General features: G+C 35.3%; 207 protein-coding genes, 3 tRNA genes and 1 riboswitch (1 of these 211 running past the window's edge). Of the genes, 91 read left to right on the top strand and 119 right to left on the bottom strand.

Annotated elements, in window-relative coordinates; translation table 11 throughout:
• From PBT91_RS01250 to PBT91_RS01230, 5 genes are all read left to right on the top strand, one after another.
• Window positions 1-48: the end of a GNAT family N-acetyltransferase gene (locus PBT91_RS01250; protein WP_270060000.1), read on the top strand. Its footprint begins 435 nt before the window's first position; the window shows 48 of its 483 coding nt (coding positions 436-483); its start codon lies off the left edge, out of view; the stop codon is at window positions 46-48.
• A gap of 76 nt (window positions 49-124) precedes the next feature.
• Complete coding sequence (locus PBT91_RS01245; protein ID WP_270059999.1) at window positions 125-598, top strand: GNAT family N-acetyltransferase; 474 nt, start codon at window positions 125-127, stop codon at window positions 596-598.
• A gap of 3 nt (window positions 599-601) precedes the next feature.
• Window positions 602-1,858 (top strand): aspartate kinase, encoded by a 1,257-nt coding sequence (locus tag PBT91_RS01240; protein ID WP_270059998.1) that lies wholly within the window; start codon window positions 602-604, stop codon window positions 1,856-1,858.
• A 46-nt stretch (window positions 1,859-1,904) separates the two neighbouring features.
• Window positions 1,905-3,707: a lysophospholipid acyltransferase family protein gene (locus PBT91_RS01235; protein ID WP_270059997.1), complete on the top strand. Its 1,803-nt coding sequence runs from the start codon at window positions 1,905-1,907 to the stop codon at window positions 3,705-3,707.
• 94 nt (window positions 3,708-3,801) lie between these two features.
• Complete coding sequence (locus tag PBT91_RS01230; protein ID WP_270059996.1) at window positions 3,802-4,452, top strand: SDR family oxidoreductase; 651 nt, start codon at window positions 3,802-3,804, stop codon at window positions 4,450-4,452.
• Between the two features lie 55 nt (window positions 4,453-4,507).
• On the opposite strand, the gene PBT91_RS01225 is transcribed toward PBT91_RS01230, so the two are convergent.
• The 19 genes from PBT91_RS01225 to PBT91_RS01135 all read right to left on the bottom strand — a co-directional run bounded on the left by PBT91_RS01225 (window position 4,508) and on the right by PBT91_RS01135 (window position 22,330).
• Window positions 4,508-4,924 (bottom strand): arsenate reductase ArsC, encoded by a 417-nt coding sequence (locus PBT91_RS01225; protein ID WP_270059995.1) that lies wholly within the window; start codon window positions 4,922-4,924, stop codon window positions 4,508-4,510.
• A 227-nt stretch (window positions 4,925-5,151) separates the two neighbouring features.
• Entirely contained in the window at window positions 5,152-6,135 is a 984-nt protein-coding gene (locus PBT91_RS01220) for a 2-hydroxyacid dehydrogenase (RefSeq protein WP_270059994.1), read from the bottom strand.
• 271 nt (window positions 6,136-6,406) lie between these two features.
• A complete protein-coding gene (gene mgtE, locus PBT91_RS01215) occupies window positions 6,407-7,762 on the bottom strand; it encodes a magnesium transporter (protein WP_270059993.1) in 1,356 nt (451 codons plus the stop codon).
• Window positions 7,746-8,588 carry a 16S rRNA (adenine(1518)-N(6)/adenine(1519)-N(6))-dimethyltransferase RsmA gene (gene rsmA, locus PBT91_RS01210; protein WP_270059992.1) on the bottom strand — a complete coding sequence of 281 codons (843 nt, stop codon included), beginning with the start codon at window positions 8,586-8,588 and terminating at the stop codon, window positions 7,746-7,748. The genes mgtE and rsmA overlap by 17 nt, the downstream gene beginning before the upstream one ends.
• A 21-nt stretch (window positions 8,589-8,609) precedes the next feature.
• The gene (locus PBT91_RS01205; protein ID WP_270059991.1) at window positions 8,610-8,918 is read right to left on the bottom strand and encodes a DUF4286 family protein; all 309 of its coding nucleotides are present in this window, start codon (window positions 8,916-8,918) and stop codon (window positions 8,610-8,612) included.
• 113 nt (window positions 8,919-9,031) lie between these two features.
• Window positions 9,032-9,460 (bottom strand): hypothetical protein, encoded by a 429-nt coding sequence (locus PBT91_RS01200; RefSeq protein WP_270059990.1) that lies wholly within the window; start codon window positions 9,458-9,460, stop codon window positions 9,032-9,034.
• Window positions 9,457-11,241 (bottom strand): tetratricopeptide repeat protein, encoded by a 1,785-nt coding sequence (locus tag PBT91_RS01195; protein WP_270059989.1) that lies wholly within the window; start codon window positions 11,239-11,241, stop codon window positions 9,457-9,459. The genes PBT91_RS01200 and PBT91_RS01195 overlap by 4 nt, the downstream gene beginning before the upstream one ends.
• 46 nt (window positions 11,242-11,287) lie before the next feature.
• Window positions 11,288-12,559, bottom strand: a complete 1,272-nt coding sequence (serS, locus tag PBT91_RS01190; protein WP_270059988.1) for a serine--tRNA ligase — start codon at window positions 12,557-12,559, stop codon at window positions 11,288-11,290.
• 67 nt (window positions 12,560-12,626) lie between these two features.
• Window positions 12,627-13,949: an HTTM domain-containing protein gene (locus PBT91_RS01185; RefSeq protein ID WP_270059987.1), complete on the bottom strand. Its 1,323-nt coding sequence runs from the start codon at window positions 13,947-13,949 to the stop codon at window positions 12,627-12,629.
• Complete coding sequence (locus PBT91_RS01180; RefSeq protein ID WP_270059986.1) at window positions 13,939-14,877, bottom strand: bifunctional riboflavin kinase/FAD synthetase; 939 nt, start codon at window positions 14,875-14,877, stop codon at window positions 13,939-13,941. The genes PBT91_RS01185 and PBT91_RS01180 overlap by 11 nt, the downstream gene beginning before the upstream one ends.
• A gap of 6 nt (window positions 14,878-14,883) precedes the next feature.
• The gene (gene pth / locus PBT91_RS01175) at window positions 14,884-15,513 is read right to left on the bottom strand and encodes an aminoacyl-tRNA hydrolase (RefSeq protein WP_270059985.1); all 630 of its coding nucleotides are present in this window, start codon (window positions 15,511-15,513) and stop codon (window positions 14,884-14,886) included.
• A gap of 130 nt (window positions 15,514-15,643) precedes the next feature.
• Window positions 15,644-16,288, bottom strand: coding sequence for a 50S ribosomal protein L25/general stress protein Ctc (locus tag PBT91_RS01170; protein ID WP_270059984.1), 645 nt, complete (start codon window positions 16,286-16,288; stop codon window positions 15,644-15,646).
• Between the two features lie 86 nt (window positions 16,289-16,374).
• Window positions 16,375-17,316, bottom strand: a complete 942-nt coding sequence (locus tag PBT91_RS01165; protein ID WP_270059983.1) for a ribose-phosphate pyrophosphokinase — start codon at window positions 17,314-17,316, stop codon at window positions 16,375-16,377.
• A 114-nt stretch (window positions 17,317-17,430) separates the two neighbouring features.
• The gene (locus PBT91_RS01160; RefSeq protein WP_270059982.1) at window positions 17,431-18,108 is read right to left on the bottom strand and encodes an outer membrane beta-barrel protein; all 678 of its coding nucleotides are present in this window, start codon (window positions 18,106-18,108) and stop codon (window positions 17,431-17,433) included.
• Between the two features lie 154 nt (window positions 18,109-18,262).
• Window positions 18,263-18,715 carry a hypothetical protein gene (locus PBT91_RS01155; RefSeq protein WP_270059981.1) on the bottom strand — a complete coding sequence of 151 codons (453 nt, stop codon included), beginning with the start codon at window positions 18,713-18,715 and terminating at the stop codon, window positions 18,263-18,265.
• 183 nt (window positions 18,716-18,898) lie between these two features.
• Window positions 18,899-18,980: transfer RNA gene (locus tag PBT91_RS01150), tRNA-Leu, on the bottom strand.
• 601 nt (window positions 18,981-19,581) lie between these two features.
• The gene (locus PBT91_RS01145; RefSeq protein ID WP_270059980.1) at window positions 19,582-20,199 is read right to left on the bottom strand and encodes a response regulator; all 618 of its coding nucleotides are present in this window, start codon (window positions 20,197-20,199) and stop codon (window positions 19,582-19,584) included.
• The gene (locus tag PBT91_RS01140; protein WP_270059979.1) at window positions 20,196-21,953 is read right to left on the bottom strand and encodes an ATP-binding protein; all 1,758 of its coding nucleotides are present in this window, start codon (window positions 21,951-21,953) and stop codon (window positions 20,196-20,198) included. The genes PBT91_RS01145 and PBT91_RS01140 overlap by 4 nt, the downstream gene beginning before the upstream one ends.
• On the bottom strand, window positions 21,953-22,330 hold the full coding sequence (locus tag PBT91_RS01135) for a hypothetical protein (RefSeq protein ID WP_270059978.1): 378 nt from the start codon (window positions 22,328-22,330) through the stop codon (window positions 21,953-21,955). Before PBT91_RS01135 ends, PBT91_RS01140 begins: the two co-directional genes overlap by 1 nt.
• A gap of 516 nt (window positions 22,331-22,846) precedes the next feature.
• On the opposite strand from PBT91_RS01135, the gene PBT91_RS01130 reads away from it, so the two are divergent.
• The 4 genes from PBT91_RS01130 to PBT91_RS01115 all read left to right on the top strand — a co-directional run bounded on the left by PBT91_RS01130 (window position 22,847) and on the right by PBT91_RS01115 (window position 25,863).
• A complete protein-coding gene (locus PBT91_RS01130) occupies window positions 22,847-23,434 on the top strand; it encodes a HupE/UreJ family protein (RefSeq protein ID WP_270059977.1) in 588 nt (195 codons plus the stop codon).
• A 96-nt stretch (window positions 23,435-23,530) separates the two neighbouring features.
• A complete protein-coding gene (locus tag PBT91_RS01125) occupies window positions 23,531-23,962 on the top strand; it encodes a deoxycytidylate deaminase (RefSeq protein ID WP_270059976.1) in 432 nt (143 codons plus the stop codon).
• Window positions 23,959-25,560 (top strand): S41 family peptidase, encoded by a 1,602-nt coding sequence (locus tag PBT91_RS01120; protein WP_270059975.1) that lies wholly within the window; start codon window positions 23,959-23,961, stop codon window positions 25,558-25,560. The genes PBT91_RS01125 and PBT91_RS01120 overlap by 4 nt, the downstream gene beginning before the upstream one ends.
• Window positions 25,561-25,863, top strand: coding sequence for a hypothetical protein (locus PBT91_RS01115; RefSeq protein ID WP_270059974.1), 303 nt, complete (start codon window positions 25,561-25,563; stop codon window positions 25,861-25,863).
• On the opposite strand, the gene PBT91_RS01110 is transcribed toward PBT91_RS01115, so the two are convergent.
• Genes PBT91_RS01110 through PBT91_RS01100 form a run of 3 tightly spaced genes read right to left on the bottom strand, consistent with a single transcriptional unit; the run spans window position 25,855 to window position 27,250 of the window.
• Entirely contained in the window at window positions 25,855-26,466 is a 612-nt protein-coding gene (locus PBT91_RS01110; RefSeq protein ID WP_270059973.1) for an FAD-dependent oxidoreductase, read from the bottom strand. The two genes, PBT91_RS01115 and PBT91_RS01110, sit on opposite strands and share 9 nt — an antisense overlap.
• A 2-nt stretch (window positions 26,467-26,468) precedes the next feature.
• The gene (locus PBT91_RS01105; RefSeq protein ID WP_270059972.1) at window positions 26,469-26,672 is read right to left on the bottom strand and encodes a hypothetical protein; all 204 of its coding nucleotides are present in this window, start codon (window positions 26,670-26,672) and stop codon (window positions 26,469-26,471) included.
• The gene (locus tag PBT91_RS01100) at window positions 26,669-27,250 is read right to left on the bottom strand and encodes a MarC family protein (RefSeq protein ID WP_270061405.1); all 582 of its coding nucleotides are present in this window, start codon (window positions 27,248-27,250) and stop codon (window positions 26,669-26,671) included. The genes PBT91_RS01105 and PBT91_RS01100 overlap by 4 nt, the downstream gene beginning before the upstream one ends.
• A gap of 122 nt (window positions 27,251-27,372) precedes the next feature.
• On the opposite strand from PBT91_RS01100, the gene PBT91_RS01095 reads away from it, so the two are divergent.
• Window positions 27,373-27,936, top strand: a complete 564-nt coding sequence (locus PBT91_RS01095; RefSeq protein ID WP_270059971.1) for a DUF3109 family protein — start codon at window positions 27,373-27,375, stop codon at window positions 27,934-27,936.
• 105 nt (window positions 27,937-28,041) lie between these two features.
• The gene (gene dgt / locus PBT91_RS01090; RefSeq protein ID WP_270059970.1) at window positions 28,042-29,388 is read left to right on the top strand and encodes a dGTP triphosphohydrolase; all 1,347 of its coding nucleotides are present in this window, start codon (window positions 28,042-28,044) and stop codon (window positions 29,386-29,388) included.
• A 20-nt stretch (window positions 29,389-29,408) separates the two neighbouring features.
• Here the strand turns inward: dgt and PBT91_RS01085 are convergent, their stop codons facing one another.
• Both PBT91_RS01085 and dxs read right to left on the bottom strand, forming a co-directional pair.
• Entirely contained in the window at window positions 29,409-30,407 is a 999-nt protein-coding gene (locus PBT91_RS01085) for a DUF3078 domain-containing protein (protein WP_270059969.1), read from the bottom strand.
• A 38-nt stretch (window positions 30,408-30,445) separates the two neighbouring features.
• Window positions 30,446-32,212, bottom strand: a complete 1,767-nt coding sequence (dxs, locus tag PBT91_RS01080; protein ID WP_270059968.1) for a 1-deoxy-D-xylulose-5-phosphate synthase — start codon at window positions 32,210-32,212, stop codon at window positions 30,446-30,448.
• An 81-nt stretch (window positions 32,213-32,293) separates the two neighbouring features.
• On the opposite strand from dxs, the gene PBT91_RS01075 reads away from it, so the two are divergent.
• The 3 genes from PBT91_RS01075 (at window position 32,294) to PBT91_RS01065 (ending at window position 37,110) form a co-directional block, all read left to right on the top strand.
• Window positions 32,294-32,743: a nucleoside deaminase gene (locus PBT91_RS01075; protein ID WP_270059967.1), complete on the top strand. Its 450-nt coding sequence runs from the start codon at window positions 32,294-32,296 to the stop codon at window positions 32,741-32,743.
• A gap of 157 nt (window positions 32,744-32,900) precedes the next feature.
• Complete coding sequence (locus tag PBT91_RS01070) at window positions 32,901-36,509, top strand: metallophosphatase (protein ID WP_270059966.1); 3,609 nt, start codon at window positions 32,901-32,903, stop codon at window positions 36,507-36,509.
• A gap of 13 nt (window positions 36,510-36,522) precedes the next feature.
• On the top strand, window positions 36,523-37,110 hold the full coding sequence (locus tag PBT91_RS01065; protein WP_270059965.1) for a thioredoxin family protein: 588 nt from the start codon (window positions 36,523-36,525) through the stop codon (window positions 37,108-37,110).
• Between the two features lie 26 nt (window positions 37,111-37,136).
• Here PBT91_RS01065 and PBT91_RS01060 read toward each other — a convergent pair whose 3' ends face one another.
• The 5 genes from PBT91_RS01060 to PBT91_RS01040 all read right to left on the bottom strand — a co-directional run bounded on the left by PBT91_RS01060 (window position 37,137) and on the right by PBT91_RS01040 (window position 43,016).
• Entirely contained in the window at window positions 37,137-37,844 is a 708-nt protein-coding gene (locus tag PBT91_RS01060; RefSeq protein WP_270059964.1) for a haloacid dehalogenase type II, read from the bottom strand.
• Between the two features lie 364 nt (window positions 37,845-38,208).
• Window positions 38,209-38,604, bottom strand: coding sequence for a hypothetical protein (locus PBT91_RS01055; RefSeq protein ID WP_270059963.1), 396 nt, complete (start codon window positions 38,602-38,604; stop codon window positions 38,209-38,211).
• 88 nt (window positions 38,605-38,692) lie between these two features.
• Complete coding sequence (locus PBT91_RS01050; protein WP_270059962.1) at window positions 38,693-39,565, bottom strand: ChaN family lipoprotein; 873 nt, start codon at window positions 39,563-39,565, stop codon at window positions 38,693-38,695.
• Window positions 39,566-39,690: 125 nt separating this feature from the next.
• Window positions 39,691-40,884, bottom strand: a complete 1,194-nt coding sequence (locus PBT91_RS01045) for an HmuY family protein (protein WP_270059961.1) — start codon at window positions 40,882-40,884, stop codon at window positions 39,691-39,693.
• Window positions 40,885-40,901: 17 nt separating this feature from the next.
• On the bottom strand, window positions 40,902-43,016 hold the full coding sequence (locus PBT91_RS01040) for a TonB-dependent receptor plug domain-containing protein (protein WP_270059960.1): 2,115 nt from the start codon (window positions 43,014-43,016) through the stop codon (window positions 40,902-40,904).
• A 179-nt stretch (window positions 43,017-43,195) separates the two neighbouring features.
• Here PBT91_RS01040 and PBT91_RS01035 point away from each other — a divergent pair, with 179 nt between their 5' ends.
• The 5 genes from PBT91_RS01035 (at window position 43,196) to PBT91_RS01015 (ending at window position 49,226) form a co-directional block, all read left to right on the top strand.
• Window positions 43,196-44,071, top strand: a complete 876-nt coding sequence (locus PBT91_RS01035) for a heme/hemin ABC transporter substrate-binding protein (protein ID WP_270059959.1) — start codon at window positions 43,196-43,198, stop codon at window positions 44,069-44,071.
• Complete coding sequence (locus PBT91_RS01030) at window positions 44,061-45,095, top strand: FecCD family ABC transporter permease (protein WP_270059958.1); 1,035 nt, start codon at window positions 44,061-44,063, stop codon at window positions 45,093-45,095. Before PBT91_RS01035 ends, PBT91_RS01030 begins: the two co-directional genes overlap by 11 nt.
• Window positions 45,095-45,904 carry a heme ABC transporter ATP-binding protein gene (locus tag PBT91_RS01025; protein WP_270059957.1) on the top strand — a complete coding sequence of 270 codons (810 nt, stop codon included), beginning with the start codon at window positions 45,095-45,097 and terminating at the stop codon, window positions 45,902-45,904. Before PBT91_RS01030 ends, PBT91_RS01025 begins: the two co-directional genes overlap by 1 nt.
• Window positions 45,901-46,938, top strand: a complete 1,038-nt coding sequence (locus tag PBT91_RS01020; protein ID WP_270059956.1) for a hemin-degrading factor — start codon at window positions 45,901-45,903, stop codon at window positions 46,936-46,938. The genes PBT91_RS01025 and PBT91_RS01020 overlap by 4 nt, the downstream gene beginning before the upstream one ends.
• 527 nt (window positions 46,939-47,465) lie before the next feature.
• Window positions 47,466-49,226: a cellulase family glycosylhydrolase gene (locus PBT91_RS01015; RefSeq protein WP_270059955.1), complete on the top strand. Its 1,761-nt coding sequence runs from the start codon at window positions 47,466-47,468 to the stop codon at window positions 49,224-49,226.
• An 85-nt stretch (window positions 49,227-49,311) separates the two neighbouring features.
• Here PBT91_RS01015 and PBT91_RS01010 read toward each other — a convergent pair.
• Window positions 49,312-49,383, bottom strand: a tRNA-Arg gene (locus tag PBT91_RS01010).
• A 125-nt stretch (window positions 49,384-49,508) separates the two neighbouring features.
• On the opposite strand from PBT91_RS01010, the gene PBT91_RS01005 reads away from it, so the two are divergent.
• The 4 genes from PBT91_RS01005 to PBT91_RS00990 all read left to right on the top strand — a co-directional run bounded on the left by PBT91_RS01005 (window position 49,509) and on the right by PBT91_RS00990 (window position 54,884).
• Complete coding sequence (locus PBT91_RS01005) at window positions 49,509-49,808, top strand: hypothetical protein (RefSeq protein ID WP_270059954.1); 300 nt, start codon at window positions 49,509-49,511, stop codon at window positions 49,806-49,808.
• A 91-nt stretch (window positions 49,809-49,899) separates the two neighbouring features.
• Complete coding sequence (locus tag PBT91_RS01000; RefSeq protein WP_270059953.1) at window positions 49,900-51,048, top strand: DUF3095 family protein; 1,149 nt, start codon at window positions 49,900-49,902, stop codon at window positions 51,046-51,048.
• Window positions 51,049-51,273: 225 nt separating this feature from the next.
• A complete protein-coding gene (locus tag PBT91_RS00995; RefSeq protein ID WP_270059952.1) occupies window positions 51,274-53,655 on the top strand; it encodes a S9 family peptidase in 2,382 nt (793 codons plus the stop codon).
• 5 nt (window positions 53,656-53,660) lie between these two features.
• Window positions 53,661-54,884: a cysteine desulfurase-like protein gene (locus PBT91_RS00990; protein ID WP_270059951.1), complete on the top strand. Its 1,224-nt coding sequence runs from the start codon at window positions 53,661-53,663 to the stop codon at window positions 54,882-54,884.
• 277 nt (window positions 54,885-55,161) lie between these two features.
• Here the strand turns inward: PBT91_RS00990 and PBT91_RS00985 are convergent, their stop codons facing one another.
• Window positions 55,162-56,304 carry a cystathionine gamma-synthase gene (locus tag PBT91_RS00985; protein WP_270059950.1) on the bottom strand — a complete coding sequence of 381 codons (1,143 nt, stop codon included), beginning with the start codon at window positions 56,302-56,304 and terminating at the stop codon, window positions 55,162-55,164.
• 155 nt (window positions 56,305-56,459) lie between these two features.
• Here PBT91_RS00985 and PBT91_RS00980 point away from each other — a divergent pair, with 155 nt between their 5' ends.
• The 3 genes from PBT91_RS00980 to PBT91_RS00970 are packed head-to-tail and all read left to right on the top strand — an operon-like array spanning window position 56,460 to window position 58,525.
• A complete protein-coding gene (locus PBT91_RS00980) occupies window positions 56,460-57,230 on the top strand; it encodes a DUF3298 and DUF4163 domain-containing protein (protein ID WP_270059949.1) in 771 nt (256 codons plus the stop codon).
• A 52-nt stretch (window positions 57,231-57,282) separates the two neighbouring features.
• A complete protein-coding gene (locus tag PBT91_RS00975; RefSeq protein WP_270059948.1) occupies window positions 57,283-57,636 on the top strand; it encodes an arsenate reductase family protein in 354 nt (117 codons plus the stop codon).
• Window positions 57,629-58,525, top strand: a complete 897-nt coding sequence (locus PBT91_RS00970) for a DMT family transporter (RefSeq protein ID WP_270059947.1) — start codon at window positions 57,629-57,631, stop codon at window positions 58,523-58,525. Before PBT91_RS00975 ends, PBT91_RS00970 begins: the two co-directional genes overlap by 8 nt.
• 47 nt (window positions 58,526-58,572) lie before the next feature.
• Here the strand turns inward: PBT91_RS00970 and PBT91_RS00965 are convergent, their stop codons facing one another.
• Window positions 58,573-59,064, bottom strand: a complete 492-nt coding sequence (locus tag PBT91_RS00965; protein WP_270059946.1) for an acyl-CoA thioesterase — start codon at window positions 59,062-59,064, stop codon at window positions 58,573-58,575.
• Window positions 59,065-59,347: 283 nt separating this feature from the next.
• Between PBT91_RS00965 and PBT91_RS00960 the strand changes: the two genes are divergently transcribed.
• From PBT91_RS00960 to PBT91_RS00940, 5 genes are all read left to right on the top strand, one after another.
• A complete protein-coding gene (locus tag PBT91_RS00960) occupies window positions 59,348-60,310 on the top strand; it encodes a YheT family hydrolase (RefSeq protein WP_270059945.1) in 963 nt (320 codons plus the stop codon).
• Between the two features lie 93 nt (window positions 60,311-60,403).
• The gene (locus PBT91_RS00955) at window positions 60,404-61,276 is read left to right on the top strand and encodes a YicC/YloC family endoribonuclease (RefSeq protein WP_270059944.1); all 873 of its coding nucleotides are present in this window, start codon (window positions 60,404-60,406) and stop codon (window positions 61,274-61,276) included.
• Window positions 61,277-61,307: 31 nt separating this feature from the next.
• Window positions 61,308-61,880, top strand: a complete 573-nt coding sequence (gene gmk, locus PBT91_RS00950; RefSeq protein ID WP_270059943.1) for a guanylate kinase — start codon at window positions 61,308-61,310, stop codon at window positions 61,878-61,880.
• Window position 61,881: 1 nt separating this feature from the next.
• Window positions 61,882-62,466, top strand: a complete 585-nt coding sequence (gene nadD / locus PBT91_RS00945) for a nicotinate (nicotinamide) nucleotide adenylyltransferase (RefSeq protein WP_270059942.1) — start codon at window positions 61,882-61,884, stop codon at window positions 62,464-62,466.
• 307 nt (window positions 62,467-62,773) lie between these two features.
• Entirely contained in the window at window positions 62,774-63,769 is a 996-nt protein-coding gene (locus tag PBT91_RS00940; RefSeq protein WP_270059941.1) for an NAD(P)H-dependent glycerol-3-phosphate dehydrogenase, read from the top strand.
• 62 nt (window positions 63,770-63,831) lie between these two features.
• On the opposite strand, the gene PBT91_RS00935 is transcribed toward PBT91_RS00940, so the two are convergent.
• The 5 genes from PBT91_RS00935 to PBT91_RS00915 all read right to left on the bottom strand — a co-directional run bounded on the left by PBT91_RS00935 (window position 63,832) and on the right by PBT91_RS00915 (window position 66,652).
• Window positions 63,832-64,227: a hypothetical protein gene (locus tag PBT91_RS00935; RefSeq protein WP_270059940.1), complete on the bottom strand. Its 396-nt coding sequence runs from the start codon at window positions 64,225-64,227 to the stop codon at window positions 63,832-63,834.
• 14 nt (window positions 64,228-64,241) lie between these two features.
• Complete coding sequence (locus PBT91_RS00930; protein WP_270059939.1) at window positions 64,242-64,421, bottom strand: hypothetical protein; 180 nt, start codon at window positions 64,419-64,421, stop codon at window positions 64,242-64,244.
• An 81-nt stretch (window positions 64,422-64,502) separates the two neighbouring features.
• Window positions 64,503-65,522 carry a phenylalanine--tRNA ligase subunit alpha gene (gene pheS / locus PBT91_RS00925; RefSeq protein ID WP_270059938.1) on the bottom strand — a complete coding sequence of 340 codons (1,020 nt, stop codon included), beginning with the start codon at window positions 65,520-65,522 and terminating at the stop codon, window positions 64,503-64,505.
• A gap of 92 nt (window positions 65,523-65,614) precedes the next feature.
• Window positions 65,615-66,292: a ceramidase domain-containing protein gene (locus tag PBT91_RS00920; protein ID WP_270059937.1), complete on the bottom strand. Its 678-nt coding sequence runs from the start codon at window positions 66,290-66,292 to the stop codon at window positions 65,615-65,617.
• 3 nt (window positions 66,293-66,295) lie between these two features.
• A complete protein-coding gene (locus tag PBT91_RS00915) occupies window positions 66,296-66,652 on the bottom strand; it encodes a hypothetical protein (protein WP_270059936.1) in 357 nt (118 codons plus the stop codon).
• Window positions 66,653-66,796: 144 nt separating this feature from the next.
• On the opposite strand from PBT91_RS00915, the gene PBT91_RS00910 reads away from it, so the two are divergent.
• A complete protein-coding gene (locus PBT91_RS00910; protein WP_270059935.1) occupies window positions 66,797-67,315 on the top strand; it encodes a CvpA family protein in 519 nt (172 codons plus the stop codon).
• 53 nt (window positions 67,316-67,368) lie between these two features.
• Here the strand turns inward: PBT91_RS00910 and can are convergent, their stop codons facing one another.
• The 12 genes from can to PBT91_RS00850 form a co-directional block, all read right to left on the bottom strand.
• On the bottom strand, window positions 67,369-68,001 hold the full coding sequence (can, locus tag PBT91_RS00905; protein ID WP_270059934.1) for a carbonate dehydratase: 633 nt from the start codon (window positions 67,999-68,001) through the stop codon (window positions 67,369-67,371).
• 18 nt (window positions 68,002-68,019) lie between these two features.
• A complete protein-coding gene (locus PBT91_RS00900) occupies window positions 68,020-69,591 on the bottom strand; it encodes a SulP family inorganic anion transporter (protein WP_270059933.1) in 1,572 nt (523 codons plus the stop codon).
• A 93-nt stretch (window positions 69,592-69,684) separates the two neighbouring features.
• Window positions 69,685-69,972, bottom strand: coding sequence for a hypothetical protein (locus PBT91_RS00895; RefSeq protein ID WP_270059932.1), 288 nt, complete (start codon window positions 69,970-69,972; stop codon window positions 69,685-69,687).
• A gap of 63 nt (window positions 69,973-70,035) precedes the next feature.
• Complete coding sequence (locus PBT91_RS00890) at window positions 70,036-70,785, bottom strand: SH3 domain-containing protein (protein WP_270059931.1); 750 nt, start codon at window positions 70,783-70,785, stop codon at window positions 70,036-70,038.
• A 2-nt stretch (window positions 70,786-70,787) separates the two neighbouring features.
• Window positions 70,788-72,569 (bottom strand): BatD family protein, encoded by a 1,782-nt coding sequence (locus tag PBT91_RS00885; protein WP_270059930.1) that lies wholly within the window; start codon window positions 72,567-72,569, stop codon window positions 70,788-70,790.
• Window positions 72,570-72,617: 48 nt separating this feature from the next.
• On the bottom strand, window positions 72,618-73,538 hold the full coding sequence (locus PBT91_RS00880) for a tetratricopeptide repeat protein (RefSeq protein ID WP_270059929.1): 921 nt from the start codon (window positions 73,536-73,538) through the stop codon (window positions 72,618-72,620).
• A 1-nt stretch (window position 73,539) separates the two neighbouring features.
• Window positions 73,540-74,583 carry a VWA domain-containing protein gene (locus tag PBT91_RS00875; protein WP_270059928.1) on the bottom strand — a complete coding sequence of 348 codons (1,044 nt, stop codon included), beginning with the start codon at window positions 74,581-74,583 and terminating at the stop codon, window positions 73,540-73,542.
• Window positions 74,584-74,591: 8 nt separating this feature from the next.
• Complete coding sequence (locus tag PBT91_RS00870; protein ID WP_270059927.1) at window positions 74,592-75,596, bottom strand: vWA domain-containing protein; 1,005 nt, start codon at window positions 75,594-75,596, stop codon at window positions 74,592-74,594.
• Window positions 75,596-77,254, bottom strand: a complete 1,659-nt coding sequence (locus PBT91_RS00865) for a DUF4381 domain-containing protein (protein ID WP_270059926.1) — start codon at window positions 77,252-77,254, stop codon at window positions 75,596-75,598. Before PBT91_RS00865 ends, PBT91_RS00870 begins: the two co-directional genes overlap by 1 nt.
• A gap of 10 nt (window positions 77,255-77,264) precedes the next feature.
• Window positions 77,265-78,131 carry a DUF58 domain-containing protein gene (locus tag PBT91_RS00860; protein WP_270059925.1) on the bottom strand — a complete coding sequence of 289 codons (867 nt, stop codon included), beginning with the start codon at window positions 78,129-78,131 and terminating at the stop codon, window positions 77,265-77,267.
• Window positions 78,132-78,204: 73 nt separating this feature from the next.
• Complete coding sequence (locus PBT91_RS00855) at window positions 78,205-79,209, bottom strand: AAA family ATPase (protein WP_270059924.1); 1,005 nt, start codon at window positions 79,207-79,209, stop codon at window positions 78,205-78,207.
• Window positions 79,210-79,550: 341 nt separating this feature from the next.
• A complete protein-coding gene (locus PBT91_RS00850; RefSeq protein WP_270059923.1) occupies window positions 79,551-80,354 on the bottom strand; it encodes a DUF4382 domain-containing protein in 804 nt (267 codons plus the stop codon).
• Between the two features lie 165 nt (window positions 80,355-80,519).
• On the opposite strand from PBT91_RS00850, the gene PBT91_RS00845 reads away from it, so the two are divergent.
• From PBT91_RS00845 to PBT91_RS00830, 4 genes are all read left to right on the top strand, one after another.
• Window positions 80,520-81,269 (top strand): SDR family NAD(P)-dependent oxidoreductase, encoded by a 750-nt coding sequence (locus tag PBT91_RS00845; RefSeq protein ID WP_270059922.1) that lies wholly within the window; start codon window positions 80,520-80,522, stop codon window positions 81,267-81,269.
• Window position 81,270: 1 nt separating this feature from the next.
• Complete coding sequence (locus PBT91_RS00840; protein WP_270059921.1) at window positions 81,271-82,407, top strand: ATP-binding protein; 1,137 nt, start codon at window positions 81,271-81,273, stop codon at window positions 82,405-82,407.
• Between the two features lies 1 nt (window position 82,408).
• Window positions 82,409-83,140 (top strand): metallophosphoesterase, encoded by a 732-nt coding sequence (locus PBT91_RS00835; RefSeq protein ID WP_270059920.1) that lies wholly within the window; start codon window positions 82,409-82,411, stop codon window positions 83,138-83,140.
• 163 nt (window positions 83,141-83,303) lie between these two features.
• Complete coding sequence (locus PBT91_RS00830) at window positions 83,304-84,308, top strand: acyl-ACP desaturase (RefSeq protein ID WP_270059919.1); 1,005 nt, start codon at window positions 83,304-83,306, stop codon at window positions 84,306-84,308.
• A 55-nt stretch (window positions 84,309-84,363) separates the two neighbouring features.
• Here PBT91_RS00830 and PBT91_RS00825 read toward each other — a convergent pair whose 3' ends face one another.
• Window positions 84,364-84,759, bottom strand: a complete 396-nt coding sequence (locus PBT91_RS00825; RefSeq protein WP_270059918.1) for a YkvA family protein — start codon at window positions 84,757-84,759, stop codon at window positions 84,364-84,366.
• A 251-nt stretch (window positions 84,760-85,010) separates the two neighbouring features.
• Between PBT91_RS00825 and PBT91_RS00820 the strand changes: the two genes are divergently transcribed.
• From PBT91_RS00820 to PBT91_RS00795, 6 genes are all read left to right on the top strand, one after another.
• Window positions 85,011-85,559: a DUF3575 domain-containing protein gene (locus PBT91_RS00820; protein WP_270059917.1), complete on the top strand. Its 549-nt coding sequence runs from the start codon at window positions 85,011-85,013 to the stop codon at window positions 85,557-85,559.
• A gap of 110 nt (window positions 85,560-85,669) precedes the next feature.
• The gene (locus PBT91_RS00815; RefSeq protein ID WP_270059916.1) at window positions 85,670-86,536 is read left to right on the top strand and encodes a DUF5694 domain-containing protein; all 867 of its coding nucleotides are present in this window, start codon (window positions 85,670-85,672) and stop codon (window positions 86,534-86,536) included.
• A gap of 2 nt (window positions 86,537-86,538) precedes the next feature.
• Window positions 86,539-87,480: a DUF5694 domain-containing protein gene (locus tag PBT91_RS00810; protein ID WP_270059915.1), complete on the top strand. Its 942-nt coding sequence runs from the start codon at window positions 86,539-86,541 to the stop codon at window positions 87,478-87,480.
• Window positions 87,477-88,493 carry a sensor histidine kinase gene (locus tag PBT91_RS00805; protein ID WP_270059914.1) on the top strand — a complete coding sequence of 339 codons (1,017 nt, stop codon included), beginning with the start codon at window positions 87,477-87,479 and terminating at the stop codon, window positions 88,491-88,493. Before PBT91_RS00810 ends, PBT91_RS00805 begins: the two co-directional genes overlap by 4 nt.
• Entirely contained in the window at window positions 88,493-89,209 is a 717-nt protein-coding gene (locus PBT91_RS00800) for a LytR/AlgR family response regulator transcription factor (RefSeq protein ID WP_270059913.1), read from the top strand. The genes PBT91_RS00805 and PBT91_RS00800 overlap by 1 nt, the downstream gene beginning before the upstream one ends.
• 141 nt (window positions 89,210-89,350) lie before the next feature.
• The gene (locus PBT91_RS00795; RefSeq protein WP_270059912.1) at window positions 89,351-89,935 is read left to right on the top strand and encodes a PhnA domain-containing protein; all 585 of its coding nucleotides are present in this window, start codon (window positions 89,351-89,353) and stop codon (window positions 89,933-89,935) included.
• An 8-nt stretch (window positions 89,936-89,943) separates the two neighbouring features.
• On the opposite strand, the gene PBT91_RS00790 is transcribed toward PBT91_RS00795, so the two are convergent.
• The 7 genes from PBT91_RS00790 to PBT91_RS00760 all read right to left on the bottom strand — a co-directional run bounded on the left by PBT91_RS00790 (window position 89,944) and on the right by PBT91_RS00760 (window position 97,324).
• Window positions 89,944-90,807, bottom strand: coding sequence for a tetratricopeptide repeat protein (locus tag PBT91_RS00790; RefSeq protein ID WP_270059911.1), 864 nt, complete (start codon window positions 90,805-90,807; stop codon window positions 89,944-89,946).
• A 71-nt stretch (window positions 90,808-90,878) separates the two neighbouring features.
• On the bottom strand, window positions 90,879-92,543 hold the full coding sequence (locus tag PBT91_RS00785; protein WP_270059910.1) for a hypothetical protein: 1,665 nt from the start codon (window positions 92,541-92,543) through the stop codon (window positions 90,879-90,881).
• 36 nt (window positions 92,544-92,579) lie between these two features.
• Window positions 92,580-93,869 carry a tetratricopeptide repeat protein gene (locus tag PBT91_RS17580; protein ID WP_333474210.1) on the bottom strand — a complete coding sequence of 430 codons (1,290 nt, stop codon included), beginning with the start codon at window positions 93,867-93,869 and terminating at the stop codon, window positions 92,580-92,582.
• An 18-nt stretch (window positions 93,870-93,887) separates the two neighbouring features.
• Window positions 93,888-94,064 carry an alpha/beta hydrolase-fold protein gene (locus PBT91_RS17630; RefSeq protein ID WP_443089631.1) on the bottom strand — a complete coding sequence of 59 codons (177 nt, stop codon included), beginning with the start codon at window positions 94,062-94,064 and terminating at the stop codon, window positions 93,888-93,890.
• 146 nt (window positions 94,065-94,210) lie between these two features.
• Window positions 94,211-95,065, bottom strand: coding sequence for a helix-turn-helix domain-containing protein (locus tag PBT91_RS00770; RefSeq protein ID WP_270059909.1), 855 nt, complete (start codon window positions 95,063-95,065; stop codon window positions 94,211-94,213).
• A gap of 135 nt (window positions 95,066-95,200) precedes the next feature.
• A complete protein-coding gene (gene amaB / locus PBT91_RS00765) occupies window positions 95,201-96,754 on the bottom strand; it encodes an L-piperidine-6-carboxylate dehydrogenase (protein ID WP_270059908.1) in 1,554 nt (517 codons plus the stop codon).
• A gap of 27 nt (window positions 96,755-96,781) precedes the next feature.
• Window positions 96,782-97,324 carry a 3-hydroxyanthranilate 3,4-dioxygenase gene (locus tag PBT91_RS00760; RefSeq protein ID WP_270059907.1) on the bottom strand — a complete coding sequence of 181 codons (543 nt, stop codon included), beginning with the start codon at window positions 97,322-97,324 and terminating at the stop codon, window positions 96,782-96,784.
• A 283-nt stretch (window positions 97,325-97,607) separates the two neighbouring features.
• Between PBT91_RS00760 and PBT91_RS00755 the strand changes: the two genes are divergently transcribed.
• From PBT91_RS00755 to trxA, 8 genes are all read left to right on the top strand, one after another.
• Complete coding sequence (locus tag PBT91_RS00755; protein ID WP_270059906.1) at window positions 97,608-98,684, top strand: isoaspartyl peptidase/L-asparaginase family protein; 1,077 nt, start codon at window positions 97,608-97,610, stop codon at window positions 98,682-98,684.
• A 159-nt stretch (window positions 98,685-98,843) separates the two neighbouring features.
• The gene (locus tag PBT91_RS00750) at window positions 98,844-99,668 is read left to right on the top strand and encodes a phospholipase A (protein ID WP_270059905.1); all 825 of its coding nucleotides are present in this window, start codon (window positions 98,844-98,846) and stop codon (window positions 99,666-99,668) included.
• A gap of 74 nt (window positions 99,669-99,742) precedes the next feature.
• Window positions 99,743-100,222, top strand: coding sequence for a GbsR/MarR family transcriptional regulator (locus PBT91_RS00745; RefSeq protein WP_270059904.1), 480 nt, complete (start codon window positions 99,743-99,745; stop codon window positions 100,220-100,222).
• Window positions 100,223-100,249: 27 nt separating this feature from the next.
• Window positions 100,250-101,383, top strand: a complete 1,134-nt coding sequence (locus PBT91_RS00740; RefSeq protein ID WP_270059903.1) for an efflux RND transporter periplasmic adaptor subunit — start codon at window positions 100,250-100,252, stop codon at window positions 101,381-101,383.
• A gap of 19 nt (window positions 101,384-101,402) precedes the next feature.
• Window positions 101,403-104,546: an efflux RND transporter permease subunit gene (locus PBT91_RS00735; RefSeq protein ID WP_270059902.1), complete on the top strand. Its 3,144-nt coding sequence runs from the start codon at window positions 101,403-101,405 to the stop codon at window positions 104,544-104,546.
• A 14-nt stretch (window positions 104,547-104,560) separates the two neighbouring features.
• Complete coding sequence (locus PBT91_RS00730) at window positions 104,561-105,985, top strand: efflux transporter outer membrane subunit (RefSeq protein WP_270059901.1); 1,425 nt, start codon at window positions 104,561-104,563, stop codon at window positions 105,983-105,985.
• 174 nt (window positions 105,986-106,159) lie between these two features.
• Window positions 106,160-107,272, top strand: a complete 1,113-nt coding sequence (locus tag PBT91_RS00725) for an adenylate/guanylate cyclase domain-containing protein (RefSeq protein WP_270059900.1) — start codon at window positions 106,160-106,162, stop codon at window positions 107,270-107,272.
• A 70-nt stretch (window positions 107,273-107,342) separates the two neighbouring features.
• On the top strand, window positions 107,343-107,639 hold the full coding sequence (trxA, locus tag PBT91_RS00720; protein WP_270059899.1) for a thioredoxin: 297 nt from the start codon (window positions 107,343-107,345) through the stop codon (window positions 107,637-107,639).
• A 126-nt stretch (window positions 107,640-107,765) separates the two neighbouring features.
• Here the strand turns inward: trxA and PBT91_RS00715 are convergent, their stop codons facing one another.
• Both PBT91_RS00715 and PBT91_RS00710 read right to left on the bottom strand, forming a co-directional pair.
• Window positions 107,766-108,233 carry a CYTH domain-containing protein gene (locus PBT91_RS00715; protein ID WP_270059898.1) on the bottom strand — a complete coding sequence of 156 codons (468 nt, stop codon included), beginning with the start codon at window positions 108,231-108,233 and terminating at the stop codon, window positions 107,766-107,768.
• Entirely contained in the window at window positions 108,220-108,894 is a 675-nt protein-coding gene (locus PBT91_RS00710) for an NAD(P)H-binding protein (protein WP_270059897.1), read from the bottom strand. The genes PBT91_RS00715 and PBT91_RS00710 overlap by 14 nt, the downstream gene beginning before the upstream one ends.
• A 93-nt stretch (window positions 108,895-108,987) precedes the next feature.
• On the opposite strand from PBT91_RS00710, the gene dinB reads away from it, so the two are divergent.
• The gene (gene dinB / locus PBT91_RS00705) at window positions 108,988-110,073 is read left to right on the top strand and encodes a DNA polymerase IV (RefSeq protein ID WP_270059896.1); all 1,086 of its coding nucleotides are present in this window, start codon (window positions 108,988-108,990) and stop codon (window positions 110,071-110,073) included.
• A gap of 170 nt (window positions 110,074-110,243) precedes the next feature.
• On the opposite strand, the gene pyk is transcribed toward dinB, so the two are convergent.
• From pyk to PBT91_RS00680, 5 genes are all read right to left on the bottom strand, one after another.
• Window positions 110,244-111,674: a pyruvate kinase gene (gene pyk / locus PBT91_RS00700; RefSeq protein ID WP_270059895.1), complete on the bottom strand. Its 1,431-nt coding sequence runs from the start codon at window positions 111,672-111,674 to the stop codon at window positions 110,244-110,246.
• On the bottom strand, window positions 111,674-112,162 hold the full coding sequence (locus tag PBT91_RS00695) for an IPExxxVDY family protein (protein ID WP_270059894.1): 489 nt from the start codon (window positions 112,160-112,162) through the stop codon (window positions 111,674-111,676). Before PBT91_RS00695 ends, pyk begins: the two co-directional genes overlap by 1 nt.
• A gap of 116 nt (window positions 112,163-112,278) precedes the next feature.
• Window positions 112,279-113,013 carry a ribonuclease III gene (gene rnc, locus PBT91_RS00690; protein WP_270059893.1) on the bottom strand — a complete coding sequence of 245 codons (735 nt, stop codon included), beginning with the start codon at window positions 113,011-113,013 and terminating at the stop codon, window positions 112,279-112,281.
• Window positions 113,014-113,020: 7 nt separating this feature from the next.
• Complete coding sequence (gene fabF / locus PBT91_RS00685) at window positions 113,021-114,274, bottom strand: beta-ketoacyl-ACP synthase II (protein WP_270059892.1); 1,254 nt, start codon at window positions 114,272-114,274, stop codon at window positions 113,021-113,023.
• Window positions 114,275-114,290: 16 nt separating this feature from the next.
• On the bottom strand, window positions 114,291-114,527 hold the full coding sequence (locus PBT91_RS00680) for an acyl carrier protein (protein WP_013069791.1): 237 nt from the start codon (window positions 114,525-114,527) through the stop codon (window positions 114,291-114,293).
• Window positions 114,528-114,674: 147 nt separating this feature from the next.
• Between PBT91_RS00680 and purN the strand changes: the two genes are divergently transcribed.
• From purN to PBT91_RS00660, 4 genes are all read left to right on the top strand, one after another.
• Window positions 114,675-115,274: a phosphoribosylglycinamide formyltransferase gene (gene purN, locus PBT91_RS00675; RefSeq protein WP_270059891.1), complete on the top strand. Its 600-nt coding sequence runs from the start codon at window positions 114,675-114,677 to the stop codon at window positions 115,272-115,274.
• Between the two features lie 3 nt (window positions 115,275-115,277).
• On the top strand, window positions 115,278-115,739 hold the full coding sequence (gene rnhA, locus PBT91_RS00670) for a ribonuclease HI (protein ID WP_270059890.1): 462 nt from the start codon (window positions 115,278-115,280) through the stop codon (window positions 115,737-115,739).
• Window positions 115,740-115,822: 83 nt separating this feature from the next.
• On the top strand, window positions 115,823-116,740 hold the full coding sequence (locus tag PBT91_RS00665) for a PfkB family carbohydrate kinase (protein WP_270059889.1): 918 nt from the start codon (window positions 115,823-115,825) through the stop codon (window positions 116,738-116,740).
• Window positions 116,741-116,821: 81 nt separating this feature from the next.
• The gene (locus tag PBT91_RS00660) at window positions 116,822-118,720 is read left to right on the top strand and encodes an amidophosphoribosyltransferase (RefSeq protein ID WP_270059888.1); all 1,899 of its coding nucleotides are present in this window, start codon (window positions 116,822-116,824) and stop codon (window positions 118,718-118,720) included.
• Between the two features lie 276 nt (window positions 118,721-118,996).
• Here PBT91_RS00660 and PBT91_RS00655 read toward each other — a convergent pair whose 3' ends face one another.
• The gene (locus PBT91_RS00655) at window positions 118,997-119,605 is read right to left on the bottom strand and encodes a superoxide dismutase (protein WP_270059887.1); all 609 of its coding nucleotides are present in this window, start codon (window positions 119,603-119,605) and stop codon (window positions 118,997-118,999) included.
• Between the two features lie 164 nt (window positions 119,606-119,769).
• Here PBT91_RS00655 and PBT91_RS00650 point away from each other — a divergent pair, with 164 nt between their 5' ends.
• The 6 genes from PBT91_RS00650 to PBT91_RS00625 all read left to right on the top strand — a co-directional run bounded on the left by PBT91_RS00650 (window position 119,770) and on the right by PBT91_RS00625 (window position 130,098).
• Window positions 119,770-122,892, top strand: a complete 3,123-nt coding sequence (locus tag PBT91_RS00650) for a UvrD-helicase domain-containing protein (RefSeq protein WP_270059886.1) — start codon at window positions 119,770-119,772, stop codon at window positions 122,890-122,892.
• Between the two features lie 37 nt (window positions 122,893-122,929).
• The gene (gene kbl, locus PBT91_RS00645; RefSeq protein WP_270059885.1) at window positions 122,930-124,126 is read left to right on the top strand and encodes a glycine C-acetyltransferase; all 1,197 of its coding nucleotides are present in this window, start codon (window positions 122,930-122,932) and stop codon (window positions 124,124-124,126) included.
• 177 nt (window positions 124,127-124,303) lie between these two features.
• On the top strand, window positions 124,304-125,698 hold the full coding sequence (locus tag PBT91_RS00640; RefSeq protein ID WP_270059884.1) for an OmpA family protein: 1,395 nt from the start codon (window positions 124,304-124,306) through the stop codon (window positions 125,696-125,698).
• 74 nt (window positions 125,699-125,772) lie between these two features.
• A complete protein-coding gene (locus PBT91_RS00635) occupies window positions 125,773-128,514 on the top strand; it encodes a PD-(D/E)XK nuclease family protein (protein WP_270059883.1) in 2,742 nt (913 codons plus the stop codon).
• 5 nt (window positions 128,515-128,519) lie between these two features.
• Window positions 128,520-129,413, top strand: a complete 894-nt coding sequence (locus tag PBT91_RS00630; RefSeq protein WP_270059882.1) for an alpha/beta hydrolase family protein — start codon at window positions 128,520-128,522, stop codon at window positions 129,411-129,413.
• Between the two features lie 106 nt (window positions 129,414-129,519).
• Window positions 129,520-130,098, top strand: a complete 579-nt coding sequence (locus tag PBT91_RS00625) for a DUF4468 domain-containing protein (protein WP_270059881.1) — start codon at window positions 129,520-129,522, stop codon at window positions 130,096-130,098.
• Window positions 130,099-130,123: 25 nt separating this feature from the next.
• On the opposite strand, the gene PBT91_RS00620 is transcribed toward PBT91_RS00625, so the two are convergent.
• Window positions 130,124-130,197 (bottom strand) — tRNA-Ala (locus PBT91_RS00620).
• 57 nt (window positions 130,198-130,254) lie between these two features.
• Between PBT91_RS00620 and PBT91_RS00615 the strand changes: the two genes are divergently transcribed.
• Both PBT91_RS00615 and PBT91_RS00610 read left to right on the top strand, forming a co-directional pair.
• On the top strand, window positions 130,255-130,758 hold the full coding sequence (locus PBT91_RS00615; RefSeq protein ID WP_270059880.1) for a GNAT family N-acetyltransferase: 504 nt from the start codon (window positions 130,255-130,257) through the stop codon (window positions 130,756-130,758).
• Window positions 130,759-130,782: 24 nt separating this feature from the next.
• On the top strand, window positions 130,783-132,123 hold the full coding sequence (locus PBT91_RS00610) for an MATE family efflux transporter (RefSeq protein ID WP_270059879.1): 1,341 nt from the start codon (window positions 130,783-130,785) through the stop codon (window positions 132,121-132,123).
• A 1-nt stretch (window position 132,124) separates the two neighbouring features.
• On the opposite strand, the gene PBT91_RS00605 is transcribed toward PBT91_RS00610, so the two are convergent.
• Complete coding sequence (locus PBT91_RS00605) at window positions 132,125-133,339, bottom strand: GAF domain-containing sensor histidine kinase (RefSeq protein WP_270059878.1); 1,215 nt, start codon at window positions 133,337-133,339, stop codon at window positions 132,125-132,127.
• Between the two features lie 125 nt (window positions 133,340-133,464).
• Between PBT91_RS00605 and PBT91_RS00600 the strand changes: the two genes are divergently transcribed.
• From PBT91_RS00600 to PBT91_RS00585, 4 genes are all read left to right on the top strand, one after another.
• On the top strand, window positions 133,465-134,232 hold the full coding sequence (locus tag PBT91_RS00600) for an enoyl-CoA hydratase/isomerase family protein (protein ID WP_270059877.1): 768 nt from the start codon (window positions 133,465-133,467) through the stop codon (window positions 134,230-134,232).
• A gap of 3 nt (window positions 134,233-134,235) precedes the next feature.
• Window positions 134,236-134,394: a hypothetical protein gene (locus tag PBT91_RS00595; protein WP_270059876.1), complete on the top strand. Its 159-nt coding sequence runs from the start codon at window positions 134,236-134,238 to the stop codon at window positions 134,392-134,394.
• Window positions 134,395-134,611: 217 nt separating this feature from the next.
• Complete coding sequence (locus tag PBT91_RS00590; RefSeq protein ID WP_270059875.1) at window positions 134,612-134,779, top strand: hypothetical protein; 168 nt, start codon at window positions 134,612-134,614, stop codon at window positions 134,777-134,779.
• The gene (locus tag PBT91_RS00585) at window positions 134,779-134,907 is read left to right on the top strand and encodes a hypothetical protein (RefSeq protein ID WP_270059874.1); all 129 of its coding nucleotides are present in this window, start codon (window positions 134,779-134,781) and stop codon (window positions 134,905-134,907) included. Before PBT91_RS00590 ends, PBT91_RS00585 begins: the two co-directional genes overlap by 1 nt.
• 127 nt (window positions 134,908-135,034) lie before the next feature.
• Here PBT91_RS00585 and PBT91_RS00580 read toward each other — a convergent pair whose 3' ends face one another.
• From PBT91_RS00580 to thiS, 7 genes are all read right to left on the bottom strand, one after another.
• A complete protein-coding gene (locus PBT91_RS00580; RefSeq protein ID WP_270059873.1) occupies window positions 135,035-135,673 on the bottom strand; it encodes a 2OG-Fe(II) oxygenase in 639 nt (212 codons plus the stop codon).
• A 199-nt stretch (window positions 135,674-135,872) separates the two neighbouring features.
• On the bottom strand, window positions 135,873-136,979 hold the full coding sequence (thiH, locus tag PBT91_RS00575) for a 2-iminoacetate synthase ThiH (protein WP_270059872.1): 1,107 nt from the start codon (window positions 136,977-136,979) through the stop codon (window positions 135,873-135,875).
• Window positions 136,972-137,742: a thiazole synthase gene (locus PBT91_RS00570; RefSeq protein WP_270059871.1), complete on the bottom strand. Its 771-nt coding sequence runs from the start codon at window positions 137,740-137,742 to the stop codon at window positions 136,972-136,974. The genes thiH and PBT91_RS00570 overlap by 8 nt, the downstream gene beginning before the upstream one ends.
• Before the next feature lie 343 nt (window positions 137,743-138,085).
• Window positions 138,086-138,757, bottom strand: a complete 672-nt coding sequence (locus PBT91_RS00565; protein WP_270059870.1) for a thiamine phosphate synthase — start codon at window positions 138,755-138,757, stop codon at window positions 138,086-138,088.
• Window positions 138,738-139,334, bottom strand: a complete 597-nt coding sequence (locus PBT91_RS00560; protein WP_270059869.1) for a thiamine phosphate synthase — start codon at window positions 139,332-139,334, stop codon at window positions 138,738-138,740. The genes PBT91_RS00565 and PBT91_RS00560 overlap by 20 nt, the downstream gene beginning before the upstream one ends.
• Window positions 139,335-139,546: 212 nt before the next feature.
• Window positions 139,547-141,403, bottom strand: coding sequence for a phosphomethylpyrimidine synthase ThiC (gene thiC / locus PBT91_RS00555; protein ID WP_270059868.1), 1,857 nt, complete (start codon window positions 141,401-141,403; stop codon window positions 139,547-139,549).
• Window positions 141,404-141,455: 52 nt separating this feature from the next.
• Window positions 141,456-141,659: a sulfur carrier protein ThiS gene (gene thiS / locus PBT91_RS00550; protein WP_270059867.1), complete on the bottom strand. Its 204-nt coding sequence runs from the start codon at window positions 141,657-141,659 to the stop codon at window positions 141,456-141,458.
• A gap of 96 nt (window positions 141,660-141,755) precedes the next feature.
• Window positions 141,756-141,851, bottom strand: a riboswitch (TPP riboswitch).
• A 185-nt stretch (window positions 141,852-142,036) separates the two neighbouring features.
• Between thiS and PBT91_RS00545 the strand changes: the two genes are divergently transcribed.
• A complete protein-coding gene (locus PBT91_RS00545; protein ID WP_270059866.1) occupies window positions 142,037-142,486 on the top strand; it encodes a 6-pyruvoyl trahydropterin synthase family protein in 450 nt (149 codons plus the stop codon).
• A gap of 168 nt (window positions 142,487-142,654) precedes the next feature.
• A complete protein-coding gene (locus PBT91_RS00540) occupies window positions 142,655-143,416 on the top strand; it encodes a UDP-2,3-diacylglucosamine diphosphatase (RefSeq protein WP_270059865.1) in 762 nt (253 codons plus the stop codon).
• Window positions 143,417-143,730: 314 nt separating this feature from the next.
• Here the strand turns inward: PBT91_RS00540 and PBT91_RS00535 are convergent, their stop codons facing one another.
• The 3 genes from PBT91_RS00535 to PBT91_RS00525 all read right to left on the bottom strand — a co-directional run bounded on the left by PBT91_RS00535 (window position 143,731) and on the right by PBT91_RS00525 (window position 146,825).
• Entirely contained in the window at window positions 143,731-144,093 is a 363-nt protein-coding gene (locus PBT91_RS00535; protein WP_270059864.1) for a hypothetical protein, read from the bottom strand.
• Window positions 144,094-144,671: 578 nt separating this feature from the next.
• Window positions 144,672-146,375: a single-stranded-DNA-specific exonuclease RecJ gene (recJ, locus tag PBT91_RS00530; protein WP_270059863.1), complete on the bottom strand. Its 1,704-nt coding sequence runs from the start codon at window positions 146,373-146,375 to the stop codon at window positions 144,672-144,674.
• 102 nt (window positions 146,376-146,477) lie between these two features.
• Window positions 146,478-146,825, bottom strand: a complete 348-nt coding sequence (locus PBT91_RS00525; RefSeq protein WP_270059862.1) for a HopJ type III effector protein — start codon at window positions 146,823-146,825, stop codon at window positions 146,478-146,480.
• Between the two features lie 89 nt (window positions 146,826-146,914).
• Here PBT91_RS00525 and ade point away from each other — a divergent pair, with 89 nt between their 5' ends.
• The 3 genes from ade to PBT91_RS00510 all read left to right on the top strand — a co-directional run bounded on the left by ade (window position 146,915) and on the right by PBT91_RS00510 (window position 149,665).
• Entirely contained in the window at window positions 146,915-148,537 is a 1,623-nt protein-coding gene (gene ade / locus PBT91_RS00520; RefSeq protein WP_270059861.1) for an adenine deaminase, read from the top strand.
• 47 nt (window positions 148,538-148,584) lie between these two features.
• Entirely contained in the window at window positions 148,585-149,046 is a 462-nt protein-coding gene (locus tag PBT91_RS00515; RefSeq protein ID WP_270059860.1) for a hypothetical protein, read from the top strand.
• A 217-nt stretch (window positions 149,047-149,263) separates the two neighbouring features.
• On the top strand, window positions 149,264-149,665 hold the full coding sequence (locus PBT91_RS00510; protein WP_270059859.1) for an ankyrin repeat domain-containing protein: 402 nt from the start codon (window positions 149,264-149,266) through the stop codon (window positions 149,663-149,665).
• Between the two features lie 58 nt (window positions 149,666-149,723).
• On the opposite strand, the gene PBT91_RS00505 is transcribed toward PBT91_RS00510, so the two are convergent.
• The 3 genes from PBT91_RS00505 to PBT91_RS00495 are packed head-to-tail and all read right to left on the bottom strand — an operon-like array spanning window position 149,724 to window position 151,987.
• Entirely contained in the window at window positions 149,724-150,293 is a 570-nt protein-coding gene (locus PBT91_RS00505) for a uracil-DNA glycosylase family protein (protein WP_270059858.1), read from the bottom strand.
• Window positions 150,293-150,964: a 16S rRNA (cytidine(1402)-2'-O)-methyltransferase gene (rsmI, locus tag PBT91_RS00500; RefSeq protein ID WP_270059857.1), complete on the bottom strand. Its 672-nt coding sequence runs from the start codon at window positions 150,962-150,964 to the stop codon at window positions 150,293-150,295. The genes PBT91_RS00505 and rsmI overlap by 1 nt, the downstream gene beginning before the upstream one ends.
• 3 nt (window positions 150,965-150,967) lie before the next feature.
• Window positions 150,968-151,987 (bottom strand): hypothetical protein, encoded by a 1,020-nt coding sequence (locus tag PBT91_RS00495; protein WP_270059856.1) that lies wholly within the window; start codon window positions 151,985-151,987, stop codon window positions 150,968-150,970.
• A gap of 103 nt (window positions 151,988-152,090) precedes the next feature.
• Here PBT91_RS00495 and PBT91_RS00490 point away from each other — a divergent pair, with 103 nt between their 5' ends.
• The 6 genes from PBT91_RS00490 to PBT91_RS00465 all read left to right on the top strand — a co-directional run bounded on the left by PBT91_RS00490 (window position 152,091) and on the right by PBT91_RS00465 (window position 159,057).
• The gene (locus tag PBT91_RS00490; protein WP_270059855.1) at window positions 152,091-152,738 is read left to right on the top strand and encodes a thymidine kinase; all 648 of its coding nucleotides are present in this window, start codon (window positions 152,091-152,093) and stop codon (window positions 152,736-152,738) included.
• Window positions 152,731-153,837 carry an alanine racemase gene (gene alr, locus PBT91_RS00485; RefSeq protein WP_270059854.1) on the top strand — a complete coding sequence of 369 codons (1,107 nt, stop codon included), beginning with the start codon at window positions 152,731-152,733 and terminating at the stop codon, window positions 153,835-153,837. Before PBT91_RS00490 ends, alr begins: the two co-directional genes overlap by 8 nt.
• A gap of 55 nt (window positions 153,838-153,892) precedes the next feature.
• A complete protein-coding gene (gene mscL, locus PBT91_RS00480; RefSeq protein WP_270059853.1) occupies window positions 153,893-154,333 on the top strand; it encodes a large conductance mechanosensitive channel protein MscL in 441 nt (146 codons plus the stop codon).
• 240 nt (window positions 154,334-154,573) lie between these two features.
• On the top strand, window positions 154,574-155,563 hold the full coding sequence (locus PBT91_RS00475) for an aspartate-semialdehyde dehydrogenase (RefSeq protein ID WP_270059852.1): 990 nt from the start codon (window positions 154,574-154,576) through the stop codon (window positions 155,561-155,563).
• 98 nt (window positions 155,564-155,661) lie between these two features.
• Window positions 155,662-157,830 (top strand): prolyl oligopeptidase family serine peptidase, encoded by a 2,169-nt coding sequence (locus tag PBT91_RS00470; protein ID WP_270059851.1) that lies wholly within the window; start codon window positions 155,662-155,664, stop codon window positions 157,828-157,830.
• A gap of 252 nt (window positions 157,831-158,082) precedes the next feature.
• On the top strand, window positions 158,083-159,057 hold the full coding sequence (locus PBT91_RS00465; RefSeq protein ID WP_270059850.1) for an ABC transporter ATP-binding protein: 975 nt from the start codon (window positions 158,083-158,085) through the stop codon (window positions 159,055-159,057).
• On the opposite strand, the gene PBT91_RS00460 is transcribed toward PBT91_RS00465, so the two are convergent.
• The 10 genes from PBT91_RS00460 to pdxA form a co-directional block, all read right to left on the bottom strand.
• On the bottom strand, window positions 159,054-159,617 hold the full coding sequence (locus PBT91_RS00460) for a porin family protein (RefSeq protein ID WP_270059849.1): 564 nt from the start codon (window positions 159,615-159,617) through the stop codon (window positions 159,054-159,056). The two genes, PBT91_RS00465 and PBT91_RS00460, sit on opposite strands and share 4 nt — an antisense overlap.
• 41 nt (window positions 159,618-159,658) lie before the next feature.
• A complete protein-coding gene (locus PBT91_RS00455) occupies window positions 159,659-160,108 on the bottom strand; it encodes a transcription elongation factor (RefSeq protein ID WP_270059848.1) in 450 nt (149 codons plus the stop codon).
• 9 nt (window positions 160,109-160,117) lie between these two features.
• The gene (gene mtgA / locus PBT91_RS00450) at window positions 160,118-160,813 is read right to left on the bottom strand and encodes a monofunctional biosynthetic peptidoglycan transglycosylase (protein WP_270059847.1); all 696 of its coding nucleotides are present in this window, start codon (window positions 160,811-160,813) and stop codon (window positions 160,118-160,120) included.
• Window positions 160,810-161,925 carry an NAD(P)/FAD-dependent oxidoreductase gene (locus tag PBT91_RS00445; protein ID WP_270059846.1) on the bottom strand — a complete coding sequence of 372 codons (1,116 nt, stop codon included), beginning with the start codon at window positions 161,923-161,925 and terminating at the stop codon, window positions 160,810-160,812. Before PBT91_RS00445 ends, mtgA begins: the two co-directional genes overlap by 4 nt.
• 161 nt (window positions 161,926-162,086) lie before the next feature.
• Window positions 162,087-163,436: an acetyl-CoA carboxylase biotin carboxylase subunit gene (gene accC, locus PBT91_RS00440; RefSeq protein WP_270059845.1), complete on the bottom strand. Its 1,350-nt coding sequence runs from the start codon at window positions 163,434-163,436 to the stop codon at window positions 162,087-162,089.
• 52 nt (window positions 163,437-163,488) lie between these two features.
• Entirely contained in the window at window positions 163,489-163,992 is a 504-nt protein-coding gene (gene accB / locus PBT91_RS00435) for an acetyl-CoA carboxylase biotin carboxyl carrier protein (RefSeq protein ID WP_270059844.1), read from the bottom strand.
• An 18-nt stretch (window positions 163,993-164,010) separates the two neighbouring features.
• Complete coding sequence (locus PBT91_RS00430; protein ID WP_270059843.1) at window positions 164,011-165,006, bottom strand: beta-ketoacyl-ACP synthase III; 996 nt, start codon at window positions 165,004-165,006, stop codon at window positions 164,011-164,013.
• A gap of 179 nt (window positions 165,007-165,185) precedes the next feature.
• Complete coding sequence (gene rpmF, locus PBT91_RS00425) at window positions 165,186-165,383, bottom strand: 50S ribosomal protein L32 (RefSeq protein ID WP_270059842.1); 198 nt, start codon at window positions 165,381-165,383, stop codon at window positions 165,186-165,188.
• A gap of 13 nt (window positions 165,384-165,396) precedes the next feature.
• Window positions 165,397-165,930 carry a YceD family protein gene (locus PBT91_RS00420; RefSeq protein WP_270059841.1) on the bottom strand — a complete coding sequence of 178 codons (534 nt, stop codon included), beginning with the start codon at window positions 165,928-165,930 and terminating at the stop codon, window positions 165,397-165,399.
• A 95-nt stretch (window positions 165,931-166,025) separates the two neighbouring features.
• Window positions 166,026-167,072: a 4-hydroxythreonine-4-phosphate dehydrogenase PdxA gene (gene pdxA, locus PBT91_RS00415; RefSeq protein ID WP_270059840.1), complete on the bottom strand. Its 1,047-nt coding sequence runs from the start codon at window positions 167,070-167,072 to the stop codon at window positions 166,026-166,028.
• Window positions 167,073-167,132: 60 nt separating this feature from the next.
• On the opposite strand from pdxA, the gene PBT91_RS00410 reads away from it, so the two are divergent.
• A complete protein-coding gene (locus tag PBT91_RS00410) occupies window positions 167,133-167,720 on the top strand; it encodes a riboflavin synthase (protein WP_270059839.1) in 588 nt (195 codons plus the stop codon).
• Here PBT91_RS00410 and PBT91_RS00405 read toward each other — a convergent pair.
• The 3 genes from PBT91_RS00405 to PBT91_RS00395 form a co-directional block, all read right to left on the bottom strand.
• The gene (locus PBT91_RS00405; protein ID WP_270059838.1) at window positions 167,704-167,955 is read right to left on the bottom strand and encodes a hypothetical protein; all 252 of its coding nucleotides are present in this window, start codon (window positions 167,953-167,955) and stop codon (window positions 167,704-167,706) included. The genes PBT91_RS00410 and PBT91_RS00405 overlap by 17 nt on opposite strands.
• A 182-nt stretch (window positions 167,956-168,137) precedes the next feature.
• The gene (locus PBT91_RS00400) at window positions 168,138-169,490 is read right to left on the bottom strand and encodes a sensor histidine kinase (RefSeq protein ID WP_270059837.1); all 1,353 of its coding nucleotides are present in this window, start codon (window positions 169,488-169,490) and stop codon (window positions 168,138-168,140) included.
• Window positions 169,480-170,826 (bottom strand): sigma-54-dependent transcriptional regulator, encoded by a 1,347-nt coding sequence (locus PBT91_RS00395; RefSeq protein WP_270059836.1) that lies wholly within the window; start codon window positions 170,824-170,826, stop codon window positions 169,480-169,482. The genes PBT91_RS00400 and PBT91_RS00395 overlap by 11 nt, the downstream gene beginning before the upstream one ends.
• 261 nt (window positions 170,827-171,087) lie before the next feature.
• On the opposite strand from PBT91_RS00395, the gene PBT91_RS00390 reads away from it, so the two are divergent.
• The 9 genes from PBT91_RS00390 (at window position 171,088) to PBT91_RS00350 (ending at window position 188,398) form a co-directional block, all read left to right on the top strand.
• The gene (locus tag PBT91_RS00390; RefSeq protein WP_270059835.1) at window positions 171,088-172,341 is read left to right on the top strand and encodes an efflux RND transporter periplasmic adaptor subunit; all 1,254 of its coding nucleotides are present in this window, start codon (window positions 171,088-171,090) and stop codon (window positions 172,339-172,341) included.
• Window positions 172,342-172,397: 56 nt separating this feature from the next.
• A complete protein-coding gene (locus PBT91_RS00385; RefSeq protein WP_084842275.1) occupies window positions 172,398-173,087 on the top strand; it encodes an ABC transporter ATP-binding protein in 690 nt (229 codons plus the stop codon).
• Window positions 173,088-173,161: 74 nt separating this feature from the next.
• Window positions 173,162-175,519, top strand: a complete 2,358-nt coding sequence (locus PBT91_RS00380; RefSeq protein ID WP_270059834.1) for an ABC transporter permease — start codon at window positions 173,162-173,164, stop codon at window positions 175,517-175,519.
• Between the two features lie 11 nt (window positions 175,520-175,530).
• Window positions 175,531-177,876 (top strand): ABC transporter permease, encoded by a 2,346-nt coding sequence (locus PBT91_RS00375; RefSeq protein ID WP_270059833.1) that lies wholly within the window; start codon window positions 175,531-175,533, stop codon window positions 177,874-177,876.
• 32 nt (window positions 177,877-177,908) lie between these two features.
• Window positions 177,909-180,335, top strand: a complete 2,427-nt coding sequence (locus tag PBT91_RS00370; RefSeq protein WP_270059832.1) for an ABC transporter permease — start codon at window positions 177,909-177,911, stop codon at window positions 180,333-180,335.
• A 23-nt stretch (window positions 180,336-180,358) separates the two neighbouring features.
• Window positions 180,359-182,773, top strand: a complete 2,415-nt coding sequence (locus PBT91_RS00365) for an ABC transporter permease (protein ID WP_270059831.1) — start codon at window positions 180,359-180,361, stop codon at window positions 182,771-182,773.
• Between the two features lie 36 nt (window positions 182,774-182,809).
• Window positions 182,810-185,206: an ABC transporter permease gene (locus PBT91_RS00360; RefSeq protein WP_270059830.1), complete on the top strand. Its 2,397-nt coding sequence runs from the start codon at window positions 182,810-182,812 to the stop codon at window positions 185,204-185,206.
• Between the two features lie 36 nt (window positions 185,207-185,242).
• The gene (locus PBT91_RS00355; protein WP_270059829.1) at window positions 185,243-187,636 is read left to right on the top strand and encodes an ABC transporter permease; all 2,394 of its coding nucleotides are present in this window, start codon (window positions 185,243-185,245) and stop codon (window positions 187,634-187,636) included.
• Between the two features lie 87 nt (window positions 187,637-187,723).
• On the top strand, window positions 187,724-188,398 hold the full coding sequence (locus tag PBT91_RS00350; protein WP_270059828.1) for an ABC transporter ATP-binding protein: 675 nt from the start codon (window positions 187,724-187,726) through the stop codon (window positions 188,396-188,398).
• A gap of 346 nt (window positions 188,399-188,744) precedes the next feature.
• On the opposite strand, the gene PBT91_RS00345 is transcribed toward PBT91_RS00350, so the two are convergent.
• Window positions 188,745-189,773, bottom strand: a complete 1,029-nt coding sequence (locus tag PBT91_RS00345; protein WP_270059827.1) for a glycoside hydrolase family 43 protein — start codon at window positions 189,771-189,773, stop codon at window positions 188,745-188,747.
• Window positions 189,774-190,011: 238 nt separating this feature from the next.
• Between PBT91_RS00345 and PBT91_RS00340 the strand changes: the two genes are divergently transcribed.
• Window positions 190,012-190,524 (top strand): GNAT family N-acetyltransferase, encoded by a 513-nt coding sequence (locus PBT91_RS00340; protein WP_270059826.1) that lies wholly within the window; start codon window positions 190,012-190,014, stop codon window positions 190,522-190,524.
• Window positions 190,525-190,676: 152 nt separating this feature from the next.
• Here the strand turns inward: PBT91_RS00340 and PBT91_RS00335 are convergent, their stop codons facing one another.
• From PBT91_RS00335 to PBT91_RS00325, 3 genes are all read right to left on the bottom strand, one after another.
• Window positions 190,677-193,118 carry a glycoside hydrolase family 2 TIM barrel-domain containing protein gene (locus PBT91_RS00335; RefSeq protein ID WP_270059825.1) on the bottom strand — a complete coding sequence of 814 codons (2,442 nt, stop codon included), beginning with the start codon at window positions 193,116-193,118 and terminating at the stop codon, window positions 190,677-190,679.
• 179 nt (window positions 193,119-193,297) lie between these two features.
• Entirely contained in the window at window positions 193,298-195,241 is a 1,944-nt protein-coding gene (locus tag PBT91_RS00330) for a glycoside hydrolase family 97 protein (RefSeq protein WP_270059824.1), read from the bottom strand.
• A 757-nt stretch (window positions 195,242-195,998) separates the two neighbouring features.
• The gene (locus tag PBT91_RS00325; protein WP_270059823.1) at window positions 195,999-196,667 is read right to left on the bottom strand and encodes a RagB/SusD family nutrient uptake outer membrane protein; all 669 of its coding nucleotides are present in this window, start codon (window positions 196,665-196,667) and stop codon (window positions 195,999-196,001) included.
• Window positions 196,668-197,186: 519 nt separating this feature from the next.
• Between PBT91_RS00325 and PBT91_RS00320 the strand changes: the two genes are divergently transcribed.
• Window positions 197,187-197,579, top strand: a complete 393-nt coding sequence (locus tag PBT91_RS00320) for a lipocalin family protein (protein ID WP_270059822.1) — start codon at window positions 197,187-197,189, stop codon at window positions 197,577-197,579.
• Window positions 197,580-198,231: 652 nt separating this feature from the next.
• The gene (locus tag PBT91_RS00315; protein WP_270059821.1) at window positions 198,232-199,452 is read left to right on the top strand and encodes a site-specific integrase; all 1,221 of its coding nucleotides are present in this window, start codon (window positions 198,232-198,234) and stop codon (window positions 199,450-199,452) included.
• Window positions 199,453-199,479: 27 nt separating this feature from the next.
• On the opposite strand, the gene PBT91_RS00310 is transcribed toward PBT91_RS00315, so the two are convergent.
• From PBT91_RS00310 to PBT91_RS00205, 22 genes are all read right to left on the bottom strand, one after another.
• A complete protein-coding gene (locus PBT91_RS00310; RefSeq protein ID WP_270059820.1) occupies window positions 199,480-201,672 on the bottom strand; it encodes a peptidase domain-containing ABC transporter in 2,193 nt (730 codons plus the stop codon).
• A 59-nt stretch (window positions 201,673-201,731) separates the two neighbouring features.
• The gene (locus PBT91_RS00305) at window positions 201,732-203,987 is read right to left on the bottom strand and encodes a radical SAM/SPASM domain-containing protein (RefSeq protein WP_270059819.1); all 2,256 of its coding nucleotides are present in this window, start codon (window positions 203,985-203,987) and stop codon (window positions 201,732-201,734) included.
• Between the two features lie 69 nt (window positions 203,988-204,056).
• Window positions 204,057-204,236, bottom strand: coding sequence for a hypothetical protein (locus PBT91_RS00300; protein WP_270059818.1), 180 nt, complete (start codon window positions 204,234-204,236; stop codon window positions 204,057-204,059).
• A 20-nt stretch (window positions 204,237-204,256) separates the two neighbouring features.
• A complete protein-coding gene (locus PBT91_RS00295; protein WP_270059817.1) occupies window positions 204,257-204,433 on the bottom strand; it encodes a hypothetical protein in 177 nt (58 codons plus the stop codon).
• 111 nt (window positions 204,434-204,544) lie between these two features.
• Entirely contained in the window at window positions 204,545-206,920 is a 2,376-nt protein-coding gene (locus PBT91_RS00290; protein ID WP_270059816.1) for a TonB-dependent receptor domain-containing protein, read from the bottom strand.
• 387 nt (window positions 206,921-207,307) lie between these two features.
• Window positions 207,308-207,973, bottom strand: coding sequence for a response regulator (locus tag PBT91_RS00285; protein WP_270059815.1), 666 nt, complete (start codon window positions 207,971-207,973; stop codon window positions 207,308-207,310).
• A gap of 13 nt (window positions 207,974-207,986) precedes the next feature.
• Entirely contained in the window at window positions 207,987-209,963 is a 1,977-nt protein-coding gene (locus PBT91_RS00280; RefSeq protein WP_270059814.1) for a tetratricopeptide repeat-containing sensor histidine kinase, read from the bottom strand.
• Window positions 209,964-210,048: 85 nt separating this feature from the next.
• The gene (locus PBT91_RS00275) at window positions 210,049-210,264 is read right to left on the bottom strand and encodes a hypothetical protein (protein ID WP_270059813.1); all 216 of its coding nucleotides are present in this window, start codon (window positions 210,262-210,264) and stop codon (window positions 210,049-210,051) included.
• Window positions 210,265-210,494: 230 nt separating this feature from the next.
• On the bottom strand, window positions 210,495-211,220 hold the full coding sequence (locus PBT91_RS00270) for a LytR/AlgR family response regulator transcription factor (RefSeq protein WP_270059812.1): 726 nt from the start codon (window positions 211,218-211,220) through the stop codon (window positions 210,495-210,497).
• A 327-nt stretch (window positions 211,221-211,547) separates the two neighbouring features.
• A complete protein-coding gene (locus PBT91_RS00265; protein WP_270059811.1) occupies window positions 211,548-212,648 on the bottom strand; it encodes a Fic family protein in 1,101 nt (366 codons plus the stop codon).
• Between the two features lie 344 nt (window positions 212,649-212,992).
• Window positions 212,993-213,646 (bottom strand): hypothetical protein, encoded by a 654-nt coding sequence (locus PBT91_RS00260; protein ID WP_270059810.1) that lies wholly within the window; start codon window positions 213,644-213,646, stop codon window positions 212,993-212,995.
• A 71-nt stretch (window positions 213,647-213,717) separates the two neighbouring features.
• Entirely contained in the window at window positions 213,718-214,743 is a 1,026-nt protein-coding gene (locus PBT91_RS00255) for a hypothetical protein (protein ID WP_270059809.1), read from the bottom strand.
• A gap of 91 nt (window positions 214,744-214,834) precedes the next feature.
• Window positions 214,835-216,151 (bottom strand): RagB/SusD family nutrient uptake outer membrane protein, encoded by a 1,317-nt coding sequence (locus PBT91_RS00250; protein WP_270059808.1) that lies wholly within the window; start codon window positions 216,149-216,151, stop codon window positions 214,835-214,837.
• Window positions 216,152-216,171: 20 nt separating this feature from the next.
• Window positions 216,172-219,465 (bottom strand): SusC/RagA family TonB-linked outer membrane protein, encoded by a 3,294-nt coding sequence (locus PBT91_RS00245; RefSeq protein WP_270059807.1) that lies wholly within the window; start codon window positions 219,463-219,465, stop codon window positions 216,172-216,174.
• 3 nt (window positions 219,466-219,468) lie between these two features.
• Window positions 219,469-222,033, bottom strand: a complete 2,565-nt coding sequence (locus PBT91_RS00240) for a zinc-dependent metalloprotease (protein ID WP_270059806.1) — start codon at window positions 222,031-222,033, stop codon at window positions 219,469-219,471.
• 95 nt (window positions 222,034-222,128) lie between these two features.
• A complete protein-coding gene (locus PBT91_RS00235; RefSeq protein ID WP_270059805.1) occupies window positions 222,129-223,730 on the bottom strand; it encodes a sensor histidine kinase in 1,602 nt (533 codons plus the stop codon).
• Window position 223,731: 1 nt separating this feature from the next.
• Entirely contained in the window at window positions 223,732-224,508 is a 777-nt protein-coding gene (locus PBT91_RS00230) for a LytR/AlgR family response regulator transcription factor (protein WP_084842321.1), read from the bottom strand.
• A 963-nt stretch (window positions 224,509-225,471) separates the two neighbouring features.
• The gene (locus PBT91_RS00225; protein ID WP_270059804.1) at window positions 225,472-227,076 is read right to left on the bottom strand and encodes a type IV secretory system conjugative DNA transfer family protein; all 1,605 of its coding nucleotides are present in this window, start codon (window positions 227,074-227,076) and stop codon (window positions 225,472-225,474) included.
• A 12-nt stretch (window positions 227,077-227,088) separates the two neighbouring features.
• Entirely contained in the window at window positions 227,089-228,114 is a 1,026-nt protein-coding gene (mobB, locus tag PBT91_RS00220) for a MobB family relaxase (protein ID WP_270059803.1), read from the bottom strand.
• Between the two features lie 11 nt (window positions 228,115-228,125).
• The gene (locus PBT91_RS00215; RefSeq protein ID WP_270059802.1) at window positions 228,126-228,653 is read right to left on the bottom strand and encodes a BfmA/BtgA family mobilization protein; all 528 of its coding nucleotides are present in this window, start codon (window positions 228,651-228,653) and stop codon (window positions 228,126-228,128) included.
• A 903-nt stretch (window positions 228,654-229,556) separates the two neighbouring features.
• Window positions 229,557-230,006: a JAB domain-containing protein gene (locus tag PBT91_RS00210; protein WP_270059801.1), complete on the bottom strand. Its 450-nt coding sequence runs from the start codon at window positions 230,004-230,006 to the stop codon at window positions 229,557-229,559.
• A gap of 164 nt (window positions 230,007-230,170) precedes the next feature.
• On the bottom strand, window positions 230,171-230,509 hold the full coding sequence (locus PBT91_RS00205) for a single-stranded DNA-binding protein (RefSeq protein WP_270059800.1): 339 nt from the start codon (window positions 230,507-230,509) through the stop codon (window positions 230,171-230,173).
• Window positions 230,510-230,686: the final 177 nt, after the last annotated feature.

The raw sequence follows: 230,686 nt of genomic DNA, 5'->3' as shown, positions 1-230,686 counted from the left end.
CAAATGGACGAGGCTGCAATGCAATATTTTTGCAGCGAAAGGAGTTAATATAACGCAAAGTCCCACAAAACATAGGAGCTTCTAAAAGCTTATTGCTACTTTTGTTGCAACCAAACTAAAAATTATGGAATATCAGATACGGGAAGCCAAAAGGGAAGATATGCCCCAGGTGCTAGAATTGATTATGGAACTAGCCAAACACGAAAATGCGCCAGATCAGGTAGAAATATCGGTAGAAGATTTAGAAACCGAAGGTTTTGACAATGATAATTTTAAATGTTTTGTTGCCGATGTAGATGGCAAAATTGTAGGCATGGCATTAGTTTATTTTAGGTTTTCTACCTGGAAAGGCCGTACCGTGCATTTAGAAGATCTTATTGTTACTGAAAGTATGCGAGGTACCGGTTTAGGTGGAGCGCTATACAACCAAGTTGTAAAATACGGCTATGAACATGGCGTAAAACGTGTAGAATGGGTAGTTTCTGAAGGCAATAAAAATGCGATCGAATTCTATGAAAATACCGGAGCTGATATTAAAAAGAATTGGTTTACGGTTCACATGAATGAAAGTGTTATTAAAAAGAACATACAAAAATAGCGAATGAAAGTCTTCAAATTTGGAGGAGCTTCTGTAAAAGATGCAGAAGGCGTAAAAAATGTTTTAAAGGTTCTGGAGAAACACCATAATCCAGATAAATTGATTGTAATTTCAGCAATGGGTAAAACCACCAATGCGCTAGAAGCGATCATTTTAAAATATTTAGCCGGAAGTTCTCCAGAGGAAGAGATTGACCATCTGAAGCTTTTTCATTTCAATATTATCAATGCTTTATTTGAAAATAAGCAAGCCACAGTTTTCGAAAAAATAAATCATTTTTTTGAGAATCTTAGCAATTTTCTTCAGCATAATAAATCCGTACAATACGATTTTGTTTACGACCAGATTATAGGTTTTGGGGAATTAATTTCTACAACTATTGTTAGTGAATTCTTATCGCTAAACGGAATTAAGAATACCTGGATAGACGCCCGAGAATTTATTAAAACCGATAGCACCTATCGTGATGCGCAGGTGAATTGGGAAATTACCCAGAAAAAAATTATTGCTGAAATTAATCCTGAAACCATTACGATCACTCAGGGTTTTATAGGTTCAGATACTAATAATTTTACCACTAGTTTAGGTCGTGAAGGTAGCGACTATACCGCTGGGATATTTGCTTATTGTTTAAATGCTGAAAGCGTAACTATCTGGAAAGATGTTCCCGGAGTTTTAAATGCCGATCCTCGTGAATTTACTGAAACTACATTGCTGAACCAGATTTCTTATGAAGAAGCGATCGAACTTGCTTTTTATGGCGCTTCGGTAATTCATCCTAAAACATTGCAACCTTTACAGCGTAAGGAGATTCCACTTTTTGTGAAGTCTTTTTACCATCCAGAAAACGAGGGAACAAAAGTTTGCCGTGGCAATGGCTGCGCGGTAGTTCCGCAGATGCCTTGCTTTATTGTAAAGAAAAATCAGGCAATTATTTCTTTGTCTTCTTTAGATTTTTCGTTTATGGTTGAAGAAAATATTAGCGAAGTATTTCAGCTATTCCACCAATATCAAATGAAGGTTGATCTTATTCAGAATTCCGCCATCAGTTTTTCAGTTTGTGTAGATAACAAATTCAACCAGCTCGAAAAACTAATTCAACACTTAAAAGCAAAATTTCGCGTTAATTATCAAACTGGAGTTTCGTTGTATACTATTCGTCATTTTGATGAAAAAGCAATTACTTCCGTAGAAAAAGGAAAAAAGGTACTTTTAAAACAACTTACGCATAACACCGTACAAATGGTGACAGATTTTTAAAACCTTATTACCTATCTTTGTACATTTGATTAAAACCAACTAACCAATGGGATTTATAACCGCTAATGAAGTCGCCAGAGTAATGAATCTGGATAAACTAGGTTTTCTGGGAACCTCAGCAGGTTGGATGATCTTAAAAACAACAAAACTCTCCAGACTTAATAAAGAATATCAAAAACGAAAAGATCTTGAAGGAGTTGAGTTTATCGATTCTATCTTAGAAGCATTCGAGATCAAATTTGATATTCCTGAAAAGGATTTAAAGCGTATTCCCAAAAACGGTCCTTTTATCACCATTTCTAACCATCCGTTAGGAGGCATTGATGGTATGATATTGATGAAGCTTTTATTAGAGCAGCGGGACGATTACAAAATTATCGCCAATTTCTTGCTACATCGTCTGGATCCTTTGCGACCTTACATTATGCCGGTGAATCCCTTTGAAACTCACAAAGATGCAAAATCGAGCGTGGGTGGCATAAAAGAAGCGATTTCTCATTTAAAAGAAGGCCATGTACTAGGTATTTTTCCTGCGGGTGAAGTTTCTACTTACAAAGACGAAAAATTGATTGTAGACAAACCATGGGAGCCCGTTGCAATGCGTCTTATACAAAAGGCAAAAGTTCCCGTAGTACCTATTTATTTTCATGCGAAAAACAGTACTTTTTTCTACCGACTTGCGTCGATGAGCGATGTACTTAGAACGGCAAAGTTGCCCAGTGAAATGCTTTCACAAAAACGTAGAAAAATTAAGGTTCGTATTGGCAATCCAATTTCAGTAGAAGACCAGTTAGAGCACAAAGATCTGGAAACATTTACGGCCTACCTACGTCGTAAAACCTATATGCTCGCAAACGTGTTTGAAAAGAAGAAACTTTTCGAAAAAATTCCGCATTCATTAAAACTTCCTAAAACGCCTAAAAAGATTGCTTCGGAAACAAAATCTGAGCTCATGGAAGCGGAGGTTGAAAATTGCCGAAAAATGGACAAGCGATTGCTGATGTCTAAAAACTACGAGGTATTTTTAGCTAAGCGAAAAGTTATCCCAAATATCGTTCAGGAACTGGGTAGATTACGAGAAATAACCTTCCGTGAAATTGGAGAAGGCACTAATAATCCCGTTGATTTAGATCCTTTTGATGATTATTACTATCACTTGTTCCTTTGGGATAATGAAGCAAAGAAAGTAGCCGGAGCTTATAGAATGGGAATGGGATCTGAAATTTTTAAAGAATATGGAGTTAACGGTTTTTACCTTCAGGATCTTTTTAGATTTGAGCCAGAACTTTATAAAATGATGAGCGAATCTATAGAAATGGGTAGAGCTTTTATCATTAAAGATTATCAGCAAAAACCTATGCCTCTTTTTTTACTTTGGAAAGGTATTGTGCATTGCACCCTTAGATTCCCAGAACATAAATATCTTATTGGCGGAGTTAGCATTAGCAACAAATTCTCAAACTTCTCTAAGTCTTTGATGATTGAGTTTATGCGATCCAATTATTACGACCCTTATATTGCGCAATACATTCGACCCAAAAAAGAATTTAAGGTCATTTTGGAAGATGCAGATAAGGACATTGTATTCGATAAAAGTGAAGCCGATTTAAACAAATTCGATAAAATTATCGATGAAATTGAACCGGAAAATCTTCGTCTACCAGTGCTTATCAAGAAATACATCAAACAGAATGCAAAGGTGGTCGCTTTTAATGTAGATCCGCTATTCAATAACGCTGTGGATGGCCTTATGTATATTAGAATTGCCGATATCCCTGAAAGTACCGTTAAACCGGTTATGGAAGAACTGCAAAAAGAACTGGAAGAAAAACATAATCAGAATCAATAATTATTACCAGCTGTTAATTTCGTGTTATTCCCTATTGCAGCTTAGGTAAATTTTATTTCAATTATTATATTCCTCGAAAACAGAAAAGAAAAAAATGGAAAATATATTGATCGCCGGTGCAACCGGATCTACAGGAAAAAGAATTATCGAAATACTAAACAACTCTGAGAGTTTTAGCCCTATGGCTATGATCAGAAAAGAAGAGCAAAGACAGATCTTTGAAGATATGGGGGTAGAAAGTATTTTGGCCGATTTAGAAGAAGATGTATCTCATGCTTTTAAAGGTGTGGACAAAGTAATTTTTGCTGCTGGATCTGGCGGAAGTACAGGACCAGAAAAGACGACCGCAATAGACCAGGAAGGAGCAATTAAAATGATTGATGGCGCTAAAGCAAGCGGCGTGAAAAAATTTGTGATGCTAAGTTCTATGGGTACAGACAGCCCGGAAGATGGTGGAGATTTGGAACATTATTTAAGAGCTAAGAAAAAAGCAGACGATCATCTTCGTGCCAGCGGAATGCCTTTTACCATCGTACAACCCGGAAGTTTAAATGACGAAATGGGTCGCGCTCGTGTAAAAGTTGCCGAAAAACTTGAGGAGTACGGAGAAATTTCTAGAGATGATGTCGCGTTTTTATTGGTAATGTCTTTAGCAGATCCGCTTACTAAAAATATGAGTTATCAAGCCGTTGAAGGTGAAACTCCGGTAAAACAGGCCTTAATAGAACTTAGTGGAATTGGATAAACTTCTAATTTAAATTAGATAAAGAAAAAAGAATGGTACGCCATTCTTTTTTTGTTTAAAGATTTTCCTTTACGAAAGATCGGCAATAATCTTTTATTTGGTTTCTTGTCGCCTCAAAAGCATCATATATTTTTTGATTATCTCCTTTTACTTTTGAAGGATCTTTAAAGTTTTTATGCATTCTAACAGCCTTCTTAGAGAAAATATCGGGAGAGAACTCTTTCGCATGATCACATACGGTAATAATAAAGTCGAAATCTATATTTATATACTCATCAATAAGATTGCAAGAATGCTCACGAATATCTATCCCGTCTTCTTGCATTATAGCTATGGCTTTGGGATTTATACCATGTTTTTCTATCCCAGCACTATAGATATTTGCTTTTTTGAAAGAAAAATATTTTAAATATGCATGGGCAATCTGGCTGCGACAAGAATTACCAGTACATAACACAAGAATATTTTTCATGCCTTTTAATTCAGTGATACATTACAGATTTAAATTCCTCAGAATAGATTACTGAAAAAGTGGTGTGTCTCACGAAAATAGAAAGCATTTTTGGACTCTTTGTTTCTGAATTGTTAAGCATTGCTACCACAACATGAAGAAATATATTGTCGTACAAAATGTTATAAAATAAAACTGCCTGAAATATTTAATATCTCAGGCAGCTGAACATTTAAAAAGCTTATCACTTATTCTTGGGGCTCTCCTTTACCAAAAGCATCGATAATTTTATTAGCGGTTACTGTAGCTAATTTTTCATGAGATTCTTGCGTCCATCCTGCAACATGCGGACTCAAAATGGTATTTGGCATAAACATTAACTCTCGCATAGCTTCAGGCAAGGATTCTCCTGCGCTTATAGCCACATTCTTCTTATTGGCAAATAAACTTTCAAAAGATGCTTTTTCGTATTCTAGAACGTCTAATCCTGCTCCTAATACTCTTCCAGATTTTAGTGCCTCTACTAAATCTTCAGTTTCTACATTTTTTCCACGAGCGGTATTAACAAACCAAAATGGTTTCTGAAAAGATTCTATAAAATCTTTATTTATCATTTTGTTTGTTTGCTCGGTCCATGGAGTATGCAAGCTTACTACATCACATTTCTGAGTGAATTCTTCCCAATCTACCTGCGTAGCATTACTATCTTCTACATCTTCTTTAATATCGTAACAAAGTACTTCTACGTCAAAACCTCGTAATTTTCTTGAAAAAGCCTTCCCCATATTACCGTAACCTATGATACCTACAGTTTTCCCGTCCAACTCTATACCACGGTTATCTTCACGATTCCAAAGTCCTTCTCTTACTTCTCTATCAGCTTTATTTAGCTTATTAAAAAGAGAAAGTAACATGCCTAAAGTGTGTTCCCCTACAGCATTTCGATTCCCTTCAGGAGCAGAAAATAATTTAACTCCGCATTCTTCTGCATATTCCACATCTATATTTTCCAATCCAGCTCCTACTCTAGCAATAAACTTAAGATTAGGTGCCGCATCAAGAAAATCTTTATCGATAGAATATCTACTTCTTATTACAATCCCATCATATAAATGTTGATTTTGTAGGGTCTCTTCTCGACTTTGTGAAAATCCTTCAATATTGTGATGCCCTGCATCTGCTAATAACTTCATCAAACTTGGATGATTGGTATCAGCGTGTAAAATGATCATTTTAATCGTTTTTTATTAATATTTTGTTTTGGCTATTGTTTGAATCGCACCAGCATTTCAGCAAAAAATCAGAAACCAGATATTTTACATTTTTCAATAGTTTTCTGAAAAAAATAGAATCTAAAGTTGTGACAGATTTAGCTGTAATTATAAAGCTAAATCTGCTTTCTAAATGAAATTGTTGAAAATAGGGAAGTGTCATATTCAACCAATACAATAACCTGCAAATTTAAGCAATGCCGGCAATATGAGGAAGAAATATGGAAATTTCTTAAAAACCAAGAATGGCTTTCGCGATTAAAAAATAGGTAAGAATACCAAAAACATCATTACTGGTCGTAATAAATGGCCCGGTAGCTACAGCGGGATCAATTTTGTTTTTATCTAAAATTATTGGAATAATTGTGCCAATCATAGCAGCAAGAAGTATAACCGCAATTAATGCGATACCAACGCTTATAGATTCTTTAAAACTTGTACCAAATCCAAAATGACTTATACCAAAAACAATTAAAGCGATACAAAGACCATTTAACAAGGCCAATGAAATTTCTTTAACCAAGCGTTTAGCAATTATATTTCCTTTTAAACTACCATTGGCTAATCCCTGCACTACGATAGCACTAGATTGTACACCAACGTTCCCGGCAGTTGCCTGGATTAATGGCACAAACAATAACAATTTAGGAAAAACAGACATGGTATCCTGAAATCCGCTAATAATCCCGGCGGCTCCTAATCCTCCAAACATCCCGATTAATAACCATGGTAGACGTGCTCTTGTTTGCTTAAAAATATTATCATCTGCCTCTACACCTTCAGAAATACCGGCAGCCATTTGATAGTCACGCTCGGCTTCTTCTTTAATAAAATCTACAATATCATCGATAGTAATTCGCCCAACCAATCTTCGCATTTCATCTATAACAGGAATAGCTTCTAAATCGTATTTCTGCATTATTCTGGCGACTTCTTCACCTTCTGTATGCACATTTACATAATCTACATTAGGTATATAAATATCACGAATATTAGCGTTGCTAGGCGCGGTTAGCAGATCTTTAAGAGACAATCTACCCTTAAGATGATTCTTGTGATCTACTACATAAATTGAATGTACTCTGGTCACGTTTTCAGCTTGCGCTCTCATCTCGGTCATACAGCCAGTAACACTCCAGTTTTCTTTAACACGCACAAGTTCTTTGGCCATTAAACCACCCGCAGAATCTTCGGGATATCGTAAAAGCTCTACAATATCTTCGGCATGTTGCTCATCCTGAATTTCAGAAATCACCTGCTTTTGAAGCTCTGGTGAAAGCTCGTTCATGATATCGGCAGCATCATCGGTATCCATCTCCACCAACTCATCTGCAATTTCTCTGGCAGAAAGTTTGTCGAGAATACGTTCTCTTACCCCTTCTTCAAGCTCCATTAAAGCTTCAGAAGTTTTTTCGCTATCTAAAAGTTTAACTACATAGGTAGCCTCGTCCAGGCTAAGTTCAGTAATAATTTCAGCAATATCGGCATGGTGAACATCTTCTAAATGCAATAACAATTCTTCATCGTTTTTTGTTTCGATGAGGAATTGAATTTTTTGAATCAGCTGGTCGCTAATTTGAAAGTGCATATGGCTCGATATTTAAGGTAAGTGAAATAAAATCTTGTGTACTGAGCTGCTCAGGTCGCTTGCCAAAGATAGCATCTTCCCTTAAACTATCGGGCAAATTAAGACTTTTTAAACTATTTCTTAAGGTTTTACGTCGTTGCTGAAATGCCATCTTTACCACTCTAAAAAAAAGGGCTTCATTACAGGGCAAATCGTAATCTTCTTTACGCGTTAGTCGCAATACACCACTATCTACTTTTGGCGGTGGATTAAAAACCGTTGGAGGTACGGTAAATAAATATTCAGCTTCGTAAAATGCCTGAGTTAATACTGAAAGAATACCGTATGCTTTACTTCCTTCTTTCTCACAAATTCGTTTTGCTACCTCTTTTTGAAACATCCCAGAAAATTCAGGAATCTGATCTCGCATGGCTAGCATTTTAAATACAATTTGCGTAGAAATATTATAAGGGAAATTTCCGGTAATTGCGAAAGGCTCTTCTCCAAAAACCTGAGTGAAATCGTATTTTAAAAAATCCTGTTCGTGGATTCTGCCATGCAGTTGTAAATAATTTGCATTTAGATATTCTACACTTTCTGTATCAATCTCTACAACATGAACTTCGGTATCTTTCTTCAATAGAAATTTAGTTAATACTCCCATCCCAGGGCCAATTTCCAAAACATATTTATAACCGGAAAGCGCTAAAGTATCAGCAATTTTTTCAGCAATACTTTCGTCATTTAGAAAATGTTGTCCTAAATGTTTTTTTGCTCTTACCTGCCCACTTAGATCTTCTGGTCTGGCTGGTGATTTAAAGTTCTTTCTAAATTTCTTTTTACTCATATTGTGTGTTTTAGCAACAACTTATTGCTCGTCTTCAACTTGAAGTTCGGTTGAGAACTCTACAAATTTCCCTTTAAACGGCTTTGTTTTGGCAACCATATTTGCGTGATCTTCTACGTAAAATGTTTTAAGGTAAGCCATGTTCTCTGCTGTGTATTGTACTGAATAGGTAATTCCTCCCATAGGTTCTTTCGCAAGGACTTTCGTCATTAATGCTTTTTTAAATTTACCTGTTGCTAGCATGGCAGGAATGTACTCAGATTTCATCCATTGCAACCAATCTTGATGCACATCTTCCTGAACGTTTGTAGTCACATTATAAATAACCATATTCTAAAATTTTATCCTGAATTTGCAAAAATACGAATCAAAAGCCTTGCAGCAAGTATTGATTAGAGGAATCGACAAACTAAATATTCAGTAATTGAATCGCTGCTGAATAATTACTTCTTTCCCCGAAAGTAGGAAAGAATAAGATTTAGAGGAAAAAGCAACTGAGCAGCAATAGTGATGGCAGCCGAAATCATTGTAAGCATCATTAAGGTTTCCTTTAAAGCATAATCGAATTCCAGATCATTTATAATTCCATAAAATATCAGCAAAAATAAAAGCCCAAATATGCTTATAAATACATGATAGGCCGTCATCCAATTAATAAGCTCTTTTTTAAAGAAATCCATTAACCAGTAGCAAACCCCAAATAATGCGTAAAATATTACGATTAATCCCGCAAAATGTTGATCGCGTATCGCATAATAGGTAGAATGAATATTAACCATACTTAAATGATCTTTATTAAACATCCCGTACATAAAAACCAGAGGAATGAATATCCAAAATAATTTATAGGATTTTGCTAATAATCGTTTCATTCGATGGAATCTCCTCTTAGTGACCTATATTTTTTACGCGCTTCTATAAAGTAAATACTATCCTCAAAATTAAACAAAATTTGCTCATAATATTGTTGCGCCTTTTCTGGTAAATTTAGTTGATTATTATAAAGTTCAGCTAAATTCCAGGCTGCATTATCTGCTAATAAATCGTCTCCGTAATTCGACAATATCGACAAGTAATTTTCTTCAGCTAAAAGATATAAACCTTCCAATTCGTAAAGCTGAGCTTGTTTAAATAATGCTTCGTCTTCAATCTTCTCCCCTTTATGCGCTACCAAAAGCTCAGTTAATTTAGTTATTGCTTGCTCATTTTTCTCCTGATAAGAAAGTAAATCTGCATGCGCATATTTCTTTAAAGCTACCTGGGTAGAATCTTCTAAACTATTATCTTTTATAAGTAAACTTAGCTCCATCGCATCGTTAGCGATTAACTGAGAAGTCGATTTTTTTAAAACATCCAACTGTGTTTGCGCCCATTCAAAATCGCCTTTATAATAACTTGTTTTTGCTACTTTAAATTGAGCATCCTGGGCAAGCTGATCGTTTTTAAGCATTTTTTGAACCTGAGTATACGTAATTAGCGCTTCGTTGAATTTTTGCTGAAGAACCAACACATCTGCAATCGCCATTTTAATGCGTGACTTATCATAGTTGTTTATTGCTTTAGCAAGCAGGCTTTTTAGCAAACTTTCGGCCTCTGCAACTTTTTCAGCTTTAAAGGCTAAAAATCGACCAAAATCAATTTGTAGCGGGATGGTCTCGACAGAACCTTTATGTTCTTCAATAACACTACGGAAGTTTTCTTCTATTTCATCATAATTTGCAGAAGTTGCTGTTTCTACATCTAAACTTAATTTTAGTTGTTGCACTCGAAGTTTGAAAGACTGTGGAGCTTCTTCTATAAGATAATTTGTTATTGTTTTTGCCGATTCTAGATCATCGTCTCTTTTTGCCGTATACACCAAATCTACTATAGGATTTAAATTTGACACCGCTGCTCGCTTATAAATAGCTTTCTCCTGGATTAATGCTTTGATATATTCTTTTTGCTGAACATACAACCAGCTAAGTATTTGGTTGTAAAAAGGATTTGGATCGGCTTGCAGCCGCTTAAGCAATGAATTTCTTAGCAACACATTAGGTTCAGCTGTTGCGTCTTCGGTTATAAAATTACCCAATTCGCGATTGGCATAAGGAAAATATTTTTCATCCTTAATCACCAAATTTAGATAACTTTCGAACATTTCTTGCAGTTTTCCTTGCTCTCCGTAAATTCTTGTAAGTTTTAATTCTAAACCGGCATTTGGCATTAACTCATTTGCTTTTTGGTAGGCTTTTGCTGCAAAATCCAGTAAACTGTACTTTTCAAAACTCATCCCAATCCCGAAGGCCTGACGAGGATTTTCCGCTAAAGCTTCCAGCGCTTTTTGATAATATTCTTCAGCTTTTGCTTCGGCTTTTTGCAACGCAAAATTGTGACCGATATCAATCAAAATACCGCTATTTTGTGGCGAATTTTCCAAACGATTTCTCAGTAGGGTTTCAGCTTCATCAAAACGTTCCAGTTGTTGTAACGAGCTTATTACTCCAAAATAAGCTTGCGGGTTATCGCCGGCAACTTTTAATGTTTTTTTGTAATAGGAAAGTGCTTTCTCGTATTCGCCTTTATCAAAGAAATTTTGAGCCAGTTGTAACGACTGCCCATTGATTTCTGAAGAAAAAAGAAATATAGATAATATTAAAATGAAAAAGCGCATCTTGTAAATATAACAAAATGCGCTTCTTTATAGAATAATTAAATGCTTAATCGATCATGTCGAAACCTGTGTAAGGCACAAGTACTTCCGGAATTTTAATCCCGTTTTCTGTTTGGTAATTCTCTAAGATTCCGGCTAAAACTCTTGGCAAGGCCAAAGCACTTCCGTTAAGCGTATGCACCAGTTCTTTTTTACCTTCTTTATTTTTATATCGAAGTTTTAAACGATTGGCCTGAAAAGTCTCAAAATTTGAAACTGAACTAATTTCTAACCAACGATCCTGCGCGGTAGAAAATACTTCGAAATCGTAAGTTAAAGCTGAAGTAAATCCTAAATCACCACCGCAAAGTCTCAAAATACGGTATGGCAATTGTAGATCTTTAAGCAGGTTTTTAATGTGATCTACCATTCCGTCTAAAGCTTCATAAGAATTCTCTGGTTTTTCGATTCTAACCAATTCTACTTTATCAAATTGATGTAAACGATTTAAACCACGAACATGAGCGCCATAAGATCCTGCTTCTCTTCTAAAACAAGGCGTATAACCTGTACAGGCGATTGGAAAATCTTTGTCGGTTAATAAATTATCGCGGTACATGTTGGTAATTGGCACCTCGGCAGTTGGGATCATATAAAGATCATCTTCTGTTATATGATACATTTGCCCTTCTTTATCTGGCAATTGCCCGGTACCATAACCAGAAGCTTCATTCACCATTAAAGGCAATTGATATTCTGAATATCCGGCATCTACCGCTTTATCTAAAAAGTAAGAAACCAACGCGCGTTGCAATCTTGCCCCTTTTCCTTTGTAAATAGGAAATCCTGCACCCGTCACTTTATTCCCAAGCTCAAAATCGATAATATCATATTTCTTTGCAAGTTCCCAGTGTGGCAAAGAACCTTCAGCTAAAACAGGAATATCACCTTCTTTATAAATTTCTTCGTTATCCTCTTCTGAATTTCCTGCAGGAACAGATTCTGTTGGAATATTTGGTACTGTATAAAGCAACTTTTCGAGCTCGGCAATAGTATTTGCTAAAAGCTCTGAGTATTTTTTAGAATCTTCTTTAAGTTTTCCTGTTTTCTCTTTAAGGAGATTAGCTTTTTGATGTTCTCCATTTTTAAACATCAAACCTATTTGCTTAGAAAGCTTATTAGATTCGGCCAAAGTATCATCAAGTTTGGTTTGAGTGGATCGACGTGTTTCGTCTAAACTCAATACCTCATCAAAAATAGATTCAGCATCAAAATTTCTTTTTTTAAGCGCTTTGATATACGCATCTTTATGCTCTTTGATGTTGTTAACTTGTAACATAAGGCCAATTAATTTTATCGCCGTTAATAATATTTTGAAGTCGCAAATGTAATAAAAGCGAAGCTAATTATTTATCTAAATTGGAAGGCAAAATCCAATCGTGATGCCCAAAATGATTCCACTCTTCATTAGCGATATCCACTTTGGGATCGATCAATCTTTCGTAAGATCGCCCATTTACCGAAACTCGTGCATTCACAAACACCTGTACGTCTTTGCCCTGCGCCGCGTATTCATCTTTTAAGCGCTGAGAAAATTGCCAGATCATATCGGGCTTCGAGTTGATCGCACCGAGCTGTTTTCTAGAAAGATAGTCTTGTTTTTTAACGAATACCGTATCTGTAGTACCTTTCTCTACAACTTTAAAAGTGGTTCTTCCGCTTTTTGTTCTAAGCATCATACGCCAGCTAAGACGATGCCCCTCTTCTGTCCACAAAACATTATCCTTAATAAACCAGTGGCGCAGCGGTAAAGAAATTTGCACTACAAACCATACGATTATGGCCAATTTCAACAATGCGTTTTGCTGCGGAACGATTACCTCATCACCGTTATAATGCGCTTTTTTATTCCGAAGTAAATATTTGTTCACTTTCTCTGTTGGAAAAAAGAATACACAAAATGCTAAAGATAAATACGGAAATATCCCAATATGAAATATAAAGCTATTGAATAAATGAAAGAATATCGCTAGTATAAAAAACGGAAGTCTAGTCCGCTTCCATAATAACATCGGCACTATTAATAAGTCGAAAATTAAACCGAAATAAGCAATAACCCATTTTATCCAATCTCGCTGAAGAAATTCGCCTACTAACCAGAAGTTTCTTTTTCCGTGCATTAACATCGCTGGCACTGTGGCATCCAACCAATCTGGATATAATTTAGCAATTGATGCAAAGGTGTAGACAATAAATAATTGCAAAACGATAAAAAGCCAAACCCATCTTGGCATCGATAGTGATCGAATGGCCTTATTTTTCCAGGCGTCGTAAGATAATGCTCTATGCGCCGGTAAAAACACCATGATAAAGCATAGCAACATTAAAAGATAATAGTGATTGTTGTAAGACGACTTTTGCATTAAATAAACCGACGCCCACATAACTGTATAGCAGGCCATCGAAAATCGATATTTAAAACCAATCATCACCAAAAGGCCAAAAACACCCATTAGGCCATAATAGTAATACATAAGATCTCCCGGCAATGGCTGCAAAAATTCGAAACCTATAAAATTGAAGGTAAAATCTGGTTCTACTAATGTGCGTCGCACCCAACCAGTAAAAATTCCTCCAAAAGCCTCAAGCGCAATTAATAATCCAAATGCTATTCTAAAAAATATTAATCCAGAATTATCTATCTGCTTAAAAAGCCATTTATTCCACATAGTTATCTTTTATATATTGATTGGAAAATGCTTGATCCTGGCGCATAGCCAATTTTAATTCTTCAACCGAATCAAATTTTTTCTCATCTCTAATTCTAATCAGTAAATCTATCTTAATAATTTTTCCGTAGAGATCTTTGTCAAGATCAAAGAAATAAGTTTCGATGGTTTTTGAAACGCCTCCAACAGTAGGATTAGTACCTATACTCATCATCCCAAAGAAATTTTCACCGTCTATTTTAGATCGCACTACGTAAACGCCATTTTTAGGAATAAGTTTGTAATCCTCTTCAACCTTTATATTAGCTGTAGGAAAACCAAATTCTTTTCCTAAACCACGGCCTCTTACCACTTCTCCTTCTACAGAAAATGGATGTTTTAAATAAGTATTTGCTTTTTCTACTAAGCCTTCTTCCAAAGCATTTCTAATCTTGGTAGAACTTACAGCAACTTCTTCGATATCCTGTCTTGTGATTTCTTCAACCTCAAAATCAAACTCTTCTCCAAAAGCTTTAAGGTCGTTAATATCTGCGGTACGATTTCTACCAAATCGATGATCGTAGCCAATAATCACTTTTTTAGCTTTAAGTTTTTCCACCAAAATTTCTTTTACAAATTCTCTAGCGCTTAATCTGGAAAACTGCATGGTAAAAGGATGGATTACCAAATGATGGATACCACTTTGTTCTAAAATTTCGGTACGCTCAAAAATAGTATTAATTAACTTTATACCACTTTCTTTTTGCAAAACCATTCTGGGGTGCGGAAAAAATGTAAGAATTACAGATTCTAAGTTATTGACTTTTGCACTATCAACTAAACGTGCTATAATTTTTTGATGCCCTGCATGCACTCCGTCAAACGTACCAATGGTTACTACCGTTGGTTTCTCACTCTCAAACTCGTGTGCTCCTGTATGTATTTTCAAGGCTTCCTATTTTCCGTTAAATGAATTCATTGTATTAGAAACTCCCGCTGTACCAAAGGACGTTACTAATTCAGCCGATTTTTCTAATCGCTCTGGCATCTTTTTACGCTCCTCTTCGTCCCACTCGCCTAGCACGTAATCTATTTGCTGTCCTTGAGAAAATTCAGCACTTATACCAAATCTGAATCTATTATACTTAGTTGTATTCAGTTGATTTTGGATATCTTTTAAACCATTGTGCCCTCCATCGCTTCCTTTGGTTTTTAGACGCAAAGTTCCAAAAGGAAGATTAAGATCATCGGTCACTACAAGTAAATTCTCTACAGCGATTTTCTCTTTCTGAAGCCAATAATTTACGGCCTTCCCGCTAAGATTCATATATGTACTTGGCTTTAACAAAACAAAGGTTCTACCTTTAAATCGAAATTGAGCAACATCACCTAGTTTTTGTGTGATAAAAACAGCTTCGTGTTTTGCCGCTAATTCATCAAGAATTTTAAAACCAATATTGTGGCGTGTATTTTCATATTTTGGACCAATATTACCAAGGCCCGCGATTAAAAATTTCTTCATGGGATCTATATCTTCTTCTGTAGCTTTATTACTTTTTAAAATTCTTCCGAAGAACGACAGCATTTTATTTCTTTTGGTAAAGATAAAATTTTCACCTTGCTTTTAATAACGCCAATGCTAAAGTTCTTGCAAAAAAATATCCCGTATCAAAATTGATACGGGATATTTTAATAATATTCAGAAATAAAAGAGATTATTCTTTTACTGCTGCAACATCATCAGTTTCTGTAGATGGAACGTCTTGTGGATCTACATCGTCCTCATCCTCGTCATCGTCAATAGCAACGATGTTACGAGAAGTTCTAACCTGGCAGATTACTGTATTATCTGGGTGCTGAACTTTGTAATCTTCGCTTTCTACAGCAGTTACGTAAAGTTTTTGACCGATTTTTAATTTAGTAACATCTGCTTCGATGTAATCTGGAAGATCTCCTGGTAAACCACGTACTTTTAAGCGACGTAGGTTATATCTTAGTACACCACCATTTTTAACTCCACGAGCAACACCAACGGTATGGATTGGAATTTCCATAGTGATGTGCTTGTCGTCAAATATTTCGTAGAAATCAACGTGAAGAATATTATCAGTCACTGGGTGAAACTGAATATCCTGAAGAATTGCATTGTACTTTTCTCCACTTTTCAACTCGATTACTACAGTATGTACATCCGGTGTGTACACTAAGTGCTGGAATGAAATTTCCTCGGTTGTAAAGTGTAATGGCTCTGCATCACCACCATACAATACACAAGGAACCTGTCCAGCATTACGTAGCGCTTTAGTAGCTTTCTTACCTACGCTTTCTCTTTTAGATCCTTTGATCGTAATTGACTTCATTTTCTTATTTATTTTTAAGGAGTGCAAAATTGCAACATTTTGCTGAGATATTAAAGTCTGGTTCTAAATTTTTTAGCAGAAAAAATTTACATTAAAAATTTAGAACTAATTGAACGATTACCATGCACTCGCTGCATTACATCTGCAAAAAGATCGGCACAACTAACCACCTTTATTTTATCACATTTTTTTCTAAGCGGAATAGAATCTGTTACGATAAGCTCAGATAACTTAGAATTTTCTACACGCTCGTATGCTCCACCTGAAAGAACAGGGTGTGTACAAATTGCCCTCACACTTTTTGCGCCACGCTCGATCATAAGATCTGCGGCTTTAGTAAGCGTTCCTGCAGTATCTACCATATCATCTACCAGAACAACATTTTTACCTGTAACATCCCCAATTAATTCCATATGTGAGATTACATTGGCCTTTTCTCTTTGCTTATAACAAATAACCACATCACTCTCTAAAGCTCTTGAATACGCATACGCTCTTTTAGACCCGCCCATATCTGGAGAAGCGATGGTTAAATTATCTAAATTTAGCTTTCTTAAATAAGGAAGAAATACAGTTGAAGCAAATAAATGATCTACAGGTTTTTCAAAAAAGCCCTGAATTTGATCGGCATGAAGATCCATGGTAATAATTCTTGTTGCCCCGGCTGTTTCCAAAATGCTGGCGATCATTTTTGCAGCGATAGGAACTCTTGGCTTATCTTTTCTATCCTGCCTGGCCCATCCAAAATAAGGCATTACAGCAGTTATATGCCTTGCCGAAGCTCGTTTTGCAGCATCCAGCATTAACAGCATTTCCATCAAATTATCTGCCCCTGGATTTGTAGAACCTATAATGAATAATCGCGCGCCGCGCACAGATTCTTCGAAAGACGGCTGGTACTCACCATCACTGTAAGTAGAAGTAATTACGTTCCCTAATTCACTACCGTACGAAGCTGCTATTTTTTCTGCTAGACCCCTGCTTTGGGTACAGCTAAAAATTTTAGCTTCGGTTAAAGGAGTACTCATTGTTGTGTTGTTTAAATATTAATTAATAGTTGTGTTGCAAATTTAGAAATTAATTCTGTGTAAAGAACTTCTAATTTAAAATCTGCAAAAATCGTTTAAACAACAAGTGATCGTTTAAAAATAGCAGCCTCGACCGCCACTCTTGGCTCTTTTATTAGCTCTACTTTTATTTTGAATCGTAAAGATTGCATAACTAACATTTAAAGTTAGTATATTCACTCTAGCATCATCCAATAAGAAAACTTCGTTCGAACCATTGTAAGGCAAAACTGCAGTTTGATTCTCATCAGAATCGAAAGTCCAGTCATACATTAAACTTAATTCTAATCTTTTATTTAATTGAATCTTAAGTCCTGAAACTATATTTAAATTACTCATATTGTCTCTTAAATCCTCTCCTCTAACATTGAAATCATTTCTCACTATATTCTGATATCCTGGACCAACCACTAGATCGATATTCCTGAAGATTTCGTACCCAAGCAATAATTCAAAATTCAATTTATCTAATGTAAAAATAGGTGAGGAATTTGGAAAACTATACTCTCCCCTAGACCTATAAAAAAGAGCTTGAGGACGAATTAAAAATTTACCAAAAGTTCTTTCGTAAAAAATTCCTCCCTGCCCACCGAATGCTGCATCTGGAGCAAAATGTAAATCTGGACTACCTACTAAATCCCCATTATGAGATTGCAGAGAATAATTAAAACCTGCTGTTAATCCAAGTTTAGACTCCTGAGCGCCGACGCTCGTAAAAAACAGTAATAACAATAAGGCTAATATATTTTTCATAAAATGTAGAATTGGGGCGGGGAAATTATAAATTTTACAAGTAAATCCTAATTTAACTATAATAAAAGTTTGCTAATTAGGAACATATTAACGATTTACAATTTAAAAAGCGTTCATAAAAAATGTTAAATTTCATTTAAAAAAAACTTAAACCTCACTTATACGTAAGCCGAACAGCATAACTCAGGTTTTTACCAGAAATATAACTCTCTCCTTTTGTTAAAAACGTCAATGCACCATTATCGATATCATAGCCTTTCCATACATCTTGTATGCCACCGCCTAAGGTTATTTCTGTTTCGCTAACATTAAAATTGAAAGAGTATCTGTTCTGCCTAGTAATTAAACTACCCGTACCATCTTCATTAAAAATATATACGTTTTGATCCAGACTATTTTTTAACTGCTGTTCTAAATTCCCGATGATAGCAGGATCACTTTCATTAATATCTATAAGATTAAGCCCACTAAATTTCCATTCATCTTCATTAACAAGCCATTTTCTTCTTGTTTCTAGATCGGGTTCAGAATCATATAGGTCATCAGAATTACATGATGCTGTTAGAAAAAATAGCGAAATACTAAGGCAATAGAAGAATTTGTTCATTTATCTGAAATTTAAAACAGGCATCCAAATTAATAAAACTAGCTTAAAAAAGCACTAGCAATATTGCGTTTGTAATATATCAGCAAAAAAGAATCTTACTTATAGCTGAAAAATCTATATTATCGAAGAACCCTAATTTTTAGACATAAAAAAAGCTGAGACATTTATCTCAGCTTTTTCTTGTACCTTGGGTGGGAATCGAACCCACACTCCCGAAAGAACTGGATTTTGAATCCAGCGCGTCTACCAATTCCGCCACCAAGGCTATTGGACGGCAAAATTAAAAAATTATTCGATATTCAACCTATTTTTGGATAAAAATATAATTATAAAACAGGGAATCTTAGCGCTACCATATTTAAAAAAATCCATCTCCCGGGAGAGAGATGGATTTAACAAACTAAAGGATGAAACAAATCTTAGACCTGCTTCTTTATGTTCTTAAAGAGCGAACTCTTTAAGTTGATTGTAAATTGGGATAACTTACAAACAGAATCAATGTCAAAAAAACAGAAATTATATTAAAAACCTGTTAGCTGCAATTCATCTAAATGTAAAGTTTAGTTTCGGGAATTGTTAGCAATATTACCTAAAGATGAAGAACCTTTAGAAAGAAACCCTATTCTAATTCATATAAAATTAACTTCTAAAAACTAAGAATTTCAACACGAGATCATTATATTTTCAAATTCAACTAAAAACAAAATCTCCCGACTTAAGAGGCCGGGAGATTAATTTCATAAAAATGAAATAGAGAATTGAACGAAATACTTCATCAACACTATTAAGAACTGCTAGCATTATGAACTATTAATCCAAAAGTATTTATTCTCTGATTTCAGCAACACCCCCTTCTTAGGGTATTTTTAAAATTTGTATTTAGATTGTAAAGCGTAGCGCAATAATTCTCCCGGGCCATGAAGATCTAATTTCCTAATCATGTTTTTACGATGTGTTTCAACCGTAGTTTTGCCAATAAACAAAGTATCAGCTATTTCTTGATTGGTTTTCCCTTTACCTATCAATTTTAAAATTTCAATTTGACGCTTGGTAAGGATTCCTTTGCTCTCGCCTTTAGAAGCTTCTGTAGTTACACTTAAATTAGGATCGTAATATAATTTTCCTTCAGAAACATCTATAATCGCTTTTTCCATTTCTGCTAAAGATGAGTTCTTCAGCAAATATCCTGTTGCCCCGGCTTGTAGCATTTTATCGACCGCCTCGTCCTGATCGAACATACTAAAAGCGATAATTCCGATTCTGTCAAATTTCGCTTTAATCAATTTCGCAGCTTCAATCCCGTCCATCACTGGCATTTTAATATCGGTTAATACCACATCGGGAATATACTTTTCAACCAATTCCAATAATTCTTTTCCGTTTGTCGCCTGGCCTATAATCGAGATCTGGTCGTGATATTTAAAATACGCTAAAATTCCGTCGGCTACGGCTAAATGGTCTTCTGCTAATACTACTCGTATCATGATACTGGTATATCTAAAATTACTGTTGTGCCGCCATCAGGCTGACTATCGATTTCTACCTTTCCGCCAATATGTTCAATTCTTTTGATAATAGAGCCTAAGCCCATACCATTATTCTTCTCTTTTAGTTTTGAAGTATCAAAACCTTTACCATCGTCTTCTACCATAATATTTATATGATCGTCGAAAGCGGTAAGGTGAACAATTATTTCTGAAGCTTCTGCATGCTTTATTACATTGGTAATAAGCTCTTGCACAATCCTAAAAATCGTTATTTCGAGGCTGGTTTCTAAACGGCGCTCCATATCGTGATCCTCAATTTGAATCACCAAACTATTCCCTACCGAAACTTTCGCCGCATAATTTTTTAAAGAAGGCACCAAACCTTCACTGGTTTTTAAGCCGGCATTGCGCTGGTGCGCATAATTGCGCACTTGCTGATAGGTTTCATCTAACAGCGAATCGGTTGTTTTAAATAACTCATCCTGCTCGTCGCGTAAGCGACCTGTTTTAATTTTTAAATTCTGAAAATGAAGTTTTAAAGTAGCCAATAAACCGCCTAAATTATCGTGAAGATCGTTTGCTATTTGCTGGCGTTCTTTTTCCTGGCCTTCTAACATCGCATCTAAACCGGCAAGCTCCTGATTTTTTAATTGTTTTTCTAGTTGATTTTTCTCTAAAGCCGACTGTTTTATCTGAAGTTGCTTTTTTGCCATCCGGTTACGGTACACCAAATAACTAGCGACCAATAGCAGTACTAACAAAATTATACCTGAAAACAACCAAGTTCGATATTGTTTTAAACGAAGATTTTCATTTTCTTTTTTCTGAACCTCATACTTGGTTTGGATATCGTAAATCGCTTTTTCCTGATCTTCCAGGTTTAAACTATCCTGATAGGCTTGGGTTAATTTATAATACTCTAAAGCTTTAGCCGGTTTATCGGCAAGCTCGTAGGTTTTTGCCATTAAATTATATAAAAAGCGTTTGCGATCTTTACGATATTCTTTTCCTAAAAGTGAATCTGCCTTTTGATAACTTGCAATAGCCTTGTCGTACTCGCCTAATTTTTTATAGGCACTAGCCGTATTTAGATAGCTTGATTGTAAATCTTTTGGTTTCTTGTAAAACTTCCTAGAACGATCAAAGTAATACAAGGCTGAATCTTTATAAGCTGTAAATTCCATATATAGAACCCCAAAATTATTAAGCATTTGAGCTTCAGACAAGGTATCTTTATCTGTTTTTATTAACTTTAAAGCTTTTCTGAAGTATTTAAACGAACTATCTACCGTTTCTTTTTTGGCAAAATTAACAGCTATCCGTATATAGGCTTTACGAAGATTTTTGGGTTTGTTTTGTGAAAGATGATAGTCTAAATAATCATTGAGAAATTCCTCATAATGTAAATGGTCACTACCAATATTTTTTACTACCTGAAACAACTCAAGATTTATCGTTGCTACCTTCTCTAAACTATCTATTGCAGTGTATAGTTTTTTGGCTTTTAATAATAAAGGATAGGATTCTGAATCTTCCCTTCTGAATTTATAATTAGAAGCTTGTAAATAATAAAACCTGGCTTTTTGAGGAACCGATAATTTAATGGTGTCAACTTCTGCAAGAAGATCTAAAGATATTTGATAATTATCCGCTTGTTTAGAAGCTTCCGCTTTATCCAACAGCTCTTGCTGCGCAAAGCAAGAAACCAACCCAAAAAATAAAACTCCACAAAAAGCCAGTAGTTTTTTCATTATCCCACTCCTTGTAAGACACCTTCCCCTACGGTTTCTTCGTCTTCAGGATCACCAACACCGCCGCCTTCTTTCGTTCCGTTTAATTGCCAATTAATTATAAACTTGAAATAAGAACCATTCTCATCTTCTTTTAAAACAAATGGTACAGATACTGTTTTTGAAATTGGCGATGGGGTAACATTGTCGTTATCTATTTTTACCAAAAGTTGAATTTTTAAAACTTCCGGCAAAAGTGTACTAGTTCCAATAATATGATACTCGTCGACATAATTAAAATTTTCCGGTAAATGTAAATCTACTGTGTAGCTGCTTTCTCCTTCAGCTTTCTGTAAATTATCCACGTAAAATAGCGGATAGTTGTTAGTGTTACTCATAATTAAACTTCGATTTTTATTTAGCTTAAAATTAACAAATATTATAATCAAAAAAAGTTTACTTTAACTTTTATGAAAATATACGCAAACACCCGCTTTTATTACATTTTAGAGAAAAAGTCAAGGGGGAATTTCCCCTTATTGTAGATTTAAGTAATTGTGATTGATTTTTTTTTGGAAAATCCTCTATTAAGCTTTTGTAAGAATCATCTTTCAAACTCAATAATCACAGTCAATCGAAGTAGGGAAACTATAAAAATAAAAATGACGTAGTCTCACAACTACGCCATTTTCAGACTTTAGAACAAACTTTTACAATAGACAATTGCAATATCATTTATCGATTAAAACTGCCTTGATATTCAAATCTAAAAAACATTACTATAATTCACAATATTTATTTAGATTAATTTTAAATAAATAAGATGAAAATCTTTCAATGTTCCACTTTAGTAACTCTTAACTTTGTGATTTTCTTAAGAAGTTGTACTTTCGGCAGCATTAGCCCTTTTCCCTATGTCACAATTTTGGTTATATCTTAATTTAGGCCTAAAGCATGTTTTAGATTGGAATGCTTACGATCATATCCTGTTTTTCATTGCTCTGGTAGCTTCTTATACATTTACTTCATGGAAAAAGATGTTGTGGCTGGTCACCATCTTTACCTTAGGTCACACCTTGGCATTGTTCCTTTCCACCTACGAAATAGTAATGGTAGATACCGCCTGGGTAGAATTTCTAATACCAGTATCGATTATGATCACCGCGATATACAACATTCTAACTGCTAGTAATAAAGAAAAATCTAATAATCCTACCTTACTTTATTTTACCACCGCTTTTTTTGGAATAATACACGGCTTAGGATTTTCTACCTACTTTAAAATGCTTAGTAGCGGGTTTTCTTCAAAAATATTTCCTCTCTTAGAATTTGCCTTAGGTATAGAGTGCGCACAGGCAATAGTGGTTTTATGCGTTTTAATATTAGCTTTTATAACACAAAATTTCTTCCGAGTATCCAAAAGAGACTGGGTGCTTATCGTTTCAGCTATCGTTGTAGGTATTGTACTTCCTATTCTAAGAGAAAATTTCAATGCGATTTAATTAATTTTAACGCGTTAAAATTGGTTTAACCTGTAGCATACAATATTTTAGCGTTCCTTTACCTAAAATAAGATAAACGATCTCCCATTACAGCGCATGCAAAAAGACAAACAACTTAAATACGACAAAGCTTATTTAAGAATAGCAAGAGAGTGGAGCAAACTCTCACATTGTAAAAGAAAGCAGGTTGGTGCTGTAATTGTAAAAGATCGAATGATAATTTCTGATGGTTACAATGGGACGCCTAGTGGTTTCGAAAATTTTTGCGAAGATGAAGCTGGATATACTAAATGGTATGTATTACATGCTGAAGCTAATGCTATTTTAAAAGTTGCTGCTTCTACCCAATCTTGCCAGGGAGCTACCTTATACATCACCCTGTCACCTTGTAAAGAATGTAGTAAATTAATCCATCAGGCGGGGATCAAACGCCTGGTATATTGTGTAGATTACAAAGACAATAGCGGTCTTGATTTTCTAAAAAAAGCCGGGATCGAGATAATGCAAATAATCCAACTGGACGATTGAAAACGAATAGAAAAATATATACTCCGCTCTTATTAGGAATTGCCTGCGCTATTGGCGTTTACATGGGTGGTAAAATAAACTATTCGTCATCAGATCAGCTTTTTTCCTCCAATCCTAAAAAAGAAAAATTAAATCGTCTAATCGACTATATCGATTACGAATATGTAGACGATGTAAATACCGATAGCATAGTTGATATTACGGTAAACAATATCCTGAAAGGTTTAGACCCACATTCAGTTTATATTCCAGAGAGAGAATACGATAATGTTTCCCAAAATATGAAAGGCGATTTTGTAGGGATTGGGGTAAGTTTCTATGCTATAAACGACACCATAATGGTAATCCAACCATTAGAAGGAGGGCCAAGTGAAAAAATAGGAATTCGTGGTGGCGACCGTATTTTATATGCCAACGACAAACCACTTTTTGATCTTAGTGTTAGCAGTGATTCGTTAACCACATTCTTAAAAGGAAAGCGAGGCAGCAAGGTCGAATTAAAGATAAAACGGCCGGGACACGATAAACTTCTTACTTTTAATGTAGAACGCGATAAAGTACCTATTAAAAGTGTAGAAGCTGTTTATATGCTGAACAAAACTGTAGGCTATATAAAAATAAATCGATTTGCTGAATCTACTTACGAAGAGTTTAGGGCCGCAATCAAAGCCTTAGAAATTGCCGGTGCAAAAGAAATAGCACTAGATCTTCGGGACAATCCCGGGGGTTATCTGGCCGAAGCGATAAATATTATAGACGAGTTTTTAAAAGAAGATAAACTTATATTATTCACCAAAAACAAAAGCGGATCTATAGAAAAAACTTTTGCACAACGTGAAGGCGATTTTGAAAATGGTCACGTTTATGTTCTTATCAACGAAAATTCTGCCTCAGCCAGCGAGGTAGTTGCTGGTGCTTTACAGGATAACGATGTAGGCACCATAATAGGGCGACGTTCTTACGGGAAAGGATTGGTACAACGTGAAATGGATCTTGGCGACGGTAGCGCCGTAAGATTAACTATTGCTAGATACTACACGCCAACAGGACGCTCCATCCAAAAACCTTACGAAAACGGAAATGCCAACTACTTTAGAGACTACGAACGCCGTTATGAAAATGGCGAATTAAAAAGTGTCGACAGCATAAAAGTAGATGACTCTTTAAAATATGTAACCCCGGGCGGTAAAGTGGTTTATGGCGGTGGCGGTATAATTCCAGATGTCTTTATCCCAAAAGACATCGAAATTGAACGAGAACATATAAGTATTTTATTAAATCGTGGATTTTTAAGTCGGTTTATTTTTCAGGAATTAGAACGAAATAGATCCTACTACAATTCACTGCCTAAAAAAGAATTTGATGAAAATGTAGAGATTAACGACGAGACTATCGATCGTTTAATCGCCTACGGAAAGAACGAAGGTTTAAGTATTCGACTTACCAAATACAAGCCATTAATGATGCAGTATTTAAAAGCGGTAATGGCACAGCAGCTATTTGGTTCTAATTACTTTCAGCAACTAAAAAACGAAGGCGATCCAGTAATTGATAAAGTTTTGGAATTATCTGAAGAAAAAAACAATTTTAAAGATTAAATGGAAGAACCAGAAGTTTTATTAATATACAGCTTAAGCACCTCGCTATTCTTTTTTGTAATCGCAGTAAGTTTTCGATTGCTGGATAATAGCGCGTTCCTTATGCTGAAAAAAGAAATTTTTGTAGATTCTTCTTACGTATCAAATCATAGCATTAAAAGACATATTGTATCGCATCCTGAAGATAAGGTCTTTACCGGTAAACTAAAAAGAGCTTTATTTTACCGTTGCTTACATAAAGTTTTTTTAATACTTATGGCAACCTCCTTAGTAGTTACTATTGCAGCATTATTTTTAGAATAATTTATCGTGCACTTTAGTGTGTTCCCCATCATTCCAATCGGTAAGGATATCGGTGGCTACAGCAGCTCCACTTCCGCAGGCTATCGAATATTGGCTTCGCCATCCAGCTAAAGATCCCGCTACATAAAGATCTGGGATCACAAGATGATCTTCATTCATTAACTGAATTCGATTTTTAGAAGCTTTCGCTTTTTTGTGGGGCATTACATATTTATCCAAACCGCCTATTCTAAAATTATCAGAGTATCCTATAGCAATAACAACTTTTTTAGCCAGATATGTTTCTTTATTAGTTTTAAGCTCGTAAATCCCATCTTCATTTTTACTAATATGCTGAAGCTTCTCTTTCTTTAATTGATCTACTTTTGGATATAACTCCTCTAACTGCCGTGGTCCTTCCTCTAATAAAGCTCTACCCTCAGTACCCGGTTTTAATCCTAACACATTATTGAATAATGCGTTCTGAAGATCTGAAGATTTTTGATGAAGAACAATACCAATTTTTTTATCTTTTGCATATTCTTTCTCCAAAGCCGAACCAATCACTAAGGCACAAGACATTGCTGCAGCACCACCACCAACAATTAAAAGATCATATTCCATAATTAACTGTTGTGTTTTTTAGCAATAGCTCTAGAGACCAATAAAATTCCCATTAAAACAATCACACAAAGGCTTGCAATAATTGCGATTAAAGCCCCACCACTCTCATCTTCCATGATATGGCTACTAAAATCTAAAATGGTAATATTAAAACCAATTACAACAACTCCTAAAAAGATGATCGTGTAAATTAAATACTTTGTCATTTAAATAAACTCTGAATGTTTGCGGCAAAAAGTTTAACGGCGATTGCCAATAAAATAACGCCAAATATTTTACGGATAACACTTATACCCTGGGATCCTAAAACCCTTTCAATTTTTCCGGAGGATTTTAAAACTATATATACAAAGATAATATTGATTATGATAGCGACAATAATATTTATTGTTTCATATTCGGCCCTTAAAGATAAAAGTGACGTCATTGTCCCTGCTCCCGCCACTAAAGGAAAGGCTAAAGGCACGATTGATGCAGATTCTATAGAATCATCTTTATAAAGACTAATCCCCAAAATCATTTCTAAAGCAAGGAAAAACAGGATAAAAGCACCTGCCACCGCAAAAGAGTTTACATCGATCCCAATAAGATTAAGAATCTCTTTCCCTAAAAACAAAAAAGCAATCATTAGCAATCCTGCGACTATAGAAGCTTTCTCGCTTTGTATATGCCCTACCTTTTTACGCAAATCCAAAACTATTGGGATACTACCAATAATATCGATAACAGCGAATAAAACCATACCCGCCGTAAACACTTGTCTGAGATCGAACAATTTAAACATAATTCTAAATTTTTTGCAAAAGTAATTTTTCATAACAAATTGAGCCATTTTGAAATGGAAATATTTGCTAAATAATGAGGCGCTTTTCTTTATAAAATCAATCATAAAATTATCTTTGCCGTATGTTTCAGTTAGGTAAAACCATAGTATCAGAAGAAATTCTTAAAAAAGAATTTGTTTGTAATATAAGTGCATGTAAAGGCGCTTGTTGTGTAGACGGAGACGCAGGAGCTCCCGTAGAAGAGTATGAGAAAGAAATATTGGATAGAATTTATCCAAAAGTAAAACCCTTTCTTAGACAAAAAGGTATAGATGCCATCGAAGAACAAGGCACTTACATCACTACAGATTTTGATGAGATAGAAACTCCGCTTATCGATGGTGCAGACTGCGCCTATGTAACTTTTGATGATAAAGGAACAGCTTTATGCGGCATAGAACAGGCATACAATCAAGGAGAAATCGATTGGAAAAAACCAGTTTCCTGCCATCTTTACCCAGTTAGAGTTCAACAATATTCAGAATTTGCTGCGGTAAATTATCACCAATGGCATATTTGCGATGATGCCTGTAGCTTAGGAGAAGAACTTGGTGTGCCCATCTATAAATTTACCAAAGAAGCGCTTATTAGAAAATTTGGCGAAGACTGGTATATGGAATTAGAAAAAGTAGCCGAAAACCTATAATCTGGGCGTTGCCTTCGGCCGGGCTTTCGCTACTCGCTTTTCAAGATTTACCAATCTTGCAAGAGCTCAAACAAACCGCTCTATCCCTAACGCAAAACCAAAATCATGAACTGGGAACAACTATTATCACTAAAACGATCTGGAGATACCAACAAACGCTTACGTAAAGAGCAGGACGAAACCCGCTTAGGATTCGAAGTAGATTACGACCGTATCATTTTCTCTTCAGCTTTTAGAAGTTTGCAGGATAAAACACAGGTAATCCCACTTTCCAAAACAGATTTTGTACATACGCGCTTAACACATAGTTTAGAGGTTTCTGTAGTTGGCCGCTCTCTAGGACGCCTTACCGGCAAGAAAATCTTAGAAAAGCATCCGCATTTAAGCAATATTCATGGTTACCAGATGAATGATTTTGGTGCCATCGTAGCTGCGGCGGCTTTAGCCCACGATATCGGGAATCCGCCTTTTGGACATTCCGGAGAAAAAGCAATAGGAGAATATTTTTTAAACGGAAACGGAAAAAGATTTAAATCACAACTTAGCGAGAAAGAATATCAAGATCTTATTAAGTTTGAAGGAAATGCAAACGGATTTAAAATTCTAACTCAGGATCGACCCGGCACTCCCGGCGGATTAAGAATTAGCTATGCGACGCTTGGGGCTTTTATCAAGTATCCAAAAGAATCACTACCACACAAACCAACCGCTAACATTGCAGATAAAAAGTTTGGTTTCTTCCAGAGTGAAAAAGAAACAATGCTAGATGTGGCAGAAGAACTTGGCTTAACCAAAACCGGCAATGAAGGTAATATCAGTTTTTCACGCCATCCATTAGCGTTTTTGGTAGAAGCAGCAGACGATATTTGTTATACTATCATAGATTTTGAAGACGGCATAAACCTTGGTCTTATCGACGAAGATTATGCGTTGGAGTATCTTATTAAATTAGTTAAAGACACAATCTCGACACCAAAGTATAATTCTTTACAGAATACGGCAGATCGCCTTAGCTATTTAAGATCTTTGGCTATAAATACTTTGATAAGAGAAGCTGCAGAAATATTCCTGGAAAATGAAGATCAAATTCTTGCGGGTGAATTTCATCAGTCATTATTCGATAGAAGCAAGTACGAAGCACAGATTAAAGATATCATTAAAATAAGCGTCGAAAAGATATACCAAAGCGAAGAAGTAATCAACAAAGAAATCGCAGGCTATAAAATGCTAGAAACCTTATTGGATACCTATACTAAAGCTTTTTTGCCAGAAACAGAAGATCCAGATTCTAATTTTAATGATTTGGTGTTACGATCTTTACCAAAGCTAAAGCATTTACAGTCTGAGACTTCGGTATTTGAAAAGTTAATTCAGATTTGCTCGTACACCGCATCTTTAACCGATGGATTTACGGTTTCTTCTTTTAAAAGATACCAAGGTTCTGGTTTTTAATTTCAAATTAAAATCACACATTAAAAAACATAGGTAAACCCAATTCCCAAAAGCTGTTTCCACTGCACTCTTGGCCCTAAAGTTTCTAACTCACCATCACCATTGGTGTCTTCTTTATATTTTACATCGTCATCATAAAGGATATGAGACCCTATATTGGCTTTAATAAAATCGTTTACTTTCATATCAAAATTTAATTGCCAATCGACATCTATATTCCCGAAGTTATTTAAATAATCTGAATAAAAACTTATTTGAGTATTCATATTCACATTAGGAAAAACCTGTGTTTTGTAATCACTGGTTATCAAAAACCCAAATTCAGATCGCACTTTTTTGCCTTCTTTAATAAGATTATCGTCCTCATCATATTCTGCTCCTTCTACACCATAAGCCCCTTCATTAGCCAATCTTTGATCTAAAACAAATGTAGATTTTTCGGTTACCGGCGAGATATAGGCATTAAAATTTTCATCGGGATGAGAAAACTGAGTACCCACACCAATTAAAAGATAACCAGGCGCCATGAATTTGGATATTGCTGCATCTTTATTAGGATATTTATATCCATTTGCAAACTGTGTCCTAAAATCTATATTGCCAGAATAATACCAATTAGAAACAGAATCTGCGCGATATCCAAAAGTGGTTTTAAAGTGAATTTGATCATCGGTCTTTCTTAGTTCCTGCCCTTGTTGCGAGTTAAGACCATATCGTAAATAGAGATAATTCTTCCAGCTGGTGAGTTTCCTTTTAAAATTGCGTTCAAATTCACCATGAAACAAGGCTGATATAGAATTATTTCCACCTGCGTTCCAGTTCACAAAAGCAACTTCATTTAAATTCACTCCAACAGCATTCTTCTCAGACCAGTAAATCACAACCTTCTCCACATCTGCAGAATCTTGCGGCGTTTTTGTGGTGTCTTGCGCCGTTTGATTTTGTGCATATGCTGGTAGAGAAAATACGCCAAGAAAGAATGAAATACTAATTAAACTAAGGATTAATCGGGCTTTCATTAAGTGTTTTAGATTATTCGGATTCGCTAAATTAAAAATTAAAACAAAGATTTTATCACTTGTACTATAGTTTTAACGTCTATTCCAGAGATTTCTTGTAATTCATCAATTTTTCCATGCTCAATAAAAGTATCGGGAACTCCTAAACATTTTATTTTTCGGGAATAGTTATTCGTTGCTGCAAATTCTAAAACACTACTTCCAAAACCGCCTTTCACCACTCCGTCTTCAACCGTAATTATAGTTGTATACTTGCTGAAAATATGATGAAGCAATTCTTCATCTAAAGGTTTTATAAACCTCATATTATATAATCCTATTGGCTTTTCTGTTTCCTTTAAAGCAGCTTTTGCGTTTTTGATAATTGCTCCTATACAAAGGATGGCAATGTCTTCACCTTCGTTTTCACAAACTCCCTTTCCTATTTCCAAAGTTTGAAATGGCACCTGCCAGTTTTTCATCACGCCTCTACCTCTGGGGTAACGTATGGCGATTGGATTCGATAATCCTAGTTGAGCGGTATACAATAATTGCCTTAGCTCGATCTCGTTTGCCGGTGCTGCTACAATCATATTCGGGATAGCCCTTAAAAATGAAACATCAAACAAACCGTGATGTGTAGCCCCATCTTCGCCTACCAAGCCGGCACGATCCAAACAAAATATAACCGGTAACTTTTGTAACGCAACATCGTGAATTAATTGATCGTAAGCTCTTTGTAAAAAAGTTGAATAGATATTACAAAAAACGATAGCGCCTTGTGTTGCCATTCCTGCTGCGAGCGTCACGGCATGTTGCTCGGCAATACCAACATCGAAAGCTCTTTCAGGAAATGCATCCATCATATATTTTAAAGAGCTGCCAGTTGGCATAGCCGGAGTAATTCCTATAATTTTTCGATTTTGTTTGGCCAACTCTACCAGAGTTAACCCAAAAACATCCTGATATTTTAATGGCAATCCTTCTACATTAGAAGAGAGTAATTCTCCTGTATCTGGCTTAAATTTTCCCGGTGCGTGATATTTTACCTGGTCTTCTTCTGCTTTTTTTAAGCCTTTACCCTTCTTAGTGATAACATGAAGAAATTTGGGACCCGCCGTATTTTTAAGTTCTTCAAGAATAGCCACTAAAGCTGTAATATCGTGCCCATCAACCGGTCCAAAATAATTGAAATTAAGCGCTTCTATCATATTCCCTTTTTTGGGCTTATATCCAACTTTGGCTTTGGATAGATATTCTTTTAAAGCTCCAACGCTAGGATCGATTCCTATGGCATTATCGTTTAAAATTACCAGCAAATTAGCATCGGTTACCCCGGCATGATTTAAACCTTCAAAAGACATTCCGCTAGCGATCGACGCATCACCAATTACTGCTATATGATGCTTTTCTAAATTTCCATTTAATTTTGAAGCCAATGCCATTCCCAAAGCTGCAGAAATGGATGTAGAAGAATGCCCAACACCAAAAGTATCATAAACACTTTCTTCTCTTTTAGGAAAACCACTAAGACCATTTAATTGACGATTGGTGTGAAAATTATCTCGTCTTCCTGTTAAAATTTTATGCCCATAAGCCTGATGCCCAACATCCCAAACCAACATATCATTAGGCGTATCAAAAACAAAATGCAACGCGATGGTTAACTCTACCACACCAAGACTGGCACCAAGATGTCCCTCTTTAGCGGCCACAATTTCTATTATAAACTGCCGCAACTCGTTTGCAAGCAGTTTTAATTCCTCTTTAGATAAATGCCTAAGATCTGATGGATCTTGTATTGTATTTAAAATTGTATACGCCATAATCGTCACAAATTTAGCTTTATCCTGAAACTAAATTGAATAATTACAACTTCGTTTTTTATCTTGCTGAAAAATACTGCCGTGCTCACACCATACGATGATAATTATTTTATGAAAAAAGCCTTTGAAGAGGCTGAAATTGCTTTTGAAAAAGGTGAAATTCCTGTAGGGGTTGTTGTCGTTATTAAAAATAAGATAATAGCCAGAGGCCATAATCTTACTGAAACTTTAAATGATGTTACCGCCCATGCCGAAATGCAATCTATTACAGCAGCCGCTAGCTTTTTAGGTGGTAAATATCTAAGAAATTGCACCATGTATGTTACTCTAGAACCCTGCCAAATGTGCGCAGGTGCTTTATATTGGAGCCAGCTTTCTAAACTGGTTTTTGGCGCAAAAGACACCCATCGGGGTTATCAAAAATACGGAGTTCAATTACACCCAAAAACTAAGGTTATACAGGGAATAATGGAAGAAGAATGCGGACAATTATTGAAAAAATTCTTTGTTGAAAAACGCAATCTTAACTAGGCTCTACCTTACATAGCGTATTTTTTAAGAAAACTTTTTAGCTTACAGAACTTAAAATGTTATAGATAGTTAAAAATTAGTGTCGTCTGCGATTTTTTTTGAAATTTCACGTGCTAATTAGAGCGCAATCACGTCTTCAAAAACTACAGATTTATATATGGTAAAAAAATATATACTACAGCATTCCTATTTCAATTTGAACAAATTTTCACTTCTTTTTCTACTAATACTTGGCACGGGAATTAATCATTCTTATGCTCAAAATTCAGAAAGAAAAGTTTCCCAAACATTTTATTTAACAGGAAATACAGGTGTCGACGAAAGCGACTACACCGCACAGGTACTTTCAGCAATTAATAAAATGTCTCAACAAGATGAAAAAGCAACTTTTGTCGCTTTAGGAAATATTACTCCTAAAACCGGTTTTCCACCTAATAAAAAAGACAGAGCTAAAGTAAAAGAGCTTTTACGGAAAAACCTGATGGAACCAATGGAAAATTTTAACGGGCGAATAATTTATACCCCCGGTAAAAATGAATGGAATAAAAATGGTCATGAAAATATTGACGACATGGAGTCGTTTTTACAGGATAACAGTAAAGCTGAATTTTGGCCAAATGACGGTTGTGTTCGCGAAATTGAAGATCTGGACACCGAGAATATTGAACTTTTAATGGTAGATTCTCAATGGTTCTTAGAAGATTGGGATGAACACCTGTACATTAACAATAAATGTGAGTTAAAAACTCGAGACGAATTCTTTACCAAGTTTAAAGACGATCTTAAAGACGAACAGAACAAAACTGTAATTGTTGCTATTCACCATCCTATTTTAAGTAATACAAGACTCAGCTTTTTTGAAAAAACTGGAGGTTTTAAAAAAGAAGATTATTACAGCCAACAGCGCAAACAATTAAGAGGCACGATAGAAACACTGGCAAGTATGTTCCCAGATGTGATTTTTGTTTCAGGGAGTGATCAAAACCTTCAATTTTTATCTGATGATGGCATCCCACAAATCATAAGCGGAACCGGAGGACAGAAAACAAAAAAGGCTAAAGCCGATGAGGATGACGGGCAATTTGCATCTAGTGATCATGGTTTTGCCAGACTTACCGTTTATGACGATAGAAGTTCTGAAGTTGAATTTTATTCAGTTGAAGGTGGAGCTACTAAAAAATTATTCAGCAAAGTCATTAAGCGCCAACAAACTACTTTAGACGAGGTATCTTATCATGATTTAAGCGACTACCCTTCTACCATAGAGTCTTCTATTTACACCGAGGATGAAACTAAAAAAAGTGGTTTTTATAAATTCTTTTGGGGAGAACACTACCGTGATGTATATAGCAAAGATATTAATGCTAAAGTTTTAAGATTAGATACATTGCCCGGTAATCCTGTAGCGATTTCTGAAGGTGGTGGCCACCAATCTAGATCCATTAGAATTAAAGATGATAACGATCACGAATTTACGTTAAGAGAACTACGTAAAAGCGCTGTAAGATTTATCCAATCTGCGATTAAAAATCATTACGTAGAGGATTATATGCAAAATACTGTGGCCGAAGATTTGGTACAGGATTTTTATACTACCGCACATCCTTACGCACCATTCGCATTAAACTCGATGTTTGATACGTTAAACATTTATAATGCTGAACCAGAAATTTATTATCTGCCCAAACAAAAGAACCTAAATATTTTTAATAAAGAATATGGTGATAAGCTTTACATGCTAGAAGTTCATGCGGGTGATGAAAACAAGGACAACAAAAAATTTGGAAGCCCAGATGATATTGTGTCTACTACAGATTTGTTACTCGACATGAAAGATTCTAAAGAATACCAAATCGACCAAGATCAATTCCTAAAAGCACGTTTAGTAGATATGCTAATTGGTGACTGGGATCGTCATTTTGATCAATGGCGTTTTTCAGAATTCGAGCAGGAAGATGGTACTAAACTTTATGAGCCTATTCGCCGTGATCGCGACCAGGCATTTCCACGCTACGATGGCCCTCTAATTAAATTATTCAGTTTGGCTATTGTAGATTTCAGAAAAATGCAGGATTACGAAAAAGGGGTGAAAAATGTAAAATGGCTTAATTTTGATGGTTATCCTTTAGACCAGGCATTTATAAAAACACTTAGCTGGGAAGATTGGGAAAAACAGGTTAGATATATACAAAATCAACTTACCGACCAGGTAATCGAAGATTCTTTTAAAATCCTTCCTAAAGAAGTACAAGATGAATCTATAGACAAGATCATCGCGGCTACAAAAGAGCGAAGAGACAATCTTATGAGTCCGGCTAGACGATATTTTGAATTTCTTAATCGCTTCCAGGTAGTTACAGGAACCGAGGAGAAAGACAACTTTCTAATTACAAGAAAACCAGATGGTAAAACAACAATTTCTATTGAAAGTGAAGATGAAGTTGTTTTTGAGCATACTTACGATAAAAAAATCACAAAAGAGATTTGGTTGTATGGTTTAGATAGCAAAGATGATTTTAAGATCGTAGGTGATGGAGACCATTATATCAAATTAAAAATTATAGGTGGTGAAAATAATGACACTTACAATTTTGAAAATACCCGTAATGCTAAGCTTTACGATTACAAGAATAAAAAGAATACCGTAAAAGGCAACAGCAATAAATGGTTGGTAGACGATTATGATATCAATAATTACAGTCCTGAAAAGAGAAAATACAGCACAAATGTTATATTACCAAGCGTAGGATGGGATCCAGATGCAGGTTTTAAAGTTGGAGTTAGAGACACCTACACCACTTATGGCCTTGCCAATAATCCATTCGAATCTCAACATCAGTTTGAAGGGGCTTTTTATGCTGCAACTTCTGGATTCGAATTTAATTACACGGGGGAGTTTGCGCATATCTTCCATAACTGGAATTTTGGTATCGAAGCCGGAATTACCAGTCCAAATTACGCGATAAACTATTTTGGAACTGGCAATGAAACAAGTTATGACGACGATGCTGTTGACAGAGATTATAACCGAATAGGAATCGCACAATGGAATTTCGCCCCGTCTTTAATTTATAGAAATGGATCTGGGCTTAACTTTAAGATCAAGCCATTGATAGAGTCTCATGAAGTAGATTACAAAGAAAACGAGGCAACCGGTGAATTTTTCGATGTTGATGATGATGTTTTTGAAAACCAGATTTATGCTGGTGGAGAAGTTTCTTTTCAATATAAAAATAAAGGAAACGAGCTTTCTTTTATAAGAAGAGGTCTTCAGTTTGACGTTGCCACCGGTTACAAAACAAATATCGACGAGTTCAATAATGAATTTATTTACTTAAAGCCATCTTTATCTATAGATTATCCTTTACATTCTAGTGGATTGGCTGTACTAGCTACCAAAATTGGAAGTAATATGATTTTTGGTGACAATTACGAATTTTATCACGCTGCAACTTTAGGAGGTAATCATAGCTTAAGAGGTTTTAGAAACGAAAGATTTAACGGAAAAACTTCTTTATATCAAAGCACCGATTTAAGAGTGGGAATAACTAAATTTAGAACTAATTTTGTTCCGATAAGAATGGGATTCACTCTAGGCTTTGATTATGGTCGCGTTTGGGAAGATGACGATAATTCTGAAAAATGGCATAACGATTTTGGAGGTTCTATATTTATTAATGGATTTAATGCTTTATCTGGTAATTTAGGACTTTATCACAGTGAAGATGGAAATAGAGTGATGTTTACACTAGGATTCAATTTCTAAAATTACCAAATAAATGAATGTAAATAAACCGGTATTTAGTTATATCGAATTTTACGAATGGACCGTTCAACTGGTAAATAACAAGCAAACTTCAGGTGAAAAGCAAACCGAAAACTTGGTGAAATTTACCGAGCTTAATGCAAGCCGAATGAAACGGCTTAATAAAACGAAATTAATTCCTGAATTAGAGAATGTCGTTACCGGGCTTAAGAAAAAGCAAGTTTGGTATGTTATTACTGAAGCCTGGTGTGGCGATAGCGCGCAAAATTTACCGATAATTGGCGAAATAGCTTCCGCAGGAAATAAAATAGATCTTAGAGTAATTCTTAGGGATAAGAACCCAGAGTTTATGGATAAATATCTTACTAATGGAAGTAAGTCTATTCCTAAGCTTGTTGCTTTTTCTGAAGAGGGTGTAGAATTGTTTACTTGGGGACCAAGACCTGAACCCGCCCAGCAATTAGTACTGGATTGGAAAGAAAATCCTAATGGAAGAGATTTTGAAGACTTCGAAAGAGAGCTTCATACCTGGTATGCAAAAGATAAAACACATACACTACAAAACGAATTCTTGGAGATACTGAGTTCTCTAAAATATTAAAAAACAACGCCTGAAATTATTCAATTTCAGGCGTTGTTTTTTATCACCTCTGCAAGCTCATCTATATTCTTAAAGCTTAAATCAGCAGGCTTTGCCAAGGGATATTCGTTCTTACCATCTCTTTCAATAAAAGCCGTTTTTAAACCTGCTTTTGCAGCTCCTGCAATATCCCATCCATGTGCTGTGACCATCAAAGTCTCTTGTGGTAAAAGATGATGATCATTCAGTACTTTTTGATAAGTAATCGTATGGGGTTTAAACTTTCCTACAACATCTACCGAATAAACTGCATCAAAATAGTTATCAATTTCAGCGAAACTTAATTGTGCCTCCAGAGTTTCTCTGTTACCATTGGTAAGCGCAATTAATTTTAGATTCTGATCCTTCAATTTCTGAAGTCCAATTGAAACATCTTTATAAGCAGGTAATTTACTCACCAAACTTAATGTTGAATTTATTTGATATTCAGTACAATTTTTTCCGAAGAAATCTGCCGTCATTTTAAAAACAGCTTTTGCAATTTCAGAAAAATCATTGTGAGTATCGGTTTCGTTTCCTACAAGGGAATAATGCAAAAGTTTATCAAACCAAACCTGAAAGCCGAGAGAATTATCCAACACACGATTTATCTCCTCCCTAAGTTTCTGCATATTCAATAATGTCTCATTTACATCAAAGATTATCGCTTTTAATTTCATAACTGTAATGATATAGAAAAAGTCGATAACCAGCATTATCGACCTTTTATTATTTTTAGTCTGACGCGAAGTTAGAAAGCCATTGAGAGACATGATGTTAATAGGCCGTTATTTCACGGAACTTTAAAATGAGTCCAAACTTTGTAAAAAGAAAAGGCTGCCAACAAGCGTTGATCAGCCCTTTTCTCACTCTCTCTCACTTAAAATCAATTACAAATATCTGAGTTCTTCAGAATTTGTTTCTGGGCAATCAGAATTGGGAATGATTGCCCAGAAATACATTTTAATTTCTTTTCTTGTTAGCTTTAAGACAAACAGCTGATACAAAAGTATTGATTGCTTAAATTTTAAATTGTTAATAGCTTGTTATTTCACTTTATTTTAATCTTTAAGAGCTACTTCAATTTTCTTCAATATTTTGCTCTTTACCATCCCTCATCATCATCAAAAATAGGTAATCCCCACCTTCTTCTTTAAAATTGAATTCTTCTCCAATAAGCTCCCAACCTTCAGCATTATATTTTTTTATAAGTTTTATTAATCCATTAAAATCATAATGATTAAAAAGTTTAGATCGTTTTTGTTTAATTTTCTGATAATCTTCTCCGTTTAAAGAAACATAGGCCATATAATACTTCAAGCTGTACGGACCATAAACGATGGTAAGATAATCGTTTTGAATAGCTTTATGATTAGAAGCTTCAGATGAAATTGCCAGCGAATCTTTTTCCTGGGCACTGGCAATTAAAGAACACCCAAAAACAGCTAAAAACGAAAGTAGTTTGAAAAATTTCATAAGAATAACTTTTGAAGCTTTTTAAAGCAAGAACAACTCCAAAGCCTAAAAATCGATCATATTTTTTGCAAAAAGGGAATTTCCTCCTTTAGTAAGTTCTTGTAAAATCCTCAGGAATAAAAAGTATAAAATTACCGGTACTCACTTTTTCTGGTACAAATTCTAAAGCTTCATCGTCACTTTGTTCTGCACTAATTACTGCGATCTTTAAATCGGGTTTCATTTCTTTTAAATACCAGTAAATTCCGCCATAACTCTTGCTGTGATAATCGCCATTATAATGAATAAAAAGCCCGTCTTTAGGAAGATTGTTCAGGATCTTTTCTGCCATAGTTGCATCTTTAATCGCCTGGGCTTCTACAAATTTCATGGCATCGCCCTGCATACCGTGACCATTCATCATTTTTAGCATTTCAGCATAACCCGGTGTGATGGTATCCACTTTTATAGGAAGCTTTGCAAAGTAAGATTGTGCTTCTTTAGCATAGGTTTTTAAGGTATCCATTCCATATTTTGAAACTACCGATGCATAACGTCTTGGCACATTTGTAGCCACAAATTGCAGATTATTGGTTTTGGCAAATTCAATTAAAGGTTTATAATCTGTTTTATAATTATTCCATAAACGCATTTCTTCTTCAAAACGGTTCTGCGGAATTTTATCCTGAAGGTATTCATCCAGAATTAATTGATTATCGGCTTCAAACATCTCAGCTCCCAAGACCAGATTCGAGTTTTTAGCATATAATTTTTCAGTCAGTTTTTTCTGAAGCCAATGCACTACAGGATGATCATGGAATTCTCCAAAAAGTACCACATCGTAATTGGATAAACTATCGCTCATTTTTTGAAACGAAACCGAATTTCCTTCAGTATCATAAATCGCATACGCTTTTAATTGTTGTGCATTTACCGCAAAAGTCGCGGCTAAAACGAATAAGGTTGTAAAAATTCTTTTCACACTAAAAATTTGAATCTTAAGATAATCATTTATCGCAGTGCCAGCCTTATTTAATCCCGATTATCGGTTAAAAATCCCTGCCTTTTAAAAGAACAGGGATTAAAATCAAACTAAAATAACACTCCTTAAAGAAGATCGTACCTAATCTGTGGATAACCACGTTCTCCATCAGTATTAAATAACGCGGTAAATTGCAATTTATAGAAATTACCATCTGCATCTTTTACAATATAATACCTATCTGAAAGCGCTCCTTCACTATTAGAACGCCATTCACTTGCGATTAATGCACGATCGTCGTAAACAAACTCATTTTCCTGTACATCGTCTAAAGTAAACTCATCGTAAGATGGTTCATCTGTTGGAACAGGAGCGCCACCTTCTTCTTCAGCAGGCCCTTCTGTAAGCACCATATAAACCCCTACGCCATTCAACGTATTATGTACCACATAATCTGAATATGTGACACCAGCTACCAATCCTCTTGAACTTCCGTAGTAAGAATATACACTGGTATAATTAAGATCCCAATTACCTACTCCAGGCTCAACCTCAACTTCAGTGTCGTTTTCCAAGCTAAAAGCACTAAAATTATAAGCTTCGTCTTTAGTAATTACCACTTCTTTGTGTGTATCTGAACTTAGGGGAGCATATTGCAATACATAATCGTTGTTATTCATGAAAACCTTGATTTTATAAAAACCACGATCTTCACCGGTATGATTTAAAGAGCCATCTTCAGAGGCTGGTGGAATTTCTTTTCCAAGGGAAACAATGATTACCTCAGCTTCTGCTTCAGTATTAGCTATATCTCCTATGGCAGTTTTATCTAGATCTCCGGTGCTATCATCAGTAAACGTAATGTTATTTTCTAGATTGCCATACATATGATATCCTACAGGAATTCCTTCTTTTAATTCGCTTAACGTACTTACTGTAACTTCTGTTGGTTGGAATCCTTGATTTAGAAATTTTAAAGTCATAGGCGCGGATAATTCGGTATCGTCATTAACTGCATCGATATCATAAATGCCTTCTAGTTTTGCGGCTGAAACTAAAATCGAGGCGTTTAGGATCACCCGGTTTTCAGTACTTACAAAACCAAGTTCCCAGCTATCGCGACGAACTACGTTGGTTTCTTCGGTGCTTAAATCGATATATACCTGGTTGGGTTCGTTAGATCCGCCAGATTCTATATCTAAAACCGCGCTTTCTACCGCGGGTATTTCGATAATTCCTCCTCCGTTATCGTCATCGCTGCTACAACTAAACAGTACAAAACTTAGACAAAATAATGGTAGTAAAATGTTTCTTTTCATTGATTTATTGATTAGAATTAAATATTAAGGTTATATAAAAGTTTTAGAAAATACGAGCGGCCATACCCAAACAGTAACGAAGTCTCTGGTGCCTCGTGGCCAGGCGTAGCGGTAATTGCCGAATTGTTTACCCGAACTACATTAAAAATGTTTCTGGCACCCAGCGTAACTTCAAAACGTTTCTCAAAGAAATATTTATTGATACTGGCATCCATTAACGAGTAATCTTCCTGCGTTCCTTTTACAAACTCGTTGGTTTCGTTATCTCTAAAATATTGCTGCAACTCGCCATTGTATTTTAACAGCAGTGAAAAACGTGTTTCAGCTTTTGGCCAATAATAACGCAAAGCTGCAGTGGCATTTAAGCTGAATAAATAATCATCTGGGTTAGATGTTTCGGTTTCCAGGCTTTGTGAAATCCCGGTGTAACTAAGACCAATATTAGTTTGAAAGTTTTTATAGCTGAAGTTATTTTCAGTAGAAAATCCCAAAACTTTATATTCAGCAATATTCAAATATGTAAATTTATTATCTCCAATATTCACCCGATCTATTTTATCATCTATATCAAAATGAAAAATTTTCAAATTATTCTGAATGTGGGAATCTTTATTTAATAGCGATTTTTTTTCCGCAGAAAATAAGTAAGAGATTCCATCTTCTGGATTTAAATCTGGATTACCCTGAACATCATGATTGGCATCTATTAATTCGTAGTATAAATTTGTATACGTTGGAGTTTTATAAGCCGATCCTACCACCGCCTGAAGTTTTATATCTTTCGCTGGCTTGTAATTAGCGCTGTTAGACCAGATAAGTTTACTACCGTAATTAGAATTATTGTTTAATCGAACACCTGGATAAAAAGACCAGTTATTTTTAGCAAAAGAAAGCTGAGAAAACACATCGTAATTCCCTAAATCCTTTTCAGCAATATTATCTGAATATGCACCGCTGGCCACCGCATCGTACCCTTGCTGATAGGTAATTTCGTAACCGGCCGTAAGGTTGAAATTGGGCGATCTAGACAATAAATTTTCGAAAGTCCCTTTAGAAAACCAAAGATCACTTTCCTGATTAGTCATACTTACATCTATCCTTCTGGTTTGTTGTCGTCTAAGATCATAAGTATATTTTTCCCGATCACGCGTTTGAGTTTGATACGAAAGCGAAAGATTATAATCTACCTGATTTAATTTTCCGAATACCTGTGCTTCGTGCCGAAAGCGGTTACTTATAAACTGCTCGTCGTTAGCTGTGATATCATATTCCCCATTCTGTAGTCTTGAATTGATTGCGTGGTTATAGATATCTAACGTTTCATTATAATAATTGAATTTGTAGAAAAAATTAAAGTCGTTTTTACCATATTTCAGCATTGTATTTAAGGTATGCTGTAGTTTTGGATTCCATTCGTAACCACGGCGACCATCATTATTCACACCGTTTCCCGATAAGCCGAAATAATCTTTTCCGAAGTAATTATTCTTAAAACCTTTAAAATCGTTCCTCGAAAAATTAGCTGAAGTATACCAGTGATCTGAAATATTATGCGATATATTCAGATTTTGGATATGGCGGCCTTCATCATCAAAATTATATTCTTCACCAACCGTTTCTTCCTGCACACTTGCCCTGATATTCCATTTAGAAGGACTCGATTTTTTGGTAATAATATTAATCACTCCAGCTACAGCATTATCACCGTAAAGGACGCCCATAGCACCTTCGACAATTTCTATTCTGGCAATATCTTCAAGATTAATCTGGGTAAGGTCAATATTATTGCCATAACCGTTATCACTAACCAACGGTACATTATCGATTAATATCTTTACATAATCGCCAGACAATCCAAACATACTTATGGTAGAGCGACCATCTGCAGCATTGGGCGTAATGTTAATATTTAACTGCTGATTTAAAATATCGGCTAGATTGTTAGCCCCAACCTGATTGATCTGTTGGGCACTTATCGTCTTGACAGAAAATAATTCCTTATTTATACTATTTATGCTTTGCTCGTTTCCAAATAAAAGAACTTCGTCCAACTTGTTTACACTAACCGAATCCCTTTGTGCATAAAGGTTTCCAACGATCACGCCAAAACAAATAAAACTTGCAATTCTCATTATTTAGATTTAGTTTAAATAAATTTAATCACAAACATATTAGCTGAACTTGAATTCTCCAAACAAAAATCTATTTTATTTTTAAACAATCTAAATAAAAATAATTTTAACATTTGAAAACGGGCTTTTTTTAAAATGAATTTTACATTTGTCTTATTTAGATTTAATAAAAATTAAAAATGAAGGTATTTAAACTATTTAGTCTTCTATGTTTTATAACCATTATTGGTTGTAAAAACAGTGAATCCGATACGACATCATCACAAAAATTCCAATCAGAAAAATCAGAGGAACGACTTATTAGCCTTAATGGAACGCTAAGCGAAATTATTAGCGACTTAGGCCATCAGGATCAAATTGTAGCAGTAGATGTTACCAGCATGTATCCAGAAAACTTAAAAGAAAAGGCTACCGACCTTGGCCATGTGATGAATTTAAATGTTGAAGCCCTGCTGCAACAAAAACCCACACAAATCTTCGCGGTAAAGAAAGAACTTTCAGAAGATATTATTTCCCAGCTTAATGATGTAGAAATTCCTGTTCATTATTACGAACCTGAATATTCTGTAGAAGGCGCTGAACAACTCATCAAGGCTGTTGCCAAAGATCTTGATACCGAAGCCCCTAAAAAGCTGACCAAAAACATCGAAAGTAATCTCAACAGCCTAACAGCATTTAGCGACACGCCTAAAGTAATGTTTATTTACGCTCGTGGTGCCGGCACTTTACTGGTGGCCGGAAAAGAAACACCGGTAGCAAAAATGATCGAACTTGCCGGTGGCGAAAACGCAATGAATTCTTACGATGATTATCGCCCGCTTACGACCGAAGCTGTGGCACAGGCCAATCCTGATGTCCTATTATTTTTTAACACAGGCTTACAAAGTGTAAATGGTGTAGAAGGTTTAAAAGATATTCCCGGCCTGGTAAACTCTACCGCCGCCCAGAAAGGACAGGTAATTAGCATGGATGGCTTATTATTAACGGGGTTTGGTCCACGAACAGGAGAAGCCGCAGCAGAACTTAATACAAAGCTTAGCCAGTATGCAAAATAGGTTTAAATGGTATATGTCTTTAGGCCTTATTCTATTGATTGTCGCTTTTATAGCTTCTAGCCTTTTGGGCGTATACCAGTTAAACTGGAATGATTTTATGCTTTTATTTAAAAGCATATTTGATGATACTGTTGCAGTAAATCCTACCGATGCCTATATATTTTTTGATGTACGTATGCCACGAAGCATCTTAGCAATAATTATGGGAGCAGGACTTGCTGTTACAGGAACATCATTACAGGGTATGTTTAAAAATCCATTGGCCACACCAGGAATTATTGGGATAACTTCGGGATCGGCGCTTTTTGCCGCCGTGGCTATTGTTTTGGGTGGTGCTATAAAAGAATTCCTTCCTGAAATCTTACACTATTCCTTAATTTCTATTGCCGCTTTTCTAGGTGCACTCTTAGTGATGATGCTAGTGTACAGCATATCTTTTAAAAACGGTAAAACGCATGTGGTAATTATGTTATTAGCCGGTGTTGCTATTGCTGCCCTCGCTGAGGCAACTACGGGCTTCCTAACTTTTATTTCTAAAGATGATGAATTACGAGATCTTACCTTTTGGCGCTTAGGAAGTCTTGGTGCTGCCAACTGGCCAAAAGTGATTATTCTCTTTATGATCAACCTTATTTGCATTAGTTTCTTGTTAGGAAATGGAAAGGCTTTAAATGCCATGATGCTTGGTGAAGAAAATGCCAGACATTTAGGTATTAATGTAAAAAAATACCATGCTAAAATTATCTGGTTATCATCATTGGTGATTGGCGCCTCAGTGGCTTTTGCAGGAACCATTGCTTTTGTAGGGCTTATTGTCCCATACATTTTAAGGTTACTTTTAGGCTCTGATTACCGGATCGTTTTACCACTCTCTGCCCTTTTTGGTAGTTTATTGTTGCTCACTGCAGATATTATTAGCAGAACCACATTAGCTCCCATCGAAATTCCGATAGGAATTATCACAGCTTTTATGGGCGCTCCGGTCTTTATTTTAATTCTACTTCAATTTAAAAAAGCCCTGTAATGCTAGAAGTACACCAACTAAACATCAGTATCAAGAATAGGAAGCTACTTCAGGATATAAACTTCAGCATAAAAGCAGGCGAACTTTTTGTGATTATTGGTCCTAATGGTGCCGGAAAAAGCACATTGCTTAAGGCCTTAACCGAAGAAATCAACTATTCGGGAGAAATCCATTTTCAGCAAAAATCTATTAAAAATTGGGCCACAGGCAATCTTGCAAAAACAAGAGCTAAATTTAGCCAACATCATCAACAGGATATTCCGCTACCGGTAAGCGAGGTCGTAATGATGGGACGCTATCCTTATTTTACCAGCAGGCCGGGAATTTACGATCTTAAAGTAGTTTCAGAAAGTTTAGAACTTACCGAGATGAGTCATTTTAAGAATCGTTTGTATAACCAGCTTTCAGGCGGGGAAAAACAAAGGGTGCACCTCTCTCGTGTATTTGCACAGCTAAACAACGAATTTCAGGAAAAATTATTACTACTGGACGAACCACTTAACAACCTTGATATTTATTACCAGCATAAAGTTTTAGAAGCAGTACGAGGTTTTGTAAAAAAAGGAAATATGGCTGCGATCGTAATGCACGACCTTAATTTGGCAGCGCAATTTGCAGATCGCATTCTCTTGCTTAAAGACGGGAAAACGGTAAAATATGGTACCCCCCACCAAGTGCTTACCTCCCAAACCATTTGTAATGTTTACGATTTCCCCTGCAAAGTAATGTCTCATCCTCTTGCACAAACACCTATGATCGTGTTTGGTGAAGAAAAATCAACCTCAATAATTCAAAATATTAACCCATGAGTACAACAAGCTTAAAACAACAATGGGAAACTCTTAAAGAAGAGCAACCTCAACTAAGAATACGAAATGCTGCGCAGGCACTCAATGTAAGTGAAGCCGAATTGCTTGCCACAAAAATCGATAATGGTGTTACTCGGTTAGCCAATAAACCTAAAGAAATATTACAGGAAATCGAATCTTTAGGAAAAGTAATGGCGCTAACCCGCAACGAAAGTTGTGTGCACGAAAGAAAAGGAACTTATTTAAACCCATCGATAAGCAAATCTCCAGTTGGTCTATTTGTGGGGGAAGATATCGACCTAAGAATTTTCTTTATGCACTGGGCTTTTGCTTTTGCTGTTACTGAGATGGCTCGCGGAAAAGAACGTCTTAGCCTTCAGTTTTTTGCTGAAGATGGTATGGCTATCCATAAAATCTACCTAACACCAAAAAGTGATGTCGCTGCATACTATGCTTTGGTTGAAAAATATAAAGCTGAAGTACAATCGGCAGAATTAAAAACGAAGGTTTTTTCAGAAGAAAAAAATTATAAAAGCGATGATGAAGTAGCTCTTGCCGATTTTCAGAGATCCTGGGAAACACTAAACGATACGCATCACTTTTTCGGGTTGCTTAAAAAGCACAACATTAGCCGTAACCAAGCCTTACGATTAGCACCTAGCGCCTATTACGCAGACACCATCGATAAGGAAAAAATTGTGAGTATGTTAGAAAATGTCGCGAAACAAGAAGTACCCATTATGGTTTTTGTTGGAAATCGCGGGAATATACAGATCCATACTGGTGAGATCAAAAAAACACTGTGGCACCAACAATGGTTTAATATTATGGATCCAGATTTTAATCTTCACCTAAATATGGAGCAAATTAAAAATTGCTGGGTAGTAAGAAAACCTACCGATGATGGCATCGTTACTTCTATAGAATGTTTTGATGAGAATGAGGAATTAATCGTTCAGTTCTTCGGAAAAAGAAAACCGGGGATTCCCGAAATTAAGGAATGGCAAGAAGTTGTGGCGCAACTTCAGCAATAAGAATAACAATAGGCAAGCTTAAGTTTAACAGATTTGTTCCATAAATGAGCCTGAGGATATTCCAATATCTTGCGATGCCAATAAATTTTAAGTGATGCTGGAAATCATATTAATCGTTCTGGCAGTTATTTGTTTTTTGATTATCCTGCTTCTTTATAAAGATTGTGGGATGTGTTCTAGTAAGTTTTAAAGTCGAGAAAAGGGATTAAAAGTTTAACTTCTAATCCCTTTTTTCGTTAAGACGACGTTTTTATAAATAACAATCAGAACCGTTACACTTATCAAATCTAGCAATTGAAACATTACCAGGATACCTTTTAAAGTTAATTACGTGCTGCATCAATCGACACTCAAGAGTGTTTTAAAACAAACCACAAACCAATAAATAACTTTAAATCAACAAAATAACTTTTAAATAAAATACAAAATCGATTTTTGGCAGTACATAGTTTGTATATTTAAGCTACTATATTATAAGGTATATTCCCAAATTTACTTTTTATAAACTAACCTAAAAACTATTTATTATGAAAACACAATTACGACAAACGTATTGTAAGCTAAGTTTTGTTTTTAGCTTTTTTGTGGCCAGCATCTCTTTAAATGCACAAAATTATTGCGGTTCTACACCAGTAGATGTGCACGGTAACCTAAGTGTAAGCAACACTAAAATTGTAGATAAAAATAATAATCCTGTAAGTTTTGCAGGAAATAGTCTTTTTTGGTCCAATACCGGATGGGGCGCTGAGAAATACTATAATGCTGATGTGGTAAATTGGCTAGCAAGCGACTGGAATTCAACAATTGTAAGAGCTGCTATGGGCGTAGAAGATAACGGAGGATATTTAAGCAATCCTAGCCAAAATAAAACTCGAGTTAAAAATGTAGTAGATGCAGCGATTGCTAAAGGATTATATGTGATTATCGATTGGCATTCCCACCATGCAGAAAATAACCAGCAGGCAGCTATCGATTTCTTTGAAGAAATGGCGCAAACTTATGGCAGCTATCCAAATGTTATTTATGAAATTTATAATGAACCTTTACAAGTTTCATGGTCTAACACCATAAAACCTTATGCAAACGCAGTAATTTCAGCAATTAGGAATATTGATCCAGATAATTTAATTGTTGTGGGCACACCCACTTGGTCACAGGATGTGGATGTTGCCTCTACAGATCCTATAAACGCAAATAATATCGCCTATACATTGCATTTTTATGCTGCGACACATAAAGAAAGTTTGCGACAAAAAGCGCAAACAGCGATTAATAATGGAATTGCTTTAATGGTAACTGAATGGGGCAGCGTGCAAGCAAATGGTTCTGGTGCGGTAGATGTTGCCTCTACCGATGCGTGGATGAATTTCCTGGAAGAAAATGATATCACTCATGCTAACTGGTCGATTACCGATAAAAACGAAGGATCTGCGGCTTTGGTTCCGGGAGCTTCTTCTTCAGGTGGTTGGTCATCACAGATGCTAACTGCTTCTGGAAAAAAAGTTAGAAATATTATCCAAAACTGGGAAAAATATTGTGGTAATGATAATGGTTCCGGCAACAATTCACCTTCTGTTTCGATCACTTCGCCTTCTACAAATGATAGCTTTTCAGAAAATACAACCATCACCATAAATGCTGATGCCAACGATAATGATGGTACGATCTCTGAAGTTGAATTTTTCGCCGATGAAAACTCAATTGGAACTGACACCTCATCACCTTATTCTGTGGACTGGAATGCTTCTGCAGGAGATTATTCTATAACAGCTGTTGCTACAGATGATCAAAATCAAACTACAACTTCGGCTGCCATTACAATTAGTGTAACTTCGGCTAATCAAGGTTCTAGCTGTTCCAGTTTACCGGTTTGGTCTTCGCAAGTCATTTATGCTGATGCCGGTACAAAAGTTGTCTTTAACGGAAAAATTTATCAAAATAATTGGTATAGCAACAATCAGAATCCAGAAGAGAATTCGGGACCTTGGCAAGTATGGTCTTTTATCGAAAATTGCTCGTCTACATCAAATTTTGCAGTAAATCAAAAACAAGTCGCCATATATCCTAATCCATCAAATGCTAATTTTGAAGTGAGTATGACTGAAGAATTACCGCTTCAGGAAATTAAAATTTATGATCTACAAGGAAAATTGATTGTACAAAAAAAGATACAATCTAAACAAGCAGTTAATTTCTCACTTGCTAATTATCCAGATGGGTACTATATAGTTAAACTTAAATCTACAAACAAGATCCAAACAAAACATATAGTAAAAAAATCAAATTAAAAAAGACTTATACTTACTAAGTACACCGATTTTTAATACAAAAAACCGTTAGGCATTCACAATTATGCTTAACGGTTTTTGTTTGTAGCCTCGCCAGGAATCGAACCTGGATCTAAAGTTTAGGAAACTTCTATTCTATCCGTTGAACTACGAGGCCGTATAGCACCACAAAAATAAAAATGTTTTTATTATATAGAATCACTACCCGTTAAAACTTCCCTAAGAATAAAGAGAAGCTCAATTAGAACGTGTAATTTCCAGCTAAATTCAACTTAAGTAATTATGAAACCAACCGTATTCCTTTCTTCATTCTTTTTATTAGTTATCACCGCAACCTGTAACAATCAAAAAATAACCAGTAATATGAAACTTACCGGGCTAATCGAAGCAGCAGGCATAACTTCTTATCAATATGGAAGCCATGTCTTAAAAACCGATGATAAAACTTACGCGTTAACTTCAGGAAAAGTAGATCTAACCGAATTGGAAGGACAAACCTATACTATAATCGCCGAAAAAGTTGAGGGTTATCCAGTAGATGGCGGCCCAGAATATTTAAAAGTACTGGAAATCGAAAAATAAATACTTCCCTAAATATAGGATTTGCGTATGCTAAGATTGCATATCTTTACTTGTTTTATTTATGCCGAATTACATAAAAAATAAAAGATTAATGGCTAATAGCAACTCTAATTTTTATGAAGATTTGCCGGTACTGAATATTCCGGTGAGCGAGCTTGTGGGAGATATTGGCAACTTTCATCAGGTTCCAGAAAATTGGCATATAGTGGCAGCAGATATTAAAAACTCTACTGAAGCTATTGCTAATGGAAAACATAACTCCGTCAATTTAATTGCTACAGGTTGCGTTATTGCTATGATTAACATTGCATACGAGGCAAAAAAAAATATACCTTTCTTTTTTGGTGGTGACGGCGCCGTAGCTATCGTTCCCGAAGAAATTTTACAAGAAACGCTTGCTGCGCTTCAGAAACATAAGAGAAATACTCAAAAAAACTTCAAATTAGAACTTAAAACAGGATCGCTTCCGGTTAAAACTATCTACAAAGAAAATATTCAGCTGAAAATCGCTAAACTTAAAGTGAATGCTGATATGGACATTCCTATAGTTTTGGGAGACGCTCTACATTATGCTGAAGATCTAATAAAACACACCCTTCCAAAACAAGAAATCGTTCCCAATAGTAAAGCGCTGAATCTTGATGGAATGGAATGTAAATGGGACAAAATAAAACCTCCAAAAAAGAACCAGGAAGTAGTAAGTTTAATCGTAGTATCAACAAATGATCAGGAAACATCAAAAGTCTTTTCTGAAGTTTTAAAAGCTATCGATAATATTTACGGATCCCCAAACACAAGAAAGCCTATTTCTGTAAGCAGGTTAAAACTGAAAGCTAATCTTCGTAAAATTAATGATGAAATGAAAGCCAAACTGGGTAGATTCTATCTGCCTTATATGTTTAAAAGTTGGATAATTGGGAAATATGGAAAACATATATGGCTTAAAAAACAGAACGGAAAAAACTATCTAAAAAAGATGGTGGCCTTAGCTGACACCTTAGTAATCGACGGAAGAATAAATACAGTTATTTCAGGAACACCTCAGCAAAGGGAAGCGCTTATTGGTTATCTGGACAATCTGGAAGATTCAGGAAAAATAAAATATGGAATTTATGTAAGTGAGGAAAGTATCATGTCCTGCTACGTAAGAAACATTAGCACACACGAGCACATTCATTTTGTAGACGGTGGGAACGGTGGATATACAAAGGCAGCTAAAAGTTTAAAACGCAAACTATAGATTGCTCTATTTTTTATTTCTTAAAAATGGAAAATTATCCTCCTCCAATTGCACTTCAAATTAAGGCTAAAACTTATTATTCTTGAATTCATGTTTCATTTTAGCTATATTGAAACCAATTTTGGCGAGCTTTCATAAAAGAGGAAATCGAATTTTATTTTTATAAAATTTCGGGTTTTGAGTATTTATAATCTCTCCACTAATTAAAATCCAATATTTACGTAAATGACAAAAATTAAACTTCGTTTTAGCAATATCGCAATCCTGGCCTTTATTGCTTTTAGCAGCATTGCCCTAAAGGCACAGCAAAGTGAACTTTCTGTGGAAAAAATTATGCAAGACCCAAAATGGATGGGAACATTTCCTTCCAGAATTCAGTGGGGTATGCAAAGTGAAAATATTTATTTTCAGTATAACTTAGAAAACGATCCCGATGATTCTTTATACAAGATCAATCTTTCTAAACAGTCGAAGATCATAAAAGTTTCTCAGCAGGAAAAGGAAAATATGATTCCGCGTTACGTCGATTATAACAACAAGAAAACCGAAATGCTTTTTACTGAAGATGGGAAACTATTTTTATATAATATCAGGAAAGATTCTAAAACAGAATTAATAGACCTTGGAGAGCGAATTCAGAATCCTGAATTTATGGCAGACGAATCTAAAATCTCGTTTATCTTAAATGATAATGCCTTTATCTACGATCTTGAGGATGGTAAGATTATCAAATTAACCAATATCAATAAAGGCAAAAAACCTGAAGATAGAGAAGAAAAACTTTCAGAAAAAAATCAATGGATTCAGGATGAGAATCTTGATCTTTTACAGGTTATTAATGAGCGTAAAGAAAAATCTGAAGCTTCAAAATCCTATCGCGAAAGTATTGCTCAGGACGAAGATTATGCCTTCTATGCCGGTGACAAACAAATATCCGGGCTTAGCATTTCTCCTAACGGAAAGTATGTGAGTTTCAATTTAATTAAAAGAGAACGCGGTGATAATACCGAAGTCCCAAATTATGTAGACCAATCTGGATATACTAAAGATTTACCTGCACGCTCTAAAGTAGGCGACGATAAAACCGAAGTGGAACTAGCTCTTTATAATGTTGAAAAAGATACCGTTTTTATAGTAGGTACAGATGATCTTGAAGGCATTAAAGACCTACCAGATTACGTAAAAGATTATCCAGATAAAGAATGGGAAGAAAAAGTTCGTGAAGTAATTACCTCACCAGCCTATTTTTCTGAAAACGGTGAAAAAGCTATTGTGAGCATTCGATCTAAAGATAACAAAGACCGCTGGATCGCCCAACTTAATCTTGAAGACGGAAGCCTTAACACTTTAGATCGCCAACGCGACGAAGCTTGGATCGCAGGCCCGGGTCTTGGTTGGTCTTTTGGTGGCGGAACTTTAGGTTGGCTGCCCGACAACAAGCATATTTATTTTCAATCTGAAGCTACCGGATATTCTCATTTGTATCTTCTTAATGTTGATAATGGAGAGAAAAAAGATCTTACTCCTGGTGATTATGAAGTTTTTGATCCCGAATTATCGAATAATAAAAAATACTGGTATTTAACCACTTCTGAAGAAGGCCCAGACGTTCGCCATTTTTACAAAATGCCGGTAATGGGTGGTAAAATGGAAAAACTTACCAACATGACCGGTAATAACCAGGTTTATCTTTCTCCTGATGAAAAATATATGGCGATCTACTATTCCTTCAGTAATAAACCCTGGGAACTTTATCTTAAGAAAACAGGGAAAGGAGAAGCAAAACAACTAACTAGCGGACAATCTGAAGCATTTGCCAGTTACAACTGGAGAACTCCTGAACTTATTAAGTTTGAAGCTGAAGATGGAGCAATGGTTCCGGCAAGATTATACACGCCAAGCGAAGAAACTAAAAACGATGCTGCCGTTGTTTTTGTGCATGGCGCCGGTTATCTACAAAACGTACACCAGTGGTGGTCTTCATATTTTAGAGAATACATGTTCCATAATCTATTAACAGATTTAGGGTATACTGTTATCGATATTGATTACCGCGGGAGCGCCGGTTATGGCCGTGATTGGAGAACCGGGATTTACCGCCAAATGGGAGGTAAAGATCTTTCAGACCAGGTAGATGGTGTAAAATATTTAATTGAAAACCATGGAATCAACCCTGAAAAAGTCGGAATTTATGGTGGAAGTTATGGCGGATTTATTACTTTGATGGCCATGTTTAACGAGCCAGATACTTTTGCTGCAGGTGCTGCGCTAAGATCGGTAACAGATTGGGCACATTACAATCACGGATACACCGCGAATATTCTTAATGAGCCAGTAAATGATCCTATTGCCTACCGAAGATCTTCCCCAATTTATTTTGCTGAAGGTTTAGAAGGTGATTTACTTATCGCCCACGGAATGGTAGATGTAAACGTACATTTTCAGGATGTAGTACGACTTTCACAACGGTTGATTGAATTAGGAAAAGACGATTGGGAAATGGCGGTTTATCCAGTAGAAGACCATGGTTTTGTTGAGCCAAGCAGTTGGACAGATGAGTATAGCAGAATTCTTAAGCTTTTTAATGAAAGTCTTCTGGATAAATAGATATTATGGATATAGACTATGTTAGGAAACAGTTTCCGGCACTCGATAAAGACTTTGTCTTTATGGATAATGCCGGTGGCTCCCAGGTTTTAGGAAAAGTCATTGAGCGTATCAATGGCTATTTAATTCATCATAACGTACAACTTGGTGCATCTTATAAAATTAGCAAAGAAGCTGGCGAAAAGCTAGCCTGGGCAACCAAACAAATCGCAAAATTTATAAATGCTCAGCAAACCGAAGAAATAATCATTGGGCCTTCTTCGAGTATGCTCTTTAGAATTTTGAGTATCTCCCTTAGCAAAAAATGGCAGGAGGGAGACGAAGTAATCGTCACTAATACAGATCATGAAGCCAATGTTTCTCCATGGACAGATTTGGAAGAAAAAGGAATAAAAATTAAGGTTTGGAAAGCCAATCCAGACACGATGGAATTAGAACTTTCTGAACTTAAAAAATTACTTTCTAAAAAAACCAAACTTGTTGCCATTACGCATTGCTCTAATATCTTAGGAACAATAAATCCTATCAAGGAGATTGCTGAAATTACACACCAAAACGGTTCGCTTATCTGCGTAGATGGCGTCGCTTACGCACCTCATCGCCAAATTGATGTCCAAGAACTGGATATCGATTTTTATACCTTTAGCTGGTATAAAACCTATGGCCCGCATTTAGCATTGATGTATGGAAAGTATGATTTGCTTTTAGAAATGGCCGGGATTAATCACTATTTCTTCAAAAAAGATGATATTCCATATAAGTTTCAGCCGGGAAACTTCAATTTTGAGCTCACATACAGTCTTTTAGGAATCACTGAATATTTTAAGGAATTTTATAAGCAACACTTTCCAAACGATAAAGACTCTTCAGTTTTAATGCTGAAAAAATCTTATGAAGTGATTGCAAAGCACGAACAGAAATTAGCGCAAAGACTTCTTGATTTTTTAAATAAAAATCCCAAAGTAAAGATCATAGGAAATCCTGAAGCCGATGCCACTAAAAGAGTACCTACAATTTCTTTTGTACACAACGAGCTTTGTAGCAATGAAATTGTTGAGCAAATCGACGAATATCGAATCGGAATAAGATTTGGTGATTTTTACGCCAAAAAACTGATTGAAGATTTCGACTTAACCGAAAAAAATGGTGTAGTACGTACCAGTTTAGTGCATTACAATACTGAAGAAGAAGTACAACGACTTATCTGGGCACTGGGTAAAGTAATTTAATTTGACTGCTCCGCTTTTAGATTTTAGAACATAGATTAAAAGACGAGGGCTGAAATTATCGAATTTCAGCCCTCGTTTTTTTTATCACATTACGAGATGCTGAAACAAATTCAGCATAACGATTTGAGTTTATTTCGATCTTTAAATTGAACGCTCACGAATTTGCATTATCCAATTAACGCATCAGCAAAATTTCAATAAAAAATTATATAATTTTAGTCTCGCTTATTAGTCTATATTCTACCCTCTAGCAGCACAGCGATCTAAAATCTAATCTCTAACTCAACGCTTGTTTTAAGTCTTCTACTAGATCTTCACCATCTTCAATCCCTACACTTAATCTTATCAAACTATCTACAACACCAGTTTTTGCGCGTTCTTCTGCTGGGATTGAGGCATGCGTCATACTCGCGGGATGTCCTGCCAACGATTCTACCCCTCCTAAAGATTCAGCTAAGGTGAAAACTTTCAGATTTTCGAGTATTTTAACCGCACTTTCTGCGGTTCCTTCCGTAGTAGAAAAAGAAATCATTCCTCCAAAACCTTTCATTTGCTTTTTGGCGATATCGTGGTTTGGATGATCTTCAAAACCTGGCCAGTTAACTTTTGCAACTCCGGCATGCTCTTTTAAGAACCGAGCTACTTTTTCTCCATTTTCGCAATGGCGCTGCATTCTAAGATGTAAAGTTTTTATTCCGCGCAACACCAAAAAGCTATCCTGCGGTCCACAAACAGCTCCACTCGCATTTTGGATAAAATATAATTTATCTGCCAGATCTTTATCTTTCACTACAAGACTACCCATCACAACATCACTATGCCCACCAAGATATTTTGTAGCACTGTGCATCACAATATCGGCTCCTAGATCTAAAGGTTGTTGCAAATATGGCGTCGCAAAAGTGTTATCGACCGCTAATAAGATATCATGTTTTTTAGCAATCTTAGCTGCTGCTTCGATATCGATAATATTCATCATTGGATTAGTTGGAGTCTCCACCCAAATCAATTTTGTATTTTCATTGATATGCGATTCGATATTTTTAGCTTCCTGCATCCCAATAAAGTGAAATTTGATGCCTAAATTTTCAAATATCGAGGTAAATAAACGGTAAGAGCCACCATAAAGATCGTTGGTACTTATAATTTCGTCTCCCGGTTTAAAAAGCTTCAATACAGCATCGATAGCAGCCAAACCAGACCCAAAAGCCATCCCAAATTTACCATTTTCGATACTGGCTAAAGAACGCTCTAAAGCAGATCGAGTTGGATTTCCACTTCTGGAATATTCAAAGCCTTTATGTCCTCCAGGTGTACTTTGTGAATACGTACTGGTTTGATAGATTGGCGGCATTACAGCGTTGTATGCAGGATCTGTATTTTCCTGCCCGCCGTGTATGGTTTTGGTATTAAATTTCATAACAATAATTTTATTGGTTTATAGCGAAAAACCAGCTTTAGAAGCTGATTTTCATTGCTATTAAAAATCTTATTAGCAAAAATAAGCTTCGCATTGGCAATGCCAAAATTGCTGCGTACTTTAGCAAAACAATAACCTAAAACCTGAAAACCATTTTGAAAAAATTTCTTTCTGTGTTGCTTGCCAGCCTTATGATTTTTGCCTGTGAAGAAGAGAAAAAAGAAGCCCTTGTTTTCACCAATTATAACGTAGAAAAAGCCTACGAAAAATGTAATCCAGAGAAAGGAAACTGCACTTTTGTAAACCTTAATTATCCTGTTGCAAAAGGAAAGGAAAATGTCGCTAAAAAGATCAACGATTCTATAGAAGCTCATATTATCCAACTTGTTTCTGGTTTTAATCCCGATGATAAGCCTGAAACTATGGAAGAAATGGTAGATGGTTTTATTGCAAATTATGCTTCTTATCGAGAAGATTTTCCAGATTCTGATATTCCCTGGGAGGCGACTGTTTTTGCTGAAATCACTGAAGAAAACCCAAAATTGCTAAGCATCGATTTTAATGCTTACACCTTTACCGGAGGCGCGCATGGCTACGGAAGCAACACGTATATGAATTTTAATCCTGAAACCGGGAAAGTTTATACTCACAAGGATTTATTTACTTCAGAATTTAAAGATTTCGTAGAAAAAGATTTCAGAAAAAAAGAAGATATCCCGCAAGATAAAAACATCAACAGCACCGGAATGTTCTTTGAAAATGACGAATTTAATCTTCCTGTTAATATTGGATTTAGAGATGATAAATTGATCTTAACTTACAATCCATACGAGATCGCCGCTTATGCTGAAGGACAAAAAACTTATGAATATGATCTGGAAAAAATTTCAGAATATTTAAAAATAGATCTTTCAGCAACCGAATAAATTGCAGAAGCTCTTATAAAATTTTTTCTTTGCAATCCTAAATTGAAATAAAATGAAAAAGATCTACTACCTGTCTACCTGCGATACCTGTAAACGAATTTTAAACGAGATCGAAGCTCCGGCAGCATTTAAACTTCAGGACATCAAAGCCAATGCCATTACAGAAACGCAAATAGAGGAAATGCAAAAACTTGCAGGTAGCTATGAATCGCTTTTCAGCAAAAGAGCACGACTTTATAAAGAACGTGAGCTTAAAAACAAGGATCTTAGCGAAGAAGATTACAAAGCTTTGATCCTGGAACATTATACCTTTTTAAAACGTCCCGTAATAATTAACGATGATGAGATCTTTATTGGCAATGCTAAAAAAAATGTAGCGGCCGCTAAAGATTCTATTCATGGATAAGCGTTTGCCGGCGATCCTCGCCGCAATTGGTGCCAGTGCAATCTATGGGTTAAATCATACTATTGCCAAAGGCGTAATGCCCGCACATATTGAAGCTTTTGGCTTTATTATGCTTCGGGTTTTAGGTGCTGCTATTTTATTTTGGTTATTAAGTCCGTTTGCTCCAAAGGAAAAAGTCGATAGAAAAGACTGGCCACGAATGTTGGCTTGCGCAATTTTTGGAATGTGTATAAATATGCTTTTCTTTTTTAAAGGATTAAGCCTTAGTACACCAATTAACAGCTCCGTAATAATTACCCTTTCCCCCGTAATGGTGTTGATTTTAGCTTCTTTTATTCTGAAAGAAAGAATCACGCTTATTAAAGGAATTGGTATTGCTATGGGACTTTCTGGAGCATTAGCCTTAGTGCTTTTTAGCAGCGATAGTGTTTCTAATGCACCTAATATTCCCTTAGGAAATTCGATGTTTATTATTAATGCTTTTTCGTACGGACTTTACCTGGTGATCGTAAAACCGCTTACCAAAAAATATCATGCCATCACCCTTATGAAATGGCTTTTCTTAATGGGTGTTATTTTAAATCTGCCGGTTACTTATTCTGAATTTGTTGCGGTAGACTGGCTTCATTTACCATTCGATGCGATTTGGCGAATGGCTTTTGTCGTCGCCGGAACAACATTTTCTACCTATTTGCTCAACATTTATGCGCTAAAACAATTATCAGCCTCAACAATAAGTGTGTTTATTTATCTACAACCATTAATTGCCATTATCTATGCGATCCTGGTTGGTGCCGATCAATTAACCACCATAAAAGTTGTAGCCGGATTATTGGTATTTGTTGGTGTTTATCTGGTTAGTTTTAAGAAAACAAAAACCCGGGCATAGCCGGGTTTCTAAAAATATAGGTGGAAAATTGATAATTTCAGCTTGCTTTATTTAAGCAATTCTGGATCGATATCTTTAGGTTTTCTACCGTGTTTTCTGGTATCTTCTTTTGTTAGCACTTTAAAATCTTCAGTGTGTGGCAGGCTATCCAGGTTTTTAATCATTTCAGAAGGCAATCCTGTTAATTTTCTTGCTTTAAGATCGATCCAACCCCCCATCATTTCACAACTTGCAAAATTTCTTCCTTTACTATCATAGAAATTATGTACAAATTCAAAATACATTCCGTCTTCAGAAAGTCCTTTTAACTGAAGGCTCACTTTTACCGGCTCGCCTGCAAAAACTTCTCTAAAATAATATACATGCTCATAAAAAACTACCGGACCAAGATTGTGCTTTGCCAGATCTTTTTGTCCAAATCCATTTTCCATTAAAAATGCCATCCTGGTGTGGCTCATAAAGTTAATGTAAGCCGTGTTGGCTAAATGCCTGTTCGCATCTATATCGCTCCAGCGTATCTCGAATTCTTTGGTGTACATAATTTTTCTTTTCAATTTAGAAGAACGGCTAATTTACAAATATTCGCTATGCATGCATAATTAATTTTAAGCATCGATATTAGAAAACTATTAAATTCCCCATAAGAAAATACCGCACGAAATTTTATATATATATTTTCAAGGCAATCCTAATCAACAACCAGTACGCAAGCCTAAGAGATTAAATAGAACAGCTTTTTTGAATTTCAAGTCAAGTAACATGAAATTAAATCCTGAATGAGGTATTGAATATCGAGTAAAAAAAATTTCGCAAATTTGGCAAATGCCAGTGATCGAAAGTAATTATACCGCTCCGCCTCTTTTTAAAAACGCGCATATCGCAACCATTTATGCCGCAACGCTTAGAAAAGTAGATTTTAAGTCTGAAAAACGAAAACGTTTAGAACTTAAAGATGGTGATTTTTTAGATTTAGATTGGTCTTTTTCTAAAACTCCATCTAAAAAATTAGTAATTGCCATGCATGGTTTGGCAGGCGATGCCAGTAGACCGTACATGCTGGGAATGGGCAAAATTTTTACTGAAAATAACTGGGATTACTGCGGAATGAATTTTAGGAGTTGTAGCGGTGAAATAAACCGACTATACCGCAGCTACAATGCCGGCGCTACTGAAGATCTCGAAGAGGTTTTGGCGCATATTTTAACCAAATATAACTACACTGAAATTGCCTTGGTTGGATTTAGCCTTGGCGGTAATCTTTTGCTGAAATATCTGGGAGAGCGCACTATACTTCCAGAACAAATAAAAGCAGCCGTTGCCGTTTCTACGCCATGTGATCTTGCTGCAAGCCTGGAAGCATTAAATTTGCCCCAAAATAGATTATACAGTAATCGTTTTAAAAAGAATTTGAAAGATATACTTTTTGAGCGTCAAATGGCATTTCCAAAAGAACTTGAAAAAAAGCAAATATCAGCTTGTAATTCGTTACTAGCTATCGATGAGCTGTACACCAGCCGTGCACATGGTTATGCCTCTGCGGCTGAATATTACGAAAAATGCAGTTGTCTTCAGTTTTTACCCAATATTAAGATTCCAACGCTTTTGCTGAATGCTGAAAATGATAGTTTTCTCACTTCCGCATCATTCCCTAAGAAAATAGCCAAGAATTCTAAATTTTTGCATTTAGAAATCCCAAAACATGGCGGTCATGTAGGTTTTATTCAGCATAAAAAAATATATTACCAGGAAGAAAGAGCGCTTCAATTTATCCAAAATCAGCTTTAAGATTTCAGTAGAAACCATTGTTCAGCTAAATTTTTCTATAGCCTTTGCGCTGCCTAAGAATTGATTATCTTTGCACAACCGTAAAAATGAAGCATGATTCAATCTATGACAGGTTTTGGGAAAAGTGTACTACAGCTTCCCAATAAAAAGATTACTATAGAAATTAAATCTTTAAACAGCAAAAATCTGGATTTAAATGCCAGAATTCCTTCGCAATATCGTGAGAAAGAATTGGTGATGCGTAACACGATATCCTCTGCTTTAAAAAGAGGAAAAGTAGATTTCTCACTCTATGTAGAGCAAACAAGCGATGAGACTTCAGCTTCAGTAAATGCAGCAGCGGTAAAGAATTACATTAAGCAAATGCAAGATTTAAAGTTACCAAATGTTGGTAGCAAACATGATGCCCAGCTTTTAGAAATCGCAATGCGCCTTCCTGATGCGTTAAAAACAGAACGAGAAGAGATTGACGAAACAGAATTTGAGGCTATCGAAAAAGCACTTTTAGAAGCATTGGCTGAAATTAATGAGTACAGAACTGCAGAGGGCGCTGCTTTGGAAAAAGATCTAAAAATTCGTGTAAATAATATTGGCAATCTACTGGATGAAATTATGCAAATTAATCCAGAGCGTGTAGATAATGTTCGTGAGCGACTTCGTAAAGGAATCGAGGATCTTAAAGAGAATGTAGACGAAAATCGCTTTGAGCAGGAACTGGTTTATTATATCGAGAAATACGATATCACAGAAGAAGAAGTTCGATTAAAAAATCACCTGGCTTACTTTACTGAAACTTTAGATACAAAAGATAGCAACGGTAGAAAATTAGGATTTATCGGCCAGGAAATGGGACGTGAAATAAACACCATTGGTAGCAAAAGTAACTACGCCCCAATGCAGCAGCTTGTAGTGCAAATGAAAGATGAGCTGGAAAAAATAAAAGAACAAGTCTTAAACGTATTATAACAGCATTCAACCCAAAATAAAGCACAGCACCATGAAAGAAGGGAAGCTCATCGTATTTTCAGCTCCGTCTGGTTCAGGGAAAACCACTATTGTAAGACATCTTTTAAAGCAGGAAGAATTAAAGCTAGATTTTTCGATTTCAGCAACATCTCGTGATCCTCGCTCTAACGAAATTGATGGAAAAGATTATTATTTCTTGTCTTTAGAAGATTTTAAAAAGAAGATCAAAAACGACGAATTTCTAGAGTGGGAAGAAGTTTACCGTGATAATTTCTACGGAACTTTAAAAGCTGAAGTAGAGCGAATTTGGGCAAAAGGAAAGCATGTTATTTTTGATATCGACGTGGTGGGAGGATTAGACATTAAAAAAATCTATCCTGAAAGAACACTGGCTGTTTTTGTAAAACCACCAAGTATCGAAGAATTAAAGATCAGGTTAAAAAAGCGTAAAACCGAGTCTATGGATAAAATAAATATGCGTGTTGCCAAAGCAAGTATCGAGCTTGCCACTGCACCACAATTTGATTTTATTATCGAGAATAACGACCTGAAAGTGGCATTGGAAGAAGCATATAATTTGGTTTCAGACTTTATAAAGAAGTAAGATGAATAAAAAAATCGGACTTTTCTTTGGCACCTTTAACCCCATCCATATTGGGCATGTGATCATTGCAAATCATATGGCCGAATTTTCTGATTTGGATGAAGTATGGCTGGTGGTTACTCCGCATAATCCGCATAAGAAGAAAAGTACGCTTTTAAATAACCATAATCGTTTGGATATGGTTTTTATGGCCTGTGAAGAATTTGAACATCTACAACCCAGCGATGTAGAGTTTCGATTGGAGCAGCCTAATTACACCGTAAAAACACTGGCGCACCTTCAGGAGAAATATCCTACCAACGAATTTTGTCTTATTATGGGCGAAGATAATTTAAAGACGTTCCATAAATGGAAAAATTACGAGGTGATTTTAGAAAATCATTCGCTGTATGTTTATCCAAGAAAATCTGGCGGAAGGGTAGAAAATCAATTTAAAGATCATCCAAAAATTACCAGAGTGGATGCACCTGTTATTGAAATTTCAGCAACATTTATTCGAGATTCAATAAAAGAAGGTAAGTTTATAAAACCCATGTTACCACATAAAGTATGGGAATACGTAATCCATAACAATTTTTATAAGTAGCCGAAAGAAAAGCATAAACTAGACTTTAGCACAATTTGCTACTGGACCATAGTATTACTACAAATTAAAAAACCGCCCTGTATCTCTCATACAAGGCGGTTTTCAAACTAAATAACCAACCAAAAAACTAAGAACTTCTTCTTTGCGTAGAAGAAGCGCTTTATAATAACGCCTTCATTTCTATTAAGATTGTCTTTAAGATCACTTATTTACTGTTAAACTTTTATTATACTTTCTTCAATTACTGCTTAAGATCCCGTCTTCCTTTATAATATCTTTAATTTTGCTATTACAACAAACCTTAAAAATGAATACAGTTCCAAACATAGCAGTTATTGGCGGAGGAAGTTGGGCTACTGCCATTGTGAAAATGCTAACAGAGAATCTTAATAAAGTACATTGGTATATGCGCAGTATTTATGCCATAGAACATCTAAAAAAGCATGATCATAATCCTAACTATCTTAGTGATGTTGAGTTTGATATTAATCAACTTCAGCTTAGCAACGACATTAATGAAATTGTTAGCGCGGCAGATATTTTAATCTTTGCTATTCCCTCTGCATTTTTAAAATCTGAACTAGACAATTTAAGCGTGTCTTTAAAAGATAAGATCGTTTTTTCAGCCATAAAAGGAATTGTTCCAGAAAGTAGTTTGATTGTTGGAGAACACTTTAATAAGTTCTACGATATCGATTTTGAAAATATTGGTGTAATTACCGGGCCTTGCCATGCTGAAGAAGTTGCACTCGAGCGATTATCTTACTTGACTATCGCCTGTAGCGACGAGGAAAAAGCAAAGATGCTGGCCGGTTTCTTATCTAGCGATTATATAAAAACAAAAACAAGTGACGATATTGTAGGAACCGAATATGCTGCTGTTTTAAAAAATATTTATGCTATTGCTGCCGGAATCGCACACGGGCTGGGATACGGCGACAACTTCCAGAGTGTACTAATGAGTAACGCTATTCGCGAGATGAAAAAATTCATTAAGAAAGTACACAAAATGAAGCGTAACATAAACGATTCGGCTTACCTGGGCGATCTTTTAGTTACTGGATATTCTGTATTTAGTAGAAATAGAATGTTTGGGAATATGATCGGGAAAGGTTATACCGTAAAAAGCGCACAAATGGAAATGAGTATGATTGCTGAAGGTTATTATGCTACAGATAGCGCCTACAAAATTAATAAAGAACGTAAAGCTAAAACCCCTATAATCAACGCTGTTTATGCTATACTTTATGAAGGTAAAAATCCTAAAAAGACCTTTAAAAAACTGGCCGATAAATTAGACTAGCCAAAAAATTATAATTACTACTACCAAAAAGCCTCTGTTTCCAGAGGCTTTTTTAATTTATTTTATTCTGCTAAAATGCCCAATTTGGGAATTAGCGGTATCTCTTTTTTAAGATCTTCTTTTACGCTGTTCTTTTTAAAGATAAAAGTTTTCTCAAACATCTTATTATCCACAAAAAAAGTGATCTGATACTCGTTATTAAGCTGTAAAACTTCATCCTGAATAAACTCGATCTTGGCGAAAGAATGTGGCGGTAACTTCTCCAGTTTATGGCGCATTACCGAAGTTTCTTTTTTTCCGTCGTAACCTTTAGAAACGATAAGGATCATTTCTATTGTAACATTTTTATTATTGATAATGTACGCATTCCACTCCTCTGCCTGAAATGCTTCATTAAACTCTCTTACTGCGGCAACATGGATTTTTTCAACTTTAGGAATCTCAATATCCTCTTTCAAAACTTAATCTTTTATTATTCTTTATCAAACTTGTCTTCCCACTTATGTTTAATCATCTGCCATAATATAAATAATACAACAGCAGCAACTGCAAGAACAATTAAACCAATTGTCAATTTTAAAACAGCAATTGCCAAGTAGATGGCCAAGCCTAAAATTATACCCGCCAAAATTAAAAAACCAGTCTTTTTCATGAGTTTTATTTTGAGGCAATTTCGTCTTTTTAGAAAAGCCATTCTCTCAAAAAACTCACAAAATTAAAGTATTCGATGCTATTAGATCGACGATTTAAACTGCTCTAAGAATCGCACGTCGTTTTCATAGAACATACGAATATCACCAATTTGATAGAGTAGCATTGCGATTCGCTCTATTCCCATACCAAAAGCAAACCCAGAATATTCTGTTGGATCGATGCCACAATTTTTAAGTACGTTAGGATCTACCATACCGCATCCCATAATCTCTAACCATCCAGTCCCTTTGGTAATTCTATAATCGGTTTCTGTTTCTAAGCCCCAATAGATATCCACCTCGGCGCTTGGCTCGGTAAATGGAAAATATGAAGGTCTTAATCTAATCTTAGATTTCCCAAAAAGTTGTTTTGTGAAATATAAAAGCGTTTGTTTAAGATCTGCAAAAGAAACATTCTTGTCGATATATAATCCTTCTACCTGGTGAAAAATACAGTGGGAACGTGCTGAAATTGCTTCATTTCTAAATACACGACCAGGAGAAATTGTTCTAATGGGAGGCTCATTTCCTTCCATGTATCTTACTTGCACAGAAGATGTATGCGTTCTAAGCAAAATATCTGGATCTGTTTGAATAAAGAATGTATCCTGCATATCTCTTGCAGGGTGATATTCTGGTAAGTTTAATGCCGTAAAATTATGCCAGTCGTCCTCGATCTCTGGACCTTCAGAAACATTAAATCCAATATTCGAAAAAATCTCTATGATTTGATTTTTAACTATTGAAATGGGGTGACGTGAGCCAATTTCTAAAGGCTCTGAAGGACGGGAAAGATCACCGTAAATTCCTTTTTCCTCTTCAAGACTTTCTAATTGGTTTTTAAGTTCTTCAACTTTTTCCTGGGTAGAAGTCTTTAGTTCATTAACCGCCTGTCCAAAATCCTTTTTTTGTTCGTTAGGAACGCTTTTAAATTCAGCAAAAAAACTATTAAGGATTCCTTTTTTCCCTAAATATTTAATTCTGAAATTTTCTATTTCATCTTTTGTCGTCGCATTAAACGCTTTGACATCAGCAATATGTTCCTTAATCTTATCAATCATAGATACAATTCTTATAAGTTGGCAAATTTATAAAAATTTACGTCTTTAAGCTGTATTAAAAACCGATAAAACCTGAAGGGAAATTTAAGAAATTAGGGTTCTAAATTAGATCTTTTGGCATCCAGATAAATATACTTCATTAAAAAGAAAACAGTGAAAGCACCGAAACTGTGCCACAACCAATGGGTTCCCATCGAAAAATGAATATAGCGATCTAAAGCTCTAAAACTTATCGCTACAATAAAGCTTAATACTGCAAAGGCCATAAATTTAGCATGCCTAAATTTTGTTTGCCATATATGTATTGCAATAGGCAAAATTACACCTATCGCAGAGGAAATATATCCATAGTTTTCTCCATGCGATTTAAACGGAATAAACTTAATACCAATAACAAGCAAGAGCACCAAAACCATTAAACCAACTACCTGTCTCTTTTTATTACTGGCCTTTGAAGCAAAATAAAGTGAGGATGATAAACATAGTATCACAATAGGCACCCAATCCATTAAAAGCCATATTTCGTGACTTCTGGTAGCATGATAAATGGTTCCGCCAAGCCAGCCTATAAACAAAACCGGGAGCGCGAAACTTAAGAACCACTGTTCTCTATAATTTCTATAAACGCGATAGGAGAAGTAAATTACAATCGCTATAAAAAATATGTTACTAAGCGTATTAAAGGGTTCTACGGGAAATCTTCCCAGCACAGTTTCCCTGTAAATTGGCCCCGAATCATTCGGGTGATCGGCGAAAAGCAACAAGTTCATGTTTTAAGAAATATAATCCTTCTCCAGAAAATAATTTACAATTGCCTCTTTCATTAAAATACTTTGTTCCCCAGCTTTTAGATTTGGTAATTGCTCCAGGACTTTATAATGTGGCCAGCCATCATCATCAAAATAATCAAACTCGTAATAACCATAAGGTTCTAAGAGTCTACAAATAGCAATATGCATCAAGTCTACCTTTTGATCTTTTTTAAAACGACGATGTACCTGCCCCAGTTCTTGCACCCCTATAATATAAATAACCGCGTCTAGTTCCATATTTTCGCCATCAGCAAATTGAACTGCTAATTTTTGCTGAAGATTTTCCCACCGCTCTTTTAATTTTTCGTCTCTTGCCATGATGCAAATATAGGTTTTGAAACCAAATTATTTATATTTGATTTTGATATCACTAGTAACCTTCAAAAGTAAAAAACAAGGTCTGATCTTTATCTTACTGTAACAAAAATTTAAAAAGTTTTACTTATACTTTAAATATTACGCATGAACACTATTGATATTATCTTGGGAATTGTTTTGTTATACGGACTCATCCGAGGATTTTTTCGAGGCTTATTTGCCGAAATTGCTGCGCTAATAGGACTTATTGCCGGAATTTACGGCGCCATTTATTTCAGTTATATTTTAAGCGACTTTCTAGATAAATATGTAGATTGGGAAGAAGGCATTACAAATCTTCTAGCTTTTGCTATCACCTTTATTCTTATTCTATTTTTAATTACAATGGCAGGAAGATTTCTTACTAAAGTAGCTAATCTTGCTGCGCTTGGGATGGTAAACAAGATTTTAGGAGGAGCTTTTGGCCTTTTAAAGTTAGCTTTTTTGGCCAGTGTCGCGATCATGTTTTTTAAAGCTACGGAAGATCAAGTAGATATTGTTGAAAAAGAAACTGTTGAGAGATCTGTGCTTTACCCGCCTGTTTCTATAATTGCCCCCACCATTCTACCTACAATTTTACGGAAAGCTAGGGAAAGAGGAATCTGGAATCCAACTGAAAATTAAGAAATAAAAAAAAGGAGCATAAGCTCCCTTTTCTATAAAATCTAAATAGAAGATTAGAAATTTAATCTGTAGACCTCATCCAATCTTTCGTTCCCGCTGAAGTGAACATTTAAATCTTTCACTATTCCGGTTCCTACTCCGTATGCCCAACCATGGATCACCACTTTTTGCTCCTTTTTCCAGGCATTCTGGACAATAGATGTTTCTGCAAGATCGTAAACCTGTTCAATCACGTTTAACTCAACAAAACGATCCCAGCGTTCCTTTTCATCTTCAATCGCTTCTAGTTCTTTAGTGTGCATTTTATAAACATCTTTTATATGTCTAATCCAGTTATCGATCAAACCTATAGATTGGTTTTCCATGGCTGCTTTTACTCCACCACAACCATAATGTCCACAAACTATAATATGCTCCACTTTTAGTGCATTTACCGCATAATCTAGAACGCTAAGCATATTCATATCGGTATGCACCACCATATTGGCTATATTACGGTGAACAAAAACCTCTCCCGGCTGTGTTCCTATAATTTCGTTAGCAGGTACACGACTATCAGCACAACCTATCCAAAGTAACGGAGGCTGCTGACCGTTTTCCAAACGCTTAAAAAATTCAGGATCCGAGCTTAGCTTATTGCTTACCCATTCCTTGTTATTTTCTAAAATCTGTTTATAAAATTCCATATTTATTTTTATCTAAAATTAAGCATTAGCATTGGTTGTAAAAAATTTTGAATAACTTTTGGGGTTAACCACTTCCTCTTTTGCAGTTACAATAGTAATAGATATATTTCGATCTGCGGCATGCACCGAATATTCATCAAGAATTTCTACAATATCATAATCCAAATATTTTGTATTAGTTACGTCTATTTCAAGATGAGAATTTTTCGGCAAACTATGTAATTCTCGATTAATAGCGCCTTTATTTAAAAAAGTAACCTCTTCAGCAAATACCATCTTATATTGATGTGTTTCTGAATTTAATTCTTTCTTATGTAAAAAATGAGAGTTTCTATAGCTGTTTAATAAAATGGTAACAATGCCTACTGCCAGCCCTAGACCAATCCCAATTAAAAGATCGGTAAAAACAATTCCGATTATGGTAACGATAAATGGCAAAAATTGTGCTTTTCCTAAACCGTACATTTTTTTAAACAATGAGGGTTTTGCCAACTTGTATCCTACTAAAAATAATATGGCGGCAAGCACTGCTAGCGGAATCATATTTAATAGCACTGGTATAGCTACTACAGAAATTAATAACAAAAATCCATGAACAATTGCAGACATTTTTGTCCTTGCGCCAGATTGGACATTGGCAGAACTTCTTACAATTACCTGGGTAATAGGCAATCCTCCTATTAATCCTGAAATGATGTTTCCTGTTCCTTGAGCTACCAGCTCTCTATTGGTTGGAGTTACTCTTTTATGGGGATCTAACTTATCTGCAGCTTCTACACAAAGCAGCGTTTCTAGACTTGCAACTATCGCAATAGTAACTCCTGTAATCCATACCTCTGGATTTTTAATTGCTGAAAATCGAGGAAAGGTAAACTGACTTCCAAAATCTGAAAAACTTTCGGGAACAGGCACTTTAACTAAATGTTCTTCAGCAATACCAATAGATGTTCCCTGAGCTAAAATATAATAAATCACACCGGCTATCACAGCTACTAATGGGCCTGGTATAATCGTGAAAATTTTACTCCGTTTAGCGAGTACATTTTCCCAAAGCAATAAAATAGCAAGTGAAATTGCCGTAACGATTAAAGCACCAGGGGAAACGTAATCTAACATATTTATTAACTCAGAAAACGTATTTTCTCCGTCTGGCTGAAAAAATGAAAAATCTCCTTCATAATCTCCATCGTATCCAAATGCATGCGGAATTTGTTTAAGAAAAATTATAATTCCTATACCCGCTAACATTCCTTTAATTACAGAAGAAGGAAAATAATAACCAATAACTCCCGCCTTAAATATTCCCAATAAAATTTGAATTGCTCCACCAATAACAACTGCTACCAAAAAGCTTTGGAAGCCTAAAGAAGCGATAGCTGTAAGAACGATTACAGCAAGCCCGGCGGCGGGGCCACTTACTCCCAACTGTGAACCACTAATCGATCCAACAATTACTCCGCCAATTATACCAGCAATTAATCCTGAAAAGGCTGGCGCACCACTGGCAAGGGCTATACCTAAACAAAGCGGTAAGGCCACGAAAAAAACTACCAAACTCGCCGGCAAATCCTTATTTAAATATTTAAACATATACCCGAATTTAAAATATTAGACTATTAAATAACCAAAATGAGGTTACTTTCTATCTTACAAAATCAATTGTTGAATAAAATGTAAAAACTATTAAAAGTATCTGGGAGGCGGAGAAGTAATATCTATGTGAACCTTATGATAATCCTGCATATAATTATCGAAAAACAAGCCTTCTTTATCATCAAAAGATGATACTATGGAATATACATCGAAGGTTGAAGTGAATTTAAAGAAGTAATTAATTTCTAGATTGTTTTCTTCTTCATTCAGCGAGAAAGCACTGGAATAATTTGCTTCTTCATCAACTATTGCAAGGATAGAAGATGTGTTTATAAAGCTTATAAAGACAATTAAAAAAATATAAGCATGTGCTTTCATATTATAAAAATATGCCTTTTGCGCTTAATTTTTGCTTTAAATCAAAAATAAATGGCAATATTCTTACAATTCTTTGATGTTATCTTTTTTGATCCATCCCTGCTTACCATCAGCAAGTTCGATCTTATACCATTCCTGATAGTTTTCTAGGAGTTTAGCTTTAGTTCCTTCATGAAGTACGAACGAAGGATCTCCTCTCAAATTAGGTTCGCTTCTTACATCTGCTTCTGCACTAAAAACAATAGCATAATTATTATTCAACTGAAGATTTTGTTGATTAAAGGCAAAAATCACTGAAATTATACTACAGATAATACAAACTATGGCCGCTGAAAATAACACTCTTTTAAGCAAAACGCTCCTGCCATAATAGTACAACAAAAAAAGAATCACAAAAGATATCATAAACACGATGGCTATCATTGCCCATGTATTAAAACTAAAAGTTGAAATTAAGCTATTTACGGTTTTAGAAACTCCGGTTTGTTCTATATTTTCTATATCGTCCATCGCCATATTTTTGGCAAACTGGATGTTGTTTTTTACATCAGCATCGTTTGGCTTTAATTGTAATGCTTTTTCATAATAATAAATACTGGGCGCTATATGATTTAACTTATAGTGAGCGTTTCCCAAATTATAATATAACGAAACTGATGCTTGTCCTCCATCTAAAATTTTCTCATACGCAGTTATGGCTTTTTGGTAATTACCATCTGCATATTGCTTATTGGCTTCCTCGAAAAGAGAATTATTTTGTGCAAAACCAATTGTAGTGCAAAAAACCAATATGATAAAAAGGATCTTTTTCATAATTACAATTGTTTATCTAAAGTTGAAATGACACTTGCTGCTTTATCATAATCCTGTTTCATGGTATCCATCGATGCCGGTGTGTATCTCGCAAATTCGCAACTCTTTAAAATTTCGATAAATTGGGAAGTTGTTGCATTATCAACTCCTTTATTTGTAAGAATTTCACTTATTCTTTCCTTACTCATTTCACCGGTTTGGATATGCAATTTTGCTTTTAAATAATTATGCATAGCTCTTTCTAATGCAATATAAAATTGCTGTTGTTCCCCCAGATTTTTTCGAGCTTCAGAAAGATATTTCCTTGCTAGCTTATCTGCTTTTCTAATTTTGTTACCGGTAACGTCCTTGGCTCTTGCTTCTCGCTTTTTGCCAAATAAAATCACTATCGGAATAATTAAAAGAGGTAAAATTAAAAGCGCCCAAAACAGCCAAGATCTAAAAAACACAGGAGCATTAATTGAATTTAAATCGGCATTTAATTTTATATATCTGAATTGATCTCCGCTAAGTGTTACTGCCTGTTTATTAGGGTTCGCAACATTTGCCCCGTCACCATTTTCATTTGCATTAACAGGCGCTCCTACCGGTCCATTTTCTACATTTATAACAATATCTTCTGAGGAAATCGACTTATAGGTTTCTGTACGAGGATTAAAATAAGAGAAATTTAAACCAGGGATCGGATATTTACCTTTTCTTGTAGGAACGATCGTATAATCCTCGGCTAAGCTACCCTGAGTACCATTAGCATTAGAACTAAAATTTTCTTTACGCTCTGGCTCGTAAATTTCGAGAGAGCTTGGTACCGTCAAATCGGGAAGTTCAAAAAGCATTAGATTTCCGCGTCCTCTAACCTTTACTGAAGCAGTTAAAGATTCCCCGGCATCTAAAGTGGTTTTACTAGGCTGAACATCAAATTCGAAACTACCAACGGCACCAGAGAAATTTGCTGGTTTCCCCTCAGTAGGGAGCGGTTTTACGTCTATTTGTCGACTAGCTGAGGTTACCCGTTTTTCAACAGTTTGATATATAACCCCTCCAAAAATACTTCTTCGTTGGCTGGGCACGTCTACAGAAACTGAAACCGCTAAGGGCTCGATTTCCAGCTTACCTGTTTTCTGTGGATAAAGCAATGTTTTGTATAAAACTACATAACGATAAGGCTCGCCACGATAAGTACCTTCTTCTACTCTTATACTGCTACTATCCAACGCCTGACTCCAAAAATCTGTAAAGGATGGATTATCTAACATTCTGTAATTACTAACGCTAATACGCCGACTTACATAAAGCTTATAAACAACCGTTACCGCTTCATTTAAATACGGATCTGCTTTTGAAATTTCAGCAACAAAATGAATATTATCTTCTGGAACGATAGTAGAATTATTGCCATCCTGAGGTCGCTCTACGGCATCACCAACATTAACGTTTACAGGGGTCGTTTTATATACTGTACCAGCAACAGTTACTTCGGCCTGGCCAATAGTTTTGTTTCCTTTGGAAGTTGGTTCGAGATAATAACTGTAGGTTTTAGAAAAGGTACTTTTTCCGTTAACCCAACTATTACTTACCTGTTGGTTTGGACCACCTACTACCTTAAACCCGGTAAAAGATGGCGGTGTAAAATTATCGCCGTCTTTATTCATATTGAAATCTACACGCAGGCGTTCATTGACTCCAATCTGCTCCCTACTAACTTCTGCGGTAAACTTTACCTGTGCAGAAATAAGGCTGGTAATAAATAAAAACAGACTTAATATTATTAACTTTAATTTCATTTGTAAACCTTAATTCTAATCTGAATTCAATTTTAAAAATTTAAGAGACTACCAATCCTTATCAGATCTTGTTTTTACTCCTTTAGCTTTTTCAGCATTCATTTTATCCTGCGTTTTTTCTTCTTGATTATTCATCGCTTCTAACAGGTTTTTAATCTGCTGGGGAGAAAGCTGACCCTGCGCAGTTTGCGGTTTTTGCTGTTTTTTCTCTTCAGGATTTCCTTTTTGATCTTGTTGATCTTTATCTCCTTTATTTTGTTCGTTGGGATCTTGATCCTGCGGCTTTTCATTTTCTTTATCACCTTCTCCATCCTTTGGATCCTTATTTTCATCGTCTCCCTGATCTTTTGGATCTCCCTCTTGATCTTTGTCCTTCCCTTCGTCTCCCTTATTATCCTGATCTTTGTCCTGATCCTGTTTATCCTCGTTTTGATCTTTATTATCCTGATCGTCCTGATTATCTTTGTTGTCCTGATTTTTCTCTTGCTCTTCTTCAAGCTTCTTTTTGGCTAAAGCAAGATTATATCTAGTCTCATCATCTGTAGGATCATTTCTCAATGCATTTTTGTAAGCTTCCACCGCTTCTTTATATTTTTTCTGCTTCATAAAAGAATTCCCAAGATTATGATTGATCCTGTGGCGATCTTCTTTATTTTCAGAAACCTTATTTGCTTCAACAAATCTGGATTGAGATTCCCCAGATTTTTCGCGATTATAATATAGATTTCCCATATTATACTTAGCAGCAGTATTAGAAGGATCTTTAGCTATGGCCTTTCTATACGCAGCTTCAGCTTTTGCAAAATCGTTATCACCTAGAGCTTTTTCAGCTTCATTTAAATAGCTATTTGCTTCTTCTCTCATTTTCTCCATATCATCGCTTTGCTGCGCAACCAAAGTCGACGAAATAAAAAACATTAAGTATAGGAAAAACGAGTTTGGCCCAAATATTAGTTTTGCACATCTCATATTAACCCTTTTTTGTTTCGTTAAATAAATTAAGCTTTTTAATCCAAGCTGTACTCCTTTCTAAAAGGAATACATCTAAAAACAAAAACAGAAAGCAAAGCCCTAAAAACCATTGAAAATGCGATTGATAATCGGCAAATTGCTTAGCTTCAAATTCAGTTTTCTCTATATTTTTTAGCAAATCTTGTACCGTTTCAGTAACATTGGCAGTTACATTTCCCTCAATATATTCACCATTTGCCTGCGATGCAATTTCTTTGAGGGTTTTAGGATCCAATTTTGTGATAACTGTTTCGCCGTTTTGATCTTTTTTATAATTCTGAACTACACCATTTCTTTTAATAGGGATTGGACCACCTTTTTCTGTCCCTACTCCAATAGTATAAATTCTTATTCCTTCTTCTGAAGCATCATCGGCAATAGACTCTACATTACCTTCGTGATCCTCGCCATCACTTATAATAAATAGCACGCGATTGGTTTGCGTATCATCATCATAATAAGTTGTTGCCAAATCGATTGCATCTCGAATTGCAGTTCCCTGAGAGCTTATCATATCGGTATTTAGCGCTTGAAGAAACATTTTTGCTGAAGCATAATCTGTCGTAATGGGTAACTGCGGAAAAGCGCTGCCAGCATAGGCAATGATCCCTACACGGTCACTGCCCAAACCACCTAAAATTTGTCGTACTAGTTGTTTAGATTTCTCTAAACGACTAGGCGCAATATCTTCAGCATCCATACTTTTAGAAACATCGATCGCAAATACAATATCTACACCTTCTCGCTTTACAGTTTCCATAGTGGTTCCCATTTTTGGATTCACTAAAGCAACTGTCAAACAAGCCAAGGCTAAACAAAGTAAACTAACTTTTAAAATCGGTTTAAAATTCGATTTATTTGGAGCTAATTTTTGCAAAAGCTCATCACTAGCAAAACTTTTACGTGCTTTTCGCTTCCAAAATAAAAGGAAAACAAAAAGCAATAACACTACTGGAATTACCAGTAAAAGCCAAAAATATATTTCTTCTTCAAGTACTAACATTGCAAGCTTTATATAAAACTTCTAAAAATGGTATACCTCAATAACAATTCAAACAGTAACAAAGCACCTGCTAGTAAAGCAAATGGTCTAAATTTCTCGTCGTAATTGGTATACTTAAATTCTTCAATTTCTGTTTTTTCTAACTGATCGATCTCTTCGTAAATATCTTCTAGCTTTTCGTTATTGGTTGCCCGGAAGTATTTACCGCCGGTTTCATCGGCAATTTGTTGCAATAGCTCTTCGTCGATTTCAACCTTCCTATTACCAAACTGAAATCTACCATTAGGTAATATGCTTATAGGCGTTAGCGCCATTCCATTGCTTCCTACTCCAATAGTATAAACTTTAATATTAAATTCTTTTGCTAACTCACTAGCTACTTTTGGATCTATAAATCCTGAATTATTTACACCATCGGTAAGTAGAATAATTACTTTACTTTCTGCCTTACTATCTTTTAATCGATTTACAGAAGTTGCCAATCCAGATCCTATAGCAGTACCGCCTTGTAACACATTGTTAAACTCGATCCCTTCTAATGCTCGTAATACTACAGATTTATCACTGGTGATAGGCGTTTTTGTAAAACTTTCTCCCGAATATAATACCAAACCAATACGATCTGAAGGACGACCTTTTATAAATTCTTCTCCAACAGTTTTTGTAGCCTCCAAGCGATTTGGCTGAAGATCTCTAGCAAGCATACTGGCAGAAACATCTATTGCCATTACAATATCAATCCCCTGTGTACTATTGGTTCGGGTTGAAACATCTACTGTTCTTGGCCTTGCCAAAGCGACAATCAATAGCGCTAAAGCAAGAATTCTTAAAACATAAAGAACCGGCCTTAATTTAGCTAAAATACTCGGTTTTGCTTTAAATCCCTGAATGCTGGACATTCGTAACGCCGGGGTTTGCAGATTTCTTTTCCAGAAATACCATCCGATCGCCACCGGAAGTAAAATAAACAACCAGAAAAACTCAGGATTTTCGAAAGTGAAATTCGCAAACATTAATTTGTTGATTTTATAAGTTCTACTGAATTAATAATCCTTCCGGAAATTTCTTCAGCATAGCTATCATCTTCATTATAAATCACCGTGATTTGTTGGAAACCTCCGTTTTGAGCAAAATTCAGAATGCTATATTTTTTAGGCTGAATTTCATCGTTTACAGGATTTGTCATCTCTAAAGTACCAAAGACTTTCACTCCGTTAGCTCCATTTACTGTTGTAAAATCTTCCTGCTTCATCACGATATTTTGTGCGCCCTGATTTTCCAACTCTTTATAAACTCCATCTACCCCGGTCTTAAGGTCAAATTGGTCTTTTTTACTAAATGTTCTGGTACTTAAGCTGGTATAAAAATTACTAACCAAACTACCAAAACTAAACATCTGCGCATCTATATAAGATTGGGTAGCATCTTCGCTAAGCTCCATTTCTCTTCTTACCAAAACATCTGGAGTGGTAACATAAACCGCTGGCGTACCATATTCGCTTCTTATCCAATCACCTTCCAATAATTCTTTGGTTGGGTGTCCCCAATAGGTATCCACCACATAATCCAAACCTTTAGAGCTTATTAAAACAGCCAATGCGATAAACACGACTAAAACACCTCCCGAAATTCCTAAAATCAGTCTTTTTTTCCTTCTTTTAGAAAGTTTGCTTCGGCGATATTCTTCATCTTGCATCAACTCTTCTTCAGTAGGTTCTGGCATCGATGATTTTACATCATTAATGATCATTCGGCTTTTATTTCGATCTTCCTTTGCAGTAATAACATCTGGACGAGAACCGGCAAATTTCGCTAAATCGGCTCTTTGTAAAATCTGCTTTAAATTATCTAAGGTTTTGCCATGTAGCTGAAGTACTCCAGATTTCTGCTGAATTTCAAGGTATTCAATCAATTCGGTAGTTGTACTTTCCATCGCCCCATCATAAACTTTTTCGTCTAAATATCTTCTAATCGCATAAGTTAGTCTTGAATAATATTCTTTTACCTCTCGATTCTCGATAAGTGTGCTTTTATCCAGATCTTCCAAATCTTTCATAGCTTGCTCGTAAGGCGGTAGCTTATTTTCTAAAGCTTTTTCTCTCCTACGCTTTATAAAAAAGAATGCTAAAACACCTAAAATAACCAATACTAATAACAACCACCAAATCCAGTTTGGGACACTAAAGCTTTTAGGAATCTCTACCGATGGCTTTATTGGATACATTTCTTGTTTTGTAGTATCTACAGCTACATCGGCAACCTCAACACGCATCGAATCGGTTAAGAATGGCTTATTATTGATAATAATTTTTTGCTGCGGAATAGTATACGAACCCGAATCAAACTGGGTAAGTGTATATTCTTTAAAAAGCTGATATTTATTTTGAACTCGTGTAGTATCTGTTCCTAAAGACTCTACAATTTCTAAAGGTGCGAAAGTGTTTCCTTCAGGAAAAACAACAAGATTCGTAGAATCGGTTTCAACATTTATTTTATAGGCAATTTGCTCTCCAATTTTAATTTGCGCAGTATCTATTTTTGCTGAAACCTGAGCTTGCTGAGCAACTAATGGCATTGCAAAAAAAGCGAAAGCAATCACTAAAATTGCCAATAATCGCTTTTTGACAGCATGTTGTTTATATATAGGGTCTGACAATTGATTTTTCTTCATCTTAATATGCTTAGCCTCTTCTTTTAAAATACCCCAAAAGTTTTTTTACATAACTTTCGTCTACTCTGGTATTAATCACTCCCGAGCCACTTAGCTTAAAGCTTTCTTCAAAATATTTGACACGATCCAGATAATGATCGGTATAACTTCTCCTTACCGATTTACTGCCCGTATTTACGGTGATATATTCGTTGGTCTCTTCATCCAACATTTGTACCAAACCAAGATTAGGAATTTCCTTTTCGCGTTGATCATAAACCCGTATTCCCGTAACATCGTGCTTGTTTCCGGTAATTTTTAGCGTTTGTTGGTAATCATCGCCCATAAAATCGGAAAGCACAAAAACAATCGCTTTCTTTTTCATTACATTAGAAAGGTATTTTAATCCTTTACCAATATCGGTTTTCTTGCTTTTGGGCTTAAATTCTATAAGTTCTCGAATAATTCTTAGAACGTGAGATTTTCCTTTTTTAGGTGGAATATATTTTTCGATCTGGTCTGAAAACATAAGCAAACCGATCTTATCATTATTTTGTGTTGCTGAAAATGCCAAAGTCGCCGCAATTTCAGTAATCACTTCTTTTTTAAACTGACTTTGAGTCCCAAAAAACTCAGATCCAGAAACATCCACCACCAACATCATGGTTAGCTCTCGTTCTTCTTCAAAAACTTTTACAAAAGGCTCGTTATATTTTGCAGTAACATTCCAGTCGATACTACGAACATCATCACCAAATTGGTATTTTCGTACTTCACTAAACGTCATTCCCCTTCCTTTAAAGGTAGAATGATATTCCCCGCCAAAGATATGATCACTAAGGCGACGGGTCTTTATCTCGATCTTACGAACTTTCTTAAGTAACTCTTTGGTATCCATATAATTAAATAAACAAATAACAATAATCAATTACCAAAACGATTTTGATAATTGCCAATTGATAATTGTATACCTACGGCACTTCGATCTCGTTTACGATCTTAGCAATAATATCTTCAGAAGTTATATTTTCGGCTTCAGCTTCATAGGTAATTCCTATTCTGTGGCGCAATACATCGTAAACTACTGCTCTAACGTCTTCAGGAATTACATACCCTCTACGCTTTATAAATGCATAACACTTTGCTGCAGTTGCCAGGTTGATGCTACCACGAGGAGAAGCTCCAAAATTAATTAAAGGTTTTAAATCTTCAAGTTTATACTTTTCAGGAGTACGAGTAGCAAAGATGATATCAAGAATGTATTTCTCGATCTTTTCGTCCATATAAACCTCTCTAACGGTTTGCTGAGCTCTTAAAATTTGATCGATACTAACTACCTGATTTACTTTTTCAAAACTTCCTTTTAGATTGGCGCGGATAATTAACTGCTCTTCCTCTAATTGTGGATATTTAATTACTGTTTTTAGCATAAAACGATCGACCTGTGCTTCTGGTAAAGGATAAGTTCCTTCTTGCTCTACAGGGTTTTGCGTAGCCATTACCAAAAACGGTTTATCTAGCTTAAATGTCTCGTCACCAATGGTTACCTGCTTTTCCTGCATGGCTTCTAACAAGGCCGATTGTACTTTTGCGGGCGCACGGTTAATCTCATCTGCAAGAACGAAATTGGCGAAAATTGGCCCCTTTTTTATACTAAAATCATTGATTTTCATATTATAGATTAGCGTACCCACAACATCTGCTGGTAGCAAATCTGGCGTAAACTGCACACGGCTAAACGATCCATGCACTGCCTGTGATAATGTATTAATTGCCAGGGTTTTTGCAAGCCCGGGAACACCTTCTAAAAGAATATGTCCCTGTCCTAATAAACCTATAAGTAAACGCTCTACCATGTGCTTTTGGCCAACAATAACTTTATTCATTTCTGTTGTTAACACATCTATGAAAGCACTTTCTCTTTCAATTTTTTCGTTTAGACTGGCGATGTCTAAAGAAGATTGATTGTCTGTCATTATTCTAATTAGATTTTAAAACGTGAATATACAACCATACGGCGGTCGTAGCAAATTCAAAATTATTAAACTTTCGGATATTCAATAATCTAGTTTCTTTGGTTTAAGCATAAATCTAACGGAAAGCCTCAAATTGTATTGTGTATCAGCACTTAATAATTATAGAAAAAATATAGAACACTAAATATCAATACCTTAAGATTATAACTATTTTCATTTAAATCTCAAATAAAATAAAAATTAGAGCATATCATTACTACGCTGAAGCTTTCTTTAAAAAATTGAAAACAAAAAAAGGCGCTAAAAAAGCGCCCATTTTTGTTTTATCTAAAAGCCGAAATTTATTCTAAAAATAAAGTCTCTACATCTGTAATTTCGCCGTTTTCTACAACCACATTGTCTTTCGTAATAGCCTCTAATCCTGAAGCTTCCTCTGCGATTACCGTAATTTGGTAAGTTCCTTCTGGCACTCCGTAAAGTGTAAAATCACCATCTTCGTTTGTGTAAGCAGAAATTGTATTTGTAGCATTTTTAGCAGTTACTAAACTTCTAAATTCTGAAGGATGCACCTCACCCACAATTTTACCTGAATTTTCTTCCGCAGATAAACGAATTACAGGTTTTAATAGATATCCTCCATTCCCTTGGTTAACGATCGATTCTTCTACGTCAAAATCTAAAGTATAAGTATATGATTCACCCGATTCTAATTCTTTATCCAGGTTTAATTTAAGTCCAGATTGTTGGGCGCTTGGTGTTGCTAGTGCATATTGTTCTCCATCTACTACTACCGAATTATCATCTCCTAAAATTAGACGGATTTGTCCCGCATATCCTGGCGCAATTTCTTCGTCGGCTAATAATTGCGACACCCCACCGGTAAGTTCTAATAAATTATAGATTCCGGCTTCAGTATCCAATAGTATCCACCCATCATCTTCACCTTCAGCATCAACTTGTACTCTAACTTCTTCAACATCGATATTTACCTCATCAAAATCTCCGGGAGCATCGACCATTCTAAAAGCGACTCTGGCATTTTCTTCAGTAGAAACATTGTCGTCATCGTCACTACAAGAGGTTAACGTAAGACCTGCAAATACCAGTAAAAATAGCGTTTTAAAGTTTAAAATTTGTTTTTTCATAAATCAGATTTGTGTTTATTCAGCTTAAATAACGTTGTAAAATCGATATCATTTTCCATGTTTCCACCTGTTAACTATTTTTAACAAGATTTAAAATCTAATTAATTAGGCTAAACCTCTTACTTGTAAATACTTTAGTACATTAGTCTTTAAAAAAAATTAACAATGAAAACTGCATTAATCACAGGAGCAAGCAGCGGTATAGGAAAAGAAACAGCAAAAGCTTTAGCTGAAGAAGGTTATAATCTAATTATCTGCGGAAGACGAGAAGGCAGACTAAATGAACTTAAAGAAACATTGAGCAAAAAAGTTGATGTATTAACCTTAAGTTTTGATGTAAGAGATAAAGAAGAGGTTTTTAAAAAGATTGAAAATTTACCACCAGATTTCTCTAATATCGATATCCTTATAAACAACGCTGGTAATGCTCATGGTTTAGAAACTATCCAGGATGGCTCTATAGAAGACTGGGATGCCATGATCGATATTAACGTTAAAGGATTACTTTATGTTAGTAAAGCTGTAATTTCGGGAATGATCGAAAGAAAATCTGGACATATTATCAATATTGGTTCAACTGCTGGTAAAGAGGTTTATCCTAACGGAAATGTTTATTGTGCCAGCAAGCATGCCGTAGATGCCTTAAATCAGGGAATGAGAATAGACCTAAACGGCAAAGGAATTCGTGTAGGCGCAATTAACCCAGGTCTAGTAGAAACCGAGTTTAGTGATGTTCGATTTAAAGGTGATAAAGAAAAAGCTAAAAAAGTCTATCAAGGGTTTAAAGCTTTACAACCAGAAGATATTGCAGATATTATTCGTTTTGTAGTTACCAGACCATATCATGTAAATATTGCCGATTTAATCGTAATGTGCACTTCGCAGGCCACAAGCACTATTGTAGACAAAAACTAACATGATTAATAAACGCCTTCTTATAAAAAATCTTTTAGCGCATAACGACGAGAATAGTTTTTATGATAAAAAACTACAGCTGAACATTCGTGAAAAAGAAGGGAAGGCTAAATTTTTAAAACATATATGCGCACTTGCAAATTCTAATCCAAACAACAACTCCTACATAGTTATCGGTGTTAGAGATGAAGACAACGAAATTTTAGGTATCGATTTTTTTGATGACAGTAAAATCCAGAACCTTATAAATGCATATCTAAGCAATCCTCCTAAAATTATTTACGAGAACATTCCTTTTCCGCATCTTCCAGATCATTTGGTGGTAGGCTTAGTAACAATAAGACCTAATAATGGTCAAATTTGTTCACTTCGGAAAAATATCTGGAAGTATTATGGAGGCTCCATTTTTCTTAGAGATGGCAGCATAAGCATGCCAAAGGATTTTGATATTAAAATTGAAGATGAAAATTCTGAAGTTGTAGCCGCCATAGAAAAACATGCACAAAATAATATTGAGCTAACCCTAGACGGAGTTTTTGATTTCATTAATCATCACAAAAAACTAAATCCAACCTATAAAGTTTTTAAAGAATATTTTGTGGTCTGCTGGGCCGGGAAGAAGAAACATGCAAAAGGAAAAACTTACTTTAGCCGAGTAGATATTGCGCTTATCAACGAGCAGGTAAAACTATTTTATTCAGATTTAGATGAAGTAAGTATTTCTTCAGACAACGACACTTTCAAGATTTTGGAGTATGTTCATCTTGGTGTTCCCAATAGTTACAACTATTATCCTTTAGAAGAAGTAATCATTCATTTTAAAGATAATGCGACCTATGAAATACAAAGCAAACTAGTTTTCGAGCCACCGGTGTACGATAAAAATACGCTCTATCATATTTACAATAGCAACAATCTGCTGTTGGCACGCTTAAAACAACTCTTACCACTTACTAAAAATCAACGAAAGGATGTTAAAAACCTACCATCAACCTATTTGCTTTGTTATCTTAACGGCTTTGGAGAGGCGATGGAAAAACTGGAAGAAGCAAAACCCTTCTTAAAAAAGTATAGCAGAGAAGCCTACCATTATTATAAAGAAAGTACACGAATTTTAAGAAAAGTAAAATACAATTAGCATGGGTAGAACGCTTGCCATAGGTGATATTCACGGAGGACTACGCGCACTAAAACAACTATTAAACGAGGAAGTTGAAATTACAAAAGAGGATACCATTATTTTTCTTGGAGACTATGTTGATGGCTGGAGTGATTCAGCAAATGTGGTTTCGTATTTAATTGAATTATCAAAAGATTACAATTGTATTTTTATGCGTGGTAATCATGATGATCTTACACATCAATGGTTGGAAAGTGGCACAATGACTGAAAAATGGTTACATCATGGCGGGCAAAGCAGTATTGATGGTTACGCGAGATTAAACGAAGAAGAGAAGCAAGAACATCTTCGATTTTTTTCTGAAATGCAAAACTATTACGTAGACGATCAAAATCGATTATTTGTACACGCAGGCTTTACTAATCTTCATGGTCCAGAATACGAATATTACAGTACAGGATTTTACTGGGATCGTACACTTTGGGAAATGGCTTTAGCTTTAGATGAAAATATTAAAAAAGACAGTCCTTTTTTTCCGAAGCGATTACAGGTTTTCGATTCCATTTTTATTGGACACACTCCGGTAACTCGCATTGGTGAGAGCTTTCCGGTGAATAAAGCGAATATTTGGAATGTAGATACAGGTGCTGCTTTTAAAGGAAGTTTATCTGCTATAGATGTCGATTCTAAGAAAGTATGGCAAAGTGATCCTGTTTATACCTTGTATCCTGAAGAAAGTGGTAGAAATTGATTTACAAGTGTAAAAAATTTAGCTCTTTGTAATTCAATGTATTTCCCTTTAATTTGCAAACCATGCATTTAGTTAAAATAATTGCATGATTATTGCATTTTAACTTGCTAATAACTCTGTAATTTAGACAATTTTCATTAATTTACAGTAACATAGAAAAATAATGGCCCTAGAAAACATAAGACTTGAAGTAATGAAGACCATCGAAAAAAAAGTAGATGGGTTTATTGACGAATATCTAATTCCCGTAGATGATATTTGGCAACCTACCGATCTTTTGCCTAATCTACAGGGAGAAGAAGGTTTAGAAAATGCGAAACAACTACGCGAAGAAGCTAAAGAATTAGGTTACGATTTTTGGGTTGTTTTAGTGGCAGATATGGTTACTGAAGAAGCCCTACCTACTTACGAAAGCTGGCTAATGGATGTAGAAGGTGTAGACCAACAACGTCGTGCCGATGGCGAACAAAATCCATGGTCTAAATGGGTAAGACACTGGACAGGTGAAGAAAATCGCCACGGTGATACTCTTAATAAATACCTTTATTTATCTGGTCGTGTAGATATGCGAGAAATCGAAAAAACCACGCAGCATTTAATAAACGATGGTTTTGATATTGGTACTGGTAGAGATCCTTATAAAAACTTTGTATACACCAGTTTTCAGGAATTAGCCACTAATATTTCTCATAAACGTGTGGGACAATTAGCGAAGAAAAAAGGCAATAAAATGCTTGGAAAAATGTGTAACATCATTGCCGGAGACGAGATGCGCCATTACATGGCATATCGAGAATTTGTAAAAACCATATTTGAGCACGATCCAAGTGAAATGATGATTGCATTCCACGACATGATGAAGAAAAAAATTGTCATGCCAGCTCAATTTTTAAGAGAGAGCGGACAGGGAATTGCTGAAGCTTTCGAAAACTTCTCGAATGCAGCACAACGCCTTGGTGTGTATACCACCTACGATTATATCGATATTCTTAAAAAATTAAATGACTATTGGGAAATTGATAAAATGAGGGCCTTAACAGATGAAGCTGAAAAAGCTCGTGATTACTTAATGAAACTTCCCGATAGAATGACGAGAATTGCAGATCGTATCGCAATTCCGCAAGATCAATATACTTTTAAATGGGTAGCGAATAACGGAATTATTTAAACTCAGATACAATCAAAAAAGTCCGCTATAAAGCGGACTTTTTTGATTGTATTATTTAAGCTTTTCGATTAGCTTTCCAAACTTTATAAACTGCCAGGTCTTTTTCAATAAGACTTAAAGAAAAAGCAATAACTGCAGCGTCGTCCAGATATCCTACCACAGGAATAAAATCTGGAATCAAATCTATAGGAGACAATACGTACAGCAGCGCAGCTCCAATACCCGCTATAATATTAAAAGGGATTTCTCGATAATCACCATTCGCGTAATCTCTAACCAAATTAAATAAGATTTGCGCATCATCAAAATATCGTCTAAGCGCGTTCTTACTTTCAAATTTAGATTTGATTTTCTCCTCTTCCTCTAGAACAGTCTCTACATCTTCTTCTTGAAAATCCTCCTGTTTCTTCTGGTGTTCTTCCTCAATTTTATCTTTACTGAAAATGCTCATTTTTGATTGTTTAAATAGAGTTCCAAATTATAAAAATTATAGCAAACCTCTAAGAACCTTATCATTGTTTTAAGAGTAAAATTGTAAATTATGGTACTACTACAAGAACCACATTCAACACAAAAGTCACTTATTCCTAACAGATTAAACATAACAGCCTTATTGTTTCAGAAATAATTAAAATGCAATCACATTAAATTTATTAAAACTGAAAAAGTATATTTGCGCCACTAACAAAAATAGATCGATTTATGAAGAAGGTATTTTTTCTACTAAGTGCTATATGTCTAAGCACATTTGCTAAAGCGCAAACCAGCGGAAATCCACAAAATGAAATAAAATTAAATATCGCCAACACCATTGCTATTGCATCGGTAGAATTTGGTTACGAGCGTTTTTTAGACGAGAATCAATCTGTAGAAGCTATTGTTCTATTTAACGACCGTATAAATTATCATAGCGAAAGTGGTTCAAGAAAATTTAATACGACCAGCTTTAAGTTTGGGTATAACTACTATTTTGGAGAAGATGCAGGTTCTGGAATTTACGCCAATCCTTTTATCAAGATTCGTACAGGTGATTTTACAGAAGATGAAACAATAGATGAAAGAATCGTAGAATCAGAAACAGATATGGATTCGTTTATCGTAGGTCTAGGCGGCGGTTATAAATGGAATTTCAACAATAAATTTGTTTTAGGACCATTTATAAATATTGGAAGAAATTTTAGTGACGAGGTAAAAGATCGGTTTTCTGCAATCGAATTTAATGCAGGTTTCCAGATTGGCTATAGATTTTAATTGTACAGAAACCTCATTTTGTCCTGAGAAAATGAGTGTTTAGTTCATTTAAAAAATTAAAAGACAAGTGCTTTATAGTTTTGGTTTCAAATCTATAAAGCACTTTTTTTATGAAAACTATTTTAATTTCTCTTGTACTCAGTTTTAGCTTCACTTCAATAATAGCACAAGCTAATTTAAAAGATCCAGATGAATTTCTTCGGAAGGGAGCAAAGGTTCCCAAAGTCCTTTTAGTGGGAAGTTTTCATTTTAATTACCCAGGCTTGGATGCTCATAAAATTTCAGAAGAGAAGAAAATAAATATTTATTCTGAAAAACGCCAAAAAGAACTTCAGGAATTATTGAATTACATCAGCAAATTCAAACCCACAAAGATCATGGTCGAAACCGGTGAAAATACTGGTTATCTTTTAAAAAATTACGAAAGGTATAAAAATGGAGAAGAAAAACTGAGACCGAATGAATCCAGTCAAATAGGAATGCGATTGGCAGATCGATTTGCACTCGATACTATTTATGGTGTTGATGCTGGACATCTAATGTTGGATCTATATAAAAAAAGAACTTCTGAAAAACCGCAAAATTATATAGATAGCATCAGTGATCGACACCACTTTGGAGGAGATGATAAATTTATGCGACGTTACAACGAATTTTACTCATATAAAGATAAGGTTGAATACAAAAACACGCTGCTGAAAACCTTTAAGTATATGAATTCAGATAAAGTGTTGGATCGCGGATTTGGAGATTATATTTCAGGAGGTCAATTTATTTCTGAAGAGATGGAAGGTCCAGATGCATTGTCGATGTTTTGGATGAATAGAAATCTTAGGATCTTTAGGAAGATTCAGAAAATAAATCATAATCAGAATGACCGAATCTTAGTAATTTTTGGAGCCGGGCATGTTTCTATCCTAAAATGGCTTTTTAAATGCACCCCAGAATTTGAACTGGTAAAATTTAATGACCTGTAATCATGAAAAAGCTAATCACCATCTTTATTTTCATAGCGCTAAGCCAGATCTCTTTTGGACAACAAAAAGAAGTACTACTTATAGGAACCATGCATAATGTTCCAAAGATAGTAAAGCATAGTTACAGACCGCTCTTAAAAAAGGTAGCGAAATACCAACCCGAAGCTATTTATGTAGAAACACCGCGCCCAAACGATTCGATTAGTTGGGAGTATCTAAAAGATGGCTGGTCTAACAGTTATAAAGAATTTTACGCACTTTCAGATTCGCTTCAAAATAATTACAATTTTGACCAATCTCGATTTCAGAAATTATTAAATAAAAACTTCAATGCCTTAACTCAAAAAGATTTAAAAGAACTTATCAAATCTTTTGGGTATCTGCGTGATTATGCAAATTATGACTTCTATTCTTATATTCAGCAATATGGGATTTCAGGTTCATCAAAACCTACTCGGCACGAAGATGGCGATCTCACTGCCAAACTTGCCCTACAATTAAACATCAAAAAATTACAATCAATGGACGATCAGCAAACTAATAAAGAATATCATCAAGCCTGGCAAAACTGTGCAGAAGATGGCCGCGAAAATGGCGATAATAAAATCAACCAGAAACTAAACAAAAAGCACTATAATAAGGCTATTATTCCTGCACTCTTTGGTAGATTGGGCTTCTACGTAAACAAAAGAAAATCTCTGAAGCGTTTAGATCAATTAGCCTCTTTCAGCTATGTGAAAAATCAAACAGAAAGTTGTCTCGAAGGCTTGAATTTTTGGAATCGTAGAAATCATCGTATGGCACAAAATATAGGATCTCAAGTTATGGGAAATTCAGCTAAAAAAAGCGTAGTGATTGTAGGGGCAGCGCATATTTATCGCATCGAAAAAGAACTAAAAGCCAATTTTCCTGAAATTAATGTATTATTGTTAAACGAGTTATGACCAAAAAACAGGAAGTCACATATCATTTGATCTTTTGGGTACTCTTTTTTGCAATGGATATTTTTGCTGAAATTGTACTTCGGGGAACTACAACATTCAGCTTAAGAAGTTTAGAATTTGCCCTTTTGCAGGTGAGTTTATTTTATTTAGTTTACTGTTTCATCGCTCCTAAAACAATTCCGCAGAAAAAATGGAGATACTTATTTTTAGGATTAGTATTTAGTTTATTGTATTTTGCCGGGCTTCGGTATCTTATAGAAGAAGTGATTATGTATGGTTTTACGGGAGAGCATAATTACTATCCCAATTCCCGAAAACCACTTTTTTATATTTTCGATAACTCGTATTACGCGATCCGAATATTTCTTTTGAGTTTGATTTTCTATTTTGTAAAATATCAATTCAGCATCAATAAGCGAATTAGCGAGCTAAGTTTGGAGAAAAAACAGGCTGAACTTCAGGTTTTGAAATCACAGTTGAGTCCGCATTTTTTATTCAACACACTTAATAGTTTTTACGCAGATGCTTTGGTGGTCGATGAAAAACTTAGCGACGACATTCTTAAACTTTCAGAAATGCTTCGCTATGTCACTTACGAAAATGAAAGCGAATATGTTTTGCTGAAAGATGAAATTCATTTTATTAAAAATTATATTAATCTTTTTCAGCGTCGGTTTTCGAATCAACTTTTTATTAATGCCAATTTCCCTGAAGAGGTCGGAAACACAAAAATCCCCGCTTTACTTTTAATTCATTTCGTAGAAAATGCCTTTAAACACGGAATTTTAAATCAGCGAGAAAAACCTGTTGACATCCTATTGAAAATCGATAAAAATCAGCTTCATTTTAAAGTCGAAAACTATTTTAAACCTCAGCAAAACTATGCTGAATCGGGAATTGGCTATAAAAATATTAAGCAAAGATTAATGCTACTTTTTGGCAAAGACTATCATTTAGAACACTTCAAAAAAGAAAATTCTTATTTTGTAAAACTTCAATTTCCTTTAAAATAATGGCGAAGATTATAAAATGTATCATTATCGACGACGAACCGCCGGCAATTAAAGTGCTGGAAACTTTTATAGGAAAAATGAAGGATTTAGAATTGCTGGCTTCATCTACCGATGCTTTAGAAGGTTTAGAATTAATCAAAAAACATAAACCAGATCTGGTATTTCTGGATATACAGATGCCCGAACTTACCGGAATTCAACTTTCAAAAATTATTGGAGATTCGACCAATATTATCTTTACTACCGCTTATGCGCAATTTGCAGTTGAAGGATTTCAGGTAAATGCCGTCGATTATCTTTTAAAACCAATCGCATTTCCCAGATTGATTGAAGCTGTAGAGAAAGTAAAAAAGAAATTTTCTTCGGAAATAAGCACTGAAATTGTAAAATCTGAAGACTATTTTTTTGTAAAAACTGATGGAAAAAATCGCTTTCAAAAAGTAAAATTAGATGATATTCTTTATGCTGAAAGCATTAAAAATTATGTAGTGATTCACACCAAAAACGAGCAGCTAGTGACTTATAATACATTGAAGAAAATCCAACAAAGTCTACCTGAAGATCAATTTATTAAAATTCATAAATCATACATTGTTGCTCTAAATAAAATTGAAAAAACCGATACTTCTGAAGTTTGGATCAACGGAAAAAATCTTCCGCTAGGTGACACCTATCGCGCAGAATTCTTCAAAAAAATAAACACTAAAAAACTTTAAATTTCATAATTATTATTTTGCATATAAATCACGCCTAACTCGCGAAGCAGCAAGAATACAACGCTAACTTAATTTTAACAAATTCTTGTATTTTATTCTGTAAGCAATAATAAAATGTATTTTTGCAAAAAATTATAGAATATGAGTGTACTTGAAAAACAATTAGTAGAACGTAGTGGCAACAAATGTGAATTATGTGGTAACGAAGAGGATTTGCAAGTTTATCAGGTACCGCCAACTTCAGAAGGAACATTAGAAGACTCTATTCTAGCGTGTAAAAATTGTATCACACAAATTGAAGATCCAGAAAAAGTAGACCCTAATCATTGGCGTTGTTTAAATGACAGTATGTGGAGTGAACATTTACCGGTACAAATTGTAGCTTGGAGAATGCTCAATAGATTACGTAGCGAAGGCTGGCCACAAGATTTGTTAGAAATGATGTATTTAGATGAAGAAGCTTTAGCTTGGGCAAAAAATGGTTTAGAAACAGAAGATGAAGCTGAAAAAATAATTCATAAAGACAGCAACGGTAATATTCTTGCCAATGGCGACTCGGTGGTACTTATTAAAGATTTAGATGTAAAAGGCGCTAATTTTACTGCAAAGCGTGGCGCGCCCGTGCATAGAATTTCTTTAGTACACGATAATGCTGAGCAAATTGAAGGACGTGTAGATGGCCAACATATCGTTATTCTTACCCAATACGTGAAGAAAACAAAGTAGCCTTTTGGCTACTTATGTTCTTCAATTATATTTCTTGCATTTTCGTTATTAGGGTCGAGAGCCAAAGATTTTTTATAGGCTTTTATGGCTTCTTTTTCTTTGCCCAACTTCAGTAATATTTCACCACAACTATCCCAAGTATTTGCTGCTTTAGGATATAATTCCGTATTCAGTTTTAAAACTTTTAAAGACTCCTCTAATTTATTTTGCGACATTAAATGATATCCAAAATTATTTAAATCGCTCTCTGCAATATAATATTCACTTTCTTTTCCTTTTTTAAATTCGGTTTTAACTAAATCAATTGTTTTGTCAATCGAGTTCGTTTCTGTATAGTAGAAAAAAACTTTTTTCAAGTTCATTATTCTTTCATTCTCTTTTTGTTGAGATAAAGTGGGTACTCGGTAATAGGTTCTTTCCTTATCAGAGACTTGGGTTGTATCCATCTTATACTGTTTTTGTTTTCCAGAACCATCGCCAATATATTGTGTACCGTAAATTTGTGGTACGTCTCGTCGCATCAAATCACGATCTACTGCTGCAGCATACCACCATCGGTTGAGAGTAGAATCCATTTCAATCGCTGTTTTAAAACTTTCTACGGCCATTTTTGAGGCGATGGTATCTTTACCGTGCTGAAAAATAATCCCGGCATTATAATAATCTTTCGCTGTTTCTAATTCACCATCATTAAAAAGCTGTGTGGCTTTAGCTAATCGAATGCTGTCGTTTTTCATAACAGTAGCCCAATCTTCTCCGGAAAATCGCTCTTCTTGATCGGCATCTGCCATTTTTTGTAATTCTGGATTGTTTTGGGCAAAACCACTACTAATTGTTACTAGTAAAATTAAACTGAAGAAAATTTTATTCATTTTATTAAGTTTTATGCTTCTTCTATTAAAACGATTGATTGAACATTTCGTTACAAATCTTACTTGAAGACTTATAATTCAATTTGAATTTCCTCAACCCAAAGTGCTTTGCGATCGTAGTATTTTTTGAAGTTTTTAATTAAAAAATTTCGATCGTAACTTGGCATTGCTTCATATGCCTTTTTGCCATTTACATAAATTAAAACAGGACGCTTCATATCTATCATTTCTGGAGAAACATAAATACTTAACTTCCCTACGCGAGAAGTTTCAATATCAAATCGGTTATCTTTAAAATTAGCTTTTACCGCAGCTGATTTGCGTGGAAAATCAAAGGCTTTTTGATTTACTTTTTTAGTAACCAACGAATCATTTTCATCATAAGAAAGCCATTCGTGAATCGTAAAATTTACTTCCTTGTGCCAATCTTTTTTAGGTTGAAGTGTGTCTAATTTGGTAATCGCCAACCAATCTACTTTTCCATTGGTAACATCATCACATTCCCAGTAAATTTTAGGAGGAAACGGATTTCTTTTTTGTTGAAGTAAATCTTCAAAAATTCCTTTTATGGCTTCTTCTGAAGCATCGAACTGCGGAAACCAATGCGGAAAACCTTGATAACGATGATCTGAAAAACGAAGCTGAAGCTCTTCTGCTAACACCACCAAAGAATCATTCGCCTTAGGAGGAAAATAATAATCTTCATCGGTTGAAATATTATAAAACGAACGATTGCTTAAATTCTTTAAATAAGTACCGCCGGTATAAACTTTTGGTTGAGTATTCATCCCATAAAAAGCCGCAAATGGATTCGGATTTTTCATCGCATAACTAAAAGCACCAGTCGCTCCATTAGAATGCCCCGTTACGTAAACCTGATGATCATCAATATTTACAAATTTTTTAAGCTCTTTTAAAACTTTAGGCACAATTGCAAAACCTTGATCCCCTAACATCCAATTAAATTCTTCATTACAGTTAGGATAAACCATAATCACATTATAATCTTCAGCATATTTTTTATAAAAGCGCTGCCACCCTTTTTCCATATATGTCGTTGGATAACTTGGAATTTTCTGGTAACGCACCGCTCCATTTAAAAAGAACAGCACTTTAGCTGGTTGATTGGGTTGATAACCGGAAGAAACACGAGCGAAGAAATTATTTTCAAGAGTGTCGTTTAACTTAATGAAACCAAAAATTTCTGAAGGAATTTCCGGATAATCCCGATAAGATTTGATTTTTTGATACAGGGCTTTGCTGTTTTTCAACTTTTCTAAATCAATCCCTCCTAGTCCTTTTTCAATTAATTCTTGCTGATTTTCCTTAATTTCAGCAATATAACTTTTAATTGTTGCTTGTGCCTTTTGCTGAAAATCCTTCCATTTAGGCGATTTTGCTAAATTATAAAGCTCTTTTTGCGCTTCTTTATCAACTATAAAAGCTACGTCATCTTCTCGGTAATGCGCTAAGGTTTTTTCTAACCAATAAAAACCTTTTTCGGTATCGTTAAACTTATTCGCAGCATACGCCAAATCATATAAATTCCAAAAAGTTATTTTTTCAGGTACTTCTTTATATAATTCCCTATAAAGTTGATAACCTTTTTTGGCATTTGCGATAGAATCGGCTTCAGCATATACCAAACTATCGGCCAAATGGAATTTTTCCTCATAGTTTTGCGCAGTAGCTAAATAACTTATGGTGAAAAGTAGAATAAAAATAGAAGATTTCATTAGATTGTTTTTTAGTAAAAATAAAAGCAGTAGTATTTATAACTCGTTTAGCGCTTTTCTTGCAGATTCATTTTCTGGATTGTATTCTAAAGATTTCTGAAAAGCTTTTTTTGATTTTTCCTTTTTATTCAAAAGTTTGTAACCTTTACCCAACTGATAATACGCATCATCACTTACATAACCCCACAGGTCATTGTTATTCCCGTCATCTATATAATCTTTCAAATACTCTACACTTTCTTTAAGTTTCATATTATTTTGAATACCTATTTTTCCCATAAAATATTTCAATCGAATATCGTGAATATCCTCATATGCCTCGTTTAAACTCATCAATGCCATTGTTGGATTTTCGTCATACACATTTAAAGCTATAGAACGGTATGATTGATAAATATCAATAGCATTTTGTAATGAATGTTTTTCTTTTTCATCTCTTTTTGCTCGTTGAATTGCTTTTTGAAAATAGTCTATTGCTTTTTTCTTAGCGTTAATTGTATTAAAGCTATATGCAAAATTGTAGTAATCAAGACCTCTACTATTTTCTGAAAGAAAGTAATTTGCGAAAAATTCTAATGCTGAAGAATCCTGTTTAGCAACAGCTAATTGCATAAAAAAAACCGAATTGGAATTATTTTTCTCTATAGAAACTTCAAAGTTATCGTTAAGCTTTGAATTTATTTTATTGAAATATTCAATTGAATTTTCAATACTTTCAAAATCTATATTTCTGAATGAATAAAACAATTCAAAAGTTTTTTCTAGAGCATCTGGAATAGACTTAGGAATTATCGTTAAATGATTAGCATTAGAGAAGATTTTCGATTCGAAGTTGAATTTATCTGTACCCAATTTCTTTATCTCCTGGGAGATACCTCTCACGTAATTTTGTCTTCTTTCCATATCTTTTCCTCCTCCAGCTACATAATAAGTTGTATACCTGTTGTTATAAAAATTAATTAAATCTCTATTAATTTCAAATTGAGGATTGGACTCGTCCAATTGCTCTGGAGCAATTAAAATATATGAATTGAAAAAAGAGGGTTTATTTAAAAAAAGATAATTACCAAAGCTTGCACCATATGAGTGGCCAAAATAACTTCTAAATCCAGATGTTGCATTATAATTACTTTCTATAAATGGAAAAACATTTTCGTTTATTGCTGATAAAAACTTTTCCCCCTTTTCGTTTATTGTTGCAGATTGATAAGAATAACCTAATTCATCTCCATTTTTCAGATCAATAGACACCAAAATAGTTTGTGGTATAAGTCGTAAATATTCACTATAAACTGAAATATTATCTGAAAAAATTTTGGAATTCATATCAGTAATGCTCAACATTTAAAAATCGTATATTACTGGATATTTTTTATTTTCATTCCAATTTTCAGGAAGATATATTGATAATTTTATTGAATCATTAATGACGTTAGAAAAAATTTTTTCAGTTTTTGTTATTTGTGAAAATGAGAAATTAGCTGTTAAAACAAATAATAATATGTGAATAAGGTTTTTCATATTTACAACAAATAAGAGTTGATATTTAAATAGTTACATTATTTTCATATCCTCAATGAAGCTTGTAACTAGAACAAGAACTCATCAGATTACTTTTCAACAAAAATAGAAGTAGCTGGTTTTAAAAAAATGTAGTATTGGGACACCTAGCCATTAAAATTCCAAAAAGTATCTTCATCGCCCAGTTTAGTTACAGCAGTCATAAACTTTTTGGGTGATAATTGCGTAAGTTTTTTAAACTGTCTTATGAAATCTGATTGATCATAGTAATAATCGGCTGAAATTGCAGTAAGATGTACATCACTGCTTTGTTTGATTTTCTCTAATGCAAATCGAAATCGGACTAATTTCCGATATTCTTCAACCGAGCAATCGAGATGCTTTTGAAATAATCGAAGTAAAGTTTTACGATGAACATTTAAACCTGAAGCCAGTGCTGAAACAGAAATCACACCCTTACTTTCTATAATTTTATTCACAGCTCCAATGATTCTTTCTTCTTCAAAACCAAGGTATTGTTGTTGAAAAAATTTATCTAACAAATTCGCCTTTTCTGAAATAGATTCAGTTGAAAACACACGATTTAAAACTTGGTCGAATTCAACTCCGAACGGATTAATTAAATTAATAGGTTCTGGAAAAACTTCACTATATTTTTTGCTTATAAAATGTTGTATCCCTAAGGGTTGAAAAGCCACTCCAATTTTTGAAAACTTTCCATTTAAGTTCACCCGTCCTAAATTTTGATACACTTTAGAATAAATAAGCTTCAAAGAATCTTTTTTAGCTGAAGAAACCTCAACAGAAAAATCTGGCAAAATATTATAATCCACATTTTTATATATGGTAAGTGCATTTTTATAATGAGGGTAATAGGTGAACGATTGCTGAAAATCTTCATCATCAGATTGATGAAAATAATAATAGGCAATGTATGGTTGAAGTTTTGTTGAAGGTTTACAAGTGAAAAAAGTAGCTGTATCCATAACTCCAACAAACATAAGAAGCACAAATATAGCTAAATTAAAAAACCTCACAGGTTTTGAAAACCTGTGAGGTTTAGATTAATTCCTGCAAGGTCTTAGAGTCCTTGTAGGTATTTTATATGGAAAATCTTTACTCTATTGAGTGAGAATTTACAAATCAAACTTAATTCCCTGTGCTAATGGCAATTCAGTAGTATAATTGATCGTGTTGGTTTGCCTACGCATATAAACTTTCCACGCATCAGAACCAGATTCACGACCACCACCAGTTTCTTTTTCACCTCCAAAAGCACCACCAATTTCAGCTCCGGAAGTTCCAATATTTACATTGGCAATCCCACAATCAGATCCTTCCACCGATAAGAAACGTTCAGCTTCTCGTAAATTATTGGTCATAATTGCAGAAGAAAGTCCCTGGCGAACACCGTTCTGTAATTCTAGCGCGTTGCTCACATCGCCCTTATACTTCATAATATATAATACAGGAGCAAAAGTCTCGTGCTGCACTATCTCAAAATGGTTTTCAGCTTCAGCAATAGCAGGTTTTACATAGCAGCCACTTTCGTAATCTTCGCCTTCTAAAACGCCACCTTCAACTAATACTCTTCCGCCTTGTTCAACTACTTTTTCTAACGCATGTTGGTAATTCTTCACGGCATCTTTATCGATTAACGGTCCTACGTGATTGTTTTCATCTAACGGATTACCAATTTTAATTTGCTTATAAGCATCGACGATCGCATCTTTTATTTTATCATAAACATCTTCGTGAACAATTAAACGACGGGTAGAAGTACAACGTTGTCCACAAGTACCTACCGCGCCAAAAACAGCACCGATTACCGTATTTTTAATATTCGCATCTGGGGTTACAATAATAGCATTGTTTCCTCCTAATTCTAATAAAGATTTTCCTAAACGTCCTGCTACTTCTTTCGCTACGGTTTTTCCCATTCGGGTGGAACCTGTGGCTGAAATTAGCGGAATACGTTCATCTTTGGTCATTAATTCACCAACCGTATAATCTCCAGTAATTAAACAAGAAATTCCTTCAGGCACTCCGTTTTCAGAAAAAACACGCGCTGCGATATTCTGGCAAGCTACCGAGGTTAGCGGAGTTTTTTCTGAACCTTTCCAGATACAAGCATCTCCACAGACCCAAGCTAAAGCCGTGTTCCAAGACCAAACCGCCACCGGGAAGTTAAAAGCCGAGATAATCCCAACCACGCCAAGCGGATGATATTGTTCGTACATTCGATGGCCGGAACGTTCAGAATGCATGGTTAATCCGTGTAATTGACGTGAAAGACCTACGGCAAAATCACAGATATCGATCATCTCCTGAACTTCACCCAAACCTTCTTGGTAAGATTTTCCCATTTCATAAGAAACGAGTTTCCCCAATGGTTCTTTTAAACGGCGCAGTTCGTCATTAAATTTTCTTACAATTTCGCCTCGCTGTGGTGCCGGCATTGTTCGCCATTCTAAGAATCCTTTTTGTGCAGTAGTAATTACTTTTTCGTAATCTTCTTTGGTGGTTGCTTTTACTTTACCAATCAAAGCTCCATCTACGGGTGAATATGATTCGATAATTTCTCCGTTACCGAAAAAATCTTTTCCCGTAGAAGTTCCATTATTTATTTCTTGTAGTCCTAATTCTTCTAAGGCTTTATCGATCCCAAACTGTTTAGCAATTTCACTCATTTTTTATGGTATAACTTAATACTCAATCTAAGATTCATCAGCTACAAATCGTGGATCTACAGGCATCACCTCTCCACAATTATCACAGGTTCTTAAATCTTCATTCTCGTAGAAATATTTAAAATGCTTTAAAAAATCTACTTCGATATCTTCCAAAGGAAAATAAACCTCGTATAACTTATGGTTACAGTTATCGCAATGCCAAAGCAATCCATCTTTACCTTCTAAATGCGCTCTTTTGCGCTCTACAACCAAGCCCAAAGAACCTTCTTCTCTTACGGGAGAATGTGGAATTTTACCCGGATTTAAATACATATCTCCAGGTCCCAGTTCCATAGTTCTCTTCTGTCCATCTTCCTGAATATTGACCTGAATATTACCTTCCAGCTGATAAAATAATTCTTCAGTTTCGTTATAATGATAATCCTTTCTGGCATTGGGCCCGGCAACGATCATCACAATAAAATCTCCCGCATCTCTATACAAATTTCGATTTCCAACAGGTGGTTTTAAAGTATCTCTGTTTTCTTCGATCCAATTATTAAGGTTAAAAGGTTTAGCTACAGCCATATTCTGAATTTTGAACCTAAAATTACATAATATGAGCAAAAGAAAATCAAGATTCAATAAATATCTGTCAATTTAATAGATATATCCCACTCAAAAAGAGAGCAGATTTTTAAGCTTTTGGGCGTTTAGGCAAAACGCGCTGCTTTTTGCCTACCGTGCTATCCGTTGCAAGTCCGCACCGCCAAAAAAGGCGCTTTACGGGCTTTTCACTCCTATCACTAACGCGGGTTTAAACATTTCAATTAATTTATATAACTTCAGGCCATGCAAAACCTAATATTCCATGAAAAAACTACTTCTTCTTTTTAGCATTTTTGCCTTTATTTCCTGCGGGGAAACTTCAGAAAATGAAACCTCAGCAACTTCTACTTCCGAAGAAAATATATCAGAAAAAACAAAAGACAGCATTCCTAATTTTGGGATTGTAATTCACGGTGGAGCTGGGACGATCCTTAAAGAAAATATGACCGATTCTTTAGAAAATGCGTACAAAGCAAAATTAGAAGAAGCCATAAAAACTGGTCACAAAATTTTAGCCAATGGTGGCACCGCGATCGAGGCGGTACAACGCACGATAAATGTGATGGAAGATTCGCCATTATTTAACTCGGCCAAAGGAGCGGTTTTTGCCAACGACGAAACCAACCAGTTAGACGCATCGATCATGGACGGTGAAACTTTAAATGCCGGTGCGGTTGCGGGAGTTACGAATGTAAAAAATCCAATAAATTTGGCGTACGAAGTCATGGAAAATTCAGAACATGTATTACTGGCAGGAAAAGGCGCCGAAGAATTTGCAGAGCAACGCGGAATAGAAATTGTTGATCCTAGCTACTTTTATACAGAAAACCGCTTTAAAAGTTTACAACGTTTAAAAGAGCGAGAAGCTAAAAAGGCAGGAAATAAAACAGCGGCGAACTATGACATTTTTATAAAAAATTCCAAATTTGGAACTGTGGGTTGTGCGGCTTTAGATAAAAACGGAAATCTTGCTGCAGGAACTTCGACCGGCGGAATGACCAATAAAAAATGGAATAGAATTGGCGATTCTCCCATAATTGGTGCAGGAACTTATGCAAATAATGCCACCTGTGCAGTATCTTCTACCGGATGGGGAGAGTTTTTTATTCGTGGTGTTGTAGCTTATGATATTTCAGCTTTAATGGAATATAAAGGCTTGAGTTTACAAGAAGCTGCTGCCGAAGTTATTCAGAAAAAATTACCAGAAATGGGTGGTGATGGTGGCATTATCGCCATTGACCATGAAGGAAATGTTGCGATGGAATTTAATACCGCAGGCATGTATCGAGCAACAATGAATAAAAACGGAGAATTAAATCTAGGTATTTACGGAGAATAATTATAAAATAGTGCCTTACTTTTTCAAAAGTATAACTTTCTGTTTTTCAATAATTTGAAGGTTTTTGTAGAAATACTAAAAATTTTCAGTTATTAAATTTTTAATTGAACGACTAAGCGCTTTCTCTAAAATGAATTTATATAAAAAGCCTATTAATTAATGAAGATCTTCTTTTCTCTGCTGTTTTTTTGTTTTCTGAATACTCTTAATGCTCAAGGTCTTACCAAGGAAACCTTAAAAGACAGTCTCGCAACATTGCCTTCTTTTACCATCCATAAAGACAATTATTTTATTACAGGAATTCCCACGCATACTGGTATAAGTAAACAAACTGCAGATGCTAAATATCAAATAAGTTTTAAGCAGCTAATTTTCAGAAAAAAAGTGCCGCAGGATTCTTATTTATATATAAAATACACACAAAAAGCATTTTGGAATATTTACGAATTTTCCAGCCCTTTTGAAGAGATAAACTTTAACCCGGGAATTGCTTATTCTAAATACTTTTATGATAAAAGCGGTAAAGTAAATTCTCTTGGAACTTTGGCTTTAGAACATGAATCTAACGGACGTGATAGTATTTACTCTCGTAGCTGGAATTTTGTATCCTTAGATTTCAATCTGGCTATTAATGATAAACTAATCGCCGGGGTAAAAGGATGGATTCCTTTTTCGTACAAAGAAGGCAATCCAGATTTGATGGATTATTCAGGATACGGCCAGTTAAATTTTGATTACGAGTTTATCCCAAACAAGCTTTATGCACAATTAATGATTCAAAAAGGATTATCCTGGGATTGGAAAGGAGCTGCACGACCACGTATTTTGTACAATCCGTTTAATAGCGTAAATCAGTTTTTGGTCGTAGAATGGTTTACGGGCTACGATGAAAATCTTATAGAATACGATCAATATCGTAGTGTTATTCGTGTAGGCTTTCTCTTAAAGAGCAACGAACTAGACTTTTTACGAAGCAACAAATAATTAACTTTTTTTTAAGTTTAATTAGTTCGGTAGTTTCCGAACCAATCATACCTTTGCACTTCAAATTTTACAATATGAGTTGTTGTTCAGAGGAAAAAAGCCAATTGATTGAAGAGATAGGTGTGCACTTCGAGCAGATTCATCAATTAGCTCCATTAGCGGCAAGAATCTATGCTACAATGATTCTTTCCCCTAAAGACGGGCATACTTTCGATGAAATTTTAGAGATCACAAGCGCGAGCAAAAGTTCAGTTTCTACGCATCTCAACCATCTTTTACAACTAAAGAAAATAGAATATTTCACGAAATCGGGAGATAGGAAACGATATTTTAGAGCGAGCACATTCTACTTAAAAAACACCCTCGAAGAATATCATCTAAACATTTCTGAAGAGATTAAATTGATGGACAAAATTATAAACTTCAATATAAAAAATAACAATCAAAAATTTCAAACAAATGGACAAACAGCATTGCTCTTTAGAGAATATCTAGAGTCTCAAAAATTGAATATTGAGGATGTTATACAAAAAATGTCGAAAATAAAAAGCTAATAATCTTTACCCCTAATTATAAAAAAAATGAGAAAAATTAAAGCTTATATAGGTTTTGTCGCCGGAGTTCTCATGCTCGTATCTTGCGGAGAAGACAAATCAAACCAGCAACAGGCGCAAGGCCAAAAACAACAGGCAATGCCTTATCCTGTAATTACTATTCCCACAAAAACACTAACAGGATATAACTCTTACCCTACCAGAATTGAAGGTATTGTAAACAGTGATGTACGTGCAAAAGTGCAGGGATATATTCAGGAAGTATTAGTGGATGAAGGTGAACGTGTTAAAAAAGGACAACCCCTTTTTAAGTTAGAAACTCAATCACTAACACAAGATGCTAATGCTGCAAAAGCTAGCGTTAACGCTGCCCAGGTAGAAGTTGATAAAATTAAACCTCTAGTTGAAAAAGAAATCGTAAGTGAAGTTCAGTTGGAAACTGCCAAAGCCAATCTAGAACAGGCTAAAAGTAAATACGAAGGTGTTACCGCTAATATTGGCTACGCAACCGTAAAAAGTCCTGTTGATGGCTATGTAGGTTCGATAAGATTAAGACAGGGAACCTTAGTAGGCCCATCAGATTCTACACCTTTAACTACGGTTTCTGATATTGAAAAAGTATATGCTTACTTTTCTATGAACGAGTCTGATTACTTAGATTTCATACAATCTACAGAAGGAGAAAACCGCCAGGAAAAAGTAAATAATTTTCCTGAAATTAGTCTTGTGCTAACTAATGGTGAGACCTACGAAGAAAAAGGAAAAATCCAAACAGTAACAGGACAGGTTAATCAAAATACCGGTACGGTTAGCTTTAGAGCGATCTTCGATAATCCAAATCAGCTTATCACCAACGGTAACAGCGGTACTATTAAGATACCCGTAACATATAAAGAAGTTCCGGTAGTTCCACAAAACTCAACTTTCGAGCAACAAGGAAGCATTATGGCTTATAAAGTTGCCGATAGCAACAAAGTGGATGCTATAAGAATAAAGACCAAAGCGAATGTTGGTAATTTATATGTGATCTCTTCTGGATTAAAAGAAGGCGATAAAATAGTAGCAAAAGGCGCTGGAAAACTTAGACCTGGTGCCACAGTAAAACCGCAAGAAGTGCCATTTGATAGCATCGCAAAGCCGGTAGATCAATTATTTCAATAATCCTTAGATAACAAAAATAATGCTTAAAACATTTATAGAAAGGCCCGTCCTCTCTACAGTGATATCTATTATCATTGTTATTTTGGGAGTTCTGGGACTTAGCAATTTACCAATAGAGCAATACCCTGATATTGCACCTCCAACGGTAAAAGTTTCTGCTACCTATACAGGTGCCAGTGCAGAAACTATTCTGGAAAGTGTAATTATTCCTATTGAAGAGCAGATAAACGGGGTAGAAGGAATGACCTACATTACTTCTAGTGCGACCAATAACGGTACTGCTGAAATTACTGTTTATTTTGAACAGGATACAGATCCCGATATCGATGCGGTAAACGTACAAAACAGGGTTGCCCTTGCCAATCCATTATTACCACAAGAGGTAACACAAGCTGGTGTAACTACACAAAAACAGCAGACAAGTTCGCTGATGTTTATGTCTTTTTATACCACTAACCCTAATTACGACGCAACATTTTTAAATAATTATCTAAATATTAATGTTGTTCCTGAATTCAAAAGGGTTTCTGGTGTTGGTGATGTTAATGTATTTTCTCGCCAGGATTACGCCATGCGAATTTGGCTAAAACCAGAACGATTAACAGCTTATGATCTTGTTCCTTCAGATGTAATTTCAGCCTTAAACGAACAGAGTTTAGAAGCCGCTGCTGGTACTTTAGGACAAAATAGTGGAGAAACCTTTTCTTACACCATAAAATATCCCGGCCGTTATAAAGAAGAAGGACAGTACGAAGATATTATCATAAAAGCGCTTGGAAACGGAGAGTTCCTTAGACTTAAAGATGTTGCAGATATTCAATTAGATGCACAATCTTACCAGGTAAGCTCCAATACTTTAGGTAATCCTAGTGTAAGTATGGCCGTTTATCAAACCAAAGGTTCAAATGCTCAGGAAATCATCGAAAGTATTAAATCTCGTTTAGAAGAGTTAAAAAAAGATTTTCCTGAAGGAATCGAGGTTTTTATCCCTTACGATACCAATGAATTCTTAAATGCTTCTATCGAAAAAGTAGTACATACACTTGTTGAAGCATTCATATTAGTATTTATTGTAGTATTTATTTTTCTACAGGATTTCAGATCTACACTTATCCCTGCTATTGCAGTACCGGTTTCGATTGTAGGTACATTTTTCTTCCTGAATCTTTTTGGATACTCCATAAACTTACTAACGCTATTTGCCTTAGTACTAGCGATTGGTATTGTGGTAGATGATGCGATTGTGGTTGTAGAAGCCGTCCACGCCAAATTAGATGAAGGTGCAAAAACTGCAAAAGGCGCTACTATAAACGCCATGCAGGAAATTTCAGGTGCAATTATTTCTATTACCCTGGTAATGGCCGCTGTATTTATACCCGTAACTTTTATTACAGGACCAACAGGTGTATTTTATGAGCAATTTGGTATTACTTTGATTGTAGCCATTGCGATTTCTGCGGTAAATGCATTAACACTTAGTCCCGCGTTGTGTGCTTTATTCTTAAAACCACATAATGAGCATGATGATGAAAATAAGAAAAAGAACTACTTACAGCGATTCTATGCAGCCTTCAATAGAGGTTTTAACGCTACAATTAATCGCTATGGTAAATCCTTACAATTCCTTTATAAAAATAAATGGATTACGGTTTTAATTTTGATATTATCAGGAGTTGGAATTTGGTGGACGGCTACAACAACGCCTACCGGTTTTGTACCTAATGAAGATAGAGGAATTGTATTTGCAAATATTGAATTACCAGCAGGTTCTTCATTAGATAAAACACATCAGATATCTGAAGAGCTTTATAATAAAGTTAAAAATATTCCAGGTATCCAAGGATTAAACATGGTAGATGGATTTAGTCTATTGAACGGCCAGGGTAGTAACTATGCTTTAGGATTTATAAAACTTGACAATTGGAGTGAACGTGGTGAAGATTCGTTATCTGTTGAAGCTATTACAGGAAAGCTTTTTGGTACCGCAGCCACCATACCAGACGCAAACATCATTTTCTTTTCTCCTCCTAGTATTCCAGGATTTAGTTCTGCATCAGGAGTTGAAGTAAACTTATTAGACCGTTCCAGCGGTAGCTTTAAGGATTTAGATGAAGCGAATAAAAAGTTTATGCAAAGCATTATGTCTCATCCTGAAGTGCAATATGCTCAAACAGCATTCAACACAAACTATCCCCAATATCAAATGGATATTAATATTCCATTAGCCAAGCAAACGGGTGTTACCATAAGTGACATTTTTGCAACAATGCAGGGATATATTGGAGGTATTTATGCGGCTGATTTTTCTAGGTTTGGTAAACAATATCGAGTTTATATCCAGTCTTATCCTAATGCCAGAGCAGATAAAGATGACCTTAATCAAATGTATGTTAAAACTTCAACAGGCGAAATGTCTCCGCTTACTGAGTATGTAAGTTTAGAAAGAGTTTATGGCCCTCAATCTGTAACAAGGTTCAACCTTTTTAACTCTACTAAGTTAACGGTTGCTATGAATCCAGGATTTAGTTCTGGTGATGGTATTGATATTGTAAACGAAGAGATAAGCAAGTTAGGCTCTAATTATACCACAGCTTATTCAGGACTTACGCGAGAAGAAGTTAATGCTGGTAGCCAAACAATTATGATTTTTATACTTTGTGTGGTATTTGTTTATTTCTTATTAGCTGCGCAATACGAAAGTTATTTACTTCCATTTTCTGTAATTCTTTCTTTACCTCTAGGTATTTTTGGAGCGTATATAAGTACTAAGCTTATGGGACTGGAAAATAATATTTACTTCCAGATTGCTTTGATCATGCTGGTTGGACTATTGGCGAAGAATGCAATTCTAATTGTAGAATTCGCAATTCAACGTAGAAGAAACGGAGAGTCTATTGTAGATGCCGGGATTGATGGTGCAAAAGCCCGTTTGAGACCTATTCTTATGACATCCTTCGCCTTTATTTTAGGATTAATGCCGTTGGTATTAGCCTCTGGTGTAGGAGCAGAAGGAAACCGATCTATAGGAACAGGAGCTGTTGGAGGATTACTTATAGGAACGATCTTAGGAGTTTTCGTAATCCCTATTCTATTTATCCTTTTCCAATGGTTGCAGGAAAAAATAGGAAAGAAGCCTGAAGCCGTAGAACAAACAGAATCTTAGAAATAAATTTAAAGATGAAAAAATACATCAGTTTTAAATTTCTGGTATTCCCAATACTTTTATGTAGTCTGCAATCTTGTTTTGTAGCTAAAGAATACGAAAGACCAGAAGTTGTTAAAGAAGAAAACTTCAGAACAGATAATCTGCCACAGGATAGTATTACTATGGCAGATGTCTCTTGGAGAGATTTATTCACCGATCCTGTTTTACAACAATACATTGAAGAAGGATTGGAGAATAATATCGATATTAGGGTAGCTTTGCAACAAATTCTTGCTTCAGAAGCATACCTTAAACAAGGTAAAGCCGGTTATTTTCCAACACTAAGCGGCAATGCAAGTTTCTCTAGAAACTATTTCTCTAAAAATAGTCAGATAGGTTTACAATTAGGAAATGTGCCAGGAGGAGGAATTGGTGACCATATAGATCAATATGAAATATCTGGGAACCTTTCTTGGGAAGCCGACATTTGGGGTAAAATTAGGAGTAACAAAAGAGCTTACGAAGCCAGTTACCTTCAAAGCGTTGCTGCTCATCAGGCAGTAAAAACGCAACTTATTTCTAGTATTGCGACAACTTATTATAATTTGCTTTCTTTAGACGAGCAGATTAAAGTAACCAAGCAAACGATAAAAAACCGTAAAAATAGCCTTGAAACCAACAAAGCGTTAAAAGAGGCTGGAAACGTTACTGCCGCTGCCGTAAAGCAAACGGAAGCTCAAGTATATACGGCACAGGCGATCTTAATAGATCTTAAAAATGATATGCGATTGATGGAGAATAGCATGTCTATCCTACTAGGTAAAGCTCCTATGGAAATAGAGAGAACAGAACTATCTGATCAGAAAATAACGACTGAATTAAAAATCGGTGTTCCAACTCAACTACTTAGAAATCGTCCAGATGTAATCCAAGCTGAATATAATCTTTGGAATGCTTTTGAACTTACTAATGTAGCAAGAGCAAATTTCTATCCATCCTTAACGATCACAGCTACTGGTGGATTGCAAAGTTTGGATGCAGGAGATTTAGTTGATACCAACTCACTGTTTGCAAATATAATTGGTGGCTTAACACAACCTATTTTTAACGGTCGCCAAATAAGAACGCAGCACGAAGTTGCAGAAGCTCAACAAGAGCAAGCTCGTTTAAACTTTAGACAGGCGATTCTTACTGCAAGCCAAGAAGTATCTGACGCGCTTTATAATTACGAGGCTGCGAGTGAAAAAATAGAGGTTAAAGAAAAAGAATTTGATGCCTACAGCACTGCAACAGATTATTCTGAGCAATTACTTAATAACGGATTAGCGAATTATCTTGAAGTATTAACTGCAAGAGAAAATACGCTTAATTCTAGATTAGACCTTATTAATGCTAGATATACGCAACTAAATTCTTTAGTTAATTTGTACGAAGCATTAGGTGGTGGATGGCAATAATTTGAATTTTTGTTAATTGTTGGAAATAGCCCCGTTTTTTTAAAAGAATCGGGGCTGTTTTATAGTCTTTATTTTTTTCAGAAATAAAGACTATGCATTAAAAAGTTATACTTTTGCATTCCCGATTTTTTTCATCAATCATCACAAATTCTTCGAATATAAATAACAACGTTTATGGGGAAATTTTACGCTATAAATTTTTATAGTTTTTCTAATCAACATCCATTTTTAAGCAAAATCCTTAAACAAATTATTTTCTGGATTTTAGCTTATGGGCTGTTGTTTCTAATAATTCATCTTACCGCGTTATCTGTTTTACAGGCTATTGGCAAATCAACCAATATTTCAATTACAGGTGTGTTAACGCTATTTTTAGGATTAGGTGCATTTTTAGGTGTTGCCCTTGGATTTATTGACCACTTTCTAAAAAATTATATCTTCAGAAATCGATCTTTAGGATTTAATATTTTGGCGGGTGGTATTCTTTATTTTTCCGTGCTAACCTTTATCATATCTTTTATAAGGTATGTGGTTGTAGAATATGCCGATGATTCGTTCTTAAACGAATACACTGAAAATATTATTAGAATGAATTGGAAATTCTACAATATTATCATTCTAAGTTATACGTTGTTTATGACTTTGGTTCTAAGTTTTATCAACCAGATGACCAACAAATTTGGTCCTGGGCTAATTTTACCATTTTTGTTGGGAAAGTTCCGTTATCCAACCGAGGAGAATCGACTTTTTATGTTTCTAGACTTAAAAGATTCAACACAATTGGCAGAAAAGCTAGGACATGTACGATATAGCGCATTTATACAAGAAAGCTTTATGGACATCAATCAAATGGTAAAAAAACATAATGCGCAAATTTATCAGTATGTTGGAGATGAAGTTGTAATAAGTTGGCCATTAAAATGGTTTGATTCTACTGAAGCAATTAGATTTTTCTTTGCAGTTCACAATCGATTTCAGCAAAAAAAAGAACATTATCTTAAATCTTATAATCATGTTCCCGTGTTTAAAGCAGGAGCACATCAAGGATTGGTTACAGCTGTAGAGGTGGGAGATATTAAACGGGAAATCGCTTATCACGGTGACACTTTAAATGTGGCTGCTAGAATTGAAGGTCTATGCAAAACCTATGATAAATTAATTTTGATTTCTGGGAAAGTAAACGAGAACTCAAAAATTTCTAAGGAGTTTGAAGTAAAGCCTCTAGGACCGCAAAAACTGGAAGGAAGAAAAATGAGTGTAGATGTTTTCTCTATTACTGAAAAATAAGGCAAAACTTAACAATTTTGAATTTTCCAATGATCTTGAATTTGCTAAATTTACCTAAAACCAATAATTCATGAGCACTTTTGGAGACATCATCTCCGATGAAAAACCTGTTTTAATTGACTTTTATGCCGATTGGTGTGGTCCTTGCAAAACGCTTGCTCCAATCTTAAAAGAGGTGAAAACAGAATTGGGAGAAGACATCAAAATCATCAAAATTGATGTTGATAAAAATCAACAACTTGCCGCCAAATATCAGGTGAAAGGTGTTCCCACAATGATGCTTTTTAAAAATGGCGGGCAACTTTGGAGACAATCTGGTGTTTTACAAAAACAAGAGATTATTGATATTATTAAATCTAAAGCTTGATTTTATTGCATCTATAATCCTAAATCTTCAATAGAGAAAACTCCTATTTTAAAAAAATCTAGACTTCATATTTTCGAATTTTTCTACAGAAAAAAAAGAATAAAAACGCCTAATATTGATTCTAAACTACCAGTTTTTATAAGGATTTTTAATTAGCTGAGAATTGTAATATTTGGCTTGCCCAGTTACTTCGTCACCCAACCAATCTGGTTTTTTAAAATTCTCTTTTTCACTTAAAAGTTCTACTTCAGCAACAATTAAACCTTCATTTTCGCCGTAAAATTCATCTACTTCAAAAGTATGCGCATCAGATTTTACTAAAAAACGCGTTTTATCGATCATTCCGGGTTCACAAAGTTTCAGTAATTCTTCAGCTTCATTCTTATCGATTTGCTTTTCCCATTCAAAACGAGTTAATCCCGCTTCATTATTCTTCCCTTTTACTGTAATATAGGCTTCTTCATCTTTTATTCTAATTCTTACTGTACGCTCAGGATTTGTATTTAAAAAACCTTGTTGTATTCGGCTTTTATTATATGCCACTTTTTTAAAATCTTCAGAATTCACTAAAAATTTACGCTCAATTTCTACCATCGTATGTTGTTGCGAGTTCGCTTATTTTATTCGATTTAATTATCGAATCTGGATATCCATTATTAGCAACTTCAATCATCGTTTTTGCAATATGAATCGATTTTACAGATCGATATTTTTTTAATTTCCCTACAAGCATAAAATTAAAAATTTTAAAAGCATGCGTGGCAAGTTTTTCAAAAAAACGCTTTTCTGTTCGATCACCAACAATTAATGCAGGTCTGATAATATAAATATTAGGAACATTTTTTACCATGACATCCTGCTCCATTTTACCTTTTGTTTGATTATAAAAGATTTTACTATTTGCATCGGCTCCCATAGCAGAGATTACGGTAAAACATTCTGCATTATTTTTGGCAGATAGTTTTGCTGCAGTGACAGGAATCCCATGATCTATTTTTTTGTAGGTTTCTTTATCGGGCGTTTTGGATTTAGTGGTACCGATACAGCAAAAGACATGATCGGCTACAAAATTGTCCTTATAATCTTCTAATTTAAATAGATCGACCAGATGCTCTTCAAGCTTCCCATCTTTTCTTCCTAAACTACTTCTGGAAAATAACGTTATTTTAGAATACACATTATTTTTAAGAAGTTCTTCTACCAAATTCCTTCCGGTTAAACCTGTAGCTCCTAATACAATTGCCGTCTTTTGCATACTCTAAGATTTTATATAACTAAATATAAGCATTTAAGGCAACTGTGTTTTTAGGTTGGATGGTTTTAGCATTAAATTTGCAGTATAGTGAAAATGCGCAAGATTATTCATATCGACATGGATGCGTTTTACGCCTCTGTAGAACAGCTGGACAATCCCGAATTAAGAGGGAAACCCATCGCCGTTGGCGGTAGTTCACAACGCGGCGTTGTGAGCGCGGCAAGCTACGAGGCTAGAAAATATGGTGTAAAAAGTGCAATGAGTAGTGTAATTGCTAAAAGAAATTGCCCAGAGCTCATTTTTGTTAAAACCAGATTTGATCGTTATCGTGAGCTTTCGCAGCAAATTAGAAGCATCTTTTTTGAATATACAGATCTTGTAGAACCGTTATCGTTAGATGAAGCGTATCTTGATGTAACAAGCAATAAAAAAGGAAATCCTAGTGCCACCATGATTGCCAGAGAAATTCGGGCTAAAATCAAGGAAAAAACGGGATTAAATGCTTCGGCAGGAATTTCAATTAACAAGTTTATTGCAAAAGTAGCAAGCGATTTTAATAAGCCTAATGGGCAAAAAACTGTAAATCCTGAAGAAGTTGAGACATTTTTGGAAGCACTGGAAATAAGAAAGTTTCACGGTGTTGGAAAAGTGACTGCTGAAAAGATGTACAGACTTGGAATATTTACCGGAAAAGATCTAAAATCGAAATCTGAAGAATATCTTGCAGAACATTTTGGCAAACACGGTTCCTATTATTATAATGTTGTACGGGGTATTCATCTAAGCGAAGTTAAACCTAATAGAATGCGAAAATCACTTGGTGCAGAGCGCACATTTAGCGAAAATATATCTTCAGAAATATTTATGCTGGAAAAGCTGAATAGTATTGCTGAGGAGATTGAAAAGAGATTGAAAAAAAGTAAAGTTGCCGGAAAGACTGTGACACTCAAAATAAAATACAGTGATTTTAGTTTACAAACACGTAGTAAAACAATCTCTTATTTTATTTCAAGTAAAGATCTCATTTTAGAGCTCGCTAAAGAGCTTTTGTATCAGGAAAAGATGAAAGATTCTGTGCGGCTTTTAGGCATTTCTCTTTCCAATTTAAATACTGACAAGCCTTCTAAAAAAGAAGAAGAACAGAAGGAAATAATTGTTCAGTTGAAGTTTGATTTTTAAATAGAATCAGCAAAAAAAGCAGTAAACTAGCTCTCGGCAAGTACACTATGTATTCGTTAGAAATAGATTTATAATTTCAAGGCAAGCTTTAGAGATATAGAAACCTTGCAGTGCTAATAAAAAAAGCCCCGAACATTCGAGGCTTTTTTTATATAAAATTGATTCTAAGATTACTCTATTTCAGAAACTCTAAGCGTATTTACCATTCCTTTAGAGGTAATTGGCATAGCAGCCAGGTTGATCGTAAAATCTCCCTGTTCTACAAAACCATCTGATTTTGCGATACTATTAATGTCATCTATAGTTTCATCTGTAGTACTGTATTTGTCGTAATAAAACGCCTGAACTCCCCAAAGTAAACTAAGACGATTAAGGATAGTTCTATTAGAAGTAAATACAAGAATATGGCTTTCTGGACGCCAAGCTGAAATTTGGAAGGCCGTATAACCACTATTGGTTAGCGTACAAATTGCTTTAGCCTTAATTTCGTTAGCCATATGTGCAGCATGATAACAAATAGATTTAGTTATATATCTTTTTGTACGAACATGTGGCGGCTCATGCGGAACTTTAATTAACGGCGAATTCTCTACACTTCTTAAAATTGAAGCCATTTTTTCGATAACCTGAACTGGATATTGCCCTACTGAGGTTTCTCCACTTAACATAACTGCATCAGCTCCATCCATAACAGAGTTTGCTACATCATTAACTTCTGCTCTAGTTGGTGTTAAACTGGTAATCATGGTTTCCATCATTTGGGTTGCGATGATCACCGGTATACGCGCTTTTTTAGCGACAAGAACTAATTTTTTCTGAATTAATGGAACTTCTTGCGCAGGAATTTCAACTCCTAAATCACCTCGAGCTACCATTAATCCGTCACAATAAGCCGCAATTTTTTCTATATTTTCAACACCTTCTGGCTTTTCAATTTTAGCAATAATCGGTATTTTATATTCGGTATGCTCTTTTATTAAATCCTGAAGTTCAATAATATCTTTCTCATGTCTAACGAAAGAAAGTGCTATCCAGTCTACCTTTAAGCTGCATGCAAATTTTGCATCTTCCACGTCTTTCTCGGTAAGCGCAGGTAAAGAAATATTTGTATTAGGAAGATTAACGCCCTTATTAGATTTTAAGGGACCACCCTGAATTACTTTTGCTTTAACTTCGTTTTCTTTATTCGTGTTAACAACTTCGAATATTAATTTACCATCATCTAAAAGAACTCGCTCCCCTTCGTTCACATCTTTAGGAAACGCAGCATAATTCATAAAAACACGTTCTTTAGAACCTTCAAATCGCTCTCCGGTAGCAAAAACAATTTCATCTCCAGGTGACACTACGACACCTTCTTCCATTTTTCCAACTCGTAATTTCGGACCTTGTAAATCTGCAAGAATTGCAGCGTTGTACCCTTTCTCTTCATTTAGCTCTCTAATCATTTGCACACGATCTTTTACATCACTGTAATCGGCGTGTGAAAAATTAATTCTAAACACATTTACTCCAGCTTGGAGCATATCGTTTAAAGTTTGTTTTGAGCTAGTTGCTGGCCCTAAAGTAGCAACTATTTTAGTCTTCTTATTTGTTGGCATTATTCAAAAATTAGATTTTGTTTGGATTTTAAATGATCCACATGGATCTTATAGGCAGCCTGTACCTGCGGAATACGTCCTATCTGGCTCACCAGTTGATGAACCTGTTGATCTTCTATATTTTCTTCTATTTTCAAAAAAAAATCAACTTTCTTATACTGAAGAATAAGATTAACCTCTAAAGGTCTTACTTCTTCTTCTAAAAACAGAGATCCGGCATTCAAAATTTTTCTGGATTCTCCTTTAAATTTATTACTCACCAGGCTATAATCTCTATAACTGCTAAGGTCTTTGTATGTAAATAAAGCATACATTGCCTGAACATCTTTATGATTGAAGTCTACATCAAACCGACTTCTCATCAATTTCAAATTTAAATATCGATTTAGCAAAAAAGCCATTTTATAAGGCTCTAAATTAGCATAAATCGCTATCAATTTAAAGTCCTCTTCTTCAATATCTTCAAGCATCATTCGATGTGCATGCATGCTTATCTTACTTTATCGATAAAGATAAAATATCGATGACAAAATTAAAGGTTAAAATTGAATAATTTTCACAAATTTTAACGAAAACGTTGTAGTTTCAACGAATTTGACAAAAATTAATTGATTTTATTTTGAAGTGCATAATAAGCGCGCTTGGAAGCTTTTTCTTCCGCTTTCTTTTTAGAGGTAGCTCTAGCCTTTGCTATTACTTTTTTATCTATCCATAATTTTACAGCAAAATGTTTAAGCTCATCATTGCCGGTATCCTCGTAGACTTGATAATTAAATTCCTTTTTTTTCTTTTGGCACCATTCTATCAATAAGCTTTTGTAGCTTATTACGCGACCTTCTAAAGTCTCGATATCCACGTAAGGTTCTATTACCCGATAGTAAATAAATTTATTACAATACTTATATCCTCTGTCAAGATATATAGCACCTATCAAGGCTTCAAAAATATTACCATGAATATTTACCCCAAATTGATCATTAGGAATGTTAGATTTAACGAATTTAATTAGATTCATATCTTTTCCTAATTCATTTAAATGCTTTCTACTTACAATTTTAGAACGCATTTTTGTGAGGTAACCTTCATCTCCTTCTGGAACTTCTTTAAAAAGATGGGAGGCAATTACAGAACCAAGCATAGCATCGCCTAAGAATTCTAATCGCTCGTAATTTATAGCGTTACCCTCATTATCTTTAATGTTTAAAGATCGATGTGTAAAAGCTCTTTCATAGAAAGAAAGATTTTTTGGCCGAAAGCCAAGTAACTTATGGAGGGAATCAAAAAAATTCCCGCCCTTTGAAGAAGAACGGGAATTTAGTATGTTTCGAATAACACTCATTAAAGCGCTACTCGTTTAATTTTTTAAAAGCTACACAGGCATTATGCCCACCAAAACCAAATGTATTACTCATCACGATGTTCAAATCTCGTTTTTGAGGTTTATTTAAAGTTAGGTTTAACGAAGGATCTATATTTTCATCAACATTCTCGTGATTGATAGTTGGTGGCACAATACCATGCTGCATAGCCAGTATACTTGCTATTCCTTCTATCGCTCCAGCGGCACCTAAAAGGTGACCCGTCATCGATTTTGTTGAATTAATATTAATATTCTTCGCGTGATCTCCAAAAACTTTAGTAATAGCTTTCAACTCGGCTACATCACCTAAAGGTGTTGATGTACCATGAGTATTAATAGCATCGATGTCTTCAGGTTTTATACCTGCATTATGCAAACAGTTCTCCATCACTCTTACAACACCATTTCCTTCTGGATGTGGTGCCGTCATGTGATAAGCGTCTGAAGATAGACCACCGCCAATTACTTCAGCATAAATTTTAGCGCCTCTTGCTTTTGCATGCTCATATTCTTCTAATATAAGCGCACCGGCACCTTCACCTAGGACAAAGCCATCACGAGTAGCATCAAAAGGTCTTGAAGCTGTCGCGGGACTTTCATTTCTGGTAGAAAGCGCATGCATGGCATTAAAACCTCCCATACCTGCAATTGTTACTGCAGCCTCTGAGCCTCCTGAAACAATTACATCACTATATCCCAATCTTATGTTATTCAATGCATCAATCATTGCATTGGCTGATGAGGCACAAGCCGACACCGTAGTGTAATTAGCGCCCATAAACCCATGTTTGATAGAGATATTACCAGGAGCAATATCTGCAATCATCTTAGGAATAAAGAAGGGATTAAATCTTGGAGTACCATCTCCCGCCGCGAAATTTAAAACTTCGTTTTGGAAGGTTTCCAATCCACCAATTCCAGCACCCCAGATAACACCAACACGATATTTATCTACCGTATTAAGATCTATACCAGAGTCTGCAATAGCTTCATCTGAAGCTACCATGGCATATTGGGTAAATTTATCCAGTTTTCTCGCTTCTTTTCGATCGAAGTGATCTAACGGGTTAAAATTTTTGAGTTCACAAGCGAATTTTGTTTTGAACTTTTCGGGGTCGAAATGCGTAATAGCGCCACTCCCACTTTTACCATTAACCAAGCCGTCCCAATATTCGCTAATATTGTTACCGATTGGGGTAAGGGCACCCAAGCCCGTTATTACAACTCGCTTTAACTCCATATGGTTCTTTTAATTTTTATTTTTTCGCGTCTTCAATATAAGAAATTGCTTGACCAACTGTCGCGATATTTTCAGCTTGATCGTCTGGAATCTGAATATCGAATTCTTTTTCGAATTCCATGATTAATTCCACAGTATCTAATGAATCAGCACCTAAGTCGTTTGTGAAGCTTGCTTCATTAACAACCTCGTTCTCATCAACACCCAATTTGTCAACGATAATCGCTTTTACTCTTGATGCAATGTCAGACATAATATTTTATTTTAATTTTGATTAGGTGGCAAAAATAAAAAACTTTATTTTAAAACCGATTTTTACTTTAAAAATGTGAGGTGAATTTACATATTTTTCGATGAAAGAGATTAACTTTATATCCTAATAATTGTTAACAGCCTTATTTTGAGCGACCAACCACAAAATAACAACACAAAAAAAATAGTGATATTTGCTTCGGGTTCAGGAACGAACACCGAAAATATTATACGCCATTTTGAAAATTCTTCAAAAATAAATGTAGCAGCAGTTTTTTCTAACAAAAGAAATGCAAAAGTCCTACGGCGTGCATACAATCATGATATAAAAGCATTGTATTTTGATCGAGATGCACTTTACCATTCTAACGAAGTTCTTCATGTACTAACAGATATAAATCCAGATCTTATCGTATTAGCAGGATTTTTATGGATGGTACCTTCAAATATTATCGAAAATTTTCCTAATCGTATTATTAACATTCATCCTGCATTACTACCTAATTACGGAGGGAAAGGAATGTACGGCATGCGCGTTCATCAAGCGATCCTAAACAATAAAGAGAAAGAAAGCGGAATTACCATTCATTTTGTTAATGAAGATTACGACAAGGGTGAGCATATCTTTCAGGCTAAAACAATTATTGAAGAAAATGATTCTCCAGAAAGTCTTGCGTCTAAAATTCATGAGTTAGAGCATCATCATTTTCCGCTAGTAATCGAAAAAATTCTACTTAAAGAATCTTAAAAGTTGCAAGAACAAGTTCATATTTATACTGATGGAGCTGCCCGTGGCAATCCAGGGCCCGGCGGTTATGGCATAGTGATGGAATGGGTAGGGAAGCCATATAAAAAAGAATTTGCACAGGGATACAGACATACTACTAATAATAGAATGGAACTTTTAGCTGTTATCCACGCACTACAGAAGCTTAAAAAACCAAATTTAAATATAAGAGTATTTACCGATTCTAAGTATGTTGCAGATGCTGTTGAAAAAAAATGGGTATTTGGATGGGAAAAGAAAAATTTTAAAGATCGTAAGAATGCAGACTTGTGGCAGGCATTCTTAAAAGAATATAGAAAGCATCAAGTTTCGTTCACCTGGATTAAAGGTCACAACAACCACCCACAAAACGAAAGATGTGATACTTTGGCAGTTACAGCATCTAAACAAAAAAGCCTTCCAGAGGATATTGGTTTTAAAAATTAAATTTGTAAACCTTCTAAATTAACTTTTGGTTTACAGCTTGAAAAACAAACTGTATATTTGCAGCATAATTTTTGAATGCAATTATGAGCAAACTAGTTATTGTAGGAACTGTAGCCTTTGATGCTATCGAAACCCCTTTTGGAAAAACAGATAAAATTCTTGGTGGTGCAGGGACTTACATTGGCCTTTCGGCTTCAAACTTTAATGTAGACAGTGCAATTGTATCTGTTGTTGGTGGTGATTTTCCTGAAAAATACCTAGACCTTCTTTCTTCAAAAAATATCAATATTGAAGGAATTGAGGTTATTAAAGAAGGTAAGACTTTCTTTTGGAGTGGAAGATATCATAACGACTTAAATACTCGTGACACTTTAGATACACAGCTTAATGTACTGGCCGATTTTAATCCGGTAGTTCCTGAAAATTATAAGGATGCGGAATATATAATGTTAGGAAACCTACATCCTTTAGTACAACTTAGCGTTTTAGAACAAGTTACTAACCCAAAATTAGTAGTTCTAGACACTATGAACTTTTGGATGGATAATGCTTTAGAAGAGCTTAAGCAAGTAATCGCTAAAGTTGATGTTATCACCATTAATGATGAAGAGGCCAGACAACTTTCTGGTGAATTCTCTTTAATTAAGGCTGCAAGAGTGATTGAAAAAATGGGTCCAAAATATGTAGTAATTAAAAAAGGAGAACATGGTGCATTACTTTTCCATAAAGAAAATGTGTTTTTTGCCCCTGCCTTACCTTTAGAAGAAGTGTTTGACCCAACCGGTGCCGGAGATACTTTTGCCGGTGGCTTTATAGGTTATCTTGCACACTCTGAAGATATCTCTTTTGAGAATCTTAAGAACGCCATTATTTACGGCTCTAATTTAGCGTCGTTCTGCGTAGAGAAATTTGGAACCGAACGTATGAAAGAACTTTCACCCGAAGAAATCGATAAACGATTAGAAGAATTTAAAAAACTCACACAGTTTAAAATAAATTAAAATAAACACACGCCCTGTAATTTCAGGGCTTTTTTTGTTACTAAGGCATAAACAAACCCCACACAGAGCAACAATACAATTATGAGTGACGCGATTAAACACGAATGTGGAATTGCACAGGTTAGGCTGTTAAAACCACTAGAATATTATAAAGAAAAATACGGTACTGCTTTTTACGGTGTAAATAAGATGTATCTTTTAATGGAAAAGCAGCATAATCGTGGGCAGGATGGTGCCGGTTTTGCCAGTATTAAACTTAATGTTCAGCCAGGGGAACGTTATATAAGCAGAGTTCGCTCTAACCAATCGCAGCCAATACAGGATATTTTTGAGCAAATAAATCAGCGTATTAATGATGAAATGCAACAACATCCTGAATATGCCGATGATGTTGCGCTACAAAAAAGAAAGATTCCTTATCTGGGCGAGTTATTTTTAGGGCATGTTCGATACGGCACATTTGGAAAAAATAGTATCGAAAGTGTACATCCTTTTCTAAGACAAAACAATTGGATGCATCGTAATCTTATTGTGGCTGGTAACTTTAACATGACCAATGTTAATCAGTTATTCAACAATCTTATTAAGCTGGGACAGCATCCTAAGGAAAAAGCCGATACTGTTACGATCATGGAAAAGATTGGCCACTTTTTAGATTCAGAAGTGCGCAAACTTTATAAAAAATTAAAGAAAGAAGGATTTACCAAGCAAGAAGCATCTCCTCATATTGCTGAACAATTAAATGTAGCCAAAATACTTAAAAAATCTTCTAAAGATTGGGATGGCGGTTACGCTATTGCCGGTTTAATGGGCCATGGTGATTCTTTTGTATTGCGTGATCCATCGGGAATTAGACCTTGTTATTATTATAAAGATGACGAAGTTGTAGTAGTCGCTTCAGAACGACCAGTAATTCAAACCGTCTTCAATTTAAATTTTGAAGATATTAAAGAACTTGATCCTGGCCATGCGATTATTACCAAGAAAAACGGAGAGGTTTCTATCAAAAAAATTATAGAGCCTTTAGAACGAAAAGCATGTTCTTTTGAGCGTATTTATTTCTCTAGAGGTAGTGACGCTGAAATTTATAAGGAACGTAAAATGCTTGGTAGATTATTAATGCCTGAAGTTCTTAAGGCCATTAATTATGATACCATCAATACCGTTTTCTCTTTTATACCGAATACCGCAGAAACTTCTTTCTATGGAATGGTTGAAGCTGCACAGGACGAATTGAATCGTCAGAAAAATGAAGCGATCTTAGAAGAAAAGGAAACCTTAACAGACGAGCGACTTCAGCAAATTCTTGAGTATCGCCTAAGAACCGAAAAAATTGCTATTAAAGATGTAAAGCTAAGAACCTTTATTACTGAAGATAGCAGCCGTGATGATCTTGTAGCTCACGTATATGATGTTACCTACGGCGTTGTAAAACCAGAGGATAATTTAGTGATTATCGACGATAGCATTGTGCGCGGTACTACATTAAAGAAAAGTATCATAAAAATGATGGATCGCCTAAATCCTAAACAAATTGTAGTCGTTTCTTCTGCACCGCAAATTCGATACCCAGATTGCTACGGGATTGATATGGCACGCCTTGAGGATTTAGTTGCCTTTAGAGCGGCACTAGAATTATTAAAAGAGAACGACAATTACCAACTTGTTGAAGAAGTTTATAATAAGTGTATAAAACAAGTTGATTTAGAAGACAAAGAGGTACAAAACTTTGTAAAAGAAATTTACGATTCATTTACCGACGAGCAGATTTCAGAAAAAATATCTGAGCTTTTAAGTGAGCCAACAGTAAAAGCTAATGTAAAAGTTATTTACCAATCTGTAGATAATTTACATAAAGCATGTCCTAAAAATCTGGGTGATTGGTATTTCACAGGAGACTATCCAACACCGGGAGGTAATAGAGTGGTTAACAGAGCTTTTATAAACTTTTTTGAAGGAAATAAAAACAGAGCATACTAAATAGTGTATTTCAACCATTATATAAGTCTTTCATCTAAAAGATTTTAGACCAATACCCATATTATCTATATTAGACCTGCCATAAAATTTAAGTAGGTTAAGTTCATGGTAGATTTGGGGCAAAAAAGGTGGATGTAAATCCACCTTTTTTATTTTACTGCCTTTTGAAAATCCTTCATTATAGAAAGAACACTGGATTCTCTTATTCAGAATAAGACACAAAAAAGGCCATTCTTACGAACAGCCTCTTTCGAACTTTAACAATTAATTACTTAATTATTTTCCTTTAGCGTAGCGACTTGCTACTTCTTTCCAGTCGATTACTTCAAAGAAAGCATCTATATATGCTGGACGTTTATTTTGATAGTTTAGGTAATATGCATGTTCCCAAACATCTAATCCTAATATTGGTGTTCCACCGCATCCTACTTCAGGCATTAGTGGATTATCCTGATTTGGAGTAGAGCAAACTTCTAATTTTCCACCATCATGAACACATAACCATGCCCATCCAGAACCAAATTGTCCTGCAGCAGCATTAGAAAATTCTTCTTTAAAAGCTTCAAAAGATCCGAATGCACTATCAATAGCAGTTGCTAGATCTCCCTCTGGCTTTCCTCCTCCATCTGGAGACATAATTTCCCAAAAAAGGTTATGATTATAATAACCACCACCATTGTTTCTAACCGCTGTGTTAGATAAATCAAGATTTTTAAGAATGTTCTCGATAGTTTTTCCATCAAGATCAGTTCCGTCAATTGCTTTATTTAGTTTTGTGGTATATCCACTATGATGTTTATCATGGTGAATTTCCATTGTTTTTGCATCTATATGTGGCTCTAACGCATCGAATGCATATTTAAGCTCTGGTAACGCAAATGCCATAGTTTTATTTTTTTTAGTGATTAGTATTAAATTCTACTCAAATTTAAGTATTAACATGTGTAATGAAAATATTTAAGTGTTATAATATACTTAAAAGCTTAGGCATTTATAAAATCAATTTTACCTTACCTTTAATCACTAATTCATTCTTTATTCAATAAAAATTGGCCAATAATTTTACAATATACAATGCTTCTGCAGGATCGGGAAAAACCTTTACGCTGGTTAAATCTTATTTAAGTCTACTCTTCCAATCTGAAAAAACCGACACTTATAAAAACATCCTCGCAATCACCTTTACCAATAAGGCGGTTGCAGAGATGAAAACCAGAATTGTCGAAAGCCTGTATGCATTTACTAAAAACCCGGTTCCTGCCAACTCTCAAGCACTTTTGGAAGCAGTTGCGCAGGAAACGAATAATTCTACGGAACTAATTCAGCAAAAATCGGTTGGGATTACAAAGAATATCATTCATAATTATGCTGCTTTTGAAGTTTCTACGATCGATGGATTCACCCATCGTGTACTGCGTACTTTTGCCAAAGATTTGGGCTTACCTGTAAACTTTGAAGTAGAACTGGATACCGAAAAAATATTAAACGAAGCTGTAGATCGCTTAATAAATCGTACCGGAAATGACGAAAAGCTCACTAAAGTTTTGGTAGATTTTTCCCTAAGCAAAGCCGATGAGGATAAAAGCTGGGATATTGGTCGTGATTTACTTGATATTGCAAAATTACTGGTAAACGAAAATAATCAGTTTTATTTAGAAAAACTTCAGCCTAAAACGCTGGAAGATTTTGAAGCTTTCAGAAAAAAATTAAAACAACAGCTTAAAACAAATCAAGCTGAAATTGAGCAAAAAGTAGATCAATTTTTTCAGTTAATCGCAGATCACGGAATCGATCCTACAGATTTTAGTGGGCAATATCTACCCAAACACTTTCTAAAACTTAAGGAAAACGGAATTCCTAATTTCAGCGCAAAATGGGTAGAAAAACTAGAAAATGAAGGTATTTTACCTTTAAAAAAAGGGAAAATGTCGCTTGGAGATGCGATTGAACCGCAAATTTCAGATCTGTTTTTACAAAGCAAAGATCTGTATTTTTCTTTAGAATTTTATACTGAAATTGGAAAACGTCTTACCCAACTTTCATTATTAAACGCCTTAAATCGAGAAATTCAGGAAATAAAAGAAGAGCGCCAAATTCTTCTAATTTCAGAGTTTAATCCAATGATTAGCGCCCAGGTTAAAGACCAGCCGGCGCCGTTTATCTACGAACGTTTGGGTGAGCGCTATCAAAATTATTTTATCGATGAGTTTCAGGACACCTCGCAAATGCAGTGGGAAAATTTGATTCCGCTTATCGATAACAAACTTTCGATGGAATCGTTGCCAGAGGAAACTTCAAGTTTAATGCTAGTTGGCGATGCCAAACAATCAATTTATCGCTGGCGTGGCGGTAAAGCCGAACAGTTTATTGATCTGAGTAATGAGGGGAATCCATTTCAGATTGAAAAACAGGTGTATAATTTACCCGATAATTATCGAAGCTCGACTGAAATTGTAAATTTCAACAATCAGTTTTTTGGTTATGCAGCCGATTTTCTTGGGCATCCCGAATACAGTAAATTATTTAAACAAAGCGCCCAGAATCCAAAAAAATCGGGATTAGGTTACGTGAATATCGGTTTTATTGAAGCTGAAAACAGTGAGGAAGAACAGGAAGTTTACCCTGAAAAAGTGATCGATATTATTAATAATCTTGATACTAAAGGTTTTAAACGATCTGATATTTGTATTCTTACCCGAAGAAAAAAAGAAGGTGTTGCAATTGCTTCAGCTTTAAATGAAAAAGAGATCGATGTGGTTTCTTCAGAAACTTTACTGATTTCGCGCTCTCCAGAAGTTCATTTTATATGTGATCTTTTAAAATTCTCGATCACACAAGAAAATAACGAACTTAAATTATCGATTTTCGGTTATATACAGGAGTATTTATTGCAGGTTGAAGATCCACATTCTGTAATTTCAGAAAAAATAAAAGAAAACGGAAACGACTTTTTTATCTGGTTGCAGCAATATGATTTAGATTTTAACCTAGATTTCTTAAATGAATATTCGGTTTACGAAAGTTGCGAATTTATAATAAGAAGTTTTGGATTGGTTAAAGATTCGAATGCCTACATTCAGTTTTTTCTTGATTTTGTGTATGAAACCACCCAAAAAGATACTGAAGGTATTCAAGGGTTCTTAGAAATTTGGGAACAGGAACATGAGAAACTCAGCATCATAGCTCCTCAACAGGAGAATGCAGTCACGATCATGACGATTCACAAAGCAAAAGGACTGGAATTTCCTATTGTGATCTATCCTTTTGCGAATTCAGATTTTAAAGATACCCGTAAAGATTCGCTTTGGGTTCCGCACGATGGCAGTTTGGGTGATATCCCGGCAAGCTATATAAATGCGTCTTCAAAAATGGAAAATTGGGGTGAAATCCCGGAAGCTTTATTTACTCAGCTTCTTTTTCAGAACGAACTAGACACCTTAAATGTTTTATACGTTGCCTGTACCAGGCCGGTAAAACAGCTTTACATTTTATCGAAATTGGATTTGGATCGAAGTGGCAATGAAAATCCTTCGAAAACTTCAGGATTACTTATTGGCTATTTAAAACGAAATGGCGTCTGGGACGACGAGCAAACTAATTATGAATTTGGTGAGATTGAAGCTCCAACTTCCGAAGAAAAGGAAAATTCAGGAATTACTTTACAGCATTTTCATTCTTCAGCAACACAAAACCATGCGGTAAATATTGTAACGCGTTCCGGAAGTTTGTGGGATACAAAACAGCAGGAAGCTATAGAAAAAGGAGAAATAATACATGATCTTCTAACCGATATCAATACGGAAAAAGATGTAGAACCGGTTATTAATAATGCGATCGCTAATGGAATTATTACTGAAGAGGTTTCTGAAAAAATTAATGATTTACTGAAGCGCATTTTAACCCATCCAGACCTTAAAGAATATTTTTCTGAAGAGTCAATAAATTATAACGAAAGAGATATTCTTACCGAAACCGGAAAGCGCTTACGACCAGATCGATTAAATTTTAAAAATAACATCGTAACTATCATCGATTATAAAACCGGTGCTTTTGATGCAAAGCACGAACAACAAATTACGAGCTACGGGGATACTCTTATAAAAATGGGATATCAAATCGATAAGAAAATACTAGTTTATACAAACAAAGCGATTTCTCTTAGGTTTGTGTAGCAGAGATACTAATTTTGCAAAAAAAAACGAATTAACTATGTACGGATCTATTAAAGAACACCTTCAAAACGAAATAGAAGATATTAAAGACAATGGATTGTTTAAAAGAGAGCGCATCATTACGACTCCGCAAGACGCTGTTATAAAAATTAATACAGGGCAGGAAGTGATAAACTTTTGTGCCAATAATTACTTAGGCCTTTCTTCGCATCCAGAAGTTATCCAGGCCGCTAAAGACACGATGGATTCTCACGGATTTGGAATGTCTAGTGTTCGTTTTATTTGCGGTACTCAGGATATACATAAAGAACTAGAGCAAAAAATCGCAGATTTCTACGGAACTGAGGATACCATTTTATACGCTGCCTGTTTTGATGCTAACGGCGGAATTTTTGAACCACTTTTAACCAAAGAAGATGCTATTATCTCAGATTCGTTAAATCACGCTTCGATTATCGATGGTGTTCGTCTTTGTAAAGCAGCGCGTTATCGATACCAAAATGGGGATATGGCAGATCTTGAAGCGCAACTTAAAGCAGCAGACGAAAATGGCGCACGTTTCAAACTTATCGTAACCGATGGTGTATTTTCTATGGACGGGCTTGTAGCGCCATTAGATGATATTTGCGATCTAGCAGATAAATATGATGCCTTGGTAATGATCGACGAGTGCCACGCAACCGGATTTATTGGAGAAAAAGGTATAGGAACTTTAGAAGAAAAAGGAGTTCTTGGGCGCGTAGATATTATTACCGGCACGTTAGGTAAAGCTCTTGGTGGAGCAATGGGAGGTTATACCACCGCTAAAAAGGAGATTATCGAGATCTTAAGACAACGCTCACGTCCATACTTATTCTCAAATTCTTTGGCGCCATCTATCGTTGGTGCTTCGTTAAAGGTTTTTGAAATGCTAGAAAAGGATGATAGCTTAAGAACTAAACTAAAAGAAAATACGAAATACTTTAAACAAGGCATTAAAGATGCAGGTTTCGATATTATAGATGGAGATGCGGCAATCGTTCCGGTAATGCTTTATGATGCAAAGTTATCTCAGGACATGGCAGATAAACTTTTGGAAGAAGGTATTTATGTGATTGGTTTCTTTTATCCGGTAGTTCCAAAGGAAAAAGCAAGAATTAGAGTACAATTATCGGCAGCACATCAAAAAGAACATTTGGATAAAGCCATCACCGCTTTCACCAAAATCGGTAGAGAGCTGGGTGTTATAGATTAACTAAGTTTTGTGATTTACCAAATAGATTCTTAAAGAACCTATAAAAAACAGGGGTTTGATTCGAAATATGCCACCAAATCGATAGTATTATTAAGAAAACTTTATTACAGCAAACTTTGGTGGTGAACACCCACCACCTAATTTTGCATTTATAACACTTAAAACTAAACTATTGATATGAAACATCTTTCCAAATTAATCGTGCTATCGATGGTCGTTCTTGGGATTAGTTCTGCAACGGCGCAGGACGAAAACAACCCTTGGGCGGTAAGCATTGGTACTAACGCTGTGGATTTTTACCCTACTGGTAATGGAGCTCCACTAAGTAACGGTATGTTCGACGAATACTTTAATACTGGCGATCACTGGAACATTCTTCCATCTGTATCCCAACTTACCGTTGGTAGATATATTGGTGCTGGATTAGTTGCAGAAATTGACGGTACAATTAACCAGATTGATAAATTTGGTGATCGTTCTGTAGATGATTTATCTTACTACTCTGTAGATGGGTCTATTAATTACTCTCTAAGAGCAATGCTTAACGATGGATGGTTTGATCCTGTAGTTGGTGTTGGTGGTGGTTACACTTGGATTGGTGATCAAGATGGTGAAGATATGGAAAATCTTGATGCTCCTACTTTAAACGGTAGCTTAGGGATTAACTTCTGGTTTACCGATAATCTTGCATTATTCGTAGAATCTAAATACAAGCACTCTTTTGAGCCTGAAATGGGACAACATTTCCAACACAGTGCAGGTATCAAATTTATGTTTGGTGGAACTGATACTGATGGTGACGGAATCTATGATAAAGATGACGAATGTCCAGAAACTCCAGGTCTTCCTGAATTTAACGGATGTCCAGATTCTGATGGTGATGGAATCCCAGACAAAGATGATGAATGTCCAAATACTCCAGGTCTAGCTGAATTTAATGGATGTCCTGATACTGATGGTGATGGCGTTCCAGATAAAGATGACGAATGTCCAGAAACTCCAGGGATGGTTGAGTTTGACGGATGTCCAGATTCTGATGGTGACGGCGTTCCAGATAAAGATGACGAATGTCCAGAAACTCCAGGTCTAATCGAATTTAACGGATGTCCAGATTCTGATGGTGATGGTGTTCCAGATAAAGACGACGAATGTCCAGATGTTGCTGGTACTGTTGCAAACAACGGATGTCCAGAACCAACTGCTGAAGTTGTAAAAGAACTTAACGAATACTCTAATACTGTTTTATTCGATTTCAATAAAGCGACAGTTAGAAGTGAATCTGAAGAAGCTTTAAATTCTATCGCAGATATCATGAAAGAATACGACAACACTGTATTCCATATTGAAGGTCACACAGATAGCGTAGGTAACGACGATTACAACCTAAAACTTTCTAAGGAAAGAGCTGCTTCTGTAAGAGAATATTTAATTGGAGCTGGTATCCCAGAAAACAGATTAACTTCTGAAGGTTACGGGGAATCAAGACCAATTGCTACTAATAATACTGCTGCCGGAAGACAGGAAAACAGAAGAGTAGTTATTTCTCTAGATGAAGACAAAGAAATGAAGTAATCTAACAGTGTTAGTCACTTTATAAATTTTACAAAAACGCGCTGAAACCTCAGCGCGTTTTTTATTTTTATAGTATGAAATCATTTATCCGTCAGGTCTTAGAAAAGCTTCTAAAAGAAGAAACTCCAATTTCAGATATTATTTTTGTGCTACCCAGTAAAAGAGCTGGTGCTTTTCTTCTAAACGAATTAAGTATGCTTTCTTCGGAAAGTATTTTTGCACCAAAAATTTATAGTATTGAAGAGTTTGCTGAAGAAGTTTCCGGTTTAAAATCTATAGATAATACCACCACATTATTTGAGTTTTATGAGGTATATCAAAAACTTACTTCTAAGGAAGAATTGGAAAATTTTGAAACCTTTCTTGCCTGGGCACAAAGCCTGATTCATGATTTTAATGAGATCGATCGCTATTTGATTGATGCTGAAAAGTTTTTTGATTACCTGGCCGATATTCAGGATATTAATCACTGGTCTAAACAAAACCGAACTGAACTAATTGAAAACTACCTGAAGTTTTGGGCGCAGTTACCTCAATATTATCAAGTTTTAAAAGAAAATCTAGTCGCCAAAGAGCATGGCTATCAAGGCTTAATTTATCGAGCAGCAGCAACTAAAATACCAGAATACGCTTCAGAAAACGCTAATCACAATTATGTATTCTTAGGATTTAATGCACTTAACTCTGCAGAGCAGATTATTTTTCAAGAATTATTAGAAAAACAACTGGCTACAGTTTATTGGGACATTGATAATGTTTTCCTGAAAGATTATCATCACGAGGCTTCTCTGTTTATCCGTGAATATTTAAAAGATTGGCCATTTTACCAAGAAAACCCGCTAAATCCTGACATCGAAGAATACAGCAAAGAAAAAGATATATCGATCACCGGGATTCCCAAAAATGTAGGACAAGCGAAGTATTTAGCTGAATTACTAGCCGATAAAAGCGAAGCTGAATTAGAGAAGACCGCCATTGTTCTGGGTGATGAAAGTTTGTTGTTACCTATTTTAAATAGTTTACCGCCCAATGTAAAAGATTTGAATATCACCATGGGATTTCCGCTTAAAAATGCTCCCGTAACTTCGCTATTCAATTCGTTATTCGATCTTCATACAAAATCGGGTTCCAGCTATTATTATCGAAATGTGATCGCGATTGTAAACCACCCTTCTTTGCATCAAATATTAAAACCCTATGCTTCTAAATTTATTCAAAATATAAATAAAGAAAATACGGTCTATTTGAAATTGGAAGATATTCAGGACAATTTTCCCGACGATATTAAAGAGTTTATCGGATGGTGTTTTAATGACTGGAAGAATTCAGCTAAAATTGCTATCGAAAATTTTCAAAATATTGTTTTCAGCATTAAAAACATTCTAAAAGAGGAGCAAACAAGTAAACTACAATTAGAATTTTTATATCATTTTCATAAACTTTTTAATCAGCTTCAGACCTTAAATAATACATATCCGCATATAAATAGTTTAACGGCCTTACGCAATTTCTATAATGAAATAATGAGCACGCAAAGTCTGGATTTCCAGGGACGACCTTTTAAAGGGTTGCAGCTTATGGGAATGCTAGAGTCTCGCGCACTCGATTTTGAAAACGTAATTATCACTTCGGTTAATGAAGGGACTTTACCTTCAGGAAAATCGAATAATTCTTTTATTCCTTACGATCTTAAAAAATCTTATAACCTGCCTACATATCGCGAGAAAGATGCAGTGTACACCTATCACTTTTACCGACTTTTGCAGCGAGCTAAAAAAGTCACCTTGCTCTATAATACCGAAAGTGGCGGATTAAATTCCGGAGAAAAAAGTAGATTCTTAACGCAGCTGGAAATCGAAAAACAACCAAAACATGAGTTGAAGATTAATACGGTTTCGCCAAAAGTTCCAAAAGTGAATACCGAACTGAAGGTAATCGAAAAAACTCCCGCCATGATCGAGAAATTAAAAAGTCTTGCTAATTATGGATTTTCGCCTTCAGCTTTAACAACTTATATACGTAATCCGCTTGATTTTTATTATCAATATGTGCTTGGGGTTAAAGAGGAAGAAGAAGTTGAAGAAACCGTTGCCTATAACACCTTAGGTACCGTAATTCATGACAGTTTAGAGGAATTCTACCAACCTTTGGAAGGACAAGTTTTAACTGAAGCTCATATTCTTGATTTTAGAAAACGAATTGGGAAGGAAGTAGCCACTCAGTTCCAGAAAACTTACACAAAATCGCCTATTTTACAGGGAAAAAATTACTTGATTTTTGAAATTGCAAAGCGCTATCTATCAAACTTCTTTGATCTAGAAAGCAATCGTTTAAAAAACGGAGAAGAGATAAAAATCGTTAAAATTGAAAAAAATCTAAAAACCAAAATCGTTGTTCCTGAACTTAATTTTCCGATTTATATTAAAGGAAAAGTAGATCGCGTAGAAAATTGTAACGGTATCACCAGAATTATTGACTATAAAACTGGAAAGGTTGATCAAAGTAAAATAGAAATTGTAGATTGGGAAAACATCACTACAGATTACGATAAGTACAGCAAGAGTTTTCAGGTACTTGCCTATGCTACCATGATGAAAAACGAAGAAAACATTTCGCTTCCTTTAGAAGGTGGGATTATTTCTTTTAAAAACCTGAAAAGCGGTCTGCTAAAATTTGCCAAGCGAGAGAAACCTAGAGGAGGTTCTAAAGATTTCTCTATCAGCGAAGACACTTTCACAGCATATCAAGACCAATTAAAAAAATTAATTACTGAAATTTGCAATCCGGCGATTCCTTTCACCGAAAAAGAAATTTAGAATTTATGGAAGTTACGAAAAAGAAAAATATCCAGATTGAAGGAAAACACGACAAACCGATACTTTGTGATGTGTTTTATCAAGACGATCAAAAACCAAAACCCGTAGTGATTTTTTGCCACGGTTATAAAGGATTTAAAGATTGGGGTGCCTGGGGTAAAATGGCAGAAACCTTTGCAGAAAAAGGTTATTTTTTCGTGAAATTTAATTTTTCACACAATGGCACAACTCCAGAAAATCCAACCGAATTTTTGAATATAGAGGCTTTTGGAGATAACAACTACATGATAGAATTAGACGATCTGCAATCTGTAATCGATTGGATCCTGTTGCCAGATTTTCCTCAGGCCGTTCAGGTAGATGTTAGCCATATTAATCTTATTGGGCATTCTAGAGGTGGTGCTATTGCCATCATTAAGGCTGCAAACGAAAAACGTATCACAAGATTGGTAACTTTTGCAGCACCAACAGATTTGGGCGCAAAATTTCCAAAAGGAGAAGAATTGGAAAAATGGGAAAAGAAAGGTGTACAATATATTGTTAACTCTAGAACAAAACAACAATTGCCACACCACTACCAATTCTACAAGAATTATAAAGAAAATAAAGAACGCCTAAACGTTAAGAACGCAACGCAAAAGCTAGATGTTCCGCATATGATTGCTCATGGAAGTAACGACACTACGGTTTCCATTTCTTCTTCAGGAGAATTATTCGAATGGAGCCCAATCTCTAAGCTATTACTTGTAGAAAACGCTAATCATGTTTTTGAAGCTACACATCCCTGGGAAAAAGAGGAACTACCAGAGAAACTTCAATATCTTTTAGACAGAACTTTTCCATTTTTAGAGGCAGAAGTTCAGGCACTGGTTGATGAATATGGTGACTCTGATGATTAACATATTTTGATATAAAAATCACAATAAACCTCCGCTTTCTTTATGATTGCAGGAGGTTTCTTTTTTTCTTTTCCTTTTGAAACTATCTTTGAAAAAAATTACAATAATGAAACGATTTGTTATAGCCCTACTAATTTGCCTAAGCACAGCGGCCAATGCTCAGTTTAATGAAGAAGGAAACCTTTATTACGAAGAAACGATAACTACCCAGGGTAAATCTAAAGAACAAATCAAAGAAAAGTTGCACGAATGGCTTTTAGCTGAATTTAAGCAATCCAACATAAAAGCTTCAAAAAATACAGAAGATGAAATGATTGCAGATATTACTTCTAAAGTGAACGTAAAACAAGGCGATATTACCACCAAAATGAATATTTACTTCGGAATTTTAAGCAGTTTCAAGGATGAAGAGTTTACTGTTCAGTTAAGTCATATTGATATTGGTCCAACCCAAACACCAGTTAAAATTGATTTTCCAGATTTTGAATCTTTCAAAAAAGAAATGCAGGAAACAGTAAATCGACTAAGTGGAGATGCTAAAGCTAAAAATCAAGCCATTCTAGATGATGAAAAGAAAATTAAAAGCATTTATGAACGTGGATTACAAAATCACAAAAACATGCTCGCTTCTGTAAAAACATATATTTCTGGATTAGTAGAAAGAATGAAAAAGACCATAAAATAAAAAACCCCGCAGTTGCGAGGTTTTGTGGAGAATATCGGAGTCGAACCGATGACCTTTTGGCTGCCAGCCAAACGCTCTAGCCAGCTGAGCTAATCCCCCGGTTGGATGCCAGCAAATTTATAAATTTTATCCATATAAAAAAGTTTTTTAAGATTAATGATACAAACTGCCCTACCTAAAGATTTAGCTGAAATCAAACAACTTACAGAGCGTTGCGCCCAGGCAATGATTGCAAAAGGAATTAACCAATGGAACGAGAACTATCCTACAAAAGAAAAACTTGCAAGCGATATTCAGAAAGAAGAATTATTTAAACTTTTAAATGAGGAAAATGAACTTATGGGTATCATTGTTTTAACACCTAATATGGATGATGAGTACATCCCAATTAATTGGCTTACCAAGAATAAAAATAACCTTTACATTCATCGTCTTGCCACCGATCCTTCTTTTTGGGGACTAGGTAACGGTAAAATTCTAATGGATTTTGCTGAAGAATTTGCAAGAGATCACAATTACGATTCAGTGCGTTTGGACACTTTTAGCCAGAATAAAAGAAACCAGCGATTCTACGAATCTCGAGGTTATCACCGTTTAGGCGATATTTTCTTCCCGATGCAAAGTGAACATCCATTTCATTGCTACGAACTAGTTCTTTAAAAAAACCCGTCTATCTTTGCCAATATGGCCCAATTAGATACCTCAGCAGTAAGTTTTAAAAACATTAATAGGATAGCCATCCCTGCGATTATTGCAGGAATTGCTGAACCCCTAATTTCTCTTACGGATATTGCTGTAATTGGAAATGTAAAAGACAACTCGGTTGAAGCTTTGGCTGCCGCGGGGATCGTAGGTTCATTTTTATCTGCAGTAATCTGGATATTGGCACAAACAAAAACCGCTATTTCAGCAAAGGTTTCTCAACATTTAGGCGCTAATCGATTGCATGCGGTTAAAACTTTGGTTCCACAAACAATCGTTTTTAATCTTCTTCTTAGTCTTTTAATCTACGGAATTACAGCTCCACTGGCGCGACTAATATTTAGCGCTTATAATGCTGAAGGTTTAATTTTGGATTATTCGATCAGATACTATCAGATTAGAGCAATTGGTTTTCCCTTAACACTGTTAACCTTTACCATTTTTGGTGTATTTAGAGGTTTGCAGAACACTTCTTGGGCCATGAAGTGCAGTCTTAGTGGCGCGCTGGTAAACATTGCGCTCGATTACTTACTGGTTTACGGTATCGATGGCTATATTCCTGCTATGCATTTAGAAGGCGCCGCTTATGCCAGCTTAGCCGCCCAAGCTACAATGTTGATTATAGCCTTATGGTTTTTCTTTCGTAAAACGCCGTTTCATTTAAAACTGAGTTTTAATATAAATCCTGAATTTAAATCACTATTAGTGATGGCCGGTAATCTTTTCTTACGCACGCTTTCGCTAAATATAGCTATAATGCTAGCTAATGCTTACGCTACCGATTATGGAGAAAGCTATATCGCCGCCCAAAGTATTTTAATGAATATCTGGCTCTTTTTTAGCTTTTTTATCGATGGCTATGCAAATGCCGGTAATGCAATTGGCGGTAAATTATTAGGCGCAAAAGATTACAAAAACCTTTGGGAACTTAGCAAGAGGATTTCAAAATATGCCGTTTTGATTGCGCTTATATTAATGGTCTTATGTGGGATCTTTTATAATCAAATTGGCTTTTTATTCAACAAAGATGAAGTTGTTTTAGCGCTCTTTGCCTCTACCTTTTGGATCGTTCTATTAATGCAGCCAATAAATGCAATCGCTTTTATGTTCGACGGAATTTTTAAAGGCCTGGGCGAAGCTGTTTATCTACGGAATATTTTATTAGTTGCCACCTTTTTAGGTTTTACGCCTGCGCTGTTAATTTCAGATTACTTCGGGCTGAAATTATACGCTATTTGGATCGCATTTCTAGTCTGGATGTTGATACGAAGTGTAGGACTGGTTATTAAATTCCGAAGAAAATACTTGAATAAAGATGTTTAAACTAGGCAATTTTGCTTTCAACACTCTGCGTTAATGGCATTTTGAAGGTAAAAGAAGTTTCTCCATTCTCAGACGTCATAGCCAAAGAACCATCGTGTGCTTTGGCAATTTCTGAAGCGATGTAAAGTCCTAAGCCAAGTCCATTTTCGTTGCTTTGAGCCTTGCTTTTAAAAAATGGCTTGAATAAATCCCCTCGATAGTCTTCAGGAATTGTTTTGCCCTGATTGATCACCGATAAGCTAAATTCATTTTCAGTATTAGACACAATTACCTCGATAGGCTCTTCTAAAGTTCCGTGCTTAGTAGCGTTGCTTAATAAGTTTGATAATAACTGGGAAACCCGGCTGCTATCACAATTAACCGTTTCGGTAACTGATATTGCGGTAGTAATCTTATTTTCTTTATTCAGCGCTCTAAATTCTTCGACCACTTCACGAATCTCTTTTTCAAGCTTAGTGCTATTATTAGATCGGTTTAAATTAATACCATCTCCCAAATTTCCTTTTGCAAAATCTAAGAGATTATCAATTAGACTCTGCATCCTGTAAGACGTCGATTTAATAATTTCTGCCTGTTTTTTAGAAGCCTCAGGAAGATTGGCACTCAACAACATATCGGCACAAATTCGAGCAGTCCCAACAGGATTTCTAAGATCATGTCCTAAAATTGCAATAAAGGTTTCTCGTAATTCGGCTATTTCTTGCTGTTTTTGTAATTGCTTATTCGCATTTTGTAATTTTTGAACCGATTCTAAATGAAAAGAAATTAACTCGACATACTGCTCAAACATTCCTTTTATTTGGTCGTTATTCAAATTTGCCGGATTGGGATCTATGGCACACAGAGTACCAAAGAAAGATCCATCTCTAAGAAATATGGGATAAGAAATATAGCTTTTAAAACCGTATTGTTTTGGTGTGTGGTGATCCTTAAATATAAAATTATTATCTACATCGTTAATTATTACAGGAATGTGATGTTCCCTAATTTCATTACAAATTGTAGAACCAACATCCAGCTCATCGCCCGGTCGCAAACCAAATTCAATATCATCTTTAGAAACTGCAGTAATCCAACGATTTTCGGTAACTCTCGCAACAGCAACAAACCTCATTTTAGAAGTGCTACTAATTACATTTAATAATGAGTGGATTCCGGGAATCTCATTTACATCTTCTATATCTTTCTTGAAATTCAGTGCTAGTTCTTCATTCATAAATTAATTGCGAGGTCAGGATGTTCAAAATTGATTAATGCATTGCAAATATGGGAACTCTTTTATTAACGAAGTGTTCACTTATAAATATTTTAAGAATCTTTAGTTTTGAAAAAACTTAATATATGACAACCACGCGAGAAGATGGAAGCCTATTTTCTAAAGTTGAAAACGGCATAGGTACTATAGAATTTGGGCATCCGGCAAGCAACAGTTTTCCCGGTATACTTTTAGAACGTTTAGAAAAAGCGATTTCAAATTTTTCTGAAGATACTAAAGTTAAAGTGATTGTACTAAAATCTGAAGGAGAAAAAGCCTTTTGTGCCGGCGCTTCTTTTGAGGAGTTAATGGCGGTTGAAAATACAGAACAGGGAAAAGTTTTTTTCTCGGGTTTTGCGAAGGTCTTAAATGCCATGCGTAGCTGTAAAAAATTAATTATTGGTCGTATTCAGGGGAAAACAGTAGGTGGTGGCGTTGGATTAATCGCTGCCTGCGATTATGCAATGGCTACAGAAGCGGCGTCTATTAAAATTTCAGAATTAAGTATTGGTATAGGCCCGTTTGTAATTGCACCGGCAATAGAGCGAAAAATAGGTGTAGACGGACTCGCTGAACTTAGTCTTGCGGCACACGAATGGAAAACGGCATATTGGGCAAAAGATAAAGGTCTTTATGCTAGGGTTTTTGAAAACATAAAAGATTTAGATAAGGAAGTTGAGCTATTTGCTGAAAAATTAGCATTTTACAATCCCCAAGCCCTACTCGAAATGAAAAAGCTTTTGTGGAAAGGTACAGAGAACTGGTCGACCATTTTAATAGAAAATGCGGCTATTAGTGGAGAACTGGTGTTATCTGACTTTACCAGAAACGCACTCTCTAAATTTAAAAAATAGGATATGAAAGTTTTACCACTTGATGCCTTAGGTAACAAAGCCGAATTGTTTGGGTATTACATAGGTCAATTTGTAGCAATGGTTTTGCCATTTTTATTATTCGCAATAGTAGCATTTTCAGTTTACCGTATTTTAAAAAAGAAAAAGCTAAAGAAATTTTGAAATAGTTAGCAACGATTATTTTGTAAAAAAGACGAAGTATTTGGTTTTTAAGTAACAGCACTTTTTGGCAAATGACCTCCAAAATATTTTTGCTTCAATATTTATTTCCTTTTTCGAAATTTATTTAAAAGTCCAAAAAAAGAAAGCGAACTTTACCATTTTATTGGCTATTCGAAAATTGCATTTCTCTACATTTATTTAAAATTGAACGATGCTATTGCAACAACCAGAATTACCTAAAGATAAACCTGCATCCGAAACTCAGAAATATGGCTTTGAACTTTCGGATTTTTTAAGTGAAAACTTTTGGTTTCTACTCATTTTTGTTGTGATCACTGCCTTAGTAATTTTTGATTATTACCGTCGCAAAAAAGGAAGAAAATAATGCAGAGTACTTTACCTGAAAACGAGGAAACTTTTGAGATTTTGAGTTTTCTAAGCGGTTATGGCTTTTGGATGATATTAGCCATAATTCTTGTGATTTTAGTTTTTTACAAAAAGTTTAAAAAATAAGTTAGCGCTAAAGATTAGTGTTGCGTTAGGGATTGCAGTGAAAATCCTTTTGCGAGTTTGCGAGCAAAAGATTGAAACGAAAAGCCCGGCCGCAGGCAACGCCTAAATTATTGAAATTCGGTAAAAATTAACGGGTTTTAAGCCAACCGGTAATGCTTAAACGCTCAGAGTTTTTGACTTCTTTTACTTCGTGTTCTAAAATCTGACTCTCGAAAATCACCACTCTGCCCGGCAATGGGTAAATAACTTCCTCGTTACCGTCTTTCTTATAAATCACCAGCTCGCCACCGTTTGTATTTTCCCAGCTATCATCGTTTAAATAGCTTACAATCGACAATTTACGACGAGAATCGTTTTGAAATGTATCTAAATGTCGCTTGTAAAACGTGCCTTTTGGGTACACCGCATAATGAAATTCTTTGTGCAAAATCCCCATAAAACAAGTCCTATTTAGGTAATGGACAAGATTATTGATTTTATTGAAGAAAATCTTTTCGGTTTCGCCGGCTTCAGCTTCGTTCATCCATAAAATAAAATCACCACGAATGGCTTTTTCAACAAGCTCGTTGGTGCGATTTCCAATAGCCGATTTTTTGAATTGATCTTCCTGATATTGGGATATTAAAGCTCCTCTTAAGCGGCTAATTTCTTCATTTTCAAAAAAATCGTCCACTATACAATATTGCTTTTCCAGCAAATCATCAATTATTGTCTCGTACTGCTGATTTAACTTGAAATCTAGCTGCTCAAAAAGTTCTTCTGTCAATTTTGAAAAAATAAAAACCGTGTAAAATTAAGCTATTTTTAAATACGAAGTTTGAAAATATTTTAATTTGATAATGTGCTAGTGCGATAATATGATCATAGTAAGCAGCCTAAAAAATTTTGAATTTTGAATGCTGAATTCATTCCAATCTCCACTCTAAATTCTCATGTCGCATATCTTTCTTCTCAATTCTAACCTCTCAAAACTTCTCCCAATCTTTCCAAACGGGTTCTATTCCGTTTTTAAGTAACATTTCAGCTATCACTTCGGTACTGCGCTCATCTGAAATTTCGAACTGTTCTAAAGATTGTGGTTCGACTACATAACCACCGGGATTGGTTTTCGATTCAGCACTCATCGAGGTGATTCCTAAATGCGCAATATGATCGCGGAATTTCTCTTGCTCTCGCGTAGAAATCGATAATTCTACGTCTTCATCTAAAATTCGATAGGCGCAAATCACCTGTAATAAGTCAGGATCGGTCATTTCAACTTTAGGTTCTAAACCACCGCTAAACGGCCGCAATCTTGGGAAAGAAATAGAATATTTCGTTTTCCAATAGGTTTTCTGAAGGTATTTAAGATGAAGCGCGGTAAAAAAACTATCGGCTCGCCAATCTTCTAAACCAAATAAGGCACCGATTCCTATTTTATGAATCCCTGCTCTGCCCAAACGGTCTGCAGTAGCTAAACGATAATCGAAATTGGACTTTTTGCCTTTGGGGTGATGAATTTTATAAGTTTCGCGGTGATAGGTTTCCTGATACACCAAAGTAGCGTACAAGCCATCGTTCACCAATCGTTCATATTCATCTTGATCTAGTGGTTGCACTTCAATAGAAATATTCGCAAAATGTGGTTTTAATAACCGAACGGCATTACTTAGGTAATCGATTCCTACAGTTCTGTTAGCTTCGCCCGTCACTAATAAAATATGCTGATAGCCTTTATTTTTTAGAAATTCGGCTTCTTTTAAAATTTCAGCATCGGTTAAGGTTCTACGCGGAATCTTATTGGTTAAACTAAAGCCGCAATAGGTACAAATATTTTGACACTCATTGCTGAGATACATCGGTGCATACATTTGCATCGTATTCCCAAAACGCTTTTTAGTAATCAGCCTGCTTTTCGCCGCCATTTGCTCTAAATACGGTTTTGCTGCCGGAGAAATTAAGGCTTTAAAATCTTCAAGATCAGGTTTTATTGTACTTAACGCACGTTCTACATCTTGTGCATTTTTTTGTTGAATACTTTCCAACACCTCATCCCAATGGTACTTTGCTAAAAGGGTTTTAAAACTACTCATATAAAAATTGTGTTAGGGGGCTACTCGCTTCTGCAATTTTGCCTGTTTCGGCAAGTTTTGCTTCGTAAGCCATTCGCCCAGATTCTACCGCCATTTTAAAGGCTTTTGCCATTTGCACCGGATTTTTAGAAACGGCAATTGCGGTGTTTACCAAAACTGCATCGGCTCCCATTTCCATCGCAAAAGCGGCGTGAGAAGGTGCTCCAATTCCGGCATCTATAATTACCGGAACATTACTTTGTTCGATGATGATTTCTAGAAAATCGAAGGTTTTTAAGCCTTTGTTGGTTCCAATAGGAGCACCTAAGGGCATCACACATTGAGAGCCAACATCTTCTAAACGCTTACACAATACCGGATCAGCATGTATATAAGGCATCACCACAAAACCTAATTTCACCAATTCTTCGCAAGCTTTTAAAGTTTCTATGGCATCGGGCAATAAATATTTAGGATCGGGATGAATTTCTACTTTTACCCAGTTTGTTCCCAACGCTTCGAGTGCCATTTGTGCCGCAAAAACCGCTTCTTTGGCATCGCGAACGCCTGACGTATTAGGCAATAAACTTAAGTTTTCGTGAGATAGACTACTAATCATATCATCTTCAGTATTGCCCGCTTCAACTCTTTTGAGCGCCACGGTAACCAACTCACTTTCTGAAGCTAAAACCGCTTCGCGCATTAGGTTTGAATTACTGAATTTCCCCGTTCCCGTAAATAACCGAGAATCGAAGCTTTTATCTGCTATTTTTAGTTTTTCCATTTTTAAATTTTTAGCTGTCAGCTTTTAGCCTACAGCGATTAGCTTAAATTTTTCATTTTCTTTTTTCCATCGCCGAAAAAAAAAACAAAAAAGTCTAGGCTTACGAAACTTGCTCTGAATTGTATGTTCAGAAGCTAAATTTTAGAAACTCGCTACGCTCAAACAGCCTAAAATTTAAGCGCTTCTTTTACTACCAATTCTACGAGCAATTTTCGGTAAGCCGTGTTCTCATCCATTCAACATTTAGCATTCAAAGTAAATTAGTCCTGATTCTTGTTTCTTGATTCAATTCATTTTCAAATCAACACATTACCACATCATCAAATTGTCTATTTCCTAACATCTAAACTCTCACAGCAAAGCGATCTAAAATCTGCTGAATTTCTTTTTCCGGATGTTCCGAATGCGCCAATAAACCGGAAACCGCGACTCCACTTAATCCAATTTCTCGGAGTTCTTCTATGTCGTTTAGTGTAATTCCGCCAATGGCAATTATAGGAACCGTGTTTTCTTGCTGCGAATATTTCTCTATCAATTCCTGATAACCTGAAAATCCAAGAATCGGACTTAGTTTTTTTTTAGTTGACGTAAACCTTAGCGGCCCCAAGCCAATATAATCGACTCCGTTTTGCAAATGATCTACACAATGCTGCAGCGTATTTGCGGTTCCGCCAATAATCTTTTCCTCTCCTAAAATCTGGCGAGCTTCTAAAATTCCGGTATCCTGCTGTCCCAAATGCACACCATCGGCATTACAGGTTTTTGCGACTTTCACGTGATCGTTGATAATCAGTTTTGCTTGATAAGCTGAGCATATTTCACGAGCTGCGATTGCGGTTTTTAATACTTCTTTTGCTGAAGTTTCTTTCAGTCGTAGCTGAATCCAATTGCTACCGGCTTGTAACACGCGTTCTATATTTTCTAAATGAACTTTAGCATTTTCTCCCTGCGAGATATAATGCAGTGCAGAAATTTCTTTTTGCAAATTCATCGGTTTATTTAAAAACTGATTCATAGTGTTGCTTTATTTTTATAAAACTTTTTATTGGATTTTCTTGTTGCCAAACCGCCCCAAGCACTGCCGCGCCACTAAAACCCATTTTACGAGTTGCTGAAATTTTTTCTGAATCAATTCCGCCTAGTGCAATCACTTGTTGTTGAATATTGTTTACCTGAAACTTTTTTCCCGAATACCCGGTTTTAGAGATCGAATTAAAAACAGGACTCAAAAAACAGTAATCGAAATTCAATGTTTCTGAAAGCATTTCCTTTTGATGCACTGAAGTGCTTACCGTAAATTTTTCTTGCTGAAAAGAAGTGATATAGTCATCTACATTTTCCTTCAGATTTGTTCTGAAATATTCCGGAAGATGAATGCCTTTCAGCCCAAATTCTCGTGCCAATTCGTGATGCTGATGTAGCACCATTTTGCAGCGGTATTCAGGGGCAACGTTTTCTAACCAGTTTTTTAATACTTCAAAAGAAACCATGGGTTTACGAATATGAAGAATTTCTAAACCTGCATCGAGTATCGGTTTCAGTTGAAATTCTTCATTTTCAATACATTTTTCCGCAGAAATCACGATTAGCATTATTTCAAATTATATTTTGACATTCTCAAATTGTAATTAAAATTAGTGCCGTCATTCCGGACTCGATTCGGAATCTCCCACATTTAAAAACTGAATTAGGATGAGACCATGAATCAATTTCAGGGTGACGCCCATATTTTAAAATCATTAACTATTTCAGCATTCCGCTTTACGAATTTTCTGAAGAAATTACGATCAGCATTATTCAGAAATTATAAATACACTTCGCTTCCTTTCTTCTTAAACTCTTCTGACTTTTCTTCCATTCCTTTGATGATGGCTTCCTCGGTATCCATTCCGTTTTCTTTGGCATAATTCCGTACATCCTGAGTGATTTTCATCGAGCAGAAATTAGGTCCGCACATCGAACAAAAATGAGCCACTTTTGCGTTGTCTGAAGGTAACGTTTCATCGTGATACGCTCGTGCTGTATCTGGATCTAGCGCTAAATTAAACTGATCTTCCCAACGGAATTCGAATCTCGCTTTACTCATCGCATCATCCCGATGTTGTGCTCCCGGATGCCCTTTTGCTAAATCTGCCGCGTGAGCCGCAATTTTATAAGTAATTACACCTTCCTTTACATCTTCTTTATTCGGTAAACCAAGATGTTCTTTTGGAGTTACATAACATAACATCGCACAACCGTACCAGCCAATCATTGCCGCTCCAATTCCGCTGGTAATATGGTCGTAACCCGGAGCAATATCAGTGGTTAGTGGACCAAGCGTGTAAAAAGGCGCTTCGCCACATTCGGCCAATTGCTTATCCATATTTTCTTTAATCATATGCATTGGGATATGTCCGGGACCTTCAATAAAGCATTGTACATCGTGTTTCCAAGCGATTTTTGTTAGCTCGCCAAGTGTTTCTAATTCGGCAAACTGCGCATAATCGTTAGCATCGGCAATACTACCCGGACGCAAACCGTCGCCAAGAGAAAATGCTACATCGTAAGCTTTCATAATTTCGCAAATCTCTTCAAAATGCGTGTATAAAAAGCTCTCCTGATGATGGGCTAAACACCATTTTGCCATAATAGAACCACCACGAGAAACAATTCCCGTTACTCGTTTTGCGGTATGCGGAATATATTTTAAACGAACTCCGGCGTGAATGGTAAAATAATCAACTCCCTGTTCGGCTTGTTCAATTAAAGTATCTCTAAAAATTTCCCAAGTTAAATTTTCAGCTTTTCCGTTTACTTTTTCTAAGGCCTGATAAATAGGAACCGTCCCAATGGGTACCGGAGAATTCCGAAGAATCCATTCTCGGGTTTCGTGAATATTTTTTCCGGTAGAAAGGTCCATTATGGTATCGGCGCCCCAACGGCAAGCCCACACTGCTTTTTCTACTTCTTCTTCAATAGAAGAACTTACGGCAGAATTCCCAATATTGGCATTGATTTTCACCAGGAAATTACGCCCAACAATCATTGGTTCACTTTCCGGATGATTAATATTACTCGGTATAATTGCGCGTCCTTTGGCAACCTCATCTCGAACAAATTCCGGAGTAATTACTTTAGGAATACTTGCCCCAAAACTTTCGCCCGGATGTTGTTCGGTAATCTGATTGATTTCCTGAAGTTTCTGATTTTCCCGAATAGCAATAAACTCCATTTCCGGCGTAATAATGCCTTTACGCGCGTAATGCATTTGGGTTACATTTTGCCCCGGTTTCGCTTTTAAAGGTTTTCGAATTCGTTTAAACCGAAGTTCATCTAACTTTTCGTTCTCTTCACGCTGCCGTCCATATTCTGAGGAAAGTCCAGATAATTGCTCTACATCTTCTCTTCCTGAAATCCATTGTTGGCGAATGGGTTGTAAACCTTGGCGCACATCAATTTCTACATTTGGGTCGGTAAAAGGACCACTGGTATCGTACACCAAGACCGGTTCGTTTGGCGTTTTTGTCCCGTTAAATTTATCGACGGTATCATCAAGCGTAATTTTACGCATAGGTACCTTCACATTTTCGTGAAGTTGGCCTTTTACATAAATTTTTTCTGAATTTGGAAAGGGCGTTCTGCTGATGGCTTCTTCCCTTGGTAATTGGTTAGGTTTCATACTAAAAAGATTTAGATTGATGTTTAAAATTTGATTACTGAAAATAAAACGCTCAACCGCCTTGCGTAGCACGAATCACCAATACATTACTGCCTTCTTCCACTAGTGTGTGTTCCCACTGTGGTTTAGAAATAATTTCGTTGTTAATGGCAATAGCAATTCCTGAAGCCTGAATATTAAGCTGCTCTAAAAGTTCTTCAAGCTTTACAGGCTCTTTAAAAGAATGGGTTTGATTGTTGACGTTTACAGTTATCATATCGTTTCGATTTTAATAGCCGTAAACCAAAGAGGATTGTCTTTGAAGAAAAGTAATATGAAAAAGAATTTACCCCTAATTTGGATAAAATCAATTCAAAATTTTCTAACTTTTCCCTTCGCAGATGCTAATCTGTATCAGGTTCAAAGGGTTTTTCTCAGCCGAATTGAATCAGCACCCCTAAAGTTTACTTTCTCAAAGTTAAATGAAATAATCCGAATTAAAAAAATGCTAAAGGTTTATTATTCTATTTTGAATACACTTTTAATACCTTTGCACTAAAATTTCCCGAAAAGTTTCCGAAGCAATTTTTCATAATTTCAGCTTTAAAATTTTAGGGAAATCAAAATTATCTACGGCAGACTTAAAATTTCGGTATGGCAAAAATCAGGATTACCAAACAATTTTCTTTTGAAACAGGACACGCACTTTACGGCTACGATGGTAAGTGTCGCAACGTCCATGGCCATAGTTACAAACTTAGTGTAACCGTTATTGGAGAACCAATTAGCGATACTGATAATGTGAAGTACGGTATGGTAATCGATTTTGGCGACTTAAAAAAAATCGTAAAGTCTGAAATTGTAGACCAATTTGATCATGCCACCGTTTTCAACAAAAATACGCCTCATATAGAGCTGGCGAAAGAATTAAAAGATCGTGGACATCACGTGATTTTAGTAGAATATCAACCCACCAGTGAAAATATGGTGATCGATTTTTCTCAAAAAATAAACAAACACTTACCAGATCACATCAAACTACATTCGCTAAAACTTCAAGAGACTGAAAGTAGTTTTGCCGAATGGTATGCCAGCGATAATTAGAGCGTTCCCCTAGTGGGTCGGGCTATTCGCTTTATCTTTTTTATTTGCTTTGTAATTATGTTCTCAACATTTACAGGTGCTAACTGGCAAATAAAAAAGGATGCCGCTACTATCCCTAACGCAAAACATCTTTGTAGAAATAAGTATATTTGATTTATATTTCATCGTATGCAACTACCTACCGGAAAAAAGGTTTACTTCTCTAGCGATAATCATTTAGGTGCTCCTACCAAAGAAGCCAGCAAAGTACGCGAGGCGATATTCGTTAAATGGCTGGATGAAATTAAAGAAGATGCAGCGGCTATTTTTTTACTGGGCGATCTATTCGATTTTTGGTTTGAATATAAACATGCCGTACCAAAAGGCTTTGTTAGGGTTTTAGGGAAACTTGCTGAAATTAAAGATAGTGGAATCCCGATTTATTTTTTCGTTGGAAACCATGATTTATGGATGGAAGACTATTTTGAAGAAGAACTTAATATTCCAACTTTTCGAAAACCACAGGAGTTTGAATTCAACCAAAAAACCTTCTTAATTGGGCATGGTGATGGGCTGGGTCCTGGAGATTATGGCTATAAACGCATGAAAAAAGTGTTTACCAATCCGTTTTCAAAATGGCTTTACCGATGGTTACATCCTGATATTGGCGTGCCTTTAGCGCAATATTTTTCAGTAAAAAATAAACTGATTTCTGGAGACGATGATGCTAAATTCTTAGGAGAAGATAACGAATGGTTGGTGCAATATTGCAAGCGAAAACTCGAAACTAAGCATTACGATTATTTCCTTTTTGGCCATCGCCATTTACCTATGGAAATTAAGCTAAAAGAAAATTCAAAATACATAAACACCGGCGATTGGATTAATTTCTACACCTACGCTGAGTTTGATGGGGAAGATTTGTATTTGAAAAAACTGAAGAATCAGTAAGCAATCTCAGTTGGCAGTTTTTCAATAAACAATTATCAATGGACTTTGGGCCACTAGCGTTTAGCGATCAGCTTTCTGCTTAAAAGTCTTAAAAGTCTTAAAATTTTAGGTTGAAACTATCAAATCTTGAATATTCTTCTTTAAAATCTGAATCCTTACTAAGATTCACTTCTGGATACAATTGCTCACAAACTCACAAGCACTCGAAGTGACAGGTTTCTCAATTCAAAATTCAGCATTCAAAATACAACATTTGGAAGCGTTTTTAATATATTCTCTCTAGTCTAATATCTAACATCAAATTGCGAAGCAGTCTAATTTTTTGATTCGAATTCCAAATAATAATGAAGCCTCATTTTGAAGATTGTGCCCTCCAAAAGGTCGCAGATTTCATTAAGTTCAAACGCATTAACCACAAAATCCATTTTTTGAAGTGGAGATTTCAGTAAAATATTTCGTTCGCATAATTCAGAATGAGGACAATGAGAACAGTTGCCTGCGCTATTTTTTGCCATTCGAATATTTTTTGAAAACATATTCACTTCTTCAGGAGAAAGATAAAATCCCATATCCTTAAATACGAGTTGAACTCGCTTTTCATTAGAATTAGCAATTCCGCTTTTCCACTTAAAAGAAATCCCGGTATTGTTGTGGTAAATAATATCGACGTCCTCCATATTTCTAGCAGGTTTATCTCAAAGATAAAAATTTTATTTAAATTCAGTCTAAATAGACATGGGTTTTGTTTGCTGTTGAGAAAGTCTTTAGTCGTTAGTTTACTGTTTAGCGTTTAATGTTTTCCGTTAGCATCAAATACATTCAAAATCCAGCAAAAAAATTTACAGTATACGATTTACAATATACTTTATACTGTAAAGTTAGGACGCAGAGCTTTCGGACTCTAACTTTGCAATTCGTATTTGCAATTTTGGTAAGGAAAATCCAGGATCAATCATTCTTGGTTTCGGTTAAAAAATCGGTACTCTTTAGTTGGTAATTTTAGTCTTCGGTTGAAAAATTTCAGTTGAAAATGAGGAATTTGAGTTGAGCTCTAAGTCGGCTAATTTTAGATTAGTTTTTAGTATGACGGTAGCGCAGGTTCACAATTCGGCATTTAATTTCAGAATACTTAAAAGTGGATTGTTCTGATTCTTGACTCTTGATTCTTCTCTCCCGAATCCAATTCAAAAATAAATCCTTGAATTTGTTTTCTCTAGTCTAGACTCTAAGATCTAACAGCAAAGCGATCTAAAACCTAGTTCTCCTTAATATCCTTCAACTTCAATTGCAAAGAAACATTACCGTTCCATTCATTTTCATCTACAGAATACACCGCACTAAACGGTTTTTTATTTTGAATGCATTTAATTTTCTTTCCGAGGTTAAAACCAATCACATTAAAAGAAGATTTATTATCCACTTGCGATACGCGACATTTTAAATGCGCTTCTTCACTGCCAACACATTTCCCGAAACCAGAATCGGTTAAATTTCTGGACATAAAAACCGGAGACATGTTACCGGGACCAAAGGGGGCAAATTGCTTCAGGATTCTCCAAAATTTAGGCGTGATTTCATCTAATTCTATTTCAGCATCAATAGAGATCTCAGGAGTCAGTAATTTTCTATCAATAGTTTCAGAAACTACTTCTTCAAACTTTCTTTTAAAGTTATCGTATTCTTCTTCCTTAATAGTTAAACCCGCAGCATACATATGTCCCCCAAATTGTTCAATATGATCCTGGCAAGCTTCTAATGCATTATACACATCAAATCCTTTTACCGATCGGGCTGACGCCGCCAGCTTATCGCCACTTTTTGTAAAGACTAAGGTGGGACGATAATAGGTTTCGGTTAATCGGCTTGCTACAATCCCAATCACACCTTTATGCCAGTTTTCTGCATACACTACTGTGCTCAAACACTCCTGCTCTTTTAACTCTTCAATTTGATCTAAAGCTTCTGCTGTAATCGCTTTATCAGTATCTTTTCGGGTAGAATTGTGCGATTCTATTTCCGAAGCAAAATGTTGTGCCTGCGTTTCATTTTCTTCTGTAAGCAACTCTACCGCATGTAAACCATGTTTCATTCTTCCGGCTGCATTAATCCTGGGTGCGACCACAAAAACAACATCGGTTATAGTGATCACTTCTTTTTTAATCTGACTCAAAATCGCTTTAAAGCCAGCTCTAGGCGCTACATTAATGACATGCAAACCGTGATAAGCTAAAATTCGATTTTCCCCGGTAATAGGTACAATATCGGCACCGATAGCTGTTGCTACCAAATCCAGATATGGCAATAATGCCTGTATGGTGTCGCCTCGTTTTGCCGCCATTGCCTGGATCAATTTAAAACCAACACCGCAACCGCATAATTCTTTGTAAGGATAATCGCAATCCTCTCGTTTTGGATCGAGCACAGCAATCGCCTTAGGAATTTCCGCTCCCGGGCGGTGATGATCGCAAATTACAAAGTCGATTCCTTTTTCTTTTGCGTAAGATACTTTTTCGATGGCTTTAATTCCGCAATCCAAAGCGATAATCAAACTGATATCATTATCGGACGCAAAATCGATTCCCTGAAAAGAAACTCCGTAACCTTCGTTATACCGATCTGGAATATACGTAGCTACATTAGGATATAATGTTTTTAGATAGGAAGACATTAAAGCGACACTGGTAGTACCATCGACATCATAATCGCCATAAACCATGATATTTTCACCTTCAGCTAAAGCTTGTTCTATCCTAGCCACTGCTTTTTCCATATCTTTCATAAGGTATGGATCGTGCAAATCAGCTAAATTAGGTCTAAAAAACTTTTTTGCTTCTTCAAAGCTGTTTATACCACGTTGTGCTAACAATCGGGCAATAGGTTTGTCGACACCAAGGGATTGCATCAAGGTGTTTACAGTTTCAGGATTAGGATTTGGTTTTATGGTCCAGCGCGTATTCATCAGCATTATCTATTCACAAAATTCGGTTTCCTCATGAAGGTTTCATGAGTCAAAAATAGAAACATAAAATCTTCTATTTCGCTTCAAAAATACGAAAAGATCTTACTTCTTAGGCTGTAGCGCTTCGGTATTAAAGGCGATTCCACTCCAACCGCTCTTCATAAAATTACGAATGTTTTGATGTCCCTCGCCCTCAGGATGTTTCAGTACATCTTCGAAATAATGCTTTCCAAAAAGGGCTAAAGTGGTTTCTTCATTTAAGGCTTCCAATAATCCTAAGGCAAAAATTTTACAACTTCCGTTATTGCTTCCGGCTTCATTATAAATCTCACCATTTTTAAAAGAAGCGGGAGTAAATTGATAATATTCATCAATTAAGGCAATCGTTTGATCAAAATCTGCAGTTCTAGGATTTGATTTTACCTGTTTTAGATATTGCTGTAGCGTCATATTTCGATTTTTAGTCTCGTGTTTAATTGATTACTAAAATAAAAGTTCACAATTTAATTTGTTACTTTTCGACTCTCAAATTTTTTAAAATGAAGAGCGTTAAAGGCCAACTTGTTGATATCGAAAACCGCCGAATTTTTCCTGCGGAAGTTATCATAGAAAATAAAAAGATCGTCGAAATTAAAGAATCCAAGCATAACGAAAAGCAGTTCATTATGCCGGGATTTATCGATGCGCATATCCATATTGAAAGCTCGATGTTAGTGCCGTCTGAATTCGCGCGAGTTGCCACTATCCATGGTACAGTAGCTACGGTCTCAGATCCTCATGAAATTGCCAATGTTCTAGGGATTGAAGGCGTAAATTTTATGATTGAGAATGGTAAAAAAGTACCTTTAAAATTTCATTTTGGAGCTCCAAGTTGTGTTCCGGCTACCACTTTTGAAACGGCCGGAGCGGTTATTGATTCAGATGCCATTAAAGAATTGATGCAATCTCCCGATATTTTTTATCTGGCGGAAATGATGAATTATCCCGGAGTCCTTTATAACGATCCTGAAGTATTTGAAAAAATAAAATGGGCGCAACATTTTAAAAAACCTGTAGATGGCCATGCTCCCGGACTCCGCGGAAAAGAGGCCTCAACATACGCAAAAGCAGGTATTACTACCGATCACGAGTGTTTTACGTACGAAGAGGCTGAAGAAAAACTTGCCTTAGGAATGAAAATTTTGGTGCGCGAAGGAAGCGCTGCTAAAAATTTTGAAGCGCTTATCGATCTATTGCCCGAGCATTATGAAAATATGATGTTTTGCTCTGACGATAAGCACCCTGACGATCTTATTTTAGGACATATCAATCAGCTTTGCCAGCGTGCGGTCGCCAAAGGAATCGATGTTTTTAAAGTATTGCAAACTGCCTGCATAAATCCGGCAAAACATTATAATTTAAATGTTGGTTTGCTGAAAGAAGGTAATGCGGCCGACTTTATTTTGGTAGAAAACCTTACCGATTTTAAGGTTTTGAAAACTTATATCGACGGTGAAGTCGTTGCTGAAAATGGCGAATCTCATATTCCATCTATTCAATTTAAAACACCGAATAATTTCAATATTTCTGAAAAATCCATTGAAGATTTTGTGCTAAAAGCAAATACTGAAAATGTTCGAGTGATTGAAGCCCTGGATGGTGAACTAATTTCTAACGAAATCGAAGCAAAAGTAGTTTTGAAAAACGGTTCACTTTCGTCGAATATCGAAAATGATATTTTAAAAATTTCTGTAGTTAACCGCTACGAAAACAAAGCACCTGCTGTAGCCTTTATAAAAAATTTCGGACTAAAAAAAGGAGCGATTGCCAGCTCGGTTGGGCACGATTCCCATAATATTATCGCCGTTGGAACTACCGACGAAGAAATTTGTAATGCAGTAAACATCATTATCAAAAACAAAGGAGGAATTTGTGCCGTTGATGGTGAAAATCAAAAATCACTTCCTTTACCCATAGCAGGAATCATAAGCAATAAAGATGGTTGGGAAACAGGGAAATTATATGAAGAAATAGACAAAATGGCTAAAGATTTAGGCAGCACCTTAAAAGCTCCTTTTATGACCTTATCGTTTATGGCTTTACTCGTAATCCCAGATCTTAAATTATCAGATAAAGGTTTATTCAGTGGAAAGAAATTTGAGTTTGTAAATAGCCTAAAATAATTACGCAACTAATTGATAGTCTAGGCATCTAAATAAAAACCAAGATTATGAAAAAACTATTCTTTTTTTTATTAACCTCTGCTTTTCTATTATTTACATCTTGTAAAGACAATAATGAAGATGATATTATTTGTTGCGCAAATTATGATTTGGAAATTAATATTGTTCCTAAAAATCAAGATGGAGAAAATCTAATAGAGACGGAAGCTGTAACCATAGAAAATATTGCGCTATTTTACGAAATAGATGGAGAATGGAAAGCATCAGATAATTACAACATTATATCATTATCAGAAAAACAAGATTTTCTAATGATTGCGGTAAATAATGAAATTGATCAAAATAATCGATCCGAAACTAAACTCATCATTAATGGTGAGGAATCGTTAATTACTTCTGAATTCAATACAAAGAATGGAGCAGTTATTATAAAAATATGGCTCAATAACCAAGTTGTTTTCGATGCGAGTTCTAACCAGGGGGCTAAAAGCATCGAAATTCTTTTATAACTTTTTATTTTAAAAATCCATTCTAAAAAATCCCTAACTTTTATATTGTAAAGAGCATATAGCATTACTGTTGAAGGAAATTCTTAAATTCTCAATTTCAGCCTGAAATATTAAAATATTCTTAAAATTACAACTTTCTATTTTTAATCTGTAACAATTCAGATTTTCGCGCGTCTTTTAGGTAAACAATCATTTATCAATCATTAAATCATTCATCATGAAAAAATCAATGTTTACCTTCGCTTTAGCTTTAGTACTTAATTTTGGATTTGCTAATGCAGCTGCAATCGACAACGATCCAAAAGATCCAGCAAAATTTTCTATTGAAAATCTGGCCGCAACTGAATTAAGTTCATTTTGTAAAGCTATTGTTGCCGGAAATTACGAAATGGTTTCACAACTTATCGAACTGGGAGAAGACATTAACCAAAAGTCTTTAGGAAGAACTCCTGCGATGTACGCCGCTCGATACAACAAAGCTGAAATTTTATCACTTTTAATTGAAAAAGGAGCCGATCTTAAAGTTAAATCTGAAAAAGAAAATAAGACTGCGAAAGAACTTGCTGAACTTTCTAATGCCAAAGAATCCATGAAAGTACTGGAAGAATTAGAGAAATAATTATTCCATTCTGAATTATGCCTAAAGTGCTATTCTTAAAAAAAGAATAGCACTTTTTTTATAAAATCTCCTTTATGATCTTTTGAATTTCAGGAATCATACTCTCCTCGAACCAAGGATTCTTCATTCGCCAGAATCGATTGACGGGTGAAGGATGAGGCAAAGGTAGATACTCCGGTAAAAATTCTTCGAAATTAGAAACTTTTTGGGTTAGATTTTTACGCTCCGATTTTGGCAAATAGTATTTGCTTGCATAAGAACCTATTAGAATTTTAAGCTTTACATTTTTCAACTTATCAAATACCTGATGATGCCAAAGAGGGGCACATTCTTTTCTTGGTGGCAAATCACCGGTTTTAGCTTTACCGGGATAACAAAAGCCCATTGGTAAAACGGCAAAATTAGATGGATTGTAGAATGTTTTTTCATCTACATCCAACCATTCCCGCAACTTTTTACCGCTTTGATCATTCCAGGCAATTCCTGTTTCATGTACGATTCTACCCGGTGCCTGACTAATTAATATGATCTTAGAATCTTTAACACCTTCAATAATTGGGCGCGCGCCTAACGGTAAATGTTCTTTACAAACTTCACAATCGCGTATTTCATTCAATAAATCCTGCATTATTTTTTGCCGGCTACGATAATTACAATTTCGCCTTTTGGTGGTTTTTCGGTATAATGTTTCAAAACCTCTTCCGCAGTACCTCTAATAGTTTCTTCGTGAAGTTTTGTAATTTCTCTTGAAACCGAAACCTGACGATCGCCGCCAAAGTATTCGGAAAAATGAGTTAGCGTTTTAATTAATTTGTGCGGAGATTCGTAGAAGATCATCGTTCGGCTTTCTTCTGCCAAAATTTTTAATCGTGTTTGTCGCCCTTTTTTAACCGGTAAAAATCCTTCGAATATAAACTTATCATTGGGTAAACCGCTATTTACTAATGCCGGTACAAAGGCCGTAGCCCCAGGAAGACAATCTACCTCTACCCCGGCTTCTACGCAGGCTCGTGTTAATAAAAACCCAGGATCTGAAATTGCCGGGGTGCCTGCATCGCTTATTAACGCAAAAGTTTCACCGGCTTTTATTCTTTCTACTAATCCTTCAACCGTCTTATGCTCATTATGCATATGATGACTTATCATTTGGGTAGAAATCTCAAAATGCTTTAGTAATTTACCGCTATTGCGTGTGTCCTCGGCTAAAATCAAGTCGGCTTCTTTTAAAACTTTTATTGCTCTAAAAGTGATATCTTCAAGATTACCTATTGGAGTGGGAACCAAAAAAAGTTTTCCCATAAATTATTGTTGAAATTTATTTGCGATCACCTGTACAAATCGATCTTCGTACTGTTCTTTTCCTTCCCAGTCGTTATAATCTGGCTTTACCACCATTTGGATAAACTTATAGGCTTCGGTAAAATCGCTAAAAGTATTTAACTGGGATAACACTCGATTATAATCTGCGGCATCACCATTAAAAAGATGCTTGATATAAGCTAAACGATCATTAAGACCAATACTAATACCACTTTTTAAGCGATCATTTACCGATTTTGGACGATTTGCACCTTGTTTATTATTCAGCGGTTCAAAATCTGGAAGATTATCATAATCTACTCCTATTTGTCTAAAATCATTCGAATTGGATTCTGGTTCTTTAGGTTCAACCTCATCAAATAATTGTGGTGTTTCTTGCTCTGGTGTTGCAGTTTCTTCTTCCTTCGGTTTTGGAGCTTTTTCTTCCTTCGGCTCAAATATAGGAGGTTCAGCAAAATGCTCTTCAGGAATTTCTGGCGCTACTGGAGTTTCTGGTTCCTCAGTTTCCGCTTCTGGCTCTGTAATTTTTTCAGATGAAGGCCAATCTTTATCTGGATTTTCCTCTAGTTCTGGTTTTATTTTAGACCAATCGTCGTTAAGCGCCTGCATCAAAAGATCAAGACCTTCAGTTTCTGGCGGCATTTGCGCCACGATATCCTTTATTTTTTCAGTAGCAGGTTCAGTTATAGCGTCACTATCATTAAACTCTGTCCCGTCTGGCACATAATATTTCCCTTCTTTATTTGTGGTTTGGGATTGTGTTCTTGAAGGTTGCGGTTTAGAGGGTGCAAAAGTATCATCAGCATAACTCACTGCTGCTATAGCCGCTTGCTGTTCTTTAGGTTGGTCTTCCTCCAAATTAGAAAATGTAAATTGTAATATTGTAAGTTTTTCATAAAGAACTTTAGCCTCTTGCTTCAGCTGATCTACATGCTTTTCTGCATCTCCATCAAGTATGTTTTGTGCCAGCGTTTTCAATTCAGCTTCTATTTTCTTCTTCATAACTTTAGTGATTAGCCCTACTTACGGGGTTGGATTTTTATTAAATTTGTTCCACCTTTATATATAAAGAGGTTGTTTCCCATTTCGATCTGAAAATTACAAAATGTTTCTCGAAAATACAGTAAATCACGAAGAGCAATTTGGCTGGATAGAGGTAATTTGCGGTAGCATGTTCTCTGGAAAGACCGAGGAGCTAATCCGTCGCCTTAAGCGAGCCCAATTTGCAAAACAAAAAGTAGAAATCTTTAAACCGGCTATCGACACTCGATACGACGAAGAAATGGTTGTTTCTCACGATGCTAACGAAATTAGATCTACACCTGTTCCTTCTGCTTCTAACATAAGATTACTTGCCGATGGTTGTGATGTGGTTGGAATAGATGAAGCTCAGTTTTTTGATAACGAGATCGTCACGGTTTGTAACGATCTTGCAAATCGCGGAATTCGTGTGGTTGTGGCAGGTCTCGATATGGATTTTAAAGGAAATCCTTTTGGCCCAATGCCCAATCTTATGGCCACCGCAGAGTATGTTACTAAAGTTCATGCGGTTTGTACACGTACCGGAAATTTAGCACAATATAGCTTTAGAAAAGCGATTAGCGATGATTTGGTTTTTCTTGGTGAAACCGAAGAATATGAGCCATTAAGTAGAGCTGCGTATTACCGAGCAATGAAGAATGAAAAAATTAGAAAGCTTGAAGTTAAGGAAGCTGAAGAAATTAAGCCTAATTTAAAAGAAAAAAATGCCTAAAGCTCAGGAAACTGTTCTTGAAATCGATCTCAATTCTTTAGAACATAATTATCATTATTTAAGATCTAAGATTACCCCGGGTGTAAAAATGCTTGGTGTAGTAAAAGCTTTTGCCTACGGAAGCGATTCTGTTGCCATTGCTAAAAGATTAGAGAAAATTGGCATAGACCATTTTGCGGTAGCGTATACCAAAGAAGGAGAAACCATTAGAAACGGTGGCATTGAAAAACCAGTTCTAGTGCTTCATCCACAAACGCACAGTTTTCAAGCATTAATAGATCATTGTCTTACTCCCAGTCTATACAGTTTATATATTTTAAAAGAGTTTATTAAAAAAGCTGAACAATTAAATCTTGAAAACTATCCGGTTCATATCAATATAAATACAGGACTGAATCGGCTTGGTTTTGATCCTGATGATATTGAAGAAGTAATTTCGATCTTCCAGAATACTTCAGCAATAAAATTGGTAGGCATGTATTCTCATCTTGCGGCTAGTGAGGATATGGCTTTAAAAGATTTTTCGCAATCCCAAATTGTGAATTTTATAGCTACTTCAGAAAAAATAATTGCGGCTTTTAATCATAAGATTTTAAGGCATATGTGCAATACTTCGGGAATTTTAAATTATCCCGAAGCAAGTTTCGATATGGTTAGAAGCGGAATTGGGCTTTATGGTTACGGAAATTCTAGCGAGCATGATTCTCATCTAAAACCAGTCGCTACACTTAAAACTATTATTTCACAAATTCATCATATCAAAAAAGGTGAAAGTGTTGGCTATAATAGAGGGTTTATCGCTAATCGAGATACGATTACTGCCACGTTGCCACTTGGTCATGCCGACGGTATTAGCAGGATTTACGGGAAGCAGAAAACTGCTGTGCTAATTAATGGCGAAGAAGCACCCATTATTGGTAATGTTTGCATGGATATGCTGATGGTTGATGTTACCGATATCGATTGTAAAGAGGGAGACGAGGTAATTTTCTTCGGAAAAGAAAGAAGCGCTGAAAAATTTGCAAATAGAGCAGGAACCATCTCTTACGAACTTGTAACCGCTATCTCCCAGAGAGTTAAAAGACTTATAATAGATTAGATTTTATATTTTTTTTCAGTAATATCGTACTGTGTAAATATTCAATTCCTATTGCATGAGTTTATATTCCGACTTTAAGAAATTTATAATGAAGGGCGACATTGTGGCCCTTGCTACAGCCGTTGTAATCGGTGCTGCCTTTAAAACCATTGTAGACTCGGTGGTTAAAGATGTTATTACTCCAATTATTGGCGTGCTTACAGGCGGTACAGATTTTACCAGAAAGTTTGTTGCTTTAGATGGCCAAACCTATGCTAATTTATATGCTGCCAGAGAGGCTAAAGCAGCTGTAATTACTTATGGTAATCTAATTCAGGCAATTATCAATTTTCTAATTGTCGCATTATTTATATTTTTGTTTTTAAGAGCATACGAAAAGACAAAGAAAAAAGAAGATCCAAAACCTGTTGCAGCTCCAAAAGGGCCAACACAGGAAGAACTTTTAGCCCAAATTAGGGACGAATTGAAAAAGCAAAACGGCGATGCTATTAATTAGCATTTAACAATACGTGCACCGCTATACTGCACATTTTAAATAGCAAATATGTATAATAAAACCCCTCTTTTTAGAGGGGTCTTTTTTTTAACAAAAATCAGAAATACGTTTAAAAAGATAATTTTATCTCAAAAAACTAACTTATATGATCGATAGATCCTAACAGGTATGATACATTTGTAAAAGATTAAATTTAAAATTTATAAAACCATCTGTTAACGCAGATAAAATTAATAAATAATGAAAGTAGCAGTTGTTGGCGCTACCGGAATGGTAGGGCAGGTTATGTTAAAAGTACTAGCCGAAAGAGATTTTCCTATAACCGAATTATTACCGGTTGCATCAGAAAAATCGGTTGGAAAGAAAGTAACTTATAAGGATAAAGAATATACTATTATCGGCCTTGCTGATGCTGTTGCTGCCAAACCAGAAATCGCTATTTTTTCTGCCGGTGGAGGAACTTCTTTAGAATGGGCTCCAAAATTTGCTGAAAACGGTACGACTGTTATCGATAATTCTTCGGCATGGAGAATGGATCCTTCTAAAAAGCTGGTTATTCCGGAAATTAACGCTTCAGAATTAACAAAAGAAGATAAAATTATTGCCAACCCAAATTGTTCAACAATTCAGTTACTAATGGCATTAAAACCACTGCATGACAAATACACTATTAAACGTGCGGTAGTTTCTACATATCAGTCGATCACAGGTACAGGAGTTAAAGCTGTACAGCAGTTAGAGAACGAATACGAAAACAAAGAAGGAGAAATGGCCTATCCTTATCCAATTCACCGTAATGCCTTACCACATTGTGATGTTTTTCAGGATAATGGATACACCAAAGAAGAAATGAAACTGACCAATGAGACGAAAAAGATCTTAGGAGACGATTCGGTTTCATTAACCGCTACAGCTATTCGTATCCCTGTTGTTGGTGGGCATAGTGAGTCTGTAAATCTTGAATTCGAAAATGATTTTACTGAAGCCGATGTTCGTAGACTTTTAAATGATTTCCCTGGCGTTACCGTTCAGGATAATCCAGATACCAACACCTACCCAATGCCAATTTATGCTGAAGGTAAAAATGAAGTATTTGTAGGTAGAATTCGTCGTGATTATTCACAACCAAATTCTTTAAATCTTTGGGTGGTTGCAGATAACCTAAGAAAAGGAGCTGCTACCAATGCTGTTCAAATCGCTGAATATTTAATGGAAAACAAGCTGGTTTAAGTCTATTTCCCCTTTTCAAATTATATTTACGAGGTTGTTGTTTTCAGCAACCTCGTTTTTTATTTATAAATTTAAGCTTTCCACAAAACCTCACGCATATGAAAAAAATAGTAATTGGAGTTTTTACACTTGCCGCGCTGGCTTCCTGTAAAGATTCTGAAGAAACCAAAAAAGAAAAAGACACTGCTTTGAATTTAAACTATCCCGAAACCAAAAAAGTAGATACCGTAACCGATTATTTTGGTACCAAAGTTAAAGATCCTTATCGCTGGTTAGAAGACGATCGCAGTACTGAAACCGAAGAATGGGTTAAAGCTGAAAACAAAGTCACTTTTGGATATTTAGATAAGATTCCATTTAAAGAGGACTTAAAAAAACGCCTTTCTGAAATATGGAATTATGAGAAAATCGGCGCCCCTCATAAAGAGGGAGATTACACCTATTTCTCTAAGAACGATGGTTTACAAAATCAATACGTAATCTACCGTCGTAAAAATGAAAATGATGAACCAGAAGTTTTTCTTAATCCTAATAAATTTAGTGAAGATGGAACCACTTCTTTAAGCGGATTAAGTTTTTCTGAAAACGGAAAAATGGCAGCTTATAGTATTTCTGAAGGAGGAAGCGATTGGAGAAAAGTGATCGTACTGGACGCTAAAACAAAAGAAGTCGCTGAAGATACCTTAAAAGACATCAAATTCAGTGGTATTTCCTGGAAAGGCAACGAAGGTTTCTATTATTCAAGCTACGAAAAGCCTGAAGGGAGTGAGCTTTCAGCAAAAACAGATCAACACCGTTTATTCTATCACAAAATTGGGACGCCACAATCTGAAGATCAAATGATCTTTGGCGGAACACCAGATCAAAAACATCGTTACGTTGGCGGTAGTGTGAGTGAAGACAATAAATTTTTATTTATATCTGCCCGAAATTCGACATCTGGAGGTAAACTTTTTATGATGGATCTATCAAAAAAGAATCCCGAATTAAAGACGATTATCGACAACGAAGACACCGATACTTATGTGATTGAAAATGAAGGCAGCAAACTTTATATCGTTACCAATCTTGATGCACCAAATCAACGAATCGTAACTGTAGATGCAGCAAATCCAACTCCAGAAAACTGGAAAGATTTTATTCCTGAAAGCGAAAATGTACTTAGCCCATCTACCGGTGGTGGTTATTTTTTTACTGAATATATGGTAGATGCTGTTTCGCAAGTAAAACAATACGATTACGACGGAAAACTGGTTCGCGAAATAGAATTACCGGGATTAGGTTCCGCTGGTGGTTTTGGCGCTAAAAAAGATGCTGATACTTTATACTATTCGTTTACAAATTATGTGACTCCCGGTACTATTTACAAATATGATATCGAAGAAGGAACTTCAGAGGTTTACAATAAACCAAACATCAACTTTAATCCAGATGATTACGAAAGTCGCCAGGTTTTCTATAAATCTAAAGACGGCACAAAAATCCCTATGATCATCACCGCTAAAAAAGGAATTGAACTTGATGGTAAAAACCCAACGATCTTATACGGTTACGGCGGATTCAATATTAGTTTAACGCCTTCTTTTAGTACAGCAAATGCAGTTTGGTTAGAGCATGGCGGAGTATATGCTGTTCCAAACCTACGTGGCGGCGGCGAGTACGGTCGTGCCTGGCATGATGCCGGTACTAAAATGCAAAAGCAAAATGTATTTGACGACTTTATCGCTGCTGCAGAATATCTGATTGAAAACAAATACACTTCAAAAGATTATTTAGCGATTAGAGGTGGTTCTAACGGCGGTTTATTGGTTGGTGCAACAATGACGCAGCGCCCGGATCTTATGAAGGTAGCATTGCCTGCTGTTGGCGTGATGGATATGTTACGATACCATACCTTTACCGCAGGAGCCGGTTGGGCGTATGACTATGGAACTTCTGAAGATAGTAAAGAAATGTTTGAGTACATTTATGATTATTCGCCAGTTCATAATGTAAAAGAAGGTGTTGAATATCCAGCAACCCTGGTTACAACAGGAGATCATGATGATCGTGTGGTACCTGCGCATTCTTTTAAATTCGCAGCAGAATTACAAGAAAAACAAGCTGGAGATGCACCTGTGCTTATTAGAATTGAAACAAAAGCTGGTCACGGTGCCGGGAAACCAACCAGTATGATCATTGAAGAATATGCCGATATTTTTGGTTTTACTTTATATAATATGGGTTTTGAAAAGCTCCCAAGTGAAAATACAGAATTGAAGGATTAGATTATTGAATGATAATAAAGCACGTCATTTTGAACTCGATTCAGGATCTTATCATAAATGCTTTTAAAATTCAATATGAGATTCCGGATCGAGTCCGGAATGACAGAAATGTGCATTGTTCTCATACAAATTAAATAAAATTCTAAAAAACATTTCCCGCCAGGTTTTCAAATTCGATGAAATCTGGCGGTTTTTTTATTTCCAAAACTTTCAAATTTGGGTATCTTCAACCTTCCTAAAACGACACCAATTATGCTGAAGTTAGAAAATGTATCCTTTGCTTACGAGAATGGAGAACAGGTTTTAGATCATATCAATTTAACCGCAAAGCGTGGTGAAAATATCTCGATTATTGGCGAAAGTGGCTGCGGTAAAAGTACTTTGCTTCAGCTAATCTATGGATTATTGCACACCGATGGGAAAATATTTTGGGGAGAAGAAGAGTTGCTTGGCCCTAAGTTTAATTTGGTTCCTGGTGAAGATTTTATAAAATACCTGGCTCAGGATTTCGACCTGATGCTTCCGCTAAGTGTTGCTGATAACGTAGGGAAATACTTAAGTAATATGTATCCGGTAAAGAAGAAAAAGCGGATTCAGGAATTACTAGAGGTGGTAGAAATGGAAGATATGGCCCATAAAAAAACCAAACTCCTTAGTGGCGGCCAGCAGCAACGTGTAGCACTTGCTAGAGCTCTCGCCAAAGAACCAGAAATGGTTTTGCTAGATGAGCCTTTTAGCCATATCGATCATTTCAGAAAAAATAATCTTCGGCGTAAAGTTTTTAAGTATTTAAAAGAGCGGCATATTACCTGCATAATTGCCACTCACGATATTACCGATGCTCTGGCTTTTGCAGACACTACAATGGTTTTAAAAAATCATAAGATTTATGCAAAAGCGAGTCCGGAAGATTTATATAACAATCCGCCAAACAAATATGTTGCCTCCTTGTTTGGCGATGTTAATGAGGTGATGCTGAAAGATATTGTTCAGAATGAGACTTCAACAAAAAAAATCATCCTTTATCCTGAAGAACTAAAAGTTAGTCGAAAATCTCCAATTAAAGCACAAGTTATTGCATCCTATTTTAAAGGCAGTAATTATCTAATTGAAGCAAATTTAAATGGCACTATCGTTTTTGCTGAACATCGCTCGGCTATCCCTAGCGGTGCTCCCGTGTATTTTGTGATTTCTAAACCACTTATAGAAAAGCGAAAAAACAATTAAAACTCATAGCCTAAGCTTAGCTGAAAATTATTTTCTTTTCCCTCAATGGTAAACGGATTTATATTGGGTGGAGTACCCAACTGAAATTCTCGATCCAAAACATTAGAAAGACCTATTACATATCTTACGCTAACTGTAAAATCGGCAATATCCACACCTAAATTAATTAAAGCCCCAAAGACAACATTTTCGTATTGATCTTTATTTAATTCAGTATTTGCAAGAAATCCTATTTGAGGACCAACACCAAGATGAACCGGAGCGACAGGATACCATTTTAAAAACACAGGAATATTTATATAATCTGCGTATTGATCTTTTACCCCTTCCCTGGAATACAAAGCTTCGGCTTGTAATCCAAAAGAAGAATTTAAATCCAGACCGGCAAAAGCTCCAAAATGAAAACCCGTCCCGTCATTGTCACTAAACCGAAAGTCATTTGGATGATCTTCCAAAGTAATTTTAGTAAAATTCACACCAGCTTTTACACCAAAGGAAACTTGTGAAAAGCCAGAAAAACAGCAAATCAAAAAGATGATTAGCGCACATCGATTTTTCATTGTAATTGATTGATAAATAGCGAACTAATATAATCTTTTTTTTAATCCACTGTAAAAATTTTATTCTTTATTCCGTTGAATTCAAAATCATCACCTTCCGTTTTTCCCATTAATAGTCTTGCCACAGGTGAGTTCGCACCAACGCCATAAAAGGTGTGTTTATCAAGTTCCATTTTGCCTACGGGAATACTAATAAAATAATTTGATGCGGAGGTTTTTACCAAGCAACCTAATTGAATTCTTTTAGAAGCCTCCCTGTTTTTCGCCAATTTTAGCGTATCTTTTTGTTGCTTAAATTCTTTGAGCTGATTGGATAGTTTATTCCATTCTTCACTCATCATCTCCCTACCGGTTTCATATTTATCGCCGGCACTGTTTTTCCCTTCACTTTCCATATCTTCTTCAAGATCTTTTAGGGATTTTTGGATGCGCTGAATGCGAGATTCAACGTATTCCTCGCACATGCTATATAAATGGTCTTTTGTCGTCAAAATCTAAATCTATTTTTTCTTTCTTTCTTTTGTTTTATTTAAATCAAATTCTCCGTAAAACTTCATTTGTTGAGTGATCCAGCTTTTTCGTCGGCTTATATAATTACTGGCAGGATTAGCCCTATACTCACGCGGATTAGGCAAAATAGCGGCAATTGCGGCAGCTTCAGCAGGACTTAAATTTATAGCATCCTTTTTAAACCAAGATTGAGCTGCTTCCTGTGCGCCGTAAACTCCTTTGCCCATTTCTATACTATTTAAATAAACTTCCAGAATACGTTCTTTGCTCCATAAAAGTTCCATCAAAAAAGTGAAATAAGCTTCAAGACCTTTACGCACATAATTTCTACCAGGCCATAAAAAAGCGTTTTTAGCGGTTTGCTGCGAAATGGTACTGGCACCACGAACTCGTTTTCCTTTTTTGTTATTTTCTATGGCTTTCTGAATGGCTTCAATATCAAAACCGCTATGATTTTCAAAATTTTGATCTTCGCTACAGATTACGGCCAGTTGCAGGTTTTTTGAAATATCTTCAATTGGCACCCAATCATGTTTTATTTCTTCATCTGGATGCTCGAAATATCTGATTGCCATAAGCGGTGTAAAAGGTACCGGCAACCATTTAAAAATAAGCACCAGTAAAAAAGTGATTAGAAAGAACCACCCTATAAGTTTTGCTATAAATCGAAATATTTTTTTAATCATTCGCTAACTTTTGCTAGTTCTTTACCTACCAAACTTCCTATGGCGATTCCCATTCCGCCTAATTTTACACCGTAAAAAACATTAGCCGACAATCGACCAATTTCAGGTTTTTTATTCTTTCCCATTCCCATGATTCCGCTCCATCGCTGGTCGATCTCGAATTCCTGATCGGGCAAAATCGTTGTTTTCAACAGCTCTTCTAATTTTTGCTGAATGAGTTCTGTTTGTCCAAATTGAATGGTTTCTTCTCCTTTAATATCTAAATTTCTTCCACCGCCTAAAAGAATTCTATTATTTATATTTCTGAAATAATAAAATCCCTTATCTAAATGAAATGTTCCCTTAATCTGAAGATTTTCTATGGGCTTAGTCACCAAAACCTGAGCTCTAGCCGGCTTTACATCATTAATCCCAAATTTGGAAGCAAATCCATTTGTGGCGATAAATAATTTTCTGCACCCCAACTCGAAATTCGATGTTTTAACGATCACTTTATTGCCTAAATCTTCAAAATTTTGGACGCCAATATTATTCAAAATTCGGATACCTTTTTTATAAACTTTTCGTAATAATTGAGTCATCATTTTCCCGGTATCGATCTGTGATTCAAATGGATTAAAAATGAGTTTTTCAGTAGTATTTTTGAAATTAAATTTATTATCAGAAAGCATAAAACAATCAGTTTCAAAAACTTCATGAAGCAATTGATTAATATTGGTCATTTCAGCAACGCATTTTTCAAAAAGCACTTTGTCCTTCTCTAAAAATATCTCGTAACCGCCATGATTCTTAAATCCGATTTCTTCATCGCCTAAATTCTTCCGAAGTAATTTTAATCCATTCAATCGTTTCTGAATTAAAGCGACAACGTCTTCTTCGGATAGCACTTTAAGATCTTCTAAGATCTCAGAAAGACTCCCAAAACAAGCAAAACCAGCATTTTTTGTACTTGCCCCTTCAGGCAACAAACCTTTTTCAAGAATTAAAATATTAGAACCCGGATAATCTTTATGAAGCTGAAATGCACAATTTAGCCCCGTTATCCCACTTCCTACGATTACAAAATCGAGATCAGACAGCCAGCTTTTTTGCTCCCAATACGAAAAATTCATACTAAAAATTTACAATCTCAAATTACGGAAAGTTTTATAATTTCAGCTGTATTTAAATGATATGGAATAAATTTTCTTACTCAATTAAGAAAAATATTGAATAAAGACCAAAAAAAAGCCTCGTAAAAACGAGGCTTCATTTTATTGAAAATCGATATTGATTATTCTTCTGCTGGATTCATTTTAAAATCGTCCATAAATGCAGTGGTATAATTACCAGCTACATATCTTGGATCGTCCATCAACTGACGATGGAAAGGAATAGTAGTTTTAATTCCTTCAATCACGAATTCATCTAAAGCACGTTTCATTTTATTAATTGCTTCCTCACGCGTTTGTGCGGTAGTAATTAATTTAGCGATCATAGAATCGTAATGTGGCGGAATGATGTATCCACTGTACACATGGGTATCGATACGAATTCCGTGTCCACCTGGTGTATGCAATGTCTCGATCTTTCCTGGTGATGGTCTAAAGCCATTGTAGGGATCTTCAGCATTGATACGACATTCGATAGAATGTAATTGCGGCTCGTAGTTCTTCCCTGAAATAGGAATTCCTGCTGCCACTAAAATTTGTTCACGAATTAGGTCGTAATCGATCACTTGCTCTGTAATTGGATGCTCTACCTGAATACGAGTATTCATCTCCATAAAATAGAACTTACGGTGTTTATCCACTAAAAATTCTACCGTACCAGCACCTTCATATTTAATGAATTCTGCTGCTTTTACTGCTGCTTCTCCCATTTGCTTACGCAACTTTGGCGTCATAAAAGGAGATGGAGTTTCCTCGGTTAATTTTTGGTGACGACGTTGTACAGAACAGTCTCTTTCTGAAAGGTGACAGGCTTTACCAGTTTGATCACCAATTACCTGAATTTCGATATGTCGAGGCTCTTCGATAAGTTTCTCCATATACATACCGTCATTTCCGAAAGCAGCTCCTGCTTCCTGACGTGCAGAATCCCAGGCTGCCTGAAGATTTTCTTCTTTCCAAACAGCACGCATTCCTTTACCACCACCGCCGGCAGTAGCTTTAAGCATTACAGGAAAACCTATTTCTTTAGCTAATTTTAGACATTCGTCGTAATCTTTTAAGATCCCTTCAGATCCCGGAACGCAAGGAACTCCTGCAGCTTTCATTGTAGCTTTAGCAGTAGCTTTATCCCCCATTTTGCTAATCATCTCTGCAGAAGCACCAATAAATTTAATGTCGTGTTCTTCACAAATCTTAGAAAACTTAGCATTTTCTGAAAGGAAACCGTATCCTGGGTGAATAGCATCAGCATTAGTTATTTCTGCTGCCGATATGATATTCGCAATCTTTAAATAAGACAAATTACTTTGAGGAGGTCCTATACATACTGCTTCATCTGCAAATCTTACATGAAGACTTTCTGCATCGGCAGTAGAATAAACCGCCACCGTTTTTATCCCCATCTCTTTACAAGTACGGATAATACGCATTGCGATCTCTCCCCTATTGGCAATTAATATTTTTTTGAACATACCTGTGGTTTTTATTTACAGAGAAAAATCTCTGTACAAAAATTGGCAAGAATTAAGAAGGATCTACTAAGAATAAAGGCTGATCGAACTCTACCGGTGACGAATCGTCTACCAATACTTTTACGATTTTACCAGAAACTTCACTTTCAATTTCATTGAAAAGTTTCATTGCCTCTATCACACAAAGTACATCACCTTCTTTTATAGTATCACCTACTTCTGCAAATACAGGCTTATCTGGTGAAGGCTTACGGTAAAAAGTTCCTATGATAGGAGATTTTACGGTAATATATTTAGCATTATCATCTTCAGCAGGTTTTGCTTCCTCTTTAGGCGCTGCCGTTTCTTGCGGTGCCGCAGGTGCAGGTGCTTGTTGTTGTACCGGCATTTGTGGTTGTACTTGGCCACCCATTGGCACTTGTTGCACAACAGTAGTTTCTTTTTCGTCTGAGCCTGTTCTAATCGTGATTTTCACATCACCGGTCTCCAGCTTTACCTCACTGGCACCAGACTTGGCAACAAACTTTATTAAATTCTGAATTTCTTTTAAATCCATAATAATAAGGGTGTTATTTTAAGAATTATAAGCCCATTTTAGATACGTAGCTCCCCATGTGAAACCACCTCCAAATGATGCAAATATTAGATTATCTCCTTTTTTAAATTTCTTTTCGTAATCACTAAGCAACAAAGGTAGTGTAGCAGAAGTTGTATTACCATATCTTTCAATATTCATTAGTACTTTTTCATCTACAACTCCCATTCTACTTGCAGTAGCGCCAATAATTCTTTTATTGGCCTGATGGGCAATAAGCCAATCAACATCTTCATTAGTCAAATTATTACGCTCCATAATCTGAGCACTTACACCGGCCATGTTAGAAACAGCATATTTAAATACCGTTTTACCGTCTTGTTTTACGTAGTGTAGCTTTTTAGCGATAGTCTCTTCAGAGGGAGGTAATAAAGAACCGCCAGCCTCTATTCTGAGAGAATTTCTACCAATTGAATCACTTCTTAAAATTTCATCTTGAAGACCATAACCATCTTCGTTGGGCTCCATTAATACAGCTCCGGCTCCATCGCCAAATATAATGCAGGTTGTCCTATCTGTATAATCAATAATAGAAGACATTTTATCTGCTCCTATAACCAATACTTTTTTGTAACGGCCAGATTCTATATAGGCCGCACCTGTGGACATTGCATATAAAAAGCCTGAACAGGCTGCCTGTAAATCGTAGGAAAATGCGTTAACGGCGCCAATTTCTGAAGCTACATGAACTCCTGTTGCAGCCACCGGCATATCTGGTGTTGCAGAAGCCAATATTACCATATCGATTTCTTCAGGGTTTAAACCAGATTTATTGATAAGGTCTTTAGCTGCCTGAATCCCTAAATATGAAGTTCCTTTATTGGGGTCTTTTAAAATTCTTCTTTCCTTAATTCCAGTTCTGGTAGTAATCCATTCGTCATTGGTTTCTACCATCTCCTCCAACATTTTGTTGGTCAACACATCTTCTGGCACATAGCCACCTACAGCTGTTATGGCTGCTGTGATTTTATTCATAGAATTGAATTTATACACCTTGTTTGCAGCTGGTTAGTGTACAAACAATTAGAGAAATGTACTAAAATTTCTGTAAACAGGGGTGCAAATTAAGGTCTTTTTGGGACTTAATCAACTAAAAACAAAAAACTCCCACGTTGTGAGAGTTTCTATATATTTCTTTGAAGCCCTAATCAAAATTAAGCTTCTACTTCTTCAGTGTTATCAATTAACACCTGGCCACGGTAGTATAATTTACCTTCGTGCCAGTGCGCTCTGTGATATAAATGTGCCTCACCAGTCGTAGGATCTGTAGCGATCTTTGGTGCTGTCGCTTTGTAATGAGTTCTTCTTTTATCCCTTCTGGTTTTAGATACCTTTCTCTTTGGATGTGCCATGGCTTACTATTATTTAATCGTTTAGTAAATTTTTTAATTTATCCCATCGGGGATCAATATCGTCCCCATCTTTCTTTTCTTTACTGCCCAAGCTTAACTCTTCCAGTTTTTCCAACACGTCAGATTTTAAGCTCCCGTCTTCTACTCCAGGATGAATCTTTTTTGCAGGAACTGCAAGAACAATTAGTTCGTAAATATATTGCTGTACGTTTACTTCAAACTCACCATGTGGTATGATTAGCAAATCCTCATTGTCATCATTAAACTCTTCGCCAAATTTAATAACCAAAAATAAACTACTGTCTATTGGCTGGTCGTAAGGCTCGTTTGTAATGTCACAATTTACATTTACTGTTCCTGAAGCTTCAAAAGTAAGCTCCATCATTGTGGTTTTCTTTTCGAATAATAAGTCGACTTTAACATCGGCATTATTAAACTCTTCGTACTCAAAATGCTCAAAGAACTCATTGTCAATCTTGTACTCAAACTGGTGCTTTCCAAGCTTTAACCCCACAAAAGGGATCGTATAGGCTTTCATTTTCCTCATGTCGTCCTCAGTTTTGAGTTTTCGCCCTTTTACAAAGGCGGCTGCAAAGATAAAAAATAAAATAAACTAAAAGCTTTTTATAAACAATTTTTTGTTTATATCTTTTTACTCTGCCTTTTTAATGGATTTTCAGTTAATTCCATATACTCATTTCTACAGCTAGAAATCTCAATTGCCTTAAATACAGCTTCCTTAAACGAACTTATATTGGCTGAGTTTGTTCCAGCAATTTCGAAGGCCGTTCCATGATCTGGTGAAGTTCTCACTTTACTTAGCCCTGCAGTGAAATTTACACCGCGTCCAAAAGAAAGTGTTTTAAATGGTATTAATCCCTGATCGTGATATGAAGCTATTACGGCATCAAAATTTTTATAATTTTTAGAGCCAAAAAAGCTGTCGGCTGAAAATGGCCCGTAAACCAACTCCCCTTTTTCTCGAAACTCATTAAGTGTAGGTTTTAAAACTTCTTCATCTTCTTTACCAATCACCCCATTATCTCCGCTATGTGGATTAATCCCTAAAACAGCTATTTTTGGCTTCCGAATTCTAAAATCCTGTTTTAAAGTTTGCTGAATAATTCTAATTTTCTTTTTAATTAATTCCGGAGTAATTACTTCAGCAATATCCTTTAATGCCACATGATCAGTAAGTAGTCCGACTTTTAAATCGTCTGTAATCATTAGCATAAGACTTTCTCCTTGTAATTCTTTCGCCAAATAATCGGTATGTCCTGGAAAATTAAATTTTTCTGACTGGATAGTGTGTTTATTAATTGGCGCAGTTACAAGAGCGTCAATTTTATCGTTCTTTAAAGCTTCAGTCGCAGCTTCCAGAGATTTAAAAGCATATTCCCCAACTTTTAAATCTTCTTCTCCAAAATTTATAGTTACGCTTTCTTTCCATACATTTACGATGTTAATTTTACCATCGATAACTTCTTCCGCATTATCAATACCCTGAAAGTTGATTCCGAGTTTATACTTTTTCTTTAAAAATGAAATAATTTTGGTAGAGGCAAATATGACGGGAGTACAAAATTCTAACATTCTTGAATCATCGAATGTTTTAAGTACAATCTCACTTCCAATACCATTCAAATCACCTATACTAATTCCTAGTTTTATCTTTTTAGGATGTTTCATACTTCCTTCAAATATATATTTTACTTTTACATAACAAATGTAACCAATATTATAGAATACATGTTTACTGGGATAATAGAAGAGGTAGGAAAAATAAAGAATCTGGCAAAAGAAGGCTCTAATCTACATATTGAAATTGAAGCAAAAATGACTCCTGAATTAAAGATTGACCAAAGTGTCGCTCATAACGGGGTTTGTCTTACGGTAGTTTCAATAAAAGATTATAGCTATATTGTTACCGCTATTCAGGAAACACTAAACAAAACTAATCTAAGTTCATTAGCTGAAAATGATTTTGTGAATTTAGAAAGAGGAATGAAGCTTGGCGATCGTTTAGACGGCCATATCGTACAGGGCCATGTAGACCAAACAGCGAAATGTATTGAAGTTAAAGAGATCGATGGAAGCTGGCAATTTACTTTTGAATACGATCCAAAATTGAATAATATTACTATTGAAAAAGGTTCAATTACCGTAAACGGAGTAAGTCTTACGGTGGTTAATTCTAAAAGAAACTCTTTCTCTGTAGCAATTATCCCTTATACTTATGAGAATACGACTTTTAAATATCTTAAAGAAGGCTCTATTATCAATTTAGAATTTGATGTTATTGGTAAGTATGTTAAAAGGATTACTGAACTCTCTTAGACTTTGTTTTATAAACATACATCGCTCCGAATACCAATCCTGCAAAAAGCGTAAACGGAATTTCTTTGTCTATAGGAGCGTCCAATCCTGGTGGTGGCGGGCCTCCTGAGTTAGGAATGCATGAGCCCTCATAACATACATAATTAGGAGGACAAGTAGTACAATCATCAACTTCCGCTTGAGCGAATAACATTGAATTCATAAATAAAAAAAATATAGTAATTCTATTCTTCATATATTTATAGTACCTAATTAAATTTACGCAAAACAACTAACAAAGGTTTTATTTCAGGACACAAAACTACTTAATCCAAAGCCTTCTAATCTTTTTTTTCGTTGAATCACCCTAATAAGTCGCTCAAATTCCAATACAACGATTTAGTTTTCTCAATAAGTAAGGTTTAAACAAGCTGCTATTTATTTGTTCTGAAAATAAAGTCCAATTACCGTGCCTTTATTTTGCGCACTGTGAATCTGAATTTTCCCCTTATGCAACATCATAATTTGCTTACATAAGCTTAAACCGATTCCGCTACCATTTTTTTTTGTTGTGAAGAAAGGAACAAATATCGTTTCTTGGATTTCCTGCGGAATGCCATTTCCATTATCAATAACTTTAATAACGGTGTAACCATCTGTAGTTGCTTTTGCGGTTACATAGATTTCTGCATTTTCAATTTCCTGTAAAGCATCTCTCGCATTCACGATCAGATTAATTAGCACCTGCTCGATAAGATAACTATCGATCTTTATTTGTAGTTGTAGATTAGAAAGCTCAAAATATAAGTCGATATTCTTAGAAGCCAATGATGGTCGCATTAACCGCTCTATCGAAGCAAAAAGATCTTCTACAAATACATTATTTCGGTTTATATGCGTGACTTTATTTAAACTACGATAGGTTTTAGCGAATTTCATCAATCCTTCGCTTCGCTTTTTAATACTTCCTATCGCTTCATTTAAATCTGAAATATCTAAAGTATTTTCTTCAGGATTCTTCAGGTTTTCGGTGACCTGATATTGCAAAGTATCGGCCAGCGAAGAAATTGGTGCGATAGAATTCATGATTTCATGCGTCATCACACTCAGTAACTTTTTCCAGGCTTCAGATTCATTTTGATTAAGGGTTTCATCAATATTTTGAAGTAAAATGATCTTAAATGAATGTTCGTTTTCATAAAAAACCGTTTCAGAAACCAATACTTTTATCTTTTCACCATTTACATTAATGCTTATAGAACTTCCGGTAAGATGGCTCATTTCAAAAATGGTCTCGAATAATTTCGGTTTTCGGCTTTTAAGAAATTTTATATTTTTGAAGGATGGGATACTCAGGGTTTTCTTGATTGCCTCGTTCGCCCAAAGCACATCGCCTGTTTTTTGATTATAAGAAATGATGCCAACATCTACCATTTCTAATATTTTCTGAAGATAAAGATACTGTGCTTCCTTATTGGAATTAATCTCCCGAATTTTATCATTTATCAAATTGAAACCCTCATGAAGTCGAGACAAATCCTCAGGTGCTCCTTTGCTTACAAAACGTCTGGAAAAATCGTTGTATTTAACCGATTCAAAAAAATCGTCCATCGCTATAAAACGACGGGTGATAAATTTATACAGGTTATAAAATACCACCAAAGCCAGGATTGCTCCTACAATGATCAATGCTATTTGGTGCAGACTTATCCCAAAAGCAACGGCAGTTAAAGACCCCGTTAAAATCAGCAGTCTTAGCAAAACGCCTAAACTGTATTTTTTATAAGTCATATTTATTAAGTCTGCGATACAAAGCTGCCCTTGTAATCCCTAATTCTTTAGCCGATTTAGAGATATTTCCTTTGTTTTTTTCGATCACCTTCAGGATGGTTTTCTTCTCTACGGTTTCGAGATTTGTTTCCTGAATTCCGCTTGAAGTGGATATCGATTTTTCTAATCCAGAAAATACCAGATCTTCCGCAGTAAGAGTATCATTATCGGCCATTATTACCGCCCTTTCTATAACATACTGAAGTTCCCGAACGTTCCCGGGAAAAGTATGTGATTTCAGCTTACTAAAAAATTCTTTATCAATTGAAAACGGTACTTTAAAATATTTTTCAGCATATAGATCTGTAAAATATCGGCTTAGCAATGTAATATCGGTACCGCGATCGCGAAGTGGCGGCACCATAAAATCTACGGTATTGATTCGATAAATCAAATCTTTCCTGAATGTATTCTCATCAGCCAGATCACTCAATTCTAAATTTGTAGCACAAATTAATCGAATATCGATTGGAATATTTTCGTTGGACCCTAAGGGCGTAATCGTTCGGTTTTGTAAAACCGTAAGCAATCTTGCCTGCTGGCGTAAACTAATATTCCCTATTTCATCTAGAAAAAGTGTACCGCCGTTGGCCGCTTCAAAACGTCCTTTTCGATCTTCACGCGCATCGGTAAATGCTCCTTTTTTATATCCAAAAAGTTCACTTTCAAATAAACTCTCCGTCAGCGCACCCACATCTACTTTTACGAAAGGCTTATTTTTCCGAAGGGATTGATCGTGTACCGCTCGGGCAACCAAATCTTTACCGGTACCATTTTCACCCAAAATCAAAACATTGGCATCTGTAGGTGCAACTTTTTTGAGCTTCTCAAAAACCAGCTGCATTTCTTCACTTTCGCCGATAATTTTATTTCCGGCAGCAGTAGGTCTCGATATTTGTGGTTTTAACGATTTTTTTTCAACTAGCGCTTTTAATGCATCGATCACTTTTTGATTCTTCCAGGGTTTCACCAAAAAATCTGAAGCTCCTTTTTTTAGCGATCGAATCGCCAAATCGATATCGGCATAAGCGGTAATTAGGATAACATCTACTTTTTTATCGATTTGTTTGATTTTATTAAGCCAAAAAATCCCTTCGTTACCGGTATTTACGACTCCGTTGAAGTTCATATCAAGAATTACTAAATCAAATTTTTCTTGCTCTAAAAGTGAAGTAATATTATTCGGATTCTTTTCGGTAACTACTTTATTCGCCAAAGATTTCAGCATGATGCGCAATGCAGTTAATACATCGGGATCGTCGTCTATAACCAGTATGTTCGCATTCTTCAGTTGCATACTTACAATATTACGACTTTCTAATACCTATAAATAAAAATGACTTCAGAAATTTAACATCTCACATTTCTGTTTTGTTTTCGAACACTTAGTGTCTTAAAACTGAACACTTTTTATCCTGAATAAAATTTCAAACATCTGATTTTTAGAACTTTATGTTTTTGGCATCATTATAACTTATAATTAAAACAAAGTGAATTTCAATTTCAGCAAAAAGAGTTTAAATAACAACCAATATCAAATTAGACAATATTAACCAAAATGGATATACCAATAGAAAAGAAACGATTTACTCTTAAAAGAATTGCGATGATCATTGGCGTTATACTTTTGATTGGGCTAATTGTTTTTGTCTTACTCTCCTCAAGCGGTAGCACCCGACTTAATGTTGAAAAAGAGCGCATCAGCATCAATACCGTTAAAAAAGATATCTTTCAGGAGAACATTCCGGTAAACGGAGTGGTGATGCCTATTACCACAATTTACCTGGATGCTTTAGAAGGTGGTCGTGTAGAAGAAAAATTTGTTGAAGACGGCGCAATAATGAAAAAAGATGAACCAATTCTTCGATTATCGAATACCGATCTGGAATTGAGTTTGGTAAATCAGGAAACTCAGGTATACAACCTCCTAACCCAAATGCAACGTACACAAAATGCATCCAGAGAAAACACCATCAATAAACTTAACCAACTTACTGAAGTAAAAAGCAGCCTTAAAGAAACCGAGAGAAAATATAAACTGAATAAAAAACTTTTCGAAAAAGGTGTGGTAGCAAAACAGGAATACTTGGAAACCAAAAACAACTACAATTATCAAAAAGATCGTTTAGCCCTAACCAAAAGAGTGCTGCAACAAGACTCTATTTCTTCTAAACAAGAAAATGTGCAGGCGAGAGAATCTTACGAAAAAACCCGAAAAGCTTTAGAATTAATGCGGAAAAAAGTTGAGGATCTTGTAGTGAGAGCTCCTGTTGATGGGCAACTGACTTCTTTAGATGCTGAAATTGGACAATCTAAATCTAAAGGGGAGCGCCTGGGACAAATCGACGTGATTAGCGGTTATAAAGTTCGTGTAGACGTCGATGAACATTACATATCACGAATTTACGCCGGGCAGCAGGGAAGTTTTAATTTCGACGGAAAAAAATATACGCTGGAAATCAGAAAAGTTTATACACAGGTGGCTAACGGAAGATTTCAGGTAGATATGACCTTTTTGGAAGAGGCTCCAGAAAAAATAAGAAGAGGGCAAACGTTACAAATTAGAGTAGCTTTAAGCCAAGAAAAAGAAGCTTTGCTAATTCCGAAGGGAGGATTCTTTCAGGAAACTGGCGGAAACTGGATTTTTAAAGTAAGTGAAGACGGTAGCATAGCATACAAAACCGATATTCAATTGGGTAGCCAAAATACCGAATATTACGAGGTACTTTCTGGATTAGAACCTGGCGACCGGGTAATTACTTCAAGCTATAGCCATTATGAAGATATTCAAGAGCTGGTACTAAAAGACTAAATTCTATAATTTTAAGTATAATTATTTTCAGGAACAATACAGACAAAAAATTCATCATGATAAAAATAACAGATCTCGAAAAGTTTTACCGTACAGACGAAGTTCAGACCATCGCCATCAACAAACTTTCTTTTGAAGTAAAAGAAGGAGAATTCGTCTCGGTTATGGGGCCATCGGGCTGCGGAAAATCAACATTGCTTAATATTTTGGGGCTTTTAGACGACCCTGATGGTGGAAGTTATATTTTTAATGGGATCGAAGTTGCCGGATTTAACGAGCGTAAAAGAGCAAATCTTAGAAAACACAATATTGGTTTTGTATTCCAAAGCTTTAACCTTATCGACGAGCTTAGTGTTTTCGAAAATGTAGAACTTCCCTTAATCTATACTGGTGTAAAACCGGCGGAGCGTAAAGAGCGAGTACACGAAGTGTTAGAGAAAATGCAAATTATGCATCGTAGAAAGCATTTTCCGCAGCAATTATCGGGTGGGCAACAACAGCGTGTGGCCGTTGCCCGTGCGGTAGTAAATAATCCTAAACTTATTCTTGCAGATGAGCCTACGGGAAACCTGGATAGTAGCAACGGAAACGAAGTTATGGATCTGTTAACCGAACTAAACGCTGCCGGAACCACCATCATCATGGTTACGCACAGCGAGCACGATGCCAAATACAGTCATCGAATCATAAGAATGTTAGACGGGCAAAAAGTAACCGAAAATATACTGGCTGAATATCAACATTAGCTATTTTAAGGGGTCATTCATCAATTAAAATCAATATCAACTTAGGAAGTTATCAAGCCTAAAACCAATTCATCATGATTAAAAACTACATCAAAATCGCCTGGCGGAATATTTGGAAGAAAAAGGGATATAGCGCACTCAATATTTTTGGTCTAGCTTTAGGGATCACCTGTGCCAGTTTGATCCTACTTTGGGTAGAAGATGAAATGAGCTTTGACACCATTGTCGCAGATCAGGAACTGGTTTACAGCGTACCTACCAATCAGGTCTATGAAGGACAGAAACGTACCTTTTTTCAGGCAACTCCGGGACCTTTAGCCGCAGCTTTAAAAACTGAAATTCCAGAGATTACCAAAGCTGCAAGATTGCGAAATAGAGATTTCCTGTTTACCGTAAACTCTTCTTCAATAAGCAGTTCCGGTTCTTATGCAGATCCAGATATATTTGATCTGTTTAATTTAAAATTTATAGAGGGCAATGCTACTGATGCTTTCAAGATGAAAGAAAGTATTGTAATTACAAAACAGGTAGCGCAAATTCTTTTTGAAAATCCAACCAATATTTTAGGAAAAGTAATCCGGGTTAATCAACAGGACAATTTTAAAATAACTGGTGTGGTTGAAAACCTGCCGGTAAATACGACCTATAGTTTTAACTGGTTGGTTCCATTTGAGAATTTTACATACGACAAACCCTGGACGCAGGAATATGGCAGCAATTTTACAGAGACCTTTGTAAAGTTATCACCGGATGCTGACTTCAAAAGCGTTAATGAAAAAGTCAAACACATCTTACCAGCCAAAACCGGCGATGAAGACACTCAGGCAATTTTACATGAAGCAAAAAACTGGCATTTACGATCAGATTTTAAAGATGGTGAAGTGGTAGGTGGTCGCGTAGAATATGTGCGGTTGTTCAGTTTTATAGCGCTTATTATTTTAGTTATTGCCTGCATCAATTTTATGAATTTAGCAACTGCCCGTAGCGAGAAGCGGGCAAATGAGGTAGGCGTGCGTAAAACCTTAGGTTCAAACAAGCAGCAATTAATTTTTCAGTTTATAACGGAAGCCTTGATGATTGCAATATTTGCAGTTTTATTAAGTATTTTAATTTTGATCTTCATTATTCCGGCATTCAACGCGTTAATAGACAAACAAATTGCTTTGGATTTAACTATACCATCGCATCTGCTTTCGCTTTTAGTTATAACCCTAACCTGTGGGATATTTGCAGGTTTATATCCTGCGTTCTACCTCTCTTCTTTTAAACCTATTGACGTGTTTAAAGGAAACCGAATCCAGTCTAAGGGAGCCGGGTTTATTCGCAAAGGTCTGGTCATTACCCAGTTTGTGATTTCTATAGTGTTTATCATTAGTACGTTACTGGTTTACCAGCAGGTGCAACATGTGAAAAATCGTGATTTAGGACTTAATAAAGACAACCTGATCGAGATACCAGTAAATGGTGATTTGATCAAAAACCGAAAGGCTATAGCAGAAAGTTTTAAAAATACAGGGATGATTACTGGTTTAGGATTGTCAAATTCTAATATACTTTCTGCGGGGAATAACGGCTCTGGTTTAAGATGGCAGGGAGGGAGCAATACTGAAGATGTACTTGTTTCTTATAGATACATAAATGATGAGTATTTTAAAACAACTGGAATCGAATTGATTGAGGGACGTGGTTTTAGTCCTGTAGTTGTAAATGACAGTTCGCACGTTATTATCACCGAATCTTTTGCACAATTGATGGGCACTGGTAGTGCACTGGGCAAGACTATAGACCGGTACGGGGATATGTATACCGTCATTGGGGTGACTAATGACTATTTATACGGCGACATGTACGGAACCAGTGATCCGGTTATGTTTTATAATTATCCACCTGAAGCACAGTACATGTATTTAAAAACAAACCCAAAATACGCTACAACCGAGGTTTCGAGAAGCATTGAGTCAACATTAAAAGAATATAACCCCGGGTATCCTTTTGAATACCGCTTTGTTGATGATGCTTTTGATGCACGTTTCAAAAGCGAACAATTGATAGGTAATCTCTCTCGAATTTTTGCCTTGTTGGCTATCTTAATATCCTGTCTGGGCCTTTTTGGACTGTCAGCTTACACAGCAGAACAGCGCCGCAAAGAGATAGGGGTACGCAAAGTTTTAGGGTCTAGCGTTGCCGGTATCGTGCGCTTGCTATCCAAAGAGTTTTTGGTTCTCGTAGTTGTGGCCATTTTAATCGCTGTCCCTCTAGCGTGGTATATTATGTACACCTGGCTTCAAGGGTTTGCTTACCGCATATCAATTCACGCCTGGGTATTTGTAATTGCGGGTATTGCCGCTATTGGTATCGCCATGGTAACGGTGAGCTTTCAGGCGATCAAAGCTGCAATTCAAAACCCTGTTAAATCCTTAAGAACCGAATAAATTCATCAGTCATGATTAAAAATTATATCAAAATCGCCTGGCGAAATCTTTGGAAGAATAAAGTGTTTTCAGCTATAAATTTTTTGGGACTCGCTATTGGTATGACGGCAGTCATTCTTATTGGTATCTGGGTAGAAAACGAATTAAGTTTTGATCGTTTTCATACTAATTTAGACTCACTATATAAAGTATACAATCGCAGCGCAGGAGTTGGAGACATTAGTGTTTGGGATGTTACATCTGGGCCATTAGGTAAAGCTTTAGAAGAAAATTACCCTGAGGTAGCCAATACAGCAAGAATTTACTGGAGCAGCGAACGCTTATTTAGTTTTCATGACATCTCGATTAAAGCTACTGGAAACGAAGTAGATGATTCTTTTTTGAATATGTTTAGCTTCCCTCTTCTGCAAGGGAATGCCGAGAATGCTTTGGATGGGGAAAATAATATTGTTATTACCAAAACAATGGCACAAAAGCTCTTTGGAAAGGAAAACCCCATAAACAAGGTGATAAAAATCGATAATGAAAATAATTATAAAGTTACTGGTGTATTAAAAGACCTACCGGCAAATACCGAATTTGATTTCGACTACTTGATTCCACTTAAGTTAAGTCCAACTGTAATGAATAATTGGGGTATAAACACCTATTATACTTATGTTCAATTAAAGCCTAATACTGAAATAAACGATGTTAATAATAAAATTAAAAATCTAGTACCCGATAATTCAGAAAAATATAATTGGGAGATTTTTCTTCATCCTGTTAGCAGACTACACTTATACTCGCAGTTTGAGAATGGAAAAGTGGCAGGAGGCCGTATTGATACAGTAAGACTTATGATTATTATAGGTATTCTAATTTTAGGGATAGCCTGTATTAATTTTATAAATTTAAGTACTGCTCAAAGCAGTAGTCGCGCTAGGGAAGTGGGCGTTCGTAAAATTATTGGAGCAGGAAAATATCGACTAGTTAGTCAGTTTTTGTGCGAATCTCTAATTCTTACAATAATGGGTGGTATAGCTGCTTTAGCTGTAGCCATGATAAGTCTTCCGTTTTTTAATAGAATTATCGATAGCTCTTTAAATATCCAGTACTCCAATCCGTTACTTTGGCTAGGATTATTAGGTACTGTTTTACTTACTGGATTACTTGCAGGCCTTTATCCCGCATTTTTTCTATCTTCCTTTCCTCCAATCAAAAATTTAAAAGGATCATTAAGTGGATCAAGAAAATCCTTTTCTGCAAGAAAAGTGCTAGTAATCCTTCAATTCTCTATAGGTATTATCTTAGTAATTGCTACCAGTATTATTTATCGTCAAATTAACTTCACACAGCACAGGAATGCTGGATATAATATTGATAATTTGATCCAAGTTGACATAGAAGGTGATATCAAAAAAAATTACGATTTGATTAAAAATGATTTACTTAGGCAAAATGCAGTCACCTCAATTAGCAAAACAGGTTGGGACGTAACTCTCAATGGCAGTAATGGTTCCGGCTTTCAATGGGAAGGTATGCAACAGGAAAGTATAAACTTCACTTTATATCGTACCGGTGGTAATTTTGCAAAGACCATGGGACTTAAAATTAAAGAAGGACGTGACATCGATCTTAGTGAATTTCCCGCAGATAGTTCATCTGTAATGATAAACACCACTGCAGCAGAAAAAATGGGGTTTGAAGATCCTATTGGCCAGTTGATACGTGATAACGACAAAACTTTGAAAATTGTAGGGGTTTTTGAAGACTTTATTATAGGATCTCCTTATAGCGAGGCGAAGCCTATGCTTATATTCGGTAACCAAGAGCATAACTATAACATGGTTATAAGGTTAAATCCTCAGAATAGTACTCTCGAAAACTTAAAAGTTTTAGAGCAGGTTTTCAATAATTATAATTCTGCATATCCTTTTGTATACCACTTTGTAGACCAAGATTATGCTCAAAAATTTAAAGATGAGCAGCAAATAGCTACCCTGTCTTCACTTTTTGCCGGTCTTAGCATATTTATATCCTGTTTGGGTCTTTTTGGACTAGCCACCTATATGACTAAAAATCGTGCTAAAGAAATTAGTATTCGTAAAGTACTGGGCGCAAACTCTATAATTATTGTCCAACTACTTTCTAAAGAATTTATTACCCTAGTAGTTATTGCTATATTCATAGCTATACCTATAAGTTGGTATACTATGGATCAATGGCTTATGGATTTTTCATATCGTATTAATATTGAATGGAAAAATTTTATAGGTGCCAGTTTATTAGTGATTCTAATCGCACTCATAACCGTAAGCTTTCAAGCTATTAAAGCTGCTATTACTAATCCAGTAAAATCTTTAAGGAGCGAATAAATAGACAATCATCAATCAAATTAGAAGACATCATGATCAAAAATCACATAAAAATCGCCTGGCGAAATCTTCTTAAGAACAGCACTTATTCTTTAATTAATGTTATTGGGTTAACGATTGGATTAGCTGCCTGTCTTGCCGTGACTACTGTGGTGATCGATGAATCTTCTTATGATCGATTTTGGACCAAAAAAGACCGGATTTTTAGGCTGAATACTATAAATACTCGGGATGGTGAGCTTCTAGAAAAAGGAGATTATGCACTATCAGGAACTCATATCGCTTTAAAAGATTTCCCGGAAGTGGAGGCGATTACCACCATCGAGCAATTTGATACCAATTTTAGTTTTAGAAATATTCAGGGTGAAGGCACAAAAACCAAGGTGATTTATAGCAATCCTTCATTTTTGGAGATGTTTGGTATTGAGATTACTTCAGGAAATCCAGAGAATTTGGTTGAAGGAACTTCAAATATTATCATTTCAGAAGCATCGGTAAAAAGATTTTTTAACGGTAGAAATCCGGTTGGTGAAAACATCAAAGATCTTCCTTCCTACAGCAATGAGCCTAACGAATATCTTATAACGGGAATTTTCAAGGATATTCCTAAAAACACACATCTTAAAGGAGAGGTGATTTATCTTCGTAAACCCAGAACAGAATTGCTTAATAAGCAACAATTTGGTTTCTTTCAAAGTTATTATCTGAGCCTAAAAAACGATATAGATAAAACAAAGTTTGAGACAAAATTCAATGATTGGTATTCAAATTATACCGAAGCGGACCATCCAGATAAATTTGAGTTACAGCCTTTACAGGATATTTATTTAAAATCTGATTTTGCTAATAATCAAACCTATAAAGGAAGTGCTCAAAAACTTTATATTTTGGGTGCGATAGCAATTTTATTATTGGTTGTCGCCTGCATCAATTATATCAATCTAACTACTGCAAGAGCTTCTCATAAAATGCAGGAAACCGGTGTTAGAAAGGTTTTAGGAGCAGATCGATTTCAGCTTATTTCCCAATATTTAGCAGAATCTGGATTGTTCTTTCTTATTTCTGGCATTCTGGCTTTTGTGCTCTATCAGTTAAGTTTACCGGCAATCGTAAGTTATATCGATCATCCGTTGGCGCTTACTTTCAGCAATTCTGCATTATTATTTTTATGCGCCATTTCATCGATTTTCGCCTTAAGCATCCTTACGGGCTTATATCCTGCGCTATTGATCTCAAGAATAAATCCTTTGGCTTCATTGCGCAAGAAATTTAGATCTAGCGGCACGGGCCAAACTCAGTTTATAAGAAAAGGGCTTGTAATCTTTCAATTTTCAATTTCATTGGTTGTACTTATCGCTATGATCGTGGTCAACCAACAAGTAATACTTTTGAAATCTAAAGATATTGGGTTCGATGCTTCTAATCTTCTAAGTATTAAGTATAATACCTGGCAAAATAAAGGCGAGAGTTTTAAAAACGAATTACTTAAAAGTCCGTTTGTAGAAAATGCGAGTATTTCTTCTTGGATTCCCTCTGGTGGTGGCGGAAGTATGAATCGAAGAATTGAAAGTCCGGACAAAACTGGTGATGAAGTGGAGATCTGGTATATGTTCGCCGATACCGACCTAGCTGAAACTTTAGGGCTAGAAATTGAAAAAGGAAGATTTCTGAGCAATGATTTTGGCGGTGATGTCCTCGCACAAAGTTTTTATGTTGAAATGGATTCGGCCAAAAAAGCTGAGTTGGAGAAAAGACCATCTCTAATTACCGCTCAGGCTGCAAAACTTCTAAAAGTTGATCAATTAAATGTCGCTAATAAAGATTTGGAAGCAACGCCTGTTGGTATTGTGAGCAATTTTAATAATGAAAATCTTAGAACCAGCGCAAAACCAATCGTGATTCAGGCTGATAAAAATCCAGATCGTGGAAGCCTACTCATGCGCATCAAACCCGGATCTGAGACAAAAGTTAGAGCTAAAATCAACGAATTATGGCAAGAATTTTATCCTTACAAGCTTCTGGAAATCGATAATGTTTCAGATCTGTTACAAAAACAATACGAGGCCGAAACCAAACTTTTACAATTCTTCAGCTTCTTTAGTGCGCTTAGTTTATTCCTAGCCGCTTTGGGTGTTTTTGGGTTGATCGTTCAGGTAACCGAACAGCGCGTAAAAGAAATAGGAATTCGGAAAGTACTTGGCGCATCGGTACAATCTATTGTGCTATTATTTTCTAAAGATTTTTTAAAAACCATTTCCATCGCAATTGTTATTGCACTTCCAATCGGCTGGTATGCTATGCGACAGTGGCTTCAGGATTATGCACATCGTATAGAAATACAATGGTGGGTATTTTGTTTAGCAGCTTCCATAGTAATTGGCATCGCTATGTTAACCGTGGGAATTCAATCTGCTAAAAAAGCAATTATCAATCCTGCAAAAAGCTTAAAAACAGAATAATTCATCTTAAAACTTCATCAATCATGTTTAAAAACTATATCAAAATCGCCTGGCGGAATCTGCTTAAGAATAAGTCCTCATTTTTTCTGAATTGCGGTGGTCTTGCTATCGGAATGGCCAGCTGTATTTTAATCGCGATCTATGTTTGGGACGAGCTGAGTTATGATCGATTTTATGATAATGCCGATGACATTGCCCGGGTTGTACTTCGTGGCAACATACATGGCGAAGAGCTTAAAGAAGCGGTAGTAGCTGCTCCTATCGCCAAGACCTTTAAGAAAGATCTTCCGCAGGTGAAAGACGCTACACGATTAAGTAAAGTTTATAATCCCGTAATTCGGTATAACAACACCTCTTTTGAAAATATAAAGGCAGCTTATGTAGATTCTAATTTCTTTGATGTTTTCGATCTTAAATTCCTTAAAGGAGATACAAAATCGCCATTTGAAAACCCTAATAGTGTAGTACTGACTTCCTCTGAAGCTAAAAAATATTTTGGCATCAAGAACCCGATAGGAAAACGCATTACCGTTCCGGAGTTAGAAGTAGATCTTGAAGTTACTGCTATCCTTCAGGATATGCCGCATAACACCCATCTACAAATGGATGTTTTTATTCCTATGCATCATAATGAACGTGCAAATTCTAATTTATGGGTCAACTCTGGTTTTGCCACCTATTTATTACTGGAACCAAATACCCAACTTGGCGCTGTAGAAAATCAAATCCCGGCACTTATGAAAAAGTATATGGGAGAACAGGTGCAGCAGGCTATTGGAATTTCGTATGAAGAATTTCAGAAGAATAACCAAATAGGACTATTTCTTCAGCCATTAACAGCTATTCATTTACACTCAGATTTTGCACCAAATACCGAGATTTCTGCTTCCGGAGATATTAAATACATATATATTTTTAGTGCCATTGCCATTTTTATGCTGCTTATTGCTTGCATCAATTTTATGAATCTGGCTACAGCAACCGCTACAAAGCGCAGTCGTGAAGTGGGAATTCGTAAAGTTTTAGGTTCAGCAAAAAAGCAACTGGTCACTCAGTTTTTAACCGAATCTTTTATTACCACGCTTTTCGCTATCATACTCGCTGTTGGTTTAATCGCCCTGGTTTTACCTTACTTTAATAACCTGGCGGGAAAAGAGTTGAAGTTGCTGAATTTATTCAGTTTAAAAAGTGTTTTGTTATTGCTAAGCTTCGTTGTTTTGGTAAGCCTTTTTTCAGGCGCTTATCCCGCCTTCGTGCTTTCTTCTTTTAAACCTTTACTGGCCATAAAAAACAATATTTCAGCCTCTGGGAAACGAAATAATTTACGTAGCAGCATGGTGGTGTTTCAGTTTGTTATCTCGGCATCACTGATTCTTGCAACCATCGTGGTGTATAAGCAAATGCAATTTATTCAGCATAAAAAATTAGGCTACGATAAAGAACAGGTAATCGTACTTAGGGATGCGTACAGAATGGGCAGCACCAAAGTACAATCTTATAAAAAAGAACTGCTAAAAAATCCCAATATCGCCAGCGTGAGCAGGTCTGCTTTTGTTCCTGCAGGAGAAACAGACAATCATTTGCGTGGTATTTTTAAGAATAACGAATATTTGCGGAAGTTTTTCTTTTACGACGTCGATGAAGATTATATCGCAACCCTGGGATTAGAACTTATTGAAGGTAGAAATTTTTCTTCGGAATTAAAAAATGAAGCAAATAAGGCCATTATCAATGAAGAAGCCGCTAAAATCTTAGCCCTTGGCGACAACCCGATAGGAAAAACCTTTAAACGTACAGCAGACCCCGAAAATGAAGAATTTACCGTGATTGGTGTTATTAAAAACTTTCATTTTAAATCTTTACATCACGAGATCGATCCTTTGGTTTTAGCCTATAATCCTTACGGCGGATTAATCTTAAAAACGAAAAATGCCAACATTGCTTCGGTCTTAAATTTTGCTGAAGAAAAATGGTCGAATTTTAACGAAAATGAAGATTTTTCGTATTCATTTTTAGACGAGGCTTTTTCGCAAACCTATAGCAAGGAGCAACAAATGGGTACGATTCTTAGCATATTTACCCTGCTAACTATTTTTGTGGCCTGTCTTGGTTTATTTGGCCTAATCACTTTCGCAACAGAACAGCGCTTTAAAGAAATAGGAATTCGCAAAGTTTTAGGTGCTAATGTTGGCGAGATCGTAGTAATGCTTGCCAAAGAATTCATCAAATTGATCTTTATAGCGTTTCTAATTGCATTCCCCATTGGCTATTATTTTATGCATCAATGGCTACAGGATTTTGCTTATAGAATAGATTTGAGCGTTTGGCAATTTTTAATGGCTGCGATCATCACTTTGGCAATCGCATTAATCACTATAAGTTTTAAAAGTATAAAAGCCGCTTTGCGAAATCCGGTAAAAAGCCTAAGAACAGAATAAACTAAACCTCACAGGTTTAGAATCAATCAAAAAATTATGATCAAAAACTATATCAAAATCGCATGGCGAAATCTTTTAAAGTATAAAGCCTATTCTACTATTAACATTTTTGGTTTGGCATTAGGGATGGCAGTAACGCTTATGATTGGACTTTGGGTTGTAGATGAACTCAATTATAATTCTTATTACAAAAGCAGGAATCGAATTGCACAGGTGTACCAAAATATTGAATATAACGGTGAAGTAGACACCGATAATGCCATACCACGACCTCTTGAATTTGCTCTAAGAGAGGAATTTAATGATAAGTTTGAAGATATAAGTATGGCTTCCTGGGAAGGCGAGCGATTTATGAAAGTAGACGCCAGCACTCTTGTAATGAATGGATATTCTGTACAACCTGAATTTACAGATATAATTGACCTAAAGTTTATTAGTGGACAATCTGAAGTATTAAACAATAAGAATTCTTTACTACTTTCTAAAAGTGCTGCGACCAGATTATTTGGAGATAAGGATCCAATAGGAAAAATGCTTACTGTAGACAATGAAAACCAAATGATCGTGGCTGGTGTTTTTGAAGATATCCCAAAAGGAAATGATTTTAGCAGTTTAGATTATTTAATGCCCTGGTCACTTTATGCAGATCGCGAATGGATAAAAAATGCATCAAATCAATGGGGTAACGATTCTTTCCAAATGTTTGTAAAATTGGCCGATGATGTAAAAATTAGCGAAGTTTCAGGCTTAATAGCACCACTTAAAAAAGACCAAGATCCTGAACAAGAAAAATATAATCCTGAATTTTTCCTATGGCCAATGGATAGTTGGCATTTATACACCAGCTTTGAAAATGGAAAACAAAGTGGTGGCCCAATAGAAAATGTATGGTTATTCAGCATCATTGGTTTTGTAGTTTTGGCCCTGGCTTGTATTAATTTTATGAATCTAAGCACAGCTCGTTCAGAGAAAAGAGCAATGGAAGTTGGTATTCGTAAGGCAATAGGCTCTTCAAAAAATCAGCTTATCAAACAATTTTTAAGCGAATCTTTTTTGGTCGTAATTTTTGCTTTTATCCTTGCTGTTGGTCTTGTATTACTATTCTTAAGTCCGTTTAATGAACTATCAAACAAAACAATCCATTTCCCTTGGAAAAGCCTGTCTTTTTGGGCTACAACTTTAATTTTTATAATGATAACCGCGCTGCTTTCCGGCGCTTATCCCGCACTGTATTTGTCTTCTTTTAGACCAGTTACAGTAATTAAAGGAACTTTTAAAACAGGTAAAATGGCTGCACTTCCAAGAAAAGTTTTAGTGGTCACCCAATTTAGTGTTTCAATAGCATTAATCATTGGGACTCTAATTGTAATGTCTCAAATTGAATTTAGTAAAAATAGACCAATAGGGTACAAAACCAGCGGATTGATTCAAATTCCGCTTAGAGGAGTTAGTTTTTGGGGCAAGACCGATGTTATGCGGAATGCTTTTATGGCATCAGGAGCAGTTACAGAAATGGCATCTTCCAGTAGCCCTTCTACTGAAGTTTGGTCAACTCGCTCTGGATTCTCTTGGCCCGGCAAACCCCGGGATTTTCAGGCCGATTTTAGTTACTCTATGGTTTCTTATGAATACGTAGAAACTTTAGGTCTCAATTTGATTTCAGGAAGAGGGTTTTCGAGAGCATATCCCTCAGATTCCGCTGCTGTTCTTATTAACGAATCTGCAGCCCGGTTTATGAATATGCAAGATCCCGTAGGGCAAACTTTAGCCTCTGGGAAAATTGGTGTGGACTATACTGAATATAAAATTATAGGCGTTGTTAAAGATGTAATTGCACAATCTCCTTACAGCCCAATAAAACAAGCAGTTTATGCATTTGATAAATATCAAAGTGCGAGTTACTGGAATTTAAGACTTAACCAAAACCAAAGTGTTCAACAAAACTTAGCTACTATTAAAGAAGTTTATAAGAATTATTTCCCTGATTCACCTTTTTCTTATGATTTTGTAGATCAGGAATATGCTAAAAAGTTTGCTGAAGAAGAACGTATTGCCAGCCTGGCTAAAATATTTACGCTATTAGCAATGCTTATCAGTTGCTTAGGATTGTTTGGTCTGGCTTCTTTCGTTGCCGAGCAGCGAACCAAAGAAATTGGAGTGCGTAAAGTACTTGGTGCATCAGTAGCTAACTTATGGGTATTATTGTCTAAAGATTTTGTCTCTCTGGTAGTGGTAGCCTTACTTATCGCATCGCCAATTGCCTTTTATCTAATGCATCAGTGGATTCAGAAATTTGCATATCGTGCCGATATTTCATTATGGATTTTTATTGTAGCCGCTGTTGGAGCATTAAGCTTAACATTGCTAATCATAAGCTTCCAGGCCATCAAAGCGGCAATCACCAATCCCGTTAAATCTTTAAGAACAGAATAAAACCTCATCTATCAATAGCTAGAAAAACAACACATCATGTTTAAAAACTATATCAAAATCGCATGGCGAAATCTCATCAAAGACAAAACCTTTACAGGGCTTAATATTCTTGGATTATCTATCGCTTTTGCTGCAGCGATACTATTAAGTATTGCTTCGATTTACGAACTTTCTTTCGATAATTTTCATGCAAATAAAGATCGTTTATTTATCTCTTATTTTATTTCACAAAACCCAGAGGGCGCAAAAGCAACTATAACGCAGCCGCTCGCCATGGCACCTACTCTAAAAGAAGAAGTTCCCGGTGTTAAATATGCCAGCCGTTATCGCGAAGGCTATAATCTGGTAAAAAAAGGAGAGAAAGAATTATTGTTGGATTTAGTGTTTTTAGACAATGATTATTTCAAAATGTTTTCTTTTCCTATGCTCTACGGAAAGAAAAATGATCCTTTAGAACATCAAAACTCGGTTGTTGTCACTGCAGAAACTGCCAATAAGATCTTTGGAGAAACAAATGTTATCGGAAAAAGCTTCGATATTCAGGTTGGTGGCGAATTAAAACCTTTTGTAGTTACTGCAGTGCTAAAAGACCTGCCAAAAAACACCAATGATGATCTTAGTCTTGCCATTTCGATGGAAAATACTCCCTATTATCAGGAAAATTTAACCGAATGGGGAAATAGAAATCATCACGTGTATGTACAATTAGAAAATGGTGTTGATGTAGCCGATTTTGAAAAAAATGCTCAAAAATTCACCAATCTTCACTTTAAAGGAGATATCGACGATGCCCAGCGTGATGGCGCACAACCTAATGCTGAAGGAAACTATAAAAAACTAAAATTAATGTCGATCACAGATTGGCATTTTGTAAAAATTAAAAATCATCTTTTTGAAGTTTCCAAAAGTTACCCTTACCTGATTTTTGGGATAGGAATGCTTATCATCATAATTGCCAGCGTAAATTTTATTAATATGAGCATTGCCCGAAGCACAAAGCGACTAAAAGAAATTGGAATGCGCAAAACGCTGGGAGCTGCTAAAAGTCAGCTTTTTATTCAATTTTGGGCAGAAAGCGTGTTTATTTTTCTTACTTCAGCAATTATTGGTTTACTGCTAAGTCTTTTGATTGCCGATCCTTTTCAGTCGCTATTCAGAATTCCGGCTGAATTCAGCACTATCGTAAATCCGTCGATGATCCTTGGATTTTTAGTCATCATGGCGGCAATTACCTTAATCGCCGGTGGATATCCAGCCTTGTTGCTTTCAAAATTAAAAACCATTCAGTCGCTAAAAGGAAAACTGGATATGAGTGGTAAAAACAAGCTACGAAACGTGCTGATGGTTTTTCAGTTTAGCATTGCCATTCTTTTGGTTACGGGAACTTTGGTGTTGTGGCAGCAGTTGCATTTTATGCAGAATAAAAATTTAGGTTTCAATAAAGAACAGGTAATCGCATTTCCGCTAAACGGTAAAAAATCGGCTCGTGAATCTTTAAAATTACTACGGAATGAACTTCAGGATAATCCTAATATCGTAAACATTAGTGGTGCCGATAATATTTTGGGAATCGATGCCACAGGATCTCGTTTTGAAAGCCAGATGGGATTTGAGTATAAAGGCCGAAACATCAATACCAACGTATTAGCTGTAGATTATGATTATATAAAAACCTTAGACCTAAATCTGAAAGAAGGCCGTGATTTTAACCGAAATTTTGCCACAGATAGTCTTAGCCTGATTATCAACGAATCAATGGCAAAATTGCTTCAGGAAGAAGAGCCATTAAATAAAATGATCCCTATTGGAGGCAACCGAAAGTATAAGATTATCGGGGTGCTTAAAGATTATAACTTTCAGGATTTAAATAGAGAAATTGCGCCACTTACCATTTCTGTAGATCCAAACTGGGATCTTTATTATGCTTATCTAAAAGTTGCTCCAAATACGGCTTCACAAAGTTATGATGCGATAGAGAAAGCTTGGGCTAACATAGAACCTAATGCGGAATTTGTGGCTTCTTTTCTGGATGAAAATATAGATCGCACCTTTAGAAATGAAAAGCGACTAACCAGTATGATTACCAGTGGATCGATAATCGCTATCATTTTAAGTTGTATTGGGCTTTTCGCGATGTCCATTTTAGTAGTAACCCAACGAACTAAAGAAATTGGAGTACGGAAAATTGTTGGCGCGGGAGTCACCAATATCACCTTGCTATTAACCAAAGATTTTTTAATCCTAGTAGGAATCGCTTTTGTGATCGCAACACCTATTGCCTGGTATTTCACTAATGAATGGTTACAAAATTATGTGTTTAGAATTGAATTAAGCCTCTGGTTTTTTATTGCCGCAGGCGTATTATCACTTTTAATTGCTGTAGTCACCATCAGTTTTAGACCGTTAAAGCCGCATTACAAAATCCGGTAAAATCACTAAGAACTGAGTAAAACCTAAACATCATAGGTTTCAAAACCTGCGAGGTTTAAGATATAAGATTTCAAAAAAAATAAAAACATGTTATTACAACTAGACCACATTTACAAATGGGTAACCACCAGCGGAAGAAGAACATTCCTGCTAAACGATTTAAGTCTTAAAGTTGAAGAAGGCGAATTTATTTCCATTATGGGGCCATCAGGTTCCGGGAAATCAACATTGTTGAACGTGATTGGAATGTTAGACGGATTTCAGGAAGGTGAGTATAAATTTCTGGAGGAGACCATTCATAACATGAAAGAAAAACATCGTTCAAAATTATACAAAGAATATATTGGCTTTGTTTTTCAGCAATATCACCTTATCGACGAACTTACCGTTTACGAAAATATTGAAACGCCGCTACTGTACAAAAAAACAAAAGGATCTGAACGTAAAGCGCTGGTTGGCGATATGTTGGATCGTTTTAATATTGTAGGAAAAAAAGATCTTTTTCCTAACCAATTAAGTGGTGGGCAACAGCAATTGGTAGGGATCGCAAGAGCGCTAATTTCTAAACCAAAATTAATTCTTGCAGACGAACCAACCGGAAACCTCAATTCTAAGCAAAGCGATGAGATTATGCAGCTCTTCAAACAATTAAACGAAGAAGACGGCGTGACCATCATTCAGGCTACTCATTCTGAAAGTAACGCAGCTTATGCAAACCGAATTGTACATCTTTTGGATGGTAGCGAAAATAAAGGGAAATAGACATTACAGCTCTAAATTTAAGATACCACAAATCGAACTTAAAAATGCTCATTAAATTCAGGTACCCAATGATCTTCGTGATATGAAAGTTGCAGTTGTTAATGGTTCTTCAGCAGAAAGTTATTTAAAGGCCGAAAGAATTGCTTTTGAAGGATACAACGACATTCCTACCTCTTGCCTTCGCGTTCACAATTAACAGCGACTTGAGATTGCCGGTAAAAAAGGCATTTATTGGGATTTTTAGATCTCCTGAGTAACAAAAAGAACTTGAGCACTTTATTCCGGAAAAGAGATCAAACTAGATTTTTAAGTTTAGACGTATTTTAATTATAGTTTTGTTATTTGTTTAATCTTTTTTTGAGTTTTCAGTCTGAATTATTTTGCCAGATTTATCTATAGCCGGAACGCTGGTTTTGGTTCTTTCAACAGTTTTTATAAGACCGTCTTCGGTATATTCAAGCTTGTCGATACTTACCGATCTTCTAAATACGCCGCCTGTTGGTAATTGTGCGTTATGATATACAAAATACCAGTTATCACGAAATTCTACAACTCCCTGATGGTTAGTTGCAGATATAGGAAGCAGTTCATTAACCACTCCCTGATACCTCCAAGGACCGGTAATACTTTTACTTGTGGCGTATTCTGTTTTTGATGGATATCCCGATCCTGCATAGGTCATATAATAAGTATCTCCTTTTTTATGCACAAAAGGAGCTTCAAAGAAATTTTTGAGTTCCAGAGTTTGTACTTCCCCATCCATCTCAATCATATTATCTTTTAATTTTACCACACGCGCCTCACCCCAGGAACCCCAAAATAAATAGGCCTGTCCATCATCATCTACAAATACAGCAGGATCAATGTTTAAAGGGATAGCATTGGGCGTTTTATCCGTAACAATAGCTGCACCTTTTGCATCTTTATAAGGACCAAGAGGATGGTCTGCAACGGCTACGCCTATAGCAAAACCTTCATTTACACGAATATTTTTATGGGTAAGAGATACATACCACCAAAACTTACCATCGCGCTCCACCACATGACTTGCGAAAGCATTACCAGCAGCCCAATCAAAATCTTCGATGCTTAATAAAGAACCATGACTTGTGTAATCGTACATATCTGAGGTAGAAAACACCTGCCATTCATTCATTAGAAATCCTTCTCGACCTTCAATTTGCTCATCACGACCTGTAAAAAGGTAAAGCGTATCATTATAAACAAGCGGGCAAGGATCTGCGGTAAACATTCCTTCGATCACCGGATTGCCGCCGTACTTTTGTGCCTGAACATTTTGTAAACATAGAAATACTATACTTATAAATGTGCTACATAGTGCTAGTTTTCTAATGGAATATTTTGAGATTTTCATGAATATGAAGAGATTATTTATTTTGAAATATGTAAATATAGTGTAAGCACAATATGTTTCAAAGAATAATATCTTCTGAAAATTCAATTTTCATGAATGCCTAACCGCATTTATTAAAAGTAATTCAGAACAATCAAAGTTACTTTATCTCGATTCTGGATTTTGGTTATTCACTCTTTATCTATAATCTAAACTCAATATTTTCCATACATTTCACCTTCAAATCAAACACTCTAAAATGCAACTAGAAACTAACCGACTCAAAATTGTGAGTTTTCAAGCCGAATTGTTTATGCCGCTTTATCAACTCTTTTGCGAGAACGAAACCGTAATGAAATCGGCCTTTAAAGGAAGAACGCTCAGCAAAAAAGAGTTTTTAGATGTTTTAAGCAATAATTTTATCCTGAATGATGAAGATCAGATCGGTTTTGTATGCGTTTTAGACAAAACCACTGAAAACTTTATTGGTTTTACAGGATTAATTCCGTGTAACTTTCTTGGGGATGAAGATGATCTTGAATTTGGATTTGTGCTACATCAAGATTATTGGGGAAAAGGTTTTGCTACTGAAATTGGGCAATTTTGGATCGATTTTACTAAAAATGAGCTTCAATTAAATCGAATTTTGGCAGCTGCCAGTCCAGATAATCATGCTTCCATAAATGCCATTAAAAAATTAGGATTAACTGAAGTAAAAGAAATTTCTACTGAAAATCGAGGTTCCAGACTGGTATTTTCGAAGGAGTTTTAAATTTAAATGCTATTCAAAATTATCGAATTTTGGTTGAAGTTTTTGAATAAATAATCTTGATGAGATCCTTAATCAAGTTCAGGATGACAATTTAACTTATCGATTATTTAAAAAGCATCGATTCTGTTAGTTCTCAGAATCGATGCTTTTCCCTATTTTTCAGTTTTAATTTTTATCGTTTCTCCTTTCAGATTTTCACTACTCACTTTGAGTTTAATCGTTCCTGCTTCCATTCCAGATTTTAGAATAATCATTGCTTTTCCGTAGAATAAATCGACTTTATCATCCTGAAGTGGCTCGAAAGACTGTGGATCGCCATTTCCGGCACCGGCTAATTCTCCTGCTCCACTAACTTCAATTTCTAAACGTTCCTTCGCTAAAGGATCCAGATTTCCGTCTTTATCAAAAGCTTCCACCAAAATATAAGAAAGATCCATTCCATTGGCCTTTATCGTTTTTCGATCTGCCGAAAGCTTAATCTTGGTCGCTTCTGAAGTAGTTTTCAGTATTTTTTCTCCCAATTTTTCACCTTGTTTATAAGCGACTACCTTTACTTCTCCGGGTTCGTAAACCACGTCTTTCCACATCAAACGAAAACGTTCGGTTGAATTTTGAGATGCCGGCGATTTACATTGTTTGCCTTGCGATTTTCCGTTGATAAAAAGTTCGGCACAATCGCCATTGGTATACACAAAAACCGGAACATTCTCGCCTTCTTTTCCTTTCCAGTTCCAATGTGGTAAAATATGAATCGTTTTCTCATCGGGCTTCCAATAGCTTTTGTATAAATAATATCGATCTTTCGGAATTCCGACAATATCTACAATTCCGAAGTAAGAGCTACGCGCGGCTTCCTTATCGCTCATTCCCATATCTTTTACGGTTCGATTGGTGTACGGTGTTGGTTCCCCCAAATAATCGAAACCGGTCCATACAAATTCGCCTGCGATATACGATTCATCTTGCTGCCACATAAAATCATCGTCGCCAATTTCTGCCCAACTTGGCGCATGAAAATCGTAAGAACTAACCTGAAGTGATTTGGTGAAATCTGTTTTCTTTTCGGGTAATGGAAATTCGTAAAATCCGCGTGTACTTACGGTGGAAGCAGATTCTGAAATAATGACCGATTTATTGGGTTCCATTTGGCGAGCCAATTGATAACGCCTGCCGTAATTCCAACTATGCACATCGTAAAAATCAAAATGTCGTAAAGCTGCATTATCCTGAACATCATTCACCATAGTTACCGGACGGGTATAATCGTATTTTCGAACATAATTCAGCATGGTATGTAATCTCTGAAAACCATTATTAGCATTGGCCTGCACATCATGCATCTCGTTCCCTACACTCCAAATAAATACTGACGGATGGTTACGATCTCGCATTACGAAATTGCGAATATTTCGTTCAGCAAAACTTTCAAAGTTAGTGGTATCTACAATATCGGCTTTGCGATCGTATTTATCAAAAACCTCGTTAAACATCAAAATGCCCATTTTATCGCACAATTCTAAAACTTCAGGAGCAGCGGTATTATGGCTGCTTCTAATTGCATTTACACCCATAGATTTCATAATTTCTAATTGACGTTCCATGGCTCTGGGATAGAATGCAGCGCCAAGCGGACCGTGAGCGTGGTGCAAATTCACGCCTTTAAGCTGCACCCTTCTTCCGTTTAAATGAAATCCATCATCTGGCGTAAATTCAATGCTTCTAATCCCAAAAGTAGTTTCAGAAACATCACTGATTTTTTCATCTACATTAACTTCTGTAATGACTTTATATAAATGCGGATGTTCGATATCCCAACGCATAGGATCGATTAGTTGTACATCTACTTCAAAATAATTTTCTTCGCCGGCTCTTAGATCATGAGAAATACTTTTGCTGGAAACCTCGTTGCCTTCAGGATTTAAAATGCGCTGTGTAACGCTAACTTTTTTTGCTTCGGAAGTTTCATTTTTTACCAGACTGGAAATTCGAACATCGGCATAATTTGGTTTTATGATTGGCGTAGTAATTTGCGTTCCCCATATTTTTGTATGGATTGGCGCCATAGAGATTAAACTGACTTTCCGGTAAATTCCTGCTCCGGGATACCATCTGCTATCGTGTTTTCGCGTATCCACATGAACAGCAAGTACATTCTTAGCATTTTCAGAATAATCAAGTTTATCGGTAATATCTATATAAAATGAATTATAGCCATAATCCCATTGCCCGGCAAGCTCTCCATTAACATACACTTTCGGGAAGGCCATTACACCATCAAAAATCAGGAATACTTTATCGTCCTTTTTTATTGCTGAAAGATCTAAATTTCGGCGATACCAAGCCTCCCCTTTCCACGGAAGTTTCCCGGTATTGCCATCACCATCTTCAATAAAATCTTCTTCAACCGCCCAATCATGCGGAATGCTTATTGTTTTCCAATCTGAAGTATTTGTTACCACTTCTTTGGCTTCAGAAGGATTTCCTTTTATAAATTTCCAGTCATTTTGAAGAATTTCTGTGTGGCGTTGCTGCGCATAAGCTGAAGCCTGAAAAAATAAAACTAAGATTAATAAATTAACGATTTTCAATTTCATTGATGATAACTTTAGTTACGGTTTTCTAATTTAATGTAAATTTTACAGTTATCTTTCAATGCTTCTACTTTTCTTATCATCAAAAGCTTACAAAATCGTATTAGCATGATTTCTGAAAATTATTCAAAAAAAAAAGCTTCTCGAGACGAGAAGCTTTTTTATATAATTTCAATCTGTCTTTAATATATAACAGCACCACCTTCTGGCTGCAATTCTATTTTTAGAGTTCCGTTTTTCTTTACTTTCGAAGCTTTATAAGCTGCGGTTTTATCTTTGTTATCATAAAGATGTTTCATCTCTTTTCCTGCTAACATTGGTAGATTGAGCTCTATTTTTCGTTTTTCCTTTTTAGCGTTTGTTACCGCAACATACCATCGATCACCTTTTCTACGAGCTAAAGCGGTATAATCTTCTGGTTCTCCTCCAATATAAATCGTCTCATCCCAAACTGTTGGTACTTCTTTTATAAAATCTAAAACATAATTGGGCTGCTCCTCTAAATTATTAGGTGTTAATCCAAAATGTTGAATTGGTGAAAAGTATAATATAGAAGTTGCTAATTCGAAAGCATCAGTTGTACTTCTTATTGTACCACTTTCCTGATCTCTGGACATTCTTTGATTTAGAAATACCGGAGCAAAGTCCATCGCACCTATAGCATTCCTCGTAAAGGGTAAGATTGTAGAGTTTAAGGCATGTTTATCTAAAGCTTCCTGACCAAATATTAAATTCTCTGAAGCTAAAACTGCCTCTGAAGTTACATAATTTGGATACATTTTTTCCCATCCTCTTGGGATAGTACATCCATGAAATGTAATTCCCAGACCATAATCGTTAGCTTCGGCTAAAATATCTTCGTACAACTTCATGGTGGTTTGTTTATCCCCGCCAAAGAAATCGACTTTTAAACCTTTAACACCAATTTTTTGCAACCACTCCATTTCTTTTTTTCTGGCAGCGCTAGTATTCATTTTATCCTGTGGAGTTTGTGGCGCTTCGTTCCAATATCCGTTAGAATTATACCAAAGCAAAACATCTACATTTTTAGATTGTGCATATTTCACCAGCTCTTCCATTCGTTCGTAACCAATATTATTATCCCACCAATTATCGATCAGTACATATTCAAAATTTAAAGATGCGGCGAGATCGATATATTTAATCTGGTCTTCATAATTAATACTGTTATCCTGCCAAACGATCCAACTCCAGGTAGCACGCCCCATTTTGTAATCGCTACTAGGTTCGTATTTTTGTTTTACTAAATCGAAAGCTACCGTAGATTCAACTATTGGTTTTAAAGTTTTCCCAAGCGTGATTGTTCTCCACGGTGTTTTTGCTGGCATTGCCATAGCAGCAAAAGTATCGCCAATGCTATTATTTTCTCCTTCCTGCGGAAATTTGATACTGAATAAACCGTCATCTGTAGATTCACTTAATCGACTACCGGGATAACGACTATCTACACCGGTTTCAGAAATCAAAATCCAGCCTTTTTCACCTAATTTGAATAATGCAGGAAAAGTATAACCAACACCATACTTTGATGGCTCACCTAATTTCTCACTTAGCGTATATTCTTCTTCATAAGAAGGTTTAGTTTCACTCCACCCCGTCATTGGTAAGGCTTGTGGCGTAATATAGCTAGTTGTACCTTCTGGCAAATTAAAACCAGAGGTTTCTTCAAGAATCTTGATATTACTTCTCCCAGCTTTTGATTTTAGTTGATACGAATATGCTACATCGCGATTAGAAACTCGAAAATATACAAAAAGGCTATCGTCGTTTTCATTTACAAATTTTGCCACTAATTCATTAGCCTTATAATCTACATGGCTCACTTTGGCCTTCTTTAGCTCGTAAGAATCTTCGATGCTATTAATTTCCGAAGAAATATATTTAAGATTTGAAGAAAAATCACCCAATGAGGTTTTTAAACCTAACGGCGAGTATTCTAAAAACGAAGCGTTTGCGTAACGAACATCATAAGATATTTTTCCGTTGTTTTCATTTAATTTTAAACTGATTTGCCCATCTGGACTTTTGATTTCACCAATTTGTGCGGTAACTAGATTACCTAAAAATAGTAAGGCAAGAAAAGGTTGAATTCTTAGTAATTTCATTTTTTAAATTTCGGATTATAACTAACGTTTAAGCTTATGTTGATTTAAAATTTGTTTTTTATTCGCTTCTATTCCAATTTGTTTAAAAGCGAAAACCTTAACGAATAACTGAATTTTAAAAATACTATTATTCTGAATGTTTAATAGTACGTGCACCTAAAAATTATAATTCGAGAACTGTGAAGAAGAAAAATACTACTTAAAATATAAGGCATTTTCTGAATGAAAACGATGATCAATTGCCGCTAGATAACGATCCTACCACTCAAAACAATAGGATAATTACATTATAAGAATAGCCAAGAATCATTAGCTATTTTAGGAATAAACTGAGCTAAAACCTAAAACCTAAAAATTATAGTATTAAGGTAAATTATTGTAATAAATCATATCGAGAGTAAACCACACCGCTGTTGTGCTTAAAACAAGAATAATGAAAAAACGATTTTTATGTAAAAAAGATAGCATTGGTCATTAAAAGGTTTTAGTTGGTGGTACTAATTTAAATAATTAAAATCTTATACACGCCATTTCGTCTATATTTTTTTCGATTTCATCGAAAAAATTAAATTTTATTTGGATTTATAATTCCTTTGAATAAAACCTGTTTAAGTATAATTATATGAGCATTTGAAGGATAGTGATAATTTTTTCCGCTTACCAGATTAAACTTGAAAATGAAAAGATTTTTTCGCAATTAAAAACAAAAAAGTCTCTCTATTGGAGAGACTCATGAAAGTAAAAAAACCAGCTAAAATTAGTAGCCAGGATTTTGTACTAAATTGGGGTTAGCATCCATTTGCTCCTGAGGAATTGGTAAAATATCTTTTCCTGTAGGAAATGTAATTCCGAAATGATCGGAAATATAATTTAAATGCTCACCAGATCTTCTTAGCACCCACCATAAAGAAAATTCTCCTCCTAATTCGTGTCTATATTCTTCTAATATGACATCTAACATATCACCATCTGGCAACGTCGTTAAACTTGCTCGTTCTCTTACTTGTGCGACGTAATCTTCTGCCGTACCTATATTTCCTGCACGATGATGAGCTTCAGCAAGACTAAGCAAAACTTGACCGTAGCGAAGCAAAATTAGATTTTGATCGCTAAAAATATTTCCTTGGAAAGCATCAATAAGTGGATTTCTCCAGTACTTCACTTCATAATAACCACTTCTCCCTTCTTGAGTCCATGGATTTTCTACAGTTCCGCAAGTGTTTATTCCGTTATAATTTGCCTGAATATTTGGATAATCTGATATATTGATATCTGGATCTGGATGTTCATCTACAGGCCCAATTAAGGTTGCCGATCTTCTTTTATCACCTTCTTCAAAAGAGTCGTAATACTGTTTTTTTGGAACGGTATATCCACCATAAGTCTGAATTTCTATAGGCATCGTAAACCATTTAAGAAAACTCATATTATCATCATTTCCTCCCCAATTTGCTGCGCAATTCTATATCTCCACGCAATAATTATACTATCTTAATCTATCCTTTTGCGAAAATACATAGCTTAAAGAATGAATACCTTTTTATTTGATCATGCCTGTTCCGAAAATATATGTTTTTTCGAAATATTTTATTTGGGGGTATAAATCTAGCTTTGAAACTAATCAACTTGCCAAATTGTATAGATTATTCCAATATATCTTATTTGCCTTTTAATATCTCAAACCCCACACTTTTAAATGTTAAATCCTCAAAATTAAAAAACATAAATATCTATACTTCAGATGTTTAATTATATTTGCAATACCCGAATTATGTTATATAAATCATAAAATTTTACTTTAGGCTTTATATTCTTCCTACTCAAATTTCAGCAAATAACAGGCTGAGCTATAGTTTCACTTGGATTCTATGCTATTATAATTTTTTATTGTAACCTAATTTGTATAACCGATGAATAGAATTAGATTAAATCTTGTATTGTTTTTTTGTCTTGTTCTTTATTCACTTCGATAAGCTGTGATACGCAAGATTATGGAATGTATGAAGTAGATAGAATCGTGGGTTCTTGGAAGTTAGTGGAAATTTATAACGATAATAACCAATGGACCCCTGCTGAGAATACCTATAGCTATACTTTTAATGAAGATGGGACTTTCATTTCTACACGGTTTCCTCAGTGCACTATAGGAAGTTATTCGATTCAAGATGATGAGATATACTTAGACTTTGATTGCACTACAAACAGAATGATAGGAATAGCAAGCACCTCATCTACTATTGTTGAAGAATTGGATTACGAAGATGTTAATATTATTTTCACTCCTGCTTATTCCGACTGCGATCAAGGATGTAGGTTAAAATTTAAACCTATAAACTAATTAAATATTCGAATATAGCTTTAGAATTATCAGCATGAATATTATAAAAACTGGCTTAAAATTTCTAGAAAGCGCTCATGAGGCTATCATAAAATTGCCAATATTTCTAAGTATCTCAGCTATAAAGTAAATCTTACTCATAAGAATTCTTAATTCTACTTATGTATTCTGAAAATATTTTTGATTCTGAAACTGATCGCAGGTCAAACATCTTTCCACTCGGTCCTAAAAAATCAAGACATTATAATCCTATATGTTCATAATTATTTTTTAGCATTAATTAGAGAATCTATTGTATAATTTTTATTCATCATACCAACTAGACCAAAAGTTGTTCAAAACTAGAAACAAAAAAGCCTTACATCTCTGTAAGGCTTTATTTTACTGGTGGTCCCACCTGGGCTCGAACCAGGGACCCCTTGATTATGAGCTGCTTTCTAAGCAAATTAAGCAGTCGTAAATATCAATATAATTAATTGAAAAACAATGTTTTACATATTTTTTGATATCATTTGATATCATCTGAAATCAAAGAAAAAAGGCAATCTGCGTGCAAATTACGTGCAAATTTTTTCACTAAATTTATAAGACCTGAACTCGTGCCTTAGCCTATGAAATAAGGATTTTTATCATCACCTAAAGTATAAATCTTATGAAAACCAGTCTAATTTTAACACTAGATAAACGTCGAAAAACACAAGATCATCAATATCCAATAAAAATACGGCTTAGTCATTTCTCTAAATCTACCTCAATTGCCACCGGTCACAAAGTACCTATTAACAGCTGGGATGAGAATCGAAGACGTATTAAATCCTCCTATAAAGGTACCTCAAAGTTAGGACAATTAAATAATTTATTAGCTAAAATTATCGTTGAATATCAGGACATTCTGAACGAACTGCACGATTCGGGAGAACTAGATTACCTCTCTATTAAACAGGTAAAGGCTAAACTAACCGGACAAACAACTTATGATTCATTCTATCAATTTGGTGATGCAAAAGTGGAGGAGCTTCGTGCTTTAGGTAGATATGGAACAGCAAAGAATTATGAACATTTATTAAATGTCCTTAGAACATTCACGCGCGGTGCAGAAGTAAAATTCAACGAAGTTAACTATCAATTTTTAAAAGACTTTGAGCGCTATCACTTATCTAAAAAAGGCAATAGCATTAACGGAATTGCCTCTTATATGCGTACTCTGAGAGCTATCTATAACAAGGGAATCAAAGAAGGCCTTATTAAAAGAGAGGCATACCCATTTTACAATTATCAAATTAAAACGGTACCTACCGCAAAGAGGGCTATTAAATTAGAATCCATACAGAAGATATTAGTTCTAACCGTTCCAGAGACCGATTTCATGTTTCACTATAGGAACTACTTTCTCCTATCTTATATGTTATTTGGTTTATCTTTTATCGATTTAGCTTTTTTAAAAATCGAAAACATCGTAGATGGTAGAATTCGATTTCAGCGTAAAAAGACCAGTAAGGTTTATGATATAAAAATCACTAAACCTATTGAGGAGATTTTAAACTATTATACGAAAGGAAAGACTAGCAATGATTTTATTTTACCAATAATAAAAAGAGAGGAACCTGAACTTCAATATAAAGATGCCAAAGATGCCTTGCATCGATATAATGCAGGTTTAAAAAGAATGGCGAAATTATGTGACATCGAAGAAAAGTTAACTTCTTATGTTTCAAGACATAGTTTTGCTACTCATGCTTTATTAAAAAATGTTCCATTGATGGCTATTTCCTCGATGTTAGGACACTCCAAAATTAATACAACTCAAATTTACTTAAGGTCCCTACCCACCAACATTTTAGATCAGTATCAAGAGGAAATGAACCAATTCTGAACACTTAAGCTTTGTTAGGTTTCCATTCTAATTTCCTAACTCAAGCTGATTTTTAATTAAATCAAAATATTTTGCCCTATTTAAAACTAGTTCTTCGTGATTACCTATTTCGACAATACACCCATTTTCGAGAACCACAATTTGATCTGCATTCTTCACAGTAGATAATCGATGAGCTATGATTATTGCCGTTTTCTTCTTAAAAAAATTATTTAGGTTTGAATGAATAATTTTTTCATTTTCGGCATCCAATGCGCTGGTTGCTTCATCAAGAAATAAATAATTAGGATTTTTATAGACGGCTCTAGCAATAAGTAGTCGTTGTTTTTGGCCCCCCGATATTCCATTCCCAGAGGCTCCTATTTTTGTTTTTAACTTTAAGGGTAAATCATTAATAAAGCCTTCAATATTTGCAGTTTTAATAGCTTTAGTTAATCTATTATGGCTAATATTTAATTCGGATGTAGCAATATTTCTTTCAATAGTGTCGGAAAAAATATACCCCTCTTGCATCACTACGCCTGATTTACCACGAAGAACGAAGCTAGAAATTTTATTTATATCTACTTGATTGTAATAAATTTTTCCATGGGTCGGTCTGTAAAATTTCAATAATAACTTCAATAATGTAGTTTTCCCACTACCACTTGCTCCCACAATTGCAGTAGTTTTACCTTCAGGTATGAACAAATCTATTTGTTTTAAGGCATAAGATGATTTTGGACCACCATATTGGAACGATAAATTCTCAATTTTTATCCCTTTCTTATTATTTTTAGATGTAGGAATTACATCAAGTTCTTTGCCATCTTCTTCTGGATGATTTTGGACTTCCTGGAGTCTACTAAGACTTAATTTTGCATCTTGCAAAGAACGGAAGAAGTTGATTAGTTGACTAATCGGGGCATTTAGTTGACCGATTATAAAGGAAATCGCTAATAATGTTCCTAAAGTCATTTTCTCCTCTATGACATAAGAGGCAGCAAAATAGGTTACAAAAATATTCTTTGCTTGGTTAATTAAATTAAATCCTGATAATTGAAATTGATCCACCTTCAACAATCTAATATTAATTTGCAATAAACGCTTTTGAATTTTTTTCCAATTATTACGCTTATAACTTTCTAAATTGTTCAATTTTAGTTCTGCAACTCCATTGATTATTTCATACAAAGAATCCTGATTCTCACTTTTATGTTGAAATTTATAATAGTCTAAAATCCTTCTTTTCTTCAACCATACAAGAGACCATATGATAGATAATGTTGTCAAAAGTATATAGATAAGCAATATAAAACTATCATAATACAATAAAACTATTAAAAACGTTGAAAGACTTATAACCGAAAAAATAGTTATTAAACTTTGAGATGTCAGAAAATTCTCGACACGTTGATTATCTTGAATTCTTTGATTAAAATCACCTATCATTTTTGTTTCGAAGAAGTTGATAGGTAAGCTTAAAAGCTTTTTCAAAAAATCTGAAATTATCTGAATACTTACTTTAGTACCGACATATAGCATTAACCAATTCCTAAAAATCTCGGTTATAATAGTTCCCGTTATCAAGCTCAATTGTGCCAATAGAATAATATTTATAACGCTCATATCCTTTGTATTGACACCATCGTCAATTAGACGTTGAGTTAGAAATGGCAAAACAATATTGATTAAACTCCCAATCATCAATAATAAAAACATTAAAGATAACTGCCGTTTATATGGCTTGAGATATGATAGAAGCCTTTTTAGTGGAAAAGGAGGTTCAATAGGAGGATCTTTCTCAAAAAAAGATTGCTTCGGATTAAGGTATAATACAACACCCTCGGTATTATTAGATAACCAATTTGATTTAAAACTCTCATACTGGACTTTAATAAATCCATGCGCTGGATCAGCTATTAAAAAATATCTTTTTTTTGAAAATTTACTTCTATAAATTTTCTGAAGAACGACAAAATGATTCTGATTCCAATGTAAAATACAGGGCAACAACTCCTTTTTTTCCATTAACAATTCCAACGAAACTTTGGTAGGAAATGTTTTGAAACCAATATCCTGCGCAGCCAATTTGATACCTTGTAACGAAACTCCCTCTTTGGTTAAATAAGAATTTTTCCTTAAATATTCTATAGGATAATCTTTTCCATGATGGTTTGCTATCATTTTTAGACAAGCTGGCCCACAGTCCATTTGATCATGTTGCGGAGAAAATTTCATTAATTTTGAATGATAGGATTATTTATCACTCAAGTTCTTACTTGAGTGATAATAGTATTCTATTTTTGCAATTGTATATTCTTTAGATTTTGCTTGTTTGTCTGGTATGCTCCTGTTGCAATCGAATAATATAGATTTGAATACAAACTTTTAAAAAATGATGCCCATTCACTATCTAAAGTTTCATCTATCCATTGCTCGATTTGAGTATAATCATAAGAATAATTACCGTGAAGCGCTTTCTTAATTTCAATAAATTTAAATAACGGTTTTAGCGCACATGGAATATTATATTTATTCATTGACAGATTTCCAAATGCCTTTTGGAAATATTCAAACTCCTCATCAGAATTTTTTGAAATACTTGAAATGGAATTTACAGTTTCTGAAAAGATTTGATGAAACAAACCTGTAATATCGTTCTGAGAGTTAAAGTCATAAGATTTATACTTCCAATTTCCCTTTGGATAATTTAAATTTTCGTTTCCAGTCATATGTGAAATAGTTGAGTTGACCAGACTACAAGCTTCCAAAATTTTATTCTGTTTAAAGTATATTCTTATAATATTATGAATCTGTTGAATTTTATGGCCATGCATAATTCCATGATTAGGAAGGAAATAGTCATCATTTTCAATACTTTTATTCGTATAACTTAAGGCTTCCTGAAAATCATTAAGTTTATAAAAATAATATGCAATCACAGGTAGGGCTACAAATGAGGTGATCTTTTCTTCATTCTCATTTAACTCAAGGGAATCATAAATTTCAGCAATTTTTTGTTGATCCTTAATATAGGATCCAAATTGGTTCATTCGAAGTTTGTTAACTCCTTTAATATAGATTTGATTCATTTCCAGTATTTCGGGAATATTTTTATTTCTTGCTTCTTGTTTAATAAAATCACTGATACCACTTTGAAACACTGCTGAGCTAATTTTCGGTAAGCTATTATAATTTATATGTCTTAGTTTATATACAATTCTATTTAGTGACTTCTTGTCAAAATTTCCATGTTTTATTCTAGAGTTAAATTTTTCCTTTACTAAATTCATTTTACGATCTTCGTCAAAATTGTGAACACAATAGTCAATACCCTCATTTTCGACCCGAACTTGAGAACATCCTCCATTACATATTGGTAAAATTTTGCACTCTAAGCATGGTTTATTTCTGAACCTTGTATCCTCTAGTCGTTTTTTAACTCGCTCTTCATTCCAGTCAATATTCCCGTTAGACTCAAGAATTCCATCTCTTGATTCTTTACTAAACTCCCTTGCTGTACATTTAAAAATATCACCATTATAATTTATGGTAGCTTGATTTAATTTATCAGCATAGCAAGAACTTCTAATAGAAGCGCTACTTTCTGCCACTGATGCAACTGTAAAATTTTTCAATCTAAAAGCAGATACTATATCAGAAATCTCTGTTTTTAAATCTTTTTTCACTTGCCATACTTTATGAAACGAAAAGGTCAAGAATGGTCTTTCAAGATTCGAAACATCTTCAAAATCATCCATAATATCAAGTATACCAGGCAATGTCTCTTCAGAAATATTAATCCGTGCTGTTACATGAAATTTATTTTTTAAACAAAGTTTAATGTTATCAATAATTTCATCGTAAGATCCTTTCGTTTTGGATACATACCGAACTTTATCATGTCTTTCGCGGTTTCCATCAAGCGTAATCTGAAAATCATCTACACCATATTTCTTACATTCATCTAAAAGTTTTTGATTTATTAAATATGCATTTGTTGTAAAACTTGACTTGAACCGAATATTGTTTGCCTCCATTTTCGGATAAACATGCTTCAATAATGGTAAGATTGTTTTATTAAAATACAATAATGGTTCCCCTCCAAACCATTTAAGGCTAAATCTTTTTAACTTGTCCTTCTTTGAATTTATTAAGTTATCAATATAAAGTTTTATTTTATCTAAGGTTTCATCTGAAACCTTAGAGTCTTTAATATGAGACTCATAACAGTACCAACATTTAAAATTACAATTCATAGTAGAGTTGATTGTAAGTTCAAAATTCGTCTCGTCAAAATCTACTCTGTCGCTTATAAGCTTAATCTCTTCAAGCTCATCTGTATTACTAGAAACAATAAATCCATTCTCCACCAATGTCTGATAAAAGCTCTCATGTACTTCTTTTAACTGCTCTAGGTTATTTTCGTTTGTACTAGCCTCAAGTAATTCATATAATATCGGCTCCAATACAACAAACCTATCACTAACAGTATTATATCCTATTATCTTTTCATCTTTGGGATAAAATATATTATAAAAGCTAATTTTCATACTTCAATTTTAATATTAATAACAATTTATTGATGGGAAGCCCATAAGGACTTCCCAATCAAAATCAATCTAATCTTTATCCTGTGGACAATAAAGATTTTCAGGACAACCATAGTTGTCAGGTTTGTCAACCTCATCTTCAGAAAGACTACTATTAACGGTGCTAATTCCTCCTTTTAATTTACCTTCTTCAGTTTCCTGAAGTTTTTCCATTTTACTAAGTAAATCTTTGAAATTTTGCTTTTTCATTTTACGTTTAAGTTTAAAATTTAATCTTCACTAGGACAGTAAACATTTTCAGGACAGCCATAATTGTCAGGTTTGTCAACCTCATCTTCAGAAAGATTGCTATTTACAGTACTTATGCCACCTTTTAGTTTACCCTCTTCAGTTTCCTGAAGTTTTTCCATTTTACTAAGTAAATCTTTGAAACTTTGTTTTTTCATTTTGTAAAAATTTTAAGTTTTAGAGTCATATTTTATAGAGATTAACTCATGTTTTGCTCTCCCTTGCAAGGATATTTTTATACTTTCAGAAGGATACATAATTAACTATTCTTATCCTGCTCTATTTTGTTCATCTCTATTTCCAGATTTCGTAGTTCTGGCCTTGATTTTAGAATTTCCAAACTTATATTCCAATCCAAGCCTGAAATATCTATTATCGTTGTAATTATAATACTCCTGAGGCACGCCATTTGTCATTGCCCTGGTTGTTCGAGCAGATGTTTTTAAGATATCGACAGCTGAAAAATTAAGGTGTAATTTTTCATCAAAAAGTTTTAACCTAAATCCTAAATCAACAGAAACCGATGATGATGTTTTAAATAACAACATCGTTTGGGGCGCCCCATAATTAAAAGTGAATTCTGCAGAAGCTAATTTGCTTAAAGTAAAATTATGGTTAGAATAGAATTGAAAGTTAAAACCTTTATTAAGGTCTGTAGACAATGAGATATTATTGATATATGAAGAACTGAAATGGTAAAAGGTAGCTTGTGTAATGGTTTTCCACCATGAAAAAATATCTTTTAAATAAATCTGACTAGCTCCTATAACTGTAGAATTATAGAAATTTTTACGAATATATATTTGTTGATTATTTTCTCTATCAACAGATGGTATTTGTCCATAGCCATTTCGAGATATACTTGAAAAAATTCTAGAAATAATTGAATTTTTATAGCTGTATTTAAATTCGAAATTATGAGAAGTTTGAGGCTGCAAAAATGGATTACCCTCTGTATAAGAGATGGCATTTATATACCAACGAAATGGATTAAGATCTGAAAATTGAGGCCTACGTATTCTTCTACTATAACTAAAATTATAAGAGTTTTCTTTATTTGGGTTGTGATTAAAATAAATGGTTGGAAACAAGTTTAGATAGTCTCTGGAAAATTCAGAGGAAGTAGTCAATGAATTTCCTTTAGTCTGTGTTGCCTCCAGACGAAGACCTAATTTTAAAGTCCACTTCTCATTTATATTTGAAGTTGCATCTGCATATATAGCTTGAATATTTTCATCATAATCAAAGTGATCATTCTGCAGAATTAAATCATCGCTTCTACCCAAAAGATTCTCTGAAGCAAGTTGATTTACAGTGTTTGTGAAAGTCATCTTACCTCCATAAGAAAACATAGTCTTTCCTATTGGATGTAAGATATCTAAATTAAAATTGTAATTGGTGACTTCCTGAGTATTGGATGATATCACGCCATAGTTTTGTGGATTATAATCTATTCGTTCACTTGTAAAAACGCGGCTTTGATCATTTTTATATTGAAAGTAATCAAGTCCAGCTTCTAGTTTTTTTCCAAGTGTATCTAACTGATGTTCATATGAAAGATTTAAATCATGATTTTCGCCTTCTCTATCATTCATACCTTTTGAAATAACCTCTCCAACTCGAATATTTTGCGAATTAAAAATTTTGGTTTTATCTCTATCGTGGACATCCTTGTCAGAAATTGAACCTTGATAAGTTATTCCAACGGAAGATTTTGGAGTTATGTTATATCCCAGTGTAAACCTTCCTGATAAGTTATCCAATCGTTTTTTATAATCAGTTTTTCCTTGCCAGATGCCTTCATCATAACCTATAGTTGATTCAATATATTGTGCCTTATTTCCTAATGTTCCGTCTATAGAGGCATATAAAGAAAATTTATTTTTATTGAAAAGGAAAGTATTCCCGAGGGCATATCCAGAGTAAGTTCTTTGGGTATAATTTGATCTTGCATAATTATACCAACTATTTCTCTTAGGTTTTCTTAATACTATATTTATTAAACCAGCATTACCCTCTGCATCATATTTCGCAGGGGGAGACGTAATGACTTCTACACTTTTTATATTGTTTGAGGATATTGTATTCAAATAGGAAAGTAATTCTTCTCCTGACAATTGAATCAATTTTCCGTTGATCATTACACCGACTCCACTTCTTCCTATCATAGATATTGCATTGCCATTTGCAATAACTCCTGGTGTTACTTTTATGATATCAATTGCTGTTCCTCCGGAGGCTATCGTTGAATTTCCGACATTAAAGACTAACCGGTCTATCTTATTTTCAATGACAGGCCTTTTACCCTGAATAACAATTTCATTTAAAGATGTTGCACTCTCAGCTAGCTTAATAACTCCTAAATGAATATCTTTATTTTCTAAATTTATAGTTTCATTCCAAGACGTATATCCAACAAAACTAATTTCAACCTCATAAAGAGCACTAGATAATTTTAGTTCAAAGCTTCCTGTTTTATCCGTTGTTTTGCCTTTAACCTTATCTGTACCTTTTTCCGTCACTATAACATTTGCAAAAGCAACGGGTTCATTATTTTTATCTATTACTTTACCTGATAGATTTATCTGTCCTAACATAATGACAGGGAATAAAATATAAAATAAAAGGATAAATCGTAATTTCATTGTAGTAATTTGGAATTGTAAACTTATCATAACAAAATCCAAATAAACCCTAATACCCCACAGTTTAACTACGGTAAAACCACATTTTATACTAAGCCTAAAAGTCTGTACTACATAATCTTTCCTGAACTCTTATTATACAACCATATAATTAAATAAAGCCAATACAGCCCTGAATAATCTAACGTTATGTTCTAAAATTTTACTTATGCAAATTAAATATGAAAAAATACCTTCATAATCAACTAAACCAAATGTTCCCTGACCCCATAATTTAATTACAAATATCTGTAGAAAATTAAGGGAATTTCATGAGTCCTAAAATGGAAAAAGCTCCATAGGCATTAGGAGCTAAAATTTTAGAAAGAAAGTTTATATAAGGAGCATTTATATATAACCACTTTGTCTAGCTTTTTCTAATAAAGCTTTATTACCATCTCCAGAAACTCCAAAAGTTTCTTTTAACTTCCTTTTTCTATCTTCTATAGCTCTTAGTGATAAATGAATATAGTTTGGTAAATCTTTAGTTTTTGTTCCTAGTGAGAGTTGGTAAAGAATGTTTCTATCAGTCTCATCAATTAATGAATTTTTGCTAATTTCAGAATGTAAAAGTTTTGAGACTTTTGATCCATAATATGGTGGAGAGGTGATCACTTTGGCAAAACATCTTTTTAGTTCCTCAGATGTTGTTTCTCCTTTCAAAAGGAATCCGTCAGGATTTATATTTAGTAAAATGTTATGCAGACGAAATGGATCTCCTAAGACAGTTAAAACTATAATTTTAATCTCGGGAAAGTTTAATTTAATTTTAACCCCTAAATCCTCCCCGGATAAGATTTTATTTTTTTCGCTAATTGGGAAATTAATATCTAAGAAAACAATGTCAAACTTCATTTCTTCCAATAGGCTCCAAGCTGAATCACAACTATCTGAAGTTTCTACTGAAATTATATAGTTATCGAGAATAATTTTTGAAAGCACATTTTTATAGCCTTCCAAAATAATATGATGGTCATCAACCAATAGTATTTTTAATACTTTTTTATCATTCATAAACCATTGTATGTTATAATTTAATACTTAACTCAATTATAGTTCCATCAGTATTTGATTCAATAGACAATTTTCCGTTAATACTTCTTGCACGGCTTTTCATGTTTTTCAATCCAATTCCCGAAGATGATTTATTAGCTACAAAGCCTGTTCCGTTATCTTTAATCTTTACGATCATATGCTTTTTTATTACATTGATACTTATATTGATCAGTGTAGCTTGCGAATGCTTATGTATATTCGTAATTGATTCTTGAATTATCCTATACAAGTTTATTTTTATATTATTCTCTATTAATTCCCAATCAATATCATCTAGACTATCTAATTGAATATTAATAATCTCTGATTGCCTTTTTAAATACTCTTTTAAAATCAGTTGAAAATCAATATCTACTTGGGAATCTTTATTAAGTTGATGAGATAACAGTCTTATTTCTTCTGCAATTTTTTGAATTTCGTAGATGTATGCTGCCCGCTTTTCCTTAATCTCTTTACTATCATCTTCATTTAAAGAGTCTAAGCTAATTCTTAGCCCAAATAAACTCCCTAAAATGCCATCATGTAATTCCCTAGAAATCCGCCTTTTTTCTTTTTCACGCTCCTCTTCAATTAAACGCTGTTGAGATAAAATTAAAGAATAGATTTCATGATTGGCTTGTTGTTTTTGGTTGAATAATTTATTTTTTGCTCGTTGTGCTTTAATAATATATAACAATGAAAATAATAATAAAAGTGCTATTGATATCAGTGAAATGAGAATGACCTGCTCATTTAATCTTTTCGTTTTAGAGATATATTCATTCGTTTCAAAACGTATTCTAGCAAATTTGTTTCTAACGGTTCGCTCTTGCTTTTGTAAACTATCATTAATGTCAATATATCGATTGGAATAATAAAGAGCACTATCCTTTTTAGCTTTTGATAAGAGCTTTAAAGACAATAATAAATCTCTAGTATTTTGGCTTTCAAAAGACATTTTTCTAGATAAATTTGCAAATTTAATAGCTTTAGCTGTATCTCTCTTCCCCAAAAAATATTCTGATAGATGTAATTGATTAATACTTATTCCTGTTTTTAGATTTAAATCTTTTCTTATGTTCAAAGCTTTTTCAAATTCATTAAGCAACTGATTTGTAGTATCTCCTAAATGAAATCTAGCATAAGCCCGATTATCGAGAAGCATAGCATATATCTTAGGATTATCTTCCTGAAGATTTTTAGTAGTATTTAGTGCTTTTTCAAAAAATTCAATGGCAGCCGAATAGTTCTCTTGGTTATTATAAACTACCCCAATATTGTTATAACTTGAAGCTAAATCTTTTGTATCACCTAATCTATAAAGGTTTTTTATGGCCTTTCGGTGATATTGAAGTGATTTTTCATACTCCTCCAATTCATTAAAAATAATTCCAAGATTATTATATGCGACATATAATGTATGATATTGATTTGAAGGCTCTAGTAATTTAATAGCCTGAGATGTTGTCACTTCACTACCTGTATAATCTTTAATATTCTTTTGAATAATAGCCATGTTAAGTAGTAATCTTGCGGAGTTTAGCTTATCATCTAGCGTACTGTAGATTTTTTGTGCTTTATCATAATAGTAATATGCACTATCTTCAATATTGTAATTATGATAAAATTGTGCTAAATCCCAATAAGTTGAAGAAATTCCAACTGAATCCTGAAGTGAAATTGAAGATTCCTGAGCTAAATCATTGGTTCGAACAAACATTAAAGAATCGTCTGCCTTTAGATATTTATACGAAAGATCAATAAGCTTATCATTCTTTATACTATCATTCCGCTCGGCAATAGCATCTTGATAGGTCGCGTATAGTAGTGAATCTATTCTTGAAGCATCTTTATATAATTTGTCGCTTTTTTTTATATTAGTATCAATAGCAACACTACTCTGATCTTCTAGGTTACAAGAAAATGAAAGTGCAAGTAAAGTTATTATTGCTATCCGGAATTGCCTCAAACTATATTACGCAGAATGACTTTTGATGCTAAAGTAAAAAATTATAAAAGACCTTGTAGATTACAAGGCCTTTTAATTTTATCAATTAATTCGAACCGTCATCTTCGCTCTCTTCTTCACCATCTTTTCTATCTATGACTTCATCTGCTTGGTCTCCAGTACCGGCAGTTACATCTTCATGTTTATCATTAATAGAATTTGGTAATTCTTCGGGTTCACAGGAATATATAATGCTTATAAAAAAGGCTAAACCTAAAAGGTTTTTAATTGTTTTCATCTTTATTGGGTTATAATTAAACATTGGTTTTTCAGCACTCTAACTGAAAAATGGTTTAGTGTTTAATCATGCATGATGAACTGGTAGTAATTCCAGCTTTAGGTACAGAAGCTTCTTTCTTAAACCGTGGTAAAAGTAATTCAACAATCAATCAATCAGCCAGATGAAACCATGCATTTAGTGAATTAGGTATTTCTATTAGTGTGTGGTTGGTGAATTTTAGTTATTGAAGATTTCAATATGTTTAATGTGTTCTAATTAAATGAAATTGCTTTGTGCTTTAATAATTCCTCAAGGGATTGAAGATTATGTCTATAAGACCTAGAAAAAGGAAGACTGATATTACTATGATCTAGAAAGCATTTCAGTTTACCAAAATTAATCCTGGATAAATGATTTTTGTTAATAATATAACTGTTATGGATTCTTATAAAACTACTTGGCAATACACCTTCAAAAAATTTTAATGTTTTAAATGCACTAATATTTTTTCCATTAGTCATAATGAAATCAGTTGCATTATTATCAGCCTTTAAGAATAAGATTTCTTCAATTTGCAATATGGTATAATCCTTATAAGATTTAAGGCATAACACCTCATTTAAACCATATTCTTTGCTCTTTATTAATTGAAGAATAATTTTGCGAATTTCTAACTCCTTCCCAGGTTTTAATATGTAATCATAAAATTTATTCTTTAAAGCTAAATATGAGCTTGAAGTATCTTTAGATAAGGCTATAAATTTTGAGTGATTTAATAAGTAATCTTTAACCTCTTGACAAAATGAGAAAACATCTCCAGAATAAGAATCTAAATTTATAAACAAAACATCAGGATTCAATTTCAATATGGAATTCATACCCTGCTCATAGTTTTCAGTGATTCCTAGACATGTGAATTCGTTATACTCATTAATTAAGTCACATAAATTCCGCGTAGTTGTCTCATCGTCATTTATAATATAAAAAGAAATTCCCAACTTTTTTGATCAAAATTAAATACTGCTTATTTTCTATTATGTTGGGTTTCCCACGTTTATTATGCGGCAATACCACATAATTCATTTACAGTATACTGAGCTATAGGGGGGATTTGGTGCATCATTCTGGCTTTTTGAGTACAACCACGTAATCATATCATCCTTCTTTTCTTTTTGAAACCTACTGCTCCTAAAGCTTAAGTCTATAAATTTTAAATTTAAAATCTGGATTTTACTCAAAGTTTAAAGTCCTCAAATTACGTTAAGAAACTAATTTTATAATTTACAAAGTAAATGGAAGAAAACCATGCTTTATATTAAGAGTATTTAAAAATTGATATTCAGCTCATAATGTATACTTCGTCCTCCTCCTTGAGGTTTCAAGATACCTTTAGAAGTCATATCCCGTAAATCTCGGGTGGCGGTGGCTTTTGAAGTTTTGGTTAATGATATATATTTCTTTGCGGTCATTCCTCCTTCAAAACCTTCAACACCTTTATCGAACATTTTTAAGATCACTTTTAACTGGCGATCATTTAAATTCTCCCGATGTTGATCCAGAAATTTTGCTTTTTTTAAAATAAATCGAATAACTGCTTTAGCATTTTTCTGGGCGGTCAAGATAGTCTTACAGAAATAAACAATCCAATCCGAGATATTCAGAGAGCGCTGAGCCATTTTTAAGGCTTGGTAATACGCTGCTTTATTTTGTTCGATTGCAGTGGATATACTTAATACTAATACTCTACCTAAAGATTCCGAAAGACATTTATCAGCTATGGCTCTACCTATACGTCCATTTCCATCTTCAAAAGGATGTATCGTTTCAAAATACAAATGAGCGATAGCTGTTTTGATCAATGAACTTCGAATATCATTATTTTCAATATCAAATTCCTTGTACCACTGTATGAACTGTTTCATCTCCATAGGAACACGATGAGATGGAGGAGCTTCGTAATGAATTTCTTCTCTCCCGTATCTCCCTGATACTATAAGCATGGGTTCCTCTCCAGATCGATAAGTCCCTGCCTGAATATACCTGGATCTGCTAAATAACATCGCATGCCATCCCTTAATTAATCGCTCGCTTAGAGGTTCGGAAAAGTTTTCTCTTACCTCCACCATTAATTCTGCAATCCCCCTGGCATTGATATCTCTAATAGTAGCACCATCTCCAATACCTAATCGATTTTTGATCGATGACATTACATCCTGACGACTGTAATATTCCCCTTCAATCGCTGAAGTTTTAATGGCCTCATCGATCATAAATTGTATAATCGCATCTTGTCTAAAGTCAGAAGGCAGGCTATCTATAATCCCTTTAACTTCACCTGTCTCTGAAGCGAATTCAATCACAATATCATCGATAGCTTTCGACTTATAGTCAAAAGAAGGCCAATTTTCAATTTGCCAGTTATACATATGAGCCAGATAAATGCATTATTCAAATCAAATATACGACTTTTTTGAGCCGAATAATTAAAATAATCGGCTCATAATTCTTTATAAGCAGTTAAAATTAATGAAGAACTTAAAATACATCCCCTCTAAAACCACACTATAATGTGATTTTAAAGGGAAGATCAAATAAGTTCTTCGAAAAAACTGAAAATACCACACTATAATGTGATTTTCCATGTATTTTTATATTGATCAGCAATAACTGGATTGATATCCATTATAATGTGTGATAAGATAGTGTCACCACTAAAAAAAGTCTCACAAAAATGCAAGACTTTAAAAACTGAGTTTAGAATTTTTGAAAATCAATCCATATTCCAAATAGCTAAAAAACGCTCTTTAAATGCTAACGCTTCCGTTTTAGAATTACAATCTTCAATATATAACTTCATTGACAAGATTCTTTTTTGTCCACTGGGATGTGAGAAAACTTCTCCTCCAAATATCTCCTGAAGTTTTTCAAAATCACCTTGAATCAATTTGAATTTTTCCGGCTTTTTAACATGAATCAAATGAATTGCGATCAGGTCTGCCAGATACTCGGCTTTTTGATAATCATTGGTGCTATTCCCCTCTGGAATAGCCGCTGGAAGATTAAAAATTTTAGCCTGCGGTAGCGTAGCCATATGAGCTACTTCATGAGCCAGGGCAAAGAGCTGAATGGCTTCATTCTCTAAATCAATCAATCCCTGACTCACCTCTAAATAATCAAAAGCAGCACCCGCGTCAATATTCAAATCTTCAGCGTTAAAATGAATTTCTTGTGGAGGATCCACATCAGGAATATCCTTAAACAGCGGGATGACAGAATCTTTGTACAAACTTACCAGCTTTTCTTCTGTGGTTTCCGATTGGAACTCCGGGTTGGATAAGTCCTCATCATTGCTCTGATTTTCGGAATGATGCTCATCACATGAGCATAAGATTCCAAGAAGGAGAAGCAAAAAATATTTATTCATTCTTTCTATTTTTAAAAAAAAAGCAAGCATTCCAGAGGAATACTTGCTTTTTTTGCTATGGCTAATCTTTATTATTCTGCGTAGTAAGTAAATGTCTTATCAACTGTAGCTAGATTATCAAAATAAGTATATGAAGCACTAACAGGATAACCATCTTCATTATACTCGTAAGTAACTGCATCATCAGCTAATGTTCCACTAATTGGATTATTCTGATTTACTGATTGAATACCTACATTAATTGCAGCATAAGCAGAAGGATATAATTCGATGAAAGGATTATTTTGATCATCATACTCAGCAGTATAAATCTCTCCATATCGGTTTTCTTGAGTTACATTTCCGTTCTCAATAACAAATGTAATTTCATCAATCGCATTTTCATTTGTATGATCTGTACGCTTTTCTGATGTAAGATTCCCAGCCTCATTATAAGTATACTCATAAGTGAAATCAACCTCACCATCTATAGTATGCTCTGCGCTTACAATTCTACCATCTTCATAAGAATAGGTAGTTTCTTCATTTGTAGCTTCTACCTGACGTGCAATGATTTGATTTTTATCATCATAAACAAAAGTAGAAACAGTAGTAGTGATTGTACCCCAATCATCAGTTTCTTTTGAAATCTCAGAAACAAAATTTGCATCATTATAAGAATAAGTACTTACTGAATTTTCACCATATAAATCAGCAATGGTATAAGTTTCTAATCTTGTACCACTTCCAACTTCTCCACGTACGGTTACGGTTACGGTATATTCTTTTACAGAACCATCTTCAGCAGTAACGGTAAAAGTTTTAGCTTCACCATCAACGAAATCCACCTGCTCTCCAGATGCAGGAGTAATCGTTGCTCCTTCAGAAATCGCAATATTCGGAATGATATCTTCTAAGGATGTTCCAAAAGGCACGCTTACAGTGATATTGGTACCAAGATCATAGTTAATATCGCTTTCATTCACATTATTAAACGTAAGACTAAAATCTGTAATTTCAGCCAATGAAGAAGGCTGTACCGCATTATCATCATCGCTTGAACAGGAGGTTAAAGCTATGGCGATAAAAGCAAAAATAATTGAAAATGTTTTTTTCATGATTAAATGTTTAAGGTGTTTAAGTTATCTTAGGTTTATATACTTAGGTAAGCTGCAAGATAAAATCAGTCCCACCCAAAAGCTTTTCAGATTATAAATCAGGATTATTAATGATGGCATCATTGGGAAACAAAAGCGTATACCGCTCATCTCCTTCTTCTAGCGTATAGCTATTACCATTATATGTTTTTGTTATTTCAGGTTGTGTGGTTCTTCTTAGGTCATTCCATCGATGCCCTTCAATGGCAAATTCTCTTCTACGTTCTTTTAAAATTTCGGTCAACAGGCTTTCATTATCCAGCGTATTTACAAAATCCTGATATGCTGAAAATCCAGAAGGGGTATATCTGTTCTCTGCAAAATCAAGAAATGTCTCTTTGGCACTATCTGTTTTATTTAAATGAGCGAGAGATTCAGCTATAATAAAGTATAGCTCGGATGTCCTGTAGCTCACTTTAAATTTATTTTGAGCACTTTTCTTAGAGTGATATCGGCCATCATTATACTGTTCATAATAAAGTGCAAATCTCAAATCTGATTCCGGATCATAAGCTGCTATCAAATCATCAGATATACTTGATTTCGTTACAAGATCCAGATCAGCTACATTTTCCAGGGCTAAAATGGATTCCACTGAGTTATATTCTGACGGCATTATGGATGCATTATCGTTAAGATTTTGAATATCAGATCTTATACTTAATGCCTCTTCCGAAAAGGCTATCGCTTGTTCCCAGTCTTGTTGATACAAGGCTACCCGCGCCTGAAATGCCAGAACTGCTATTTTCGAAAACCTATAATTTAGCCCTTCGTCCTGTTGGTTTACATTCACTAAAGCTTGTGCTTCTTCAAGATCACTTAGAATTTGAGAATAGACCTCCTCAAGAGATTTTTTTGGATAGGCTTTTTCTGCATCATACACGGTAACTATAGGTACTGCCGGTTCATCGTTTGTAGCATTATTATCATAAGGCTTTGCATATAAATTAACCAGTTCAAAATATTGCATAGCTCTAAGTGCATAAGCCTCTCCCACTAACTGGTCAATACTGTTTTGATCGCCTTCAATGTTATTCTGATTTTCTATAATATGATTACAGTAGAAAATAATACTATAAAAACTGGCATAAGGAAAAGCTCTGGTAAGCGGACTAGCATTGCTATCATTCCATATAAAAATGTCTTCATATTGCTCAATTCCGGAAGCATTTGTATTTAATCGAAGTTCATCACTGCGATAGCTGGTTAAAATCTTACCAATATTAGTAATTGAATATGCAGAAGTTAGAAAACTTCTATAATCTTCTACGGTTTTTGGAATGACCTGACCAACAGGTTCTACTTCCAAATAATCATTACAGGAAGTAAGGCCAATTATTAATGTAAAAAAGTAAAGTAGCTTTTTCATAGTACGTTTTATAATCAGTATTATAAAGAGAGATTAAATCCTGCCGAGATAATTTTCGGAATAGGTTGTGCGTATAAGCTGCCATAAGTTTCAGGATCAAAGTACCCGTCGTAATCGGTTCCGATCACAAACATGTTTCGGGCTTCCAGATTAAAATTTAAACCTGAAATTCTCAGTCTTTCCAGTTGCTTTTTAGGTAGCGCATAGCTTAAACGAATACTACTAATTCGTATATAGGAAATATCCTTAAGCCATATATCCAAATCCCGATAGGTATTTCCGGCATCGTAGGTATTGTACCAACTATACAGGAGATTGGTATTGAAGCCTGGAGAATTAGCACCAATTAGCGCAGGATACTTTCCTGTACCGGCTTTTAAAATATCCGTATTATAATTAGAACCCGGCTGAGCCTGAGTAGGGTTGTAGGTTGGCTCGGCTCTTACGGTTTGTTTAATATTAAAGTTGGTTAAAACCCGAAGATCAAATTGTTTGTATGCAAAGGTATTTCTAAAACCACCGGTAAACTTTGGCATCCCATCACCCGCATAGGTATATAAGTTTCTGTGATCCTCTCGTGATAACTGACTTCCATCTACTCCTTCTTCCAGATTATAAAACTCTACCGCAGTTACTTTTCTTCCGTTTTGCCAGAATAACGGTAGTCCATTACTATCCAATCCGGCTGTTTTAAGCGCAAAAATAGCATTCACACTATAGCCTTTTAAAGAAGGTTTCAGGTTATTTTCCGGTATTTCAATATCTTCAACCACGCTTTTATTATGGGAAATATTTAATCCACTTGTCCATCTAAAGTTCGGGGTGTTGATATTGGTGGTATTAATTGATAATTCATATCCCTTATTACTTACCGTAGCCCAGTTTGTACTTATAAAGTTATAACCGTTCTCCAGTGGAATCGATCGTAAACCTATTAGATCTGTACTTTTTCTGGAGTAATAATCTCCGGTAAGAAAAACACGATTATTAAACAAGCTCATATCAAAACCGATGTTAGACGAAGTAGTTTTTTCCCATCTCAGGTTAGGGTTAGGTGCATTGGTTGCTCGTATAACTTCTTCATTGGTTCCCGGAAGTATCGAGACATTATCATATATACCAACAACAAAAGGAGAAGTAGATTTATCGATATTTCCCTGCACCCCGTAAGAAGCTCTAAGTTTAAATACATCTATGGCAGGAATATTTGCCATAAAATCCTCCTTATCTAAATTCCATGAACCCGCAAAAGACCATATTGGGAGGTATCTATATTTAGGATTTACACCAAATAAGTTAGAGCCATCATATCTTAAACTCCCAAACACGGTATATTTTCTGTCCAGGGTATACGATGCAGTTCCATAGAATGATGCAAACACATTCTCATTATAGGTCTTTTTATAGGTATCAAATAACGAATTCTCCAAAGCCAATTCATTAGTAATTGGAATGGTAGTGAGCGTATTGGAATTAAAACCGAATCCTTTTGTATGAATTTCAGTATTCTTGTTTTGTCTGAACTCGGTTCCCAACATCAGATCCAGCTCATGCCTTTTATTAAAAGTAGTGTTATAATTAGCGGTTGTTTTCCAGTTATACTGAAACACATCGGCGTTCCAATTTTGGATTATCCCACCTTCAGGCATAAAATAATCATAGCCTCCAGTTACACTGTATTGTGATCTTTGACGATATTTTCTGGTATAATAACTGTTTCTGTTACTGAATTTCTCCGTACTATTAAAATCCAACTGAAGACCTAATTGGGTAGAAAACTTCAAATCATCATTAAAATCATAATCAATATTAAAAATTGATTTTAAAGAATTCGCTTTATACTCATGATCTGTATTTCTTCTTTCTTCAATAACATTATAATTAAGATTTAGATCTGAGCGCTCTACCAGATCGGGATCATAAACATAGTTTCCATTCGCATCGGTTAATTGAAGATATGGATTTGCATGTCTGGCGTAATATGCCGGGTTTGTATAGGCATCAGCCCCTGTGATATAAGAAGAGGTTCTGTTTTGGCTTCCAAATAAAGCCACCCCAACCTTTAATTTATCGGTAATCGAAAAATTATCTTTAAGAGTTATATTAAAACGCTTTTGGCCAGTACCAATGGTTGTTCCCTGTTCATCAAAAAGACCTGCAGAGAAGTAATAATCATTATTTTCACTACCTCCAGAGATACTAAGTGTATATTGCTGATTTACGGCCATTTGGTATAACTCCTTTCCCCAGTTGGTATTCACATTTCTAAGCTCGTTAATGGCGTTTTGAGCTGCTGAGGAAATGGCGTCAAACCCATTATCCTGAAAAATATCGTACTGATTATAATTATTTAAAATTCGGGCAACCGCTCCCCTGTTTTGCTGATAAGTAAGATCCGATCTTCCAGCCAGGTACAGTTCAAAATCTACTTTTTGAGAAGAATCCATTAAATTCAGTTTACTGAAATCCGGTCGCTGCGTAACAAATACATTGGCATTGGTATTAATTCGCATGGCTCCCTTCTTACCTTTCTTACTGGTAATGACAATTACACCATTTGCTGCACGGGCTCCATAAATGGAAGTAGCCGAGGCATCTTTCAAAACAGTTAGGCTTTCTATATCTCCCGGATTCAGTCCGGCGATAGGCGAAGATTGAAGATTGTCAATATTATCTTTATCTCTAAAATCTTCCGGGATATCATCACCCTGCAATGGAATTCCGTCAAGCACCCATAACGGATCTGACGAACCATTTAAAGTGGCGATACCACGTATAGATATTTTTGAAGGAGCACCCGGAGCACCTGTTGTAGGCTGTACCATCACCCCTGGTAATTGTCCGGTTAACATTTGATCCACAGTCGCTACCCCCGCTTGCTCAATCTCAGATACATCAATTTTCGCATAAGACGATGTCGCCTTCCGTTTTTCAATTTTCTGATATCCCGTAATAATCACCTCATCAAGATTCTCTGAACTTTCCTTTAGGTTAATCTTTAAGTTTTGGGTATTATTCCCAAGTTGAATAGTTTTAGATTCAAACCCCATATATGAAATCACCAGAGATTTAATATTAGGATCGACCCTCAGTTCAAAATTTCCATCAAAATCGGTGGTCGTCCCCAGCATGGCTCCCTGAAGAATACCTTTCTCGTCCGTTTGATTGCCAATCATAGAGGAGGAAACATAGACAGAAGCTCCGACAACCGGCATTCCATCTTTATCTCCCACTACGGTACCAGAAACCAGAACCTGATCCTGAGCCATAAGTGCCAATGGCATAAATATTAACAAGTAGATTAATCTTTTCATTTTCTAATTATTAAGATTGTATTCTATTCGAGATATTAAATCCCTATAGTGTGCTTTAGTTATTTCATCTCCCTTATTTTTTTTCTTTTTAAGGAGCTTTAGTATTTTTTCAAGGGCATATCTTTTACTGGTACTGGCATCAGATACCCTTGGTATATAGGAGAAATGAACATTTTTAAAATTTCTAGAATCCTTTGAAACTGTGTTTTCTTTTGTTTTCTTCAGCAGTTCATTTCGATCAACTGTTAGTACATCCACATAATTCTTCTGGGTCATTCTATCGAATCTATTCAGCTCTTTATTTCTTGCTGTTTTTTTGAAAATGGCTTCAAAAAGCTGATTAAAGAGATACTCCTCGGTAAACACCTCTGTTTCCTTCTTCGCAAGAATTTCATTTTCCGTGATTCTCATCAACCGATCTGTTTTCAACAACGCGTAGATCATATTGGTCTGATAGATACGCTGCATGGAAACGGGCGAATAATAACGTTCTCCATCAGGCGCGTCCCTCACCGCAAATACTTTATCAATCATATCAGGTGTAAATAACCATTCCTGAGGAAGTATGGCATTTTCTACCAAATATTGCAGTGCTTCTTTTTGTAGTTGGGCAGGTACCGGCTGATAAGCTTCCTTTCCATCCCCATATACGGTATTATTGAGATAGATACCACCAATATTTGCCATTACATGTTTATTATAAAGTTCCCATTGATCTATGACTGCCTTATATAATTTCGAAGCTTTATAATAATCCTGTCCCTCTTCTCTTGTCCATTCCAGAATATTAGGCATTATCCGTTTAAGATTTTTAAGCCCATATTCACTAGCTTTTACAGCATTATCACCAAGATCTTCACTTTGTGATCTTGGATCAACAATACTCATTTGTTGGGCTCCATAGAAATACAACGGGTCATTTTCATGTTTACGGATCCATTTATTGGTAAGAGCCAATTCTTTATGTGCTGTTTCGGTTCCTGTCCATCTATACCCCCAATCAATTGCATACTTATCATAGACTCCGATCTTAGGAGTTATATCTACGACACTATCCTCCGGTTGTGCTACATAATTAAAACGTGCATAATCCATAATGGAAGGAGCTGTCCCTCCCATTCTTGAGGTAAAACTTTTAGATCGTAATGAATCTACCGGATAACTATAAGAAGCCCCCATATTATGTTTAAGACCAAAGGTATGTCCTACCTCATGAGAAGAAACAAAGCGTATCGCTTCTCCCATATGTTTTTCTGAAAAAGTATTTGCCCTGGCCGCAGCATCGATCACTCCAGTCTGTACACGAATCCAGGAATGAAGTCCTTTCATCAGGTTATGCCACCAAATAATATCAGACTCTAAAATTTCTCCACTTCTGGGATCAACTACTGAAGGTCCCATAGCATTTTGCTGTTCAGAAGCCGCATAGGTAATCACGGAATACCGCACATCATCAATATCGAAGTCTTTATCTTCTGCAGAAGGGATTTTCACCTGAACGGCATTTTTAAACCCGGCTTCTTCAAAAGCTACATTCCAGTCCAAAACACCTTGCTCAATGAAGGGAACCCATTGTTTTGGAGTAGAAGGATCTACATAGTAAACGATAGGCTTTTTAGGTTCTACAAGAATCCCTTGCTTATACTTCTGTATATCTTCCTCCCTGGGTTCCAATCGCCATCGGGTAATAAGCTTTCTGGATTCTACTTCCTGTTGCGTATCGGAAAAATATTCCATTGGGGTGGAAAAATATCCAATTCGCTTATCTCCGAATCGAGGTTTCATCACTTCTTTCGGCAGCAATACAATATTTGTTGTAACTCCTATAGAAAGTGGTAAAGCGGGACCACCACCTTCACTAACCGAGGTTGTAAGTAAAGATTTCGCAACGATATTTTTTGGAAAAGTCTTGACTGTTTCGATAAGGGATAAATTCGTTTTAATACTTCCGCCCAGACCGGTATTTGCCAGGACATCACTAAAACTTTTTTCTTTTCCACTAAAAATTTTATTGACTTTAAAAATACTGGAGGTTGAATCCGTATTTTGTGTGGTTATATCGAACTCCTCAATGATGGACTCACTGAAGTTATCTTTAACCGATAAGCTTATTGCGGCATTCTTTGGCGATTGCACTCTAGGGTTTATAGTTTTGACCCAGACTTTATTTCGGGTAGTATCTTTATAAAATCTAACCAGTTTGGTTTCAAAAGCCATCCCTTTATTAAGTCCGTGACCATTTAAAGCATAAGGAACACTGGAGATTTTATTTACAATGAGTAAATCCTGGGACATTAAGCTATCAGGTATTTCAAAATAATACTCATCTTCTATAGTATATATATTAAATAATCCTTTTCGTTGCTTTCCTTCCTTAAGAAACTTCTGATAATTAAGTTCATCACTATCCAGCTTTGTGGAATCTTCACTAGTTTCTTTAATCTCTTTTTTCTCCTTATTTTCCTTTTTTTCTTCCTGCGCATGAGCTCTTATTCCGGTACTTAAAAAAGCTACCAGTGTAATTACCGCCCATTGATGAATGTTTAAATTCAATAAGAATTTTTTCATGAAATAGATTATTTAAAGTTTAAATATCTATTTGCTTAAGTGTTAATAAAAACCAAATGGAGTGAACTCTTAAAAAAAAGGAGTGAAGTTTAGTATTAGGATAACAGAGGAAGTATGCAAATAAATTTATCTTCTACAATTTTTGTTTTAAAGCTATCAACTTCGTAATAATTATAAATATTCTTTAAATAAGTTAAGCCAATTTTATGACCTTCAATATTTTTTTTCTTTTTAGGTGTATAGCTATTAGCTACTATTACATGTGTGGCATGAATTTCAACTTCTATATCTAAAGGCTTATTTTTTGTGATTTCATTATGCTTTATTGCATTTTCCACTAAGGTCTCCAAAGCTAGTACGGGAATTTTTTTATATAAAATCAGATCATCACCGCTATGATCTGAAATCTTAATATTCAAACTATTTTTAAATCGAATTTTATGTAGAAAAATATACTGTTTCAAAAAAGCTAATTCCTTCTTCAGGCTGGTTAGATTATCATCTCTATTCTCCAATAAATAGCGATAAACATCAGCAAGTTGCAGTACGAATTTCTGAGAAAGGTTTGGTTTGGTCTCAATAAGGTAATGCAATGAGTTCAGCGTATTAAAGAGAAAATGTGGGTTAATCTTCTTTTTGAGCTGACTAAGCTGCAATAGCGCATTTTCCCGTTGATAGTTTTCGTTTGCGGTAGCCAAATGTTCTTTTTCTTTTAGCACCCGTAAATTCTCTCTATACTCTTTTTTCAATTGAAACCTAGCAATAAGCAAAAGCAATATGAAAGTAATAAAAGCTAAAAAGCTAATCCAGGAAAAATACTGCTGTATTTCCCCGGTTGTATCCTGAAGATCGAAGTACATAAAATTAGCGACCACGATCAAGGCCTGATCCCCAATAATCACTTCGTCAAAATAGCGTACGATGTCCAATCCTAGATATTGCGAAAATCCATTATCTATCAGCACCTCGCTATCAGGCTGGTTAAAGATGTCTGAAATAGCAAAGGAATCAAAATACGAGGGTATTTTGATTCCAATATTTTCAACTTCGGGATGCAGCAGACATATCCCATTTTTATTAAAAACGCTGGTATAGGAAGTACGTCCCTGATATTTTTCTGAGTAATATTTCCAAAAGGCCTTTAAGTCAACATCATATCCAACAATGATAGTTGTATCTTTATTTCTCTGAAAAACATACGCCTTACGGTTAAGCACTTTGTCACCAGTATTGATTATGGTATCTAAAGTTCCTTTAGGAGCTTGTAACAATATTTTTTTGTACGGAACCGACTCCTCACCGAGTTTTTCATCTGGTCTTAAATGTTCCGTTTTTTGAATCCCGTCCGGCGTGATGGTATATATATAACTACTGGTATTTACCGCGTTCGATAAAGCTAAATCACTTACAAAATGCAGTTTGTTGATTAAGCTACTTAGAGGAACATCTGAAGAGTCTTCAATAATATTTTTGGAATAGTTTAAAAAACTGTTCAATTGTAAAAACTCCGAAGCTATATTATTCTTTTTAGAATACAGGTCTGCCAGTCTTACATCTTCCATCAGATCGGAAGCCACAGAAGTTATTTTTGGGGTAATTAAAGAGCTTCCTATAAAAAATGCTATAATAATCAGAACGCTTAGATAGAAATACTTTTGATGTTTTCTAAAGCGTCTTAAATAATTAATAAGTTCCATTTTAATGATTTAACCACTCTTTAAAAGCGTTGATATTCATTGAGCTTATTAAAATAGGGTCATTACTACCGGGAGATGGGTTTAATTCAATTTTCAGTCGATTTTGACTGTATTTCACAATTGATTTAATGGCGTTATGACTAATAATAAATTTCCTGTTGATCTTAAAAAATTCTTTTGGCGCCAGTTTATCTTCTAAATTTGAAATCGTACTATCATAAAGATAAACTTGATGCTCCCTTGTAAACAGAAATAGAGATTTATTTTCTGCCATAAAATAGGCAATTTCTTCGCTTTTAATCGATATTAATTCTTCACCCTGAGAAACCAGGAAACGATTTTGAATTTTCGGGGATTGAAAATCCGGCAAAGTTGTTTGAATTCGTTCCAATAAACTCTCCACTTTATCGGATTCCCTCTTATCTCCAACAAAGTTCATATATTTTTCCAGGGCTTTATCGAGTTTCTGTCTATTGTAAGGTTTAAGAAGGTAATCAATAGCAAAAAACTGGAAAGACTGCACCGCGAAATGATCAAAAGCAGTGGTAAAAATGATGGGGATTTTAATATTTAATGCATTGAATATTTCAAAACTTTCTCCATCACCAAGGCTAATATCACTAAAAATCAGATCACATGAATGATTTGCAAACCATTCTTTAGCCTGTTTAATATTCTCTAACCTGGCCGCAATTGTAATGTCATATTTTGACTTCAACAATAAACTCTCTAAGGAATCTGCGGCTAAATCTTCATCTTCAATAATAACGACTTTCATTGTAGGGGTAGTAAGCGTTTTAAATATTGTCAAATATCGTGTTAAGTGTTGATTCCTAAATATCTATTCACATTAAAAGCTTGGCAATATTACTAAAAACTCATGTGTATCAGTGGTTTTAAAACTTGAAATTTCTGAGTTTTAAGAATATCCCCCATTGAACTAACTAATATTCCGAATTTTTCAATACTTCTCTCAGCGAAATTGTTTTCAAATTCTAATTTCCAAATGCAGTTGATGTTATGATAAGCTCTAAAGCGTATTTAATTTTCCTTAAGTAATGCCTATTATTTTCTTTTAGAAATTGAATACTAGATATTCCTACTTATCTTAAGCTTGTTCATCTATGGGACACTGCTTTAAAGTTTCAGCTGTTTTATTTCACCCGCAAAAAAAATTTAAAAAAATAAAAAAGTTCCTGTTTTGGATTGTTTTATTAGTTTATAATTCTCCCATACTACTTCATCGAAGTTAGAGCAATATTGATTTTGAACAATATCTATTTCATAGCACAGTACCACTACTTGTCCACTGCCTGTCCATATATGGGACATGTTTATAAAAGGTTTATTTATTGTTTATTATTAAAGTTTAATAAAAGAGACCAATTTTTGAACAACAGCTGTCCAGAATTTGATCATTCCCTGGTCAATTTTTGATCAGGAAGTGTATCAAATCTGAACATGTACACTACTGATCCTATTTTCGGACTACTAGAGGGATGGTATTGGAGATACCCCCAATGTTTAAGCTCCCGAACCAACTTATGATACGTTGTCCGGGAGCGTATTTTAGCCAATCCCATCACCTGCTGACTATTGACCATCAAATTCCTGGGAAAATGCTTTTGATTCCACAGCTCAAAAAAGGCCAGATAGAGGCTACGATGTGATACCGCGATGCGATCATCTCTTGCAAATCTCCGGAGCACGGCATTAAGATGGCGTATATAATTTACCTCACTCATTTCTTCTGAATTTCTGTGGCGATAATCGTTTTCACCTCCCGGTATATTTTCTGAAAATTCGATTCCAGTTCTTCCGGTGTCACTTCATGTTTAGGCGTAGGCAATTCTTTTGACCATTGGGGAGCTGCGAATTTCACCTTTCGATCTTTCCCGTCTGAGAAAGTTACGAACTGTCCAGGTTTTAATCGAAAGAAAAGATCTGCCCTGATCTTAGCCACTTCGCGTTCACTTTTGGTAGTTCGGGTATCAAAATTCAGGTTATCACTTTTACTTACGCTAATACTTTTACGCTTTACGATCTCAAAAAAACTTTCGTAGTATTTTGCGGTTTCCGGATCGTTCACCTTTCCGAAGAACTGGTAAGACAAATTACTCAGAATGGCTTTTCCTGCTTCCCTACCGTATAGGATATCATTCTGGATCTTATCCTGGATGACATAAACTGTCGAAATATTATAGCTTCTTAAGGTAGCCGGAATACGCTGCATATTCAGTAGTCGGATCGTAGAAGCCTCTTCCATAAGAATAAAAGAACCCAAACGATCATGCACACTCATTTGTTTGGTGATGCTATGAATAACAGTGGCGATGATAGGAGAATAGGCTGATTCGAATTTTGGATTATTCACTACGGAGATCACTCCCGGATTTTCTGCATTATTAATATCCAGTGGAATCTCATCTTCAGAAAGCACCATAAAGATCCGTTGGGTACTAATCTTTTTAAAAGCATTAGAAAGAGTACTTTTAACCGCTGCGGTTTGGCGTTCCGATTCCACACCATTGATAAAAGCATTGGCCATCGCCTTTGAGGTGAAATTAGAACTCAACAATTCCACCAGTTCATAGGTAGTACATTGTTGGAATATGGCAATCATATGAGGAAGCGTACAATAATGAGGATAATCTGTTTTCAATTTCCAGATCAGTCCCCCGATAATTCCTTCCGCAGCATCATTAAAAAACTTCGAACTTCCCGAAAAGGAACTTTCTTTCTTTTCCAGTAGATTTTCCAGCAGCACCCTTGAAATTTCGTTTACACTCTCTTCATCCAGCATATAACGTGGAGCAATGGGATTCACTTTATGAAATACCCGATCAAAAGAAATCAGGTAAAAAGGGAGCTTACTCTCTTTAAATAAGGGATAGGCAATTCTGGAGAGTTCAAAATTTTTATAATCATGAATAATCCCACTAAAGCTATGACGGCTAAAATGTCTAAGAAATTGCGCCACGACACTTTCGGTCTTTCCACTTCCTGCCGCCCCGATAATGGACACCCCGCGCCGGATATCTTTTAATTTCATTGAACCCGAAGAAAGGGGCATCCGAAAGACATATTGTTTTTCCGGTTTTCCTTTTCCAACATGGAATAATAATTCATACATAATTGCATTAATGATCATAAGGGGCATCACTAAACGCGTCCACACCAGCACGAACATATCAAAATCAAAACCTTTTGAAAAGCTGATTAATAAGAGGGTAAAAATATAGCCGAGATTAATGGCATTTCCCCAGGTCGATACTTTAAGGCTGAAATAGAAGATAATCACTGATACAGTGATAAAAAAAGTAAGAATATACAAATTGCTAAACATAACTGATAGGTTTTAATAGCCGATAGAGCTAGCTTTAATACCGGCTTCGATTATTTTTTTAAGTTGTTTATACGCAAACCCCACTTTACTTTGGGGCAGGTGTAAAGCAGGCAATTGCATTCCTGCTTGTCGGATCATTTTAAAGGCAAGTTTTTTCTCGTTAACTCCGAGACTCCTTAAGGACATAAAATATTGTTTAGGGTTTTTACTCAGGAGTTTTCTCGCTGAGTAGCTTTCCACATAGTTGCGATTGTATTGGAACATTTTATCAAAAGCCTTTTCCGAATGCTGAAAAAACCGATCCCGTTCAAAACCCCGTTTCACCAGTTTCCCATGCATCTTCACTTCGGAAGCCTTATACTTACTTCCCGGAGACAGGCTATAGGAGTTGGAGGCATCTTTACGGCTTACAATAATATGGATATGACTTTGCAGGCCTTCCTTTTTCATTCCCGGTTCCACCATCTGCCCTTTAATTTTGTATGGCGCCTCGCGGATCAGTTTTTGAATCTCATTCTCTATTTTTTGAGTATTTCCGGGCATCTCTCCTCGAGCTACTTTTCGAAGCTCATTTTTGAGATGTGCTATTTGTTTCGAATAGGGCTTATTCTCCCGGATAGCGATATCATTCGTCTTATAAGATCGCTCCTGTTCAATTTTCGCGAAATATTTAATATCATCAATAGAAACCGGCCGACCGTTTATTTCCCGGTGAAAGGAACTCGCATATTCCTTCATCGCTTCCCGAACAAAAGCTTTAAGTTTTTCAGGATTGTTTTGAATATGTTGTAATTCATAACGGCTGGGATTAATAGTGATCGAATAATATTTAGGTTCTTTCAATTTCAGTCGATCCGTATTCCCATCAATCTCTTTGATCACCTGAAACGGTTTGATTCCATCTTCCTGTTGATTAAAGAAAAATTCCTTTTCCGAGGGATCTTTCCCCTGGTTTTCTTTTTCCAGATAGTTCACAAAATCCCCTGCACTTTGCGAAAAAGCGCCACCAAGCTTTTGAGGGGAGATCGTGATATACATCTTAAGTTTTATTAAGTTTTACGTTTTATCGCAATTTTAAACTGCTCGAATTCCGTTCTGGGGATATCCAGTTTCAGGTAATCCGCTCCAAAGGCATTCCCTTTAATTTCAACCTGTTGAAGCAGGTATTCCAAATCCTTTTGGGTAGCTTTTAAGGTCTCCTGCAATCGGGCAATTTCCAATTCCAGTTGTTCTCGGCTTTGCTCACCCGGTACAGCTTTTTGCTTTTTTTCTTTGATCGATGCCGCTGGCAGGTTGCGACCTTCCAGTAATAATTCCAGCATCAGGAATCCCGGTTTTGTTTGCGTCTTTTCAATATTTTTCAGAATAGCGATCACCGCATCAATTCTTTTTTTGATAAGCTGCTCGAGGCTCACTTTGGAGGGCACCAAGCTTTCAAAAGGCGAGAGGTTATTTTTCTCAAAAAAGTCCAGAATCAGATCCAAAGTTTGGGACTGATTCGAATTGTTTTTCTTTGAAAACTCCCGAAACCTATTAGCGGTATGAGCTTTCACCTGAAGTCTGGATTTTGCGGTCATGGCTAGTCTTTTTAGTTTTAGTGGCTATTCTCTTCCTGTATTTTCGGGGGTTTTTAGAGCATTGTATCCATCGGGGTGGCTACTTTTCTGCCTAAAAATTTTAAAACACACCGAAAAACGGGGCTTTTGACGCCTAAGAAATCGAACAACACCGTGAAACGTGTTACCCTCTTGCTATTCGATTTCGTCCCGAACACGGGACAAAATTTTCATACGTATTGGTTTACACCAAGCGCATTATTAGAATTAGAATTGAAAAATTCCCCGGACAATTATGATCCGGGGAATCAAAAAAGTGAAAGTCAAATACGGTAATTAATACGGCATATAAATAGCAATATATCAACACTTTAATTTACAAAACATATAAATACAAATAATATGAATTCAACATTTGATTTGCTATGAATTGCTGCTATTTGTAGCAAAAACGGGGAAATCTGAGAAATTCAAAAAATTACGACGGCAGATTTTCAGTGTTCAGCAAGAAAAAATCGATCAAAAATTGAACACAGAATTCAAGAATTTTGATCAGGCCGACGTCATCGAAAAATTTCGAATTCCATGTAGCCTTCTGATTTTTCATCGGTGCGTGTAATGGAGGTCTAAATTTCTTTGATGGGATCCAAGACTTTTATCGTGAAGCGCTTTTCCCGAAATAAAGCTTTTGCGAAATGTAGTGGGAATGTGCTGAACCCCTCCAGCATTATTGTTTTTTAGTAGACACAATCATTAGAACTAAAAACTTAGTTATTTTAACAGTAAACCTTAGATCTATTAAAACTAAACTTTTAGTTTTGTACTGCCTAATCATTATTTCGTTAATTTGTATTAGCCTACAAAATGGAATAATACAAAAAGGGAGCTTTAGGGCTCCCTTTATTTTTCTTAAGTAATTAAGTATTATAAAATTCCTTCATCGGCAAAGCTCAGGTAATTTCCTTCGCTGTTGATGATCAGGTGATCTAGTAGTTTAATATCCAGAAAATCACAGGCCTTTTGAATCTTGGAGGTCAGTTTTTTATCGACTTCGCTGGCCTGTAGTTTTCCTGAGGGGTGGTTATGGCAAACAATAATTGCGGTAGAAAGACTTTTTAGAATTAGGGCAAACATAATTCGCATATCCACTAAGGTTGCGGTAATTCCACCGGTCGAGATTTGGCAAATCCCTTTAACGATATTGGAATTATTCAGGAGCATCACTTTAAAAGATTCCTGTAATTGAATTTCGTTTTTATCCCAATTGGTATAGTAAAGGTTCGCTGCATCCTGGGAGCAGGTAATTTTGGGACAATTAGAAATTGTTATCCGGTCTTTGTAGCATAGTTTTATTTCGTTAACTTTAGAAGACATAATTAATAGATTAAGGTTAAATAAAGGGGGTGTTAATTCTGGAGAGGATACACCCTTTTTTAATGATATTGATTAAATTTATAGACCTAAGCTTTAGGCTTAAGATTATCTCAAAAGCAACAAGGGCGCGAAGGGGTTCCGCCCTTGTTTTTCTAAGGCTTGTATTAATCCTTACTACCTAAGAGTAGAATTTCACTCACTAAGATTTCGGTCACATAACGTTTATTCCCTTCCCTATCTTCGTAAGATCTGGAAATCAGTTTGCCTTCGATGGCAATTTCCTTTCCTTTCGGCACATAGTTTTCGATAATCTCGGCCTGTTTATTCCAAGCAACAAGATTATGCCATTGAGTATCCTGAACGGATTCCCCTTTTTGGTTTCGGTAATAGTCATTAGTAGCAAGACTTAAACGCGCCACTTTTTTGGAGGTGTCAAGATTAGTAATTTCGGGAGTGTTTCCCACATTTCCGATTAACTGAACTTTGTTTCTAATAGTACTCATAATAAAAAGATTTAGAGGTCTACCCGGAGGCAGACGGTTACACATACATTGAACTTGTTTGAAAAAATGATTTACTTATTATATCCGGAAGCGTTTTTCCATTTTTTGATTTTTTAGTTTCCCTTCCGAATAGATATGTCGCTGTTGATTTCATATTGAACTGTTTTGATTTACTTC

The sequence above is a fragment of the Zunongwangia sp. HGR-M22 genome, from assembly GCF_027594425.1.
Classification (GTDB): domain Bacteria; phylum Bacteroidota; class Bacteroidia; order Flavobacteriales; family Flavobacteriaceae; genus Zunongwangia.
The sequence above is the reverse complement of the archived record's forward strand: the minus strand, read 5'-3'. Positions and strand labels throughout refer to the sequence as shown.

Bases quoted from the DNA above. Each gene is read 5' to 3' on its own strand.
- PBT91_RS01245 (WP_270059999.1), top strand. From the start codon at position 125: ATGGAATATCAGATACGGGAAGCCAAAAGGGAAGATATGCCCCAGGTG.
- PBT91_RS01240 (WP_270059998.1), top strand. From the start codon at position 602: ATGAAAGTCTTCAAATTTGGAGGAGCTTCTGTAAAAGATGCAGAAGGC.
- PBT91_RS01235 (WP_270059997.1), top strand. From the start codon at position 1,905: ATGGGATTTATAACCGCTAATGAAGTCGCCAGAGTAATGAATCTGGAT.
- PBT91_RS01230 (WP_270059996.1), top strand. From the start codon at position 3,802: ATGGAAAATATATTGATCGCCGGTGCAACCGGATCTACAGGAAAAAGA.
- PBT91_RS01225 (WP_270059995.1), bottom strand. From the start codon at position 4,924: ATGAAAAATATTCTTGTGTTATGTACTGGTAATTCTTGTCGCAGCCAG.
- PBT91_RS01220 (WP_270059994.1), bottom strand. From the start codon at position 6,135: ATGATCATTTTACACGCTGATACCAATCATCCAAGTTTGATGAAGTTA.
- mgtE (WP_270059993.1), bottom strand. From the start codon at position 7,762: ATGCACTTTCAAATTAGCGACCAGCTGATTCAAAAAATTCAATTCCTC.
- rsmA (WP_270059992.1), bottom strand. From the start codon at position 8,588: ATGAGTAAAAAGAAATTTAGAAAGAACTTTAAATCACCAGCCAGACCA.
- PBT91_RS01205 (WP_270059991.1), bottom strand. From the start codon at position 8,918: ATGGTTATTTATAATGTGACTACAAACGTTCAGGAAGATGTGCATCAA.
- PBT91_RS01200 (WP_270059990.1), bottom strand. From the start codon at position 9,460: ATGAAACGATTATTAGCAAAATCCTATAAATTATTTTGGATATTCATT.
- PBT91_RS01195 (WP_270059989.1), bottom strand. From the start codon at position 11,241: ATGCGCTTTTTCATTTTAATATTATCTATATTTCTTTTTTCTTCAGAA.
- serS (WP_270059988.1), bottom strand. From the start codon at position 12,559: ATGTTACAAGTTAACAACATCAAAGAGCATAAAGATGCGTATATCAAA.
- PBT91_RS01185 (WP_270059987.1), bottom strand. From the start codon at position 13,949: ATGTGGAATAAATGGCTTTTTAAGCAGATAGATAATTCTGGATTAATA.
- pth (WP_270059985.1), bottom strand. From the start codon at position 15,513: ATGCTGTCGTTCTTCGGAAGAATTTTAAAAAGTAATAAAGCTACAGAA.
- PBT91_RS01170 (WP_270059984.1), bottom strand. From the start codon at position 16,288: ATGAAGTCAATTACGATCAAAGGATCTAAAAGAGAAAGCGTAGGTAAG.
- PBT91_RS01165 (WP_270059983.1), bottom strand. From the start codon at position 17,316: ATGAGTACTCCTTTAACCGAAGCTAAAATTTTTAGCTGTACCCAAAGC.
- PBT91_RS01160 (WP_270059982.1), bottom strand. From the start codon at position 18,108: ATGAAAAATATATTAGCCTTATTGTTATTACTGTTTTTTACGAGCGTC.
- PBT91_RS01155 (WP_270059981.1), bottom strand. From the start codon at position 18,715: ATGAACAAATTCTTCTATTGCCTTAGTATTTCGCTATTTTTTCTAACA.
- PBT91_RS01145 (WP_270059980.1), bottom strand. From the start codon at position 20,199: ATGATACGAGTAGTATTAGCAGAAGACCATTTAGCCGTAGCCGACGGA.
- PBT91_RS01140 (WP_270059979.1), bottom strand. From the start codon at position 21,953: ATGAAAAAACTACTGGCTTTTTGTGGAGTTTTATTTTTTGGGTTGGTT.
- PBT91_RS01135 (WP_270059978.1), bottom strand. From the start codon at position 22,330: ATGAGTAACACTAACAACTATCCGCTATTTTACGTGGATAATTTACAG.
- PBT91_RS01130 (WP_270059977.1), top strand. From the start codon at position 22,847: ATGTCACAATTTTGGTTATATCTTAATTTAGGCCTAAAGCATGTTTTA.
- PBT91_RS01125 (WP_270059976.1), top strand. From the start codon at position 23,531: ATGCAAAAAGACAAACAACTTAAATACGACAAAGCTTATTTAAGAATA.
- PBT91_RS01115 (WP_270059974.1), top strand. From the start codon at position 25,561: ATGGAAGAACCAGAAGTTTTATTAATATACAGCTTAAGCACCTCGCTA.
- PBT91_RS01110 (WP_270059973.1), bottom strand. From the start codon at position 26,466: ATGGAATATGATCTTTTAATTGTTGGTGGTGGTGCTGCAGCAATGTCT.
- PBT91_RS01105 (WP_270059972.1), bottom strand. From the start codon at position 26,672: ATGACAAAGTATTTAATTTACACGATCATCTTTTTAGGAGTTGTTGTA.
- PBT91_RS01100 (WP_270061405.1), bottom strand. From the start codon at position 27,250: ATGTTTAAATTGTTCGATCTCAGACAAGTGTTTACGGCGGGTATGGTT.
- PBT91_RS01095 (WP_270059971.1), top strand. From the start codon at position 27,373: ATGTTTCAGTTAGGTAAAACCATAGTATCAGAAGAAATTCTTAAAAAA.
- dgt (WP_270059970.1), top strand. From the start codon at position 28,042: ATGAACTGGGAACAACTATTATCACTAAAACGATCTGGAGATACCAAC.
- PBT91_RS01085 (WP_270059969.1), bottom strand. From the start codon at position 30,407: ATGAAAGCCCGATTAATCCTTAGTTTAATTAGTATTTCATTCTTTCTT.
- dxs (WP_270059968.1), bottom strand. From the start codon at position 32,212: ATGGCGTATACAATTTTAAATACAATACAAGATCCATCAGATCTTAGG.
- PBT91_RS01070 (WP_270059966.1), top strand. From the start codon at position 32,901: ATGGTAAAAAAATATATACTACAGCATTCCTATTTCAATTTGAACAAA.
- PBT91_RS01065 (WP_270059965.1), top strand. From the start codon at position 36,523: ATGAATGTAAATAAACCGGTATTTAGTTATATCGAATTTTACGAATGG.
- PBT91_RS01060 (WP_270059964.1), bottom strand. From the start codon at position 37,844: ATGCTGGTTATCGACTTTTTCTATATCATTACAGTTATGAAATTAAAA.
- PBT91_RS01055 (WP_270059963.1), bottom strand. From the start codon at position 38,604: ATGAAATTTTTCAAACTACTTTCGTTTTTAGCTGTTTTTGGGTGTTCT.
- PBT91_RS01045 (WP_270059961.1), bottom strand. From the start codon at position 40,884: ATGAAAAGAAACATTTTACTACCATTATTTTGTCTAAGTTTTGTACTG.
- PBT91_RS01040 (WP_270059960.1), bottom strand. From the start codon at position 43,016: ATGAGAATTGCAAGTTTTATTTGTTTTGGCGTGATCGTTGGAAACCTT.
- PBT91_RS01035 (WP_270059959.1), top strand. From the start codon at position 43,196: ATGAAGGTATTTAAACTATTTAGTCTTCTATGTTTTATAACCATTATT.
- PBT91_RS01030 (WP_270059958.1), top strand. From the start codon at position 44,061: ATGCAAAATAGGTTTAAATGGTATATGTCTTTAGGCCTTATTCTATTG.
- PBT91_RS01025 (WP_270059957.1), top strand. From the start codon at position 45,095: ATGCTAGAAGTACACCAACTAAACATCAGTATCAAGAATAGGAAGCTA.
- PBT91_RS01020 (WP_270059956.1), top strand. From the start codon at position 45,901: ATGAGTACAACAAGCTTAAAACAACAATGGGAAACTCTTAAAGAAGAG.
- PBT91_RS01015 (WP_270059955.1), top strand. From the start codon at position 47,466: ATGAAAACACAATTACGACAAACGTATTGTAAGCTAAGTTTTGTTTTT.
- PBT91_RS01005 (WP_270059954.1), top strand. From the start codon at position 49,509: ATGAAACCAACCGTATTCCTTTCTTCATTCTTTTTATTAGTTATCACC.
- PBT91_RS01000 (WP_270059953.1), top strand. From the start codon at position 49,900: ATGGCTAATAGCAACTCTAATTTTTATGAAGATTTGCCGGTACTGAAT.
- PBT91_RS00995 (WP_270059952.1), top strand. From the start codon at position 51,274: ATGACAAAAATTAAACTTCGTTTTAGCAATATCGCAATCCTGGCCTTT.
- PBT91_RS00990 (WP_270059951.1), top strand. From the start codon at position 53,661: ATGGATATAGACTATGTTAGGAAACAGTTTCCGGCACTCGATAAAGAC.
- PBT91_RS00985 (WP_270059950.1), bottom strand. From the start codon at position 56,304: ATGAAATTTAATACCAAAACCATACACGGCGGGCAGGAAAATACAGAT.
- PBT91_RS00975 (WP_270059948.1), top strand. From the start codon at position 57,283: ATGAAAAAGATCTACTACCTGTCTACCTGCGATACCTGTAAACGAATT.
- PBT91_RS00970 (WP_270059947.1), top strand. From the start codon at position 57,629: ATGGATAAGCGTTTGCCGGCGATCCTCGCCGCAATTGGTGCCAGTGCA.
- PBT91_RS00965 (WP_270059946.1), bottom strand. From the start codon at position 59,064: ATGTACACCAAAGAATTCGAGATACGCTGGAGCGATATAGATGCGAAC.
- PBT91_RS00960 (WP_270059945.1), top strand. From the start codon at position 59,348: ATGCCAGTGATCGAAAGTAATTATACCGCTCCGCCTCTTTTTAAAAAC.
- PBT91_RS00955 (WP_270059944.1), top strand. From the start codon at position 60,404: ATGATTCAATCTATGACAGGTTTTGGGAAAAGTGTACTACAGCTTCCC.
- gmk (WP_270059943.1), top strand. From the start codon at position 61,308: ATGAAAGAAGGGAAGCTCATCGTATTTTCAGCTCCGTCTGGTTCAGGG.
- nadD (WP_270059942.1), top strand. From the start codon at position 61,882: ATGAATAAAAAAATCGGACTTTTCTTTGGCACCTTTAACCCCATCCAT.
- PBT91_RS00940 (WP_270059941.1), top strand. From the start codon at position 62,774: ATGAATACAGTTCCAAACATAGCAGTTATTGGCGGAGGAAGTTGGGCT.
- PBT91_RS00930 (WP_270059939.1), bottom strand. From the start codon at position 64,421: ATGAAAAAGACTGGTTTTTTAATTTTGGCGGGTATAATTTTAGGCTTG.
- pheS (WP_270059938.1), bottom strand. From the start codon at position 65,522: ATGATTGATAAGATTAAGGAACATATTGCTGATGTCAAAGCGTTTAAT.
- PBT91_RS00920 (WP_270059937.1), bottom strand. From the start codon at position 66,292: ATGAACTTGTTGCTTTTCGCCGATCACCCGAATGATTCGGGGCCAATT.
- PBT91_RS00915 (WP_270059936.1), bottom strand. From the start codon at position 66,652: ATGGCAAGAGACGAAAAATTAAAAGAGCGGTGGGAAAATCTTCAGCAA.
- PBT91_RS00910 (WP_270059935.1), top strand. From the start codon at position 66,797: ATGAACACTATTGATATTATCTTGGGAATTGTTTTGTTATACGGACTC.
- can (WP_270059934.1), bottom strand. From the start codon at position 68,001: ATGGAATTTTATAAACAGATTTTAGAAAATAACAAGGAATGGGTAAGC.
- PBT91_RS00900 (WP_270059933.1), bottom strand. From the start codon at position 69,591: ATGTTTAAATATTTAAATAAGGATTTGCCGGCGAGTTTGGTAGTTTTT.
- PBT91_RS00895 (WP_270059932.1), bottom strand. From the start codon at position 69,972: ATGAAAGCACATGCTTATATTTTTTTAATTGTCTTTATAAGCTTTATA.
- PBT91_RS00890 (WP_270059931.1), bottom strand. From the start codon at position 70,785: ATGAAAAAGATCCTTTTTATCATATTGGTTTTTTGCACTACAATTGGT.
- PBT91_RS00885 (WP_270059930.1), bottom strand. From the start codon at position 72,569: ATGAAATTAAAGTTAATAATATTAAGTCTGTTTTTATTTATTACCAGC.
- PBT91_RS00880 (WP_270059929.1), bottom strand. From the start codon at position 73,538: ATGAGATGTGCAAAACTAATATTTGGGCCAAACTCGTTTTTCCTATAC.
- PBT91_RS00875 (WP_270059928.1), bottom strand. From the start codon at position 74,583: ATGTTAGTACTTGAAGAAGAAATATATTTTTGGCTTTTACTGGTAATT.
- PBT91_RS00870 (WP_270059927.1), bottom strand. From the start codon at position 75,596: ATGTTTGCGAATTTCACTTTCGAAAATCCTGAGTTTTTCTGGTTGTTT.
- PBT91_RS00865 (WP_270059926.1), bottom strand. From the start codon at position 77,254: ATGAAGAAAAATCAATTGTCAGACCCTATATATAAACAACATGCTGTC.
- PBT91_RS00860 (WP_270059925.1), bottom strand. From the start codon at position 78,131: ATGGATACCAAAGAGTTACTTAAGAAAGTTCGTAAGATCGAGATAAAG.
- PBT91_RS00855 (WP_270059924.1), bottom strand. From the start codon at position 79,209: ATGACAGACAATCAATCTTCTTTAGACATCGCCAGTCTAAACGAAAAA.
- PBT91_RS00850 (WP_270059923.1), bottom strand. From the start codon at position 80,354: ATGAAAAAACAAATTTTAAACTTTAAAACGCTATTTTTACTGGTATTT.
- PBT91_RS00845 (WP_270059922.1), top strand. From the start codon at position 80,520: ATGAAAACTGCATTAATCACAGGAGCAAGCAGCGGTATAGGAAAAGAA.
- PBT91_RS00840 (WP_270059921.1), top strand. From the start codon at position 81,271: ATGATTAATAAACGCCTTCTTATAAAAAATCTTTTAGCGCATAACGAC.
- PBT91_RS00835 (WP_270059920.1), top strand. From the start codon at position 82,409: ATGGGTAGAACGCTTGCCATAGGTGATATTCACGGAGGACTACGCGCA.
- PBT91_RS00830 (WP_270059919.1), top strand. From the start codon at position 83,304: ATGGCCCTAGAAAACATAAGACTTGAAGTAATGAAGACCATCGAAAAA.
- PBT91_RS00825 (WP_270059918.1), bottom strand. From the start codon at position 84,759: ATGAGCATTTTCAGTAAAGATAAAATTGAGGAAGAACACCAGAAGAAA.
- PBT91_RS00820 (WP_270059917.1), top strand. From the start codon at position 85,011: ATGAAGAAGGTATTTTTTCTACTAAGTGCTATATGTCTAAGCACATTT.
- PBT91_RS00815 (WP_270059916.1), top strand. From the start codon at position 85,670: ATGAAAACTATTTTAATTTCTCTTGTACTCAGTTTTAGCTTCACTTCA.
- PBT91_RS00810 (WP_270059915.1), top strand. From the start codon at position 86,539: ATGAAAAAGCTAATCACCATCTTTATTTTCATAGCGCTAAGCCAGATC.
- PBT91_RS00805 (WP_270059914.1), top strand. From the start codon at position 87,477: ATGACCAAAAAACAGGAAGTCACATATCATTTGATCTTTTGGGTACTC.
- PBT91_RS00800 (WP_270059913.1), top strand. From the start codon at position 88,493: ATGGCGAAGATTATAAAATGTATCATTATCGACGACGAACCGCCGGCA.
- PBT91_RS00795 (WP_270059912.1), top strand. From the start codon at position 89,351: ATGAGTGTACTTGAAAAACAATTAGTAGAACGTAGTGGCAACAAATGT.
- PBT91_RS00790 (WP_270059911.1), bottom strand. From the start codon at position 90,807: ATGAATAAAATTTTCTTCAGTTTAATTTTACTAGTAACAATTAGTAGT.
- PBT91_RS00785 (WP_270059910.1), bottom strand. From the start codon at position 92,543: ATGAAATCTTCTATTTTTATTCTACTTTTCACCATAAGTTATTTAGCT.
- PBT91_RS17580 (WP_333474210.1), bottom strand. From the start codon at position 93,869: ATGAATTCCAAAATTTTTTCAGATAATATTTCAGTTTATAGTGAATAT.
- PBT91_RS17630 (WP_443089631.1), bottom strand. From the start codon at position 94,064: ATGAAAAACCTTATTCACATATTATTATTTGTTTTAACAGCTAATTTC.
- PBT91_RS00770 (WP_270059909.1), bottom strand. From the start codon at position 95,065: ATGTTTGTTGGAGTTATGGATACAGCTACTTTTTTCACTTGTAAACCT.
- amaB (WP_270059908.1), bottom strand. From the start codon at position 96,754: ATGAGTGAAATTGCTAAACAGTTTGGGATCGATAAAGCCTTAGAAGAA.
- PBT91_RS00760 (WP_270059907.1), bottom strand. From the start codon at position 97,324: ATGGCTGTAGCTAAACCTTTTAACCTTAATAATTGGATCGAAGAAAAC.
- PBT91_RS00755 (WP_270059906.1), top strand. From the start codon at position 97,608: ATGAAAAAACTACTTCTTCTTTTTAGCATTTTTGCCTTTATTTCCTGC.
- PBT91_RS00750 (WP_270059905.1), top strand. From the start codon at position 98,844: ATGAAGATCTTCTTTTCTCTGCTGTTTTTTTGTTTTCTGAATACTCTT.
- PBT91_RS00745 (WP_270059904.1), top strand. From the start codon at position 99,743: ATGAGTTGTTGTTCAGAGGAAAAAAGCCAATTGATTGAAGAGATAGGT.
- PBT91_RS00740 (WP_270059903.1), top strand. From the start codon at position 100,250: ATGAGAAAAATTAAAGCTTATATAGGTTTTGTCGCCGGAGTTCTCATG.
- PBT91_RS00735 (WP_270059902.1), top strand. From the start codon at position 101,403: ATGCTTAAAACATTTATAGAAAGGCCCGTCCTCTCTACAGTGATATCT.
- PBT91_RS00730 (WP_270059901.1), top strand. From the start codon at position 104,561: ATGAAAAAATACATCAGTTTTAAATTTCTGGTATTCCCAATACTTTTA.
- PBT91_RS00725 (WP_270059900.1), top strand. From the start codon at position 106,160: ATGGGGAAATTTTACGCTATAAATTTTTATAGTTTTTCTAATCAACAT.
- trxA (WP_270059899.1), top strand. From the start codon at position 107,343: ATGAGCACTTTTGGAGACATCATCTCCGATGAAAAACCTGTTTTAATT.
- PBT91_RS00715 (WP_270059898.1), bottom strand. From the start codon at position 108,233: ATGGTAGAAATTGAGCGTAAATTTTTAGTGAATTCTGAAGATTTTAAA.
- PBT91_RS00710 (WP_270059897.1), bottom strand. From the start codon at position 108,894: ATGCAAAAGACGGCAATTGTATTAGGAGCTACAGGTTTAACCGGAAGG.
- dinB (WP_270059896.1), top strand. From the start codon at position 108,988: ATGCGCAAGATTATTCATATCGACATGGATGCGTTTTACGCCTCTGTA.
- pyk (WP_270059895.1), bottom strand. From the start codon at position 111,674: ATGCCAACAAATAAGAAGACTAAAATAGTTGCTACTTTAGGGCCAGCA.
- PBT91_RS00695 (WP_270059894.1), bottom strand. From the start codon at position 112,162: ATGCATGCACATCGAATGATGCTTGAAGATATTGAAGAAGAGGACTTT.
- rnc (WP_270059893.1), bottom strand. From the start codon at position 113,013: ATGAGTGTTATTCGAAACATACTAAATTCCCGTTCTTCTTCAAAGGGC.
- fabF (WP_270059892.1), bottom strand. From the start codon at position 114,274: ATGGAGTTAAAGCGAGTTGTAATAACGGGCTTGGGTGCCCTTACCCCA.
- PBT91_RS00680 (WP_013069791.1), bottom strand. From the start codon at position 114,527: ATGTCTGACATTGCATCAAGAGTAAAAGCGATTATCGTTGACAAATTG.
- PBT91_RS00665 (WP_270059889.1), top strand. From the start codon at position 115,823: ATGAGCAAACTAGTTATTGTAGGAACTGTAGCCTTTGATGCTATCGAA.
- PBT91_RS00660 (WP_270059888.1), top strand. From the start codon at position 116,822: ATGAGTGACGCGATTAAACACGAATGTGGAATTGCACAGGTTAGGCTG.
- PBT91_RS00655 (WP_270059887.1), bottom strand. From the start codon at position 119,605: ATGGCATTTGCGTTACCAGAGCTTAAATATGCATTCGATGCGTTAGAG.
- kbl (WP_270059885.1), top strand. From the start codon at position 122,930: ATGTACGGATCTATTAAAGAACACCTTCAAAACGAAATAGAAGATATT.
- PBT91_RS00640 (WP_270059884.1), top strand. From the start codon at position 124,304: ATGAAACATCTTTCCAAATTAATCGTGCTATCGATGGTCGTTCTTGGG.
- PBT91_RS00635 (WP_270059883.1), top strand. From the start codon at position 125,773: ATGAAATCATTTATCCGTCAGGTCTTAGAAAAGCTTCTAAAAGAAGAA.
- PBT91_RS00630 (WP_270059882.1), top strand. From the start codon at position 128,520: ATGGAAGTTACGAAAAAGAAAAATATCCAGATTGAAGGAAAACACGAC.
- PBT91_RS00625 (WP_270059881.1), top strand. From the start codon at position 129,520: ATGAAACGATTTGTTATAGCCCTACTAATTTGCCTAAGCACAGCGGCC.
- PBT91_RS00615 (WP_270059880.1), top strand. From the start codon at position 130,255: ATGATACAAACTGCCCTACCTAAAGATTTAGCTGAAATCAAACAACTT.
- PBT91_RS00610 (WP_270059879.1), top strand. From the start codon at position 130,783: ATGGCCCAATTAGATACCTCAGCAGTAAGTTTTAAAAACATTAATAGG.
- PBT91_RS00605 (WP_270059878.1), bottom strand. From the start codon at position 133,339: ATGAATGAAGAACTAGCACTGAATTTCAAGAAAGATATAGAAGATGTA.
- PBT91_RS00600 (WP_270059877.1), top strand. From the start codon at position 133,465: ATGACAACCACGCGAGAAGATGGAAGCCTATTTTCTAAAGTTGAAAAC.
- PBT91_RS00595 (WP_270059876.1), top strand. From the start codon at position 134,236: ATGAAAGTTTTACCACTTGATGCCTTAGGTAACAAAGCCGAATTGTTT.
- PBT91_RS00585 (WP_270059874.1), top strand. From the start codon at position 134,779: ATGCAGAGTACTTTACCTGAAAACGAGGAAACTTTTGAGATTTTGAGT.
- thiH (WP_270059872.1), bottom strand. From the start codon at position 136,979: ATGAGTAGTTTTAAAACCCTTTTAGCAAAGTACCATTGGGATGAGGTG.
- PBT91_RS00570 (WP_270059871.1), bottom strand. From the start codon at position 137,742: ATGGAAAAACTAAAAATAGCAGATAAAAGCTTCGATTCTCGGTTATTT.
- PBT91_RS00565 (WP_270059870.1), bottom strand. From the start codon at position 138,757: ATGAATCAGTTTTTAAATAAACCGATGAATTTGCAAAAAGAAATTTCT.
- PBT91_RS00560 (WP_270059869.1), bottom strand. From the start codon at position 139,334: ATGCTAATCGTGATTTCTGCGGAAAAATGTATTGAAAATGAAGAATTT.
- thiC (WP_270059868.1), bottom strand. From the start codon at position 141,403: ATGAAACCTAACCAATTACCAAGGGAAGAAGCCATCAGCAGAACGCCC.
- thiS (WP_270059867.1), bottom strand. From the start codon at position 141,659: ATGATAACTGTAAACGTCAACAATCAAACCCATTCTTTTAAAGAGCCT.
- PBT91_RS00545 (WP_270059866.1), top strand. From the start codon at position 142,037: ATGGCAAAAATCAGGATTACCAAACAATTTTCTTTTGAAACAGGACAC.
- PBT91_RS00540 (WP_270059865.1), top strand. From the start codon at position 142,655: ATGCAACTACCTACCGGAAAAAAGGTTTACTTCTCTAGCGATAATCAT.
- PBT91_RS00535 (WP_270059864.1), bottom strand. From the start codon at position 144,093: ATGGAGGACGTCGATATTATTTACCACAACAATACCGGGATTTCTTTT.
- recJ (WP_270059863.1), bottom strand. From the start codon at position 146,375: ATGAATACGCGCTGGACCATAAAACCAAATCCTAATCCTGAAACTGTA.
- PBT91_RS00525 (WP_270059862.1), bottom strand. From the start codon at position 146,825: ATGACGCTACAGCAATATCTAAAACAGGTAAAATCAAATCCTAGAACT.
- ade (WP_270059861.1), top strand. From the start codon at position 146,915: ATGAAGAGCGTTAAAGGCCAACTTGTTGATATCGAAAACCGCCGAATT.
- PBT91_RS00515 (WP_270059860.1), top strand. From the start codon at position 148,585: ATGAAAAAACTATTCTTTTTTTTATTAACCTCTGCTTTTCTATTATTT.
- PBT91_RS00510 (WP_270059859.1), top strand. From the start codon at position 149,264: ATGAAAAAATCAATGTTTACCTTCGCTTTAGCTTTAGTACTTAATTTT.
- PBT91_RS00505 (WP_270059858.1), bottom strand. From the start codon at position 150,293: ATGCAGGATTTATTGAATGAAATACGCGATTGTGAAGTTTGTAAAGAA.
- rsmI (WP_270059857.1), bottom strand. From the start codon at position 150,964: ATGGGAAAACTTTTTTTGGTTCCCACTCCAATAGGTAATCTTGAAGAT.
- PBT91_RS00495 (WP_270059856.1), bottom strand. From the start codon at position 151,987: ATGAAGAAGAAAATAGAAGCTGAATTGAAAACGCTGGCACAAAACATA.
- PBT91_RS00490 (WP_270059855.1), top strand. From the start codon at position 152,091: ATGTTTCTCGAAAATACAGTAAATCACGAAGAGCAATTTGGCTGGATA.
- alr (WP_270059854.1), top strand. From the start codon at position 152,731: ATGCCTAAAGCTCAGGAAACTGTTCTTGAAATCGATCTCAATTCTTTA.
- mscL (WP_270059853.1), top strand. From the start codon at position 153,893: ATGAGTTTATATTCCGACTTTAAGAAATTTATAATGAAGGGCGACATT.
- PBT91_RS00475 (WP_270059852.1), top strand. From the start codon at position 154,574: ATGAAAGTAGCAGTTGTTGGCGCTACCGGAATGGTAGGGCAGGTTATG.
- PBT91_RS00470 (WP_270059851.1), top strand. From the start codon at position 155,662: ATGAAAAAAATAGTAATTGGAGTTTTTACACTTGCCGCGCTGGCTTCC.
- PBT91_RS00465 (WP_270059850.1), top strand. From the start codon at position 158,083: ATGCTGAAGTTAGAAAATGTATCCTTTGCTTACGAGAATGGAGAACAG.
- PBT91_RS00460 (WP_270059849.1), bottom strand. From the start codon at position 159,617: ATGAAAAATCGATGTGCGCTAATCATCTTTTTGATTTGCTGTTTTTCT.
- mtgA (WP_270059847.1), bottom strand. From the start codon at position 160,813: ATGATTAAAAAAATATTTCGATTTATAGCAAAACTTATAGGGTGGTTC.
- PBT91_RS00445 (WP_270059846.1), bottom strand. From the start codon at position 161,925: ATGAATTTTTCGTATTGGGAGCAAAAAAGCTGGCTGTCTGATCTCGAT.
- accC (WP_270059845.1), bottom strand. From the start codon at position 163,436: ATGTTCAAAAAAATATTAATTGCCAATAGGGGAGAGATCGCAATGCGT.
- accB (WP_270059844.1), bottom strand. From the start codon at position 163,992: ATGGATTTAAAAGAAATTCAGAATTTAATAAAGTTTGTTGCCAAGTCT.
- PBT91_RS00430 (WP_270059843.1), bottom strand. From the start codon at position 165,006: ATGAATAAAATCACAGCAGCCATAACAGCTGTAGGTGGCTATGTGCCA.
- rpmF (WP_270059842.1), bottom strand. From the start codon at position 165,383: ATGGCACATCCAAAGAGAAAGGTATCTAAAACCAGAAGGGATAAAAGA.
- PBT91_RS00420 (WP_270059841.1), bottom strand. From the start codon at position 165,930: ATGAGGAAAATGAAAGCCTATACGATCCCTTTTGTGGGGTTAAAGCTT.
- pdxA (WP_270059840.1), bottom strand. From the start codon at position 167,072: ATGAAACATCCTAAAAAGATAAAACTAGGAATTAGTATAGGTGATTTG.
- PBT91_RS00410 (WP_270059839.1), top strand. From the start codon at position 167,133: ATGTTTACTGGGATAATAGAAGAGGTAGGAAAAATAAAGAATCTGGCA.
- PBT91_RS00405 (WP_270059838.1), bottom strand. From the start codon at position 167,955: ATGAAGAATAGAATTACTATATTTTTTTTATTTATGAATTCAATGTTA.
- PBT91_RS00400 (WP_270059837.1), bottom strand. From the start codon at position 169,490: ATGACTTATAAAAAATACAGTTTAGGCGTTTTGCTAAGACTGCTGATT.
- PBT91_RS00395 (WP_270059836.1), bottom strand. From the start codon at position 170,826: ATGCAACTGAAGAATGCGAACATACTGGTTATAGACGACGATCCCGAT.
- PBT91_RS00390 (WP_270059835.1), top strand. From the start codon at position 171,088: ATGGATATACCAATAGAAAAGAAACGATTTACTCTTAAAAGAATTGCG.
- PBT91_RS00385 (WP_084842275.1), top strand. From the start codon at position 172,398: ATGATAAAAATAACAGATCTCGAAAAGTTTTACCGTACAGACGAAGTT.
- PBT91_RS00380 (WP_270059834.1), top strand. From the start codon at position 173,162: ATGATTAAAAACTACATCAAAATCGCCTGGCGGAATATTTGGAAGAAA.
- PBT91_RS00375 (WP_270059833.1), top strand. From the start codon at position 175,531: ATGATTAAAAATTATATCAAAATCGCCTGGCGAAATCTTTGGAAGAAT.
- PBT91_RS00370 (WP_270059832.1), top strand. From the start codon at position 177,909: ATGATCAAAAATCACATAAAAATCGCCTGGCGAAATCTTCTTAAGAAC.
- PBT91_RS00365 (WP_270059831.1), top strand. From the start codon at position 180,359: ATGTTTAAAAACTATATCAAAATCGCCTGGCGGAATCTGCTTAAGAAT.
- PBT91_RS00360 (WP_270059830.1), top strand. From the start codon at position 182,810: ATGATCAAAAACTATATCAAAATCGCATGGCGAAATCTTTTAAAGTAT.
- PBT91_RS00355 (WP_270059829.1), top strand. From the start codon at position 185,243: ATGTTTAAAAACTATATCAAAATCGCATGGCGAAATCTCATCAAAGAC.
- PBT91_RS00350 (WP_270059828.1), top strand. From the start codon at position 187,724: ATGTTATTACAACTAGACCACATTTACAAATGGGTAACCACCAGCGGA.
- PBT91_RS00345 (WP_270059827.1), bottom strand. From the start codon at position 189,773: ATGAAAATCTCAAAATATTCCATTAGAAAACTAGCACTATGTAGCACA.
- PBT91_RS00340 (WP_270059826.1), top strand. From the start codon at position 190,012: ATGCAACTAGAAACTAACCGACTCAAAATTGTGAGTTTTCAAGCCGAA.
- PBT91_RS00335 (WP_270059825.1), bottom strand. From the start codon at position 193,118: ATGAAATTGAAAATCGTTAATTTATTAATCTTAGTTTTATTTTTTCAG.
- PBT91_RS00330 (WP_270059824.1), bottom strand. From the start codon at position 195,241: ATGAAATTACTAAGAATTCAACCTTTTCTTGCCTTACTATTTTTAGGT.
- PBT91_RS00325 (WP_270059823.1), bottom strand. From the start codon at position 196,667: ATGAGTTTTCTTAAATGGTTTACGATGCCTATAGAAATTCAGACTTAT.
- PBT91_RS00315 (WP_270059821.1), top strand. From the start codon at position 198,232: ATGAAAACCAGTCTAATTTTAACACTAGATAAACGTCGAAAAACACAA.
- PBT91_RS00310 (WP_270059820.1), bottom strand. From the start codon at position 201,672: ATGAAATTTTCTCCGCAACATGATCAAATGGACTGTGGGCCAGCTTGT.
- PBT91_RS00305 (WP_270059819.1), bottom strand. From the start codon at position 203,987: ATGAAAATTAGCTTTTATAATATATTTTATCCCAAAGATGAAAAGATA.
- PBT91_RS00300 (WP_270059818.1), bottom strand. From the start codon at position 204,236: ATGAAAAAGCAAAATTTCAAAGATTTACTTAGTAAAATGGAAAAACTT.
- PBT91_RS00295 (WP_270059817.1), bottom strand. From the start codon at position 204,433: ATGAAAAAACAAAGTTTCAAAGATTTACTTAGTAAAATGGAAAAACTT.
- PBT91_RS00290 (WP_270059816.1), bottom strand. From the start codon at position 206,920: ATGAAATTACGATTTATCCTTTTATTTTATATTTTATTCCCTGTCATT.
- PBT91_RS00285 (WP_270059815.1), bottom strand. From the start codon at position 207,973: ATGAATGATAAAAAAGTATTAAAAATACTATTGGTTGATGACCATCAT.
- PBT91_RS00275 (WP_270059813.1), bottom strand. From the start codon at position 210,264: ATGTTTAATTATAACCCAATAAAGATGAAAACAATTAAAAACCTTTTA.
- PBT91_RS00265 (WP_270059811.1), bottom strand. From the start codon at position 212,648: ATGTATAACTGGCAAATTGAAAATTGGCCTTCTTTTGACTATAAGTCG.
- PBT91_RS00260 (WP_270059810.1), bottom strand. From the start codon at position 213,646: ATGAATAAATATTTTTTGCTTCTCCTTCTTGGAATCTTATGCTCATGT.
- PBT91_RS00255 (WP_270059809.1), bottom strand. From the start codon at position 214,743: ATGAAAAAAACATTTTCAATTATTTTTGCTTTTATCGCCATAGCTTTA.
- PBT91_RS00250 (WP_270059808.1), bottom strand. From the start codon at position 216,151: ATGAAAAAGCTACTTTACTTTTTTACATTAATAATTGGCCTTACTTCC.
- PBT91_RS00245 (WP_270059807.1), bottom strand. From the start codon at position 219,465: ATGAAAAGATTAATCTACTTGTTAATATTTATGCCATTGGCACTTATG.
- PBT91_RS00240 (WP_270059806.1), bottom strand. From the start codon at position 222,033: ATGAAAAAATTCTTATTGAATTTAAACATTCATCAATGGGCGGTAATT.
- PBT91_RS00235 (WP_270059805.1), bottom strand. From the start codon at position 223,730: ATGGAACTTATTAATTATTTAAGACGCTTTAGAAAACATCAAAAGTAT.
- PBT91_RS00230 (WP_084842321.1), bottom strand. From the start codon at position 224,508: ATGAAAGTCGTTATTATTGAAGATGAAGATTTAGCCGCAGATTCCTTA.
- PBT91_RS00225 (WP_270059804.1), bottom strand. From the start codon at position 227,076: ATGTTTAGCAATTTGTATATTCTTACTTTTTTTATCACTGTATCAGTG.
- mobB (WP_270059803.1), bottom strand. From the start codon at position 228,114: ATGTATATCACGATCTCCCCTCAAAAGCTTGGTGGCGCTTTTTCGCAA.
- PBT91_RS00215 (WP_270059802.1), bottom strand. From the start codon at position 228,653: ATGACCGCAAAATCCAGACTTCAGGTGAAAGCTCATACCGCTAATAGG.
- PBT91_RS00210 (WP_270059801.1), bottom strand. From the start codon at position 230,006: ATGTCTTCTAAAGTTAACGAAATAAAACTATGCTACAAAGACCGGATA.
- PBT91_RS00205 (WP_270059800.1), bottom strand. From the start codon at position 230,509: ATGAGTACTATTAGAAACAAAGTTCAGTTAATCGGAAATGTGGGAAAC.